The sequence below is a fragment of the Ignavibacteriota bacterium genome, assembly GCA_013285405.1.
Lineage (GTDB): Bacteria > Bacteroidota > Ignavibacteria > Ignavibacteriales > Ignavibacteriaceae > IGN2.
The window spans coordinates 1268770-1499455 of record CP053446.1; the positions used below are offsets into that span (position 1 = coordinate 1268770).

Below are 230686 nucleotides of genomic sequence, written 5' to 3' on the forward strand. Positions count from 1 at the left end.
ATCAATATCAGCGCAAAGCTCTTGAACAGGACCTTGAGCTTGCTATAAAAATTCAACGTAATCTTCTTCCTCAAAATAATCTGAACGTAAACGGATGGGACTTCTGTTATCATTACAATCCGGCTGGAACTGTAAGCGGAGACTTTTGCGATTTCATAAAACTCGACGATCAATCAGTGCTTTTTGTTTTAGGCGATGCTTCCGGTAAAGGAATTTCCGCATCTTTGATGATGTCACATCTTCACGCTTTGATCAGAAGTTTACTTTCGCTCAATTTACCGGTTAACGAAATTGTTACCCGTGTAAATCGGTTATTTTGCGAGAGCACTTTATCAACACATTATGCAACGATGGTTTTTGGAAAGGCTAACAATGTTGGCGATATACAACTTTGTGTTGCCGGACATAATCCCCCGATAATACTTAAAAATGGTAAAGTCAGTACTATAAAAGCAACTGGTATTCCGGTGGGATTATTTAGTCAGGCAGAATATGAATCCGTCAACCTGAAAATGGATAAAGGCAGTTCACTTATTCTTTATTCTGATGGATTAACAGAAGCATCGGTTGATGAAATTGAATATGGAGAAAACAGATTGAAGGAACATTTAATTAAATCAAGTTGTAGTTCAGCAAAAAATACTCTTGATTCAATCATCAGCAGCCAAAAAGAATTTTTGAAGAATTCCACAGCATTTGATGATGTTACCGTTACTGTAATGATGAAAAGTTAATTGACTCTTAACACAATTACGCCTATCAACCAAAAAGTTTTAGTTAAAAAAGTTGTGATTTAACATTTAATAAAATAATTTTGCCCTTGAGCTTCAAGAAATTGCTCCCCGGATAAAACTCACGTAAAATAAATCACAATTATTAGGAGGTTAGTTATGCGGTCTTGCATAATTATTAGTTTGGCATTTTTATTTTTTCTGGGTTGCAATAAGGAAGAAATAAAACAAGCCCCATTGTTTGATAATCTTGGAACACTTCATTTCCCAATCACTACTAGTTCCGAACTCGCACAAAAATATTTTAATCAGGGAGTTATCTTAGCCTATGGATTCAATCACGAAGAAGCTTTTCGTTCTTTTGAGGAAGTGGCAAGACTTGATTCAAACTGTGCGATGGCATATTGGGGAATGGCTTATGTTCTTGGTCCGAATATAAATCTTCCAATGGATGCAGGTGTTGTCCATACTGCTTACGAAGCAATTCAAAAATCAATTTCATTACTGGATAATGAAACTCAAAGAGAAAAGGATTATGTGATGGCTCTCTCTGAAAGATATTCAGCAGAAGCACTTGAAGACAGAACACCACTTGACCAGGCATATTCAGATGCAATGAGAAATCTTTCGGCTAAATATCCGGATGATCCAGATGCAGCAACAATGTTTGCTGAATCAATAATGGATTTAAATCCATGGGATTATTGGCTCAAAGATGGAACTGCACAACCATGGACACCTGAGTTACTTTCAGTTCTCGAAAATGTTATTGAAAGAAATCCCGATCATCACGGAGCGAATCATCTTTATATTCATGCAGTTGAAGCATCAAAAAATCCTCAACTTGGATTGGAAAGTGCAGACAAATTAAAATTTCTTGCCCCCGGTGCTGGTCATTTAGTTCATATGCCAGCTCATATTTATATAAGAACCGGAAAATATCATGAAGGATCGCTTGCAAACATTCGTGCAGTAAAATCTGATGAGGAATATATTAATCAATGCAATCAACAAGGCTTTTATCCTCTTTCTTATTATCCACACAACTATCATTTTTTGTGGGCGACTGCAACACTTGAAGGTGACAGTAAAACTGCAATTGATGCTGCATTAAAAACTTCTCAGAAACCACCTGATTCATTAATGAGTGTTTGCGGATATCAAACTCTTCAACACTTTGCAGCTATTCCTCTTTATGCTTTTGTAACATTTGGTAAATGGGAAGATGTTTTAAATTACGAGAAACCTAAAGATGATAGACCATACATTGTGGCTGTCTGGCATTATGCAAGATCAATGGCATTCATTGCGACGAATAATTTAGTAGAAGCACAAAATGAAATTGTTGAGCTGGAAAGTTTCAGGGACAATGTGACTATTGATAGTCTTCTTATCTGGGGATTTAACTCCGCGGGATTACTTGTAGATATTGCAACTGAAACTGCAAAGGGTGAATTAGAAGCAAAGAAGAAAAATTATAGTTTGGCAATTTCACATCTCAAAAAGGCTGTTGAGTTTGAACATAGTTTAGTATATGACGAGCCGCCAACATGGTTCTATCCTTGCAGACAAAATTTGGGTGCCGTCTTAATTGAAGCAGGAAAATATGAAGAAGCTGAAAAAATTTACCGGGAAAATCTTGCGGAAATTCCTGATAATGGCTGGGGTTTGTTCGGATTACAACAAACTTTGTTAAAACAAGGAAAAGACACGGAAGCTGCTGAAATTCAACAGAAATTTGAGGATGCCTGGCAATATTCTGATATTAAATTGACCTCTTCCAGGATAATGTAATTCTAAAATTAATGCGCAGAATCAATTAATAATTAGGTAGAAGCAACTATTTTATTTAGTTTTGACCCCTCTGGTAATAGACCAGTTTTTTATTAAACATTTTTTTGGAGTTCTAGTGAGTACTAAGTTATTTGTGGGTTCTCTCCCATGGTCAGTTAATGACGACAAGTTAAAGTCAGCATTTGAAGCACACGGAAACGTTGTTTCTGCAAAAGTAGTTATGGATAAAACTACCGGCAGATCAAGAGGATTCGGATTTGTTGAAATGGGAAGTGCCGACGAAGCTAACAAAGCTATCAAAGCTTTGCACGATTCGGAATTGGGCGGAAGAAATATTGTAGTTAATGAAGCTAAATCTCGTAACTAAAAGTTCTATTTCTTAAATAAATTCTGAAAGGCGTTCAACCGAACGCCTTTTTATTTTTTAAACTTATTTTAGTATTAGCGACTTCTGAAAAATTTTAATTTGTCATATTGAACGACCTGCCTGCCGGCAAGGCAGGAGTGAAATATCTTGTTTTTAAATTGAAAAGAGTAACACATCGATAATAATTCAGAAGTCTCTAATAATAATTGATTAATAATTTGATATTATCTTTTGGCAATTTTTTCTAATTCTTCTAATATTCTAACCATGCCGTGAGTATCGAGTTTACAATATTCAAGTAGTTGCTGCTTTATTTCTGCAATTACCATTAAATCTGTTTCTGACTGTAAACTTTCATAAGCAATCGATGCTAATCCACCTTCATTAATTTCAAGATCATCATAACTTAAATCAGGCACTAGTGCGGGCAGTACGACTTTAATTGAATATGAACCTTTCATTTCCGGTGCGTAATAATATTTTTTTTGAAATGGAGTCATTAAATCTTTTATTCTGAAAATAAGTTTTTCAATTTCACCTGAATATTCCGGAAAATCCTTTGCTAATTCATTTAGTCTTGTAACTTCAAAAGTTTTATTATAAGCAAGCACATCACCATTTCCTTTGATGGCTTTCATAAGATTTTCAATGAATCTTTTTCTTGGCTCGATTCCAGGTTCAGCAAGAAATTCAAAATGTTCTGATTCACTTTTTTTATCTTTCTTTAAGAAAACAGAATATTGAAAAGGTATTTGCTGGTATGGTCTTGAATTATCAAACAGAGGTACAGCAGGCTGAAATGTTTCGAAGTCCATAAAGTAAAGCGGATAGTTTAAATCAGAAATAAAATCTTTGATGGAATTTATATCAATTATTGTTTTGTTTGCCTTGAAGGTATCAAGCTGAAGTCTGTTGTTTTTATTTAATGGATAGTCATCAGGAACATCACTTAACTTAATTATCCCTTCACTATAAAGTTCATACTTTTTTGAAAGATGCATCCCTGAAAAATCAAATATCGAATCTTCGGGAATATGTTTTCTGCAGTAATCAAAAAAAGCACAGGTATATGGATTGTGACAATGTTCACCAATATCAATCATCGGAATCTGTTTTTTCAACAGCATTTTCTTAAATCTTTCTACATTATCTTTAACTGATTTTTGCAATGGCAGTATTGAATCCAGGACTGATTCCGCTACAAACAATTTTTCTAAATCCAATTTTCCATTTCTGACATACTGGTTATTAATATAAATTATTGAAAAATCTTTCACATTGATTCCACAATTCGAAATAACATAGTATTGCAGGGCTGCATCATTCAGATAAGTATCTGAAATAGAAGTTGAACTTTTTACTTCATAAATTCTCCAGGAATTTTTCTCTCTGACTGCGATATCTGCTATCGCAAGAACCTGATTAAACTTAAACGCAGCTTCATATATCACATCAGCTTTATTTTTAATAAGCCCTTCAGTTTTTATCAAAGCTTTGTCATAATTTGGTGGATCACCTGTTGCACCAATCTCTCCTCCCGGAAAAAGTTGTTGTGCGAGCTTTCCAACATTTGTTCCTCTCTTAAAAATCGTTTTCTGCATTTCAGAGACTTCATCCATTTCACTATAGTGATATTTATAAAGATAAAGCTGCTTTTCACATTGAAGTCCTTTAATGTAAGATGATTTACTGAGTAGATGTGATGACATAGAATTTCTTTGAATATTCATTTAAAATATACAGTATCAATAGAAATAATCCTTTATATTAAATTAAGTTTAGAGATATATAATAAATTTGGTATAATAATTTTTATTGGAGTGCAATGAAAAAGAAAATAGAAATAAGCGGAAGCCTGAAGGAAATGGTAACTTACTGTACTGCAATTTATGAACCTGATTATGCTATTGATGCCGAGATGATTAATGATGTAATAAATAACAGTCCCATCTTCGAAAACAAAGGATTCAACACAAGTGTGCTTGGAACAGTTCAGAAAACAACAGTAAACCGAAGCAGTAAAGTTTTCATTAAAGGAAACAGAGTTACTTTGCAGGTAAGGTATGAAATACTCCGGGTTGTTGATATCGAACCAACGCAAAAGGATGAGGAATGGATTCAAAGCGATGTTCAACACTTATTAAAGCATTTTGAACTTTTACTAACGCCTCTCGAATGATGAAAATAATTTTTTCTCTTATACTAATTGCAGCAATAAATATTTTTTCTCAGTCGGAACGATTGACGCGAAATCTGGAAAATGGGTATGCCTGGGTGCGATTGGAAGATCCGGTTTTGAATTACAGCACTTCCAAAGAAACATATTTGAGTTCTATTCTTCAACGGTATCGTCTCACGCAAGAAAAGTATCCGGAAATTTCACATCTAGGCTGCAAAAATGAAATCGACAAAATCTACCAGACAGATGAATCTGATAAAATGTTGATGAGTAATATTATTTCTGAGATGGATAAATTTTATAATGAAGAAGAAAATATGATCATCCCGATAATTTTTGTTTATTGTTATACGATTAAGAAAATTGCCGGATTGAGTGAGGCTGATTTGAATGATTATAAAAAAGCAGTGCTTGAATTCTCTGAAGAATGAACTACAAATCCAGTTTTGTCTGAACGACTTTTTGTTTTTTCTTTGGTTCACGGTGACGTTTAAGAAAATCTCCGAAATCTTCTTTAGAGATTATATAGATTTTACCAACCTGTTGAGCTTTAAGTTTTCCCGAATGAATATGATACAGCACTGCCGAGTGACTTATATCTAACAGTTTTGAAACTTCCTGAACGCTGAAAAATTCTTTCATAGCAATACTTTTTTTGTTTTCTACAAAGCTTTTAAAGAATCTGAAATTAAATTAAGAAGCAAAACTATCAGATTCAATCAGCTAATAAATAAAAAGGCTGTTCACACGCAGGAACAGCCTTATTTGAGAATATTGAGACTTACTTTACAGTTTGTTTCCTTCCCTGTCTAACAAAACAGGGCTGCCAAATCCCAGAGTTTTAAGTGCGTCAAACTGAGTTTTTGCATCGCCGATGATAAGATAAATCATACTTGCGGGTTGAATGTATTTTTTAGCAAGAACTTTCAGCTCGTCTTGAGTAAAGTTTCGGACAAAATCTTCTCTTTCTTTAATATAATCGAACTCAAGGTTGTAAGTTGCAATATTATTCAACATACCTCTAAGTGCGCCAAGTGTCTCAAACGATCTTGCGTTAGAACGTATAAGTGAATTTTTGGTAAACTCTAAATCTGATTCCGGAATACCTTCACGATATTTATTCATTTCATCAATAAAAATCTGAACTGACTCAAGCGTAGAAGTTGATACAACACTTGAACTCGCAACAAAATAACCCGGATAAAGCGAACCGTTAAACGATGTTCTGGCTCCGTATGTATATCCTTTCTCTTCTCTTAAAATCAGATTTACATTGCCAGTAAAACTTCCGCCAAGTTTATAATTCATAACAGTTGCCGGATAATAATCAGGATCATTATACTTCATGCTCAGATTTCCAATCCTGATAACAGATTGTTTAGCATCAGGAAAATCAACGAAATAAATCTTCGAACTTTCCGATTGCTGCGGCAGCGGATACTCATTCAACTCCACTTCTTTCTTTTTCCACTTGAGTTCAAGTGATTGAAATGTGGAAACAGCTTTATCATCACTTACATCACCAACGATGGTAATTGTTGTAAGATTTGGTACAAAATAGTTATTGTAAAATGATTTTAAGTCATCAATTGAAATTGAATTAACTGATCCTTCGGTGCCTGATACACTTTTTGAAAATATATTCTGATCTCCATAAATTAATTTGTCGAATACTTTTGAAGCTACTGCCGATGGATCAGCTTTGCTGCGGTTTATCTTTTCAATTGTTTCTCTCTTTATCCGTTCGAATTCATTCTCATCCCACCTTGGTTCAAATAGAATTTCCTCCATAAGCGACCACACATCATAATATTTTGAGGAAAGACAATTAACATCTATAACTATAGATTCTTTACTGGTGTACATATTTATGCTCGCCCCAAGATCATCAATTGCTTCCTCAAGTTCGATCGGAGTTTTATTCCTGGTTCCTTCCATCATTATATCTGACATCAGATTTGAAACTCCAACTTTGTTTATATCATCAAGCAGCAAACCACCTTTTATTGTTAAAGAAAAATTGATTAATGGCAGTTCATTCTGCTCAATTCCATAAATTTTTACTCCGTTCGACAGTTCATCTTCCCAAATTTCAGGAAGTTTTAATAACGGATCCGGACCTGCCGGAGGTTCAACACTTCTGTCAAAAGAAGATTCAATTTTTTCAATTTTCATTTCTTCCGATCCTGCAACTGAAGAACTTGTTATGTTTTGTTCTTCAAGTTTTTCTTCAACTATAGGATATTTTTCTGAGTTCGATGCTATCAGATTTAAACTTCCTTTTGGAACGAAGCTGGTTGCGATATAAGGCTTCCCCTTGATGTACATTTCATAAGCTTTTATGATATCGTCTTTTGTTACAGTAAGCAGATTCTGCAGATCTGTATTAATGAAATCTGGTGTACCGGTAAATACATTGTAGCTTGCAAGTTGAAAGGATTTCCCAAGTACACTTGATATCTGGTTATAAAATTGTGTCTCTATTTTTGCTTTTACGCGTTGAAGATCTTTTTCAGAAAAACTTTCTTTATCAAATTTATCAAATGCTTCTTTTACAGCCTTTTCAACATCGTCGAGACTTTTGTCGGGAAATGCTCTGATTGTAATTGTAAACTCACCTGCAAGTTCCTGAGAATTCTGATATGCACTAACAGATGGTGCGAGTTTCTTCTCTTCAACAACAACTTTATACAGCGGAGATTTTTTGCTCTGTGCAAATAATTCACTAAAAAATTTTAGTGCATAATCATCCTTTGTGTATTGCTGTGGAGTTGGAAAAACAATATTCAATTCGGGTGATTTTGCAAAGTTATCTTCATGATACGCTTTTTTAGTTTTATCAATCTGAACTGGCATCGGATCAAGTGGTTTGACTTCGTCCCTTTTCTTGATTTCGCCAAAATATTTCTGAACCAGAACTTTTGTTTCTTCGTTATCGAAGTCTCCCGCAATTACCAGAGTAGCATTGTTTGGTCCGTACCATTTCTTAAAAAAATCATGAACGTCAGCCAATGTTGCATTTTTCAGATCTTCCATCTCACCTATTGTCTGCCAGTTATATGGATGATTTTCAGGATACAATAATTTATTAATTACATAACTTGTATGACCATATGGTTCGTTATCAACTCTCTGTCGTTTTTCATTTTGAACAACAGATTGTTGATTCATGAATGCTTCCTGTGTAACCGTACTTAACAAAAATCCCATCCGGTCAGATTCCATCCAAAGCACCATTTCGAGTGAGTTATTTGGCACAACCTGAAAATAAATTGTTCCGTCATTCCAGGTTCCGCCGTTTAATGTCCCGCCGGCATTTTGAATTTTCTTGAAAAACTGATCCTGTGGAATGTGCTGGGATTCCTGAAACATAATATGTTCAAAAAGATGAGCAAATCCAGTCCGACTTTTCACTTCCCTGTTTGAACCAACATGATAAAGAACGGCTACTGCTACAATTGGATCCGATTTATCATTGTGAAGTATAACCTGCAAACCATTTTCCAATGTGTACTTCTCATTTTCTATTTTGAAATCTGGTGAAAGTGACCCACAGCTAAAAAATAAAACAGACATTAAAAATGTCAAAGAAAGAATAAATTCAATTTTCATTTGCTTTTCCTTACAAATCTTCAAAAATATTTTATAATTGTACTTTAAAACACCTGATAAATCCGATGAAATCCAAGTCAATATTGATGAGCGGATGAAATAAAATCCAATGTTTGGGAAATCAAATGCACAGATGATACGCCTGTTGAGACCGTTTAGCAGATTAAATTCAAATAAAAGTTAACCGCCACTATTTGGGTGAAGTTTTTCTTTCTTTCCGGTATTACGAAAAGTTGTCGGGAACATCATTTATGTATAAGCCTCTACAAACACTTGAAATTCAGAGCAGATGAATTACCATTTTGTGCCGTTTATAATATTTGTCAACCGTTCCAAAGAAAATACCAGCATCAACTCAATATTGAATTTATATTTCCTTTAAGAAAAAATTCAACAAAGGAGCAGCCAATGAAATTTACATTTACAATACTGTTTTTAATATTGTTTGTTACAGCAATAATCTTTCCTTCAGCCGGACCAAAAACAAATCTAATTGTAAAGCATAATACAGTTGAGAGTTTGCTAATCGGATTGAATTCTGATAACATTGGTCTAAAAAGCAGCAGTGCTTATATGATCGGTGAATTAAAAATATCGCGAGCTGTAATCCCATTAATGAAAATGCTGCATGATAGTATAGATGAAGAACTTAGAATTGCTGCTGCTCTTGCATTGTATAAAATAGGAACACCGATGGCAATAAATGCCGTGAAACAAGCTATCAGGTTTGATGCCAGCGAAAGAGTTAACAAACATTGTGCAAGATTTTATTACGACTTCTTCAAAAACAAAATTACAGATGAAGATATAAGTATGGTTGCTGCAAAACAGCGCTAAAATAAAATTTATTCTTCATCTCTTCTCCACAGGCCGGGATAATTATCCTGGCTTTTTTATTTTAAATAAAAATATTTTCTGTTTGATTTGATTAAGTGAATTTTTATATCCACTTTTGTAATGGAAATATTAATTACTAATACTGCAAACTAAAAAAATTACTCCTCGATTTTTTGTTTGATGAAGAAGAAAAGAAAAAGAAACCAAACCCCGACAGAACCTAATCAATTAAGTTTCGATTTTAATATTAATATTCCGATCGAGATTCACACACCTAAATCGGACATATCAGATTTAAGAAAAGAGCTTGCCTGGGAACGAAGACCAATCATTGAAATTGTAAAAAGCTAAAAACTTTTTTTTCTGAATTAACTCTTAACAATTTTTTTTTAATTGAGGACTCCTTTCACCAAGTTAAAGTATCATTCACCCTTCGAACAACTTTTCCATAGCTTCGTGAATATTTGTCATTAAGATTTAGACCAATATTTATTCAAAAAGTTATGTTTATCGCTTAAAAACGCAATATATTTTTGGTTTTGCTCAATTCTGTATTTTTAATAACCATTCATATTTTAAAACATTTTCTCTGCTGAACTATGTTTAAAATATTTTTAGTACTAATTTTTACTTTATGAATAAATCCGATTTAAATAAGTATTTAACTGATTTTAAGTTTGACACTTCGCCATCTGGTTTAAAAAAAACAAATGTTGATTGTGTTGAAATTAATGGTAATTGTGTATCAAGATTTTCTAATGAGTTCTGGACCTCTAAGCAGAGACAAAATAATTCTCTTCATGAAATTTCATATCGTGCTTGTTTTAAAGCTGAATTGCCAAATTTTTTTATTTCATTATTAACAAAAGAAAATGATGTTATTTACGATCCTTTTGCGGGAAGAGGAACAACAATAATCGAAGCAGCACTATTAAACAGGAATGTAATTGCTAATGATATAAATCCACTTAGCACAATACTTTCAAAACCACGATTATTGATTCCATCACTTGTTGAAGTTGAAAACCGCCTGAAAAAAATAAAATTCAAACGCGGATTAAAAGCAGATATGGACCTTTCGATGTTTTATCACCCAAATACTGAATCTGAAATAATGTCATTAAGAAATTATCTGATAAGTAAAAAGAAAAACAGCAGCGAGGATTTTATTGATGAATGGATTCGTATGGTTGCAACTAGCCGGCTGACCGGACACTCAAAAAATTTTTTTTCCGTCTATACGCTTCCTCCAAATCAGGCAGTAACATCTGAAAGACAGAAAAAAATAAATAAACAAATAGGACAGAAGCCGGAATACAAAGACATAAAATTTATTATTCTGAAAAAGTCCCGGGATTTAACAGTTCGCCTAAATAAAAATCTTATAAACCAACTAAACAGAATCAGCAACAAAGCAATGTTTCTGAATGAAGACGCAAGATCCACTTCCGCTATTAAAAAGAACTCGATTAATTTAACAGTTACCTCGCCTCCATTTCTGGACATTGTAAATTATGTAGAAGATAACTGGCTGCGCTGTTGGTTCAATAATATTAATGCTAAAAAGATTTCCAGGAGAATTACAATCTCAAAAAAAATAGACGAGTGGGAAAAAGTAATGCTCGAAGTTTTCAAGGAGCTTTATCGAATTACAAAACGTGGTGGTCACGTTGCTTTTGAAGTTGGTGAGATCAGAAAAGGTAAAATAAAACTCGATGAACACATTGTTCCAATCGGAATTAAAACTGGATTTGATTGTTCTGGAATTATCATTAATCAACAGAAATTTACAAAGACTGCAAATATCTGGGGTGTGAATAATAATACTGTGGGAACAAACACTAATAGGATTGTGCTGTTCAGGAAAGATTGAGTTAAAATAAAAAAAGCCGTCTCAAAAGTCTCGTTTTATCAACCTTAATTTGTTTCTCCTTCTGAATAAATACTTTCGGCAAAATGAATCATTATAATAGAATCTTATTTTACATTAAAATCAAACTATGAGATTCCCCTCACAATCTTATTGAAACGGGATAACAGATCTGAGATAGTCTTATTTCATTTGTGTTGTGACAGAATTCAGAACACTGAAAATTCATTGCTGTTTATCAACAAGCCATTTTATTTCCATACAAAAGTTTTCGTTAATTTAAAACCACAATTAAAATACTTTTTGACTTTTTAATAAAGTATTGTGAAAAAAACAGACCTTCATTCAGTCTATAAATTCATACTAGCTATTATTATAATAGTTAATATTGAATTACAAGCCTCCGAACCAAATGAGAATATTTTAACTTCTTCTAATAACGCAATACATTTAGATTTTTGGCAAATTGTTAAAGACAAAGAACCAACTAAACCGCTTCCATTATTTCCGGATTCATTATGGCAATCATTTGATTCATATATAAATGATGATTTGTTCTCTAAAGGTAATTGGGTTTTAAAGACTACAATAAACATTGCTGATTCTCTGGATGGCAACACTGTAATTGGTTTGTTCCCATTAAACTTTATTACTGCCTACGAAATTTTCTGGGATGGAATCAAGCTATCCGAAAATGGAAAAATTGGAATAAATATAAATGATGAAATTGCCGGCGATTATAACTTTAATCTTGCATTACCTAATAATCTTTTAACGAGAGGAAAACATACTCTTATCTTTCGAATATCAAACCATAGGGATTACTCATCGTGGAAATGGTTCTATGGTTATATGGTTATTGGTAAGTATGATTACTTGTTACATCGCATAGCCCGGTTATATTATCAGGCATTTTTTATAACAGGTATTTTATTTATTCCTTTTCTGTTCAATTCATTTTTATACTTTGCAAGGAAAAGAAAAACAGAGCACTTACTGTTTGGGTTGATTTGCTTTATAGTAATCTTAGATTCGATAACAATGCTGATTCCAACTTTAATTGAAACAAAAACCACTTTTGTGTACTTGCAATATTATAGTTATCAGTTGATCACACTTTTTTTTACTGTTCTTTTTCCTACTTTTTTTATTTACTTATTTTTCCTTCCTAAAAAAACTATTGCAGTAGTTGTTACGATAACTCTTCTCATCTTTTTCTTTTTTACTAACATCGAAAACCTCTTTAACATAATGTCACTAACGGTACTAATTATTAGCAGTATAATAACAATATGGGCTTTATTTAAACGGCGTGACGAAAGTTTAATTATTCTTATAGGCATTATAGCAGCCTGGACAGCTTACTTTTTCAATTTTGCATTCGCTGGATTGGCAACAACTATGGTTGTTTGTACAACTTTTTCTATAGCAAGACAGTTTGCAAGAAAGGAAAAAACTGAAAAAGAAGCACAACTTAAATCAGCACGGTTGGAAAATGAATTGTTAAAGAAGAATATCAATCCACATTTTGTATTAAATACTTTAACTTCAATAATTGCTTGGTTAAGAAAAGATTCTGCATCAGCCATAAAATTAATTGAAGCACTTGCTGAAGAGTTTAGAATGATAAATCAAGTATCCGCGTTAAAACTTATTCCTATCACACAAGAAATTGATTTGTGCAATGCTCATCTTAAAATTATGAGTTACAGAAAAGGAGCTGACTATAAATTAGAAACAATTGATGTTGATGAAAAAGACATTATACCACCAATGGTTTTTCATACACTTGTTGAAAACGGGTTAACTCATGGATATGATAATAAAACTGCCGGAACTTTTAAGTTACAGACAATAAAAAATTCAGAATCAATAAAATATATACTTTCGAATGATGGCAGCTTTAATTTAGAAGACATCAAAGGCTCAACTGGTTTTGGGGTAAAGTATATTAAAAGCAGATTGGAAGAAAGTTATCCCGGTAAATGGAATTTCTATTCAAATAAATCTGATGAAGGCTGGGAATCAATAATAGAGATTAGAAATTGATATGAGAATTTTAATTGTTGAAGATGAAAGACCAACTGCTGAAGATATAAAATTTCTCGTCGGACAGATTCTGAACAATGAAATTACTTCCATTCACATAGAAACTTCGCTGGATAGTGCTATGTTCTATTTAAAAGAAAAGCCTGTGGATGTTTTACTTTTAGATTTAAATCTTAATTCTAAAGATGGATTTCAGTTGCTTAAACAAGTTGTAAGCCAATCATTCCATACAATAGTTATTTCTGCAAATATTAACAGAGCGATTGAAGCATTTGAATACGGAGTTTTAGATTTCATACCAAAACCTTATAACATAGAAAGATTAAAAGCAGCTTTCCAAAGATTAAAATCAAGCCACGCATTAGATGGTCATTCGATAAAATATCTTACTGTTAAAAAAGGATTTGAAATAAAAGTTATTCCACTTGATGATATAAAATATTTTAAATCTGCAAACATTTATGTTGAACTCCACTTACTTAACAATCAAGTTGTTATCTATGATAAATCCATAAAGCGACTTATTCCATTATTACCCGCAAATTATTATCGTATTCACAAATCTTTCATTGTTGATCGAAATAATGTTGAATCGATTCAATCTCTTGGCGGCGGGAAATATTGGGCAATATTAAAGAGCGGAGAAAGATTGCCAATCAGTCGTCAAAAAATTAATTTGTTGAGGAACATTGGTGTTTGAATTAGTTTCCATTCGGCAATAATTAAGATTTTTACTTTCCAAAATTTTCTCCACATAACAGCAATAAGTGCATTTCACAAGGTACTGGTGCACTTAACAAGAAATTTATACCCAAATTTTCTATTCGCAATTATTTTTCTCAAGGGTTTAATCAAAGTTATTATTGATTGAAACATTAATACAGAATCAAAACATTGTTTAACTATTAGGAGAATTATTATGAAAAAATTATTGCAACATTTACTTGTCATTTTAATGATGGTTATTTCATCATTTAAATTGTTTGCTCAACCTATTCCAGAAGATAGTTTGTATTTAGGACAAATACCTCCGGGAAATATTCCAATAGTCTTTAATTTGCCTGTGACAGCCGGTCATCGGGCGTGTGAAAGAATTGCGATTACATCAGACGGCAAGGAAATATATTATGGTGAACTTAATACGTACCCGGCTTCCAGTTACAGAATAAAATATTTTAAATACCAGGATAACAGGTGGCAGGGTCCTGAAAATTTATTTGAAGGTTTTATGGCTCCAAAGTTATCACCTGATGATAGTATTATATACCTTCAGGATAACACTTTTCACGCGTACTACTCAAAAAGATTAAGCACTGGCTGGAGCGTTCCTGTTCGTTTGATATCACAAAATCTCAAGACACACTATCTGCAGAAATCTGAGATGGATAATTTTTATGTATCAAGCTATTATGAAGGCTCAACTTCAGACGGCGAGATATGCAAATTAATAATGGAAAACGGAGATACAGTTTTTCAAAATTTAGGCAGACCATTAAATAGTTCTTTACAGGAAAATGATTTTTTAATTGCCGCTGACGAATCATATTTAATAGTCTCCAGAACACCAAACGGCGGAACAGCAGATATGTATTTAAGTTTTAAGAATGAGAATGGTAAATGGACAAATCCTAAAAAATTAGAGGAACCAATTAATACCCCAGGCTTTAATTGGGAATACGGTCAATTTATTTCTAATGACGGCAAGTATTTGTTCTTTACTTCAGGAGGATTAAGCTGGCCGTCATATTATACTTACTGGATTAAGATTGATAATATTATTGATAGCCTGAGACAGACAAACTACTCTCCATACCTAAACTATCAAATTCCAAATCAAACGGATTCTGTTGGTTATAATTTTAATTATACGTTTCCGGATTCAACATTTATTGATGATGATGGAAATAATACATTAACCTATTCCGCTACGTTGAGTAATGGCAATCCTCTTCCATCATGGTTAAGTTTTGATTCAATCACTAAAACTTTTTTTGGAACTCCAACAAGTTCGGGCAACTATTCTATAAAAGTAACTGCAGCAGATACAGCTAATGCCAAAGCTTTTTGTACATTCAGTCTTAATATCGAAAATCCTGTAACTGATATTAATGACGACAAACAAAGAATAAATGATTTTCAACTATATCAGAATTATCCTAATCCGTTTAATCCAAGCACAAAAATAAGCTGGCAGTCTTCAGTCAGTAGTTGGCAAACGCTTAAAGTTTATGATGTACTAGGTAAAGAAGTTGCGTCTTTAGTTGATGAGTTTAAGCCAGCAGGAAATTATGAAATCGAATTTGATGCAAGAAATATTTCAAGCGGAATTTACTTTTATGAGTTGAAGACAAATACTTTTTGTGATCAGAAAAAGATGATCGTGATTAAATAAAGTTAAAAACTAAAAGACAATAACTATTAAGGAAAAAGATTATATGAAAACAATTAATAAAACAGGATTGCATATTTTGTTTTGGATAGCAATACCTTTGATTGTACTTTACTTCAAATGGGCAGCGCAAGATACAACAACCTTGCCTGGATTGGCAGTTCCTGAATCAGAAAGCTTTTTAGGAGTTGTTAAGACTAATATCGATGTAATTGTTGTATCATTATTAGGTTCAATCCCAGCATTTTATTGGTCGCTATATTGTTTAACTCCAAAGCTATTATTTAAAACTAACTATATTAAAATTTCCCTTTACACTCTTGGATTAGCAATTTATTATTTGATTGTGAGCTTAATAACTGAACTAATATTCCTTGTGTACTTTTTCTTCGGAACTCCTTATGCAATAAAAGTTTTAGCGCCAATGATTTTACTCTCAGCGTTAAGTGGAACTTTGTTCGCTTTTAAAGAAAAACTTCGTTCAAATAACGTATAAGTAAATTTTATTAAATAAGTAAAAAAATATTTTATGAATAAATGAATTAAGTGAGTTACTATGAACAATAAACATAATAGTATTGATTACGTAAAAAGAATTGGTACGGGAATATCTTTAATAATATTTCCACTGATTTTTGTTTTTGCATTCGCTGGACATCCTAATCTTTTCAATCCTAAATTCTTGGAACCAACAGAACTCATCAAACGAGTGCATAATAATTATCTTCTCCATTTTGGTCACGCATTAGTAACCCTTTGCACAGGTTTACTTGTCGTTGTTGCAATACACTTTATGAATAAACTAAAAAATACCACTAATGAATGGTGGGGATTCATTGGTGGTGTGATAGCAATTCTCGGAGCGTTAATTTTAGCAGTTGATAAAGGTGCTCTGTGCTTAACAATAAGTGCTATAGATACTTTACCTGAAAACGAATTTATTAATATGAATCTTGGTTTGCTTGCAATGTTTGAAAAAAAAGGATGGCTGATTTTGATAAATGGATTAATGCTGCTACCTATAGGTTTTATTATTCAAGCAGTTGGTTTACTTAAATCCAGAAGCATGGCAATTTGGCAATGTATATTATTTTTAATTGCAATGCTTTTCATAGGAACTCCTGATGGTGTTGAAATAATTAATTTAACAGCATCTACTTTAATGGCAATTGCATTAATTCCTTATGGTTTTAGCTTAATCCTAAATAAGCAATAGCATTAATATTTTTTAATTCTGTTATAACTGAAATGATTTGAATATAAAGGAAGCAATGAAAGCAATAGTCTGTAAAAAATCTGGTTCACCAGAAGTTCTAAAACTTGCAGAGTTAGAACGACCAATACCAAAACAAAATGAAGTTCTTATAAAAGTAATCGCTTCATCAGTAACAAGAGGTGATGTTAATCTTAGAAAAATATCCCGATTCATTCTTATTCCGTTAGGATTTTTATTTGGATTTAAACCTATGAAAGTAACAGGAGTTGAATTTGCTGGTATTGTTGAAGCAATTGGTTCAGATGTAAAACTTTTCACTAAAGGTGACCAGGTTTACGGGACTACAACAGGATTGCAGTTTGGTGCAAATGCTGAATATGTGTGCGTTCCTGAAAAATCGAAGAAGTGTGTCATTGTTAAAAAACCTGATAATATTTCTTTTATAGATGCGGCAGTAATCCCTGTTGGCGGAATGACAGCTCTTCACATATTACAAAAAGTAAATATTAATCCAGGATGCAGAATACTTATTTATGGTGCTTCAGGATCGGTAGGAACTTATGCTATTCAACTTGCAAAATATTTTGGTGCAGAAGTAACGGCAGTTTCCAGTACAAATAATATCGAAATGGTAAAATCAATTGGAACTGATTATGTAATTGATTATCACAATGAAGATTTTAGAAAAAGTATAACAACTTATGATGTTATATTCGATGCGGTTGGAAAGATAACTCAATCTTCTTGTAAAAAAGTATTAAAGAAAAATGGACACTTTCTTTCAGTAAAATATCCCACAAAAGAAAAAACCGAGTATATGATTTTTTTGAGTGATCTGATTCAAAAAGGAAAACTTAAACCTGTTATTGATAGATCGTACACTCTGGATAAAGTTAAAGATGCTCATTACTATGTTGAACAGGGACATAAAAAAGGAAATGTGGTAATTACAGTAGAAAAATCGTTCGAGACTAGTTAATAATTTCGGAAAGTAAATAATGTTTAGGGAAACCAAAATTTTTAAAATCGGTTTAATAGCCGGAATAATCATTTGTATTAGCGCAGTTACAATGGTGCCTGTAGTTGGTAATCAGATGGACGAAGCATTAGCAAAATTTAATTTACCTCCGCTTAGTTTAAGTGCAATGATATTTTTTCTTTTTGTTTCACTTTCACTTGGTGTAACGTTGATGTGGTTGTATGCTACTATGCTTCCTCGTTTTAAACATCGAAAGAGAACCGCAGTAATAGCCGCTATCGTTTTATGGTTTCCCGGAAATTGCTTACCTAATTTAGCTAATGTTTTTTATGGATTTATGCCTGTTGGACTAACGGTAATTGGAATCGTTTGGGGTCTCGGTGAACTCTTAATTGCCGGGCTAATCGGTAGTTTGTTATATAAGGAAAATAGTAATTAGTGAATTAGATCATACTTACAAAGTTCAAAAGTTTAGGAAAATATTTATGAAAGTATTAGTTATCAGTGCTACCGGGGCAACAGGTCGATTGGTTGTTAAACATTTGCTGGATATAAATATTAATGTCAAAGCTGTTGCACGCAATAAAAGCGTTCTATTAAATGAGTTTAAAAGTAATGATCTTTTAGAAATTATAATAGGAAACATTTCTGAATTTGATTTGAATAAAAACCTTGAATTGATAAATGATTGTGATTCCATTGTTTGCTGTCTTGGACATAATATTTCTTTAAAAGGAATTATCGGGAAGCCAAGAATGTTAGTGAGAGATTCTATAAAAAATATTTGTACTGCAATTGAAAGCAGTAAAAAGGATAAAGTAAAACTTATCTTAATGAACACAACAGCTAATATGAATAGAAAATTAAAAGAGAGTTATTCTTATAAAGATAAAATTGTGCTTTCACTATTAACATTTTTTCTACCACCACATAAAGATAATGTTGGAGCAGCATCTTATTTATCAAATGTTATTGATGAATATAATTCTAAAATTGAATGGATAGCCGTACGACCTGATACTCTGATAAATGAAGAGAAAGTAAGTGAATACGAAATTATGGAATCACCAAAAAGAAGTCCTGTTTTTGATGCTGGAAAAACAAGCAGAATAAATGTTGCTCATTTTATAGTTGAGTTGTTACATCATAATGAGTTATGGAATTTATGGAAATTCAAAATGCCGGTTATTTATAATAAGCCAAATCAAAAAAATTAATCCTTTGAAGAATAGAATTTATTCTTTCTGTTTAATTATGAAAATTCATAAGTATGTTGAACTATGACATAAAAAAGGAAATGTTGCAATTACAGTAAATAAAAAATCCTTCTCAAATGAGAAGGATTTTTCTTTAGTAGCGGGGGCAGGACTTGAACCTACAACCTTCGGGTTATGAGCCCGACGAGCTACCAATTGCTCCACCCCGCGATGTAATTTCTTTTTTATTTTTCTCTCGAGGGTTTCTGTCGGCTCCGAGCTACTCCGGCTTTTGCCGGACTCCAACCCCCGATGTAATTTCTTTTTATTTTTCTCTCGAGGGTTTCTGTCGGCTCCGAGCTACTCCGGCTTTTGCCGGACTCCAACCCGCGATGTAATATTTGTAAAACTAATTTTTTTCAAATTCAAAATTGGAGTGCAAATATAACCATTCATCCCTGCGATGTCAATTAAATAAACCTTAGCCATCAATATTGTTAAAGCTTGATGTAATCCCATCAATAGCCTGTGAACGAACGTGAATTTCATTCAGTTTCTGAATTAAACGAAGAATAACTTTCCTCTTTTCTTCAATAAGTTCATCCATAAAAGTTTTTACTTCAGGCATATTACACTCGGCTATAACACTTTCATAGTATTTCACGATAGCTGTTTCTTTACGTAGAGCTTCGTTTAGACTTGCGCATGTGTTCTTACAAGCGTGCTGGCAGTTAAATCCAAGTTCTGACATTGTTATTCCTCATGGTTAAATTATGCTGTTGTTGTCTCTTTTAAGTTGGCAAGCTCTTTTCCTTTTTTAAGTGCTTGCTCATTAACAGGTATCAGGTGATGCCTGTGTTCTGGTAATGCTTTTTTAAGTGCGCTCACAATTGTTTCTATTTTTACAATCGGTCTTTTCTCAAGAAATGCGCCGACCATTATCATATTTGCTACCTGTTTTGCTTTAAGTTTATCGGCTTCTTCAATTGCAGGTATGCAGATAATATCAATATCATCTCTTGTCGGAGGACGAATTATTGTTGATTGTTCATAGAGGAGTACTCCTCCCGGTTTTACTGCTTTCTCAAATTTATCAAGTGATGGCTGATTAAGAACGATGGCTGAATCAAATTTCGTAATGATGGGTGAGCTTATTCTTGCATCGGAAACAATAACAATACAATTTGCCGTTCCACCGCGCATTTCAGGACCATAAGATGGCATCCAGCTTACTTCTTTTCCTTCAATCATTCCAGAGTAAGCGATGATGCTTCCCATTGAAAGGACTCCCTGTCCTCCAAAACCAGCACATATAATTTCATGTTCTTGTCGCATTTTAATATCCTGTTTTTTCTTTTAGAAAAACTTTTAAACTTTTTCCGGAACTTTAAGATCACCAAGCGGATAAACTGGAAACATTGTTTCCTCAAGATATTTGTTTGATTCGATTGGTGTCATTCTCCAGCCGGATGGACAGTTTGAAACTACTTCAACAAAACAAGTTCCTTTTCCTTCTTTTTGAAATTGGAAAGATTTTTCGATTGCTTTCTTCAGTTTCCTAACTGCGCCTGGAGTGTGAACTGCTTGCCGAGTTACATAGTAAGCACCGGGCAATTGAACAAGCAGGTCTGCAATTTTTATAGGATGTCCAACCGATTTAACATCGCGTCCATAAGGTGATGTAGTAGTAACCTGTCCGGGCAATGAGGTCGGAGCCATTTGCCCGCCGGTCATTCCATAAATTCCGTTATTGATGAACAACATCAGGATGTTCTCTCCTCTGTTAACTGTATGAATTGTTTCTGCTGTACCGATTGCTGCAAGATCGCCATCTCCCTGGTACGAGAAAACATAACGATCTGGTAAAACTCTTTTTATTCCTGTTGCAACAGCACTTGCTCTTCCATGAGCAGCTTCCTGCATATCAACATTCATATAGTGATATGCAAAAACAGAACAGCCAACAGGAGCAACCCCTATCGTTTTATCCTGAATGTCTAACTCTGCAACAACTTCCATCAAAACTCTATGAACAACGCTGTGTCCACAACCGGGGCAATAATGGAATGGAGTATCTGTAAGTGTTTCCATCGGTCTGCAATAGACCATTTCCATTCCTTCTGCATCCGGCGGAAAATCTAAATTTGTTGGTCTTTCTATTGACATTATTTAATCTCCTATTAAACTCTTTTAATCTTGAAGAACATTTTTATTGTCCAGAATTGATTCTATTTCATTAAGCACATCATCCGGTGATGGAATCATTCCGCCCATTCTTCCTGTAAAGTGAACCGGTACTTTTCCTTCAACTGCTAATCGTACATCTTCAACCATTTGTCCTGCATTCATTTCTACCGACATTATAAAATCAACCTGATCAGCAAGCTCATTTAATTTTTTATATGGAAAAGGATAAAGAGTAATTGGTCTGAGCAATCCAATCTTTATTCCTTTTTCTCTTCCGAGGTCAACTGTTTTCTGACAAATACGTGACGACAATCCAAAAGCAACGAGAAGAATTTCTGCATCCTTTGTTTTAATTTCTTCAAATCTTACTTCATCCTTTTCAATCTTCCTGTATTTTTCCTGAAGCTGAAGATTTACCTGTTCCATCTCTTCCGGTTTAATAAAGAGTGAAGTTATGATATTGTGATCTCTTTCTTTTGTTTTGCCTGTAGTTGCCCAGGGTGTTGCAACTTTTTTTAATGAGCCCTCTTCAGGAAGAATAACTTTTTCCATCATCTGTCCAAGAGCACCATCAGTTAAAATCATTGCAGGATTTCTGTACTTTTCTGCAAGACGAAATCCATCAAAAACAAAGTCAGCCATTTCCTGAACTGAAGCAGGAGCTAAAACAATCAGATGATAATCTCCGTGTCCACCGCCCTTTACTGCCTGAAAATAATCTCCCTGTGATGGTTGAATTGTTCCCAATCCAGGACCACCACGAACAACATTCACAACCAAACAAGGAAGTTGAGCAGAAGCAATATATGACAACCCTTCCTGCATTAAACTAATTCCGGGACCTGATGAAGAAGTCATAACTCTTGCACCGGCACCTGCAGCTCCGTAAATCATATTGATCGAGGCAATTTCGCTTTCAGCCTGAAGAACAAGTCCGTGACGTTTTGGAATTTCTCTTTCAAGATATTCCAGAACTTCTGATTGCGGCGTAATCGGGTATCCAAAGTACGCGTCAATGTCAGCACGAATAGCAGCTTCGGCAAGTGCTTCGTTGCCTTTCATTAGTTTTGCTTCATCAATTTTGTTTTTTTTCTCTTCCATCATAAAACCTTTAAGTATTTTTCTTGTTAGATGAACTTATTCTTTTAGTGCTACTTTTTTTGCAGGCTTTGGCTGTCTGTAAACTGTGATTGCTGCTTCAGGACAAACGAGCGCACAATTAACACAGCCTGTACATTTATCTTCCAGCAATTCAACGAAGCGATAGCCTTTTTCATTAAATTGCTGTGAAAGACGCAGACCATCTTGCGGGCATGCAATTATACAAAGTTCGCAGCCCTTGCAAATTACTCCGTTAATTTTTACGGTTCCTTTAATCATTGTTTAACTTTCTTATAAAATTGAATTATTTATTATAAAGGAATTTTGACAACATATATGCCATCGGAACTCCTTATCTTAAAAGGATTTTAGGCTAAAAAGGCTTAGGTAATTTTCAGTTTTAAGAAGATAGGAGAATGGGGTCTTCCTAATTTCGAGAAGTAAAATAACTTGGTTTAAGCAACTATTAAGAAAGCAAAATTAAGTATTAGAGATGAAATCTTTTGAAAAGATGCTATCTCTTTTTTGTCAAGCATCTATTCGATATTGACCTGAAGTCAGCCTCTGTTTGTTCTCACCATTCTCGAATATAGAGAAAGTTTCGGATCGAATAAAAATTTCAACCAAAGTTTACACCATGATTTATGATAGACAAGGTTATCATAAAACTCTGGCGCTGTTTTTTTTAATAGCGGAAGTTTGTTCCATGGCACGGATGGAAAATCATGATGCTCGTTGTGATAACCAACATTCAACGATGGAATATTCATCGGACCATAATAACTGTAAGTTTCCTGTGGTGGTGCAACAAGAAAATGTTCCTGTATCCATCTTGCACCAAGCGGATGAAGACCAATTGAGAAAATGAGAGAGAAGACCAGATACAAAAAAGCAATCCAGCCGAAGTAATAAATAATTACTGCATCAACTGCAAAGACAACAATCCAGTTGATAATTACCCAGGAATTCATAAATTCAATTTCTTTGAGACGCATTGTTCTGAATACCTGAAAGAATGGAAAGAAAAGTTCCCAAAGCATTTTCCCGATGAATGTATTCCCAATAAGTTTTGCTTCCCACTTGCTGGCGAGATCCGCATCAAGATAATAATCTCCCTGGAATGAATGGTGCTTCAGGTGATATGATTTGAATGAAACATAACTCGGAACTACTTTCGGCAGGTCGGCAATAATTCCGAAAACTGTGTTGAGCGTTCTGTTCTTAAAAATCAAATTGTGAGATGCTTCGTGAATCAGCACAAAAAGATTATGATCAGCAAAAGCACCGATTAAAAATGCAACGATAATTGTCAGCCACCACGCCTGATCGGCGAGCAGGTAAGCAATTACAAATTGCAGAGCCACAACAATAATTGTAATCACAGCACTGATAGGATTCTTGCCAATCAGATTTCTAACTTCCGGATGTGCTTTTAGAATTTGTTTCGTTCTTTCCTTGTGCGGTTCCGGTTTATCTGAATATTGAAAGTCCATTTTTTATTCTTGTTGTTTCATCTAACAAAACAAATGTAAATAAAACCACATAAGGAACAAACAATAGATAGCAACTAATATTTTTTCTTATTTGTTAAAACGCCGTTAAAAATCCCAATCCAATCTTACCGTATTTATCTAAAAAGTAATAAGGTAGTAAGAATGATTCGCTGAGAATTAGTGGTAACTATTATCTTTTCAAAGCAACGATTACAAAATACCGGGGCAGTAATTCCTTAACTGGGGCGACTACAGACGAAGTTTTGATATCTGGATTACCAAATAGCGTATAAATAATTTTTCTAATGTATCTGTTCCTGTAAACTTTTTTTCGCTGTCTTTGTCCGTACAAATTATTTTTATCTGTCGAAAAGCCATTCTCGTTCAATAATAGTAGTAATTCTTCAGGAATAAATTCCTGAATATGAAATTCATTTGAGGGTTTATCGTTGAGTGAATTACAATTTGGTGATGTAACAGGGCGATTTGGCGATGAAATAAGTAATGTCCCTCCGGAATCAAGCAGGTTGTAAAGGTTTATAATTGCTGCTTTGTAGTTTTTGATATGCTCGATCGTTTCAAAGCAGCTTATCAGATCAAATTTCCTTTCAAATCTGAAAGTACAAATATCGCCAATTGAATACCCAATCTGTTCCGATGCATAATTGTCTTTTGCGTATTTGATTAGCTTATTGTTGATATCAGCACCAAAATAATTTTTCGCTCCGGCTTGAATGAACATTGGTCCGGCATAACCAACACCGCAGGCAATATCAAGAATAGATTTATCCTTAACAAAATTGCAAGCGAATTTATATCGCTCAAGATGATCTGCTTCTATTCTTTCCCCTGATTTTCCCGGGATGAAATATTCACCTGTAAAGCTCAGAGAGTTATCGGAGTTAGTCATTTCTTAAATAATTTTCTTAATAAATTTTCTTCATAATGTAACTTATTTTGTATGCAAAACTAAATCAAATGTCTGATAACAATCAAAGAATATTTTTTCATAATTTTGATATATCAATTCACATAACTTTTCAGGGAGATGGATATGAAAACAATTCTTTTAATTCTCATTGGCAAAAGAAAAGATGCTGCCGTAAAAGTTCAGCAAATACTTACTGCATGGGGCTGTAATATTAAAACGCGTCTTGGTATTCACGACGGAGTGCTGGAAAATTGTTCTGATACAGGATTACTTATTCTCGAACTTGTTGGGAAGAAGGAAGACAATAAAGAAATTGCCCGGAAAGTTGCTTTAATCACGGGTGTGTCCTCGCAGCTTGTTGAGCTCTCATCACCTTCAGAATAATTGGCTGAAAAAATTTTAAATTTATTTTAACTGCTGATTTTCAGAGCAGGCGGAGAATTGTTTTTTTCTTTTTTATCAAACGGCAGTTCTATTGTAAAACAAGAGCCTGAATGATCTCTTGTTGCCATCCTTGAAGGACTTAAAACATTAATTGTACCTTCGTGTCTTTCAATAATTCTCTTCACAACAGAGAGTCCAAGTCCGGAACCTTCAGAGACAATCTTCCTCACATTGTTCGCACGATAAAAATCTTTAAAGATTTTAGGCAGTTCATTTTCGGGAATTCCAACACCATCATCACATACTTCGATAAAAAGATTTTTACTGTTAGAATTTATTATTACTTCAACATTGCCTCCATCAACTCCGTATTTAATCGCATTCCCGATAAGATTCGAGATGGCAATATCTAATAAGAATTTATCGCCCCTGATTTTGACTTTCTTCTCTCTATTGTCAAACAGTTTTAATTTTATCAGATGCGCATCTGCCGAGGCTTTCCTTCTTTTAATTACACCGGAAACTATTTCAAAAATTTCAAGTTCTTCTTCGTCATACTGATCATACAAAGTCAGCTTGGAAACATTGAGCACATCGTTTATCATTTGAATACCTTCATCGGTTCTGTGTTTTGCTCTTACCAACTTTTCCTCGATTGTTTCATCAATTGGACCGAGAAATTTCTGTAAAATAATGTCAATGTATGAAGCTACTGCAACTATGGGTGTTTTTATTTCGTGCACAATTCCCATTATATATTTTTGTTTTTCTTTCTCGGCAGCATTTATTTTTTTCATCGAATCAACAAGATCTTTTTCGCGTTTATAAAGCTGCCGCGCCATTCCATTCGCAAGGTAAACGCTCACGAATATCACAAAGGCAAAAGTAAAAAGAAACGCACTTATGTAATGCAAATTATTATACAACGGAAAACTCAATAGTCCATCAATTGAATGATGAACAATTAATTGCGAGTATTCGAGAATCGTCAGAGTAGAAAAACCAAGAACAAAAACAGCAGCCATTGTATATACCAACACACCCGGCAGAATTAAACTTCCGATTATCACGAGAAAGACAAATTGCATGTAAAGCGGAGATTCAATACTGCCGGTAAAATAAACAAGCAGCAACAATGCAATTAAATCGAGAATCATCTGCAGTAATGCAATGTATAACGGATTGAATCTTTCAAAATCTAACAGCACATACTTTCTCAAACGATGAAGCAATGCATTATAAAATAAAATGGATGCGATAATGCTTACTCCGGCTGATAGCTGAGTTTCAGAATAATTTATTTTGAAGATGAATGTTGTGATGAAAAGAAAAGCACTCAGCAATATTACGATTCCATATCGCAATTTAATGAACCAGAGATTTCTTCTGCGGATTGCTTCCCAGAATTCATTCTGATCCCGTGCCCAGTCGGGCACCATGCTCATCATTAGTTTATTGAACAAGTGTTTTCCGTTGCTAGTTGATTTAATTAATAACTTTATCGCCAGTTAGAGAAATATACGGTTATACAGGTATAAAGGTATAGGGAAATAAAGTTTTTAAATTACAAAAGCGAAAAAGTCAAAAACTAAATTTCTATAATATTTTATATCCTCTATACCTTATACCGAACCTCTATGCAATATACTTACCACGCTTTACATAATGAGTATGAAGAAGTTTGTGTGAAAGATGTCCACATGGTCCGTCTGTTAAGAACTCATCATATATTTCAACCACGTGACGATTCTCGTGAGACTTTCTTACAGGTAAAGATTTATCTTCATCGTAAATTGCTTTTGCTCTGAGCATTCGAATCTCAGGTGTAGTTGGAATCGGTTGACCACCGCCTCCGATACATCCGCCCGGACAAGCCATAAACTCGATGAAGTGACATTCGCTGAACTTTCCGCCAGCTTTAATGTCATCCATTATTTTTTTTGCGTTAGCGGTTCCATGTGCCACAGCAATTTTCAGTGTTGCGCCTTTAAGCCAATTCCAATCAGGAATAAGATGAGCAATTAATTTTGGTACCGGTCCAACTTCATTAATCGGAAGCTCTGCATATTTTATTCCTTCAAATCCTCTGACAGAAATAATATCTGCATCAGCGAAGATGTTTTCAATTTTCTTTCCAGTAACAAATTCAACAACTGTTCTTAATGCAGCTTCCATCACACCACCTGTTGCACCAAAAATTAATCCGGCACCTGATGCTTCTCCAAACGGATCATCAAAATTTGAACGAGGCATTTCGGGTAAATAAATTCCGGCTTCTTTTATCATCTGTGCGAGTTCTCTCGTCGTCAGACCGTAATCAACATCTTTAAATCCTGAATCATTCATCTCTGGTCTGTTACATTCGAACTTTTTTGCTGAACAAGGCATTACTGCAACTGAAACAATGTCTTTCGGATCAATTCCTTTTTTCTCTGCATAAAAAGTTTTAATAAGCGCACCAAACATTTGCTGAGGTGATTTTGCTGAACTAAGATTATCAACATACTCAGGATAAAAATGTTCAAGATATTTTACCCATCCGGGCGAACACGAAGTAAATTGAGGAAGAGCAACCTGCTCTTTTTTAACGAGTGCTTTATACAATCTTTGAATTAGTTCAGTACCTTCTTCAAATATTGTAAGATCCGCGCTGAAGTTTGTATCAAAGACAACATCAAAACCTATTCGTTTTAATGCTGTATTCATTTCGCCTGTAAGTGAAGTTCCTGGTTCCATCCCAAATTCTTCGCAGATTGCTGCTCTTGGTGATGGAGCGGTTTGAATAACAACATGTTTTTTAGGATTATCTATCGCAGCCCAGATTTCATCGCGTGGATCATTAGCACGAAGCGCACCGGTTGGACAACGGTTTATACATTGTCCGCAGTTAATACAAATAACTTCTGCCAGCGGCTTATCCCAGAAAGTTCCGATGTGAGTATTATGACCTCTTTCAATTGCTTCAAGCGCACCAACTTCCTGAAGATCAATACAGGTTCTCACACACCTTTTACAGAGAACACATTTATCCATGTCTCTTATTACAGAATAAGATGAGTTATCAACTTCATATCTTGGATTTTCGATATGCCCGAAATTGTAATGATCAATACCATACTCTTTTGCCAACGACTGCAGTTCGCAATTATTGTTTCTGACGCAGGAATAACATTCGCCATAATGTTCGCTTAAAAGCAAATCAAGAATATGTTTTCTTGCTCTTCTTACTGCATTAGTTGTAGTTTTAATTTTGATCGGAGCAGTAATCGGGAATGCACATGATGCCTGGAGTGTTCTCATTCCTTCAACTTCCACAACACAGATCCGGCAAACACCGGCAACACATAAATCTTCATGATGACAAAGAGTAGGAATATGGATTTGGTTTTGTCTGCAAGCCTCAAGAATTGTTGTTCCAAGAGGAACCGAAACTTTCTTTTCATTTATTTCGATTGATACTGTTCCACCGATGTATTCTGGGTTTTCAGGTTTTTCAACTACAAGAGATTTTTGACTTACCGGGGCTCTTAATGTTTTCTTATTTCCCATTTCTTCCTCCGTTGCCAGTATTGAATATTTCTTCCTTAAAATTTTCAAGAATTGATATAAACGGATTCGGACTTGACTGACCCAATCCGCATTTGGATGCAAGCTGCATTGTTTTACCGAGATCTTTTAATTTATTAATGTAGGCAAAAGTATATTCGCCTTTCTCAATCATTTCTATTCCTTCGAGAAGTTTTACATTTCCGATTCTGCAGGGAGTGCATTGTCCGCATGATTCATCAACAAAAAATTCCATAAAGTTTTTTAACACGTGAAGCATATCTCGGCTCTCGTTGAATATCATAATCGAGCCGCCTGTTGCGACATCTTCGTAAGCTACAGTTCTGCTGAACTGTGATTTTGGAACGCAGTGACCTGAAGCTCCGCCGATTTGAACAGCTTTCGTATTCTTTGCGCCAACAATTTCAAGAAGTTCTGAAATTTTTATTCCCCACGGGAGTTCATAAACGCCGGGCTTTTCACAATCGCCTGAAATTGAAAACAATTTTGAACCTGAAGATTTATCAGTTCCGAATTTTGCAAACCAACTTCCGCTTTTTACAACAATGTGACTTATTGCTGCAAGTGTTTCAACATTATTAACAGATGTTGGTCTTCCAAGATAGCCGGTATTAATTGGATACGGTGGTCTGTTTCGTGGTTCGCCCCGATGACCTTCCAACGATTCAATCAACGCAGTTTCTTCACCGCATACATAAGCACCCGAACCAAGAAATACTTCAATATCAAAACTAAATTCTTTATCACCTAAAATATTTTTTCCAAGAAGATTGTCCTTCCTCATAACCTCAAGATAATCTTCAAGCGGTTTTAAGAGATACTCATACTCACCACGCAGATAAACAATTCCCTTTTGCGCACCAATTGTATATCCGCCGACAACCATTCCATCAAAAACTAATTCAGGATATTCCATCAGAAGCACTCTGTCTTTGAATGTTCCTGGTTCACCTTCATCAGCATTACAGACAAGAAATTTTTCGTCTGATTTTGCTGCTGCTGTCAGCATCCATTTTGTTGATGTTGGAAATCCGGCACCGCCTCTTCCTTTTAGTTTTGAATCTTTCAATTCAAATAAAATATCTTCACGGGTCATTGATAAAGCTTTTCTGATTGCATCTCCTCTTTTGTATTCAGAGAAGATAACCGGACCGGTTCTTTTCACTTTGATTGTTTCCATAATCACTTCACCTTTCCGAGAAGTTCAACAGCTTTTTCAGGTGTAACATGAAGAAAAACCTGATCGTTAATTGCCATCGCAGGTCCCATATCGCACAAGCCGAGACAGTTAGCATACTCAACTGTAAACTTATTGTCTTTAGTTGTTCCGCCAATTTCAATTCCGAGTTCGCGCTCAATAGCTTTAACAAGTCCATTCTTCCCTTTCATATTGCAGGATATTGTCTGGCAGATACGAACAAGATTTCTTCCTTTAGGATTTGAATTAAGAAATGCGAAGAAGGAAATTACGCTGTACACTTCCACCGGATGAATGTGCAAAAGTCTTGCAACTTCCTGCTGCGCAAATTCAGATATGTGTCTGTGTTTCTTTTGAATTTCGTGAAGTATCATCAGCAAAGCCGAGCGATCATTCCCGTATTTATTTATATAGCTCTCTATTTCTTCGGAGAGAGCATTTTTTTCAGCAACTAACATTTACTCACTCCTTGTAATGTAATTGTAAAAGTTTTTCTACTTTGTCAATTAAAGTGTCCGGAGAAATTGGTTTCTCTATGAACTCATCTACAGGAACCATTTCTCCCGCGGCAAACTCAAGCCCCAATGCTTTTGATACTGATGTGTACATAATTATCGGTATCTCAAGTTTTTCTTTTCTGAATTTCTGCGCGAGAAAGAAACCGTCATCAGGTTCATTCATCATCACATCAAGAATAATTAAATCCGGTTTTTTATTTTTGACTATTTTATATCCGTCATCCGGATTATCTGCTGTGATCACTTCATATCCTTTTGCTGAAAGAACGAGACTACTCGCATCGAGAATATCGTGATCGTCATCAATTACCGCTATGAGTGCCATAATATTGCCCCATTGTTAATATTTGTGTTCAATTTAAGCTAATGCAGATACGCATATTAAATGCCATTATCGACAAAAAATCAATCTTGATTTCTGTGAAATAAAGCGATTAAAAATGTTTTGATAAAGCTTGTTTTCTTATTTATTGGAAGGTTTATTTCTCAAAAGAGAAAAGTAATTTTGTTTTTTTATTTGGTGATTGGCAAGAGTTGATGAACGTGAATTCAGGTGTTCCGATATAGCAGAGATGACACCTTTTTTATAGATGTCATCTCTTATAAGCTTCGTTTACATTATTTCAGTAGCACCATCTTATTAACATTTACATAATCGTTAACATTCAACCTGTAAATGTAAACACCACTTGCAAGTGAACTGGCATTGAAGTTTACCTCGAACTTCCCAACTTCTTTAAACTCGTCCACGAGTGTTGTTATTTCGTTTCCAAGTATGTCATAGATTTTTAGTGTTACATTACCTGCTTTTGGTATCTGGAATTTGATTGTCGTTGTTGGATTAAATGGGTTGGGGTAATTCTGGGATAGCTCATAAGACTTTATTACTTCACCGCCTGAATAACTAATTTGTTTGATGGTTGTCTTTCCAAGCACTGACTCATTAGCAAAAATTCTGGATAAAGAATATTCTGATTCGAAGTTATTATCCAGAACAAGTTTTAATCTTGCTGTTCTGTTGCCAATTCCCTGTGTATTTACCTGATATGAAATGTTATTATACTGATAAAGATTATTCTGAGTATAAGTTACATCATCATATTCGCCAATGGTTTGTCCCGTAACATCATCAATGAGCAATACTTTGAAGTTGATGAATCTATCACCAGTAATTGCCTGAACCGCAGAAACGGAATCATTAAGCCCGTACTGTACACTATAAAGAAATGATGAATTGTCAGACAGAGTAATTGTCTCAGTTATCAGACACTGATTGATAGAATTAAGATTGTTGACGTCTAATGTATCTGGTATTTCTATAAAATTAATTGTTTGACCATCAACTTCTATATCTCCCAGAGCAAAGTAAAATTCAGAGCTATCCACTGTAACAATGCCCTCTCTTCCCGATGAGAAGAAGTTATTTGTTATTTTGTGAGATTGATAATAACTGTCAAGATTATTACTCCGTTCAAAGTAATATGGAACACCAGTATTATGCTCATAAGTTATACAATACATATTTGTATTAGTTGTACCATTGCTTACCTGAACCTGCTGTCCGGTGACATCGTCAAGCAATCTTACTGTTAAGAGTATTATCGGCAAACCATATTTGACTATTGTTCTCACTCCAGGCAAAAGCATAATAAGTATTTGTTGAATTTTTATTAATATTCGGAGAAGAAACATTGTTACCAAATTGCCAGAAAGTTGTTTGTCCTGGACGCCTGAAAAGTACTCTATACTGCGGGAATGCATCAACTTCATTTTCTTCTTCATAATAAACCATCCTATAGCCAACCCAGCATACACGTGCAGTGGTGCCCATTGAAATAATAGATGGATTGTAATGCTCTGTAAATCCTGTATTGTTTGAACAAACATAAGGATTGCCACCAGACATAAGTGAACCTGTTCTCGTTTGTCCGTAGCGATAATGATATTTAATCTGGTTATTTTCCTGATATACTATGTGAAAGTAATTATAACCGCTATAAACATCGTCACCAATTGTTGGGTGAATTGAATTTACACCAGTCGTTGGAATCATTACCCATTTTTGAGTTGGATTGTACCAGGTTAATTGCCAACCATACAATCCGTTTAGCCAGCCGAACGAATAATACAAACCTGCTTGTGTTGGATCATCGCCGCCTTCAGGCAAGTAGCCTGGTACTTTATATGCAATCAGGAAGTCCCATTCCTGTGCAAGTGAAATAACGGGTTCAGCATTCATTTGACTATACTCACCGGGTGAGTGCGTAAATGATACAACATCATACCTGAATTGACCTGCTCTTGGTGCACCGTCAATGTAAACATCCACAACAACTTTAGACCCGGTTGAAGTTGTACACTGATAAGCGATTAGCACAACATCTGTTCCGGAGCCGGGTGGTAAATAATCAATTGAGACCTGCTTGGGGTTATCTGAATTAATTGGTTGACCACCTACAATATCCCAGGTTGTGCCACCGTTTGTACTTCTCTCGTACCATAATGCACCCATACTGATGTAAACATTATGCAAATGCCCGTTATCTGTTCTTACAAATTTTTTCTGGCTGTTGAAATCGTATGCCGTAATATCATTCGAGAGTTGTGCGCCTTTGAGGTTTGCAGTAATAGTTGTGTTAGTAGTCGAAAGAAAAACAACATTTGTAGATTTACCGTTAGGAGATTCTACAAACAATTTGGCTGGATCATATTCCCAGCTACGCCATACAAATTGATGAGTTCTCCCAGTCTGTGATAAATTTATATCGTGAGGAGCTGAATAAATTGAATAATATGGTCTACCAGATATAATCGATTGATTAAGAAAAGTACCTTTGTATTCACTTCCTGTGCCTGAACCAGTATTAGGATTAAAAGGAGAATTAACCCATTCATAAATTGCATCTGAACCTAAGTTCTTAAAACCGTATTGATCCTGATAGTTTGTTGGATCATTAAAGTTAATAAACCACGGGTCTCTGAATTTTAATTTACCAGCATCAATATTGTTTACTTCTACAAGTTTATTTTTGACCGTGATATTGGAATTCGTTGACTTAAAATTAGAAGTCAAAAAATCAGTATTTTCATTAATATTAAACACCTGATGGTTTTTAACATCATTGTCCTCATTCCAATTATTATACTTTTCATTGCTTATTACTTTTCGAGATCCTCTTAAGGCTTTTTCTCGATTTAACTCCCAAGAAAAGTCTTTCGGCACAGAAAATCTATCCCAATCACCATTAGGAACATATATATCAACTGAATCAACGGAACTTGTACCCGATAATTTTTGATCAACCGTAACAATTTGGTGAGGTAGGTCCCAAACAATTGTTAGCTCTATGCATGGAACTTCTGTTGTATTTGGAGCGTCACTATCGTATTTATATACCGTCCACCAAGGATGCGGACTTGATTCGGGATCCAATTTAATTCCAAGGGTTAAAAAATATTCTCCCGATGAAATAGCATTTTGTACTGCATTGAACAAATTTCCAGATGTAAAAGTTTGATCAAATGAAACAACTCCATTATTTGGGATCAAATCTGCTGTAAAAACTCTATTTCCTGTATTAAAATTATTATAGAAACTTCCACTTCCCCAGTACATATTAAGATTATGTATTGCAAACTTAAAGTGTTCGGTTCCTGACCTTGCCGCTTTGAATCTCAATCTTACAGATGATAGTTGAGCATCAGTTGGTATATCATTATTACTCCACTCCCAAAAATTTGTATTTCTATAAAATACAGAGGGTGGACCGTTATTAACACCAACGTAATGCCAACCCCAACCGTGAACCTGACCATCAATCTTCCATTGTGTCGTGAAAAGATCTTCGAAAACAGGTCCATAAGAATAAGGGCCTTGTGCCACAATTTGAGTGAAGGAAAATAAAGTTATAATAAATAATATTTTGACATATGTTCTCATTTTAAATCTCCAATAATTTTAAATATGAACTTTTAATTCTATTGTTTATTTTTCATGTGCAAACAAAAAAGCATAACTCACTTTGGTGAGTAATTGGATAGGCTAATTTGTATGCATTTATGGGCAGTGGTGCTGCAACATCACTGCTCATTTTATATTTAAGGGCGGTGCTCTTTCCATCATAAGCTATTATTCATCTCTTTCCAGTTGTGATTACTGCTTTACTTTGTTCAGTACCTACAGCAACCGTAATATCAGTACTTACGTCAATTGCATAATAGGCGCCGAATGAAAGCAATGGGTCTTGATATTCAGTCTTCCAGTTTTTACCGTTAAAATGTATTACTTTTCCATATGCTCCAACACCTGTAACATCATTAATATTGTTACCTCTTATTGCATATATGGAAAAACTAGTAATGTCTTGAGGTTTATTTCTCCAGAGCAAATCAGATAAGTAGTGTTTTTGATAGACTCCACTTCCGGTAACATAATATTGCTTCTTAAATTTGAACCAGAGTGCTCTTAACGGCTGGTAGAGTGGCTCATCAGAAACTATTTCAAGTCTATTCTGTAATATTCTAATTATTTTTCGATCGGGATTATGATAATAGTCGGATGCGACAGCTAGTATTTCCCAATCTTCACTTTCCCCATATAAATCTCCCCAAATGTCATATATTGTTAAATCCGTTATTGTTCCCATTCTCCACCAAAGGGTTCCATTAAATCTGACTATTGTTCCATTGCTTCCAACAGCATAAAGATCATTACTCGATGTTCCCCAAATTTTATTTATAGAAAATGAAACCGGCATACAATGGGTTTCCACTTGGGTCATTCCATCCAATCTTGCAACTTGGTCTCCATACATCGAAATCCAAATATCATTTTCATTAAAAACAATAATTGAACTGGCAGGATATGGAACCATAATATTGGGATTCGCACATCCTGCGTAAAACATAACTCTTAGAAGTTCCCATTTATTTCCGTCCCATTGCACAGCGTTATATGCGTGAGGATCAGGTTGTCCAAGCGAATCATTCATATATATTTCACCTACAGCGATAATATTATTTTCATTAATTATTGCAACATCACGAAGTACACTGCTGCTGTGCTCGCCAAATGTCCACGTCTGCCAGGTAAAGTTATGACTGGTGGTGTCCATCGTTGTAACACTAAGCTCGTTGCTGGATACTTGATGCTGGATACTGGATACTTGATAGTGATAGTTCTTGTTTGGTAAAAGAGAGTCAATGTATAATAGTGAGTCTTGAGTTTTGAGATTTATGATCTGAGATTTTGTTTCACCAGTCGGATTAGTTTGTTTTAAAGTTATGGCAGCTGGAAGTTGAAGGTTAATGGTGCTTAATTTAATCCAGGCTTCTATACAGGAAACGTCTTCAAGAATTAAATTGATACTTTGATTTTCGTTAGGTGGTTCGGTTATATCACAAGCTCTTAGCAGTAAGCCAAGAGTAATTACTAATACACCAATTATTGCCCGTCTCATTTTCTTCTCCTAAAAACTAATAGTTATTTAGTCTTAATTTAATCTTACACCGTGAGGATTACCAATATTTAAACTGCAAAAATTGTTCCTGTAAATAAAATTGAAAAGGAAAGTGAATATCAAATCAGAAGGTAAAATTTTTATGTGGTGCTGTTCAAATATTTCCGAATCGGAAATAATTATTTTCCTTGGTTGAGAAAAGTTTTTTGAAAAAATTATTTTACATTTAGGAAGTGTTAACGACTATGAAATTACAAGTTCTTGCTATGTTAGAACTGGTACTTAAGAAATATTTTACCGATTAATTCAAAAAGGAAAATTCTCCTGAAACAAAAAGTTCGCTACACATTTATTGATCTGCTTCGCGGCTGGTCAATCATACTAATGATTGAACCACATGTGTTCAATACCTTCCTGCTTCCTGAATTAAAGCAGACAGGATGGTTCGGGGTTGTCAGTTTCATAAACGGATTGATAGCACCGGCATTTCTTTTTGTTTCGGGATTTGTATTCGAGATTTCTTCAGGCAGTAAGCTTGATGATATGCGGAAGTTCAAGCTTCCATTCTGGAAAAAACTCTGGAGAATAATTTCAATTATACTCATCGGTTATGCTCTTCATCTTCCATATAAATCACTTTCAAAAATTATTAATAAAGCAACACCTGAACAGCTTCAACAATTTTATTCTGTTAATGTGCTTCATTGTATTGGTGTTGGACTTCTAGTTTTGTTTGTGCTGAGATTAATTATCCGTTCAGATAAAATTTATCACTATACATTACTCGGATTGACAATTGCTGTAACGGCGGTATCACCAATGTTTTGGAAAACAGAATTTACAACCTTCCTGCATCCTGTATTTGCAAATTATTTCAACAGACTGAATGGTTCTCTTTTTCCTGTTTTTCCCTGGCTCAACTTTATACTTGCCGGTGCGATCTTCTCAAAATATTTTCTTGCTGCAGCAGCAAAGGATAAAGAGAAAAAATTTATAAGTGCTGTTACATTAATCGGGATAATTATGTTGTTCTCCGGACACTTGTTCTACTCCGGAATATTCCCCGGATCGCTAACATCAATTCTTCCCAATCCAGTATTTTTTATTGAAAGACTTGGTTATGTTTTATTCTTTACAGCAGTTTGCTGGTATTATAATAATTGGAGAAACGTGACTAAATCATTTGTGCTTGATGCAAGCCGTGAATCGCTTTTAATTTACTGGTTACATTTGCTGGTAATTTACAGTTCAACGTTCGGGAAAAGTCTGGCGAATTATCTTGGCCCGAATCTGAAATTAATTGAGTGTATTGGTGTAACATTGGCGCTGATGGTTTTAATGATACTGGTTGCAAAACTCTGGGTCTGGACAAAAATGAAATTTCCGAAATACGCTGGCAAAGCTGCGTGGGCAATTATGGGAATTCTGTTTATGATTTTTTTATTTGGTTAATATTTAAGAGTGAACAATGTGAGACTCACCTTTGAGGTGAGTCTCACCTGAAATTTTTGTAATTACTTCATTAAAATCATCTTTTTTACCGAGACATAATCTTGTGCCTGCAGTTGATACAAATAAACTCCGCTTGCTAACCTCGATGCATTAAAGTTTACTTCGTGATAACCGGATTCCATTTCTTTATCCATTATTGTTTCAACCAACTGCCCGAGTGAGTTATAAACATTTATCTTTACTTTGCTTTCAATCGGCAACGCAAACTTAATCGTTGTTGTTGGGTTAAAAGGATTCGGATAATTTTGATGTAATACAAAATTCTGAGGCACTTGATAAATGAATTCAGAACCGGCTGTAGTTTCATATTTAGGAAATAATGAGGGATCACCCCATAAATTACACACTCGAATTGTATAGCCTGGTGGGCTATATAAATTACGAATATAATTGATTGATTCTCCTATACAATTTCTATCTGAACCAAATAAATAATTTGAAAGGTTTATTAATATACTTCCGTATTGACCCGCGAATACTAAACCAACAGGTGCACAGACAGCGACAGAAGCCTCATTATCCAATAAAAGCTTATCAGCAAAGCCTTGCGCAAAATTATCTGAATTAAAAAATTGTCTTAAATAGAAAAACGTAATAAAATTTGCAGGGTTATTGTTAAATAACTGTACATCTCCTGTATCAAGAATATTTTCATATCCAAACTGAGTATTTTTAGTATTACCTATTAGCCAAAGTGAATTGGTTCCTTTTACATTTATGAAATTAATAATCGAATCTTTATTTCCGTAATAAGCTGAAGTATCACTATCTGTATAGTAAATATGGTTTGAAAAATACTCAGGATAGTTTTCGATAATATGAAATGTAGTTTCTCTAAATAAAGAGATGTAACTACTATCATAATCATGATAGACAAATAAATTTCTATTCATCCAAGGCATAAACAATGTGTCTAATTCATATGATATCACTTTACCAAAATAGTTCGATAATTCATCAATATCTATTGCCGGTACCCTGCCAATTGAAAATATTGATATTGTTGTGTCAGAAGAATATTTATTTAATGAATAATAATAATCCGTATACGCTGTATCTATGATGCTGCCGAATTGCAAAATATCTTCAAAATTTGGTAGTTTATTTAAATTGCCCACTAATAAATAATACTTCGGTTTCGGTTCTTCCCAGAATGTTCCTGCAAAACTGATAAAATCCCTGAAGTTATCCTGCGGTGCTGCACTCGAATCGAATTCAGCAAAGATTTGAGTTGTGTCGACTATTAGAGTTCTGAAATCTCTTACTGTTTCTTTATGCTGCCTGAACGGTTCACACGCATTTACAAATTCAGGAATTGTTATGATGATATAATCGTACTGGTTTGTTGTATCGCGGAGAGTTATTGATTGAGAGTACAATGCTGAAAATGAAATCAGCAGCAGAAAAAATGTTATACTTTTCATCTTATTACCTCATTTAATAGTTATTGAAAGAAAGGTAAAATTATTTGAAGCGCAAACTCCTCTTTTTGTTTGTTAGAAACGTCAGAAAAAATATTTTATCTGTCAAGTCTTATTTTGTAGACCAACATTAACAATTGAAAAGGGCAAGTCAACGACTTGCCCCTACAAATTTACATTTACTTAATAAGCAGCATCTTTTTTACTGAGACATAATCTTGTGCCTGCAGTTGATACAAATAAACTCCGCTTGCTAACCTCGATGCATTAAAGTTTACTTCGTGATAACCGGATTCCATTTCTTTATCCATTATTGTTTCAACCAACTGCCCGAGTGAGTTGAAAACATTTATCTTTACTCTGCTATCTAGAGGCAAGGCAAACTTTATTGTAGTTGTTGGATTGAACGGGTTGGGATAGTTTTGGTAAAGCAAAAAACCTTGAGGAATTTCATCTGTAACATTTTCAACACCAACTGTTGTATCATATTTTAAATGAAGCGATGGGTCTGCCCAGAGGTTTGTGATCAATTTCATATAACCGTACAGTCCACCGGATGGAATTAAATTGTCTAGAGCAAAAGTTTCTCCAATTGAATGAATTCCTGGATCAAAGAGTCTTTCCGCAATCTCCCGACGCATTACATTTCCAATCCCCCAAAAGGCTGTTCCAACAAACGCGGAACCACCGAGTGATCCGGCATCTTGAAGTACAAGCATTTCTTTGGTCAAATTTGTATTCGTCTCTAGGATTGAGTGTTGAGGCCCTACAAATACCGTAAAAAAGTATTTGGGTTCATTATCAAAGCCTTGAATATCATTAAGATTAAAATAATCAGATGAAATAAAGAATGAATCGGAATTTTCACCTTCAAACCAAATAACTGCACAACCTTCATTATTTACAAAATTGATAATGGAATCTTTATTACCATAATATGTCGAACTAGTATCATCAAGAATAAAATATGATCTCATATAGGCAGGTAATATTTCATTAGCTAAGTACTGAGCTGCTTGATAGAAACCATAAATTGTATCGCTATGACAAATGAATAGATTATTATTCATCCAGCCTAGAAGTGTGTTATTACTTTCATACTCAATTACTTTAGAAAAATAGTTGCTCAACTCGTTTGAATTTTTTGATGGAATCCTCCCTATATAAAAGTCGGTAGTTGTGGTATCATTATCATAAACATTCGAACCATAATAATAGTCAGAGTTGAAAAATGTATAAGGAGGAACTTGAGATTGAATTGAAAAATTAGGAACGTCGATTACAGTTCCTGCAATTAAAAAGAATTTCGGTCTTGGTTCTTTCCAGAAAGTTCCTGCATAGCTGATGAAATCTCTTATATTATCCTGAGGTGTTGCACTTGAATCAAACTCAGCATAAATCTGAGCCGTATCAACAATAAGTGTTCTGAAATCTCTCACTGTTTCTTTGTGCTGCTTAAATGGTCCGCACACATCTACAAATTCGGGAACTGTTATGATGATATAATCGTATTGGTTTGTGGTATCTCGCAGAGTAACCGTCTGTGAATGTAGATTAGAAAAAGTAACGAGCAGAAGAAAAAATGTTATGCTTTTCATCTTATTACCTCTTTTAATAGTCATGAAAGAAAGGTAAAATTATTTGATGCGCGAACTCCTCTTTTTATTTGTTAGAAACGTCAGAAAAAATATTTTATCTGTCAAGTCTTATTTTGTAGACCAACATTAACAATTGAAAAGGGCAAGTCAACGACTTGCCCCTACAAATTTACATTTACTTAATAAGCAGCATCTTTTTTACTGAGACATAATCTTGTGCCTGTAGCTGATACAAATAAACTCCGCTTGCTAACCTCGACGCATTAAAGTTTACTTCGTGATAACCGGATTCCATTTCTTTATCAACTAATGTTTCAACCAACTGCCCAAGCGAGTTATAGACATTAATCTTTACTTTGCTTTCAATCGGCAACGCAAACTTAATCGTTGTAGTTGGATTAAACGGGTTAGGATAGTTTTGATACAACACAAAATCTATTGGCGAAGAAATATTAACTTCAACAACCTGACTGTAAGTAGAACTTCCATCAAAATCAATCTGCTTCAACCTGTATGTATATTGTCCCGGTTCGGTAATCTTATCCATATAAATATAATTTGTTATCTCTGTTGTTGTTCCTCTTCCTTCAACAAATGAAATCTGTGTCCAATCCATTTGATTTTTGACTTTTGATTTTTGACTTCGTTCTATTTCAAATCCACTATTGTTCGTCTCAGTTGCTGTCTGCCAGTTCAGAACAACTTCATCATTCAGATATTTAGCAGTGAATGATGTAAGTTCAACAGGAATTGAACTTGAAAACGGAATAAAGATTACCAATCCCAGCGTACTGTCATCTTTAAAATGATAAATATGATTTTCAATTGATAATGAATCGTAAACTTCCCAATCATTATTCTGTGCATAAATAGTCTCTTCAGTATTATTGTATAAGTCATAAACATCCGTTCCCTGGATATTTCCGGAAATAATATTTCTTCCATCGTCGGTTGTGTCTGTATTTTCAATGTTGCCAAGATTTACTTGCGGACCCGGTTGCCCGGCAATTCCAACTTGAATAGTAATTCCCCACCAGTTGCTGGAAATTTTATTCCGCGTAATTATTGGAGTTATAACTGCTGTGCCGTAAACATTTATTCCGCTGCCCGATGTCATTACATCAGAATTAATATTGTTATCGTAAATATTATTACTATGAATATAACTTGTATTTGAGTAAGCGCCCTGCAATGCTATTCCAAAACTGTTGTTGTAAATTTCGTTATGCGCAATTTCAGATGAAGAAGATGATCCGGATAATAATGTTGCGATACTTATTCCGCCTGTTTTGTTGAACATACCTCCGACAATTGTATTATATCTGATAATTGGCGAATTGTTTCCCTGTGTCCCGGCAGAAATTTGATTCTTTGCGCTTGTGTTTTGCGAATTGTTATTTATCAGATGGTTGTATTCTATCAGAGGTGAACAACCCGTTGTCATAGTAATTCCGTATTCATAACTTCTTTCAATTCTATTATGAGTTATTATAGGATGAGAATCGCTGGATAAGTTTGCGCCTCTTCTGCATTTCCAGAGATATGTATGACTTAAAGTTGGACTCGCTCCCAGGCATCTCAACCCATAATATGCATATTCAATTTTTGCATAGCTGATGATGCAAGCAGAGTCAACGGAAGATTCCCTGAAATAAAATCCGTTAAATGATCCGCCGAGTGAGTCCTGTACTGATGCAGAAAATCTTATTGTATCTGCTGGTGTACCAACCGAAAGGAACTTCCCATATATCTCAAAACCTGAAGCAGACCCAGAAAATGCTACAACTGATCCGGGAAGAATATAAATCCTGTCTGTTGCTGAAACCGTAACTTTGTTATTAATTGTATAGTTTGGAAATGTTCCCGTAACCGTCCCGCCAGAGTTTGTAACAAGATCATCGAGGTTCCAATTTATTCCTGTGTTGGGTGTGATATATTGTGCAAGAATTTGTGTTGATATCAAACAAAATAGTATAAATAATTTTTTCATTTCTGCTCCTCTCTTTTTATTAAACTAATATTGCACAATAAGTTAATCATAATAAAGAAGTTTGAAAAATTTCATTTGGTCTGCATTCTTTAATTTTATAGTAATGATTCGAAAAAATCCCAAACTGTTGTTTTTGAGTGGGATAAACAAAAGATTGATTTGATTATAATGTGAGACTCACCTTTGAGGTGAGTCTCAACTGCACCTGAAAATTATTTCAGCAGGATCATCTTCTTAATCGATAAAAAGTTATTTGATTCCAACCGATACATATATATTCCGCTCGCTAACTTCGATGCGTCAAAGTTCACTTCGTATCTTCCGGCTTTCTGTTCATTGTTTACCAATGTTGTAACTTCCTCGCCAAGTAGATTGTAAACTGACAGCTTTACAAATCCATCTTCAGATAAAGAATACTTTATCGTTGTTGATGGATTGAACGGATTCGGATAGTTCTGTTCAAGCGAATATACCAGTGGTATTTCAACTTCAACTTTTACTTCTTCTGAATAAGTAACTGTCCCATCAAAATCAATCTGTTTCAATCTGTATGTATATTCTCCTGCATCAAGTTTTGAATCAACAAATGAATATGATTTGGGTTCTGTTGTTGTTCCGAAACCCGCAGCGTATCCGGCATTCTGCCATTCTTTATTATTCCCGGCTGATCGGAGAATCTCAAATCCCTGGTTATTCGTTTCTGTTGCAGTTGTCCACTTCAAATGAACTTCGCCATTTTCAGATGCTGCAGTAAACGAAGTAAGCTCAACAGGAACTATGCTTGTTATCTTCATCGCAACAGGGATAATTAATTCTGGATTTATTGGATCGTTGCTCGTGATTTTCATATCCATTGAATAATAGCCGCTGTCAAGTCCTTCCGTAATAAAATTAAGAAGAACGGCAATTGAATTTCCATTGTAAACCGTTCCTTGCATATTTTGTGCTGTCAGCCAGTCTGGTTCTGCAGAAAACTGAAGTGCAAGATTGTTCTGCACATAATTTGCGTTGTAAGCTACCTGGAGTCCGTCTGTTCCGTTTGGATTTTCTATTCCAACGGTTGCGGAGTTAAGCGTTGCGTTCATATTATTATAGTAGATTACTATCTTGCCGCTTGAATGGAGTACAACTTGAAATGTGAGAGAGCCTGTTCCTGAATATTTCTGCCAGTTAGTAAATTGAATGGTGAATTTGTTGCTATCCTGTTGATAATGAACAGTACCTTGGGTTCGCCCATCTAAATCGTCCCAGAAAGGAGCGATATATTCATTTGGAATTGAACTGTTCGGTATTCCTGTATTAGAATAAATATTTGTGTTTAATGTATTGAACATAATTATACCATTGGTGCTGACATAAACCTGTGTCTTTGTATTTCCGTAATATTTAAAATTAAAGCCTAACGGAAATGGACCAGCATATCCTTCTTCTTTTGGATCAAATGTTCCGGTAGGAATCCAATTGGTAACAAGAGTTCCTGTGGTTGAAATATTATTCCACACGTAAGTTGGACCACCCGGTTCGTTACTATCAATCCATTCATATCCAAAAAGATCCGGTCCGCCTGAACCCCGCGAGCTGCTTCCATTGTTCAAAACGGGATTATCTTTTGTTTCATTTACAATGCCTGATTCATTTAACTGAACAATTCTTGTAATTATCTGCCCGGGAAATGTATTATTAGTTAGCTCAACTTCGTAATCGAGTGTTGAATTTACAGAAGTTGTATTAAGTATCATCACTGAATCAGTATGAGATGTATTTGGCAGTAGTGGACAATACATAGAATCAGGAGTCACTGTAATTTGTGGAGACCCCCAGGTTGTCAATACAGTTACATTTGACATCACAGATTTATTTCCCCAGAGATCAAAAGCTTTTATTGCAAAGTAATATTGCGTACTGAAATTAAGATTGTGAAGAGTGTAACTTTTTGGTGTTCCTGATGTATCTGGTCCGCCTGCAACCATCATCTGTGGAGCATTTTCAAAATCATTATTTGTAACAATCGGTGTTGTTGAGTATCGCAGGTCATAACTGACAATACCAAGAAATGAAGAATCCAATGGTGCTGTCCAGTTTAAATTAATTGAATTTGAAGTCGGATCAATTGCCGCCAGATCAGTTATTTGTGCTGGTGCAATTGTATCAGGCGTTACTCCCATTGTAAGCAGCATTGTACAGTCGCCAAAAATATTATACTGCTCCATTAATTTCAGACCCTCACCGGAGCTTCCGCCCCAAAGATCCATCGCGTGCATCAAACCGTTAAAAGAAATACCGCCAACTGTTTGTTTTTGTCTCGTTGTTAAAAGCATCATACCGTGGTTTTGCATATCACAAGGTGGAACCCAGCTTGCATTTGTTGATGAACCATAAACTGCGATCGCACCTCTTGGTGTTGACATACTGCCTGTTCTTATCCAGGCTTCTTCCATACATTCACTCATTGTAAAATCACCGTTCAAACAGGCAACATCAATGATGAAAGGATTTTTATATCCATTAGAAAGCTGATGAATGGCTGAATTACCAAATCCTGTTGTACTCCACGATGTTCCTGATCCATGCCCGATATAATTGAGAACACTTCTTCCATTATTAATTGCATTTGTAACCTGCGATGATGTCGCACCCGGATCGTAAATCTGATCAACCTGTGTGAAATACATATTGTTCATTAACATATCTCTCAACAGGTTTGCGCGCTGCCAATCGGGCGGACTTCCTTCATTGCTTGCAACACCCGTTCCTTTTAAATACCATGCCGCATCGGGACCAGAATCCGGATATTTTTCATACCGTATCAACTTCCATAAAACATAGTCAAGGTTTTCTGCTGACGTCGGTGATATCCTTGAAATAAACGCATCCGGATAAGCATCGCTCCCGACAAGTTTAACATAACAGGGATCGGAAGGGGCTCCTTCGTATTGCCCGTTTATTGTTGGGATCTGGTTTGCTTCTCCAACTAATATTATAAAAGTTAATCCTTCGGGTGAGTTATAAAGATTCTGAATATAATTTTTAATCGCTGCCGAACCCGTTCCGGTTTGTGTGGGATATTCTGCCAGCAAAGTTGTGATGCCTCTTTCAACTTTCCAGTTGTAGAAAGGAGTTACGTTGCTTGCAAATGCAGTCGGATAAATTATCAGCAGTCTTCCGGTTTCTTCAAGCGGAGTGTAATCAAATTCGCCGATACCATAATTAATAAATATTGATTTATAAATTTCGTTGAAATCTCTATCAACTGCTTCCAGTGGATTTTTCCTTATGAATGAATTTACAGATTGCATACTGTAATCGTTAAAAACTTCCACAACAATTCGTTTGCATATCTTCAGTTTCCCTTCTGCAGGATTGTACTGCATCGGGTTGAACTGGATTGTCTGCCCGCGCAAATCACGAACGATGTAAGGAACATCAAGCTGAATGTTTTCTGCTGGATACCAACTGTTTGTTGTATAGAATTCACTGAACTCAAATGGTACTGAATCAGGATCAATATTCCTTGTGAAATGTCCTTTTGATGGCATGACAGGAAGTGTTTCTTTAGTCTCATATTCTGCATTGATGATTGAGTAATTTGTCGCCGCAAGATCAGGAATGACAATGCTTCTTCTGTCTGCCGGAAGCTGGGGAAATCCTCTTTCCATCAGAACGATACTGCCGGGAATCTGATATTGAGAACATTCTGTCCCATTAACATCTACAGTACGTTCATCATATTGAGTAAGGATGTATTCAACTTTTGTGCTCTGAGAAGTAACGCTCAGGATATTAGTTTTTATTCCGCCGTCGTTCAACCACTGAGCAAATACGTTCAATGGAACAACAAGAACAAAGAATAAAGATGAAAGTAAAAAGCAACTTCTTGCTTTTATTCCGCTTAAATATTTCATTTATCTCACCTGATTTTAATTACTAAATATTGAACTTTGTTTTACCCTTCCTTGGGTATCATTTGGCACTATTTTATTAATATCATTTTCTTTATCGATAAAAAGTTATTTGATTCCAACCGATACATATATATTCCGCTCGCTAACTTCGATGCGTCAAAGTTCACTTCGTATCTTCCGGCTTTCTGTTCATTGTTTACCAATGTTGTAACTTCCTCGCCAAGTAGATTGTAAACTGACAGCTTTACAAATCCATCTTCAGATAAAGAATACTTTATCGTTGTTGATGGATTGAACGGATTCGGATAGTTCTGTTCAAGCGAATATACCAGTGGTATTTCAACTTCAACTTTTACTTCTTCTGAATAAGTAACTGTCCCATCAAAATCAATCTGTTTCAATCTGTATGTATATTCTCCTGCATCAAGTTTTGAATCAACAAATGAATATGATTTGGGTTCTGTTGTTGTTCCGAAACCCGCAGCGTATCCGGCATTCTGCCATTCTTTATTATTCCCGGCTGATCGGAGAATCTCAAATCCCTGGTTATTCGTTTCTGTTGCGGTTGTCCACTTCAAATGAACTTCGCCATTTTCAGATGTTGCAGTAAACGAAGTAAGCTCAACAGGAACTATGTAACTGAGAGTTAGGTTATCCCAATAGATATTGTCTATGTTAAACGAATATCCGTCGTACATAATTTCTATCTGAACATCGGCTGAGCCTGCTGCTGGTGTTGTAAAACTGCCAGAGATTAATGTGGGCCCAACATTTCCAGTCGGATTAGTTTCTGTATATATAGGTGTGCTTGTTGCGCCACCATCATAGGTGATTGCAACAGTTATTATTCCGCTCGGATTAGCATACCAATCCAGATAAAAATTAAATGAATAATTAATCAATTGATTGTTAGGCAGGTCTATTGGTATAGATCTGATTTTTGAAACTCCGGTAAATGAGGGAGACCAGTTCATTCGGAGTTCTGGAGGAGTTCCTCCGGCATTTGCAGAACTATATGCTGACCAGTTAGTTGTGCCAAGCGGACCTACTATTGTCCAGTTGCTCAGGTTTGGAAATGGCTCAACCCATTGAAATAAATTTGGATCCTGCATTGTCGTAAATGTCCAAACTGTTCCGGGAACAACACACGTATCATTTTTCCCTTTTACCTGCCAGCCATAAATTGTGTTGTATTCGAAAGGCTCGAATTGTGATAATGATAATGATGTAATCGGTACACCGTTATAAACCTGAACCAGATTTCCTGTTTCTCCAAACCAAACTTCTATCTGAGATGCACCTGCGCCATTTGTCCACGTTGCAGTGTTTCCGGCAATTGGAATGTTAGTAGCTCCGTTTGACGGATTCGGATTAGCTGGTGGATCAATCGGACACGGCGGTCCCATTTCCACAACAGGCATTGAAGGATCGCCCATCAGATTATACATTTCAACATAACGTAATGTTGTTGTTCCGGTTCCGATTATACCGCCGTAATGATTAACAAGATATATCTTTGCCATATCAAACATCGGAGTGACTCTGGTTAGTCCGTCTTCAAACATTGCTTTGAATAATCGTCTTTCAAGAATATCATCCTCATCCCAATATGAATTCACGGAAGAACCGTAAAATGTTGATCCACCATTAGTAGTTCGTAACCATGTTTCACCAAAACATTCTGTAAGATGATATGAGCCGGTAACACACGCGAAAGAATAAACAAACGGATACCATGAGTTAGTTAAACTTCTAACTTGCAACTGGCTTAATGGTGGTCCGTCTGCCCAGGATGTTTCCGAACCATGCCCGGAGTAAACTGCAAATATCTGATTATCATTAAGAGCATTTATAAGCTGTGTAGTAGTTGCATTATATGTATGAGTATAAAGTTTCAGATTGGTATATCCTGCGGGACCAAAATACTGATTGATAACATAGTTATGTGTTCCTTCTGTTATCTGGTAATTATCAGAGGAAGACATATAAATATTTTTTTTATTCAGGGTGCCAATAAAATTTTCCATAAATACGGATTTATTAATTACATTCTGAAGCTCAGTTGTATTTGCGATTGAAAATCTGCCAATGAAAGCATCTGCAAAATAATCACCGCCTTCGAGTTGAACATAATTCACATCCGTTCTTGGCGAACCTTCGCCTGTTCCGGTCCAGGCTGGAATTTGTGCAACATCTCCTACTAACAAAACATATTCTGGTTTGGTTGACGGTTCGTTGTATCTCGTCTGAATAAAATTCTTTATTGCAGTTGTAGTTGTTCCTGTAACTGTTGTGTTAAACATATCAACCTGAAAACCTTTGCTGACTTTGTGAGTTACAAACTGCTGCATTCCTGTTTCAAATGAAGGATCTGTTATTATTAAATATTTCGATGTGAGACGAGGATCGCTCCACTCATAATTCACAAATACTTTACTTAAAAATTGGTTGAATGTAAATGATTTATCCGTTACCGGTGAAACTGGGTTATTAAATAAAATTTCTACTGCTCCTGTGCTTGTAATATATAGTCTGTCTTCGCCCGGATTATATCTGAACGGAAAGAGTGTGATTGTAACACCTTTAACACCGCCGATTATAAATGGCTCTGATATTCTTATAAAAGACTGATCCATGTTTCCGGTTGAGTTATAATAATTCAGATCTATTGCGAACGGTCTTTCATCTAATGAGCTTGATTTTTCCCATGGCATCTGAACGGGATAAATTTTATGCTTTAATATCATTTCAGATACGACATTGTCTTTTAATTCGAATCCAGGCTGACTTTCTGTCTGCGAAATAAAAAGATTAAAAGAAATTATCGGAAGTGCAGGAAGTCCAACCACAGGATTAACTCCATATTCGGGAATTGTTAATTGAAGGTATTCTCTCCCTTCCGCAGTAACTTGTTCGAACTGATACCCGGGCAATGAAAAATCTATATGATAACCTTGTTGTGTTTTTGTAAGGCTCACTCCATCCGGTACAGAAGCGGCTGCCATTCCGTAGATTACAAAGATGATTGTGAAAAATAATACTGGTAAACTGTGAAAGTGTTTCATTCTAACCCCATCGAGAAAAGTTTTAAAAATTGCGGACACTGATTAACGAACAAATAAGTAAATATTTTATTTAGCAAATTTAAAGTGAATTATTATCACATCTCTACACACAAAACAACAGTTGCTAAAAGTAAAATTAAATTGAATCAGGGAACACTGATATTTACTGCGTCAGCACAATTAGAAAAAATTTCTTTTGTCTCATATTTCTTATGAAGTACTGATAGTCATTGATTTCAAAAATGCTGACCTTATAAGGAAGATGATGCTATATGCAGAAAAATAAATTTTCCGTGTCTTGATCAACACGCAATTTTCTTCTGCCAGGCATCCCGAAATAGTAAGTCTGTTCACTTCACTCTTATAAATATTTGCTAATTGTCAATAAACTTTATAATATTTGGATGTTCTTTTAATTAACAAATATCTATAATAAAATCTACTACCGGAGGCATAATGTTTAAGCTATCAATTTCTGTCCTTTTTCTTTCCTCGTTGTTCCTTTTTTCAACATCTTCATTGGCACAATCCGATGAGGCTCCACATGTTATTCATATCCAGACAAGTAAATTAACAGAGCTGGGAGATGATGCCGAAGCATTTGGAGATATGTTAAGAAGACAGTCCGAAATCTTTAATAAGGATCCAAGACTTATTAACTCTAATGTTGCCAGACACTATTGGGGCAATGATAGTCGTGATCTTGTAATCATAAATGAATTTAAAAATATGGATGACCTGGAATCCTTCTATAATGATATTAACTCAATGCTTGAAAAAGGAATGACTAAAGAACAGTTTGACAAAGACAATGAGTTATGGAACAAACACGTGGGTATGCATTCTGATGAGGTTTATTCTGCAGTTCGTGGTACGAAAAAATAAAATATTTTGTCTAAATTCGATGGAGTGCTGTAGTATAATTCGCTGCCGCACTTTTTTATTTTACACCTGCTATCCTTTTACATTTTACTCCCTATCCGCAGAATTATCATGATTTAGCCGTTCGAGCGAAAGTGCTACTTCGAATATTCTGCTGCATCCGGGAAGAATCCAATCTTCATTCAACGAGTCTTTCACTTTAATATTTATTTTGTCCGGAAGATTTTGTTTCTTTTGAATTTCTGCGGAAAGTAGTTCGAAAAGATCAAGGATCTTTTTCATTCCACTCATGAATCTGCTTCCGAGCATAGAGTTTAAATTTCGACTTAGTGCTAAAAATTCTTTTTGAATATGGATACAACTCACAAGAATTTCGTACTTATCTTCTTCGTCGCAGTAATTAATGCACCAGCCGCAAGATTCGGTGCAACCGGCAAGAGCTTTTATTAATGAAATGTCTTCCACTTTGTTTAGATTTTGTTTATTTCTGATTTATATATAAAACTATTCTGAAGAAATAACAACTCAATCTTGCTGAAAATCTGAACGTTTGTATTATAATACACAAAGAAAGTAAATTGTTGTAATAAAGTTTATTCGATCTTCTATAAAAAGTTATTTGAAGAATATGCAACTAAAAATTCCAAATATGGTCAAAGTCCTGTTCTCTGTATTAATGTTTCTAATGATTCACCTTTCCTGCAGTAAACAAAATCAACCCGTAACATCAGATAATGGGATGGTTGTTTCAGTAAGCTCTTATGCGTCTCAAGTTGGTGTTGAAGTTATGAAGAAAGGTGGAAATGCAATTGATGCTGCCGTTGCAGTTGGATTTGCACTTGCAGTTACATATCCGTCTGCGGGCAATTTGGGCGGAGGTGGATTTATGGTTATTCATCTTGTTGACGGAACTAACACTGCGATTGATTTTCGTGAAAAAGCTCCAATCTCAGCACACAGAGAAATGTTCTTAAATGATAACAAGGAATTTATTCCAAAGTTAAGTCAGAGGGGAACAACTTCGGCTGGAGTTCCGGGAAGTGTTGCCGGTTTACTTTATGCACTCGATAAATACGGAACGTTGTCTCTCGCAGAAGTAATTCAGCCTGCAATCGATCTGGCAAGAAACGGCTGGAAAATTGAGAGAAGAGATTCAATTTATTTCAGTAACACCATTTCGCGGTTCTCAATGTATCCATCATCAATGAAAATATTTACAAAGGACAGCGTGCCATATTCAACCGGAGAATTGTTTGTTCAGAAAGACCTTTCTCGGACTCTTGAACAAATAAAAGAAAACGGCATTGACGGATTTTATAAAGGAAGAGTCGCTGAACTTTTAGTCCAACAGGTTTCTTCAATGGGTGGATACATAACTCTCACTGATCTTGAAAAATATCAACCGGTTGAAAGAGAGCCAGTAATCGGAACTTATCGTGGCTACGAAATTGTTTCAATGCCGCCGCCAAGTTCAGGAGGAATTGCTCTTGTCGAAATGCTGAACATTCTTGAAAATTATAATTTGTCCGACGAAGATTGGCAAAGTTCAACCTACATTCATCATCTTGTTGAAGCAATGAAGTACGCTTATGCGGACAGAACTTATCATCTCGGCGATGACGATTTTTATCCTGTGCCGAAAGATCAACTGACATCAAAAGGATATGCAAAAACTATCTTTGAAAGAATTGAACAGAATAAAAATAAAGCTGTCCTTTCTTCAGAAATAAAAAATTATGAAGTCAAACAAGTTTACGAGAGTACTGAAACTACTCATTACTCAGTCTATGATTCTTATGGAAATGCAATTAGTGTTACTACAACTATTAACTCGTCATTTGGTTCCGGAATCGTAGTTGAAGGTGCAGGTTTTCTTTTAAATAATGAAATGGATGACTTCAGCGGAAAGCCCGGAGTAATGAATCAATTTGGTTTGCTCGGAACAGAAGCAAATTCAATTCAGCCTGAAAAAAGAATGCTCAGTTCAATGACACCAACTATCATTCTTGAAGATAACAAACCCTTCATTATAATTGGTTCACCTGGCGGTTCACAAATTATTACAACTGTTCTTCAAGTAATTCTAAACTGTATTGATTACGATATGAATATCCGCGAAGCGATTGAAGCACCGAGATTTCATCATCAGTGGATGCCGGATTCAATATTTTATGAACAGAAAACTTTAACACCTGAACTAAGAAATAAATTAACCGCATTGGGTTATCATTTTCATGATGAAGGTGCTGACAAGCGGCGAATCGGAATTGCCGAGGGAATAATGATCGATCAAAAAAATAAAATTATTTACGGTGCTTCAGATCCTCGTGGTGGCGGATTAGCTATGGGATATTAATTGCCCGAAGTTGAATACCGGAGAAGAAGTAAAATTATGGGTGAGAGTAAGAAATTGTAATCAACATCAGGTTCAGACTGCACAATTACTTGAGGACATGATACAGCGTAACTAAGTTTACTGTTTAGAAAACCTTATGGATCAATTCAGACAAATAATCATTTACATTTTTATTATCGGTGCTGCACAGGGAGTTCAGCTTGCAGTTGTACTTTTCAGGAAAAAAGAAAACCGACTCGCGAGCAAAATGCTGGCAATTACAATGCTGTTGTTTGCAATTGACCTCGTCGTCAGTGTTTTGTTTCTTACGGGAGATATTTTAAAAGTCCCTCAGTTAATGGGAATAGGCAGTACACTTCCTTATGTGTATGGACCGAATATTTTTATCTATACGCTGCTTTTAACAAGAAATGAAAAAATCTTTAAGCCGGTCTATTATCTTAATTACATTCCTTTTGTACTTGCACATATTTATGGCTTATTCTTTTTTTATTTCCAGCCACATTCATTCTACGAAAAATTATTTACACCAAATCCAGATGTGCCATGGCATCTTGAGTTTCTTGGCAATTTTATTCCTGTCTCTGGTATTATTTACACAGTTTTAACAATTCGCGAAGCAATGAGATACGACAGCAGAATAAAAAATTCTTTTTCAAACATAGATAAGATTAATCTTCGCTGGCTTATGTATTTTGTAACAGGATCTGCAGCGATATGGATAATTGTGATCCTGGTATTTGCAACAAATATTATTTATGGAGATGAAATTCGCGCAAACATTCTTATCTATATCGGAATGGCTGTGTTCATCTTTCTGATTGGATACCGGAGTTTGCGTCAACCGGAAGTTGTATTGATCGAATCTGAAAAGCCAGAACAAAAACAAATAAAAGATAAACCGGCGTCATATAAAAAATCAGGATTATCTGAAGATATAGCATCTGAATCTGTAAATAAATTGAATGCTTTAATGAAAAATGAAAAACCATTTCTTAACAGCGAACTGACTCTTTCAGATCTTGCGGCAAAGATTAATCTATCAACTCACAACCTTTCCGAAATAATTAATACAAAACTGAATCAGAATTTTTATGATTATGTGAACGGCTACCGTGTCGAAGAAGTAAAAAGATTAATTGAAAACGATTCAACCGGAAAATTTAATTTGCTCGGACTTGGGTATGATGCCGGCTTCAGCTCAAAGAGTACTTTTTATTCTGCATTTAAAAAAGTTACTGGTATCACACCTGCACAATACAGAAATGATACCCGGAAAGAAAAAGTTGCCTGAATTTTATCCCGAACTGACACACCGCTTGTATCCAACCCACCTCTAAATCTCCTCCAGGGAGGAGACTTTGTTTTTAGTTTTGTCTTTTTATTTTCTCAGTTATCTATCCCAATAAAGAGTATTGCCTCCTCCCTGGAGGTGAGGGTGGAGTAGATCAAATTAAACGGGAAAAATATTTTTATTAAGTTACTGTTTAAATGAAGCGAAGAAAAATAATTCCATATAATCCGAAGCTTAAAGAGTTCGCAAGAAAACTGAAAAATGACAGCACATTCACAGAAATAATGATGTGGAATTATCTGAAGAAAAAACAATTGCGTGATTTTGATTTCGACAGACAAAGACCAATTGATAAATACATCGTTGACTTTTATTGCAAGGATCTATTCCTCGTCATCGAAATTGATGGCGAAAGCCATTACGGAAACCCTGAGAAAGATAGAAAGAAAGATAAAAGGTTAAATGAGCTCGGTGTTAAAGTTTTACGATTCGATGATATGGAAGTAGTGCATCAACTGGACAAAGTACTCGAAAAAATTGAAAGATGAATTGATGAGAATGCTAAAACGTGAACCCAACCAACTTCTAAATCTCCTGCGAGGAGAAGACTTTCATATCTGTTGTATCTTTTCATTAGTAAAATTGTCTATTTGAAAAAAGGAACCTTGTCCCCTCCTGGGAGGGGACGAAGGGGTGAGTTTCAAAACCCAAACTTGAAATCAAGATTTGATGACCAGCCGCTGAAGCTTGCATCAGAGAAATCAGCATAATTAACTCCCGCCGCAAAACGATATCCGCCTGACAAACCAAGCCCGAACCAGTTTGTGAGGTTATAATCAATTGAAGCTCCTGGTTCAGTTATAAAAAAATAATCATGACCTCCCAGATTTTCATAATCAACTCGTCCGGCACCAATCATCATCATCCCGGTTAAATAAAATCTGTCAGACAAATTGTATTTATATGTAACCTCGGCACCGCCATAGCCAAAATGAAGTTCATCCTGACCTACCTGATTAATATATGACCCTCCCAATTTATCCGGAATCAATCCATGACCGATCAGTCCAATGCTTACATTATTATTAATATTATATCCTGCTCTCATTCCACCGAAAAGTCCCCAGCCTCCATTTAAAGTCGCTGTTTTAGCAATCAGATCAGCATAGAAGTGGTTCGGATTGACGCTGCTTTGCGAAAATGAAATATCCTGTGCAGATAGCTGAAAAGTTATAAGCGCTACAAAAACAGTGATAAGAAATATTTTCCCCTTACGATTGTCCGCCTTTTGCGAATTTGAATAACTGAACATTTTAGGTCTCCTTTGTTTGTTAAAAATTACGACCCAAAATTATTTAATACTTAAAGCGAAATCGTTCTTTCCGATGGGATAGAACTGCTATTCCGTTCTTTACTATAGGGAAGAACTGTGGTTTGTGATACAACGCATAAATCCATGTCGTCATCCTGAATTTGTTTCAGGATCGGAGTGTGTTATTGCGATCCGGCAATTGATGGAGAAGCAATCTCTGAATCTGGAAATTAATTTCTTCATTTGATATGAAATTGGGGCTTCAGACAAAAAGAGAGAAAGTAAGTTTTAATTTTTATTCAAATTCTTCGAAGTAGATTGGATAATTCAAATCAGGGTTATGCTTTTTAAATCTTTTCATCGCTGTTTCGTCAAAATCAATTCCACCAAGCTTATTAATATTCGTCATTATTGTGGGTAAACAGTAGGTTTCCATCTTTTCACTTATTTGGTAAGAATCAAATCTGAATACATTCCAACCTTTAGAAGTTAAATCATTATTTCGGAGATTGTCTTTAGTTGCAAATTCTGGATTATGATGATATCTATCGCCATCGGCTTCAATATTAATTTTTCCTTTTTTACAGTGGATTGCAAAATCAAGAAAATAAAATTTCTCATCTATCTTAACTACTTCCTGTCTTTCTGCACTTATTCCATTTCGTTTAAACTCGGCCCAAAGTCTGTCTTCAAGTCTGCTTCCATCAAACAAGTCATTAACTTCAACAGCATTTTTGAATTTTTTATGTGTGGTTTGTATGAAAACAATTCTTCGCCATCTTCTGCTGAGAATTGGTTTTGATATTGTCTCTAACTTTTTAAAAGAGATTTTATAATAATTTCGTTTTGATTTATAATTTTCTTTTTCATCGGGAAATAATTGTTTCCGAGTGACCGTTTCTATCTTTGAAACTTTTGCATAATGAATTATCATTTGTGGAAAATCTTTAATCGTATTTGTATAATAGAATGCAATCCACATTGGAGGCCAGCGATTTTTTATTAGTCGTTCAGCTTTATCAGTTGGGATTCGATACCAATTCTGGTTTTGAATTATTTCAAAATCAGAAAGATTGTTTACGATTCCGACTAAGAGTTCTTCAAATTTACTCATCAACGAAATATTTTTTGTAAATTATAAATGAAAATTAATAATCAATCTTATGAATTCCTTTTATTTCAATAACCATTCCATAGTTAGCTCAGAATAATATGAATCGTGCTCTCTATTCTGACACAATAAATAATTTTCAAGTTACTTCTATTGATGAAATTATCGGTAAAATTTCTTCGGGTAGTGAATTCGCTTGCAAGTAATATCAATTAAAACACTGAAAGATTTCTGGAAAAAGCACCTGGATAGTGAACAGCCGTTAAGAGCATGGTACTCTGAAGCACGAAAAGCCGAATAGAAAAAACCGGTTGATATAACCAAACATTACAGGTCAGCCAGCGTTCTGACTAATAACCGGATTGTTTTTAATATAAAAGGAAATGACTACAGAATGATCGTTGCAATTAATTACAACTATAAAATCATTTATGTCAGGTTTATTGGTACACATAAAGAATATGACAAAATAAACGCAAAGGAAATTTAAGATGAAAATCAACCCTATTAAAACAAAAAAGGACTACGAAGCAGCGCTTAAAAAAATAGATCAGCTTTTCGATGCAAAGCCAAACACAAATGACGGTGACTTGCTTGAAGTTCTGGTCACACTTGTTGAAGCCTATGAACAAAAGCACTATAAAATTTTTCTACCCGATCCTGTTGAGGCGATTAAATTCAGAATGGAACAAATAGGTTTAAAACAATCCGACATCGCAGATATAATCGGTGGGAAAAACAGAGCATCAGAAATTCTAAATAGGAAAAGAGAGCTTACCGCAGATATGATGCGAAAACTTCACAAGAAATTTAACATTCCTGCTGATTCATTATTAGCTTAATTCCTTGCACAATATAGAATAAATTGGAATTGCAGAAATTTAATTTGTTTTCTCAAAAGGCGGAACTTCAATCGCCGCAAAAAATATAAGAATACTCCGTATGAGGCATAACTTAAGGAAGTCAGATCCGTCTACACTTCGTTTCGCCGGACAGGTAAGATTTTAAGTTTGACTCCAATATTCTTTTCGTAGAGTTGTGTTTCGCTTTTATTCTTATTTCGGATAGTTATAAGTTCCGAACCAGGAATAAGCTTTTTTTAATTTACCTTTGTTTGAAATCTCATTAACGAAATCCGGATCCATTAAACCCTCGCCACCAAAAAATCCCCGCCTTTCATAACAAATTAATTTTTCTGATTTAATCAATTCAAGATATTCATTTGCCTTCTTCACCCATTCTTCATAAGTCTCCAGTTCTTTGTGATCATATAGCATATGAAAATGAGGAAAACCAAAACCAACTGTTAAATCTTCATAGTCTCCCCACGCTGTCGAAACCCATATTGACGGATTTCCAGGATAAGGAGACGGCCACTCAATAGTGAATCTTTCCCCCCATTCTTTTTCATTTACAGCAAGCATCAACCAGACGGGAAATTGTTTGTAGATTTCAAACAGAATATCTTTTGCAATCTGATCAAGTTTGTCAAAATTTAGATTTGAACCTAATCTAGCAATCTCTTTCTCAAGAGGGACAAGGTTCTTTTCTGGAAAAAGATCTGAAGCCGAAAAAACAACTTCGTCAGATTTAATCCTGCAGTCATACTCTTTTATGTTATTTAAAAAAAAGATTTTTGCTGCTTCCCTTGTACCTTCAGCATCGATGTATTTAATATTCGGTTTGTCAAAATAAACATCTCCAACAAAGTGAACTATGTGTCTGCGTTTTTCTTTCTCAAACAAAATATAATTCCTTCTATAAAATGATTGACTGGAAGCAATAATATAAAAATTAGAGTGTTAAAATGTCATCATTTTGTAAAATCAAATCGTATGTGGTAAAATTTCAAAAAACAGGACAAAACACTTTCCTTACCTCTTTTCTTTTTTTCATAGATTCCTGCTTTCACGGTAATGACAATACAGGAAGATTTTTTTTCGGAGTTGAGATTCTTTCGGTTGTTTCCCTCCCTCAGAATGACACTTCGTCACTTCGACAGAGCTTTTCCTGAGATTATAGAAGGACTCAGGAATTCAATAGATAAATAAAAAAGCCTTCCGTTTTTCAGAAGGCTTTTATCAACAAAAAATTTTAATTCTCTATACACTAATTGCCGGTATCTGTTCAGCTTTCTTGTTCATTTCGTTCTGAACAATAAACCAGACTGCCGGTGAAAAGACGAGCCATAATACAAACAGCAGCCATTTGTTAAAATGATCTGGTGAAATTTTTTCATAGAGCTCGGAGAATTTATAATACGAATAGAAAGCTCCGAATGGAATGAAAAGTAAAATCGTCCACAGTCCCGGCGAAGCATTGGCATCCTTACCAACAAATTTCATTTCTTCAGAGATTTTAAAGAACCAGTAAATTGCATAAATCCCAAAGGTTATTATCACCAGCCCTACTTGTCCGAGCATGTTTCTTTTTTTTATCATAAGATTTTCCTCCCAAAACATTGATGAATAAATTGAATATTTAATAATTCAGATAATAAAAAGCATCTCTGCATAAAAAATACTGAGGATGATTTGATAATCAAATTTTTGTTGTAATCTTTTTTGTTGGTTTACAGACTTGCAGAATAATATTCCCGAAAAGAGATATTCAGAATTCTTTGTACGGGGTAATTCATAATGATAGCCTTGAAAAATCCGGGAACAGGTTGTGAATTTTGCCTGTTCCCTTTAAACTAAAAATTATTTTTTCAGGGAAATTTCTCTCATCAGTTTGGTACCAAGCAGAGTTCTTATATCATCATAATTAGTAATTGTCATTTCATAATCGTCTCCCATTTTATCTCTTATTTTCTTCTCAATTGCATCGAACTTTGCATCTCTTTGCTCATCAGGATCAAAGGCAGCGAGGTTCTTGTTTTCTATCATCAGGAGAAGATCGAAGTCATCTTCATTCGCTGGATTTCCTTGCAAAATTTTATAGGAAAGAATCAGTCCTTCCTTTTTAGCTTCATCCATATTGGCAACCCATGTGTTTGCCAATCCTTTTAAATAATCCTCACTTTTATTAGCGCTTGTTCTTACAAAAGTAAGTGACCAGACTGTTCCCTCTTTGTATAAGTCTTCCTCCTGTGCAGAAATTTGTTCGAAAGAAAATAGGAATAGAACAGTCATCAAGACAGAAAAATACAACACACTTTTCATAAAGGCTCCTTAGTTGTTTGATTGATTGATAATATGTTAATGGTATGAAAAAACATTAACCTCCGTAGTGATATTATGGATATTTAAAGATATTATCAAAAGACTAAAAGGTATGATTAAGTTTAATCTTTCCTTGTTGTGCCGGTCTGATAAATTTTGAAGAAGAAGGGTACAAGCCTATCCGAATGATAACGGTGTTGACAAATGAAATACACATTACTTTCATTTCAACCCGAAAAAATCAAATTAAGTTTTCCATCTTATAAAATTTTATTAGCTTGACTCTACTCTTATAATTTCATTTCACTCTAATATATTGGGAGGACTATGGAAGTTTTTGAATCTGTTCTCACACAGATAAGCGATATGCTTTGGGGTTATCCAATAATAATTCTTCTGTTCGGCACACACCTTTTTCTTACATTCCGTTTAAAATTTATTCAAAGGTTCATCGGCAAAGCAATAAAAATTTCTCTCCGAAGAGATAAAGAAGGAAAAGGAGACATAAGTCAGTTTGGTGCTTTAACAACCGCGCTTGCTGCAACAATCGGAACAGGAAATATTGTCGGAGTTGCAACTGCTGTTGCTGCCGGAGGTCCCGGTGCAGTTTTGTGGATGTGGTTAACAGGAGTTTTTGGAATCGCAACGAAATATAGTGAAGCACTTCTATCGGTGAAGTATCGTATAAAAATGCCGGATGGTTCAATGGCTGGCGGACCGATGTATGTTATTGAAAGAGGGTTGAATCAAAAATGGCTGGCGGTTTTATTTGCTGCATTCACATCGGTAACTGCTTTTGGAATTGGTAATATGGTTCAGGCAAATTCTATTTCTTTGCTTGCACAGGAATCTTTTCAGATTCCAATGTGGGTAACCGGATTAATTTTAACTGTGCTGACTGCAATAGTAATTATTGGTGGAATAAAATCCATCGCCAGAGTTTGTGAAGGATTGATTCCTTTTATGGCTATCACTTATGTTCTCGGCTGTTTGATAATTCTCTTTATGAATCTTGAAGGAATACCGAACACAATTTCATTAATATTCAATTCGGCTTTTACAGGACAAGCGGCAATCGGCGGATTTATTGGTGCAGGTATGAAAGAAGCAATGCGTTACGGAATTGCACGAGGATTATTTTCAAATGAATCTGGATTAGGAAGCGCACCAATTGTTGCTGCCGCTGCACAGACCAAAAATCCAATTCGCCAGGCGTTGGTTTCATCAACCGGAACTTTCTGGGATACAGTTGTAGTGTGTGCAATGACAGGTCTTGTGATTGTAAATTCAAATGAATGGATGGAAGGATTATCCGGGGCGGCTTTAACAAATCAGGCATTCAGAGATTTTCATATCATCGGTCCGATTGTTCTTACACTCGGACTACTTACATTTGTTTTCTCAACAATTCTTGGCTGGTCATATTATGGTGAGAAAGCTGCTGAATATTTATTCGGAAGCAAAGTTATTAAGCCATATAGATATCTGTGGGTTATTTTTGTGATGATTGGATCCGTCCTCTCATTAAATATTGTCTGGACATTTGCAGATATCACAAATGCATTGATGGCGCTACCGAATCTTGTTTCGTTAATCTTTCTGAGCAAAGTAATCGTTAATGAAACACAAAAATATTTATGGAGCGGAAATCTTGAGCAGGAAAATGATGAATAGATATTTTTATTTAAATTATTTTTTAATATCCGGCTAATTCGCTATCTGCAATAATTTTGGTGGACTTTAAGATTTTTAATCTTTGTGATTGTTTTTGAATCTTTGAAGGATTTTTCAACCCTGTTAAAATCATTTTGATTTACACGGTTCGCCAAACAGCTTAATTCGATTTGCATAAACCTGTTTTTCTGTTAAATTATTTTTATGAACCGTTTTTACTTCCTCTTCGCTAAAAGGTTTAAAGTTTTTGGGTAGAAGTTGTTTATTATTTCCCAGATCACTCGAGATATAGTTCAACACTTTTGCAATTTGTTTGTCATTTAAAATTCCACCCCATGCAGGCATCGAAATTCCTTTATCATACGCTACATTATTAACACATATTTTTCCATTTAAGCCAAATAGTACAACCTCTATTAAATATTTACGACCATGTTTGTTACTTATTAATTCCGGAACATGGCCTACATGCGGTGGATAGAAACCTTTTACTCCAGCACCGCTATCCAAATGACAACCAGAACAGTTACGATATAAATCTTTCCCGCTCAATTCATTTTTGTTTTGAAGAGCTGTATAGCCGCACACAAGTGCGGCCGCTATTATAAAATAAAAAAGTTTCATGGATAACATGGTATTATTAATCCTTATAGAGTTCGATCAATATAGATCTTTGCCCAAAGCTTCCTTTTCAGCAGCCGCAGAGACAAGAACTAGTTCAATATGATAATGAGTTGCAGATACTCCAGGATGAGGACCACTGTAAATGAAATTCACATGATCTACTTTTTTATTTCCAATTTTATTCAAAACATTTTCGGCCTGATTTAAATAATTATTCTGGCTATTAAGTTTTTCTAAAGGAATCATAAAAACAATTTTTATCAAATTACCTGATTTATCATAAGCAAGAAACGGACCTTCCGGAAGTTTTGAAGTATCCACGTATAACGTTCCTAATCCAGGAACAAAATCCGGTAATGCTCCATTTAAAGCTTTGCTGACATCTGCATATGGCGCTGGTGGTGGACTTTTTAACAGACTGCTATTATCTTTATCCTGAGCTGAACTAATATCAGGAATAATCATAAAAGTAAGTAATAGCAGTACGAACCCTAACGACATAATCTTTTTCATTTTAAACCTCTCAAAAAAATTGATTAAATATTTTAGTTAAATTTTAAGGACGATTCTTGGATGAAATCAAAGTTGCAAAGGTTACAAAATGAACTTTTCTCCTTTTATTTTTATTAAAAATTGGTTGGAGTTAAAATTTTATTTGAAGAGATAATAAAACAGGCTTGAATATGAATGAAATAATAAGTCCTTAACATTTTTATACATGATTTAAATCAAAGGATTTACTAATCAATCAAACTATATTTGTTCAAAAAGAGTTGAATATGAACGAGATATTATTAAAATCGAAAGAAACGCTTAGGCTTCAAAGTGATGAAGAGATAATCAATGAAGTTAAATGGGGGAATGAAGAATATTTTGCTGAAATTATAAAAAGATACAATCAACGGCTATATAGAATTGCAATCAGTTTTGGAATTGATGATGATGATTGTGATGAGGTTCTGCAGTTAACTTATATTTCTGCTTATGAAAAACTTAGTCAATTCCGTGGAGATGCCAGGTTCTTCACTTGGCTTACCAGAATTCTCATAAACGAATGTCTCATGCTAAAGCGAAAAAATAAGAAAGTTATTCATCTAACTGAGGACAAGGCTGTAACTATTTCTGACTCTGTTCATCTTAATCCTATAGAAAGTCTTATGGAGAAAGAAAGAAAAGAAATACTTGAAAATGCCATCCGGAGTTTGCCGGAAAAATACAAATCCGTGTATATGTTAAAAGAAGTAGAGGGATTGAGTGTTCTGGAAACTTCAGAAGTTTTAGCAATTTCTGAAGTAAATGTAAAGGTCAGATTGCATCGCGCAAGATCTATGTTAAAAAATGTTATCAGTGAAGTTGCTGACGTATCGACCTTGTTCAGTTTCGGCAATGAAAGATGCGACAGAATAAATAATAAGATAATGGATTATATAAGAACGCAGGAGAATAAAACTTAGTATTTTTGTAATTCATATTCCACATCCAAAAGTTATTCTCATTATTTCTAATAAAAACCTTTCCTAAATCATCCATTCAACATATCTCTCAAAATTATTTTGCGTCGAATGAATTACAAAATAAATTCAAACTTGAAAAATATAATTGAATAAGAATCGAATTAATAAAAATGAATTTTTGTTTCTTAGTAGATATTCATTAGCGATAGTACGACAAGCGGAATATTAATGACTGCTAATTTAAAAATTAGTTTTTCAGAATCTTCATCTTGTTGACCTAAGTCATTGTTAACTGAAATTTGTTTGAATATGTTATCTTAGATTTTAAATAAAACTGTGAATTACTTCTGAAAATTGAAAGGTTAACACAATCCAGGCTTTGGTGTTTGGTTAAAAAATTTCATATGAAGTTTTTCAACTTTTTAGAGTTAAAGTTTGATGTGCTTTTTTCTATCTATAATTACAAGCACATTGAATGAATAGCTGTAATGGCTAAATATAAATAAAGTACAAAAACATAGGAGAAATAAATCATGTCAAAAAGAAAAGGAACAGCAGAGTGGAATGGTAATTTCAAAAACGGTAAAGGCAAAGTTAAATTTGGTTCGTTCGAAGGAGATTATTCTTTCAAATCACGTTTTGAAAATGGTGCTGGCACAAATCCTGAAGAAATGATTGCTGCAGCACACGCCGGGTGTTTCTCAATGGCTCTTTCCAAAGATTTGTCAGACAAAGGATATGAACCAAAGAAAATACAAACAACCGCCGAAGTAAGTATTGAAATTTTGAAGCAGGGACCCAGAATCACTCTGATTGAATTAAATACTGAAGTTGATGTGCCAAATTTGAGCAAAGAGGAACTCATCAAATTTGCTGAAGGTGCAAAAAAAGACTGCCCGGTTTCTCAGGCATTAAAAGGTGTTGATATTAAATTAAATGTAAAGCTTAAAAAAGTTGCGGAAAGTTTAGTTAGTAATTAAAGTTTAAACATTTTTTTAACCGGTCAGAAGTATATAGAATTAAAAGGAAGTAATTTAGCTTCTCGATAAACGAAACTAGAAGATATTTGTGGAATGGAAATCTCGATCGGGAAAATGATGAATAAATATTTTTATTTAAATTATTTTTTAATATCCAGCTAATTCGCTATCCGCAAGTTTAGTGCTTGTTAAGATTTTTAATCTTTGTGATTTTATCTGAATTTCAGAAGATTTTTTCAGCCAGGTTAAAGTTTTTTCAAGCGCAACTTCAATTGGAGTAATTCTATAATTCAATTCTAGAACTGCTTTGCCGGAAGATAATTTTTGACTTTGAAGCAGAAACTTCAGCCACTCTTGAGTAATCAACGGATGACTTCCCGAAAGTTTTGCTGATGTTTCAATTAACCATACTAACTTTTCTGCCATTTTACTTTTCAGATTTATTCTCAGATGTTTCTTCCCCGAAATTCTGTCTGCAATATCGTAAACATCTTTGAGGGTTTTGTTTTCGCCGCCAAGAATATAACGTTGATTAACGTAATTGCCCGAAACTGCCGAAACAATTCCTCGCGCAATATCTTCAACGAATGCCCAGTTTGAAAACTGTTCTCCACAATCGATCAGAAATGGTAATCGATTCTTCAGGTAAAGCGAAAGAGCTTTCGTCGCTCCGTTTGCATCGGTCAGCGAACCAATACCGAACACACTTGCCGGATAAATTATTGTATAATGCAGGTTTTTATCGGAGTAATCTTTGACAAGCTGTTCAGCCATTGCTTTCGATTCCGCATAATCACTAAAACATTTTTTAGGTCTCACTAATGAATCTTCACCAATAACGGGCATAGGTACATAAGTACACGCGGACAGACTTGATGTAAAAATAAATCGTTTCACTCTACACTGCTTTGCTGCTTTGAGCAGGTTTTCAGTTCCACGATAATTTATAGTGTAAAAATCTTCTGGGTGTTTTGATGTGGTTTGCACTAAAGCTGCAAGATGAATGATAACATCACAGTTTTCCGTTGCTCTGATAATAGCGTCAGCATCATTAATATTCCCCTCATAAATATTTAACCCGGGATGATTTGAATTAAATATTTTTGATTTGTCTCTTACCAGAACGTTCACAGATTGTCCTTCGTAAATCAAATATTTGAGAACATAACTGCCGATAAAACCCGTGCTGCCAGTTAGTAATATTTTCATTTTAATTCCTTTCACTATTACTAACATGGAATATTGAAGTAATTTAATACAACACACGGATCTAGATTAAAGTAAGATAATAAATCTATAATTTCCTGAACTCCTAAATTCAGATGATGATACAACAAATCTATAATCTCTTCAATACTGAATCCTGCTTCGTACAATATTTCAACAGTTACAGGAATAGTAAGATTATAGACTATAATCAAAATATCCGCAATGTTTTCAATATTCACATTGAGCTGCTTTAAAAGTGAAGTTGTAGCTTCTGCAGAATAATGGAAATAATCTTTCAGTACAATTCCAATTTGTTCGTAGCTATATTGAAGTTCAATAAGCACTTCAGTTATTTCGCTAACGTCATAATCTTTTTCTTCAAGCAGCTGAGTCATTTGTAATGTGGAAAGATTGTATAAATCTTTTAACACATTTAGCACTTGAATAACCGGAAAACCATTATCTGATAAAAATTGGAAAACTTCTGAAGCCGAAGAGTTATAAATTGTTCGTAGTGCATCTGCTATTTCAGAGGCTGTGCATTCGGCTTCAAGAATTAAAATTTTTACGTCTTCTTTGGTTAGCTGAAAATTATTTATAAGAACTTTAATTACTTCTGTGGAGTTGTCACCAACGTCTTTAAGTATTATCAGGATAAGTTTTTGGTTTTCCTTAAAAGTATTTTTAAGAATTTGAACTTTACTTTCAATATTCACAACCTTTTGCAGAAAATATTTCAGATCTTCCCGGCGCGTTTTTAATTCATCCGCATATTCAGATAAAATTAACTCAGCAATATCGGCTTCGGTTTTATTTTTCAGAATTTCAATTAGTATTGGTTCAGCTAACCTTGAATTGTATTCGTAAGCAATGTGAATGGCTTTAACCACATCACTTACGGAATAGCCGGCATTATACAATGATTTAAGAAGCACATTATCATCAAAACTGAACTCTCTGTCAATGGTTATTGCTGCTTCAACAACTTCAACTCCCTGATTGAACAATTCAACAGTTCGTTTGTTAAGTTTTTCGTTATCATTTATAGGAGGTGTAACAACCTCATCTTCGCTGCATCCGATTATTAAGAGGATTAACAGCAACATTGCTAAAAATAAAATGTTTTTCATTTTAATCACCTTTCTTTTGTTTGATTCTATCCTAAAACTATGTTGTACAATGCGGGGTTGTGTCATTATATTGTCAAAGAATTGTCATTTGTTGGAAGACCTTCCGCAAAAAACAATATTGTGATAAGATGAATAATTATTATTTTGTTAAGAGAATTTCAGATTTGGAGTGATATAGAATGATCGTAATAATAAAAAATAAATCACTAATTACTATTGCAATTTTATTTATAAGTCTGTTTCAATTAAGACTTGAGGCACAAACACATTTTTCTCAGACAAATTTTAAAAATAATTCTGTTTCATATTCCTCTGATCAGCCATTTGCATCATATTGGTTTCCACTTGAAATTTTAAGCTGGTCACCTTCAACTGATCCGGATGCACCATACAATCGTTCCGGTGTTCCATTAAAAAATAAATTCGTTGATACATTATTAATTATAAATTCTAACTCAAGAGTAAATGAAGCAAGAGTAAATCCGTTGTCAGCGTTTGCACCAACGAGTGATAATCCTTCACAGGGTTCTTTGAATATTAATTATTATTCTTTCAGTTACTGGCAGTACGTTGACCGGCTTGTATTCTGGGGTGGTTCTGCCGGCGAAGGATTAATTCTTGCACCAAATTCTACTTTAATTGATGCAGCACATCGCAATGGAGTAAAAATTTTGGGAAATGTTTTCTTTCCTCCGACTGTTTACGGGGGACAGTTTCAATGGGTGAATGATTTTCTCCAGAAAAATGGAAATACTTTTCCTGTTGCTGATAAATTAATTGAAGTGGCAGAATATTATGGATTCGATGGATGGTTCATTAACCAGGAAACTGCTGGCGGCAATTCTCAGACAGCAATTAATATGAGAGATTTTATGATTTACTTCCAGGAAAATTCTGATCTTGAAATTGAATGGTACGATGCGATGACAGAAAATGGCAGCGTCTCCTGGCAAAATCAGCTTAACTCACTAAACGACTGGTTCTTTCAATGGGGTGATACTCTTGTTTCCGAAACAATGTTTTTAAATTTTTGGTGGAACTCAACCGGATTAAACAATTCAAGAACACTCGCTCAGAGTTTGAACAGAAATGAGTTCGACTTATTTGCGGGAATTGATGTTGAAGCAAACGGATATAATTCAAGCATAAACTGGTCAGCACTTTTCCCGAATAATCTTCCTCATGTAACATCACTTGGAATTTACAGACCTGATTGGTGTTATAATTCTTCAACAAGTCTTGCAGACTACTATAATCGTTCAAGTATTTTCTGGGTTGGATGGAATCACGATCCGGGCAACACAACAACATCAAATAACTGGAAGGGTATCGCCAATTATATTCCAGATAATACTCCGATTACTGAAATTCCGTTTGTCACCAATTTTTGTACCGGGCAAGGTTATGATTTCTACATCAATGGAGAAAAATTATCTTATCCTGAATTATCGGCAACCGGATGGAACAATCTGTCACTTCAGGATGTTCTTCCTTCGTGGCGATGGATAGTTCAAAGCAGCGGAATAAAATTAATTCCTGAATTTGATTTTACTGATGCATATTACGGCGGGAACTGTCTAAAAATTTCCGGAAATCTTTCAAGCGATAATCTGATAAAACTTTATCATACAAATTGTTTAGTTTCTTCGGATACAAAAATTGATCTCGCATTTAAAACTGGAGCTATTGGTTCAACAAATATGAAAGTCGGATTGGCATTTGAAAACGATCCATCATCATTTACTTTTTTTGATATTGGGAATACAACTTCCGCAGACTGGAATTTAAAAACTATTGATATTGGTTCATTCAGTGGACAAAAAATTTCTGTTGTTGCTTTATTTTTTACCGGCGGTTTTGGAAGCGGCTACCAAATCAAAATCGGAAGGATGAGTATTTATAATGGCTCGATTGACATTCCGGATCCGCCAGCAAATCTTTTCATAGAAAATAAAGTTGATGAGCAAGGATTTGTAACTTTAAGATTGCGCTGGGATCATTCAACAAGTGAAGTCTATTATTATAATATATTCAGAAGAAATCAGGATAGCTCATTAACATATCTTGGCGGAACAGCAAACAATGCATACTTCGTTCCATTTATTAAATATGAACCGGGAGACAGTTCAGTATCTGTTCTTGTTCAAACTATCGGTAACGAGTTTGGTGAATCTCCTTTTGCCGAAACTTCATTCGAATGGTTTTCTCCACCGGGAATTGCAATCAATCCTTCTCCTGAAGATGGAGATACTGTTTTAGTTCGCAATCCAACTCTTGGGTGGACTCCGGGAAACGGTTCTTCATCGTTCGATATTTTTCTCGGAACAACTAATCCTCCGCAATTTATTCTCAACACAACTTCAAATTCTTTTCAGACTGAATTATTAAATTCAAACACGACCTATTACTGGAGAATCGATTGTAAAAATCAATACTATACTACACAAGGAGATGTTTGGAGTTTTACAACAGGAATTTCAATTGCAGATACAAATGGATTTGCGCTTCAGTTTGATGGAACTGATGATCTGTTGAATTGCGGTAACGGAAGTTCATTGCAAATAACAGGAAATAAAATTACTCTCGAAGCATATATAAATGTGAATGAATTTAAAAGTCAGCCATTTGCAGGAAGTGTAATTGTAAAAGATCAGGGATCAAATAGTTCCGGATACATGATACGATGTGGAGGAAATGGTATTATTAATTTTAATATTGGTAACGGAAGTTGGCATGAAATTAATACTTCCGCTAATGCTGTTCTGTTGAATCAATGGCATCACGTCGCTTCAACTTATGATGGAACAAATATGAAAATTTATGTTGATGGTGAACTAAAAGCTCAGTCAAATTTATCATTTACAATTGGCAATGCTAATAACAGCAATCTATTGATTGGTGAATCGCCCGGCTTTCCAGGAAGAGTATTCAATGGAAAAATTGATGAAGTAAGAATCTGGAATGTTGCACGATCACAATCTCAGATCATAAATACGATGAACACAATTTTATCTTCTGAATATTATTCGTCTCCTGACAGTGGGCTTGTTGGTTACTGGAGACTGGATGAAGGAACAGGACAAACAGCAGAAGATTTTTCTTTCTTTGCAAACAATGCAACTCTGGGTTCAACATTAAATCCTGATTTAAACGATCCATCCTGGGTTGAAGCAAATATTCTGATTGTAAATGTTAAAGATGAAATTAAAAATAATTCCATTCCAACTGAATTTAGTTTATCACAAAACTTTCCGAATCCATTTAATCCTTCAACAAAAATAAGATTCACAATCCCAGCCTCATCCTTAAATCCCTTCTCCAAAGGAGAAGGGACTTTTGTAATCCTTAAAGTTTATGACATTCTCGGAAACGAAGTTGCAACATTAGTTAATGAAGAAAAGACCGCAGGAAGTTACGAAGTTGAATTCGGTGGTCATTCTGACGAAGGTCAGAACCTGCCTGCCGGTAGGCAAGGTCTCGCAAGTGGAGTTTATTTCTATCAGCTAATAGTCTCGGCTGGGCGAAGCCCAGACAGAAAAGCTGGCACATTCATTCAAACAAAGAAGATGGTTCTTATCAGATAAATGGATATAAATTTGTATTTAAATAGAATTGATGTTAGAAAAATAATGGAACCTTCTCTTGCGTTTTTAACTGAACTTCAAAATCATCATCTTCTCTCCATTCCTTTTGAAGATCTCGACATTCCAAATCGCTCAAGAATTGAACTTGACCTGAATAAATTATACAACAAAATAATTTTAACCGGACGTGGAGGTTTTTGTTATGAACTTAACGGACTCTTCTACTGGCTGTTAACTTCGCTTGGATTCAAAGTTGATATGCTTTCTGCCCGCGTGTTCAATTCAAAGACTGGAGATTTAGGTCCGGAGTATGATCACATGACTCTTCTTGTTCATCTAGATAAAAATTATTTGGTTGATGTTGGTTTCGGTGATTCGTTCAGAAATCCGATTGCCTTTCCTGATGGAGAAACCGATGACATTAGTGGTAGTTACAGAATTTTTCAAATCGAAAATAATCTGTTTGAACTTCAGAGAAAGGATAACGATTCTTTTTCAAAGCAGTATAGTTTTACAACAATACCTCGAAAACTTTCTGATTATAACGCAATGTGTGTGTTCCAGCAAGACAGTCCGACTTCACATTTCAGAACAAGAATGTTATGCACAATTGCTACTGAGTCCGGACGGATTACTTTAAGCGATAACTCGTTAACTATTACAAATAATGGCAAAAAGATAATTGAGAAATTTACTGACGAAGATAAATTTTATTCTCTGCTAAAAGCTTATTTTAAAATTGAATTAGCTAAATAAAAATATTTTATCGAATAATCTGCCACAAAACATTGAACGTTCACTTTCTTCTATTAACAACACATCATCAAAAACATCCGCTTGTAAAGTAATCGTGGGGTTTCTACGTCGCAGGATTTAGCTTTAAATCAGAAATCATAAAAACTTAAAGTTAACAGAGGTGTAAAATGAAAAAGGCTTTAATAATAATACAGAATAAGAACAATACAACTCGAAGGTTTGGCGAAGAAATCGCCGAGTTCTTATTCAAAAGAGGTCTCGCTGCTGAACTTATCCCGATTAACAGTTTCGAGCCTCGAAAGCTTGACGGTGCAGATTATTTATTATTAGGTGGATGGGGGAATGGATTAATCTTTTCAAAGACAGATAATGAATGGATTAACTTTGTTAATCGATTACCTTCGCTTAACGGAATAAAGACTGCTTTTTTTACTACCTATAAAATATTTCCGGGAACAATATTTAAAAAGATGAAAAAATATTTGAAAGGAAAAACAGATGAAGTTACTTATGACTTTAAATCAAGAGATGGTTATCTGTCAGTTTCTGACAAGCTGGATCTGAACGATTTTATCAGATAGAATTTTGTAAAATATTCCTGATTGAGAATGTGTTAGTTAGCAAAGTCCCCGTTCATGCGGGGATTTTTTAATTGGAGATGAAACCAAATATTTTAACTCCGGAATAAATTAAACTTGCTTGTTCTTTTTCTCAATCTCTACAACTTTATTACGACTATAATCCATCACTCCAATCATCAAACCTGCTGTAGTGATTACTGCCCCAATAATCTGATAAACGGTTACTTCTCTGCCGAACAATATCATTATAAAAGGTAAGATTGCAAGGTATATGTTAGTATATGGAACCCAGAAATGTGCAGCAAATTTCGAAAGCTTGAAAAATCCAAAACTGTAAATGTATCCTGTTAATCCTGCAGCTACCACAAACAAAATTGGCAGCCAATTATTCGGAATAATACTTCCTTCGAACAAAGAGAAAAACCTGCTGTATCCGGTTGACTTGATTATTTCTTTAATCGATTCTTCTTCATCATTGCTGATATTTTCTCTCAACGTATATTCTGAGTTGGACAATGTATAAAAATTCAAAAGTGATTCTTTTTCGTGTCCAACTGTGTTGGCGAGAATTCTTTCTTCAAACTCTTCTTTGTTCACAACAGCAGGCATATTTGCATTCAATACATTTCCGATTATCGGCATTATAAAAATTGCTGTGGTAATAAATATCATTTTCCAGATCTCTCTCCAGAAAACAAGTGCATTCGGTCCGACGCCTGGTAGAGCTGTCTGTACTGTTTTATTGTTCAAAGTGTGTTGTGAAAGCATGCATCCATTAATTACTATTATCCAGATAATCGCAGTTTCATCAAAAACATTTTTCGAGCTTTCGCTTAACCCGACTATAAATGGAAAATATGGCATTGACAAGCCTGCTATCACAAGCGTAATTCCAATCCAGTGTTCTTTTCTGATTGGCGCATTAAATAAAAGTTTTCCAAAGAATGGAAGAAATGCAAGATAAATACTTACATACGGCGCAAATACATGTGGTGAATAATATCGTGGTAAATAAAAGAAACCGATATTTTCAATTACTCCGGTGAACGCGCAGATAATAATTGTAACCAGCGACAAAGAACCCGGCCAAAGGAATTTAGCTTTTTTCCCACGAAGCAGTTCTATTGTTATTGCAACTGCTGCCCAGGCAAGTTTTGATAGTTCTCTCCACCAGGTCATAACCCCGGGAGAGACATCAATTTTTTTTCCTCCGGTAAAATCGGGTTGGTTCCCCATCCAGTTTAAAAGATATTGACCGCTAAGCCCTCCGTTGATAATCAGAAGCCAGACAACTAAAACAATCCACTCCACAGAATATTATCTCACTTGGCTCATTAAATTTGATCAATCAGAAAGAAAATCATTTTAGCTCTTTCAGCCAATTCTGTGCAAACTCCCGGCTAGCTTCGGTTGTTTCTTTTCCGGCTCTGTAACATTGTTTCCATAAATAATTTTTGTATTCGTACTCTTGTTTTACAAATTTGGTTAGATCTTTATCAATGGCTGTCTGAGCATTAAAATCAACGCCATTTGTTTGTTCAAGAAATGATTCAAGCCATGTTTTGATAAGCGGCTTCGGATTATTTACAGGATATTTTGCTTCCCAATCTGCAATATCTTTTTTATGTTGTTCCAACTGCTGATCGTATGCCATTTTTGAATATTCATCCATTTGCGGACTGAACATCGGATTGTCCGGATTATCAACATCCTTTAGCTGCTGTTCCAGCATTTTAATCGTCTCGTCATACATAGCCTGCTGATCTGCCGCCATTTGCGATTTTGCAGTTTTCATTTCCTCCAAACTCTGATTTAAACTGGCACGAGTTTCTTCTTTTAATTCTGCAGATGTTTTAGGTTTTTCCGGCGGAGCTGGTTTTCTTGATTCACGAAACTCATTATACCTTTTTTTAAAATCATCGGTCTTTGTGAAATCTTTAACGTAATTTCCAACAACTTCAACCTTTGATATGCGATCATTTACAGCTATGTTTTTCAATTCTCTAAGACCTGGAAAGTAAAACGATGAGCCTGAAGATATATCTGAAAATATGGTATTCTTAGCATCATTCTCTGAAAGTTTTATTGTCTTTAATAAATCTTTTGCCTTGTCATCGATTATTTTACCAGCATAAAAACCAAATGCGATAATTAATAATAGCAAGATTGATAAAAGCTTTTTCACAACTCCTCCGGTGAATATATTAATTTAGAAAAATCTACTGCTGAAAATTCAAAAAAGAAAAATGATTTGCAAAAACTAAATACTTTTCAATTTGTTTTTTATAGTCGATATAATTTTAGGTGTAATATTTACAAGCAATCTCGTCGTTAGAAAGGTGGGCGTAAATTAGCATATTATCTTTAGGAGACTTCTGAAAATTCTAATTTGTCATATTGAACGACCTGCCTGCCGGCGAGGCAGGAGTGAAATATCTTGTTTTAAAATTAAAAAGAGTAACACATTTATAATAATTCAGAAGTCTCTTATTATCTTTAGGATATTCTGGCTAAGTTTTATTGATTTATTTTAAGCTAAAATTTTTTAAAGATGACAAACAAGTTTTTTCTAATAATAATTAATTGTTCTCTGCTAGGACTACTGTGCTTTTCGTTTGCGCAAACGCAGCCATGGAAAAAAATGCAATCCCCGGTTACAGGAACTTTGCGATCTATCTCCTTTATTGATAGTCTTACAGGATGGGCAGCCGGTGAAGCCGGAACTATAATCCACACAACCAACGGTGGAGAATTTTGGGGAATTCAAAACAGCACTGTCCAGACTTTTATAATGGATATCTTTTTTATTGATAATAATAATGGCTGGGCTCTGACAATTCGTGATCAGTTTCCATTCAATTCGGTATTGTTGAAAACAACAAACGGTGGAACTTTGTGGACAGTAAATGATCTCCCTGATTCTCTTGGAGTAGTGAGAACAATTTTCTTCTTTGATCCGCTGAACGGATTTGCCGGGGGTTCAGATATTTTATTCTCTTCTGATGGCGGAAATAGCTGGAGTGAATCCGAAATTGATTCTAATATGGTTTCAGAATTTCCTGTTCATAAATTCAAATTTTTTAATCGCCAGTTTGGTTATGCTTGCGGCGGACGTATTGATGTCGCAGGCGTTATCTGGAAAACCACAAATTATGGATTTAACTGGACCGCACAGGGTGTAAGTGTAGATGAAATTTTTGATGTTTTCATATTCGATTCATTAAATGCAATTACTCTTTCTGGAGACCCCGAGGGATTGTTTCCTATCGGATATGTTAAAACAACCAACGCAGGTGAGTCGTGGAGTTTTAGTGATTTGCCTTATTTCGGGCTTGCATTTGCAATTGATTTTCGAACTTATAATGAAGGATGGTCAGCTTCCGGTTATAAATTTTTGCTCACAACTGACCATGGAAATTCATGGAGTGAGTTTGAAACTCCGGACAGCTCTACGGTTTATGATCTGCAGTTTATTGATGCGAGAACCGGTTTCGCTGTGGGTGAGAATGGAGTAATCCTAAAACTAGATCCATCTCTTGTTGATGTAAAATCCGAGTTAACGATTCCAGATAAATTTATTTTATACCAGAATTATCCCAATCCGTTTAATTCTTCAACTACAATAAAATTTACAATTCCTGCCCCATCCCTAAATCCCTTCTCCAAAGGAGAAGGGACTTTAGTGACCCTTAAAGTTTATGATGTACTTGGAAATGAAATTGCAATTCTTGTTAATGAAGAAAAATCTGCCGGGGAATATGAAGTTGAATTCAACGCATTAACAGGAATACGACCGCTGGTATCCGGGATCTATTTCTACCAGCTTAAGACTGCTGAGTTCGTAGAAATAAAAAAGATGATTTATTTAAAATAAAAACCCCGCATCCAATATGCAGAACACGGGGATCAAACCTTCTAATAAATTTTTACTTCAGCAAAACAAGTTTCTTTGTCTGTTCATAACTATCAGCTTTCATTTTGTAAAAATAAATTCCACTCGGCAGGTTTTCTGCAATCCATTCGTATTTGTAATTACCGGCAAATAATTCTTCAGAAACAAGTGTTGTTACTTTTTCTCCAAGTGTGTTGAACACTTCTATCTTTACAAATGATAGTTCAGGAATTGAGAATTGAATTGTTGTAGTCGGATTGAATGGGTTGGGAAAGTTCTGTTCAAGCTTATAATCCACAGGGATTTCCGAATCAAGTTCCTCAACGCTGACAACAAAAGTGCGTTTATAAATTTTTGCTCCGGTGCTGCTGTTTTCATATAGACCCGTATACATTTCAACTTCCTCGCCACTCCGGGTTTGAACTACTCTTCCCGAAAGTGCTGAAACTTTTGGGTTTGATGGAAGACCTTCATTCTCTTTTACAAATCCAGATCTTGTATCATTTGTAACGTAAACACCGCCTACGTCTCCTCCTGTTGGATAGACTGCTACGGCATTAATCTTCTTGCTCTCTATCAAAAGATAAGTACCAAAGAATGAAGCAACCTCTCCATCACCAAATACCGTTAAAATAACCGCCGATAAGTATCTGCTCTCAAAAAATGACTGATAAATATATCCGTTCTGGCTTCCTGTATAAAGCCGTGAGTCGTTGCCATCCTGATTTGACAGAGGATAATCAAATAATAGTGTGACTGTTGTATCGGAAGCTGGAATTCCAGTCGCTTGTTCCCATAAATCTCCATTATTTGTAGAAGTAAATAATCCGTTTGTTGTTGCTGCTGCTATTATTCCGGATGAATCAATTTCAAGATCTCTAACCCACGAATTGTTGGGCATCCCATTGCTTGCATTTTGAAATGATGCCCCAGAATCCGTTGAACGCATAACTCCATTTCTTGTTCCTGCAAAGATTGTATAGTTCGGACTTTCTTCCATTACTGAAATTGAAAAGATATTGTTGTTTGATCCCGCCGAGTAAATTGGTCCATTCCATGTATCTCCTCCATCTGTTGAACGATATAGTCCTTCGTTCTGCGGATAGAACCAGATACTTGCGTACAGATTTCCATCAAATGCTTCTTCTATCGTTCTCCCATTGTATGCGCTTGCTACGTTTTGCCATGTCTGTCCATCATCTGTAGATTTTCTTACTCCTCCCGCTACACTTGGCCAGCTAAATGATCCTACGGTTGTTAGAATATCTCCATTCTCTCTCACCAATAAATCGGTTACTCCTCCGCCTACTGGCGTTGACGATGTTTGTACCCAACCCTGTGGTAAAGATAGCGTGCTGTATAGTCCAATCACGAAAAAGAAAATATATTTAAACACAATACCTCCATTATTTTAAAAATATCATTATTTTGCTCGTTGAGAAATTAGTTGTCTGCATTTTGTATAAGTAAACACCACTTGTCAGATTAGTTGCGTCCCATTCATATCTATAATTACCGGCAAATAATTCTTCAGAAACAAGTGTTGTTACTTTTTCTCCAAGTGTGTTGAATACTTCTAGCTTTACAAATGATAGTTCAGGAATTGAGAATTGAATTGTTGTAGTCGGATTGAATGGGTTGGGATAATTTTGATAAACAAAAAACTCATCGGGAATTTCTGAAGAAAATTCTGAAACACCCGATGTTGAGTTTCCACCCGTCGTGGTTTTATAAATTATCCCCTGGTTATTCTTATTTCCAACTGCATAACCCGTATCATTGTCAACAAAAAAGATATCCATAATCTCTTCTGAAAAATCCAGCTGCTGGCTTAACCAGTTTGTCCCTGAATTTGTTGTTTTCCAGATTCTGCCATCCCTTCCGCCGGCAAATCCTGTTGAGCTGTTTAGAAAAGTTACTGTTTGCAAATACCCGCCGGTAAAGTTAAGATTCCAAGATTGACCAGCATTGGTTGAAAGGTAAATACCATTTGTTGAAACTGCAAAGACATCTGATGATGAAACGGCAGATACATCAAAAAAAAGTGCCGGTGGATCATTTGGAAGAGCGGACCAGGTTTGTCCGGAGTTTATTGTTTTTATTCTTAAGTTATTATCACCCACTGCAAATCCATCGAAGTAGTTGTGGAAACTAACTGCAAATAATTGATTTGGAAATGGAGTATCAAGAATCGGCCATGTATTACCGCCATCCGTAGTTCTCATAATCAAAGCGCTATCTAATGCTACACCTCTTCTCCCGACAATCAATCCATAGTTATTATCCAGAAAAAATATATCATGAAGAGATAATATCCCGTTAACCGGTAAAATCGGAGTCCATGTCAGTCCGGTATCTTCTGTTTTATATGCAACTCCAAAGCTTCCAATAACAAAACCGGTGTTAGCATCTTTAAATCCTATCTTGTAAAAAAGTATATCTGAATTTAGTTGAATTATATCCCAGCTATCTCCGCCGTTGGATGTTCGCAGGAGAACACCATTGGCTCCACATACAAAACCTATACTGGAAGAAAGAAAGTAAACTCCGAAATACGGTTGGTCAGTTGGATTTGTTAACTCGGTCCATCCACTCTGTGAGAATAAATTACTAGTTGGTCCAAGAAAAAGAAGACTGAAGAATAATAATTTTTTCATTTTACTAATAACATTTGTTTTTTTTGTAAATAATTCAGTTGACAGCCGGTATAAGCAAACTTCATTTGGCAGACCTTGCCCATTAGCAGACAGGTTTTCCATATTTCTTTCATACTTGTAATTTACTGCATTCAATTCTTTTGAGATTCAGGTTTATACTTTTTCACCGACTAATAAAATATTTCAATTCATGGATTGGTCGAAATTATAAACCATTTATAAGCGAAAAATTCGCCGGAGAGCTAATCCGGTTGAGAATTTATCAGATGATGGGAACGGATTGCTTTGGCAGCATCTGATAATTTTTTCATTACCAACTAAATCATTAGGCAAGTGTGCTGTTGAAGAGTATTTTAGTTGGTCTCTTTATAAATTAGCAAGAAAATATTTAATTCAAAATAATCCGTTTCTTTAAAACCTTTTTCTTTTCAATTTTTTATCAGATTCTTTAATAATTTTAGCTGTGTCTTCTTAAATTTAACATTCATTTTTATTTTTTCGTGGAACTCACAAGGAGCTATAATGAAAACCGGATTAAAAGATTTTCCTAAAAAAACCACTGCTTTTCTGAACAAACTTTCTAAGAACAATAACCGAGAATGGTTTGAAGCTAACCGTGATCTTTACAATTCAGATTTTCTTGAACCTTGTTTTGAGTTTGTTGTTGAGATGGGAGATAAATTACAGGATATTGATCCCGATATTGTCGCTATTCCAAAAGTTGATAAATCAATTTTCCGGCTACACAGAGATGTTCGCTTCAGTAAAGATAAAACTCCATACAAAACAAATGCAGGACTGTATTTCTGGAATGGCAAAATGAAGAAGATGGATGCCAGCGGATTTTATTTACATCTTGAGCCGAGACAATTCGGAGTTGGGCTTGGCATTTATATGTTCTCTCCACAGTTATTAAAAAAATATCGTGATGTGGTCTCTAACTCTGCTTCAGTAAAAGAGCTTCACCAAATAGTGCGGGCTCTCGAAAAGAAAGGTTACACAATCGGCGGCAAAAAATTTAAGAAGACTCCGAAGGGATATGGTACGAACACACTTTATCCCGGATATTTATTGTATGAAGGAATTTATGCCTGGTTCGAAAGTTCTAACTTGAAAATTATCAGCGGCGGAAAGGCTGTAGATATTATTTACAAAATATTTAAAGAAATGCTTCCGTTGCATAAGTGGCTGGTGAAGAATTTGTTTTAAATAAAGTCTGCTCTCAAATGTTTTTTCATTTTAGCAATATCATCTTCTTAGTATCAAAATATTTTGTGCCGTCTAAACCTTTTGCTTCAACTATGTAAAAGTAAAAGCCACTGCTGAGGCCTTGCCTGCCGGCAGGCAGGTTATTTGCATTGAAAACTGTTTCGTGTATTCCAACTTTCATTTCTTTGTTTTCAAGCTCTGTTATTTTTTCACCAAGCACATTGAATAGTTTTATCGAAACAAATGCGTCCTGTGGAATTGAATATTTTATCGTAGTGGTTGGGTTAAATGGATTAGGATAGTTCTGGTAAACTTCAAAAATCTTTGGTGTTAATATTTTAATATTATATGTTTTAGTAATTACTCCAGCACTACCGTTTGAAATTCTGAATGTGATGCTTCCTTCTTCACCGATTGGTGCATTCTCTAAGACATTAAATGAAAACTGTGCCGTTTGCTTTTGTAAGGTTTTTATGTTCTCAATATTTACCTGATCATTATTAAACTCTATCCATTCGGGTGTCTGTTGAACAGCAACACTTACTAATTGATTTGCACCAATTGATCTATTAGAAAAACTTAATTCAACAAGGTTATTCTTTGAGCCGGGCAATAGTTCATAAACCGTTTGAGAATAACCTACTGTACAAGCAAGAACAAATAATAAATATTTTAACAGCAGCATAGCATCTCCTTTTTTTTGAAAAACTTACAAGCAAGGCAATGGCCCTGGAAATTCTTCTTTTATATACACACAGTAATAGTGAAGAAATTTATATCCTTCAGTTGTAATTTTATTTGTTGCCAGATCTTTCTCTATCTGTACAAGCAAAGCTTTATTTAAAGTACTGCAAGCATCTTTATATCGTCCTGATGTAATTTGACTATTAAGCAAATTCAATTTTGTGATATAATAATCTCTTGTTTGTGTGTTTGCTACCCATCCGTACTGATACATTTCTGTTGTATATGAAATCAACTTTGTTATTAATCCAGACCAGTTTAATGCTGGTTTAGGAGGAATGAATTCCTCTATCGAGAAACCAATAAGAGACTTGGCTGTTTCATTGGGTTCGTTTGGCTGGTAATCGATTACAGTTTTTAGGTCAGATGGTTCTCCAAATTTTTGAAGCAAACTATCTGCGATATCTACTCTAAGTGACCAATATTCTTCAGTTTCTATTCTTTCTTTTAGCAAAGAATTCAATTCTGAATAATTGAATTGAATTAAATACTCTAATGCTTTCAACTTAATTGGTAAATAGTCCGCATTGACAAAAATATCTAGGATTTGATCTTGAAATTGCCATCCATATTTATCGATCAATATACAAAATGCTTCATATTTTTCGCTAGAAGAGTAAGGCAATGAGTTCAATATATTTTCCAGTTCTGTTCGAGCTTGCATTTCATATGGATAATACTGATTTAATATTATCTCCAAGACAGTTAGTGAAAGCCCATCATAGTTTGGTTGGTCTCTCTCTATTCTTTCAAAAATGTAATTTACAGTTGAATAGTTTTGCATTTCAATCAAGACAAGTGTTGCCTTCGCCTTAGCATCTAGTGGGTCGTACTTGAATGGTGGGTCATAATTTGCATATTCATCTGCAATCGAAATGACATAGAGTGCCTTGGTTTCAACATCTGCATCATCCAAAACAAGTAGGGCATGTAAAAAGGCCAATTGAAGAAAGGGGGGCTGACTCTCAAACAATTCATTTATTGCTGGCAATGCTTCATAAATTTGTTGCTCGCTTATTGCTTCAATCGCGAATGTAACATCTAATGGGTTTTCACTATAGAGAGCATTTATTAATTCTTCAGATGTCTGGGCTATTACCTGGCTATAGAATAAAACAAAGAGCGGTGTTAATTTTAGTATGTTAATTTTAAAAGTCATCTAATATTATCCTTTTAAATTATTACATTTTTGGTTTAATAGATCAATATATTCCTTGATTTTTTCCTGTACTTCCTTGGAATCATTTACTTCTCTTTCTTTTCGAAGTTTTTTATTCGACCAAAAAGTTGTCTTCCCCGCAAGACCATAAAACATATCATATTGCTCATCAAGCTTGTCCCAAAAATCAGCAAAGCCTGTTTCATAAAATATTTTACCGAAATCTTTAGCCTGAGTTGGGTTACTAAAATAGGAACAAGGATAATCTTGCAAAGCATACATAGTATTGTAAAAGAAATATTTGTAATCTTGAACGTATTTGTCGTAATTCATTTTATGTATTCCTTCGTGAAGCATTACTACTTCCTTAAGTAAATAACCCTTGTCTGGTATTTTGTACCCATAATATTTATGACCTTCAAAGGATTGTAATGCCAGTTCACAATCACCATTTGAAACTATTTCGTTCAAATCGGATGTATCATCTACAATAACCCAACCTCTATCAATAATTTTACTGTAGCACAAATCAATTACGATATTTAAATTTATCTTTTCTGGGTTCAATTGAAATTTCCATCTCTGGAGATTTCTGTTAAAACAAACCATCAAGCTGTCATTTGTAAAAGAATATAGATTTGAAACCTTAGCTGCAGGGGTGTTCACTAACCAAGTATATGCAACATCTGTTGGTTCATCACATAACTTTTCGTGAGAAGTATACGCTGAAGTATGTTCAAGAATTTCAAATTCCGGATTTTCAATATAAAATAGATCATCACAAAAATTTCCGTCTGCATTTGGACAATCTGGCGGTGTTTGTTCGATAAACTTTACATATCCCATAGATTCCCATTGGAACCCCCCTATAGGATTCATACCATATAAGTCATACTGATCATTTCCTACATAAACAAATTGTAGCGGGACTTCAATCCATTGATGATCATAACAGTATTGAATGCTTACCGTAACATCTGTTCCCATTGGCTTATTGTAAAAATTATGAAACCAGTAACCAATGCAACCAAAACAAGAGGCGCCACCTTCACAATCACAATTGTAATTGCCAAATAGTTGTGAATCTCCACCAACAACTATCTCTCCTTTTACCTTTGATATCCAATTATACATACATTCTTTCCGAAAGTAAACCCTACCATAAAATGGTGATGTTACTGTAACAGGATTATCTGTGTTTTCCTGCATCACCGAACTATCGGATAGATAAATTTCATCTTTTATTATAACTTGTGAATACATACTCAAATTAAATATTATTACAAATAATAAAAGAAATCGTTTAAACATAGCAGGCTCCAAAAGAAAAGCAAATTAACACGACAATAAGAAGTGTGTTAATAAAAGTGAAATAGTTCAGGCACATCTCCTGCAACTCCTTTGCAGATTCAACTAATACTTGTTCCCGGCATTGCCAGGATTTATTTCACTGACAAACTAAATAAATATCCAAAAAAAAATCAAGTGCTGTGCCAGAAATATTTTAATTTATTAATACTTCGACTTTATATTCTTTCAAATAGTTATATTATTCAATTTAAAACTGAAAAGCGCCACACAAGGTGACGCTTTCTTTTTTCAATACCTGAACTAGCAATTATTTTAGTAAAATCATCTTCTTCAAATCAAAATATTTTGTGCCGTCCATTCCTTTTGCTTCAACTATGTAAAAATAAAATCCACTGCTGAGATTAATTCCATTAAATTCTGTTTCGTGTATCCCAACTTTCATTTCTTTGTTTTCAAGCTCTGTTATTTTCTCACCAAGCACGTTGAAAATCTTTATAGAGACAAACGCATCCTGCGGAATTGAGTATTTTATTGTTGTCGTCGGATTGAATGGATTTGGATAATTCTGATAGACTTCAAAAACTTCTGGTGCTATTATTCTAATATTATAGGTTTTAGTAATTACCCCACCACTACCGTTCGAAATTCTGAATGTAATGCTTCCTTCTTCACCAACTTTTGCATTCTCTGAAACATTAAATGAAAACTGTGCTGTTTGTTTCTGTAAGATTTTTAAGTTCTCAATATTTACCTGATCATTATTAAACTCTATCCATTCAGGTGTCTGCCGAACAATAACGCTTACTGATTGATTTTCACTTTTTAATTTATTTGAAAAACTTAATTCAACCAGATTATTCTTTGAGCCAGGTAATAGTTCATAAACTGTTTGAGAATAACCTACAGAACAAACAAGAACAAATAGAAAATATCTTTTAAGCAGCATAGCATCTCCTTTATTATATACCTTACAGACAAGGTAATGGCCCTGGAAACTCTTCTTTTATATATACACAGTAATAGTGAAGAAATTTATACCCCTCTGTTGTAATTTTATTTGTTGTCAGATCTTTATCTATCGTGACAAGTAAGTCTTTATTTAGCGTGTTGCAAGCATCTTTATATCGTCCTGATGTAATTTGACTGTTAAGCAAATTCAATTTTGTTATATAATAATCTCTCGATTGTGTGTTTGCTATCCATTGATACGAGTACATTTCATTTGTATAAGTAATTAGTTTTGTTATTAATTCAGACCAATTTAGTTCTGGTTTTGGGGGGACGAAGTCTGCGACTACTATTTGAAATAATCCTTTCGTATCTCCATCTGGCTCTGTTGGATAATAATCAATTATCAATTTGAGGTCTGAGGGTACGCCATATACTTGAAGTAAACCACTGCCGGCTTTAAATCTTATGAAATTGTCTGGGTCATTTAAGACTTTATTTCTAAGTATTGTTCTTAGTTCTGGATAGTTTCTATCATAAAGTATTTTAAGAGCTGAGTATTTTAAATCTGGATTTTCATTTGAATCATTTAATATACTTACACAAAGGGCATCTGTTTCAGAATAATTAATTTGATTTAAAATCACAAGAGCTGTGTTTCTAAACGTAAATTCGTTTAAAATATTATTTAGAATGTTTAAAATCCAGTCGAGAGCTTGAGACTGATACGCAGGAACATTCTCATAAATGAATTTTAGATCATTTATAACTATCATATATCTTTTGGAGTTTGGTTCATTATTCAAATAATCAAATACGTCTTCCGATTTAGAATAGTCACCAAATTTAAATAATAACCACATTGCTCTTACTTTTGATTCTAATTTGCTCTCCAAGCTGTTGTAAGGTGGTAATGGTTCAAATGTATTAATATTATTATAGTAAGTTAATATAAGATCATAAGTGTTTGGGGCTTCTAATGCGTCTAATGCTTCGATAAAACTATATTGAAGTAAATATGTTTCTTGGCTAAACACTCTACTTTCCAATTCAGGTATATATTCAATTAGTTGTTGATTTTTAATAATTTCTAGTGCCTCAAACCTTTCCTCAAAATTGTCACTGTCCAATTTATCAAGTAAAGATTGTGAAAAAATTTCGAAACTGAACAGTAAAAAAACAAAAATTAATAATTTCATTTCATTGTTCCTCATTAAGTAATACTTTTTCAATCAAAAAGCCCTTGTTAGGTTATCACAAGCGTCAATTTGCGGACAATAATTGAGGCCCAAATATTCTGTAAGTCTATTATAGTAAGCAATTATTAAATCCCATTGTGCTCTAGAAGTTAATATCTCTTCTTCAATATTATCTCTACCGTATATATTAAGTTCTGCTTCGACTTGACTGCCAAAACTTTCAAAAATATTTTTCAACCATCCTTTAACTACATTTATAGCTTCTTCTTCACTTGGATACTCATTAAATTGTTGACAAGACATATTTAATCCCGATACAGTTGCTTGTAATTGCGGTAATAGTCCTTGAAATTCTCTCTCATATCTCTCAAAGTGCATTCTTTCATGAGATAATACAACATCCTCAAGAACAAATTTTATCAATGGTATATAACCAGGATTATTTGGATCTGAACCATAATGAGCACAAATATCATGTAGTAAATTACAATAGTCCTCAGATTCAATTTCACCATTCTCCATTTGTTCCATCATATTGTCGCTACTCTTTATAACTTGATGTGAGCTATTATTATCACACAATCCGACTAAATAAACATAAGGGACAACACTAGTATTTCCACCACCGATAAATTCAAATGGGAATTTAATATCCCCATTTTCCGGATTCGCACAAGGATTAACATTCCAAATATACCCTTCTGGAACATGCCACGGAGTCATTTTCATTCCTCCTGCTTGTCCTCCTGCAATATCGGTTGTGCAAGTTTCTACAATTGTTTGGGTTCCGGGTAAAGTGTATGTATTACTCTCAATTTCGTTAAAAAAGAAATTAGGCAATGAAGAATATTCACATTCTGGCACTTCACCACAAAAAGTCGGAGTGGTTGGTATAAATTTAATTGAGGTAGCAATATACCATTGCAGTTGATTGGGATTATAATATTCTATGTTGTATTCATTCATACCTGTATTTACTAATCTGGTTTCTGCTTCTACCAACTGCCCATTTATGCAATGAGAATAGACCGTAACTGTAACCGGCGTTCCCAGTGGTAAATTATTTATCGCCCAACTAGCTGTAACGTAGCAAGCAGCACAAGTAACCGGACAACTTTTGATAACCACTTGTCCACCAGCTTCTATTTTAACTTGTTTTAACCAGCCCCACCAGATTGCACCCCAATTTACGCCGCCACTCACTTTCCCATAAAATGGCATCGTCAGTGTTTCTGCATCTGGGTTTTCTGTTTCATAAAGAATAATTTCATCTTTTATTACAACCTGAGAATACATACTCAAATTAAAAATTATTACAAATATTAAAAGAAATTGATTATGCATAGCAGGCTCCAAAAGAAAAGCAATTTAACACAACAATGAAATGTGTGTTAATAAAAGTGAAATAGTTCAGGCACATCTCCCACAACTCCTTTGCAGATTCAACTAATACTTGTTCCCGGCATTGCCAGGAGTTATTTCACTGGCAAAGTAAATAAATATCCAAAAAAAAATCAAGTGCTGTGCCAATAATTTTTTATTTAGCTTTTATTTAATGAGCTGCCTGCTTCGGAAACAACCTTTCAGGTGGTCATTCACCATTCCTGTTGCTTGCATATGCGCGTAAACTATTGTTGAGCCGACAAACTTAAATCCTCTTTTTTTCAGGTCGTCACTGATATGGTCTGAAAGTTTTGTTTTGACAGGAATCTCTGTCGATGATTTAAAATTATTTTGAATTGGTTTCCCATTGACAAAACCCCAGATGTATTTATTAAATGTTCCGAACTCTTTTCGTACTTGTATGAATGCTTTTGCATTTGCAATCGCACCTTTAATTTTCAATTTGTTTCTGATAATTCCGGCGTCTTTCAAAAGAGAATTGATTTTTCTTTTATCATACTTTGCAATTTTATTATAATCAAAGCTGTCAAATGCTTTTCTGAAGTTTTCTCTTTTATAAAGAATTGTCTTCCAGCTTAATCCTGCCTGAAATCCTTCTAGTATTAAAAATTCAAAAAGTTTTCTGTCGTTGTGAAGAGGAACTCCCCATTCTTTATCGTGATATTTAATCATTAATTTGTCATCTGATGTCCAGGGGCAGCGTTTAATAATTTTCATTTTTCTACCATTGTATATTTAGTCTATGTTGTTTTCCTGTTATAAAAGCCTAAGATAATTCCTAAAGCCAGTGACCAAAGCGCAGCTAATCCAATCTGAAATTCTTTCGGAAGAATAAACGTAATTGTGTGTGCTGGTATCCAGAACCAGAGCAAGGAATAAAATCCTTTATCAATGTTTTTCCAGTTTGAATTTCCAGCAATAATGTTATCCAGCAGTCTGTGCATTATTACCAGGAACAGACCAAATTGTAAATTCATTAAAGTTGAAACGGCAAATGATCTGCTAAAACCGCTGAGATGCGGAAGATAGTTCTGATTAATCAGTTCATCAACAAATCCTTGAAAGCCCACGAATGCATATTTTATCAGTACCGCCAAAATACACCACTCAATAACTTTGAGCATTAGGGTTTTAAAATTATACGGAGAAATTATTTTCCGTTTGACTATCCAATGCGAAATAATGTCGCCAAATGTCCCGAGAACGGCAAATTGAGCCATTGCTGTAATAATTGGATGAGTCGTTACTAATTCTATGTACCAGTTCATTCGATTGACAAATTTTTATTTAATAAATTTAAGTAAATAATTTTTATCTATTATTCTTTCAATCAATGAACACAAAAGAAAAATTTATCGAAGAAATAAAAACCGCATATTCTTTTAAAGAAGATTATTTCACTCTTGGCGGGACAATCTTCGAAGGCGAATGTATAATCAACTCATTTATAAACATTCCACTTAAAACTTTGAACCGGCACGGTTTGATCGCCGGAGCCACAGGAACCGGGAAAACAAAAACTCTGCAGGTAATTACCGAGCAGCTTTCTTCTAAAAGTATTCCGGTTCTCGTAATGGATGTAAAAGGAGACTTCAGCGGAATTGCAAAACCAGGGTCCATCAATCCAAAAATTGAAGAGCGACATAACAAAATTGGTTTATCTTATAATCCGGTTGGTTTTCCTGTTGAACTACTTTCTCTTTCCGATGAAAAAGGTGTTCGTCTGCGTGCAACTGTCTCGGAGTTTGGACCGGTGCTTTTATCCAAAATTCTTGAGCTAAATGATACGCAGTCAAGTTTTGTGTCTTTGATTTTTAAATTCTGTGATGATACCAAGCTTCCCCTGCTTGATCTAATGGATTTTAAACGGGTACTACAGTTTATTTCTAACGAAGGAAAACAGGAAGTTGAAAAACATTATGGAAGCATTTCAACTACTTCTGTGGGGACAATACTTCGCAAAGTTATCGAACTTGAGCAGCAGGGTGCAGATAAATTCTTTGGAGAAAAATCTTTTGAGGTTGATGATCTTGTCAGAACTGATGAACAAGGCAGAGGGGTTGTTTCGATAATTCGTCTGGTTGACTTACAGGACAAACCAAAATTGTTTTCAACTTTTATGCTTTCTCTACTTGCGGAAATCTATTCCTCTTTTCCAGAAGAAGGGGATTTGCCGCAGCCAAAACTTGTCATTTTTATTGATGAAGCTCATTTAATTTTCAAGGAGGCTTCAAAAGCTCTGCTCGAGCAAATAGAAACGATTATAAAATTAATTCGTTCAAAGGGTGTGGGAATTTTCTTTTGCACACAAAATCCAACTGATGTTCCGGCAAGCGTCCTATCGCAGCTTGGATTAAAAGTTCAGCACGCTCTCAGAGCATTCACTGCAAAAGACAGACAAATGATAAAACTTACCGCTGAGAATTATCCGCTTTCTGAATATTATAAAACGGACGAGTTGTTGACATCTCTCGGAATCGGTGAAGCAGCAATATCTGTTTTAAACGAAAAAGGGATTCCAACTCCACTTGCTGCAACTCTTCTTCGGGCTCCTCAATCACGAATGGATGTTCTTACTAATGATGAAATCGATGGATTAGTCAAAAATTCAAGACTCGTTTCAAAATACGGCGAATTGATTAATAGAGAAAGCGCTTATGAGATGTTGAATCAAAAACTTGAAGCATCTGCAAAGGACACAGATTTCACATTGCCCAAGTACGAAACTCCCAAACAACCACGCGGAAGATCGAAGGAAGAAAAAAGCACGTTCGAGAAAGTATTAACAAGCACAACAACAAGACAAATCGGTAATACTGTTATAAAAGAATTAGCAAGAGGAATTTTTGGTGTGCTCGGGCTTGGCGGTTCAACAAGAAGAAGAAAATAAGTTCAATTTTCGCCAGGTTCGTTTTGTGGAGGATTTGTCGGCTCGCCATTGTTTGAAACTTTCAGTCTGTTTGAGTTTTTAAGTGCCTGCGTTAGTAGATGTTCAATCTGCGCATTGATGCTTCGTAAATCGTCCGCTGCCCATTTCTCAAGAGCAGCATAAATATTTTCATCAATTCTTAACAGAAATTTTTTCTTTTCAGCCATCACATTCCTTCTTTCTGATCACTAACTCCCAACCGCTGAATTCCTTTTCATTAGCTGTGCAAGATAAAAGCCAAGCATAATTATCCAGGGATATTCATCTATTATTTCAGCTCGTTTTTCTATGATTACTTTGCTTCTTTCTTTTATTGACATGCTGCCGTGAATGGTAACAAGTAAATTACTTTCGCCAAGATATATCTCGATTTGCTTTCTGAAAAAACCAAACTTAAATGTTAGTCTGATTCCACGGGGGAGTACTAACACACCTTTCCTTCCCCAAAAATTATTTTTAAAGTTGGCAATTGGATTTTGATATCCTTTTACTCTTATGTCAACATCACGTTTAAAAAATTTAGGTCTGTAAAACTCATATTCTTCGTTGCCAATTTTTAATTCCGCCAGATCACTAAAAAATTTTGGATAAAATAATCTTGCAATTAATTCTTCGCCGGATCGAAGCTCAAAATCTCTTTTCCAGATACTTTTTTGAAAAATCTTTAGATCTTCGCCCAGGTATTCAGAAAACTTTTTCATGTCAAATTTATTATTGATACAGCGTGCCCGTATTAATTACTGGCTGAGCTTCGGTTTCTGAAACAAGTGCAACCATCAGATTATTAACCATTGTTGCTTTTTTATCTTCATCGAGTGTAACAATTTTCTGTTCACTTAATGCGTTCAACGCCATTTGAACCATACCTACTGCGCCCTCAACTATTTTTGTCCTTGCTGCAATGATAGCTTGCGCTTGTTGTCTGCGTAGCATGGCCTGCGCAATTTCTTGTGCATAAGCAAGATATGAAATACGTGCTTCGATAATGTCAACACCCGCAACATCAAGACGAGTTTGAACAGTTTTCTGAAGACTTTCTGCAATCTCCTGCGGACTTCCGCGAAGTGAAGACTTTTCTTCTTCTTCAACATCGTACGGATATTCTGATGCAAGCTGACGAATCGCAGTTTCACTTTGAATGTCAACAAACTGCTCATAATTCTCAACATCAAATACTGCTTTTGCTGAGTCAATAACTTTCCATACAATTACTGCCCCGATTTCAATCGGATTTCCATGAAGATCGTTCACTTTAATTTTCTGACTGTTAAAGTTTCTAATTCGTAGTGAAACTTTTTTCCGAACTGTAAAGGGATTGACCCAGAAAAATCCTGATTGTCTGACTGTGCCAGTATATTTTCCAAATAATATCAGAACGCGCGAATCATTTGGCTGAATAACCATAAACCCGGATGTTAATAAGAAAAATATGATTAGCAGCGGAATGAATATCCACAGCACCTCGGGATTTTCATTTTGAATTCCGCTAATTAATAAATACACTGCAAGTGCCAGCAATGCGATGGAAATGAATAACATCAAAAATCCATTTAGTTTGTTTGCTGACTTTTCTACGATTTTTTCCATTGTTTTACTCCTTTTTGAAAATGCTATTGTAATGATATCATAATAATAGCATATTGTCAAGTAACTAATTCATTTTGCTTGATTTTCATTCGTTTTCGCAGAAATTTTATTTGAGTTGGAAATAGAATTGAAGAAAAGATTGGTCATCCAGAGAAAAATGCTTTGTACTCAAGATAGAATTCTTTGAGCATTTGATGCTTTTTTGTGCTTCTTTAAGAAAAAATTTTTTTTCTTATCAATGACAGATTAAGGATAGTTTGTCTCGACGCAGTTGAATCAACTCTGATCAATTATTTTATTAAATGTTTCGCTAGGACGCATTACTGCAGAAGCTTTTTTTTCATCCGGCAAATAGTATCCGCCGATATCAACAGGTTTTCCCTGAACAGAGATCAAATCACTTACAATCTTTTGCTCATTGTTTGAAAGTTCATTGTAAATTTTTTTGAAGCGTGATTTAAATTCTGCATCTTGCAATTGATTTGATAACTCTTCTGCCCAATACATTGCGAGATAGAACGAACTTCCTCTGTTATCAATCTCGCCAGCTTTACGCGAAGGCATTCTTCCATTCTCAAGATACTTACCAATCGCTTTGTCGAGTGTTTTTGCTAAAATGTTTGCTTTTTCATTTTTAGTTTTATCATAAACCATTTCTAAAGAAGGAACAAGCGCACAATATTCGCCGAGAGAATCCCATCTCAAATGATTTTCTTTCAGAAGCTGTTCAACATGTTTTGGTGCAGAACCTCCGGCACCGGTTTCAAACAAACCACCACCTTTTAATAATGGAACTATTGAGAGCATTCTCGCGCTCGTGCCAAGCTCAAGTATTGGGAAGAGATCCGTCAAATAATCGCGAAGTACATTTCCCGTAACTGATATTGTGTCTAATCCTTTTCTCGTTCTCTCAAGAGTATAATTCATTGCATCAACCGGTTTGAGAATTTTGATTTCAAGGTTTGTTGTGTTGTGTTCTGATAAATACCTTTTAACTTTTCGGATAATTTCTCTGTCGTGTGCTCTGTTTTCATCAAGCCAGAAAATTGCCGGTGTGTTTGAAACTTTTGCTCTATTTACTGCCAGATTAACCCAGTCTTTTACCGCTTCATCTTTTGTCTGACACATTCTATAAATATCTCCGGCTTCAACCTGTTGTTCAAGCAAAATTTTTCCTTCTGCATTTATGACGCGCACTACTCCTTTTGCTTTTATCTCAAATGTTTTATCATGCGATCCATACTCTTCGGCTTTCTTCGCCATCAATCCTACATTTGAAACTGCGCCCATAATTGCCGGATCAAACTGTCCATTTTTTTTCGCATCTTCAATAATTGCCTGATAAATTGTTGAATAACAGCGATCCGGAATCATTGCGATACAATCCTGGAGCTCATCTTTTCTGTTCCACATTTTTCCGCCATCTCGCACAACGTTTGGCATTGATGCATCAACAATTACATCGTTTGGAACATGAAGATTTGTTTTTCCAATTCTTGAATCAATCATTGCAAGTTCTGGCTGGTAATCATATACTTTGTTGACGTCGTCTTCAATTTGTTTTCTTTTCTCTTCGGGAAGTTTTTTCAATTTTTCAAGAATATCCATCAACCCGTTATTAACATTTGCACCGATTTCTTTAAGAGTTTGAGCATGTTTTTCGAGTGGTTCTTTATAATAAACAGAAACTGCGTGACCAAACATTATGGGATCGGATATTTTCATCATTGTTGCTTTAAGATGAAGTGAAAGCAGAACGCCGTCTTTCTTTGCTTCTTCAATTTGCTGTGAATAAAATTTTCTCAGTTCTTTAACGTTCATTACTGCAGAATCAATCACTTCCCCTTTCAGAAGTTTAAGATTTTCTTTCAAAAGGGATACGTTTCCATTTGCATCAACAAACTCAATTTTCACAATATCATCTTTATCAATAGTCATAGATTTTTCTGAGCCGTAAAAATCTTTTTGATTCATACTTACTACGCGGCATTTTGAACCGGATGCTGGCCAGGGTTTCATCATCTTGTGCGGGTGCATTTGTGCAAACTTTTTAACAGATGTGGATGCCCGTCTGTCTGAGTTTCCTTCTCTTATCACAGGATTGACAGCAGAGCCCAACACTTTAGCAAATCTCTCTTTTAATTTTTTATCCTCTTCTGATTTTGGTTCTTCCGGATAATCAGGAATTTTATATCCTTTATCATGTAATTCTTTTATCGCTGCTTTTAACTGTGGGATTGAAGCGCTGATATTGGGAAGCTTGATAATGTTTGCGCTTGAGTCCTGTGTTAACTCTCCAAGTTCTGCCAGGTTATCCGGAATTTTTTGTTCTTTAGTTAGATTATCGGGAAAGTTTGCAATTATTCTTCCGGCAAGCGAAATGTCTTTTTCAACAAACTCAATCCCCGTTCCTTTGGTGAAGGATTTAAGTATTGGCAGTAAACTATAACTTGCGAGCTGTGGGGCTTCGTCAATTTTGGTCCAGTTTATTTTAATGCTCATTTAAATTTATAATTAAGTTGCGAAAATATTTGAAATCAATAATTAAAAATACTCAATGGCTTTTAATAATCGAAGAATTTTAACCAGGTATTGATTCCAGTGAATTTTTTCTGATTTGCTGTTGACAATAAAGCAAATATTTTATCTCAAAATGTATAAATTACGTTGCAATATTCAGTATAATAAAAAAAAGGAATTTAAGATGGATATATTAAACACAATTCAATCGGCACTTGGAGGCGAAAACCAAAAAGATGACCTGATGTCAACAGTTTTGGGACTGCTCGGCGGGCAGGGTGGATTGCAAAATCTTATTGGTCAGTTTTCTTCAAAGGGTTTGGATGATGTAATTGGTTCTTGGGTTGGCACGGGAAAAAATCTTCCCGTTACCAGCGATCAACTGCAGAATGTTTTAGGAAAAGATACAATTGGTAATCTCGCGTCAAAACTTGGAATGGACAGTGGTGCATTGACTTCACAGCTTTCAAAACTGCTGCCGGACGTTGTTGATAAGCTAACCCCGGATGGTAAAGTTCCCGAAGGTGATATTATGGGTAAAGGAATTGATTTACTAGGCGGATTGTTTGGGAACAAATAATTATAAACGAGAATTTTGTTGCGCTTTTTATCATAATATTCAATCAAATAATGAGTGAAAAATGAAATCAATGTTTCTGACTTATCTTCTTGTGATTTTTATATCTTCAATTTCATTCTCACAATCTCTGAGAGAAAATCTTGATTATGTAAACGATCAGTTAAGCAAATACAATTCTCATAAAATTGTTTTCAACATAGATACCGAACACAAAGCACTGGTTATTTATGATGATATCTCGACTCTTGTATGTTACTTTGAAGATGTTGATTTTGACTATGCAGAAGATGACAGTGCCGCTATCGAAATATATTGTTCAGAAGAAGATGAATGTATAGATCAGAAAAAATTAAGTGAAGAAGAATATTCTGTCCTGGAAAAATATACAATAGAGCTCGATGGAGCTAACTTAAACCGAGTACTGGAAAAGCTCGACAAGATAAAAGAGCTTGTACTAGAAGAAGATTAAAGCAAGTTAACCGAATTAATTTCAATTTACATTTAACTATCGTTCATAATCTTTTTCATGGCTTGTATATTAGTTGTCAGTATAAAATTAAATCTGTTAAAAAGAACCTTCTTTACGAAAAACTGATGAAAATATTTTCAATCACAAATTGACTTTAAAAAATTAGTTAAGTAATATCATTCTAAATATTTTAAACTAATAGAAAGTGGATATATGAAGGATCTTTTTTTTACCATTTTTGTTCTCATTTTTGTTTCCTCAGCTATTGTCCAATCTCAAACTGCACGCGATGGAACATACTGGGAAGAATTATCTTATAATGAAAAAATCGCCTATGCTACGGCATTTTGGAATGGAGTTGATTGGGCAGACAGAGTGCTTGGAGATGCTTTAAAAAATTCAGAACTGGATGATTCTGATTATAATGATAAAGTCTTAAGTACTTTTAGGTCCTATTCAAATATTGGTTCTACGACTATCGGCAATATAGTTTCAAGGATAGATGATTTCTATAGTGATCAGCTCAATAAATATGTTAAGTTGATTAATGCAATGGATATCATTGTGTTGAATATCCAGGGGATTCCTATGGATAATCCTTCAATACAATCCATCTTATCCTCTTACAGACAACGATAATCTGTTTCTAAATCCGATTTTAATGCCCGTTTTTTTAACGGGCTTTTCATATTGCCACAGCTATATAAATATTGATGAAATCTTTTTGTCGTGCTGATATTCTTCACTTAATTTTTCTGCGATATTTTTTCTACGTATTAATTTTATAACCTCAATTACAAAGAGTTTTTTAATGAAATTCGTTCCGTCTTACAAAAATATTTCTTCTGAAAATTTTTCTTATAGACTTGTTCGTGCAGACGAAATTATAAAAAAGTGTACGAGTTGTCCGCGTAATTGTCTTGTTGATCGAACTAACGATGAGCTCGGGACTTGCCAAAGCAGAGATTTACCAATTGTTTCATCGTACACACCACACTTCGGCGAAGAACCTGTTTTATCAGGAACGAATGGTGCGGGAAATATTTTCTTTGGTAATTGCAACCTTCGTTGCGACTATTGCCAGAATTTTGTCATCAGTCAGAATCCAAAAACTGAAATTAGAAACGAAGTGTCACATGAACGACTTGCTGAAATTATGCTTGAGCTGCAAACTTTGGGCTGCCACAACATCGGATTGGTATCGCCAACTCATTTTGCCGTTCCAATTCTCAAGTCAATTAAACTTGCAATCGATAAAGGTTTAACACTTCCGATAATTTATAATACAAACGGATATGACTCGGTGGAGATACTAAAGCTTTACAAAGATGTCGTAGATATTTATCTGCCCGATTTCAAATATGGTAATAATGACTACGGAAGACGTTATTCAAAAGTGCCTGATTATTTTGACAAGGTTAGTCAGGCAATTACAGAAATGTACGAACAGGTTGGCAGTGCGCTTATTTATGAAAACGGAGTTGTTGTGAGAGGATTAATTATTCGTCACCTTGTTCTTCCGAATGGCCTAGCCGATTCAGAAGAAGTTTTTAAGTTCATCGCTGAACTGGATTCTAAAATTCATATTTCATTGATGGCTCAATATTTCCCAACTAATCGTGCAGAAAAAAACATTCTTTTAAATCGGGCGGTGAGAAATTCTGAGTTTGACCGTGTTGCAGATCTGCTTGATAAGTACGAATTAGAAAATGGCTGGATTCAGGAGATGGAAAGTCAGGATTTCTATCGTCCTAATTTCGATCAAGACAGAGAAGATCCTTTCGGAAATAAAAAGTTGTTTGATGTGTCTGACCTCAAACCATAAAAAAATTTTCCGGATTAAATATACTCGACGATCAGCCCTTCATGTGTAAGGGTGAGAGACTCGATTATAACTTCACTTGAATGAGCATTCAGTGCAGAGTATTCAAGCTTCGAGGGAAAAGCATTTCTAAGTTTCCAAATTACTATCGGCTCATGCCGTTCATTCAGAAGAGAAATTACAACATCGCGCCTTTCAACCTGGTTAAAATTTGCCGTATTAATCCATCTATAAAAATCCGCATCGTTTCTAATTATTCCTCGTTTCAGCACCACATCTGAAAATTTTTTTAATCCCGGCATTTTTCTAACAGAACTTTCCGGTGATGAGCCTTCGCGATAATCAACTACATCAAGCTCGATTGAAAGTCCGCTGACTTCCATAAACCCGATGTTGTTTCCTCCCCATTCTACTTTAAAATGATTTTTTGCGTGTGGATAATTCATAAATAATCTCCTTAAAAATTTAAATGGTAAACAACCTTTCGATGATGAACTCATACTTATGGTCAGTATTTCTTCGGTGCAAAAAACTTATTGTATAAAAGTAATCCTATAATCGTAACAAACCCTATCATAGAAAAAATAATCCACAATGTTCTTGGCTGATTTAGTTTATCAACGAAATGAACGTAAAGATTTGCGCCAAGAATTCCGCCTATAAAACTTCCCAGCACACCATATAAAAACGCATAACCCAGATAAAGTGCTTTCTTGTCTTCAGGAGCAATTAATCCAACATAGCTTATGTATTTTGGATGTGCTGTCATTTCGCCAATAGAAAAAATTATTATCCCCAGCATAAAAACCCAGATACTTGTATCAATAGCAAGAATTGCCATCCCGATTGTACCCATTGCAATGCCTGTAATCATTGTAGGAAGTGCCTTTGTGTTCTTCACAATATTTGAAACTAAAATCTGAAGTAAGATTATTGTCCCGGCATTTATTACGGTTACGTGTTCAACATCAAACTTCCAGTTGAGATTTATTCCAACTGAAGAAAAAATACCATTGATGAAATTATTCAGTGCCTTTGCATCTACGTATTTCTGTACATACCAGAGAACGGAATCAAACTGCTGAAAGTAAAGAATCCAGAAGCCGGAGTAAATAATAATCAAACCGATGAAGCGGACATCGGACAAAACCATTACTGCTCCTTTCAAAACTTCTAAAATAGTTTTTGTGTTTTCTGGTTTTTTTGGTTCTTTATAAACGAGAAGTGTTGGTATTAACATTGCCGTTGTTGCAATTGCAGAAGCAACCATTACATATTGCCAACCGAAAGTATTTTTTATGTATGGAACAAGAATCAGCGGGAATAAAAATGCACCGAGGTTAATTGACCAATAAAATATTCCAAAACCAAGCGTGCTGTTACTTTCATTCGTTTCTCTTGCAATAGTTCCTGATATCATCGGCTTAAATGCGCCGGCACCAACAGCCATAATTATCAAGCTTGCAAACACCATTGCATATTCTGTTGTCTGGCTTGTAAGAAAATATCCAATTCCTAAAAAGATAAACGCAAAGATCAAAGTTTTTCTGTAACCAAATCTTTCCCCTATCGCACCAGACAGTATTGGAAGAATATAAAGCAACGGCTGAATCGTGCTTTTTATAACTCCAACACTTTCTTTTGAAAAGCTAAGCTGGTCAGTCATGTAAACAGACAGGATACTCATCATTCCATAGTATGAGCCTCGTTCAAAAAATTCCATCAGGATAACTATCCAATAGTTTTTAGAGAAGGAAGAAATGCCTGGCTTTTTATCGGGAGAGTTTTCTGACATACGGATGATCCCTGTTCTAATTGGAATTTTTTTAAGAGCAAAGTTATGCGAGGAAAGCGATTTTGCCAAAAAGATTTTTGATTATTCGTTCACGTTCGGACATTGCAATGAATTACGCTGATTATGAAACGCCAGTCTTAAAAAATGATACTGTCCCGCTACCGTGGGTGATTTGGCAAGAGCTAATAATTCAAAATCGGGCTCAGCCATCTTTCAATTTCTTCAACACTCATTCCTTTTCGACGATGATAGTCAAGCACCTGGTCTTTGCTGATTTTTCCCACCGTAAAATATTTCGATTCCGGATGAGAGAAATACACTCCGCAAACACTTGCGGCAGGATACATCATTTGACTTTCCGTCAATTTTATTCCTGAATTTTGTTCTGCATTTAGAAGCGAAAATATAATGGGCTTTTCTGTATGGTCCGGTTGTGCTGGATAACCTGGCGCCGGGCGGATACCAAAATATTTTTCTTTAATCAGATCATCATTTGAAAAGTTCTCATCTGAAGCGTATCCCCAATATTCTTTTCTGACAAGTTCGTGAAGATGTTCAGCAAATGCTTCGGCGAGCCTGTCAGCAATTACTTTTATCATAATACTATTGTAATCATCGTGTTCGTTATCAAATTTTTCAATCAACTTTTCAATTCCTGTCCCGGCAGTAACTGCAAACATTCCTATGTAATCTTTAACATTGGTTTCTTTGGGTGCGATGAAATCTGCAAGGGCAATGTTTGGTTCATTCGCCGACTTTTGCATTTGTTGTCTTATCGTGTGAAGAACTCTTTTAACTCCGCTTCGTGTTTCATCAGAATAAACTTCAATGTCATCAACACCCACTGAATTTGCCGGGAACAAACCAACTATTCCATTTGCCGTAAGAAGTTTTTCATTAATTACTTTTTCAAGCAATTTGTTAGCATCGTCAAATAATTTTTTGGCTTCGCTTCCAACCGATTCACTTTCAAAGATAGAAGGATATTTCCCTTTCAGTTCCCATGTCATGAAAAATGGTGTCCAATCTATATAATTTTTCAGGATTGAAAGATCATAATTCTTAAGAACTGTTAATCCTGATTTGTTCGGTTTTTTTATTTTTGTTTTTAACCAATCTATTTTAAGCCGGTTGTTTCGTGCTTCTTCTAAGGAGATAAAACTTTTGTCTGATTTTTTCTTTTCATAATCTTCTTTTAGTTGAGTGTATTCTTTTTTAAATGCCTGGATATATTTGTCCTTTACGCCGGCATCTTTATTCAGAAGGTTCGATACAACAGGAACGCTGCGTGAAGCATCAAGAACATGAATGACAGGTCCGCTATACTTAGGTGCAATTTTAACTGCAGTGTGTACGCGCGATGTAGTTGCGCCACCGATAAGCAGAGGGAGATTCATTCCTCTTCTTTCCATTTCATTTGCTACATGAACCATTTCATCAAGCGATGGTGTGATTAGTCCGCTAACTCCTATTACATCTACTTTTTCATCGATAGCGGTCTGAAGAATTTTTTCGGTGTGAACCATAACTCCAAGATCAATAACTTCATAATTATTACAACCAAGCACAACTCCAACTATGTTTTTACCAATGTCGTGAACATCTCCTTTAACTGTTGCCATCAGTACACGACCCCGTTTTCGAGGATTAGAATTTTTAGTCTTCTCTGCTTCAATATATGGAATGAGATATGCAACCGCTTTCTTCATCACTCTTGCACTTTTCACAACTTGCGGTAAAAACATTTTTCCTGAGCCAAACAGATCGCCAACCACATTCATACCTGCCATTAAAGGACCTTCAATTACCTCAATAGGTTGAGAATATTTTTGTCGGGCTTCTTCAACATCTTCGTCAATGTAATCAACATTTCCTTTTATCAGAGCATGTTTCAGTCTTTCATCAATGGGAAGCTTTCGCCACTCATCTTTTTTTTCTTCTCCATCAATTGAGGAACGATCTTTTTTCTTTATCGTTTCGGCAAATTCAATCAGTCTTTCGGTTGCATCCGGTTTTCTGTTAAAAATTACGTCTTCGACTTTTTCGAGAAGTTCTTTAGGTATTTCCTCATAGACTTCAAGCTGACCAGCATTAACAATCCCCATATCCATCCCTGCTTTTATTGCGTGATACAGAAATGCAGAATGCATGGCTTCGCGAACAACATCATTACCACGAAAAGAAAAAGAAAGATTGCTTACGCCGCCGCTAACTTTTGCATAAGGAAGATTTTGTTTTATCCATCTTGCTGCTTCGATGTAATCAACAGCATAGTTATTATGTTCTTCTATTCCGGTTGCAATTGCAAGAATATTTGGATCAAATATTATGTCCTGCGGGGGAAAGCCAATTTCATCTTTTAAGATTTTGTAAACACGATTGCAAACTTCGATTCTTCGTTCAAAAGTATCCGCCTGACCTTTTTCATCGAAAGCCATAACGATAACCGCCGCACCATAATTTAAAATTTTTCTCGCCTGTTCTTTGAAAACATTTTCGCCCTCTTTCAGTGAAATTGAGTTAACAATGCCTTTTCCCTGAAGACATTTTAATCCGGTTTCAATCACTGTCCACTTAGATGAATCAAGCATTATCGGTAGTTTTGCTATCTCTGGTTCCGCTTCAAGAAGATTAAGAAACTTTATCATTGATACTTCTGAGTCGAGCATCGCTTCGTCCATATTAATATCGAGAACCTGTGCGCCGCCTTCAACCTGATCGCGGGCAACAGAAAGTGCTTCATCAAATTTATTTTCTTTGATAAGGCGTGCAAATTTTTTTGAACCGGTTACGTTTGTTCTCTCACCTATGTTCATAAAATTGGAATCGGGACGAAGAACAACGGGTTCAAGTCCGCTCAATCGTAAATATGGTTCCAGCTTTTTTGGAATTCCGGGTTTATAATTTCCCACAATGCTGGCAATTTCTTTTATATGATCCGGGGTTGTTCCGCAGCAGCCTCCGACTATATTTACAAATCCGCTTTTTAAAAAATCTTCAAGAACCGCTACCATTATTTTTGGTGTTTCATCGTAACCACCCATTTCATTTGGCAAGCCTGCATTAGGATAAACCGATAAGAATTTATCAGACACATTATGAAGATCCTGCACAAAGGGTCGAATCTGTTTAGCACCAAGCGCACAATTTAAACCAACACTTACAAGATTTTTTGCATGAGAAACAGAAATATAAAAGGCTTCTACTGTTTGACCCGACAATGTTCTTCCGCTCTGATCAACAATAGTTCCGGAAATCATAACCGGAATATCAAGTGATCGTTCACTTATTAATTTTTCAACACCAAATATTGCTGCTTTAGCATTGAGAGTATCGAATATGGTTTCAATTAATAAAATATCAGCGCCGCCATCAACCAATCCACGGGCGGCATCATAGTACGCAATTTCAACCTGATCAAAAGTAACAGCACGAAATCCGGGATCGTTAACATTCGGTGAAAGCGAAAGTGTTTTGTTGGTCGGTCCAAGGGCTCCGGCAACAAAATGATATTTTGTTTTGTCTTTTCTATCAAACTCTTCCGCAACTTCTTTTGCAATTTTTGCAGATTGAAAATTTATTTCATACGCTATTTCCTGCAGGTTATAATCAGACTGTGAAATTGTATTGGCATTAAAAGTATTTGTTTCGATTATGTCGGCACCGGCGTCAAAGTATGCGCGATGAATCCCTTTTATAATTTCCGGCTGAGTGATAGAAAGAAGATCGTTGTTGCCTTTAAGATCGTGCGGATGATTTTTGAATCTTGCGCCCCGGAAATCTTTTTCTGTTAATTTATGACGTTGTATCATCGTTCCCATTGCGCCATCTATAACGAGAATTTTTTCTTGTAATAACTTTTTGAATGCTTTGACTGTTAGTTTCATTTTTTATTATGCCGAACTTGTTTCGGCATCTCTTTTTATATGGTAAATTTCCAATATGATCAAGATCCTGAAACAAGTTCAGGATAAGATTTAAAACAAAAAACCTCTTCGGATAAAATGAAGAGGTATAAAAATATTCTTCATCTCATCTTTCCCGGCAATTGCCGGGCAGGATTTAGCACCTGACATCCTGCAATTACCGGATCGGTTGCTACGGCATCAGCGGGCCTGTTCCCTACGCCGTTCTTGATAAGAATTATATTTTATCAGGCTTCGCCTGACGAGCTTTGTGCTCATAAGAACAATTAAAAGTGGTTCAAATATATAAATAATAGTAGTATTGTCAATGGAGTAAACAATATCTCCATGTTTTTCCTGTGAAGATTTTTTAAAACACCTGTAAATATGGCTAAATTATGTTATTCAAAAATTCAGGATATTAATAAATGATAGTAGTTACTGGTGGTGCGGGATTTATCGGAAGCGCAATAGTTTGGAAACTTAACCAGCTCGGTGAAAATAGAATTAGAATAGTGGATGAGTTGGGTAAAGACGATAAATGGAAAAATCTTGTCTCGTTAAAGTTTGATGATTTTATTCATAAGGATGAATTTATCTCTATGATCATTGAGCGGGATTTTTCGTTTGAAATTTCTGCTGTTATCCATATGGGTGCAAACTCTTCAACAACAGAAATAGATGCCGATCATCTTTTCTCAAATAACTATCTCTACACACAAGAACTTGCAAAATATTGTCTCGAAAAAAATATTAGATTTATATATGCGTCATCAGCAGCTACTTATGGAGATGGATCGCTAGGATTTGCTGATGATGAAAATAATCTTGAAACTCTTCGTCCGTTAAATATGTATGGTTACTCAAAACAACTTTTTGATTTGTGGGCAAAGAAGACCGGGGCGTTGGATAAGATCGTCGGTTTGAAATATTTTAATGTTTACGGTCCAAATGAATATCACAAAGGAGATATGCGCTCGGTTGTACACAAAGCTTTTGAACAGATTCGCGATACAGGAAAAGTTAAGCTTTTCAAATCAATGAATCCGGCATACAAGGACGGAGAACAGTTGCGGGATTTTATTTATATAAAAGATGCTGTTGATATGACTTTGTACTTTCTTGATAAACCAAAAGTTAATGGCTTATTCAATCTTGGGACAGGAAAATCAAGAACATGGAATGATCTCGTGATGTCCATCTTCAAAGCGCAAAGTAAACCCGTTAAAATCGATTATGTTGATTTACCAGAACACTTGCGTGAAAAATATCAGTACTTCACCGAGGCAAATATGAATAAAATTAAAGAAGCCGGTTACACTGCCCCGATCCGCAGTCTGGAGGAAGGTGTTACTGATTATGTGAAAAACCATTTACTTGGGAAACCGTATCTTGGAGATTAACTTTTACCGATAAGAATCTTCATCATCCTCTTCGTCGAACAGATCATCTTCATCGTCCGGAAATTCGTCTTCTGTTAAATCATCTTCGGAAGGTTCTGCATCAAAAGGATTTTCGTCTTCGTCTTCTTCTTCTTCATAATAATCGTCCTCTTCATCGTCAAAATCATCGTCCTCGTCTTCGTCTTTCTTTTTACGCTTTGCTGCATTAAGAGTATATGGGTCATCATCGAGACTAAGTTGCAGATTTACAAATTCGTTCTCAAGAGTTTCTTCTAATAATACTTTTTCATTCGGCGCCATCTGGCTTTTCTCCCGCATTAAAATTATTTGTTCAAGTTGTTTTCAAATTTACAATTTAATATTTGCAATATTGTTTTTATTTGCAAATGATTTTTTTGTTACGAGCTAAAATAAAATTTCTATTTAAATCTGCAAATGCTTTTTTCATTCAAAGCATTATTTTGGGACAGCAAAAATATTTAATTTGGTGGAATATGAAACTTGCAACCCTCTGCTATCTGTTAGACAAAAAAAACAATTCAACTCTGATGATTTTTCGCAATAAAAAGAAAAATGATTACCACGAAGGAAAGTGGAATGGGCTCGGTGGAAAGTTTGAACACGGTGAATCACCCGAAGAATGTGCAATCAGAGAAATTGAAGAAGAATGTGGATTAAAAGTCAATTCATTAAAGATGAAAGGATTTATTAGTTTTCCTTTGTTTGATGGAAAAGATGATTGGTACGTTTTCCTTTTTATCGCAGAAGATTTTACCGGAAAACTGATAGATTCTCCGGAAGGAAAACTGGAATGGATTCCGAATGAAAGGCTAACCGAAATTAATCTTTGGGATGGTGATAAAATTTTTATTCCGTGGTTGTTTGAAGAAAAGTTTTTTAGTGCAAAGTTTAATTATAAAGACGGGAAGTTTGTTGATTATTCTGTTTCATTTTATTGACGATTCATCGCCTTAAATCCCTGTCTCTATCACATTGGTCGATTGCGAAAGAATAAAAACGTAAATCAGAGAAAATAATTAATAAGATAACCCCATAGTACCGCGACAGCAAGACATATCAATAAAATTTTGAGCGCAACATTAAATTTTCCATCTTTAAATAATACAATTGGTCCAAAACCGGCACCTGTGCTGAGTCCGGCAATGGTTGCGCCGATAGATAATCCTGTGTGCAAAAATGCTTCTGTTATTGCAATTGATGCCGCACAATTTGGAATCAATCCGAAAATTGCTGTAATGAGAATCTGAAGGTTCTGATGTTTCTGCATCGATTTAATAAACTGTTCTGTGTCAATAAAACTCAGACTGAACGATATGCCAACCGTTATTATCAAAACCCAAAAATATATTCGCATTGTCCGCTTTAATGCATGAAATGTTATTTCCTTATAAATCGTCTTTTCCAGTTCGTTTTTAATTTCTACTGCATGAGAAGATTTAACTTCTGGTAATGGCCCGTCATATAATCTGCTGCCAAAAATAAAATCTACCGCATACCCTGATACACATCCGATTAATAACTTTAGTCCTATTATATATAAAATCATTTCCGATTGATCAAGGTGGGCCAATAATACCGGGATTGCTTCATCAGATGTAGCCAGGTACGTTGCAACAAGAGTTCCAAGCGTAACTCTTTTTGAAAGGAATAGTGTGGTTACAAATACTGACATTCCACATTGCGGAATAATTCCAAGTAATGTGCCGGCAATTGGACCAAGAGGGCCGGATATTTTAAGCTTTGAAATTACATCGAGTTGTTTTGAGTGTGAGAAATATTCAAGAAAGAAATACAGAATAAATAGAACCGGTATCATCAGATACGTGTCTGCAAGAGAGTCTATCAGAATTACAATTAAATCAGAATGGTTGTGATGGTGCATTAAGCCGGTACCATTTAATTATTTTCCAGAAGAAATTCCTTTATGGCTTTGCCAACTTCCGAAGGTTTTTCAATAGGTGTCATGTGACCAGCTTCTTTAATGAGTGCGAATTTTGCGTTGGGAATTTTATCTGACATTGATTTCATCACAGAGGGTGGCGAGAGTTTGTCTTCGCTTCCACAAATAATAAGCGCTGGTAATTTTATATTTTTTAAGTTTTCGGTTGTGTCTGTTCTTCCTGCCATTGCAAGCAAACAGCCTTTTACTCCGTTAGGACTATTTTTTTTAGAACGGTCAACGACCTTTCTATATTCTGCGTTGTTCTCTCTTACAAACTTTTCGCCAAAGCAATTCAAAACAAAAGTTTCTACAAACTCACCAAACATACCTGAGTTTATTTGTTTTATTGCGGAGGCTCTTTTTAATTTTCCCTCATTATTGTCTGCTTCAGATTTGGTGTCGCATAAAATCAACGCTGAAAATTTGTTCTGAATTCTTTCCATAGCTCTCAATGAAATATAACCTCCCATTGAGAGCCCGCAAAGAACCGGTTTGTAAAGTTTCAATTCATCAACTATTCTTTCCAGGTCGTCAACAAAAGACTCCATTGTAAATTGTCCATCGTTAGCAGGTGATTCACCGAGACCTCTAATATCATAGGAGACACAAAAATAATCTTTTTTTAATTCTTCAATTTGCGGTTGCCACATCTGATGATCATAAGGAAACCCATGAACAAAAATTATTGATTTTAAATTCTCCTCCCCTGATATAAAAACAGCAAGATCGTTAATGATTTTTTTCATGATCACACCAAAAAAAGTTGATAATACAGAATGAAATTTAATTCAATATATCTTATTATTCATATCGTAAAAAATTACTTTTATCTTAAAATTTTTCTTTCAGAATAAATGAAAGTGACTAAATGAAAATTGCTTTTGCTACAACAGAATGTGTTCCGTATGCAAAGACCGGTGGCTTGGCGGACGTTGCTGGTTCGCTGCCAGCGGAGCTTGTTAAGCTTGGATGTGATGTAAAGATATTCATTCCGAAATATTCACTTATTGATGAGAACAGACACGGATTAAAATATAACTGGGATATTGGCGAAATGCCGATTCGGATAAATAGTATTATCAGGTCCGTACATATTCATCAGAGCAAATTACCTGGAACCGAAATTGATGTTTATTTTGTTGATTGTCCACATTACTTCTACAGGCACATCATTTACACAAATGATCCGGACGAAGACGAAAGGTTTATTCTCTTCTCAAAGGCTGTAATTGAAACTCTTCAGCGTATTCAGTGGGCGCCGGATGTAATTCACTGCAATGATTGGCAAACAGGTTTGCTGCCGTTATTTATCAAAGATAATTATAGCTGGGATAAATTTTTTGATCACACTGCTTCTCTTCTTACAATTCACAATATTGGTTACCAGGGATTGTTTTCTAAATCAGTTTTGTTCAGCGCAGAGATCAGGGAAAGATTGTTTTATTCGGGCAGTCCAATTGAACAGAACGGCGGAGTGTCGTTTTTAAAAACCGGAATTTCATTTGCCGATATTTTAAATACTGTAAGCAATACTTATTCTCATGAAATTTTATCTCCCGAGTATGGTGCGGGGTTAGAAACTACGTTGCAAAAGCGAAAAGAAGATTTATACGGAATACTTAATGGTGTTGATTATAACATCTGGAATCCGGAAACCGATAAACATATTCCATATCACTATTCTATTAATGATCTTGGAGGAAAATATCTCAATAAAAAATACCTGCTCAATCACTTTGGAATTAAGCCTGATGTTAATATTCCTCTGATAGGAATTGTTTCAAGAATGGTGCTTCAAAAAGGGTTCGATATTTTTTCTGATGCAATTAATGATTTGATGAATCTTGAAGCGCAATGGATAATTCTCGGAAGCGGCGAGGATAAGTTTGAAGAACTTTTCAGATGGCTTTCAAATCAATTTCCCGGAAAGGTTGGCGCTTATGTAGGTTATAATAACGAACTTTCACATCTGATAGAAGCCGGGGCTGATATGTTTCTGATGCCTTCAAGATATGAACCTTGCGGGCTAAATCAAATTTATAGTCTTAAGTACGGTACCGTTCCAATTGTTAGAAAAACCGGCGGGCTTGCCGACACGGTGAAAGATTGGGACGAACAAAATCATTTTGGCTTTAAAGATGGTAACGGATTTTCTTTTTACGATTATTCCGGCTTTGCATTATTTAAATCTGTCGAGCGTGCTGTTAATACTTTTAAACATCGAAATACATGGAAGAAAATTCAAACAAATGGTATGAAACTGGATTTCAGTTGGACGCGCTCTGCGGAAAAGTATCTTGAGCTCTACAAGCTTGCAAAAAGTAAGCGAAGTTAAAAGTTAATTGCATGACCTATAGAAAAATAAAACATGATGTCTCCCCACACAAAGGAATCTTTGGTTAGTCCCTGACTAATTATAAAACTTCTGCCCATAGCAAAATCTGCTGGCCCGATTGGTGTATCAAATGAAATTGCTCCGCCAATTCCATGTCTTAAATCTTTGAATCTTATTTGTTCCTGTACGTCCCAGGTTGAACCAAGATCGTATCTAAACCAGGTATATGTATCAAAGAAAATTTTGAAAGGAAGCTTATACTGATACATAACTGAAGTTAAAAATATCTGTCTGCCTCTGAACTCGTTTTGGTTGGCTCCAAAAAAAGAATATAGTCCACCAAGCATAAACTGCTCGCTGATGGGAAGAGTTTTGTCTCCAAAACCAATCTGTATTTTTGGTGAAAGGACATGTTGATCAGATAACTTAATATAGTATTTCAATTCAGAATTGAATAATAGATAACTTTCATCGCCGCCTAAAAAACTTTGAGCTGTTTCGTAAAATCCATTAAAGTACAACCCATCTTCTGGATAAGGATATTTATTTTGGTTATCAACGATGGCTTCTATTTTAAGGCTTACTATTTTAGTTTGATATGGGCTTATGGTATTGCCCTCTTTGTTTTTGACTTCATCAATTTGGTATTTGCCTGTAAAAATAAGCTTGCCAAATTTTTCAAGCTGTGAGCCGATAGAAAGAGATCCACCATAAAATATTTGTCTGTATTTTCCTTTGTAATCGCTTGAAAAAGTATTTCCTGTCTCTGAAAATTTATGAGAGTAAACATCTATATCACTAAATTTATAATATGCATTTAGTTTATAAGTAAAATAAGTATCAAGGATTCTGTATGATATGTGTTCGAGAATATAGGCTCTGTTGCTTGTGCCTCCGAAAAGAAAAAGTCCGAGTTCTGTACCTGTGTGAAAAAGATTGACATCTCTTATATCAACACCAAGTTGTGCGTTGTAAGCATTGTCAACCAAAAAACCTATCTTCAACAAGCTGGAAATTTTCTCTTTAACATCCAGATTAAGAACTGTTTCAGAATTATTTTTTTCTACCGTTAAATTAATGTCGTCAAACAAACCCGTTGCTCTGAGCTTAGTCAGACCTTTCTCGAGTTCAGAATAAACAAGATAATCGCCTTCCTTTATATTAAACTCCCGGTTAATAACCGTTTTGCTTGTTTCGCTGCCTATTTTCACTTTGGAAATAATCCCACCATCAAACTCAAGAATGAGTCTCCCGGAAGTTGTGTCGAAGTTATAGCTCCTCAATTCAAACAGGATGTATCCTTTTCTTTTAAAATCAACAATCAGCTTTCTTACGACATTATAAATAATTTTCCCCGAATATGGTTTCCCGCGGAGAGTATTAATCAGGTAAGATGCTCCTGCTGAATCAACAATTCCATTTGAAACAATTTCAATTTCATTAATTAAAGAATTAACTGAATATTGAAATATTATTTGATTTGTGTTTTCGTTTTCTTCAATTCTAACCGACATCGAATCAAAATATCCTGTTTTGTAAAGCTCCGTCATGTCTTTGAAAATTTCAAAGCTCGAGACGGAATCCATCATAGAATATTTGTCTAAATATTTTTTTTCATATTCTCCGGGATTTAACGGAAGAAGCGGTTTTTTTATCCAGAACAAATCCATTGCTGTATTCGAAATCATCATTGAGTCAATTTGCTGCTTTATAGCGGGTGTAAGTTTTTTTGTATATGAATAGCTCTTTGCAATTAGTGAGTCAATGTTGGTAAAATCAGTTGCTGTCTCGTTATCAATATCGGGCTTAATAATAAAATCGGCGTTCGAGAGTTCCGCTTGTTCAAGCCTTTTCATTGGAATGCTTACTGTTTGATCAGCAATGTTCCAGGGAACTTCCAAATCGTTCTGGTCTCTCAGGTCGCTTGTTGTGTTTACAGCTATTACATAGTCTGCGCCTAAATTCAGCACGATGTTAACCGGAATGTTAGCTACTAACCCACCATCGACAAGTGTCATTGAATCGATAACTACAGGTGCGAGAAGAAACGATACACTTGAACTTGCCCTCATTGCCCTCGCCAGAGATCCATCAGAAAGAATAACCGGTTCTCCATCGATCAGGTTTGTACATACTGCTCTGTACTTTATCAGTAAATCATCGAAACTATTTACAGGAATCACCGGCGCAGATAAACATAACAATGTAAGATAGTTAGAAAGCCGAAGTCCTTCATTAAATGATGTTGGTAGAACCGGACTAAATCCATCAAGTCTCAAAGTAAAAAGAGATCTGTCTTCATTTATCTTTTGATCTATAAAGAGTTCTCTTCTTTCCGAAGGATTGTTAAATGACAGCAATTGGTCCCAATCCGTATTCATCACTATAGAATCCATTTCCTCGAGAGAATAGCCGGAAGCGTATGCGCCGCCAATAATACTTCCGATACTTGTTCCTGCTAAAAGGGATATATCTATCCCCGCTTCATCAAGCGCTTTGAGAATTCCTATTTGAGCAAGACCGCGAGCACCGCCGCCGCTCATCGCAATTCCTATTTCCGGGTATGATGATGGGATTTTTTGGGAAAGTCCATACGGAAGCTTTTTAATTTTAGTATGAAGCGAAATAATTTTTACTTCCTGTGCGTTCAGGTTAGTAAGAAGCAGTAAGAAAACGACAGAAAATATTTTCTTAAAAATATTCACGATTCAAAGTTATGAAAAGGATTTTAAAGACGAGGTAACTTTTGGAGCGCCCTTATGTTTCTTTTACTTTCTGTTCCTTTGCTGTTGCTTTGATTGTTGTTCAGCCGCTTCCGTTAGTCTCTGCATAAAACCTTTCTTTCTCTTAGAAGGATCTACCGGAACTAATTCAACATTATCTTTCTTCTGATTTATGTAGTATTGCTGAGCAATCGAAAAAAGATTGAACATAAAATAGTATAGATTTAATCCTGAAGGAAACGTCATGAACAAAATGGTTAACATGACCGGCATCATGTAAACAAGTGCCTGTTGTTTTGGATCCTTAATAGACATCTTTTGCTGAACAAAGGTTGTAATTCCCATTAGCAATGCAAGTCCACTAATCTCCCGAACTCCAAAAAGAGGAAGTTTAAAACCAAGATCGAAAATAACATCGGGAACCGAGAGATCGTTTATCCAAAAAATAAATGGCTGCTGGCGTAATTCAATCGCTGCCTGGAACAATCCCCACAATGCAATAAAAATTGGCATTTGCAAAAGTATCGGCAGGCAACCTCCGGCGGGATTTACTCCATATGTTGAATATAATTTCATGGTTTCTTTATTTATTGCCTGTGGGTCGTCTTTAAATTTCTCTTTAAGTTCGGTTATCTTCGGCTGCAGTAGCTGCATTTTTTTCATCGATTGAAAACTTTTTCTTGTCAGCGGGTAAACGATAATCTTGATTATTAAAGAGAATACAATTATTACAAACCCATAATTTGGAATGAAGTCATTTAAAAACTTGAACAACGGAAGTAAAAGATATTCTGCTATTGGTCTTACTATGAACTTAAGTCCAAAAAATGTTCCGAAGTCAACAAGTGCTGTAAGATTTGTGTTTATTTCTTTCAGCAGGTCATAATCAACAGGACCGACATATATACTAACCGATCTTTTCTCAAGCTTGTTTCCACTAAAAGGCATAACGAGGTGTACATTATAAATTTCTCTAAGTCCTAAACTTTTTGTTGGAAATGTTTGCCCTTCTATATAGGCTCCCTCTACCTGACTGGGGTCAGATGGAATCATAATCGCAGTAAAATACTTATTTCTCACCGCCAACCAGTCAACCTTGCCATTAAAGTCCTTTGTTATTTTTTCGCCATCGCCGGGTGCATCTACCACAACTTTTTCGTCACCATAATAAACATCTGCACTTGAAAACCCCGCCTCGTTTACGCTGTTCCTTTCCACAGATCTTAATCCGGATTCCCAGGATATATCATAAACATTATCAGTAATTATCCCATTAAAATCTTCAAAGGTTATTTCGCTTCCTATTAAATAACTACCAGCATTAAATATGTATTTTTTTTCAATCGCGCCAGAAGTATTTAATTCCATCCTGAAATTAATTATCAGAGAGTCGTTTCCGCTGACCGTAAGTTTGCTTTGAGACGTGGTCTTAAAATTTAGTGTTGACGTATTTATAGCTTTTCCTTCGGTGCTGACAAACGATATGTTATATGCATTCTCTAAAGAATAGTTTATCAACTGTACCGACTTCTTGTAAAAGTTATTACTATTATCTTCGGTTGAATACCAATTATTAAATTTCTTTAGATATATCTTATGAAAATTGGCGCCCCTCGTTGATATTTCATAAATAGCAAGATCTGTTTCTACTGTAATTATGCGTCCGGTATCTGTAAATGCGTTGGAAAATCTACCAAGAGATGAATCTTCGACTGTTGTGTTCTGTTGTCGTTGCCGGGTTTTTTCTTCGGATTGTGTTTTAGGTAATTCTTCTGGTTTTTGATCTATTACTTTTGTTGTGTCGCTTGTACCCGGTGTTTGTTTCTCTTGCTCTGGAGTATTAAGGAAAAGCCAAATTATTAATATGGCTCCAATAAGTACAAATGCTATTGTTGTATTTTTATCCAAGATCCTTTGTCTCTTTTCTATCCTTTTATATAATTTATTATATAGTCAACCATGACTTTTTTCTGAAGTAATATATTTTAAAATGATACCAACATCCGGCTGAATTTCATTAAGAAATAATTTTTTTTTGTTCTTTTGGCTAATCTTGTGCGGTGAAAAAACAATGAGAAGGTTTGTTTTGTTTTTATTTAGAATTTCCGAAATGGTTTTTATCTCAAGTCTAACTGATTCTCTGATCAACCTCTTAAATCTATTCCGCCATACACTGTTACCCAGGCTTGATGCAACGGCTGTTGCGACTTTCATCACTCTTTTTTCACCTTCAACAATAAATACGTAAGAGGCTCTGACAAAACCACTTTTTAATTTTAACGATTTACCTTTGCTATAAACAAGTTCAAAATCCGTTTTTCTTTTCAGCGTTTCAAAATTCTTTCCCTTTACTTTCACAACAACATGTAATTATTATTCGTCACTAACTGTCAGTTTTTTTCTTCCTTTCGCTCTTCTTTTGGAAAGAACGACTCTCCCATTTTTTGTTTTCATTCTTTCCCTAAATCCATGTTTGTTCTTTCTTTTTGTATTACTTGGTTGATAAGTTCTTTTCATTTTGGTTCTCCATATTCATTAAAAAAGAGCCCAAAAATAACCCGATATGGTGTTATTATCAAGAAAATTATTTTTAGTGAATTTCTTTGTAAAAAAGATTTTTACAAGATGTAAAATTAATTTGTTCTGAACATATTCAATTGTTATTTTTTGAGTGAGCGGCCCGCTTTTCAAAATGTTGATAACTTGTGAATTTTCGTCGTTTGTGGAAACGTTTCACAAATGGCGCTATGCTAAATCTCAACTTTGATTTGTAAATCATGTGCATAAATTTATTACTAAAAGCTAAAACGCTTTAATTTACAAGAGTTTATCGCAAGTTGTTTGATGTTTATAAGTTGTGTGTAGAATTTCTTTAACTCGGATAAATATTAAATTATGCGGTATCAATATTATGTTTTATTAAACCAAACTCTGTGGATAAGTGTCATTGGAACAATTAGAAATTAAAGAGAAGGAAGCTATAACCAGCCATTTAAATGTCTGGAAATCATGTCTCCTTAAGATCAAGGAAAATGTTTCTATGATGACTTATAATACATGGTTTTTACCCATAAAACCGCTTGAACTTAGCGACTCTACTTTGAAGGTTCAAATTCCAAGTCAATTTTTTTGGGAGTGGATAGATGAACATTTCAACGGTCTCATTACGCGCTCCATTACGGATGTTTTAGGCAAGGAGGCAAAGCTTTCTTACATTATTGCGGAAGACATTCCGATAGTTGAAACCAAAAGCAATGGGATTCCTGCATCTCTTAGCGTGATGGCAGAAAAGCAAAAGCCAAAACATAATTTTGAGTCTAACCTCAATCTAAGATATACTTTTGATAATTTTATCAAAGGCGAAGGAAATCAGCTTGCGCGGGCTGCTGCAGGAGCTATAAGTGATAATCCTGGTGGAACATCATTCAATCCGCTTTTTTTGTACGGCGGTGTTGGTCTCGGTAAAACTCACCTCATTCAGGCAATTGGAAACCAAATTGTTAAGAACTTCCCTGAAAAAAAAGTTATATATCTTTCTTCAGATATATTTACTGTTGAGTTTGTAGAATCAATTCAGACAAATAAGGTAAATGAGTTTTCCAATTTTTACAGAAGTATGGATGTGCTTATTATAGATGACATACAGTTTTTAATTGGAAAAGAAAAAACTCAGGATCTTTTCTTCCACATCTTTAACACACTTCACCAATCCAGAAAGCAAATTATTTTATCCAGTGATAAACCGCCAAAAGATCTGAAAGGTCTTGATGAAAGATTAATCTCGAGATTTCAGTGGGGTTTGACGGCAGATATTCAACCACCGGAACTGGAAACAAGAATAGCAATCCTCAAACGAAAAGCTGAAACATACGGGATGGGTGTATCAAATGAAATATTGGAGTATATCGCATCTAACATAACTTCAAACATCCGGGAACTCGAAGGTTGTCTTATAAAACTTTTAGCCAGCGTTTCCCTTAGTTCCAAAGAAATAACATTTGAGCTTGCTAAAAAGACAGTGAAAGAAATTGCAACAGACCGAAAAACAAACACCTTGACTATTGAGACTATAACAAAAGTTGTTTGTGAACAACTTGGTGTTGCCGATAATAAAATCAGGGATAAAACAAGAAAAAAGGAAATTGTTCTTGCAAGACAAATTGCAATGTATCTTGTTAAGGAGCTTACTTTGTCTTCACTTAAAACTATTGGACTTCATTTTGGGGGGCGAGATCATTCTACTGTAATACACGCATGTAATACCATTGAAGATATGAAAAGCAAGGACGCAACTTTTAATAATATTTTGGAAGATATAAGAAACAAGGTTGAACTTGCTTCTTAATCTGTTAGCAACATGTTAGTTTCTGAGCCTTGCTTTGTTGAAAACTTTACGATATACACCATTGTATTTATATTTTGATCTTTTCAATAAATTATTAACATTATTTTTACTTCGGTCTTTCTATAAGTATTTACAAAAACAACATTTATTGTATAATTAACATACTAACACGGTAATATTTACTATTAATAAGTAATAAATTATCTATTAATATATTAATTGTGTGTTCATATCTGATAAATTGAGAAGAAACATTTTAAGATTTCTAAAGCATTTTGGTCTATTTTTTGATTTTACAAGCCAATATAATTAATAACAATCCATAGAGAAATTATGAAACATAAAGCTATTTTCATTGCTGCGGTTCTTTTATCACTCAGCTTATTAAGCTGCTCAGATGGACCGATCAATAAAATTACCTTACAAAACAAGGCTGCTGGTGATGTGTATCTGAGTTTTAGAGGCACTGAGATAAGTGTTCCAAGTGGTCAAACAGTTGAGTTACAAGATATAGACAAAGGCGAATACGAATATGAAACGGTATTTTCTATTCCTGCCGGATCAACGAGTTTTAGTTCTGAAGGTGAGCTGACAGGAACCTTGATTCTAAACGCAGGCACAAAGATTTTGATTATATACTCAAGTGTTATTAGTGAAGAAGGTGCATATACAATCTATGCAAGCGTTACCACCTCTGATGATTTAACAGAGGGCGGTCTTCCTAATCCGATTCCTTAGATCAGACAAAAATAATTATTATTCTCCTCTAAGTTTTTAACTTTCTTTTAGATTACAAGCACACTTTGGTGTGCTTGTAATTATTGTTATTACCTTCCTTTTTTAGTATTTTTCTGTGCTTTAATAGGAGAGCAATTAATGGAATTAAAAGTAAACAGTAAAATACTCGATAAGATACTTTCCAAAATTATTCCGGCCGTTCCAGCAAGAACTCCAATGCCGATATTGGAGAATTTTTTGTTTGAAATAAAAGGTGGATTGCTGGTTATTTATGCAACTGACCTTGAAATTTCTCTCAAATCGTCAATAAACGTCACTGCTACTGAGAATTTAAGCTTAGTTATACCGGCAAGATTGATTTACGACGTTATACGGTCAATGGAAGATGTTCAAATAAATTTTAGTACAAACGGAAACAACAAACTAAAATTGACAACAGAAAATGGTGTTTACAATATATCCTATTCTTCTTCAGAAGATTTTCCTGAGTTGCCAACAATATCAAAGAGCAAAGAAATAATATTGAGCGGGAAAGATTTAAAAAAAGCAATTGATCAAACGTCATTTGCTATGAGTAAAGAAGATATGCGACCAGCTATGACAGGAACGTTGCTCGAATTTACTTCGGAGGGGCTTAGGTTTGTTACAACAGACGGACACCGGCTGGTAAAATTAATATATAAAAATATTAAATCTGGTTCTGAAGAACAGTACATCGTTCCCGAAAGAGCGATTTCAGTTCTGTCTAAACTTCTTGGTGAAACCGATGTAAAAATTTATCCCGGCAAATCTCATATTTCATTTATTATTGGAGATGTTGAATTCAGCTCAAGACTTATCGCAGAAAAATATCCAGCATACAGCAGTGTCATTCCGCTAGAAAACGAAAACATATTGAAAATGAAAAGACACGAATTGCAATCTACTATAAAAAGAATGATGTTGTTTTCTTCTTCGAGCTCCAAACAGGTGAAGTTTTCAATAAGCAAAAATCTTGTTGTAGTATCTGCCGAGGATATAGATTTAGGTTCAAATGCAGTTGAAAAAATTCCCTGCGAGTATAATGGAGAGCAAATGGACATTGGGTTCAACACACAATATGTGAGCGATATTTTATCTCATGTAGAAAATGAAGAGGTAATATTTAAACTACATTCTCCAACTAAAGCCTGCATTATTGAACCAGGTAAAAAACAGGAAGGAGAAGACCTGATGTTATTATTGATGCCGGTGCGACTAAACACTTAAAATGTCTTTATCCTCTGTTAGCCTGAGAAACATTAGAAAACACACCGAAGCCCGGATAGATTTTTCTGATAAGCTGAACTATATTGTTGGTGGAAATGGTGTTGGAAAGACAACAATCCTGGAAGCAATTCATTATTTAAGCACAACAAAAAGCTGTGTAACATCCACGGACTCGGAGGCGGTAAAATTTGGAGCTCCAGGATTTTCAATTGAAGGACATTTTGCAGGAAGAACAGAAGACGAAACAAAGCTTACTTATTCTGTTAGTGATAATAAAAAACAATATTTATTGAACGGAAAACTAATTAATAGATTTTCAGAAATTATAGGAAAATTCCCTGTTGTGTTGATTTCTCCTTCTGACCATTCGATCACGCAAGGTTACTCAGCAGAAAGAAGAAAGTTTGTTGATTCTGTAATATCTCAAGCCAGCAGAACATATCTAAATCTGTTGATAGATTACAACAGAACTCTTAAACAACGCAACTTTCTCTTAAATAGAATTAGAGAAAGTAATAGAAATGATTTACAAGAGCTTAAGGCATGGAACGAGAAGTTGGTTGAGTCCGGCGTTGAAATAATTAGACACAGAGAAAATTTTGTGACAAATTTTGATTCATATATAAAAAACTCTTATTTGAGAATTCTTCATAAAAAGGAAGAACCAGCGATTCATTACTACTTTCTTGAAGGAAAAAGTTCAGAAGGCAAGGAATTAGATTTTTATGATTTACTGGAGAAACGAAGAGACGAAGAGATACGTCGGGGCACAAGTTTAGTTGGTCCGCACAAAGATGAGTTCATATTCAGTATTAATGGAATAAGTATTAAGAACTATGGCTCACAAGGACAGAACAAAACCTTTCAGGCAATATTAAGATTTGCAGAATATTTTTATTTGAAAGACAGAACAGGAAAATCACCTTTGTTTCTTCTTGATGATGTTTTTGGAGAACTGGACGCTGAACGTGCATCAGCAATAAGCTACTACTTAGAAGAAGTAGAACAAGCTTTTATAACATTAACAGATTTTGGAAATTTTTCTTTTTTGAGCATGGGAAAGGACAGCAGAATTATAAAACTATTCGACACAGGAGACATATCGTATGCGTAATAGTTTTAGAAGCTTAAAGGATGTTTTTATGAAGGAAATATCTCTTGCTGGTATGAGAGAGTTGGTAGAATCTTCGGATGTAATTGTGCAATTCTATGAAATATTTCCCAACCTGGAAAAGATAGCGGTTCCATTATCATGCGAGAAAAAGATTTTAAAACTAAAAGTTGAAAATCCGGCATGGAGAAACGAACTTAAATTTAAAGAATTTGAAATAATAGAAAACATTAATAAACATTTTAATGAACAAAGAATTAATCAAATAAGATTTATTGGATAACAGATGACAAAAAAAAGCAAACAAGAAGAATATAGTGCTAAAAATATTAATGTTCTTAAAGGACTCGAAGCTGTACGAAAAAGACCAGCAATGTACATCGGAGACGTAAGCAGCCGGGGTCTTCATCATCTGGTTAACGAAGTGGTTGACAACAGTATTGATGAAGCATTGGCGGGATATTGTGATATGATAGAGGTCAAAATTAATAAAGATGGCTCTGTTTCGGTAGCAGACAACGGCAGAGGAATTCCGGTAGATATGCATCCGGTTGAAAAACGATCTGCTCTGGAAGTGGTAATGACCGTTCTGCATGCCGGCGGAAAATTTGATAAAAGCTCATATAAGGTTTCCGGTGGTTTACACGGCGTGGGTGTTTCAGTGGTTAATGCTCTTTCCGAATGGCTGAAAGTGGAAGTTAAAAGAGATGGGCAGATATATTTTCAGGAATATAAAAGAGGAATTCCCGTTAAACCTGTCAAAGAGATAGGCAAAACGAAACGCGGTGAACGAGGCACAACAACAACTTTCTTTCCCGATCCTGAAATATTTAAAGCAACAGAATTCCGTTTTGATATTCTTGCTGAAAGAATGAGAGAGCTTGCATACCTCAACAAAACCATTACAATTAAAATCAGAGACGATAGAAACGGGGGCGAAGAGGAAACTTTTCACTTTAAGGGAGGTCTGATTGAGTTTGTTAAGTATCTCGACTCATCAAGACAGGCGCTGCATAAAACAGTTTATATTGAAGGCGAAAAAGACAACACCCCTGTTGAAATTGCTTTCCAATATACTGATGGCTATTCAGAAAACATTTTTTCATACGTAAACAACATTAATACGCACGAAGGAGGAACTCACCTGGTTGGTTTTAAAACTGCTCTTACCAGGACGCTCAATAATTATGCATATAAAAACGGACTTGTTAAAGAAGGAAAAATTACCCTGACCGGTGATGATTTTAGAGAGGGATTAACAGGAGTAATTTCCGTTAAGGTTGCAGAACCCCAATTTGAAGGACAAACTAAAACCAAACTTGGTAACAGCGAAACAAAGTCAGCAGTTGAAACACTCGTTGGTGAAAAGCTTGCTGAATTTCTTGAAGAGAACCCACCTGTTGGAAAAAAAATTATTGAAAAGTGTATGCGCGCTGCAGAAGCAAGAGAAGCAGCAAGAAAAGCTCGCGACCTTGCCAGAAGAAAAAATGCGCTGGACAATATGAATCTCCCGGGAAAACTCGCAGATTGCAGTATTACCGATCCGGAACATTGTGAAATATATGTTGTTGAAGGAGACTCAGCGGGCGGATCAGCGAAACAAGGAAGAGATAGAAAGTTTCAGGCGATACTTCCATTGAGAGGAAAGATTCTGAATGTAGAAAAAGCCAAGATGAATAAGATTCTCGAGAATAATGAAATCAGAGCAATCATTTCAGCAATAGGGGCTGGACTTGGTGCCGAGTTCGACCATTCTCAATCCAGGTATGGAAAAGTAATTTTAATGACTGATGCCGATGTTGATGGAAGCCACATAAGAACACTGCTTCTCACTTTTCTTTACAGGCACATGAAAGACCTGATTACTTCTGGTAAAGTTTATATTGCACAACCACCTCTTTATAAAGTTAAAAAAGGGAAAGAAGAATTTTATGCATACGACGAGAAAGAGAGAGATCAGATAATAAAAAGACTGAAGGTTGATGGAAAGGAAAAAGATAAAAAGAAAGTCGAAGAAAAAACAGAAGAAACTGCTGGAGAAGAAATAACAGAAGAAAAAGAAATTAAGGGAATTGTTATTTCCAGATACAAGGGCTTGGGGGAAATGAACCCGGAACAGCTTTGGGAAACGACAATGAATCCGGAAACCAGAACAATACTTCAGGTGACACTTGAAAGTGCGGCAAGCGCGGATAAAATTTTTGAAACTCTTATGGGCGACGATGTTGAACCCAGAAAAGAATTCATTGAAAAACATGCTAAGTACGCTAATCTGGATGTTTAATTAAATATGAAAAGAAGAAAAATATATATCCTGCAGCTTGACAAGGACGATCCAAAGCGAGAGCTGGAGTTTGAAGTTGCGTTTAATTTAAGCCTAACAGAAAAGCAGCGATACAAAAGAATGATGATGCTTATAAAGCGAACAATGGAAACAGTTAAAAAATATGACTATCCAAAAACTCCTTCGATCATTAAAAGATCATAGAGTAAAATTTATGGTCATTGGTGCACTGGCTTTTCCTGCACATGGTTATGCACGATCAACGTATGACATAGATATTTTTTATGAACCAACGAATACAAATATTAAAAGACTATTAAAAGCATTATAGTGTCGGTTATCAAGGACTTGAAGATTTAACTTTAGACGACCTGACAAAAAAGAAAACATTATTTCGTCAATATGTTTTAGATACAGATATTCACCCATTCGTAGCAGGTGTAAATTTTAATAAAGTATGGAAAACCAAGGTGAATGTAGAAATAGAAAAAGTTCAGGTGTTTGTTCCATCTCTTGATAATCTTATAGCTATGAAAAAAGCAGCAGGACGTAAAAAAGATTTAGCAGATTTAGAATTTTTAGAAGAAATCAGAAAGCAAATAAAAAAGAAGAAATAAAGTTTTATGGCAACAATATTTGAAAAAATAGTACCCGTTACTCTTGAAGAGGAAATGAAATCCTCTTACATAGATTATGCAATGTCAGTGATCGTTGCACGTGCATTACCAGACGTAAGAGACGGATTAAAACCAGTTCATCGGAGAGTGCTTTATGGAATGCACGAACTCGGAATGTTTCATAACAAAGCATATAAAAAATCTGCAAGAATCGTTGGAGAAGTTCTTGGTAAATATCATCCACATGGAGACACAGCAGTTTATGATTCTATGGTAAGAATGGTACAAGAGTTTTCGTTGCGCTATCCGCTTGTTGATGGACAGGGTAACTTTGGTTCCGTTGATGGCGATTCACCAGCAGCAATGAGATATACAGAGGCAAGGCTTGCACGTATTTCAGAAGAAATGTATCGTGACCTTGACAAAAATACGGTTGATTTTGTTCCTAACTTTGATGATTCCCTGCAGGAGCCAACCGTATTACCATCATATCTTCCAAATTTATTAATAAACGGGTCCAGCGGAATCGCTGTTGGAATGGCAACGAATATTCCTCCTCATAACCTTGGCGAGGTAGTTGATGGTTTAGTCGCGCTGATAAAAAATCCCGGCATAACAATAGAAAAACTGATGAAGAACATCATCGCCCCGGATTTTCCAACGGCAGGAATAATTTATGGTTATGCAGGAGTCAAAGAAGCATTTCTAACAGGTCGGGGAAGACTCATTGTACGCGCAAAAGCAAATATTGAAACACAGAAAAATGGTCGCGAACATATTATTATTACTGAGCTTCCATATCAGGTAAACAAAGCCAACCTCATTGAAAAGATGGCTGAGCTTGTTCGCGCGGGAAAGCTTGACGACATTAGTAATATAAGAGACGAATCAGACAGAGACGGATTACGTGTTGTAATCGAATTAAAAAAAGACGCCCAGCCGCCGATAGTTCTCAACCAGCTATTCGTTCACACACAAATGCAGACAACATTTGGTGTTATCATGCTTGCACTGGTTAAAGGTGTTCCAAAAGTTCTCAATCTAAAAGAAATGCTTCAGCATTTTCTTGAACACAGAATGGACGTGCTGATTCGCCGAACAAAATTCGAGCTTGACGCCGCAGAAAAAAGAGCACACATACTTGAAGGATACATCATTGCGCTGGATAACATTGATGCCGTAATTCAGACCATCAAAAAATCCAAAGATGTTGAGACTGCAAAACAAAATCTGATGAAGAAATTCAAGCTGAGCGAAATTCAGGCAAAAGCGATACTTGATATGAGATTGCAGCGACTGACCGGACTTGAAAGACAAAAGATAGAAGATGAATATAAAGAAACCATAAAGCTCATCGAAAAATTAAAAGGCATATTAAAAAGCGAAGAACGAAGAAATATTATTATCACCGAAGAACTTCTTGAGCTGAAGAAAAAATATGCGGACAAAAGAAGAACAGAAATCGTTTACGATTATGAAGACTTTTCACTCGAAGATATAATAGCAGAAGAAGACGTTGTTGTTACAATTTCTCACAGCGGTTTTATTAAACGTTTCCCTGTTAGCGGATACAGAAAACAAGGAAGAGGCGGCAAAGGTGTTACTGGTGCTGGAACTAAAGAAGACGATTTCATAGAACATATGTTCATCGCATCAACTCACCAATATATTCTTTTCTTCACAGACAAAGGAAGAGTTTACTGGTTAAAGGTGCATGAAATTCCGGAAGGCGGAAGAGCAGCGCGTGGAAGATCCATCCTGAATATTCTTCAAAAAGAAAAAGAAGAAATGATAACGGCATTTGTTGCCGTTAAGGAATTCAGCGATGACAAATTTCTTATTATGGCAACCGAGCACGGAACGATAAAGAAAACAGTTCTCTCTGCATACGGAAATGTTCGCAAGGGCGGAATAAATGCGATTAACCTGAAGAAGAATGACAGACTAATTGAAGTAAAGATGACAGATGGAACTAACGATATTATGATTGGAACAAGAAACGGTTTTGCTGTAAGATTCCATGAAAAAAGATGCGCGTAATATGGGCAGAACAGCCACAGGCGTAAGAGGAGTTCGTCTTGGAAAAGGTGACAAAGCTGTTGGATTACTTGTTATTAAACGCCAGGGCATGAGCGTACTTGTTGTTACTGAAAAGGGATATGGCAAACGATCTGATGTAAACGATTACAGGCTGACTCACCGCGGCGGCAAAGGAGTAATAACAGTAAAAACGAGTGACAAGATTGGGAAATTGATTGCGATGATGGAAGCAAATGACAACGATGAGCTGGTAATTATTTCAACAAAAGGAATGGTTATCAGACAAAGTATGAAAGATATTCGTGTGATGGGAAGAGCTACCCAGGGGGTTAGAGTAATAAGACTGAAAGACGGAGATTCTATAGCTGATATCGCCAAAGTTGTGCCCGAAGACGAAAACGGAGAAGAACAATAATAGCAAACAATTATTATTGAAAAAGGGACCCGGCGAAGTCCCTTTTTTATTATTCATCTGAAAAATTATGAAATCAATACTCACATCACAATTAAAATCTCCATCAGGAAAACGGTATCTGATAATATTTCTAATATTATTTCTGAATAGCAAAAGCGGATATGGACAGAATACTGATGCTGGACTTGAAATTGTTCAGTCTGAAAACCTTCTTTCTATTGTCCGAACTCTCTGCTCAGAAGAATTTGACGGAAGACTTCCCGGAAGTGAAGGATACAAGAAAGCAGCAAAGTTTGCAGCAGATAAGTTTGAACAAGCAGGACTAATCCCCGCGGGAGATGAAAAATATTTTCAGTATTTAAATGTAGAATATAACCAGATTGATACGCCGGTTGTTTTTAAAGCGGTTGTAGCAAAGGAACTTTATTTTTTTCAGCATGGAAAAGATTATGTCTTCAGAGGATTTACCGGATCGGGAAATCTAAACCTGCCGGTTGTATTTTGTGGATATGGTATATCAAGACCGGATCTTGGTTATGACGATTATCATGATATAGACGTAACAAACAAAGTAGTTTTAGTTTTCAAACAAAATCCTTCCTGGAAAATAAACGATCAACAATGGGGAAATGAAAATCCAAGAGAAAAGTCACAGGTTGCTTTTAAACATGGAGCAAAAGGAATTTTATTTGTTTCTCGTCCAAACGACTCCAAACCGCAACCGCTTATAGGAAGCGTACTGCACGGAGACGGAGATCAGCTCGAAGATTTTCCGCAGTTACATGTTTCAATTGATCTTGCAAATGATTTGTTGACCGGAACAGGCGTATCAATAAATGAATGTCAAAGTAAGATTGATAGTAATAAAGCACAATTTTCTTTTCACACCGAAAGCAAAGTGGATATTAAAGTTAAAGCAAATTATGAGAAGAATGCAAAAACTATGAATGTAGTCGGACTCATTGAGGGAACGGATCCGGAACTAAAAGAAGAGTATCTGATAATAGGCGCACATCTTGACCATGTCGGTTCGCAGGCGGGGCTTTTATTTCCGGGTGCAAACGACAACGCTTCCGGATCAGCGGGTGTTTTGCAGCTTGCTGAAGCTTTTATGAAAAGCGAATTGAAACCCAAAAGAAATATTCTGTTTGTTCTTTTTGCATCAGAAGAACAAGGCCTTTTAGGATCAAAGTTTTTTGTTGAGAATTTAAACCTGCCTGCCGGAAAGGCAGGGATTGATACCAGCAAAATAATTGCAATGTTGAACCTCGATTGTATTGGATATGGAGACAGTATTCAGGTCGGCAACGGAAAAAGTTCTCCGGAATTGTGGAAACTTGCGGATGAAATTGACCGGACAAATTCAAATCTTATGGTTAACGATACCTGGAGCGGCGGTGGAGCGGATCTCACTCCGTTTTATGAAAAGAATATTCCAGGATTATATTTCGTTTCCCGATACAGCTATGATCACTTGCATCTTCCAACTGACCTGCCAGAAACATTTAATCTGTCTTTATATAAAAGCATAGTTAAGCTTGTATATTTAACAGCGAGAAAAATAGCAGACGGCAATTACCTGCGGGAAAAATAATAAATTAGATTAAAGCAAAATGCTTAAAGATCATTTTATACATCAGTTTAAATACAACGATTGGGCAACAAAAAAAGCAGCAGAGTCATTTATAGGTTTTGAAGAAAAAGATGAAAGATTAAACGAGCTTCTTTCGCATATTATTTCGTCGCAAAAAGTTTGGTTAAGCAGAACTCTGTTAAGAGACATTTATCTTAATCCGTGGGAAAAATATTCAACACAGAAATGTATTGAGCTATCAACAGAAATTACGGCTGAATGGATTAATCTTCTTGAAGGATTCAGTGACATTGATTTTGAAAAAAGAATCGATTATAAAAACACAAAGGGAGAAAAATTTGTAAACACCGTTTTAGATATTGCTGCTCACATAATAAATCATTCAACATATCATCGCGGGCAGATTGCTCAGAAAGTAAGAGCACTTGGCGGAACGCCAGCAGTTACGGATTATATTTTTTATCAGAGAGAATTTTATTAATGACCGTTAAGACAATAATGAAGGTGTGCCCTATCGGCAATAACGTTTAGTATATCTGCCAATGTCGATAGTTAAAGAAATATTAGCTGTTTAGCAGCTTCTATATTGCTGCTATTTTTTTCGGGGCTTAATTTTTTACTTGCAGTTTTGGACTCTTAAAAGAAATAAAACCAAAGGCTACAGCAAATACAATATAAAACACAGTTAAAACCCAAATAAAAACACTTGTCGAATTTCCATCCATAGCCATCTTAATCAAAGTTAGTCCACCAATAAAGAAATGTGTAAAGTTCCCAAGACTTAATGGCTTTGCATAAATTCCACCAATAAGTATAGTTTTCGCCATCCAATTTAAAATTGCAAAACCGAGATATAACGATCCTGCTAATTGCATGAAAGGCAACAATGCGTCAATAGTTGGTTGACCGAGCAATATGAACGTTTCGCCAGGCATAAACAGCAATAGTAAACCAATAATTCCCATAACAATTGCACTTGCTATCATTAAATATTTTCTATTCATCCTGTTAATTCTATTTTGTTTAACATAAAACTTGAAAAAGGAAAATTAATTGGCAGACGCACAACGGTTTGGCGCTTGACGCAGTGGCGGATTTTGGAGTAATTCACTGTCAGCCAAGCACAAACTTTGATAGGAGCACAAAACTTGACTTTACCACCGAACCGCCACTTGTGTGTAGGTGCTGTTATGCACCGTTCTTTTATTCATTCTTTGTGTCAATAAGTTCAAAAATCAATTCTTTCAAGATTTCTACGTCACTCTCAATAGTTCCCTTCATATATCTTTTGTAAATACTTTCGTTGTCTGGCGGGTTGAGATTTAAAGTCAACCCTTTTTCCAATGACAACAGTCTTAAAAACTCTCTTTGTGTTCGTCCGTTTCCTTCTCTGAATGGGTGTAAATAGTTGACGTTATCTAGAATTTCTGCCAATTTTTCGGCCAACTGTTTATTGTTGTTTTTCGGAATTTTCTTGAACTCTGCAATCAACTGGTCAATGTATCTAAGGGCGTTGTCAAAATGTGAAGTAGGGAAAAACTGTTTACCGTCTTTGCTTATTTCAACAATTCGCTTTTTTCCTGCCCAAACGTAAATGTCTTGAAACAAATGTCTATGAATTTCAAAAAGACTGTCAATTCCTTTGATTTTTATCGGATTCTCGTCAAGTTCTTGAAGTCGTTTTGTTACCGCACCACTCTCAACAAAGAGCAATACATCAGGGTCTTCAATGTCTTGTAAATTCCGTAAAATTCCTGTCTTCGGGTTTGTGTAGGTGTAGTCAGGGTCTATGTATTTGTAGGAATTAGACATAGGCTTTTTGTTTGGCAAATACCACAAGTTCAGTTAGTGATATTTTTCCTGTAACATAGTCCCGAATGATTTCAATTCCTTTTGGAGTTGGGTTAAAACCTTCAAACATATTGCTTCCTAAAGCATTTGCAGTGCTTTCTAAAGTTTTCAAGTCTGAAAATTTCACACCCATTATTGTCAGGTTATTTCTGTCTATTTCTATTGTGTTAAACATACTTTTTAGTCTTAAATTGTTTTTAAATTTACAAAATTTCCGGATTAAATCGTTAGTTTTCTGTCGTTTTAGAATGGTGCTTAACGTTTTGGCGCTTGGCGCAATGGCGGATTTCGGAGTACAAAACTGTCAATAACCACTGAACTTAAATAGAAGCACAAAGCTTCAAGTTTGCATGTCAGCCCGCCTGACGCAAAACCCGTGTTAGCGGTTCGTTGTTTTTTCTTGTATAGGTTCATAATAAAAAATTGTCACGCCTGATTTTAAAGATTTTGTCTTTAAGAGGTTGAAAATAATTCTGTCTTTTATTTGGTCAAACAATTTCAAACCTTTTCCTTCAACCATTGGATGTATACAAATTTGAAATTCGTCAATGAGATTGCTATTTAAAAGTTGAATAATTAAACCGCGACTACCAATCAAAATGTCTTGTCCCGATTGTTGTTTGAGGTCTAAAATTGTTTGGTCAAGAGGTTTGTCTGCAATTTTTGCTGTTTCCCATCCAGTATTTTTTAACGTGTTGGAAAAAACCATTTTTTCAATTTTGTTTATTGAAAACGCAAAGTCGTTCATTGACTTTTGGTCTGAAGGATTTGTCAATAATGTTTGCCAAAATTGCATTAGTTGGTATGTTGTCCGACCATACAACATTACTCCCGCATTATTTACAAGGTCTGAATAATGATGATGAAGGTTTTCGTCAACTATTCCAACTGTGTGGTCGCACACTCCATCAAGTGTCATATTGATTGCAGCAATTACTTTTCGCATATTCTAATTATTATTTGTCGTGATTTCCTTTGTCTGTTTGGTGTTGTCTTACAATGACCGCTAACGGCTGAGGCTATGTGCAGTAAGGGATTGCGGGCTACTATTCTGTCCGCCGAAACGAAAGTTTATGCGGGGCAGAATGCTTGAATTACCACTGAAACCCTTATTGCATATAGCCTTTGTTAGCGTTTCGTTGTTCATTTTTCTCGTTATTTTTCTTTCATTTTTGCTGCATCTTTTCTGTCTGCCGTGTGTTGGGGTAGGCAAGCTCTTTTGCAGGTTTTGGTCTTAGCGTTGGCTTGTGTGACCTGCAAATGTGCTTGACTACAAAGCGTGGGCTATAAAGTTAAACCACGATTAAAATCAACAATATGTATTGCTGGAATTGTAGATAATATTAATGCTATATCTTGATTATGTCCAAGTTGAAAACCGTAGTTTGATGCAATATATTCAATGTATTCGTTACAGTTAATTCTGTGAATAATTCTTCCAACTCCCGCAGTAAAAGCATTTCTGAAATAATTAGGAAAACTCGCTATGTTTTGATAACAATGTATTCGACCTTCACTACCCCAAGCACCTTGATTTTCATTGTGTTCCCAATGAATTGAGGTTGTTCCATCATTTTTCGATAAAAATCCAAGTGCTTCAAAAAATTCATTATCAGAAGCAAATTGAATTTGCTGAATTGTTCCAAATACTAATTGTGGCATAAGAATAGTTTTTAGTTTTCATTATAAATAGTAGCTAATTCTGTTTTGATTTGTCTAAAAGTTAAATCCGCTTTTAGTTCTTGACTTAGACCTGTATTAATGCAATAAACGAAAGACTCCTTTCTGTAATACAATTCGTTTTTCTTTAATGATTTTTCAATGCTATCTGTTTTTGCAAGTAAACAAATAAGTTGGTAATCTAAATTTATCGCATCTGTTTTGTTGTTCGGGTGTGCTTTCGTGTAATGTTGGGTTGCTGTTAGTTTAATTAAGTTTTCCAAATAATGGGCAAGTTGCGGAAATTTGCTTTTCGGAAAAATGTGATGAACTTGTGTTGCATCACCATTAGCCCATTGGTCTTTTACTTCGCTTTCAGAATACATTTTCTTTATTTGGTTCATAGCTTTTTGAACCAAATAAGCGTTAAACGCTGTGTTAGGCAATACGTTTTGTTCGCTATCTGCATTTGCTTCTTGTCGCGAAATGGTTTTGTCTTTTGATAAATCACGCCAATTTTTTCGATTATACATTAAGTCTGTGTAGTAAAATTCATTTTCAGACATTCGTCCTTTAATAGAACCTGGCAAATTGTTTTCGCATGCGTAAATATTCAGCAATTTTGGATAAATTCTTCTTACTTCAACTTCTCCGTTGATTGCAGTATTTCCGATAATAAATTTGATAAAACGCTTTTGCAAATCTTCAAAATCTGTTTGTGTCAAATTTCCTTTTTCATATTTATTTTTGTAATCTTCAAAAAATTTGAGCAAACCACTATCGGATAAAACCTTTACAAAGTACTGATAAAGAAATTTGTAGGCGTTTCGGTCTTTCAATGATATGTATTCTAATACAGACAAATTCGCAATTTTATAATAGTTTTTAGTTCCACGCTTTTCAATGTCCAAAACACCTGCATACGCCAAAAGTCTTAACGGTTGCTGAATAAATTTGTCATATTCGCTTCTTGTTGTTGGATTGGTTGCAGACGGCTTGTTGAAAATTGCTTTTACGTTTTTGATGAAGTATTGAGAATCCCAAATGTCTTGCACGATGAACTCTTTTTGCGGCTCGTTTTCTCTTAAATTCAAAACACAATCCGCAATGATACAAACTACATCTGGAGTGCATTTTTGGTCCATAAATCTTGCATCATTGGATTTTCTGATGTCGTAATCGTTGCTTTCTAGCAACTTTTCAAGTTCTGTCATTTATTCTATATTTTTTAAAAGCCCGAAGAAAAAAACTGAATTATTATCAATGTTCAATGAACGAGTGCCGTAATTACGTGCAACACGATAAAACTTCTCAAATTCTTTTGTCCCGTAATATTCCAAATCTTTTTCTGTCGGAAGTCGGCTACCATTTTTCAAAGTTAATAAAGCAACCGAACCGTCAGTAATTGCATTCTTTGGTAAAAAACTCGCTCTAGGATAATAAGTGAGGTTTGGAATCATAACAACATCTTCACGATTTAGAAATTTGGCGACAGCTAAATTTTCTGTATCGTCAATATAACAGTCGTAATTTTTTAATTCTTTTATTTCATTATTTCCAACATTGCGTGATTTTAAAACTCTGTATTTTCCGTTGTTTTTCGTTATTTGTTTTGTGATTTGTCTATCTCTGAAACTTTGGAAAATATCAAATGTCATTTTCTCCGAAATTTTGTCAAACTCTTCATTTCGGTAAATCAACCAATACGGAAATTTATCAGACAACAAATATTTTTTTTGCTTTTCTTCAACAGTTTCCGTTATGTAACTTTCAATTAAAATGTTATCGCTTTGTTTTTTTATTGAAGTTTCAAGTAAAAAACTAATTGTTTCAATCTTTACACCTTTAAAACCTTTTTCGCCATAATCACAAATCTTTAAAAGATTTTGACCTTTGATAATTTCTCTTGTGATATTAAATTCGGGTGAATTGATAAGGCTTTTCGGAATAATTAAGGAAACGAAGTTTCCTAACGTAATTGCTTTTTCAATGAAGAACGAAAACAAATTATTTGTTTCATTGTTATTTGCGTTGAATTTGTAAAGCGATAACAATTCTTGATTGTTAGTTAGTTTTTTGTAAGGCGGATTTCCTACAACAATGTCGTATTTTTCTTTAAAAGTGTGTGTGAGAAAATCAGCATTAATGAAATTAAACTTGAATTTTTTAGGCAAGTTTAATTTGGCTAAAATGTTTCTCAGCACAGCAAAAGAATTGTTGTCAATATCAACAAGGTCAAAAATTACTTCGTCTTTGTCTTCGTATTTTTCAACAAGCAATGGAATAAAATTACCAATACCAACTGAAGGCTCTAAAATTCTGATTTTCTTTTTTCCTTTCAGTTCGGGCAAATCTTTTACAACTGAAAATGCAATGTCTTTTCGTGTAAAAAAAGCCGAATTTTCTTGCCGACTTGAATTTGCGTATTCCGAAATTTGATAAATATTTTCAAGTCCTAACTTGTCAAAATCAGAATTGATGAACGAAAGTAAATTTTCTGTTTTACTCAATTCTTCTTTTTTAATTATGTTGTTTATTTCAGTTGTTGAAAGAAATTTTTGATTTAAAACTTCTTTTATTCTTTTTGCAATATTGCCGAAAACACCTGTCGGAACTGCTTCGCCAATGCAATGTCTAATGTTTAATTCTTCTTTTTTCAAAAACGCTTTCTTTTCAAGCAAACTCATTTTGTTCAACTTGTCGGTTGATTGGTATGTCCATTGAAAAGATGCAGGAATACTCATCATCATCATTAGTTCTCTAATGCTGAAAACTCTGTTTTCTGATGGGTGAACGGTATTTTGGCTTGACAAAATATCGTTTCGCGTGTGTACACACGGACCTTCTTTGTCCCAATACCAACGTGCATATTTGTCGCCATTTTTACTTTCATTTAAAACGATTTTACCATCTTTGATTTGGTGCGGTATTCTGTCTTTTTCCGTGTTTTGAAAAGCCGATTGTCCTTCTTCTAAATTTTCAATCCAACGCACCATTTTCGCATCATACTCTCTAAATGAATGGAAAATATCGGTTTCAGATATTTTTCCCATTTCATTTATATTTTCTAAACCTGCAAAAAGTTGACGTAGCGTTTTTGGTTTTTGTTTTTCTGGAAAAATGTCAAACGGACTAATGTTCTGTAAATCTTTGCGAACACCAATTACAAGTGTTCTTGTTCTGCTTGATTGCGAACCATAATCTTTGAAGTTTACGACTTTGAAAAGTATATTGTAGTGTCCGCCTAAATTTATTTTTATGGCTTCTTCGATAGTTTTTTCTGTTCCGTCTATGTCGGTGCAAGTTGTATTCAAAAATGCTCTTACATTTTCAAAAATGAAAAATTTTGGATTGACTTCTTTTGTGATTTTGATTGATTCAACAACTAATGAATTTCTTGTCAATTCTTGATTTTTCTTGTGATTTGCAACAGACATTCCTTGACACGGTGGTGTAGCTACAATTACGTCAGGTTCGGAAATTTTGTGTTCAATTTTCCATTTTTCGATTTCAGAAAAAAGTTTATTTTTGATTTCTTTCGTTGAAATATCTCCGTCCAAATAACCCGTGTCGTATTTGCACTTGTTATTGAATGCTTGAATTTTTAAGCGTTTTGTTAGTATTTCATTTGTCGCAATGCACTCAAATCCGTTTTGTTTGAAGCCGTAACAACCAACCCCAGCACTGCTGAATAAACTTATGTATGTCAATGGTTTGTTCATAGTTAGAATTTTATTTCGGCTTGTTTCACATTTACACTTTTTAAATAATTAACTTTTTCTTCAGCAACAATTAATGTTTTTGGAGAACAATTGTATTGATACATTTTCTTGGCAAATTGGTCACTAAAATATTCCGTTTTCAATTCTTCAAGGTTAAGGCTAAATGCAGTTGCTAATTTATCTAACCGCTTCTCGTCAAATTCACGTTTTCCGTTTTCAATTTTACTCAAGTTAGCAGAATCAAGTTTAAGAAGTGCTGCAAGTTCTGTTAATGTTAACCCTTTATCGGTTCTTAGTTCTCTGATATATTCTCCGAAAGTTGCTTTCATAGACTTGTAAAATTTAACTTGTCAATATTTGACAAATATACATAAATATTTTCACTTTACAAGCTTTCATTATTTTTTTCGTGGGTCAGCAAAATGAAGGCTCTTTTGGCTTTGCGAAGCGTTGGCTTTTGTGTCGGGCAAAGCCAAATGTGCCTGAATGTGCGGTGGGTTTCCGTTTCCTTTTTTGTCTTTATGCAGCAAAAATAACTTTGTCATTCTGTCGTCTGTTTTGTCTTTTTACAATGAACGCTAACTCGTTTATAGGTCTCACAAAGTCAGACGAATACAACCACAATTAGCTGTATAGGTCTCATTAACGTGAGACTTTATTTTTCCAAACTTAAATAAATTTTTTTATAAATCATCAAATGGCGACTTTATTTTTTGTAAACTTTTTGTTGATACATGTGTATAAATCTCGGTTGTTTTACTGCTTTTATGACCGAGTAATTCTTGTATAAACCTTAGATCGGTACCTGATTCTAACAAGTGTGTTGCATAAGAATGTCTTAACCAATGCAGTGTTACAGGTTTGTTAATTTTAACTTTTACTAATGCCTGTTTAAGCACATTCTGTAAACTTTTTTCGCTGTATTCTTCGCCGGCGTTTTGTCCTTCAAATAACCAGTTCTTTGGTTTATACATTTTATAATACTCACGCAGCATTTCAATCACTTTATTTGAAACAGGCACAATTCTGTCTTTTCTTCCTTTTGCCTGCCTAACATTCAACAGCCCCCGTTTACTATCTATATCTATTAGTTTCAGATTCAGCAACTCGCCTCTTCGTAAACCGCAGGCATAAATCAAACTAAGCATAGTTTTGTGTTTTACATTTGTGTGGGCTTTCAGAATTGAAGAGACCTCTTCTTTACTAAGCACATTTGGCAACTTATATTCACGTCTTGGTCTTGCTATAATATCAACATCCAAGCTGCTGTGCTCTACTTCTCTAAAAAAAAGTTTAATTGCATTTACAACCTGGTTTTGATATGAAAAACTCAGTCCGTTTTTTATGATGTATTCATTAACGTATCGTACCACATCATCATTTGTTAAATCTTTTACCGGCTTGGGAAAGGCAAACATTAAAAATGATTTTGCGGCATCCAGATATGTATTAATTGTTGATGCACTGTATCGCTTGTGTTCCATCCACAACTTTAGTTTAGATAAACTCTTTTCAACTTCTGCAGAAACTTTAAACAAGGGCTTTTCTGCTAAACCAGCAGTTTCTATAATTGCCTTATCATTTAGCGCACCAATCAGTTTACTTAACTCAAATCTGTCTTTAGCAATAAACCATTTGTTCTTGGTTTTACTCCATCTTGCAACACCAAGTGTTTTAACTGCAGAAATTAACCCGGCATCTTTCGGGAATCTTAAAAACACCACGTTGATATTGTGATGTTTTCCCGTCTCGAGAATTATTTTTGGCTTCATCGATAAAAATCGGCGTTTATGTTTTAGCTTAAATTAATATTTCTGTCAGTGATTCTTTATGTGCCTTAATCGTTTTATCCAAATCTTCTTTGCTATGAGCAGTTGAGACAAACAAAGCTTCAAACTGTGCCGGTGCAAGATAAATTCCTCTTTTCAGCATTTCGTGAAAATATATTCCATAAAGAAGCGTATCTGATTTCACCGCAGATTTAAAATCATCAACCGGCTGTTCAGTAAAAAACATGCACATCATCGAACCAACTCTGTTCATTGCATAATTTTTTCCAGCCGCTTTCAGATTTTCCTTGAAACCTTCTTCAAGATATGCAGATTTCTTTTCGAGCGTTTTATAAACCGACGGATGATTCTTAATATATTTAAGCGCAGCATAACCAGCAGCCATTGCAAGAGGATTTCCGCTTAAAGTTCCTGCCTGATAAACAGGTCCAACGGGTGCAATCTTTTCCATTATTTCTCTCTTCCCGCCAAAAGCACCAACAGGTAAACCTCCGCCAATAATTTTTCCGAAAGTGGAAAGATCTGGTTTTATTCCGAGCACTTCCTGCGCACCACCTGCAGCAACACGAAATCCCGTCATCACCTCATCAAAAATCAAAATTATTTTTTCTTCATCGCAAATTGCACGTAACTCTTTTATGAATTCATCTTTTGCTTTCACGACTCCCATATTCCCGGCAATTGGTTCAATTATAATTGCAGCAATTTGCTTTTTATTTGACGAGATTAATTTTTTTACTGAATTAATATCGTTGTAATCAGCAAGCAGTGTATCTGCCGCATTTCCTTTTGTAACACCGGGAGAAGTTGGAACACCGAGAGTTAAAGCACCGGAACCAGCTTTGATTAAAAAATAATCTGCGTGTCCATGATAACATCCCTCAAACTTTATAAATTTTTCTCTTCCTGTAAAACCACGCGCAGCACGAATTGCACTCATTGTTGCTTCTGTTCCACTGTTTACCATTCGCACCATTTCAACTGAAGGCACAAGTTCGGTAATTATTTTTGCCATTTTAACTTCAAGTGAAGTTGGCGCACCGAAACTCGTTCCGTTTTTTATAGATTCTGATAAAGCTTTTATTATGAATGATGGATTGTGTCCGAACAGATGAGGTCCCCAGCTTCCGATATAATCTATAAACTTATTTCCATCCGCATCCCAGAACTTTGAACCCCTTCCCTTCTTTATAAATAACGGATCGCCGCCGACTGATTTAAATGCGCGGACGGGAGAGTTAACTCCACCCGGGATATATTTTTTTGCTTCTTCAAATAATATTTTGCTTTTAGTTGTATTCATAAAATTTAATCCTTATAAGAAATCGAACGCTGAGCTGCCTGACGGTAGGCAGGTGACGCAGGTTAAGCAGATAAAAAAATCAGTGTAAATCAGCCCAATCAGTGTCATCTGCGTTCTATTATTTTATTTAAATAGTATTTGATAATCCTTTTCTTTCCCTTTTTTCCACCAGTCTTCAGGAACGACTCGCCATGAACTTATGATTTCAGGAGTGATTATTTTATTTTCTTCAATCCATTGAATCATTGAATGTCGGAATTCTTTTTCTGTTGATGAAACAATTCTACCTGGTAAATCTTCCAGAGGAATCTCCGCTCCGCGGGTTAGGTGACCTCCTCCTCCGCTTCCGCGGTAAGAATTAATCGCAGTCAGATAAATAGAATCGGGGTAAAATAATTTTCCATCCGATAAAGAGTTTATTGTTATTCTATCTCCTGCTGGTTTTGAAACATCTACAATATAATTTAATCCTGCTGCGGAAGAATAGTTATAAAATCTTTCTTCGGTTTCAGGTATTCCGTATCTGTCAGAATATTTAATGTTTCCGTTTTCATCTTTTTTAAAAAGAATCAGGTCATCATTTTCATTTTTCATTTGATTGAACCAGCCGCCGTAGGAGAATTCGAGATAGTTTTTAATTTCTTCGCCGGATAGTTTCATAGTATATAGAAAATTTTCATAGTGATATAGTTTAAAAACATCCTTCACATAAACCCAGCCCGAGTCAATTTCAGTATCGAATGACAACGGCGCAGTGAACGATATGTCTGCGTTTGTAATGTCTAATTGTATTTTATGAATTAAATCGACGAACGCAGATGGTCCGAACAAAGATTCCCTTGACGAAATACTTTTTGTAAACCGTCCGATTGGTTTGGTCACATAATTTTTTACAATGTTAAGATTCATCATGAACTTATTCATAAAAGAATCATCGGGTTTATAATTTTTAGTTTCGATAATTTCGCCCGCGATGTTTTTTCTGATCCATTTTGATGACGAGCGGTCATATTCAAATTGAATATCAGCAACGGCAATATTTCTTGCCCTTGAGGTTGGACCAAGGATTAAAACGCTGTCTCCACTGACGTTAGTTGTTTTAAAATTCCATCCCTGATGATCGTGACCGACGAAAACAATATCGAAACCAGAAACCCTCTCGGCGACAAGCTGTGATGCGTTTTCATTTTTGTAAGTGTTTTCATCTTCTCCGTCATAAGTATAATCAACACCAGAATGAAATAATCCCACAAGAAGGTCAGGTTTTTCTTTTTCCTTAATTATCTCAACCCACCTTTCAGCAGATTCAATCATATCCTCAAACATAATACCCGACCAGAGTTTTTCGGGCAGCCAGCTTGTCACGCCGGGCGTCGTTAACCCAAGAACGGCAACACGGATACCGCTTCTCTCAATAATTGTGTAAGGTTCAAAGTACGTTTCCCCGGTATTAATATTCGTTGTATTCGCTGCAAGCCAGGGCATATTAATTTCATTTCTGAATTTATCATAAACTTCATGACCCGTTTCGATATCGTGATTTCCGATTGTTGCGGCGTCATAGTTCATAAAATTTAAAGCATCGGCGAATACATTTCGTCCGGTTTCATTAATAAAATTATAGTAATAAGAAATTGGATCTCCCTGAATCAAATCACCATTATCAAGCAAAATTACCTGCTGGCTTTCTTTATTTCTTTGCGATTGTACATAAGTATAAACCTGGGCAAGTGAACTTGTAGTTGAAATATTGTTAACTAAATCAAAAGGTAATAAAGCACCGTGGACATCGCTTGTTTCGATTATTTTAATATTAACAACCTGTGCAGAAGAAACGGTTTGCAGTGTAAAGAAAAGTAGAATCAACTCAAACAAAACAAACATATTCTTTTTGATCATACATTCCGGAGAGTTTGTTGAAAATTTTTCTGCAAAGTTAAGGATAAATATCCATCAATGAACAGAATATAAACGAATGGAAACAGAATAATCTTAAATTGATTTTATCCAGGCAGCAATTTTTTCTACACCGTCAATTATCGGCGAGCAGTAGATGGTCAAAAATTCATCTGTAATCTGATCTTCGGGACTGAAAGTTTCTGCTGCGGCAAGAGCACGGGATCCATCAAAATCAACATAAGCAAGTCTTGCAGTAAATTCTGATTCGGGTCTGCCAAAAACACTACCGGGAAGAATAGCAACGCCGGTTTCCTCAAGTAATTTTGTAGTCATCTCCGCGCTGGTAAAAATATTTTTTGCTCTGAGTTTGTCCGCATAATTATTAAAATTGCAGAAAAGATAAAACGCACCGTCGGGCTCAGGGCATACAATATCAGCAGAAGTAAGAACACCACGAATTTTCTCACCAAGTGCTTTCAGAATCTTCCTTGCATTCCACAAATATCTTTCGATTTCAATTCCACCTTTGAAAGCTTTCACAGCCGCATATTGAATTGGTGCACTGGTAGCGGTGAATGTTTCACTTGCAACCGCAGCCATTGTATCAATTAAATTCTTTAGAGAATCAGGAAAAGTAAATGTGCCAAGTCTCCAGCCGCCGGCGCCGCACCATTTACTCAAACCTCCCGAAATAATAGTTCCTTCCGGATAAAACCTGGCAATCGAAGTATGGGTTCCACTAAAATCTAGTTCTCCATAAATTTCATCCGATAAAACAATAACACGGAATTTTCTTGCTACCGAAGCCAGTTCTTCCAATTCTTCTTTTCTGTATGTAACACCGGTTGGATTTGAAGGATAGTTTAAAATTACCAAACGTGGTCGTGAAGGATCAGACATACAAATTCTGTGTAAATCATCCGGCAGTAATCTCCATCTGTGATTTTCTTTCTTGTTGATCCACACAATTTGTCTTCCGATTATTTTTGCCTGCGGTGCATAAGAAACCCAGCTTGGTGTTGGAATAAGTATATCTCCGTAATAAACAAATTGAAGAAGAAACATCAATTCTTTTGAGCCGGGCCCGATTAAAATATTTTCAGCATTACATTGAAGATCGTTTCTTCTTGAATGATAATCTGCAACGGCTTCTCTCAATGAAAGCAGACCCTTTACTTGCTGATAATCTTTCTGAAATGCGTTTGCACGTAATTCCTCAACAACAATTTGGGGAACCGGAAATGGCGAATAACCAAGTCCGAACCTGTAAATTTTTGTCCCCTGTTCCTTAAGTTTATTTGATAACTCATTAATGTAAAGAGTTGCTGACAGGGACATGCCCCGCACATTAAGATTAAGGCTTAGATCAAAAAAAGAATTTTGGTTATGCATATAATTATTCGAAATCTATTTCGGTTTCATTAGGTTTAAGAATATTGTTTAGCTCATCCGTAAAGAAAAATTTATCTTCACCAAATGCAGGCTTGAGATCGGTGTACCACGTTGCATTCTCATCAAACCGGGTAAAGAAAGATTTAGCCACCCAATCAGATCCTCTGCCTTGAATAAATCGCATTGTGAAAACCGTTTCATCGCCAATTTCATTAACTCCAAGTATCTGCATTTTACCGGGAAGACAGGACATACTTGGTCCACGCACTGATCTGCAAATCCCGCTAACAGATTGATACGCTTCTCTGAACAGTTTCCAGACATCAACCAGGGGGAGAGAAAAATAATGATCTGCGCCGGTATTTCTCGCCACAAACATATAATAAGGAATGCATCCAAGAGCAACCTGCTTTTGCCACATCTCAGCCCAAAGTTTCGGTGAATCATTTATGTGCTTTAGTACTGGAGATTGCGTTCTTATAACTGCACCGGTTTTTAAAATTCTGTCGATTGCTTGTTTAACAGCCGGAGGTTTTAGTTCAACCGGATGATTAAAATGAGCCATAAAGGCAAGATGTTTCCCGGCTTTTTTTACATCACTAAAAAGCCGCAATAAATCATCAGCATCATCATCTGCAAGAAACCGGAATGGCCAGTATGCCAAAGCTTTTGTCCCGATACGGATATGACGGAGATGTTTTAAGTTACTTTCAAGAAGCGGGCGGATATATGTTTCAAGAATTTTGGTTTTCGTAATTAATGGATCGCCACCAGTGAAGAGGACATCAGTTACCTCCTGATTTTGAGAAATATATTCTGAAAGAATCTCCGCCTGCTTTGATGCGAATTTCAATTCGTCCATTCCTACAAACTGCGGCCATCGAAAACAAAAAGTGCAGTATGCATGACAGGTTTGTCCCTGCCCCGGGAAGAACAAAATAGTTTCTCTGTATTTATGCTGCATGCCGAAAACTTTTTCTCCGTTCATTTGCGGGACATTGTGATCAAGCTGTCCTGCTGGCTGAGGATTAAGTTCCAGCCTGATTTTATTTGCGGCTTCCTTTATTTCACTTTTTGATGCGCCGTTTGAAATAACATTCTTTATAATAATGTAGTGATGTTCACGAAGCATGTTTTTACGGGGAAAAGTTAAAGTAAAAATCGGATCATCAGGAACCTTTTTCCAATCAATAAGATTTTCAACAACATAATTATTTGTTTTAAACGGCAGAACAGATCCAACCACATCAATTGCTTCAATTAATTCATCAGAAAGATTTGCAACCTGTGGAATACTTTTATAATTGTGCAGCATATAGGATTTATATGTCATGTTCACCTCGTTTTTTTATTAATTCTTATGGTATTTACCGTAGCTTCAGAAAATCACAGATGGCAAAACCAATTTAAAATAATCTGACTTTTTTTCAAGGCAGAAGCCAAATAAAAATTAATTTCCTGCGATTATAGCCTTAAATCAGGAAATATTTTTTCAGCAATCGTGCGGAAAGATTTCAGGAAATTGGGGCGTCAGACGAAATGAAAAACCAAGCGTTAAATAACTTTTTATTTAATATTCAATTCAAGACTTGTTAAATTTCATATTGAAACTTATACAAATGGATTCCCCTTAACTTATGCAACATAAAACAGCCGTTCTTCTTATAAATCTGGGAACACCTGACAGCTCATCAACAGGCGATGTAAGAAAATATCTTTTTGAATTTTTAAATGATCCACGAGTAATTGATATGCCTGCAATTGCCAGAACAATACTTGTGAATTTAATTATTGTTCCGTTTCGTGCCCCAAAGTCGGCAAAAGTTTACCAGGACCTTTGGGCGAATAATGGATTACCTAATGGAATAAAAGAATCACCGATACTTTATTACGGAAAATCTGTTCGGGAGAAATTACAAAACGCACTTGGAAATGAATTTGATGTTTACCTTGCCATGAGATATAAAAATCCGTCAATTGAAAATGTCCTCGCAGATATTTACAAAAAAAATTATGAGAAACTTTTGGTTATACCACTATTTCCACAATATGCCTCGGCAACAACCGGATCGGTTATCGAAAAAGTAATGAAGCTTGTAAGCAAGTGGTGGGTTATTCCCGAAGTAAAATTCGTCAACCAGTTTTATGATGGCAAAGGATATATTGATGCCATTGTTGAACAATCGAAGAAATATGAACCTGCTGATTATGATCATATATTATTCAGCTATCACGGACTCCCTCTCCGGCAAGTTGATAAAGTTCATAAAGATGGAGCCGGCTGCGAAAAGCACAATTGTGAAACGGAAATAAACGATGCAAATCAATTTTGTTACAAAGCAACTTGTTATGCAACAACAAGACTAATTGCCCAAAGGTTAAATCTATCAAAAGAAAAATATACTGTTTGCTTTCAATCAAGATTAGATAAGGACTGGCTCGAACCTTTTGCTGATAAGATGATAGTTGACCAGGCAAAAAAAGGAGCGAAAAAATTATTGATTTTCAGTCCGGCATTTGTTGCCGATTGCCTGGAAACACTAATTGAGATTGGTGTTGAATATCAAAAATTATTTGAAGAACACGGCGGGGAAAAAGTTCAACTTGTTGAAAGCTTAAATGATCATCCACTGTGGATTGAAACGTTAAAAGGAATGGTTTTAAAATATTGCAAATGACACTTCATGAAAAAATATTAAACGCAGGAGTCGTCGGCGCAGGCGGTGCTGGATTTCCATCTCACATAAAAGCGAAAAACAAAGTTGATTTTGTTATTGCAAATGGTGCTGAATGTGAGCCACTTATTCATAAAGATTATGAACTAATGTTAAACTTTCCAAAAGAAATTGTTCACGGGTTTGAATTGCTGATGGAGAGCACCTCAGCAAAAAAAAGTTTTTTCGGTATAAAAGAAAAAAATGAAAAGGTAATTTTGGCAATAAGCAAACACCTGAATGGGAAAACAGAATTAACAAAACTCGGTGATTTTTATCCTTCCGGAGATGAATTCGAATTAGTATATGCATCAACCGGCAGATTAATTCCTCCGGCAGGAATTCCGCTTGATATTGGATGCGTGGTTAATAATGTGGAAACACTTTACAACATTTCTCTTGCTCAAAAAAATATTTCGGTTACAAAGAAATTTATTTGTGTTGCCGGAGCGGTAAAAAAACCATCTTCGTTTTTTGTTCCCATTGGAACAAGCTTTAAAGATGTGCTTGAATTTGCTGGCGGAATCAAAACAAAAGATTTTGGAATATTTGTTGGCGGCGTGATGATGGGCTATCTTACTTTTGATTTAAATGAAGTTGTTAAGAAAACTACAGCCGGACTTATTGTTCTTCCAAAGGATCACTATCTAATCAAAAGAAAAAATCAACCGGAACATAACTGGCATCGGATTGGAAAATCTGCATGCGATCAATGCAGTTATTGCACCGAGTTTTGTCCGCGCTATTTACTCGGCTATCAGGTTGAGCCGCATAAAGTTATGAGATCACTTGGTTTTACAAAAACAGGTGCCGCCGTATGGAATCAGATGGCAGAACTTTGCTGTTCCTGCGGACTTTGCACTCTCTATGCCTGCCCAGAAGATCTTTATCCCAAAGAAGTCTGTAATAAAGCAAAAATTGAGATGAGAGAAGCTGATGTAAAATTCATTCAGCAGAAACCGGTGAAAGTTCATCCGATTAAAGATGGCAGAAGAGTTCCTCTTTCACAATTAATAATGAAATTAAAGCTTCAGGATTATGATGTTGAAGCGCCATTCAATCCGGAAAATATATCAGTTAAAAAAGTCAGAATTCCGCTTCAACAACATATTGGAAAACCAGCACTGCCTGTTGTAAAAAAAGGCGATAAAGTGGATGCCGGACAGTTAATCGGTAAAGTTCCCGAGGGTGAACTGGGAGCGAATATTCATTCGTCAATAAACGGGAAAGTTAAAGAAGTAACGACAGAAAATATTTTTATTGAGTCATAAGGAGTTAAAATGATCACAAGAAATTCAATCGGATTAATCGAAATGGGAAGCATTGCTTCCGGAATACAAGCTGCAGACATTATGCTTAAAACTTCCGAAGTAGAACTAATGATTTCAAGAACTATCTGTTCCGGAAAATATATGACTTTGATAGCTGGCGATGTTGCAGCAGTAACTTCGGCAGTTGATAATGCCGTGAACATAATCGGATTTGGAGTGATTGATCAATTTGTAATTCCGAATGTTCATCCGACAATATTTCCAGCGATAGCCGGACACAATAATATACAAATGCTTGAATCACTCGGAATAGTAGAATCATATTCAGTTGCTTCACTAATTGAAGCTGCAGATGCCGCTGTTAAATCAGCAAAAGTTGAGCTGGTTGAATTACGTCTGGCAATGGCTCTTGGTGGCAAAGCTTTTTTTAGTGTTACCGGTGATGTTGCGGCGGTCACAAGCGCAGTTGATGCCGGGGCAAAAGTTGTTTCTGAAAAAGGATTGCTCGTTAACAAAGTTATCATTGCAAACCCGCGTCAGGAACTGCTTTCGGAGATGATCTGAAATGATTTAGTCCGCTAAATAATTTTTTGTTATCGGTTATTATTACTTCCGCCCTCTCGTTTCTCCAGAATTCACTTGACTATTAGATTTAAAATGTTATCTTGTAGTTGAGATAATAATGAAACTGGTCTTAAGTTTCATCGAACACAACTCATTGTTCTTTTCCATTATGATTTAATTAAAACTGATTTACAAAGTTATTTGAGGTTAGTTATGAGATCAAAAAAATATCAATGCGAAGGGTGCGGATATTATTGGGATATCAGATCAGGCGAACTAACACCCGAACAATGCCCGATTTGCAGCAGTAAAAAAATTTACAGAGCAATATCTCACAAAAGATTTGCAAAAAAAGCCAGACCCAAATTAAGAAGGTCATATTCAATTTGAGGAAGAACAACTAAAACAACAATCAATTATTTAAAGGAGGGATCATGCGATGAGAATTGCAATCGAATCCAATGATGGAGTAACAATAAAATCTCCGTTTCTCCGGACGAAAGGATATGTTGTATATGAGATCATAGATGCCAGGATACACAACCTTGAGTACCGCGAGACTAAAACAGATGAAGCTGTGAAAACAGATACCGAAATTTTTTCACCACTTAATGATTGTAGTGCTGTAATTTCAAGAGGAATGGACAGAAAAAATCTTGATAGACTGAAAAAAGAAGGCAAAGAAGTGTTCATTACTTTTAAAAATTCTGCTAAGGATGCAGCGAACTTGTATGCAAGAGAAATACTGATTAACAATAATTTTATTAGTTGAACGAGTTACAATTTTCCGGCTTCCATTACATTTCTTAAAAATATCTTTGAATATTTGGGGATATCTGTGTTGTAAAAGCATTTCATATTCTTGTATTATTTTAAAAATCAGTTAAATTTCACTTCGTAAATTTTCTATTCTATAAATTAATAATTGTAATTATATGAGTTCAAACGGAAGACCTTCATGGGACGAGTATTTTCTTAAACTTGCAATGCTTGCCTCTGAAAGAGCAACATGCCCGAGAATGCACTGTGGGTGTGTTCTTGTAAAAGACAGGTTTGTGCTCGCAACAGGATATAATGGTTCATTACCAGGTCAACCTCATTGTGATGAAGTTGGCTGTTTGATTGTTGACAATCATTGTGTGAGAACTAACCATGCTGAAATAAACGCTCTTGTTCAGGCAACAACTCATGGAATTAATATTAAAGGCGCAACAGCATATATAACAAATATGTCCTGCACGACCTGTGCAAAAGCATTAATTGCAGCCGGAATTAAAAGGGTTGTTGTCTTTTCTGATTATCATGATACGCTTGCAACAAAATTTTTCAATGATGCAGAAGTTGAAATAGCAAGAGTTAATATGCCAGGCAAAGTTATAAATTATGATCTGGAGAATTATTCCTCCGCGAAGAAAACGGAAAAATCAAATTAGTAAATCTTGAAAAGCATTAAAGCCTTTCAATATCTGCAAATTCTGCTGGCAGTAATTTTCTGGGGAACTTCCTTCGTTGCAACAAAAACATTGCTTTATGAATTAAAGCCAGTCACGATAATAATTCTTCGGTTGATTTTAGCAAGCCTTCTTCTCTCGGCAATAGCGATTTTTACTAAACGATCTTTTGCTGTCAATCTTAAAAACCATCTCTGGATTCTTTTTCTTGCGCTTGTAGCAGTCTTTCATCTTTGGATACAGGTCACAGGACTTCAGTACACAACCGCATCTAACACAGGTTGGATAATTGGGACAGCTCCGATCTTTATGGCAATTCTTGGATTAATATTTTACAAAGAGAGAATATCAATTTTCCAAATCACCGGAATTTTAATTGCCATTGCCGGTCTATTACTTCTGATTGGCAAAGGAAATATTTTTAATATCGGGCTGATACAAAATAAGGGAGATTTACTTGTTCTGGGAAGTGCATTTACCTGGGGTGTTTATTCTATGATTAATAAAAAAATATCACTCACTTACTCACCGCTTATGACAATTCTGTATTTATTTATTATGATGGTACTGATAATTATTCCATTCAATCTTAATTCTACGGTCATTGACTCAGTAATTAATCTCTCATCGACCGGGTGGATTTCGATTTTATTTCTGGGAATATTTTGTTCAGGGATTGCTTATGTAATCTGGGCGCAAGCATTACGAGATATGGAGTCAGCAAAGGTTGGCGCATTCCTTTACTTTGAGCCCCTTGTTACAGTTATCGCTGCTTCATTTTTTCTTCACGAGGAAATTTTTCTAATGATGATATTGGGCGGAGTACTTATCACGACCGGTGTTTTTATAGTAAACAAAGAATAAGTTGTTATTTTCAGAGTCATTGGAAAGGAAAAAGAAAACCAGGATTTTTAATAATGAAAAATCTATAATTTAACAGAACAGAATAGAGAAAAGATAAAGTGCAAATGATATTTGATAGCGAAAATAACAAACCACAAATTATCTACCCGTGCAAATGGTCTTATAAAATTATCGGGACAAACATCCAGCAGATGATAACTGCTGTTGAAGAGATCGTTAAGGATCTTGAATATGATCTTACCCCATCTAATATCAGCCGCAGGGGGAAATATTTTAGTCTCAATGTTAACGTCATTGTTCCATCGGAAATAGTACGCAATCTGATATTTCAAAATTTATCAAAGCACTCAGCAATCAATTTTGTGATTTGATAAGATCATGGACATAAACGGTTTCATCCCGCAGTCAATAAATTTTAATTGTTGGAAACATCACGCCGGGTTTATAAAAAACCAAATAGAACAAATCAAAAGCAAAAAAGATGTAGAAGCGCTCACTTCATGTCTTTCAAAAATTGGCGGATCTCAAATGGACCTGTATCTGGGAAATCTTTCACCTAAAGAAATTTCAAACGAGGTTATGAGTTCATTAAAACAGAAAAAAATATTTTCATTGGAACAATATGTTAAATGGCTTTCGGTGAACGACAAAGATTATCGGCTTCTACCGATGAAAGACAAATCTGTCTGGATACTTCGGCTTGGTGAAAATCCTGAACGATATATTCATATTCATCCCGGAAGACATTCGCCCAACACAATACGTGTAAAAGCAACCACACTAAAAACAATAATTCTGATTCTTTCTTTAAAACAGATTGGGGAAATAAAATCATTCGAGACCGAAACTATCAATCAAGTAAGAATAAAATATTTAAATGAACCACCATTAAAATCAATTTCGAAAGCATCGGGACTTTCAAGGCTAATAGATCTGTTTCAAACAGGTTTAAATTAAATTAGAACAATTAAAGCATAATCTGAATATGCTGTAAATCACCTGTATTACAAATTTTAAAACGAATACCTAAAGTTTTTCAAAATATCCTTTTCAAACCCCTTCTGACAAACAATTTATTATTTGCTTAATGCTCAAACATCACAGTCTAAAACCCATATTTCTAGCTCCTGTGTGATACTTGTCAAAATGTAGTATTTGTCCGTCTGTTAATTTTGATACCGCTGAACAAAGATTCTTAAATAAATTCTATCGTATTACACTCATTTTTATAAAGGATTAGTTAAATTTACAGCCAAAACTTTTCTTCAATAATAATCATGAACAAAATATTCATGACTAACTTAGTCTTTCCTAAAAAATCAATTTTGAGTAACTAATGGAAAAATATTTTTTGCTTTTAATAACGCTGCTTGTGTTTTTGTCTGATATTGGATATTCACAGCCGCAGATTCTCACGCTTGATGATGCAATTCAACTGGCTCTTAAAAACAACAGAGAAATAAAAATTTCATCTCTAAATGTGGAAAAGTCAACCGCTGCTGTTAGAGAAGCATTTGGGTATGCACTACCAAGCTTTGATATTGCAGCGGATTTTTCTCATTACTTGAAAAAACCAAAAATGCCATTCCCGGATTTTAAGGCACTACTTACCAACGCGACCTACAGCATTCTCTTCGATGAAAATGTGATACCCAGGGATGAAAGTAAATTTCTTCCTGTTGAAAACACACTTCAGTCGTTTGCGCTGGACAATTCTTATTCAGCTTCGGTTACATTGACGCAGGTTTTATTTAGCTCCGCAGTGTTTGAAGGAATCGGGGCAACGCAAACTTATTATGACCTTTCCAGAGCAGAGTTAGATAACACAGTCTCTAAAACAGTTTTATCAGTGCAGAATGCATTTTATGGTGTTCTTCTGGCAAAAGCAGTTCTTAACATTACAGAAGGCAGCTTTACTAACGCTCAGGAAAATTTTGATAATGTTAAAGCTCTCTATAACCAGGGAATGGTTTCAGAATTTGATATGCTTCAGGCTGAAGTGCGGGTTGAAAATATCAGACCAGTTTTACTTAAAATGGAAAATGTTTTAATAACATCAAAAGATGGTTTGAAGATGGTTATTGGTGTTAACCAATCCGCCGAGATAGATGTATCGGGAACGATAGAGCTTGACTCAATAGATATTAGCCACGAGGAAGAACTAATTCAGGAAGCACTACATTCTAACTTTGATATAAAAAGTCTGGAATTAAAAAGACAGGTTGATGAAGCATTTGTTCAGTTAGATGTTTCCGAATATTGGCCAACACTGGCAGCTTTTGGTAATTACACTTACGCCGGATCCTCAGATTCATGGGCATTCCAAAACTATAATTACTCACTTGTCGGATTAAGATTATCATTTAATCTCTGGCAGGGAAACCGCACTAAAAATGCGGTTGAACAGTCAACAATTACAGTAAAGCAAACAGAAGAACAACTAAAACAGTTAAAGGATTTTACAATACTCGGAGTAAATTCTAAAATTCAGGAGATCAAAAGAGTAAAATCTTTAATTGAAGTGCAGGAACGTGCAGTTAAACTTGCACAGCGAGCGTACGATATTTCAAAGGTAAGATACAACGAAGGAGCAGGCAGCCAGCTTGAATTACAAAACGCCGACCAGGACCTCAGACAGGCAAAGTTAAACAGAGTGCAGGCGGTTCATTCATATCTGATTACAAAATATGAACTTGATCAGCTTCTTGGCAGAACAAATCCGCTATATCTTTCTTATTTCAATGATGATCAAAAGTAAAAATTTAATTGTTTGATAAAGGAGACCTAATCTTATATGAAAAAATTTTTTAAGAATCATTTTACAGCCCTGACAGTAACTTCGTCACTCGTTTTAGTTTCTATGTTAAATGCTTGCGGGGAAAAAGCGCAGGAGAGCAATCCACCCAAAACCGAATATACTGACACAGTATCTGTTGAAGCAGAAGTAGTTAAGTTGAGTGAACTTAACATATCAAGATCGTTTAGTGGTACACTTGAAGGCGAAGAGCAAGCGAACATTGTTTCAAAAATCCCTGAGCGAATTGTGGGAATAAAAGTTAGCGTCGGTGAACATATTCAGGCAGGAACTGTTATGTTCGAACTGGACAAAGGCGGAGCTTCCTCACAATTTTATCAATCGCAGGCTGTTTTTCTTAATGCGCAAAAAGATTATGAAAGAATGAAAAATTTATTCAACGAGGGTGCTGTATCAAGACAAGCATTGGATCAGACTCAAACAGGTTTCGAAGTTGCAAAAGCAAATTTTGATGCCGCAAAGAACACAGTCGAAATTACTTCTCCAATTTCCGGAGTTGTTACTGCAATAAATGTAAACATAGGTGAGATTGCAAACCCTGCGATTGTTATGGCTACAGTAGCAAACATATCAAGAATGAAAGCCAAGTTTAATGTTGGCGAGAGCGAAGTACCAAGTTTTTATACCGGACAACAAGTTCAGATATATTCAGAAATGAATCCTGATGTAATTCAATCAGGAAAAATTTTCCAGCTTTCTAAATCTGCAAATGTTCAATCACGCACATTTGAAATGCAGGCAATCTTTTCAAACACAAATGACAGATGGTTTAAGCCCGGAATGTTTTGCAGGGTAAATGTTAATCTTAAAACTAAGAAAGACGCACGTGTCATTCCCCTCGCTGCAGTCGTGAAATCAAATAACACAAACGGAGTTTATCTGATAAACGATAACAAGTCATACTATAAAACAATAACAACCGGCATCACAGACGGAAAACTTATTGAAGTTGTGTCCGGATTAAACGTCGGAGATAAAATTGTAACTCTCGGGATGAATAATCTTAAAGACGGGACCGTTGTGGTTATTTCAAATAATTAAATTATTAAAACACATCAAAAAGAAATTTTGGAATAGAAGATGAAATTAGCGGATGTATCAATAAGACGACCTGTATTTGCAACAATGATGATTATGTCTTTGATTGTACTTGGACTTTTCTCTTATTTAATGCTTAATGTTGACCTTTATCCTGATGTTGATATTCCTTTCGTTGTCATTACAACAGTTTTGCCGGGTGCCGGTCCCGAACAAATAGAAACGGATGTAACACAAATTATCGAAGAGGCTGTCAATCCCGTGGAAGGTGTTGATTATATCCAATCAACTTCACAGGAAAATGTTTCTATTGTAATAATAGCTTTTAAGCTTGAAATAGACGGGAAAGATGCAGCTCAGGATGTGCGTGAAAAAATTGCAGCCGTTCGTGCTGAATTGCCTTTAGAAATTGAAGATCCAATAATACAAAGATATGACCCGGCAAGTTTTCCAATAATGAACTTGTCGGTTTCCGGCAATATGTCCGACAAAGATATAACAACATTTACTAAAGATGTTGTGAAGAAAAGATTAGAAAATATTCCCGGCGTTGGTGCTGTTCAGTTAGTTGGCGGATCGGAAAGAGAAATTGAGATAGAAGTTGATGCTGCGAGATTACGAGCATACGACATTTCTATTCAGGATGTAATTATGAGCATCGGAAACCAGAACGTAGAGATCCCCGGAGGCAATGTAACAGAAGGATCCCGCCAATTGCTTGTAAGAACTATGGGTAAATACAACAGCGTTCAGGATTTTAATAAAGTAATTGTTGCCACGCCACAAGGCAAACCAATCTATTTATCCGATGTTGCAACGGTCATTGATGGAATTGAAGAACAAACCAGCTTAACCAGAGTTAATGGTAAAATTGCTGTCGGACTAAACATTATAAAACAATCAGGCAGCAATACAGTTCAGGTTGCACAATCTGTGAACAAACAAATTGAGAAAATGCTGACAGAAACTCCGGAAGGCGTTTCTATAAACGTAGCACAGGATAATTCTATTTTTATTGAACATTCCATAAATGATGTTTTGTTTGATATTATATATGGAGGATTGTTAGCGGTTCTTGTTATCTATCTGTTCCTCGCAAACTTCAGAGCAACAGTAATCAGCGGGTTGGCATTGCCTTCATCTATAATTGCAAGTTTTATAATTATGTACGCTTTGGGTTTTACACTAAATATGATGTCTTTACTGGCACTATCACTTGCAGTCGGATTGTTAATTGATGATGCAATAGTGGTAATTGAAAATATTTATCGACATATGCAGCAAGGCGAAACACCATTGGAGGCTGCAAAATCTGCTTCGGAGGAAATTGGACTTGCAGTAATGGCAACAACGTTTACAATAGTCGCTGTCTTTGTGCCGGTAGCATTTATGCCTGGAATCGTTGGAAGATTCTTTTATGAATTTGGCATAACAATATCCGTCGCAGTTCTTGTTTCTTTATTTGTTGCCTTTACACTCACCCCAATGCTGTCTTCAAAATGGCTTCACAGAGAGGATGAAGAACTTTCTCCCAAAGGAAATATTTTAAACCGGCTTTTATATTTTTTCAATCACAATTTTGATAAGCTGAATGGAAAATATGAAAAAGCTTTACGATGGTCGCTGTCTCACAGAAAAACAACAGTATTTGGCTCAATAGCAATTTTTATTGTCAGCTTTTTTTTGATGGGAATGCTCGGTTCGCAGTTCTTTCCTGATACAGATCGAAGCGAGTTTAATATTGTTGTCAATGCTTCACCAGGCAGTTCACTTGAGCAAACAAGTTTGATCTGCGAAAAAGTCGAAACGTTGGTCAAAGCCATTCCCGAAGTAAAGCTCCTGTTCACAACGATTGGTTCGGGAAATAATCCTGTTACAAATGCTAACATTCTTGTGAAGCTGGTTCCAACACACGAAAGAAAAAAATCGGACAGAAAAATAATGTCCGAGATAAGAAATAAAATAAAATCAATTCCGGGGGCAAACTTTAGTGTTAGTCCTATTGGAGGACCTGGCGGCAATGAAAAACCGGTTACTCTTAGTATTCGGGGAGAAGACTTAAATCAGCTTGAAAAAATTGCTGATAAGGTTGAAGCAATCGTTAAGTTAACGCCGGGCGCTGTTGATGTTCAAAACAGTCTTGAACTTTCAAAACCCGAAATCAGAATTAATATTGATAGAGAAAAGGCTTCTGACCTTGCTGTTAACCCTTACTTAATTGCTTCAACAATTCGCGCAATGGTTGATGGCGCAGTAGCGACTCAATATAAAGAAGGCGATGATCAGATTGATGTTAGAGTCAGATTAAAGAAATTGGACAGACAAAACCTTAATGACATTTTACCTCTCACGGTTAAAAGTAATAAAAAAATTGGCAACAAGGATTTTCTTGTACCGATTACCGACATTGCTGCTGTTACGCAAGATGTAGGACCCTTGAAGATAAACAGATACGCAAGACAAAAAGAAATTCGGGTAGATGCAAATCTTGATGGCAGATTTTTGGGCGTTGTCCTTAATGATATATTAGCGGAAACCTCAAAGCTAAATTTGAAACCGGGCTACTCAATAAATGTTATTGGTCAGGGAGAAATGCAGGAGGAATCAATGACTAATATGTTGATTACTTTACTGCTTGCAATTGTGTTTGTGTATATTGTTTTGGCGGCACAGTTTGATAGTTTCGTCCACCCATTCTCTATCATGCTTGCATTGCCCTTATCCATAATTGGCGCGGTGATAGCTTTGTTAATATTTGGAAGTTCTCTTTCGGTTATGTCTATGATTGGTATTATTATGTTGATGGGGTTAGTAACTAAAAACGGGATATTACTTGTTGATTATACAAATGTCCTGCGTGAGCGTGGAATGTCGCGCTTTGATGCTCTGATAAAAGCAGGACCAACAAGGTTACGTCCTATATTGATGACAACATTCGCGATGATTTTTGGAATGATGCCCGTTGCAATTGCACTTGGCGAGGGTGCAGAGTTCCGCGCACCAATGGGTCAGGCTGTTATTGGCGGATTGATAACTTCAACACTCCTGACCTTATTTATTGTGCCGGTAGTTTATTCTCTACTTGATGATCTCGGATCAAAAAAATTATTCGGGTTTATCCGGAAACTGATTCCGGGAAATAAAAAATCAAATCAGACAAATGTACAAAGGGGGTAATTATATGAAACTCACTTTTTTAGTTTATCACGATATTATTGATGACAGAGTATCAGGAGCACTGGACGAACTTAAAATTGATTACTACACTCGCTGGGAAGATGTTAAAGGAAAAGGTCATGACACTGATGCACATCTTGGAAATCGCCCGTTTCCCGGCTACAACAACGTAAGAATGATTGCATTTGTTGATGAGGCGGTTTTAAATCAACTTATCGTAAAAATAACTGATCTCAATAAATCAATTGAGAGAGATGACAACAAAATAAGACTGTTTCAGGTTCCACTTGAGAGAATAGTATAGCTTAGAAAGCGGAATTAATTTTAAAAGGTTCAGTTTATGAAGTAGAACAGATTATTAGTCTGTTCTACATTGTGATTAAAATTAATTTTGGCTTGGTTCTGTTGCGAGAAGTTCTTTCTCTATCGCAGAGATGAAAGATTCCTTTGGAAGAGCCCCAACAGCTAACTTTGGTTGTCCAGCTTTTGGAATGAATAAAAGCGAAGGAATGCTTTTTATTCCAAACACAGCTCCAAGTTCCTGCTCTTCATCCGTATTAACTTTATAGAAATTTACTTTTCCTTTATACTCAACGGAAAGTTCATCAATTATTGGCGCGACCATTCTGCAAGGACCGCACCACGGTGCCCAGAAATCAACAACAGCAGGAATTTCTCCCTCAAATTTCCAGTCCTGGTTTTTTTCATAATCAAATACTTTTTCCAAAAACGTTTGTTTTGTCAATTGTTCAGCCACTTTATTTTTTCCTTTCTTGTTCGGCGATTAGTTTAATTATCAAAAAATGTTTTTTCACTCTCTTCTTATAAGAAAGTTGTGTGTTGTGCATTATATAGCCGCCAACACTCTTTGCAATTTTTCCTGCACTTCAGTTGCTATTGGTTCCATCTCGTCGTTTTCAATTATCCAGGTCATCACCATCGGATCGAAAACAGAGACTACTGTCTTACCTTGTTTTTCATAGACAATAACATTGCAAGGCAGAAGCAAACCAAGTTCTTCTTCTGCTTGTAACGCTTTATGTGCAATTGGAGGATTGCATGCACCAAGTATTACATACTTTTTAAAGTCCACATTGATTTTTTGTTTCAGTGTTTCTTTAACATCAATTGAAGTTAGAACACCAAAACCTTCTTTTTTCAATTCTGTTGTAACTTTTTCGATTGCCTGCTCATAAGGCAATCCAATTGTTTTTGAAAATCCATATTGCATTTTTTCTATCCTTTCGATATCAATTATTTTTTATCTGACTTCTTTAATGTTGAAAGTTTCAATGACGCATAAATCGGGCAAAACCCAGTTAAGCCTGTAAGCAAGAACGCAACGGCAAAGATTGCCAAAACAATAACCGCAGTTCCGGTGATCTGATTTGTGAAATAAAGAATTGCGATAATTACTGCCAGAAGTATTCTTATACCTTTATCCACCGAACTCAAATTCTTTTTCCCCGCAAAACGGGATTTCTCTTCGTTCAACATTTTTTATTCTCCTTCGTTTGTCCCGGCTTGATTTTGTCGGGACGTATTTTTAAATATTAATTTAACTCGTTTCCAATCAGTCAGTATCAAACCTATCATTGTGCCATACATCGTACTATTAATGGGACTCCCGGTTATAACGCAGCTTCCATTGCATCCGATAAAATTGTAATAAAGAAATCCACCGAGCGCACCAAGCAGAACAGGCAGAAATAATTTTATTTTGTTCCAGATCATTTCAAACCCGCCGCGTTCCATCTTAAAATTCCACCTCTCAGGTTTGAAGCATTAAAACCAAGTTTTCTGAGCTTTGATGCCGCATTCAGACTACGGTTTCCGGTTTGGCAGTAGCAGATTATTTCTGATGCTTTAAATTTTTTTAGCTCCCCTTCATTAGCTGAAATAGAGGAAAGCGGAATATGATACGAACCCCGAATGGAATTTTTCTTTCTTTCTGTCTCAGTTCTTACATCAAGAAGAATAACGTTTCGCTCTTTCTTAACTTTTTGCGAAGCTTCCTGTGCAGAATATTGTTTTATAGTTTTTATCAGAAGAATTTTTCTGATGATGTAAAATGCTATTAACGCAATTAGTGTGTATAGAAATATTTGTTCGGTTGACATAGAATAATTTTATTGTTTGCTGAAGGTTTGATAATTGAATTAAGAAAAGGATTCAAATCAAACAGAAGCCGATCGAATTGTTTGATCTTTCGGTATTGTGTTAAATAAATTGAGAAGAAGAAATATTATTTTCTTCTTTTCATATAAACATTATAAATGAACATCATTATTGCTGCTGCCACACCAACTAATCCGATAATCAAAAAAACCATTTCGGGTTTTCCAACTTCCCTTCTTCCGAAGTTGTGATAAATCCATCCGCCAAAAGTTCCGCCGAGCGTCCAGGCAATTGCAATCGGCAGGAAAGCAAATCCCTGAAAAAGAGCGGCTTGCCCCTTCGGCGCGAGGTCAGCAAGGTATTCATAGAAACGGGGAGCCTGTGTTTGTTCGCCAACTGAGAAGATGAAGATAGTTGCAATGATTAATCCAAGACCAACAGTAATTCCTGCGGCAGCCGAGAAGTAAAGCAGGAACCAGCTTAAAGCTGCAAATACAAACCCGATCATAATTGCTGTGGGTGTAGGAATATTTTTAGTCAGTCTGTTGATTGGTATTTGCAGCAGAATAATTGTCCATGCGCCAACCGAAAGAATTAATTCGATCGGGGCATCGGGACTAATGTAATCAGAAATGTAAAACGGAATCACGATAAAAAATTCCCAGAACACTATCCAGTATAAAGCAAATATCATAAGAAAAATCATGAACTTAATATTTTTTATCACAGTGAAAAGATTTTTTATTACTTGAACGAGACTATCGCGCTGTTCATCAAGTTTAGCCTGTGGTTCTTTAAAGAAAAAGAGCGTAACCAGAAACATAAGCGCACAACTTATTGCAGAAACAAGATATACAAACTGAATTCCGAAAGAATCTCTTACCAGATATGCAAGGAATGGACCGATAGCTGCACCCATATTAACAAGCCAGTAATAAATTGCGTAGCCGAATGATTTTGTTTCTTTGGTTGTTGTAAGAGCAACAGTTCCAAGTACGCTCGGCTTGATGAATGAACCGCCGATTGCAGTGAAGATTAAAATGAAACTTAAAACAATAAAAAGATTAGTGTCAGAATAGTAACTTTCAAATCCTGACATACCGGTTGATCCGATCAGAAAATATCCGATAGCCAGAACAAAGAAAGCAAAAGAGAAAGCTTTTTTAAAACCAAATTTGTCCGCAAGTGCGCCCGCAAATATGGGGAGGAAGTAAATCAATCCGCCAAAGATAGAGGAAAGTTGTCCGGCTTCAACTTCATCAAACCGGAGATGATCTCTGAGGAAAACACTGAGAATAGTTGCCTGACCATAGTAAGCAAGTCTCTCAAAAAGTTCCATGCCGTTTGCAACCCAGAAGGATGGTTGAAAGCCAGCTTTAAGTTGGGCAAACAAACTTCTTTTTTCCACAGAGAATCCTTTCGAAAATTTTTGTGTGCAATTTATGAAGTTTCTATCATAAAATTCATGTGTTATTTAACTAACGAATTAAATATATTCGCTCCATCACTTAAAAAATATTACAAATCATTAAGGAGGAATTATGTTTAAAATAAATAGTTGGTTCTTATTATCGGCGGTACTATTTGTTACTTCGGCAGGTCTGGCAGAGCAGCCCATTTTTGTGAAGGAATTTTTGGGGCAGGCAGATTTTGTAAAAAGCAGACTTTTACAGCTTGCAGAAGCGATGCCTGAAGACAAATACAATTGGACTCCGGGCGAAGGAGTCAGAACTGTTGGTGAGGTTTACATGCATGCTGCAGAATCTAATTATTATATGCTAAGCCTTATTAAAGGGGAAAAAGATTATACAGAACCTCCTGTGAGCAAATCAGATAAAAAAACGGCGCTGGAATCGCTGGAAAAATCTTTCGACAATCTGAAAGAAACCGCTGCGAAATTTACAGACGAAGATCTTAATCGGGAAATTGATGCTTTCGGGATGAAATTCACGGTAAGGAATTTTATGGTTACGATACTGAATCATCTTCACGAGCATCTTGGTCAGTCAATTGCTTATGCAAGAATGAACGGTGTAACACCACCCTGGAGTAAGAAAGGCGAATAGTATTTTTTGGAAGGGCACTCTTTTGAGTGCTCTTTTATTTTAAGTTTTAATTTCCAGAAAAGTTTATTCCGCTAACTTTTAAAATGCTTATCAGCAAAATAACAGCACCAATCCATTGAACAATATCTAAAATATTACCGCGGAGAAAATATTCCAGAATAATAGCAGTAAACGGAAAAGCAAGCTCGCAGATAGTTGCAACCGAAGCGCTGATTCTTTTCAAACCATAATAATAAAGAAAGATTGCTGTTCCGCCAGTGGTTAAAGCAATTATTAAAAAAACAATAATTTGAGTTGCTGTTATATCGGGAATGTTTTTAGTATCTCCTATAAAAACAACAATCACTAACATTATTACGGCGGAAAACAGGAATCGTAGATATGTTCCCATACCGAAAGAAACATTTCTAAGCGCACGTTTACTTAATACAGTCGATGCACTGAAAGACAACGCTGCCAATAGGGAAAAAATAGCAGCAACAGTAGTTTTGTCGCCTGTTGAAAAGTCAGGAAGATTTGTCCCGAATGTCATAAAGTATGCACCAACAATAGCAATTCCAGCCCAAAATATGAATCGGAAACTAAGTTTTTCTTTTAGAAAAACAGATGCCAGAGCAATCGCAAACACAGGCTGTAATTTTTGAAGCAGGATTACAACAGAGAGATTAACAAAATTAACGTAAAACAATGCTTTGGTTATTGCCATTGTACCAATAGCTCCACCAAACAGCGCCAACAAGAAGAAAGCCAGCCAGTCTTTTGTCTTTAAAAACTTTAACGATGGAAGATGTCTGATGAAGTAAGGTGAAAGCAGTATTGCTACAATCGTGCTTTCAACGAAAACAACCAAAGGAACCGGAAGGCTAAACAGTGCGGGGCGGAGAACGATTCCATCCACACCCCACAAACTTGCTGCGATAATTACAAACAAAGGTGACAGATTATTTTTTATAGATAGCTGATTCTTGTCGGAGTTCATTTAAAATTAATTTATTTAATTTATGTTTGGGTATAAATTTATTTAATAATTCTATTAATAATAATTACTAATCGAGATTAGAGATCCTGATATGATAACCAAGTTAAAACTCCCGGCATCGCTTTTCTTTTTTGCTCTCCTGTTGATACTTTGGTCATGTTCCTCCATTTCAGTTTTCAGCCCGGAAGCCTATAAACAAGCAGTTGATTTAAAAGTAGAATCTTTGAATCTAATGTCGTTTGCTACCGAACCATTTGTTGAACATGAAGACGAGGTAAGTTTTTTGAAGACCGAACTTGACAAAGCTTACGAGTTTGCACTCGGAAGACCGAGTAATGAAATATCCACCGAACAATGGAAAATATTAATCGACAAAGACGGAAACCTTCTCGGCGGTTTTTTAAATCGTTGGGAAACCGAAGGGATGCTTGGCGAAATGTTCGTTACAGAAATGCAATCATTGGTCGGTGATGCATTTGATACAATCATTGGTCTTGAAAGCGGAAAAATAGATCCATCAGAATCTAAATAGAGGAGAGCCTTATGCCAACATTTAACGATTTTATATCAACAGTGAAAAATGATCTGCTTGATTTTGCCAAAGAAAATTTTGAAGAGTATAAGGATGAGCTGCTTAAAGACGGCAGCACTTTCCTTGAAAAAACAAGATCAGACATTGAACGATGGACAGAAGGACTTGCATCAGGCGCCTTAAGTCCAGCAGATTTCGAATTTCTTTTAAAGGGGAAAAAAGACATTGCTCAAATGGAAGCGCTGAAACAAATCGGTTTGTCAAAGATAAGAATCAGTAAAATTACAAACGGAATAATTGATGTGATGGTAGGAAGTGCGGTAAAAACATTTCTTTAATATTTTTATAAATTAAAATATAACAGAGGTAAAAAATGGATCAATCAAAAGAACAAACAGCAGCAATACTTACACAAATTCTGTTTTCAAAACTTGCGCACAGATTTTTTGACAAATACACCGATTATGAAATGCAATCAGGATTTTTGAAAACAGAAATAATGAAGGTATATCATAACTTTCTGTCGGAGCTAAATAATTTACCGGAGACAAAAAAGAAATAGCAGGAAAATCAGCCACCGGCTCTCCTGAAAAATTCGACAGGGAATGATTCCGTCCCCGAAGAACCAACTTTCACACCGCATAAAAATTCAGTAATTTTACCACGCATCCTTAGCTCAGTTGGTAGAGCATCTGACTCTTAATCAGCAGGTCGCGGGTTCGAATCCCGCAGGATGCACGAAAGATAATTATTTTTCTTCCCCGCTTATGCGGGGCTTTTTATGCCCATTCTTTTATCTTGATATATATGAAATAATCTTCAATCTTTCTTTTATTAATTATAATAATTTAGGATAAGATTCGTGAGAATTATAATTTTATTAATATCGATGTCAATGATAGGTTTTGGTGGATGCGAAAATGAATCCAACAGCAATAAAGTAGAAAACAAAATAGACAAAGGAGCAGTTGTTAATATGGCAAATTTGGATAAGGCAACTTTCGGTTCCGGATGTTTCTGGTGTACCGAGGCAATATTTGAAAGATTAAATGGCGTTGTAGATGTTGAATCAGGGTATTCCGGAGGGAAAGTTGAAAATCCAACCTATGAAGAAGTTTGTACCGGAACTACAGGTCACGCCGAAGTAACCCAGATAACCTATGATTCATCTGTGATAAGTTTTGACGAATTGCTGGAAGTCTTTTGGAAGACACACGACCCGACAACTTTAAACAAACAGGGTAATGATATTGGCACACAATATCGTTCAGTAATATTCTATCACAATGAAAAACAGAAAAATCTTGCGGAAAAATACAAAACAGAACTTGATAAGTCCGGCGCATGGGAAAATCCGATAGTAACTGAAATTTCTCCCTTTGAAAATTTCTATTCTGCAGAGAATTATCATCAGGATTACTACAACAACAATCCAAACCAGGGCTATTGCACTTTTGTAATTGCTCCAAAGCTTGAGAAGTTTGAGAAGGTCTTTAAGTCCAAGCTAAAGAAAAAATAATATCATAACTTAAAAACCCTTTCTTTCCGCAAGGGATATTTAAATTTAGTTTTTGTTTTACTCTTTGTCCCGTACTAATGGAGTTGAAGACATTCTAACCAAGTCTGCTACTGTAGTTACCCGGTTATCAAGCTGGAAAAATTTTCCAACAAGCTGTGCGGGTAATTTTTCAAACATTTTATTTATAAATTCTTGTCTCAAATCCAGCAACTCCTGATATGACATCATTGTCTTGTTTATCAAATCTTTTGCTGTTACATCATCCATTCCATAATAATTCATCATATATTCCTCAGTAAGGTTTGCCCTTTGATCGAATATCGGGCTTCGGGCAGCCATATACTCATCAAACACCGGCCAGAAAACTTTTGCTTCGTCCTCAGTTAATATTAAGTTCGATTTAACAATTTCTTTAAATGTACCACCAACATCTTTCTTTAATCCATCGATGTAAGTTGAATCAAAACTCTCTATCTGCGCGAAGCTTAAAGATGAGATTAAAAGAGTAAAAAGTATTATTAATGTTTTCATTATGCCCTTTCCTTAATAAATTTTATTATTGGTTTATTACAGTTGAAATTTGTGTGGACTAAAATATTGAATGGCGGGCTATTTACAAAGGTGATCTAAAAGCTAAAAGCAAGCCCGGCGGTTAAATCGTATTGAAGTATATATGTCCCTCCACTAATGAAAATGCCACAATATCCATCACTGCAAAAGATTGATGCACTGGAAAAGTAAACCGGAACCAGAAACCTCCACTGCAACCTTGCAGCAAGATTTTCAGTGAAATAATATTTAATTCCTCCGCCAGCAGTAAAAGAAAATTCCAACTCACTATTTATTTTTTCGTCTGTTGGCTTGAAGTAAGTTGCACCAAGCGTAAATACAGCAAATGGTCGGAAGCTCCCCGTTTCTGTTTCTACATGAGCACCTGCCTGAAAATATTCCACACTCATATCAAACAGATATTTTACGGTGTCAAAATATTCCTGCCTGAAACGTACCTCTGTATTTAATCTGTCATACAAAAACTCAATAAGCAAATCATCACTTATTCTGATATCAACAGCTGCACCATAATTAAAATTATGATCTATGACCAGTTCACCATCAAGTGTATTTAAGTTACTCGATAGAAAGTATCCGGCAAAAGGGGTAATTTCAAATTGCTGGAGTGTGTATTGTGCAAATATGGAAGAAGCAAACACCACAATTGAGATTGATGAGAGAAGAAATATGCGTGCTTTTTGAAAAATAGAACTATTCACACTTTAAATATACCCTTTAAGAGCAACGTCATCTATAATTTTAATGAAAAATTTTCTTTAACGCGAATGTAATTAATTAAGTTAAAAGGAAAGACCGGAAAGGTTAATAAATGTGCTTGATGTTTATAAAAGAAGAAGCTTCGGAATAAAAATTTAATGAGAGGATTAGTTAATCGTAGTAAATTCCAACGAAGTTATATTCCGGATGAGTTTCAGAAGTATTTACACCACGCGTGTTAAACTTCATTTCCTGACCGGGAGCTAAATCAAAAACTGTTGCACTCGTTTCTTCGCCCGCAATGACATATTTAATAAAAACATTTTTTATCGGCTTACCAAGATTGTTGCGTATCTTTCCTTCAACAACAGCAAAATAGGATCCGCCGGAGCCTTCAGAAGTCTGAACATACTTACCCGGCTGCTGGGAAATTTGAAGCTTTCCTGTTACCTTTATATCTTCTGTTCTCTCCATCGAAAGAAGATAATAAATGCCACCACCAATGCCGGCAATTATAATTATTATTGAAAGAAATCTTACCATTTTAGTCCAATTTTTTCAATTCTCTTTAGTTGTTGTTTTTACAAATACTATTCCCTTAATTTTAAGGTCAAAAGTCGATATGGCAGCTTTTTAGAGGAAATAATTATAAAATACAGGTAAAATTGAAAGACCATGACGGGATTAATTTTATAGACAGTTCAATGAGATGACAAATCTGTCACCAAATTATCCACAATTAAGAAGTTATTTCACTATTGACAAGCAACCACGACAAATTGTGTTCATCTGAAAAACACTTTTCGTATATCTTCGATGTTGTTAAATGGTCGAGGTGGAGCCAAATAATTTTCGAGGAATTTATAAATCTTCAACCGTATTGAAAGAGCGAGTTTAGTATCCTGCCTGTCGAATGAGTGACCACCAGGTAAATCCTGAAATATTTCGTACTCAAAATCTTTGTTTAAAGTTTTTAATGTATCAATCAGCATTTTCACCTCAACTACGTTTACGTCTTCATCATTTGTATTTGTATGAATAAGAAGTGGTGTTTCTAGTTTGTATGCATTATGGAGAGGAGATCTTCTTCGATATTCCTCAGGATTTTGTTCAACTGTTTCCTCGATATGATATTTTGCAGAATAGAGATCAATGTAATCTTTTTCCATATAGCTCAATCTTGTAATCAAATCACTAACCGGAACGCCAGCGAAAGCCACATTATAATTTTCAGGATAATTAAAAATACTCATCAAGCTGATCAAGCCTCCGTGGCTCCACCCAACAATTCCAACTCTTTTCGGATCTACAAATTCATAATTGTCCAGCATATACTTTCTGCTAGAATCAACATCATCAATTTCTCTACCACCGTAATCAATTTTTTCATAATGTGATTTACCATAGCCAGTGCTTCCCCTGTATTCAGCAGAAACAACGACATATTGTTGAGCAATTAATTCTTTCACTATGTGTAAATAATAAGTCGAAAAGTTTGCGTGCACTCCGCTGTGCGGAAATACTATCAACGGATATTTTTTGCTGAAGTCAATATCCTTCGGGATGAAAACGTACGACCAGAATTTAACAGGATTGCCGAACGCAGGATCGGTCGTATCAGTTTCTTTCCATTTCGGTGGGCCCGTTATAAAAATTTTGTCAACGTAAGCAACATCACCAAGTTTTTGAAACCACACAATATCATCAATATTTTTTTCGAGAACATCTAATCTGTGTTCTAGACTCGCATTGTAGTTAAGAAGTGAATCTAATTTATGAACAAGGATTGTATCCGTTTGCGGGAGAATTGTAGCAGAAGTTATAAAAGTTAAAAGCAGAATCAATTTTTTCATTTTGTTTCCTTTTTTGAGGATGATAAATAATTATCAAAAGTACATATATTTTTACCATCTCTGATTTGTGAAAACGACATTAGCTGTTTTGTTTCTAATAATATGATTTAACAATTCATTTTTATTTATCTGTCTTCCGTCGGAGACATGAACGAAAAGGTAATTATTCAGAGATTCAACAGATTCAGAGATTGCTTTCTCAATCTTTTTCGAAAAGAGATTTATGCCCAACTCTCTGCAAATCTTAAAAATGATTTTGGACAGAAGCTTATTCATAAAAGCCTGATGAAAAAAATATTCCGCAAGATATTCTGTATGAAACGAAATAAGAAGCGTTGGATAATTTAATTTCATCAGCTCATTTTTAATTGAGGGAAGAAAAAACAGTTCGGCACCCTCGGTATCCATCTTTATAAAATCTGTTTTGGTAATTTTTTCTTTATCAAGAAATTCTTTAAAGGTGATTGTTTGGACCGTTGCCTTATCATTTCTATCACGAGCTCTTTGGATTAGGCTTGAAGCGGAATCACCAAAAACATTCCGTGAAAATAAAGTTTGAGTTGAGCTGCTGTTCCATATAGCGAGATTATGACATTTAATTTTATCACTTATCTGCGAATTCAGATTCACATTATATACAAGCTGTTTAAAGATAACGGGATCCGGATCGATAGAATGAACAAATGAAGCGAGATGAGCAGCATAAATTGTCAATGGCCCAGCCCAGCTTCCGATATCTAATACAACATCAGATTCTTTAATAAATTTTTTGAAGACGGAAAAGGACTCTGGTTCCCATTTTCCCGATGCAATATGCTTCCAGATTCTTTCGAATTGAAACGGACTGATTGTAAAATCAAATTCTCCAATATGGATTTGAAGATTTTCCATCAAGGCAAATTATTTTATTCTTCAAGCAATTCAAACCGTACCCGTAGCGATACACTCATTTCTACGTAGTGTGGCAAATCAATCAAAGTTTCACCTGGTCTTGGCGCAGAGATTGCCATTGCATTCCCGGCATCTGACGGATAGTGATGCGAAGTTTCAATACTTATTATTTCTCCAAGTTTTTTACCAGAGTTCTTTGCGGTCAGTTCGGCTTCTGACTTCGCTTTTACTATCGCTTCCTTTATTCCCTTATCTATCCAGAGATCACTTTCGTCCGCAATAAATTTTGCATTGTATTCATAAATACCAATAGATAAAAGAGCAAGCTGAATGGGTTCATACTTGATGAAATCATCCAGCCGTAAACTTACGACCTGTCTTGTCATATATCCCGGAGTTTCTTTTGTAAAAGCAGGTGTTTTTCCAATATATAAAAGTGAATAACCGACATTCGAATCCGCAATCTCAAATTCGTTAAATAGATTTAATAATTTCTGTTCTAATTTTTTGTGATCATCAAATGCCTTTTTAGGATCTTCGCTTTTTGAACTTAGCGTTAATGAAAAGTAAATTGCATCTGCAGGAATCTGTGTAACAGAATAAGTTGAGATAAGAATAGAGGGCTGATCTGAATCCTGAGCAAGCAAAAAACCACTCAGGGATATTAAGATCAAAACGATGACAGATAATTTCGTTTGCATAATATGCACCTATTATTTGTTATTAATTATTTATTGAGGTTCTTAAATTCTACATCGCTCATCGTAAGCCACTTATCCGGATCAATAACTGGTTCCACACCTTCCGGAATTTTTATTGAGCCTGCACCTTCACGCATTTCAACCTTCGTGATTTCACCTTCTAATTTGACTTCAACAGGGACGGAGAACGGAAGATTGTTTTCAATTTTCCATTCAAGATAAAGAAAACCATTTTCTATTATTGCTTGAAGAACCGGAAGTTTTGCCTGTCTGAAATAAACTTCCCAGAACCAATCGAGCTCACGATCGGAAACCTTCTCCGCAATTTCCAGGAATTCATCTGTTGTTGCAAACCTGCATTGACTTCCATCTGTTACTTTTTCCATTTCAGAATCAGGATATGCCCATCTTCTTAAAATCATTTTAAAAGTGTCATCACCAACATAGTACCGCAGCGTATGTAAAACATAAGAACCTTTTGAATACATATCGTTTGTATATGCATCACTGCTCGTCATCTCTTTCCGTGGCGCAACTGGCTGTTCGTTCTTCCAGAGTTTCCAGTTCATCATAAATGCAAAAGGACTTCTGTCAGATAATTTTTCTTCGATATAAAGTGTCTGCATATAACCGCAAATTGCTTCGTGAATCCAGAAATCGCTCCAGTCTTTTGCAGTTACCATATTTCCCCACCATTCATGACCAAGCTCGTGATGATGAAGCCAGTCAAATCCAAACTGATCATCTCTGTAACCATATCCGTTTGCAATTATTGTCTGATGTTCCATTCCAAGATAAGGAGATTCAGCAACTCCATATTTATCTAACCGGAATGGATACGGACCAAGCAACTCCTCATACCATTTTAAATGATCTAAAAACTCAGAACAATGTTCTCTTGCTTTTTCAATATTTTCTGGAAGAACCCAGATTGTTACGGGAATTTCTTCTCCTGTTATGCTGGTGTATTTGTATTGAAGAGTATCGTACGGTGCAATGTTGATAGAAACTCCATAATTATTAATTGGAGTTGAAACAAACCAGCAAAAAGTTTTTGTTCCTTCTTTGTTGTCAAGAACGTATCTCAACTTTCCATTTGATACACAAATTAAATTTAGCGGAACAGACCAGTTGAGCAAAACAGAATCTGGTTCGTCAGAAGGATGATCTTTGCAGGGCCACCACGTATCAGCGCCACCACCTTGACAAGTAACTCCAACCCAGTGATCACCATTTTTTGTTTTACCCCACGTGAATCCATCATCCCATGGGGGATTTTTTGCAATTCCCGGTTTTCCGTTGTAGTAAATCTTTACTGTGAACGATTGCCCTATTGCTACTTCCTCCGGTAATTGAATCTTTATTTTTCCGTTTTCGTGTTTAAAAGAAATCTCTTTGGATTCTGTCGGTGAATCCCAAATAATTTTTGTGATTCTGTATTTGTCATCGAGATCAAGAACAAACTCTTTCATATTTGAAACAGCTTCAACAGTTACACCAACCCAGCCGTTAATTGTTTGCTTGTCAGGATTGATGTTCAGATTAATGTTATAGAACTTAACATCGTACGCAGCCCATTCGGGAGTGAGCGGACCGCCTGAATCCTGAGAACCGAATTGAGGAAAAAGCGAAGTTGAACAGATGAGTATTATTAGAGAAACAATTATGTGTTTCATTATTTAATAAATCCTGTTGGTGTTGATTGTAAAAATATATAATTCAGGTGATAGTTGTTAGTACACAGAGCCGAGGTCATTAGCACAAAAACAAAAGCCCCGTTCGGCAATTGCCGGATTTCAGGGCTTTAATGTAAGAGAAAACTACTTCAGCAAAATTAATTTCTTAGTAGCTATATAGTTACCCGATGCAAGAGTGTAGAAGTAAATTCCGCTTGACAGGCCATCTGCCTGAAAAATTACATCATAGCTTCCTGTATTTTGGTACCTGTCAAGAAGTGTTGCTACTTCGCTTCCCATTAAATTATAAACCTTTAATGTAACTCTTCCTGATTGTGGAATAGTATATCTTATATTTGTGATTGAGTTGAAAGGGTTGGGATAGTTTTGTTCTAGTTTGTAAGATAGAAATCCTGGGTTTTCACCCTCTACTGAAGTTACTGTATCTCTTACTGCAATTAAGTTTCTTACGTGGTGTTGAAATGTTGAACTTTGATGCGTTCCTATATATAGTGTCCCGTCTGAACCAATCGCTGGTGATGTATCATAATCATAATCTTCCAGATCAAGTGTCCATAGAATTTCACCGTCACTGTTCAGACAATAAAAATATCCGGCAAAAGTTGAACCACAATAAATTTTACCTTCAGCATCACAAACTAATCCGTGGTCAATTAAACTCTCCTCGAAATTACCTGGTAGTTGAGAGATCCAATTTTCGTTTCCATAATAATCTAACGATACTATAATATTCTTCATATTGGAATTAGTGCGTGTCGAGAATATTACATTACCATCTTTATCCATTGTTGGAGCAGAGTAATATTCATAATAATTAATCTTGTATCTCCAATTCATAGTACCATCCGGATTGATGCTATACAAAAAAAAATTATTAGCAGCCGTGCTATCTGTTCCGAAAACATAGATTTTATTTAAATTATCAACCATTGGGGCACCTAAATTATGAGTCGCAAAATTATAAGACCAAATCAATTCACCATCAAGCTTTTCTGCATTAAGTGACCCTGGTTCTGTGATATCCGCTCCACCTGTAAAATAGAATATTGTATCACCACCTGTTGAAAAAATAAATGATCTCCCTTTCAATCCTTCTATAGTTCTCTTTTCTTTAACTATACCACCTGGGTCAATTATAACAAGAGTATCTCCTGATGGAACATACAGATCACCATTTTTAGCAATTGTCATATAGCCGTGCACCCAACCCCATACAATATTTTTAATCTGCCACTTTAATTCACCATTTGGTTTCAGAGCATAGATACTACGGTTCCTTGATCCAAAATATATAGTAGAATCACTTGCAATTATTGGAACAATATTATTTGCAAAGTATGATTCAGTTTCAAATGTCCAGAGGTTCTGTCCTTCTTTGTCTATTGCATAAAAGAAATTGATTCCTCCTGAGTAAACAGAACTCGTGCCTGTGTACAAAATGTCATTATAGCCTATCACAGGCCCGTAAAATATTCCCAGAGGCATATCTTTTCTCCAGATAACATTATTTGTACTTGGCCCAACATATTTACTCCTTCCCGTTGCTTGCATATCTCCACGAATAAATGGCCAGGGTGAGTCTGCTAACGATGGCCAGGGAATATGCTGCTGCTGCTGTGCATTACAGAAAGCAATATATACTAATGTTAACAATATCACTTTCTTTAACGATTTAATTTTTTTCATAATTTACCTTTATTTATGCGGCGGTTACTTCCCACCGCATTTATTCAATATTTTTAAATTATTATTTAAGCAAAACAAGCTTCCTCATATCTCTAAATTTGTCTGTTCTTATTTCATAAAAATATATTCCACTTTTGAGACTGCTTCCATTAAACTGTACCTGATGATTTCCTGCGGTTAATACTTCGTTTACTAAAACTGCAACTTCTCTTCCAAGTATATCATATACTTTCAGACTAACAAAAGAATTTTCTTTAAGAGAAAATGAGATCTGTGTTGTAGGATTAAAAGGATTTGGGTAATTCTGCCTAAGAATGTAATCATAGATTGTTTCATTTGTTGATCCCTTATTCAAACCCACACAGATATTTAACGATTCGGTGTATTCTGATCCCCTGTTACCATTAAGTGCTGCAATTTTGTAGTATGCTGTCATCGGTCCGCTAACAGCCAATGTAAAATCAGTGTAATTTGTTATTTGTTTAGAAACTGTGGCAATCTTACCAAAGGTTCCGGCTGTTGAACCACAACCACTAACTACACTTCTATAAACAGCATACCCTGTCCAATAATCACCTGTATTTGAAGAATGGTTCCAGCTAATATAAGGATGAGCTCCTGAAGAAGTTAAATTAAAATTATCTGGTGGTAATGGTTCTAACTCGGTCGTAACGGAATCAATCCAAGGCTTTTGTGCCCAAATTGATGTGGTTGTTGGAAAGAGATTTTGTGTAGAACGATAGTAAAAATTCCCATTTGAAACATTGAAATCAACCGTAACATCTCCTGAACCAAAATTCTCTGGTAAGTCAGATGTCCGGTAATCAATATAAAAATAATCTCTTTCTTCAAACTCACCACTTATTTTTTGGTATGCCGTTACCTTATAATTTCCAAGTCCAAACATATAGGTTGTACTTTGTGCCCAACAAGCCTCCCAATCTAAATGAGCATCAGTAAATGTTATTTGATAAGAGCCTGGGTATTCAGTGGTTAAATCGTGAACATCATAATATCCTAATTCATCTATTGCATCCCAGCATAAAGTGCTTACTAATTGAACCTCAATTTTTATCTCTGCTCCGGGATTATTATTTATCCAAATAATTAGTTCACCTGCAGCTTTATCTTGGGCAATTATTGTTAAGCTTGCCAATACAAAAATTAATGCTGTTATTAATAACTTTTTCATTTTATCCCTCGTTTTAATTATTTATTAAAATAAATTTTAAGGAAGATTTTAACACTATGTGAAACCGGTTGGATAAAATGTTAAAGATAAGCTAAGCCGTATGGAATGATAATCACAATGACATAAAAGAATTGTATAGGAAGAAATTATTTTTTTTTCATCCTCCCAAATTCCGGAATCTCTCGGGCAGAGATAGAGTAAATTATGTACCAATGAATTGTTCATCAGATAGCTACTCTGAATTAGTTTTGGTTAAAACATAGATAATGATTTTTTGAAAATCAATTGCGTGAACTTTAGATTTTAATAAGCCTTGGATTTTTGTAACTTATCCATATTGATTTTTTATTTTTATCTCAGGTAAGTTAGACAGAACCTTACCCTATCCAATCGAGATATAATAAAATAATGAAAAGATTTCGCCAGTTTTATAAACAATTCTCAACACACAATTTCCATAGTTATAATTTCAAGGCTTTCACGGCCGCGACGATCTGTGGGCTGATTTGAAAGTTGTTTACGATTGGTTTTCCCTCGTATAAATGTTATAATGCCACCCACTTTTAAAAATAAATGGAGTGAAAATGGCATTAATGACAAACAAAGTCATAACGATTAACTATACATTAAAAGACAAAGAAGGAAACCTGCTTGATTCAACTGATAATGGTGGTCCGTTTTCTTTTATCACCGGAAATATGCAGGTTCTTCCCGGACTTGAAGAAGCACTTGTCAGTATGATAATCGGAAGCAAAAAAAATATTAAGCTTGCCGCGGCAGATGCCTACGGCGAGTATGATGAAAATGCAATTCAGAAAGTGAACCGCAGCTTGTTTCCTGAAGAAGCCGAACTTGAAACAGGGATGACTTACTTTGCTCACTCACCCGAAGGTCAGCATATTCAGTTTGTAATTACAAAAATTGAAAATGATGACATCACAGTAAACTTTAATCATCCTCTTGCAGGAAAAAATTTAGAATTTGATGTAGAACTTCTTGATGTGAGAGACGCAACCCCCGAAGAAATTTCACATGGACACGTTCACGGTCCCGGTGGTCATCACCATCACTGATTCGAGTATGTCATTGCGGAGAATCCGGCATTTGCCGGATGACGAAGCAATCTGAAGTTTAAATTTGGGTGTGCTTCTCCCAACTAAAGGCATGCTTGCGATAACAGAGACAGAAATACTTTACTTCAAGTTACAACCGAAACAGAAAGTAAAAAACCGAGATTAATTAGTGGACTTTTCATTAGCAGAACAGAAGAATGGAAAACACCCAATTATGTTTTCCTCGCTTTGAAAAAGGAATTTGATTTTCAAGTTGATGTTTGTGCCACATCTGAAAACGCAAAATGTAAAATTTATTTTGATAAATCTGTTGATGGATTAAAAAGAGAATGGAGCCCGTTTAAATGTTGGATGAATCCTCTATATGGCAGAGAAATTTCAAGATGGATGAAAAAAGCTGCCGATGAAAGCCAACGAGTAGCTTTGGTTGTTTGTTTAATTCCAAGCAGGACTGATACAAAATGGTGACATGATTGGGTTATGAAATCTTCTGAGATTCGATTTGTATTCGTTTCGGTGATTCAAAAAACTCGGCACCCCTTCCTTCCTGCATCGTGATTTACTATCCTGAACTGGAGAACCCATATAAACTGTCAGTACCAATTATCAGATCAGTTAGTTTTGATAAATCAAAAATGAAGATGAAATTTTTATCAACATCTGTAAATAATCTGAACAATGACCAATTGTTATAATCATTTGTATTGTAATAAGAAAAAACCTTTCACGGATTGTCTGGTCAATGAAAAGAGAGTTTAAATAATTTTAAGATTGCTTCGCTCCGCTCGCAATGACATCCTTTATTTCACTTACTCAAAAACTCGCTTATCACTTCAAAAATTGTAAGTGTTTTTTGATTAACAGAAATACACTTTTCACATTTCTTTTATTTGTTATTCTTTAACTATTGTAATTGAGAAAAATATTACCGAAGTTGTGATCGGTTGTAAACTAACAATTCCCATTTCCCCTAAATAACTATTTCAAATAAACAAGGAGGCCTTATGAAAAGGTCAATTTTTTTCCTTTATGGAATAATTAGTTACTTGATATTTTTTGCTACTTTTCTTTATGCGATAGGATTTGTTGGTAATTATATTGAGCCAAAGACTATTGATTCAGGTTTTCAGGGTGGGAGTAATGCAATTTTAATTATTAATTTATTGCTGCTTTCACTATTTGCAATTCAGCATAGTATAATGGCAAGACAATGGTTTAAAAAATGGTGGACAAAAATAGTTCCCAGGGAGATTGAAAGAAGTACTTATGTTTTGTTTTCAAGTATCGCTTTAATTGTATTATTTTACTTCTGGCGACCGATGCCAGATGTTATCTGGAATGTGCAAAAAACCGCATTATCATCAATATTAACTGTGCTATTTTTTCTCGGATGGTTTATTGTTCTGACGGGAACATATCTTATTAATCATTTTGAGTTGTTCGGCTTACAGCAGGTTTATCTAAGTTTAAAGAACCGTGAGTTTACATATCCCAAATTTGTAACACCGTTCTACTATAAATTTGTAAGACATCCATTAATGCTCGGATTTATTATTGCTTTCTGGGCAACACCTGTAATGACTGTCGGTCATCTTCTATTTTCAATAGCGACTACCGGCTATATCCTGATTGCAATTCAATTAGAAGAGCGTGATTTGGTTAGTTTCCATGGAGAAGCTTACAGAAGATATCAAAGAGAAGTTTCACAAATAATTCCAATGCCTGCGAAGAAACATAATATCGCTGAAAATATTCGTTAATGCGTGTAAAAGTGCAGTAACTATAAGAAATTGTTAAAGACGTAGCAGAAGGAGATGTTTCATATTTATATAAATAATCTTCTGAACTAAATTTAATCCGGTGAAATTTTCTATAATCTGTTTGTTATGTTTCCTAATTTCTTCAAAGGAGTCATTTGTAAAAAAGAGGACATCTTTTATGCCTCAGCTCTACTTCTGAAAGATGTCATCTTTATACACTACACTAACTCTCACTTACTCAAAAATTCTCTTATCACTTCAAAAAGTCTGGGAGGATTCACAAAGATATTTGTTCAAGCCATCTTTCCAGGAAAACATCATAAACGAGATAATTATCCCCTTCATTATAAATCATTTCTCTGTCTAGCAAAGCCCTGACAGCAGAATGCACGGAACTGGGTGTGCCAAGATTATGCTTTGCTATAAAATCTTTTGAAGTTATGCGCTTTGCATTTCCTTCAATAGCAATAGCCGTGAGCACTTTCCATTGATAACCTGTAAGCAAATTCCTGTAATTAATATATACGGGTTCGTTTTCTTTCAGTATGCTTTCGAGGGTATTCTTTACTAATAACTCAGAAATGGTGCCGTCCTTTAATCCGTAAAGACGATTACAAAGGAATTGGACATAATAAGTGTGCTGCCGGCATATTTCAAGAATTTTTGCAACGGTGTTATTGCTGATTTTCTTTTTTCCTTTCTCAAACTTTGAGATTATAAACTCACTGTAAGCTTTTTCAGAGATATGTTCAAGCTGCATCATCTCGGTGCTTTGATAAAATGGGTTTCCATACTTACTAAAAATAGAGAGCAGAATATGTTTCTGGCTGCCAGAGAAAATAAAATTAACTCCAACAGCTCGTTGAATATTTGTTCTGAGCATCGCTTCCACATTTTTCTCGGGGAAATTTGTAATCTGCTGAAACTCATCTATTGCAATAACTATCCTTTTTCTGCTTTCTTTGAGATACAGGAATATCTTCCCCAATGATCTGTCGGCATCTTCAACGGATTGAATATTAATTTGCAGATTTGGAGCCCCTGTTAGTGGATCAAAGGAGATTACAGGTCTAACCCCGCTGAAAATTTCCCCAATTTTCTTAATGAATTTTTCGGGTTTTGATTCAAGCTTGCCAAGTAAAGTGGCAGCAAACAAGTTAACAAAACCATTAATATCTGTTGTTGGCAGGATATCTATGTAAAACAGATGTATCTTCTTATCCGATTTAAGACTGTTAAATACATGATCTATAATTCCGGTTTTTCCAAGTCGCCGGATAGAGAAAATCGTTATGTTCCTTCCGTTTTTAATGGAACGAATTATTTTGTCGGTTTCCACCTCCCTATTACAAAAATATTCGGGAGAATAATATCCGGATACTAAAAATGGATTTTCTGGTTTCATAATTTACGTTACGAGGTTTACGTAACGAAACTTAGGTAATATTTTCAAACGAATCAAGTTTTTCTGCAATCCTGCAACTCCACTCATGATAAAAGTAATAAATTCACTTCCCCAAAAATTCTCTTATCACTTCAAAAAGTTTTGAAGGTTCTTCAACCTGCGGGTTGTGACCACTTTTTTCAAACATAACAAACTCAGACTGCGGACAATACAATTTGTATTCTACCATCATTCTTGGAACAGCAACACGGTCATAACGTCCGCCGTAAATTAGTATCGGCATCTTTAAATTTTTTAATTGTTTCCTGTAATCAAAAGTGCCAATATCGTTTGTAACCAGAAAATCGCCGTCTCTGCCAACCAGCTGATAGTACAATTTTACGTTCAGCGGATTGGGATATGATTTTTTCCCACTAGGTAAAAAATTTTCAGGATTGTAAGCATATAAAAATCCGTAAGGCACACGTCCGTAAATTTCCTGATGTATCGGATCGCTTGAGACCGCACCTCCCATTCTTATTTTCATCAGCTCTTCCCAGATTTCAGGATAGTTTGTTTTTATTTCGTGGTTGGAATTGTCGCAGTTCTCCTGCCACATCAAATAGCTGTGAAAAGAGTTTGCAATTATCAGGTGAGAAACATTCTGAGGATATTTAATTGCGTAACCCTGTGCAACAACTCCGCCATAAGAATGACCGAGAATATTTATTTTATCAAAGCCCATCGCTTTGCGTAAACCTTCAAGGTCTTCAATATCTCTTTCGAGAGAATATTCTGTAACAACTTTTGCAGTATCAGACTTCCCTCTTCCGAAGGCATCATAATAAACCAGGGTGTTTGTGGTAGAAAGCGAATCAAATCTTCTTAAACCATAATGATTATTTCCCGGTCCGCCCGCAATAAAAAATAATGGTTCACCTTCACCGAAACTTACAGTCCAGAGTTTCGCACCGTTTACCACATAATATTTTCCATCAGTTTGGCTGTCAGGGAATTGTGCGAAGATTGAAATGCTTATTATTAATAAGAAGAGAATAGTGGTGCGTATTTTCATAAATCGCCTTGAAACTTTTAAGTAGAGAAAAGAATTATGGGGAGCAAATTAATGTTTTTCACATTGTCATGCTGAATTTATTTCAGCATATTAAATCATTAACGGGAGAACCTGAAATAAACATAGATCCCGAAACCTGTCAGCCGAAAAGCAGGCAAGTTCGGGATGACCTTAGCGCAGTTCAGGATGACAATCAAACACTACAAGTTCTCTGCCTTCTTCAGCCAGCGCTGGTTTACTACGAACACAACACCGGTAAGAGAATAAAGCATTCCTGATATAATACTGGCAAGCACTACATCAATGTTCATAAAAGCAAGTACGAAGATTATAGAAATAACCGGCACAAGAGATAAATGCGAATAAATTCTTTTGTAGTATTGTGTAAGGGTTAATTCTTCCCGGCTTAATCCAATTACTGTTCCCATCTTGATCGCATGCTTGTAGAAACGGGAGAAAACAAATAAAATTCCGATGGCTCCTACACCGTAATAAACCATAAGCCATGGAACCTGCATACTTTCAATCATGGTGCTGAAAACATTTTCGGTGCCGAAAAGTATAAAGCTGAAAAATCTGATAATGAAGAGTGATAAAAACTTCAGCGGGAAAATGAAAATCAAAACTATAAAGAGCAGAACAGTATTCCAGATCAGAATAGTTCTGTCGTCCAGTCCGTATCTTTTAAAGAACAAACGATGCTGCTGCCAGATGAGAATTAAAGGAACTATTGTAATCGCAAATGCAATCAGTTCGTCCGTAAGATCAAGTATCTGTGAAAAAGTTTTTGGAACTTCAAGAGAGATCATAAGTAGAGTTATAGAAAGAGCAAACGTAGCATCGCTGAAACTTTCAAGGCGCGACTGGCTTTCTCCCCTTACTTTAAATTGTTTGTTCATGATTCAGATTTTTTACTGGAAAGATAATACAATTTAAAACTATTGTGTGAAAAATACTCAGGTCTCGAATGACGTTGAACATTAAAACAGTAGATTGTTCCTTCGTCATTATCTTCGATATATTTATTGTGAGCCATTCGAATTGCGCTCGACAACATGAAAGAAAAATCTAGCTCCATCAATAAAACTATCATTTCTCAAATGCGATAGTTTGAGTTCTGGCTGAATAAAAGTAACTTAGTACAGATGATTTTTAAAATATGCCTTCATTCTTACATATCTGATAGCACTTTTTTACAAATCTAAATTTATTAACCCGCTGTAAAGATATTTTTATTCAGGACAGACTGTGGAATAGTTTTCTTTCGGCAATTGAACAGAAAGTTTTATGTCATTCGAAAAATTGAATTTAATTAAACCGTTATTAACAGCACTTACAACCGAGGGTTACACCATACCCACGCCAATACAGGTGCAGGCTATTCCAGTAATACTTGAAAGAAAGGACTTGATCGGTTGTGCACAAACCGGCACAGGTAAAACGGCAGCGTTTGCCATTCCGATTTTGCAAGTACTCACCGCTGATAAACATTCGCATCATTCAAAAAGGACAATTAAATCGCTGATACTTACTCCAACAAGAGAACTTGCTGTGCAAATAGGTGAAAGTTTTGATTCGTACGGAAGACATACTGGTCTAAAGAAAGCTGTTGTGTTCGGTGGAGTTTCTCAAAGAGCGCAAATAATAAAGCTTAGAAAAGGCGTGGATATTCTGATTGCAACACCGGGAAGACTTCTTGATCTCATCAACCAAGGACAATTAAATCTGAGCACTATAAAAATATTTGTTCTTGATGAAGCTGACCGTATGCTCGATATGGGTTTTATAAATGATGTTAAAAAGATAATCGAAAAGCTTCCCGCAAAAAGGCAGTCACTGTTATTTTCTGCAACTATGCCATCGGAAATTATAAAACTTGCGAATACAATTTTAACACACCCCGTAATGATCGAAGTCTCACCGGAATCAATGACCGTTGAATCTGTTAAGCAAGGTGTTTACTTTGTTCAAAAGTCTGACAAGAAAAAACTTCTTCTTCACATTCTGAAAAATGAAAATATTCCCTCGGCACTTGTATTTACAAGAACAAAACGAGGAGCAGATATAATTACCAAGCTATTAAATGATGCACATATACACGCTGACTCAATTCATGGAAATAAATCACAGCAGGCAAGACAACGTGCATTGAGTAATTTCAAATCGAATAAAACCAAAGTTCTTGTTGCAACAGATATAGCAGCACGCGGAATTGACATTGATAGGTTGTCACACGTTTTTAATTATGATATTCCTGAATTCGCTGAAGCTTATGTTCACCGAATCGGTCGTACGGCAAGAGCTGGTCTGGGAGGGACGGCTCTTTCATTTTGCGATCCGGAAGAAATTTCTTATCTGAGCTCAATCAATAAACTAATCAAACAGCCCATTTCGATAATAGATGACCATCCTTTTAAATTAGTAGATATTAAGCAAGGTGAGAATCCGACAGTTCAAAATAATTTTGCGGGGAGGAAAAAATCTTTCGGATTTGGAAAGAAAAGGAGAAATCGTTCCGGAAGAAGTTTTCGAAAGTTTAAAGCAAAAAATTAATCTGTTACTCCTGGCGAAAGAAATTAAATGCTGACTTTATAGGATTGAGAAAAAAAGTCCTTCCCAATTGCTATCTAAATCATTTCATTCGTGTTTGGGTTAATTCAAACCAGTCTTTCTGATTCATACACGTACACTCATCTTTATTTTATTCAACAAGATGAAAAAATGATAAACAAGCAAACAATCAGGGTATTCTATATTTAAAGACTTGCATTATATAAGAAAATATTTCAATTTTCTTTTGACCTAATCAATTCATTTAATCAACTACGGAGGTACTATGAAAAAGTTATTTTTTTTCTTTCTCGTCATTTTGTTCACTTCAACAATTATTCAGGCACAGGATACCGCCGGGCTTAAGAAAAAGCTGCAGACCATGTGTGATGAATATTCAAAAGCAATGGTATCTGGTGACATGAGTAAAATGTGGAGCGGTTACGCCGATGACATTATATCGATGCCGAGCTATGAACCAATGCTAAGAGGCATTGAGGCTTGCAAAGAATCTTTTAATAAGATGAAGGAGTCCGGTATGAAAATGTCAAAGTTTGCTCTTACTGTTACAGACGCAATGCAGTCAGGAAATTTTGCAATTGAGATCGGCACATATAAGCTGACAATGGAAGGTGGACCACTTCCTTCTGCATGGGATGATCATGGAAAATATATGAACGTATGGGAAGTACAGGATGATGGGTCAATGAAATTGAAAGCCGTAACCTGGAACTCAGATGTAAACCCATGGATGGAAATGCAAAAGATGCAAGCTCCCAAAAGTGAAGAAAGCCACGAGGGACACAAGCACTAATACTTTTTGGGATGTCACAGCGTGAGCCTGCCGGATAACTAAAAATTTGTCAACCTGAACTTGCCTGCCTGACAGCAAGGCAGGTTTCAGGTTCTCATTTGAGAGTAGATTAATATTTATAGATTCCGATCCCGATAAATTCGGGACGGAATGACAGTATTTAGAAACTCTGTACAGTGACAGTCTAGTATTTCACACGTCACGACATCGCTCACTGCGTTCAGAATGAAATTATAAAGGCGAACTGTTTTAGGTTCGCCTTTTTGTTTGGGAAATTTTTTTAGAAATTATTTAACATCTAAACCAATTGCTTTAAAAAAAGCATCCTGATTTGGTTCTCTGCCTAAAAATTCTTTTACCATTTCAAGCTCGTCACGCGAGCTGCCGTTTGCAAGAATTATGTCGCGGTATTTGAGTCCTGTTGCTTTGTCCATTATTCCATTTTTATCAAAGATTGAAAACATATCGTCTGCATAAACAAGCGCCCACAAATAACTGTAATAACCCGCAGCATAACCCATCAAATGTCCGAAAGCAGCAAACATTTGTGTGCCTTCAAGGTACGGATATAATGTAATTTTATTCTGAAGTCCTTTCATAACTTCAACTATTGGTTCGCTGCTTGTTGGATCATATTTATCATGAAGTGTGAAATCAAAAACTCCGTAATAAACCTGCTGTGTGTTTGCAAGACCAGAACCAACATTTTTTGCTGCGAGCATTTTATCAAATAATTCTTTTGGAAGTACTTCGCCGGTTTTGTAATGTTTAGCAAAAAGTTTCAGTGATTCATAATTCCATGTCCAGTTTTCAAAAATCTGCGATGGTGCTTCAACAAAATCTCTTGAAACCGAAGTGCCTGACTGTGAGGAAAGTTTTGTTTTCGTTAGTACGCTGTGCAGAACGTGTCCAAACTCATGGAAGAAAGTTTCAACATCTCCGTGAGGAAGAAGCGATGGCATATCTGCTGTTGGTGCAGGAAAGTTACACACGAGAGTAGCAGTAGGCAGTTGTAATCCATTATCTGTTTCTTTGCTGCCAATCATCGGAAAACATGCAGCGTGGGAATATTTATTTGGTCTCGGATATAAATCAATGTAAAATCTTGAAATAATTTTTCCGTCTTGTTTTACGTTGAACAGTCTTACATCTTTGTGCCAAACCGATGGGTCTTTCACTTCTTCATATTCCACTCCAAATAAATTTTGTGTTATCTGAAATAAGCCATCAATCACATTATTAATTTCAAAATATTCTTTCACCTGATTCTGATCAAGCTCATACTTTTCTTTCAGAAGTATATTGTTGTAGTAAGAAGATTCCCACGGCTGAATAACATTAATAGTATCACTTTTCTGCTTTACTTTTTTGACAGCAAGCAACTCATCATAATCTATCCGTGCTTTTTCTTTGAGCCTGTCTATCAGATTGTTTTCAAAATCCCAGACGTTCTGCGGAGTTTTTGCCATCCTGTCTCCGGTTCTGTATTCAGCATAAGTTTTAAAACCTAACAGCTCTGCCATCTGCTGGCGAAGCATCAAAACCTTTATCAGCACTTCGGGATTTTTTGTTGCAGCGCGATTGTTGTACAAAGTATAAAGTTTTTTCCGTGCTGATTCCGAGTTGGAAAATTTCATAAAAGGAATGTAAGAAGGATATGTAAGATCAATTTTGTAACTTCCATCTTCCTGTCGTCTTGCATTTTTATAATCTTCCTGGAGTCCGTCAATCTCAGCTTCATTTACAATCAGGTAATCGTTCACCTCTGCGATATTTTTCTGGAAGAGAATAGTAAGGTCGGAGAGCTTATCATTGATTGCTTTCAACTCATCTCTCTTTTCTTTCGAAAGTGCAAAACCATTTCGTTCAAAATCTTCAACAGTTTTTTGAACGAATCTTGATTTATAACCTTTTAATGATTTTGCTTCTGCCGTTTCAGAATAATCCTTTACAGCACGGTAAAGATTTTCATCAAGAGAAATTTCATTAAAAAATTTTGAAAATTCCGCGTTGCTTTCTTGTGCCATATTTCTTACCGCATCATCGGGATGAGTGCTGTTCATCAGGTAAATACATCCATAAACATTTCCTGCTCTATTGTAAATATTATCAAGCTCAAGCATTGTGTTATCAAAAGTTCTTTTCTCTTTCGGAATAGCATAAAGTTTTACAAGCGCCTCTCTCGCTTCTTTAATTGAAACATCGGTTGCTTCCTTGATGTTCTCGGCGGTCAAATCTGCAAACCGGATGGTTTCGTTAAACTTTCCGAGCAGTGGATTGTTTGATGAGGAACTCTTATCAGCAGATAGCAGCGGTATTGTTACTATGAAGCAAACAAGTAGAATGGCGGTGATTTTATGTTTCATTTCTTCTCCAATTAATTCTTAAAAATGATAGCAAATTTAAGCATATCTTAAAGAAAGGTAATTAAAAAATGATGATTGGTTAATAATTCTTTTTAGCAGAGAGAATAATTAGAGAGATAAATTTTTTGCTATTAAATAAAAAACTGCCGGATTAAAAAACCCGGCAGCATAATGATTACCCGAATATTTCTAAAACAGCATTAAAAAGTGACTGTCTGTACCATATTTGTTAAAGTAAATGTTTTCTTCAATATCCCCGGCGTATAAGTTCCGCCGGAGTATAATCCATTTCGAACGGTTCCGCCGTTATAAGTACCCCCGGTGTAAACTCTGTATTGTGCACCCGCAGTTAGCTGCGAATCAGAAAATATTATTGAGTAATATGTTTTCGATGGTGCAAATGTCAGCAATTCAACACCATTTATGTCTTCAATATGAAATAGAGTTCCTGCCTGAATAATTTGAGTAGTTTTTAAAAGAACAGAATGTTGTGTGGAAGTATTGCTCGGCGCCTGAGTCAGCATAGAATTTGTCCCTGAAATTACAACGAAGCCACCAGAAATCTTACATTCGCCATTGAAATCTATCCCAACTTCAAAAGTAAAACCGGAGGCATTAGGACCATGAGCAACGATGACCCCCCCATTAAAATAAATGTCTCCGTTCGCATCAATTGCATCGCCCTCAGTTGAACTTACAAAAACATATCCATCGTTTATAATCATCTTGCTGCCATCATTAGTTTCACCACCAAGACCATAAGTTGTGTTCAATCCGTCATCGCTAGCTTTTACACTAATATCACCGCCGTTAATTATAAGGTTTGGAGTTTCTATCCCTTCGACAGATTGAGTAATATTAATTGTTCCGCCATAAATAAAAATAGAATCTTTAGATTTAATTCCATCATCTGCCGAGGAAATGTTAATATCACAATTATAAATTCTGATAGTGCTGTCCGCAGATAATGCTTTTGCTTCAGCATACTCATCGGGAGATATGTAAATTGGCTGACCGGTTGTTGTAATATGAATTGTGGGAATTGTTGAAGCAGACCCAATGAGCATTTTTGAATCCACATCTGTTGCTTTCCCGCCGTCACCCGAATGGTTAATCGTAATTTCTCCATCTAAAATAACAACGTTTCCATCTATGTTAATACAGTGACCTGCGTAAGCATCTGGCTCACCCGAAGTATTTGTATATGATGCACCATCACCGCTTGAAGTTATTTCAAGTGTGCCGGAGTTAAAAATAAAATTTCCATCACAGGAGATTCCTCTTCCGGCTGGACCGCTTGTAGTAATAGTAATATCACTCGAGTTAATAACAACATCAATATCGGCTTTTATTGCTGTACAATATGATGGGTCAAACCCGGATCCTGATGGCTCAAGAACAACTCCTCCTGTTGTGATAATATTAATTGTACAATTTGAAAGATATATTGTTTGATCGGAAGAAATTCCCTTTGATTGATCACCCTCAACAGTAATATTTATGTTGCCGCCGGTTATATTAATTGTGCTATCGGCTTTAATAGCACTTTGATCATCTCCAGTATTCAATATAGAAAGTGTTCCAGCAGAAATTTCAACAACTGCACTTCCGGCATCAATACCATCTTCATTAGAAGTAATATCAACAGTTCCGCCATTCATAAATACTCCGTCATTCACATGAATCCCATCTTTAGCAGTGCTGTTAATAACTATATGGCTTTGATTTATTTCTATATAATTATCGCTGCATAATCCATGTTTGTTTGTGGCTAATCCATTTATTTCAAGGTTCCCCGTACCAAAGAAGACAAGTTCTCCTTCGCTGAAAAAAGCACTCTTCTGGTCTTCGCCACTTGGCGGAGATGCATAATTCACTCCGTCGGTTAATATATTATTTGTTCCGTCTTCAAGATAAACAGTGATTCTCTCGCCCGATTGAATATTTATTGCAGGACCATCATTATTTGTAATCTGAACATCACTTAAATGTAGGTTCAGTTTTTCATCAGAATAGATTTTAAACATTCCATCCGAAGCAGCACCTGTCAAAACATAATTGAGATCACTGATTCCCGAATTTGCAGTAACGATAACGTCTGCGCCTTCAGCCTGAACCGAAACACCAAGACTTGCAAGAGGATTAAGTATTGATGCCGTTGTGTCGTTATATGTTATGTAAACGGTTGAATCAGCAACGACAGAAAAGCTGATACTGTCAATTTCGGCAAGCGTAAACTGATTAAGTCCACCAGTTGTTTGAAAATAAGTTACAGTTCCTGATTCATTAAAGTACACGCTGTCTATTCCGGAAATGAACATACCAACAGTTTGGTTTTGCGCGTGAATCATTAAGTTGTTTTGTACCAACTGCTGACTTTTCATTAAAAACAAAATCTGTTGGCTGAATGTTAAATTATTAATATCAGAAAGATTGAAAGTTTGAGTTTGTCCGTTTTTATTAACCACATTAAGTTCCTGTGGAAATAAATTTGAAGAAACAAACACCGAAAGTAAGACAAATAATATTTTTTTCATTTTCTAAACCTCCCCTTACTTTAATAAAATCATTTGTTTGGAAACTATCTGTTTATCAGCACTGACAGTATAAATATAAACACCACTGCCCACGATCATATTCTTTTCATTTTTTCCATTCCAGGTTACATGATATTCGCCTTCTGCCTGAGTTTCATTGAGCAATTCTTTAACAAGCTGACCATTAATATCATAAATGCGCAATATAACGTTCGATGTGTTCGGTATTTGATATGTAATTGTTGTTGAAGGGTTAAAAGGATTTGGATAATTCTGGAAAACTTTAAAAGATTCCAGCAATTGTTTAACATCTTTAATGCTTGTAACATTATCAAATTCGAGTCTTTGAATATCATCAACAGCAATGGTCACTGTACTCCCATCTTTCAGATTTATATTCAAATCATAGTCTTGACTATAAACGAATACACCAAAAAGAAGAATTAGAAGGGTTAGTTTTTTCATTAATGAGCTCCCTTTATGTTATTTAAATTAATCTTGTTGTAATCAAGAAATAATTCTTAGAATACTATTCAAATGAATCCGTAAGTGTGTCTAAAAATTCAATTAACAGTAATTTCGAATCAGAAAAGCAAATCAACATAACTCAAGCTGTTGAGCCAAACTTTACGAAAGCAAAGTTATAAAGATTTACTTAGGCTAACAAATAAATCTGGGAAAAAATGAAAATTGATTTAAGATTAACTTACGAATACGATAGTTGGTGGTCAGAAAATATTTTTATCAGAAAATATCTTTTCTTCCAAAATCAATACTCGGATTTTATCTAAAAAACAATACAAAGTTTGGACTGCAGAATATTTCTTTGAAGAAACATCAATTTCCAAATGGCTTATTGATAATAACCTTTCCGATTATATCCCTTGATTTTATTACGAAATAACTTTCATTTTTTAGAAAATTTTGTTATCTACAAAAATGAATGGAGTGTGTTGACAACTAAATCCAAAAAACAACGAATAATGAAAAAAATAACAGCCTTTGGCGAAATATTATTTGATATTTACCCTGATTCAAAAAATCTTGGTGGAGCTCCGCTAAATTTTATATATCATATTAATAAACTTGTGGGATCCGGAAAAATTATTAGTCGTGTTGGCAGTGATATTTTGGGTCGTGAAGCAATTGACTTTTTAAAGTCGAATGGCGTTAGTGCTGATACAATTCAGACCGATTCAAATCAACTTACGGGAACAGCAACCGTTGTAATTAATAAAAATGGAGTGCCATCATTCACAATCGAAGAGAATCGAGCTTTCGATTTTATTTCTGTTGATGAGGAGGCAATTAATAATGTTGAAGATGAAACGGAGTGTTTGTATTTCGGAACTCTTGCACAACGGAGCAAAGTTAGCAGAAACACGCTTCTAACACTTTTAAACAGAGACATAAGATACTTTTACGATGTAAACATCCGACAGAAATTTTATTCCCAAAAAATTCTTGCTGAGTCATTGGATGCAGCAAATGCGGTAAAGCTTAATCTGGACGAATTAAAATTATTAAATAAAATTTTTCTGCAAAAAGACTTTGATCTTTTAACATCATCAAAAATTCTGATGCAAAAATTCAACATTGATCTTCTTGCAGTTACGAAAGGTGAAGATGGTTCTGTCCTGTTAGATGGTAAAAAAACAGACGAGCATAAAACCAAAGTGCAGAATGTAATAGATACTGTTGGGGCTGGAGATGCTTTCGCCTCAATCTTCTGTATCGGTTATTTAAATAACTGGGAGCTAAAAAAAATTAATAGACTTGCAAATGAATTTGCTGCCGAGATTTGTCAGATAAACGGCGCTCTTCCCAAAGACGATAAAATTTATGAGAAGTACGGAAAAGAAATAATGAAATGAACAATCACCCAAATTATAAAGGACTTTATATCCAGCTTTACAGTATTCACGGACTAATCCGCGGACACAACCCCGAGCTTGGACGCAATGCAGATACAGGTGGACAGACGAAATATGTAATTGAACTTGGTCAGGCACTTAGTGAATATCCGGGTGTTGATAAAGTTGAGTTGATTACAAGGTGGATTAGAGATAAAAATTATTCAGAAGATTATTCTATACCCGAAGAAAAAATTAATGATAAGTTTAGCATAATAAGATTACGCTGCGGCGGCGGGAAATATATACGGAAAGAGTTGCTGTGGAATCATCTGGAAGAATTTGTTGATAAAAGTATCAAACATATTAAATCCCGCAAAAGACTTCCTGACATTATTCACGGTCACTATGCTGATGCCGGATATGTTTGTACGGAGCTCACACAGTTTTTTGGAATCCCGTTTGTACATACCGGACATTCTCTTGGCAGAGATAAGCTAAGAAGATTGTTAAACGAAGGAATGACCCGGGACGAAATTGAGAAGAGATATAAAATTTCTCACAGAATTGAAGTTGAAGAAAATATCATTCATCTGGCAAACCTGATAATAACGAGCACTAACCAGGAAATAAAGAGTCAGTATGGTGATTATATGAATTCATCACCAGAGAAATTCAAAGTAATTCCGCCGGGTTTTGACATAGAAAGATTCTATCCCTACAATCAGCGCATACCTCTTGATAAAGAAACAGAAGAATTAATCAGAGCAATCAGTTCGAAGCTGCTCAGATTTTTCGTTCATATTGATAAACCCCTGATACTTACAGTATGCAGACCTGACAAAAGAAAAAATATTTCAGGACTAATTACTGCTTATGGTAAGGATAAAAACCTTCGGGAAAAAGCTAACCTTGCAATATTTGCCGGCATACGAACAGATATTCAAGCAATGCCGGATAATGAAAGAGAAGTGCTTACTGAAATACTTTTGCTGATGGACAAATACAATCTTTACGGAAGGATGGCAATTCCTAAACGTCACGACACACAAAATGAAGTGCCGGAATTGTATAGAATTGCTGCTGATACAAAAGGTGTTTTTGTTAATGCTGCGTTAACAGAGCCTTTCGGATTAACTTTAATTGAAGCTGCTGCGTGTGGTGTGCCGGTTATTGCAACTGACGATGGTGGTCCGAAAGACATTATTAAAAACTGTCAGAACGGTTTGCTTGTTGATGTAACCGATGCGGAGAATATTTCTGATGCGATTAACAAAATTATCGATGATCAGAATCTGTGGGAGAAATTTTCTGAAAGCGGAATAAAAAACGTAAGAAAATATTATACATGGGAAGCACATGTTAAAAAGTATATTGATGAAATATTGCTGATTGCAGGAACGAGAAAAGACGAAGAAAAAGTTTTTTCTCCTCTTGGCAGAAAATTGCTTGATGCAGAAAAATTAATTGTGTCGGATATTGACCACACACTGCTTGGCGACGAGGACGCGTTAAAAGAATTTATTAGAGTTTTAAAGAAAACCGATTCAAAAGTTGGTTTTGCAGTTGCAACCGGTAGAACCGTTGAGTCTGCATTTACAGTGTTGAAGGAGAATGAAGTTCCTTTTCCTGATATAATCATTTCATCAGTTGGAGCTGAAATTTATTATAACTACCACGACAAGCTGATTTATTCGGCAGGATGGGATGCACACATCAGTCATTTGTGGCACAGGGGGAAAATAAAAAACATACTTGATAAATTTAATTTTCTTCAGTATCAGGAAGAAAGTACACAAAGGAAATTTAAAATCAGTTACTACACTTCGGATGTTCAGGCAAATATTGAAAAAGTTAAATCCAAATTGATAAAAAATAAAATAAAAGCGAAAGTAGTTTTTAGTCATGGGCAGTATCTTGATATTCTGCCATACCGCGCATCGAAGGGAAAAGCAATAAGATATCTTTCATACAGATGGAATATTCCATACGAAAATATTTTAGTAGCCGGTGATTCCGGGAATGACCTGGAGATGCTTAAAGGAGATTTACTTGCCGTTGTTGTTGCAAATCATAGTAGTGAGCTTGAGCCGCTTAAAGGTCTGAATAGAATTTACTTTGCAAAAAGAAATTACGCTGGCGGAATTATTGAAGGAATTAAACACTATAATTTTTTAGGAAAAAATAATGAGGTAACTGTTGAGTACTAAACTTGAAGAGATATACACCGGTCAATTTAAAGGAAAGAAAAAAACTTTTTTCAGCTATCTGCATAATGTGTGTAATACAAAGAAGAAATTATTGGTTAAAGGTGAATTGCTCGAAATTCATCAAAAGATGAAAAATAAATCCAAAGCAAATCACCTGACTGAAAATAAATCCAGGAACACAAACTTCGATGAGTTGGAAAATATCATAAATACATTTACCGAATCGCTTGTGCTTGATTCATCTGTTTATATTGAAGTAAGAGATGCTATTGGAAAACCGGAGTATTATTATTTTAACACCGAAAGTTTCAGTGGTCGGAAAATATCTGCGCTAAACTTTTTACAGGCAAAAGAAAAATTAAGATTTCCCTCGGCGAATAATGATATACTCACGTTGAACTTTCAGACATTCTATGAAAAGTATATGAAAGTAAAAGAACCGAAAAGCATCGGTAAAGGCGTTGAATATCTTAACCGTTATTTATCAAGTAATATGTTCAGCAATCCATATAAAATGCTTGGCAATGCTTTGTTCAATTTTCTTTTCGTTCACAAGTATGATTCACAGCAATTGATTGTCAATGACAGAATTGATCAACTTGGCAAACTCAGATTTGCGATTGATAAAGCAATAAATTTTCTTAAGAGACAAGATTCAGAAAGACCATTTTCAGAAATAAAGCATGAACTCCAGCAGATTGGTTTTGAACCGGGGCTTGGTAACACAGCCGGAAGAATTTTGGATATGCTTCAACAGCTTGATTCACTTTTAACCAATCCCGATCATATTTCGCTTAAGGAATTTTTATCCCGAATACCAATGATCTATAACATTGCCGTAATTTCTCCGCACGGATATTTTGGACAAGACAATGTGCTTGGTAAACCTGATACGGGCGGACAGATAGTTTATATTCTTGACCAGGTAAAAGCACTTGAAAAAGAAATTTCACATTCACTTGAAATTGCAGGATTAGAAGCAAAGCACAAAATTATTATTCTCACTCGTTTAATTCCTAATGCCGGTAATACAAGTTGTAACCAGCGGCTTGAAAAAGTTAATGATACTAAAAATGTCTGGATACTTCGGGTTCCTTTCAGAGAACATAATAAGAATATTACAGATAACTGGATTTCGCGATTCGAAATATGGCCATTCCTCGAAGAGTTTACGGAAGATTCTTATAAAGAATTACTTGTTGAGTTTGGAGCTAAACCAGATCTTGTAATCGGAAACTATTCTGATGGTAACCTTGTTGCAACTATCCTCTCCAAAAAATTTGGTGTTACTCAATGCAATGTTGCACATGCACTCGAGAAAAGTAAATATTTATTCAGTTCACTTTTCTGGGATGAAATGGAAAATCAGTATCACTTTTCAATTCAGTACACTGCCGACCTTCTTGCTATGAATTCTGCTGACTTTATTATTACATCGACTTACCAGGAAATTGCAGGAACTGAAGATGGAATCGGGCAGTACGAATCTTACATTAATTTTACAATGCCAAATCTTTACAGAGTTACAGGCGGAATAGATATCTATCATCCGAAGTTTAACATTCTTCCGCCTGGCGTGAACTTCGACATTTTTTTTCCACACTACAAAAAAGAAAACAGGATTAGTGAAATAACGGAAGAAGTAGAAAATCTTTTCTTCAAAGACAAAGGGGATTTTGTTATAGGTAAACTAAAAAATCCAAAACTTCCTCCTATCTTTTCTATTGCAAGATTAGATAAGATAAAAAATCTTACATCACTGGTTAAATGGTACGGAGAAAGTGCGGAGCTTCAATCACAGACGAATCTTATTATTGTTGCCGGAAAAATAAAGCAGGAAGATTCATCAGATGCCGAAGAGAAAGAACAGATACTCCTGATGCATAAATACATAGATCAATATAAACTGAATGATCATATCCGATGGCTGCGAGGTGATCCCGATAGAAGAAGATTACCCGAATACTACAGAGTTATTGCCGATAAAAAAGGGATTTTCATTCAGCCAGCTCTTTTTGAAGGATTTGGTTTGACAGTAATCGAAGCGATGCGTTCGGGACTTCCGACTTTTGCTACGAAGTATGGCGGACCACTTGAAATAATAGAAGACGAAATCTCCGGCTTTCATATTGATCCGATTGATGGAAAAGGAACAACAGAAATGTTAATAAAGTTTTTCAGAGATTGTGAAGGGAATCAGGCTTATTATGAAAAAATTTCCCGTAGAGCAATAGAACGTGTTGAAAACACTTACAACTGGTCATTGTATTCTAAAAATTTTTTATCACTTGCAAAGATTTATGGCTTCTGGAAATATATTTCGAATCTTGAGATGACAGAACTTCACGCATATCTTGATTTGCTTTATCACATGCTTTACAAACCGAGAGCAAAAGCAATGCTTGAATTACACAAAGCGAAATAGCAGTTATTTTATTTTACTTTTAAACTCCGTTATTAAGCATTCGGAATTACTCTTTCCTCTTAAAAATGTAAATTAAAAAAACAATGATTGCTAATTACTGTTATCTCAAGTCAGATAACATTGTACTCAGGTAGTTACTTATCCTAACGTTTCGGTGTGAACATAAATTCAGTTTATTCTTCACTTATTTTCCCCGATAACCATTTTATAAGCCATTGTTGCATCCGGAAATGGAGTTAAGGTTTCCAATAAAATATTGTAAGTTCCTTTTTCAGTTAGTTCATCAGCAACTTTTTTAATTAATGCTAAAGTTGCTTTCATCAAGCCTGAACCGAGACTTACTCGGGCAACACCCAATTCCTGTAATTCTTTAGTGGACGGAGTTACTCCCATCCCGATTGTAGGATTTGCAAGAATATTAATCGGTGAATTAATTTCTTTTATCAATGTTGAAATTGTTTCTTTATCCGATACCGGCTGAACAAATATACAGTCGGCTCCAGCTTCGCGGTATTTATTTCCACGCTTTATTGATTCAGATAATTTTTCCTGATGCGAACCGGACGTAGTATAAAACGAATCGGTTCTTGCATTAATTACTAAATGGAAACCCAGTGAATCTGATAATGCACGAATAGCAGATATTCTTTCACAAAATTCTATCTCATCAATCAACATTGGATTTAAATCAATACTATCTTCAATGTTTATTCCGACAATTCCTGTTGCAATTATTTTTTTAACAGAATCAATTATTTCATTTAAATTATTTCCATACCCTGCTTCAATATCCACAGTCACCGGTGCTTTTACAGCTTTTACGATTCCGGTTATGACTTGAATCATTTCTGAGGGTTGAATTATCTGGCAGTCGGGATAACCTAAAGAAGCAGCTATTCCCATACTTGTTGTTGCGATTGCTTTATAACCACTTGCTTCAATTAATTTGGAACTTCCGATATCCCACGAATTCAACAAAACAAGAATTTCTTTATCGTGATGATATTTCAGGAATAGTTCGGCTTTTTCTTTTTGAATGCTTGAAACCATAATTTAGTCCTATTATTAATGTAAATGCGTTTGACATCTCATTGAACATAATACTAAGTTTAAACTATTAATTATACTGCAAAATAATTTCTTTAATTTTCAATTTTGTATTTCATCACAATCTTCCAAGCTGTCATTGCGACCAGCTAACTGATGGTGAAGCAATCTTTTATTTTTTTGAAAATTTTTAAGATTCAGGACTTAGTTAACTAAAGTTGAGATTGTTGGATTGATAATGTCTGGCGTGCAAGTATTTCGCTTTAAAATGTTTTTTCTATTTTTTCCTGTCTTATAGTTTCCATAAGAAAAATACTCCCAGAAAGGTTAATGCAAAACCATACAATCGTTCCAAGATGCTAGACTTTGATCTGATAGCAATTTTAGCTCCTAACAACGAAAATGGTACAGATCCGAAAGCAAGAATTAATGTAACCCACCAATCAATATGACCAAGGTAAGCATGAACTATTGTTCCGGGCAGAGCAAGAAATGCCGAGACTGCAAGTGAACAAGCAAATGCTTTTTTTATGGGCTGATTAAGTATGCGTGAATATGCTGGAGCCAATAAAAATCCGCCGGAATTAGCTAACAGACCGGAGATTAAACCTATAAAAATTGCAATCAGTGTAAGTCGAAGATGCCAATACGATGGACGGATAATATTAGATAATTCTGTTTCAATATTTTTTTCTTTTCCTTCTCTCGGGAAAAACAGAAAGCTTAAACCAAAGCTGAGAACCAAAATACCGGTGATTATTAATAATGAAGTAGCTCCCGTAAATTCTGTTAGGTATGAACCAACCACAGTTGCAGGTACGCCAATCAAAATACTCCACAAAACAATTTCTTTATCCAGGAGATGAGATTTCCAATATTCAGCCGAAGCAATGAGTGTCCCGGGTATAGTTGCGGGAAGCGGTGACGCCACCGCAATAAATCCGGGAACTCCGAGCAGACTTAACATTGGTGTGGCAATTGCACTGCCACCTTTACCGAAAAGTCCACCAAGAAATCCGACTACAACTCCAATAAAGAATATTCCAAGATAGTGCAAAAACAAAGGCTATTACCCTCGATACAAATTTGTTATAAATGATAATCAATTCTTTTAAAATTTAATTTACATATTTCTATAATCTGGGGTGTTACTATAATAGCGGAATTGCGAACAGTATTTAAATTTACAAACAACATCTGATTCTGAGATTTAAAATTCACAAAATAATTTTCAATCTTAAATATTTTCTCCATAATTACTTAGCTGATAAAATCTTTCACTAAACCAATTGCTATTAGATTTATGTTTGAATTAAGAGTCTGAAAAATTTATAGTAAGGAACAAATTAAATGTAGTATTATTTTATCTTCGCAGCAGTATTGATTAGTTTTTCCAGAACTTTCAAATCAACGTCACCCAGTTTATTAATGTACAGACATCCAACACCGGTTTTGTGTTTGCCCAGCTTTTTCAATTCAGCAGAATACTTTTTAATATTGAGAACAAGGTGTAATGAAAAATTTGTTTTACGCGGAGAAAAACCAATCTTGAACCATTCAACTTCTCTTCCGGTAGCGGGACTTTTGTAAATTTTATTCCCAAAACCAATTATTGAATTGCCCCACATTTTTGGTTTTTCCTTTGAAGCTTTCCGCATCATCTTAAGAATGATGAAGCTGTCTTTACGTATCTCTTCATTCTTAACTGAGTTGATAAAGCCCTCAACACTTGCAGAAGTTTCTTTTGTTTTTATTACTGCCAGTTTACCCATAGCAAAATTATTTTTGTTTGTGATTTTATAAATTTGTTCAAACTTTCAGCACCCCACGGAAACCTCTGGCAGCAAAGTAAGATTCTGCACCATTGGCATAAATGAAGAAACGACCAAATCGGAATTCACCCGATATTGCACCACCAAGTTTTCTTATTTCAATTGGAGTTTTTAGCCAGCTTGAAGTTTTGGCATCAAATCTTTCCAATTTTTGAAGTTCCTGATATTGATCTTCAGTCATCAAATCAATTCCCATTGTTTTTGCCATATTAATTGCACTGTCTTTCGGTTTATTTGCTTTTCTTGATGCTAACGCTTCGGCATCATAGCAAAGACTTCGCCGTCCAGCCGGACTTTCTGCCGAGCAATCATAAAAAATATATTCTCCTGTTTTTCCTGCCTTGCCGGCAGGCAGGTTATCGAAACCAACAACATCTGGTTCACCGTTTGTTCTTTCCATTTCATTCAACGACCAAAGTTTATCTTTATTTTTTTTCAGCTTTGCCTCAATTTTATTCCACTCAATACCATTATGGCGGTTCATATTTTTTTCAAAACGTGTTTTTAATTTTTTGAGAAGTTCTTCAATCTGTTTTGGTGATAGATTTTTCTTCGGCATAATTTTGCTGATTCCTTTTTAAAAAAATAGATTAGTTAATTATCCTGCCGATTTATGGTGGGAGAAACAATACTCGGGAAATTCCGCAGTAACTTTCCCGGCAAATTTATGAATGATTGCAGATTATTTCAAAGCTTAAAACCACTTCTTTCTTTTAAAGAAGAATATCATAAAAGTTGTTATACCGATCATCACACCCCAGGCTGCAAAATACGCCCATGTCCAGTGTAATTCGGGTAAATAGTCGAAGTTCATCCCATAAACTCCAACAATAAAAGTCAGCGGAATAAAAATCGTCGCGATAACTGTAAGCACCTTCATCACCTCATTCATCTTATAGCTCATCAGTGAAAGATGTGTTTCCATCAATCCGTTGATTATTTCTCTCTGCAAGTCAATTGTTTCAGTGATTTGAATTGTATGATCAAGCAAATCACGAAGGTAAGGCATAACTTTTTTGTCTATCAGATTTGATTCTTCTCTTATCAGTCTCGAAAAAATTTCTCTCAACGGCCAGATCGATCTGCGAATGAGAAGAAGTTTATTCTTCAAAGTATAAACTTTTTTAATCTGTGATTGGTCAGTATTTGTAATTACTTCATCATCAAGCAATTCGATTTTTTCTTCTATGTGTTCCAGCGTAAGATAGTATTGATCCACAACAATATCCATCAGTGTATAGAAAAGATAATCGGAATCTTGTTTCCTTACCTTCCCGGAGTTATTTATTATGCGATCTTTGATCGGGATAAAAATATTGTCAGATTTTTCAAGGAAGCTGAAAATAAAACTATTGCCGAGAATGAAACTAACCTGTTCAATAACAGGCTGATGATCATGACCATTGGTTGTGAGCATTTTCATTGCAATGAAAATGTATTTCTCGGTTATTTCAATTTTTGGTCGTGTCTCTGTGTTCAGAATATCTTCAAGCACCAAAGGATGGATGTTAAACTTTTCACCAATTTGTTTGATCAATTCCGTATCGTGAAGACCGCAAACATTCACCCACGTTACCTGCGGTGTATCGGTGTATGGGTCAATCTCTTCAACAGATTTTATTTCACGCGTCTCAACTCCATTTTCATCGTATTCCGTCAGAGAGATTTTAACATTGTCAATTTTCTTTTCACCAACGTAAATAATTGAACCGGGCGGCAAACCGACTTTGGAAATGGTTTTCTTTTTCTTGTTCTGGGCAAACTGCCTTAGGATATTTGCAGGAACTTCCAAAATATTTTGCGGTATCTCTGAAATTTTTTTCATTGTAATTTTCTAAATGTTGAATATATCACACAATTAAAAATATAAAATTTTCTACTGGCAAACATTCGATGCTTTGTTATCTTTCAATTTAATGAATAAAATATTTTCTTACCTCATAATTATTGTGGTTTTTCAATTGGTTACATCCTGTGAATTTTTTGAAGTATCTTCTCACATCGATGCTGATGATCCGAATATTGAATACATCGGCAGATTTGATTTTTCAAATCCTAAAAGTGTAAGATTTGACTGGCCCGGAGTTCAAATAAAAACGCGTTTTGAAGGAACTTCCTGCTCAATAAAATTGAAAGATGGAAACAACGACTACAATATTTTTATTGACGGCAGACTTTATAAAATTATCAGAACAACATCAGATACCATTTACGTGCTTGCAAATGGACTTACAGATAAAACTCATACATTATTAATTGCAAAGCGAACGGAAGCGCTATTCGGCATCGCAACTTTTGATGGATTTATTCTTGATGGCGGGAAAGATCTTGTTAAAACAATCGAGTTAAAAAAGAAAAGACGAATTGAATTTGTTGGCGATTCATATTTTACTGGTTTTGGTACCGACGGCAATTCAGCCGATTGTGTGTTCAGCCGCGAAACAGAAAACAGTTATTATTCATTCGGTCCACAGCTCGCACGAACTTTAAATGCTGATTATTCGGTTGTTGCAATTTCAGGAGTGGGAGTAACAAAAAATTATGGTGATTCATTAAGAACTTCAGAACATCCGCTTCCTTATTATTATGATCGGGTATGTATGAACGAAACGTTGTTGTGGGATTTTAAAAAATGGCAGGCGGATGCTGTTGTTGTGAGACTTGGAAGAAACGATTACTGGCAGAAACCACATCCAAAACGCGAGATGTTTCGGACAGCATATCTGAAGTTGATTAATGATATCAGAAGGCATTATCCGAACGCACACATTTTTACTTTATGCAGCCCGATGAGAAAAGATCCTCATTGTGACTACGTTAATAGCGTGGTAAATGAACTGAAGTTAAAAAACAAAGACAAGAAAATTCATTTTATCAAAGTAGATGTAAAGTTTAATGAAGAAAGAGATTTCGGCTGTGAGAAACATCCAAACAGGTTCGGACACAAGAAGATTGCAGATTTTCTGGAGCCGATAATCAGAAAAGAAATGGGATGGGAACCATTATTGAAAAGAATATTCCCATCCAATCCGTTCAGGAAAAAGTAAATTGTTTTTCTTAATATTTTTACACGATATCTGTAAGCTCAGTCAGATTTAGAATAACAGATTCAAATTAATATTAAAAAGTCGGAACATTTAGCCCCGACTTTTATAAATTTCAACATCTTACTTCAACAGAATTAATTTCTTTGTAGTCATAAAATTGCCCGAAGTAAGTGTGTAGAAATAAATACCACTCGTCAAAGCCGAGCCTGATCGGTTTGATAATTCTGATGCGTTAAAAGTAACAGAATAATTTCCTGCTTCCTGAATTTCATTTACCAATTCAGCTACTTCCTTTCCTAAAATGTCATATACTTTTAATGTTACTAATCCGTTGTTTGGTATTGAGTAAGAAATAGTTGTTGCAGGATTAAATGGATTTGGATAATTCTGCATCAGAGAATATTCTGAAGGCTTTTCACTGCTTGACGGATCTACACTGATTTTATCTGGCGCACCCCCAAGAACCATTTGCATAACAGAATCAGAAGCAACCGAAACTTTTTGGGTGTTATCCACTGCTTTAACTCTGTAGCGAACCCAATGTCCATATAGACATTGTTGTCCAGGCGGGCATATTGACTCCGTCAAATCCTCGTAATAAGTGTTAGTTGTTGTAGTTAATTGAAACCAACCAACTTCATAAGTAGAATATTTTTCTATTTTGTAACTACCACCAGAAAGTACATCCGGTTCTTGGTTTGCATTCCAGGATAAGTACGGGTGGTAGTTTTGACTAACTCCTACTTGAAGAAATGTAGGTTTAGATGGAGGAAGATTCTGCGCAGAAGTTGAGGTAGTATATGCTTTCACAGTTATATTTGTTCCATTTTTACTGTACACTTGTAATGCTACATTTGTAGTAGCTCCAAAGTAAGAGCTCGGGTTACTCCAGTTAGAGAAGATTTCATTATATCCTAAATTAAAGGCGTCTGTTTCATCTCCCATTACATTACGGCGAAGCCACCAATTTCCATATCCATCAGTATCACACCATTTGGCAGCCCAGTGGTTATTCCAGTAAATGTGCAGCGGGTACCTGTCAGTTTTGCCACTGTTTCTATTAACTGCTATACGTTTAGTTTTGGGTACCCAGCCTTGCCAAGGATAACCGACATAAAATCCTTCGCCAGCCCAAAAATCTCCAACGTATTCCCAGTCAAATCTTCCGTCGGCAGTTGCCATATCAAATGTCGGACTGCCGGAAGCACCATTTGTAACTTTCCAGATATAAATACCCGCTCCAAGTGTATTCCATTGAAAGCCGGGATTTGTGCCTCCTTGTTTTATCTGATCATAGTGGCTTAGCCGTTGATGATTTTCCACTAAGAAATAGTTTGACCCAGATACCGGTATTCTTAATATATCTCCGTCAGAAATAAAATCGCCAAGAACCGCAGTGAAATTATCCTGTGTGACATCTGTATAAGCAACATATCCAACTCGCTCTCTTTCCCATCCGCTCATCGCAAAAGTATAACCGCCCATAATTCCTCCGGCTCCTACATTCCAGTGAACCGCACCAAAAATATAGTGCCCGAATTCATGAGCACTGAGACCTATCATCCCAGAATGACCTGCTGTCATACCAACTCTGAATGTAATTCCTGTGCTTTCTCTTGTTGGCCAGTATCTTGCTCTTACTATTTTACCTTCGCCTGTGGTATAGTCAAATTGATGATTTAAATCGCAAAGATTTGCTATTGCACTAAAACCATTACTCAAACCACCATCATTTGTAAACCAAACTGGATCTGGATTTCTATAAATGATATAAATCATATCAACAAACCCGTCAGGGGTAAATTGGAAAGATTGAGTTTGAGTATTATATCTCCATTTATCATAGTCATTGAAATTGACGTTGGGATCAATTGCCGCCAAAACATCCTGGTTGCACTGTGTCCAATTATATCCATGTGATTGATAATACGATTCTGGAGGAAGAGTAACAAGACTGGAATAAACGTTTCCAATGAAATCAAAGTTACCTTGAGTCATTTGCTTCCAATAATCCGATACTGTCATATCAGGATAACTTGATGAAGAAGACGATGCAATAAACTCGTTTGCCTGGTCAGCCCAAGTGGGTAGGCTATTTAAAGGCCAATCGTCATCCGTTCTTATATCACCTGAGAACTTAACGAATACAACTAGTGTCCTAATGTATTCACCTGGCCCATTCATAGCCGGTTTATACAAGCTGCCTGTTTGTATAAGTCCTTGTTCTCTTGGATTATTGCTCAACCCACATTTGAAATCATCTGCTGAGAGTATATTTCAGACAGAAAAAAGAAAGGAAGAAAAACCAAAAGTAAAATGAGCGCTTTCATATGATCTCCTTTTCTATTTAAATTCATTCTACATTCAGGTTACCAGCCTGTTCTGAAATTAATAGTTAGTTAATTGTTTTAATATTTGGTATTCACCACCCAATTAGTTATAAGAAATTATTTTACTAACTGCATTTTTTTCGTTTCAATATAGTTCTCAACTTTAAGTTGATAAAAATATACACCGCTTGCCAAGCCCGAAGCATCAAATTTAACTTCATATTTTCCAACAGGTTTAAATCCATCAACAAGCGTTGCTATCTCGTTTCCAAGTACATCATAAATTTTAAGTGTCTGCCAATTGCCGAACGGTAACTCCCAACTTAAAGTAGTGCTTGGGTTAAAAGGATTTGGAAAATTTTGAGCCAAGTAAAAGCTGCTCGGTGTTTCAGATTCGTCTTCAACGCTTACAATGGTAAAAGTAGTGTCGCCATAAACTATTCCATCTATAACGCATCCCTGTAAGTCATCAATTATTCCACCAAAATCTTGGCTGCTTAATTTCCCGAACTTTTCTGTCCAATACTCTTGAATATAAACTAATCCATTATCGCGTGTTAAAAGTTTGATAGTGGTTTGTTCACCAAATACGTTAGCTACAAATGTATCTTCTATTGCATATACTGTGTTACCACCTATAGTCCAAGTATCACCGATTACAGCATTTTTCTTATAATAAATATGAGTTTCAGTAGAATCAAATTCATTGAATAGCACGTAAAAACTATCTATCCTTAAGCGTGCATATTTATAATATTGTAACCCGCTATAATTTAATTCACGGTAAAGTTTACAATATGCAATTGTATCAAAATAAACACTAGTATCCACAACTGTTGTTCTTGAAAGATGAGAGATTTCATCATAAACCTAAATATTCCCAAGCTTTAATGGTGCGACATTTTGTGCTTTGGTGATTTGTACAAACAGCAGTATAGCAATTGCAGATATAATTGTAAAATTTTTCATAATGTTTTCCTTCCAATGTTATTTCGTTAACTGCATTTTTTTCGTTTCAATATAGTTCTCAACTTTAAGTTGATAAAAATATACACCGCTTGCCAAGCCCGAAGCATCAAATTTAACTTCATATTTTCCAACAGGTTTAAATCCATCAACAAGCGTTGCTATCTCGTTTCCAAGAACATCATAGATGGCTATTGAAACTTCTCCTTCCTTGTTCAGTTGAAGTGGAATTTTAGTTGAACTATTAAAAGGATTCGGGTAATTTGGGGAAAGAACGAAATCATTAATAAAATAATTATAGTCGTGCAATTCGTCCACAGAAGTAACAATTTGAGTTGTGTCACCATATAATTCTCCACTAATAACACAGCCGTGTTGGTATATTTGAGCATCTAGCTCTGCACCACCTCTAAAATAAAATCCAAAGCCTTTTGCTAATTGATCATAATAACGATATAACCTTATTGTATCTATTCCATCAAAATATTCCCAAAAATAAGACAAATACATTAAGTCAGTATTCAGTCCAAATAAATTGACTTCCTTAATTGAATCTATTTTAGCCATTTCAAATGGTCCAGCTCCAGTTTGACTATAATCCCACATTACCCATTGATCACCTGCATTTCCGTTCAGTCTGAAAACATTTATCCATTGCCCGTAATTGAAATCGAAGTAACGATGGTACACGTACAAACTTGTATCAATTTTATAAACTAAAGTATCTGTTAACAGTACAGGAGGTGGTTCAATTGGATTTATAGCTCTTGAAAAGTAAGTGGTATAAATATTACCAGCTTCATCTACAGAATCATCAATTACTATTGTCTGAAGCGTATCTATTTCGGGCCAATAGTATAAAGTGTACTCCCACATATCACCAGTTTGCCAGGGGAAGTAATCAGCATTGCTCTGGCTAAATGTATTGGGTATTTGTATGATAAATAAAAAAACGCAAATTAGTTTTATGTAATTCATTTTAATAACCATTGAAAAATTTAAGAATTGTTTTTTAGTTTCTTAAGCTATGTAAAACCAGTTGGATAATTTCTCCCTGCAACAATTTGACTTGTCTTTTTCATAATTGGTGGACAAATTTGTGAAGAGAAATTTCTGGGGGGGGGGGGGTAAAAATATAACAGGAATTTAATAACTCAATTAAAGTTGAGTTCAATAAAATAGAACCGTATTTAAGATAATTAAACATTTGGTCCCAAGCCGTATAAATTCCAAAAGCAACCTAATGAATGAATTTGGTAAAGTCAAGAGGCACGAAGAAACGAGCAAATAGTATTCCGTAGTCAAAGATAATAAAACAAATTTTATAGTTTCAAATGTTGCTTGGTAAGATTGAAATACTTCTGAGGAAAAGATTACCAAATCTGCAATAAAATATTCCCATCCAATCCGTTTAACAGAAAATAAATTTTAGTTCTGCGTTTTTTCTTCTTTATTCAGATAAAGAGTTTGTGTAGGATAAGCAAATCCTATTCCTCTTTGCTCAAACGTATCATAAATTTTCATGTTTATCGCTTGTTGAATATTCATATACTTATTGTAATCTGCTTCCAAAACAAAATAAACAAACTCGAAGTTAAGACTGAAGTCGCCGTACGAAGCAAAATGCCCACGGTCAAATGCTACATCCTGCTGTGATTCAATTATCTCCCGGACAAGTTTAGGTATTGACTCAATCTGTTCTGCGGTTGTTTGATAAATAACTCTGAGAGTAAATACAACTCTTCTTCTTTCCATTTTTTTATAATTATGGATTCGAGAGTTTGTAAGATCATGATTAGAGAAAACGAGTTGTTCACCGCTCAGTGATCTGAGCCGGGTTGTTTTAATTCCGGTATATTCAACCGTTCCTGATTTATCCTGAACAGTAATAAAATCTCCAACCTCAAAAGGACGATCAAAGAAAATTACAAAATAACTGAATAGATCGCCAAGTATCGTTTGTGCTGCAAGAGCAATTGCAATTCCACCGATTCCAAGTCCTGCAATCACAGCAGAAATATCAAAACCAAGGTTATCCATCAAAAAAACAAAACCAACAACCCAGACAAAAATATTTATCAGCACGGTCATTCCGCGAAGTTGTCTTGCTTTTTCTTCACCGCGCTCTTGCTTTCTTATAAAATATGTTATTGTGAACATTATCGTTGAACTGATGAAACGCACGATGAAGAAAGTTATTATAAAAAGTGAAACTACTTTAAGAATCTTTGCAGTACTTTCACTTAACGCAAGGCTGTGTAATGCAGAATAAAAAACTGCGTAAAACAAAAGAGGGATAATAGATTTCTCAATGCTTTTTATAAGCAGATCGTCTATTGTTGTTTCGGTTTTCGCCGCCCATTTTTTCAGTCGAAATAATACAATCTTTTGTAATACTTTAACAATGAGAACACCGATTATAAATATTCCAAGGGCAATTAAATAACTTTGAATAGTATTGCCCCAGAAAGTTTGGTTTAAGAATTCTTGCATTGGTTTAATCTCCTTATTTTATTCAAACCATCTGAAGACGATGGAGAAATTTTCTAAAGTGTGTTCAAAAGATAATGGTATGTAAAAAGAAATGCGAAAAATCAGAAACGATGTGAATAAGTAAGGCTTGATTGAATTTCATTAAACTTTCCGCCGGTTAGTGAATTTCCATTGAAGACGGTATAAGATAATATAAAGGAAATAGCATCATTAGCAGAAAAATTATAACTGCTGTTCAATCCAGTTCTGAACGACGTATTTTTTTCTGATAGTGAGGTGCCGATTAACAGAGAAGATGAAAGTTGATTATCAAATTCTCTGTGTTGAAAACTTATTGAATATGTTTGTGTAAGCGTGGTCAAAGTATCAAACACTTCGCTGCTTACCAAACCAGCCGATAAAGCCGAGTTTAAGTTACTCAGAAGTGAAAAATTCATAGCAAAATTAATCGTGTGAATGTTCGTCGTATTGTTTTTCAACAGAACGGATTCGTTATTGGAACTCTGGAAAAAATAATTTACAGTTATTGCCCGTAATAATTCAGTCTGGCTTAGAAGAAAGTTTTGGTTTAGTCCAATTACAAGATTTGAAAAATCAGTTTTGGTCGTATCGTTTTTTGAATCGTTTCTCATTCCAAGAATGTTTGCCATTGCACCAATCGTCCAGATATCAGTCAGCATACCACTAACGGAAAAATTAAATATGTTCCGGGCAGTAGTGAATAACTTCTGGTCAAGAAGATTATCGGATTGATTTATCCAGCCTGCACCAAATGAAAATCTGTCAACTCTGAAATTTCCATTGAGTGAAATTTCCTGCTGATCATTTAGCAGATAAGCAACGCCAAGCGAGTAATAACCCGGACCGGTGTATTTGTACCCTGCCTTAAAACTTGCCGTGGAAAGATTTACAGTAAAAAGCGTGTTAATTGCATAATCATAGTTTGTTCCCACATAAGGATCATAAAACGCGGTTACAATTTTAGGGACGTCAACCGAATCCTGATTAATTTTATTTGCACGAATATCCCGCGAATAAATACTTCCACCGGCTTCATAATCAAGCACGAATTTGTTTTCTCCAAATGTAACTTTTCCTTTCGCAGCAAGTAATAAATTTTCCTGAGGTGTAACAGCATTTGAATTTAATATCTGGTCAGTTACACTTATTCCTTGTTTATATTCAACACCAGCTGCTATCCTGAAAACAAAATTACTGATATCATAAACTGATGAATCTTCCTTACTTGTAATTTTTATTAATGCCTGGAAGGTTTCCGGACCCGTAATCGTCCAATTGTAATAACCAATATTGGGTTGATCATTTGCTACTAATTCGTAATTGTTTCCACCATCGCGGGAGAGTTCAATTTTTAACAATCCGCCAATACTTGAAGAAGTCCATTTGATTGAAGTAAGTGAACCGAGCGGTAAAATATCATCCCCGTTGGGAGAAATTACGGTTATTGATTTAACATTTTGAGGAAGAGAGCTTGTTTCGTCACGTGCTTTGAGAAATATCAAATCGAAATAAGTTTGATCCTCTTTGCCGTAACCAAGTTTTGCAGCAAGAAGAAACCTTTTATAACTTCCATCCTGAGCACCACCGGGAACACTCCTTTGTGTGAATCCTGAAACTAAGGATATTCTGAATAAATCCGGTTTAAAATTAATACCACCGCCTCTGATTTTTATTCCACTTAATGATAAAGGAGAATATTCTTTATTGAAATCACCAACGTTGGCTGAGCCCCAGCCCCAATCAGGATTTATTCCGAACTGATTAATATTTTGTCTTGCCGAACTTCCCTCGGTTGATAATAAAAAACTGAATGGTAACTGAAACACACCGTAGAAATCAACTACGGGATTAAAGAATAATCTGCCTGTTGCTGATGGTCTTCTTTTGGGCTGACCGGATATGCTATACAATTCACCATAAGCACCAAGATCACCGTTAATACTAATGATATCTCTTGATGAACCTTCAGTTGAATCCGATGATGTTTGGGCAAAAATTGCAGAAGCAAAAATCAGCGATGAAAAAAACAGCAGAGAGATAAATAGTATTTTCATGTTGTTTTATGGTCTGATTGAAACCGTATAGCTTGATAAACTTTCCTGCTGATTTTTATCTAAAGCAGTAACCGAATAAAAATATAACTCCCCGCTCTTCACACCACGATCATTCATCTGGAGTGGTTTCCCTTTCTTCACAGAACCAAGAAATTCTTTTTCTTCATCTCTCTGCTGGCGATATACTCTGTATTCAGTAATATCTTCTTCAATCACAGGGTCCCATTTTATGATCACGCCTTCTTTATCTCTTGAAACATACAAACCGACTGGTGATTTTACTTCAGCCAGCGGTTTAAGCAACTGAACTGGATTGCTCAATGAACTCTGTCCTCCAAACAGATCAATAGATTGAACAACATATTCATAAGTTTTCCCGGTTTCAGTAGTCGTATCAATGAATAAATTATTATCGCTGGAAAGAGCAGAATCAATCAGCAGTTCATATTCAGAAGTTGTTTTCCCTGATGGGTCAATTGTTTTTCTGAAGATCAGATAATAACCAACTGAGCTTTCAATTTCAGTCATATCATCCCAAAGTATTCGGATAGAATTATCATCCTGCAGAAAAGCGACAAGTCCTGTTGGAGCCGGAGGAACAGTTTCAATTTCAGGTCTGATTGCTATCGTATCAGAAAAATTACTTAGAGCATGACTAGTACTCGATGACCTGATGCTGTAGAGATAAGTTAGTTTTCCTGAAAGTTCTTCACTCGTGTCTGAATAAACAGTAAATGGTTTTTCTTCATTAATCAGATTTGAAATAAGCGCAAGCGAATCACTGAAGCCATTACTTCTGTAAACCCAAAATCCTTCAATAAAATCTTCAGTGTTTTGCCATTGGAGCTTAACTCCGTTTGACAAAGATTCTGCGTTAATATTTTCCGGTGGAACAGGCGGAATAATGCTTTGGTGAAATCCTCCGAATCTTGCTGATGCAGGAGAATTTTCTCCTAAAGGACCGGTAAGTTGAAAGTAATAATAATACCGTTTCATAGGCTCAGTCATAATATCGACGTAGTTATTTAATTTGGGAGAAAGCTCTGCGATCTGTACAAAACCAGAATCAAATATTTCACTTCTGAAAATTTTCACACTTACTACTGCATCGGGATTTGGAAGAAACCAGGACAATCTAAATGCGTCGGATGAATCATCCGAAACTATCTGAACATTATGCGGCAGAGGAACATTTTGAAAATTATAAGCACCGATAAAAATTGTGTCAGAAGGAGTCCCTTCGTTTCCGAACAGATCTAACGGCAAAATAAAATAGTTATAAAAGTTATAGGCAGAAACGGAAGTATCTGTTAATATAAAAGATAAAGTATCATTGGTTATGTTGAAGCCATTTATGGTGCTGATTTTCTGATAACCCCCTGCTCCATTATCTCTTCTGAATATTTTGAACGCAGATGGAGTAACCTCGCCGGAAACTCTGAACTCTAAAAATATTTTATTCACTTCAGCGGAAGACGAATAAAAATTAATTCTATCATTTCTAAAAACCTGAGGAAAGGAAACCGAACCAGTGAATTCTTTCTGCTGAACATTCACAGCATTTGAAATGCGATATTGATATTTGGTATTCAAATTTGCTGATGCATCAAAATACATTGTGCCGAGGGCTATTTTGATAAAAGGAATATTTCCCCAGTAAGGAATTGAATCAACACGATTTGTTCTCTGCCAGATATTCCAGATTTGTGATGCTTGTTTCTCATTGGGAAAATTAAAATCAGAGAACTGAGTACTTAATGCAGATAACTTTCCTGCGAACTCAACTTCGGACAAAGGATTAATGGTTTTACCAAGTTCGATCCAGTTTTCAACCGATGTTTCTGTTCTTTCGATAATGTAGCTGCCGGATGAATTTGCAATATCAATAAAAATTCCGAAAGCACCTCCTATTGCTGCCGGATATTCCTGCTGACTGAAAAGATTACCATTGCAAAAAGCTAACAGACAAATAAATAATTTTATTCTGATCATCTTCATTCTCCTTTTAATTCCCGCTGCAGGTTCCTGATTGAAAACCGAAGCTCATATTCCCGCCGCTGTCAAGATGCATAAGTGCGCCGAATGCAAAATCTTTACTAATATTTAAAATCTCATACGTACAGCCGCATCCATCAAGATCACAGCCATAGAATTTTTGGATTATATGTCCCCCAATGCTAAAGCTTGTGCAACCATCGAGATTAAAAGTTCCGGCACCGGTTTGATAACTTCCTTCAACTCCCATTTCAAGGGTTGCTTCTCCGGTTAATTCAGTACAGGTTATTGACTGCATAGTTAAGAAAGCTTTTACAAATCCGAGTGCTCCAATTCCATAAGTTGAACCTCCCGCATCAAAACCTTTATATACCTTAATATCTCCGCCGGCGTTAATTCCGAACTTTAGAACAAATACTCCAAGTTCAAGATCAATGTTTGGTATGAGTATAGGAATTGACATCGCACCTGATAAAAGGAAGCCGCTTATATTATCTTGAAATGAATTTGGCAGACTTTTTTTGTAAGATGCTTTTGCAAATTTTTCTTTTACCGAGCTTGTCATAGAAGGATAATCTCCAAACAGCATTGCAGCATATCCAGGACCAACTCCCGGAACTGTCATCGTTCCGCCCCCAAGAAAATACCAGCCGGAGCCATCAATCAGCATTTCAGCGAGACCAGTGAGATTAATACCACCCATATTCTGATTGATATCCATTGTCCCAATTAATCGGCTGTTTTCAAATTCATAAATCCAATTCATTCCACCGAATGGAGTTGGAACATCTTTAACAGAAATTTGCTGGTTGTCTGCTTTTATTTCACCATACACTGTAAACGCAAGTCGTTTCTTGTCATTGGTAATTCCTTTTGTTCCTGTAAGATCACCTTCGAAGTGGAAATTATTCCATTTATTGGCTGCCACTTTCATTCCACCGGTAAGTTTATCGAGATAGGTTTTTGCCTCGCCGATTTTCAATGTCTGAAATGAATTCAAAGTAGTAAACGGTGTTGAAGGAGTTTCAACCAAAACAGAAGTTGAATCTGCAGTGTGGTATAACCAGCAATTAGTTTCGAATTTATTTTCTTCACCCACAACGCCGTGGGATCTGAATCCTGATTCATCAAGAACCTGTGAAAGCTGCTGCTCTTCAGTTACGCCGAACTGCATATAAACACCATTGCCTGCCGCAGTATTTATATTTATTCCTTTCATCTTAAAAGCTAACTGACCGCCGCTTCCTTTGTAATATTGAACTGCAGTGCTTTGGGATACATTCGGTATGCTGAAACCAAGTCCCGGGATGTGCAGGTAATCATTATAAGCAAGCAATGCAGAAGTAAGATTAAGATTTCCAACTTTGTAAAGTTTGATTATCTGGTTTTGTTCGGGGGTAAGTGAGAAGAAATCACTTTTACTGTTGATAGTAAAATTACTCATCCGCATAAGTGCATTCGGTTCCATTCCTGGCAAGCTTTTAAAATATGCTGCGTATGGATCGTTCAGATTTTTTTTGCTGATAGATATATACCAGTATTTTTTTGCATTATCATATCCAAAGTAAGGGTTGCCTGTGATTGTAATTGGAACAATTCCTGAAATAAGCATTGAATTAAAATTAAAATCTGCAAACTGAAATCCCGTTGGAGTAACATCAAGACTTTTTATCGGGATATCAGTTCCCGTTTTCAGAATTCCTTCGGTTATAATCAAATTGCTTTTGCTGAACACCCACTTAGATGCAGATAAAGACCAGTTATCAAGATTAAAGTTAAAAGGTTTATCGCCTGCAATCGGTTCAATTCCAACCTGATGAAATACAACATCTCCGATCGGAAGTTTAATGTCTGATGGTGCTGCATTCTGTATGTTCGTATGAAGAGTTGTTCTAAGCTTAACATCATTATCTTTTAAAAACGAACTATCAGCATTTGCATCGGCTGTAAAAGTATTTATTTTGAAATTGAGGTTACCACCATTTTCATTCGTCACATTGAATCCGTCCGTTAAATTTAATGGAACAGAAGCATCAGCAGTGATTGTCGGGATAAGTATTTTATTCTGTCCCGAAGAATTAGGATCTGCAAGATAAATTCCACTGTATCCGCTTAAACTGCCTTGTGTGTTAAATGATGAAGCATTAACAAATACCTTTCCCTTTAATACACCAGAACCTGTCCCTGCTTCATACATCCTGACACCACTGCTGACATCACCAAGCTTGCTTCCATATTTTTTATATACTTTCAGTTCCATTGAAGCTTCATCAAATATCAGCGGAGGATTAGAAAGTTCAGCGTACGGAATTCCTTTTGGATTTTTATTTGTTCCGGGTTGAATAGGTATATCTGTGAAGTTCAAAATAGCAGTTGTTGAATCGAAAACTTCAAAGAGATTGTTTTTCTTAAACTTTTTTATTGTCCCTTTTATTTTTACACCACCATTCGGTTCTTCAGTTAAACCGGTGAGGTTAACAGGAAATCCGAGAAGCTTTGTAATATCCATCCCATTATAAACTGTGAGGAAAAGATCAACACCCGATTTACCAGCATCAGTAGTATAAACATTTGCACTATCACCGATGATGGTTTCTTCATCAGAATGTTTTGAACCATAAACAATTACACCTTCACCGATTGGAACGTTTGGAAGAATGTACTCACCAATCTCATCAGTTTTGGTAGAGATATTCAAATCAGGATTACCGAAATCAATCCATACATCAGCGTCCTTAACTGGCTGGCTGCCAGCGACGTAAACTGATCCGCTAATGTAAGTTGCTTTGTCGAGGGCTATTGTATAATACTCATCGTACTTGGACGGTTTATTAATCATCGTTCCAACTTTTTTCACATAGTATTTCCCGTTTGGAGCTTCCACAATAACCTTAAAGTTTGTTGCATCACTTGCAAATTCAAACTTTGCAATTCCACTTGAGTTCGTAGTTTTTTCAAGATAACTGCCAAGTAACTGAATTTTTATTTTTGCATTTTGTATTGGAGGCCATTGATAAACCTTTGGATAAGGATTTTCCGGTGTTGGTATCCATGGCTGGCTTTCTTTAATCACAAAAACCATCCTGTGAAGTTTGTGATAAACTTTTAGCGTTCCGAGATCCTGTTTGTCTTTTGTGATGGTCACATAGCTTGTATCTATTATATAACTTGCAGGATTATCAACCGGGGTAATTATCAGTGGCTGATGATTTAGCTTTGCGACAGGAAATTCAAATGAGCCGGGTGTTATTACGAACTGTTTAGTTTTTATATTATAGAAATAACCGGCAGGTTTAACTGTTTTTTCAGGACTATCACCAATTTTTATTTTTGCTGTTATTCCGTTCCCATATTCATCACTGATTTTTCCAAATACAATTGCCCCTGGGTCTAATGGTAAATCTCCCATTTGCTTTTTCTCACCCATCTGCAGAGCCCCATTCTGTGCTTGTCCCTGTATTTGCCATATCTTTGACTTAAATCCATTTGCGGTCAAGAATAAACTTCTAACAGGACCATTAATCGGATAAGGTGAAGTGGGAGAGTACTCAACTGGTAAAAAAGCGAATTTAAAATCACCGGTTGCATTTGTTGTATAAGTTCTCTCTATGATTGGCAAAGGAAGGTTACCAATAAATTTCAACTTCATCAGGTTTACTTTAACATTAGTTAATCCTGCACCAGTTTGATCAGACCTCACAACTCTGCCTTTAACCAGCGGCAGTAAAGGTGTCGCATAAAAATTTTTGTTTACAGTTGGATAAACATATTGTGAATTGTATGTCGCGTTGTCTATGGCTGATAAAACAATTCCACCTTTTTCAATCTTTTCAACAAACTCAACTAATCCTGCTTTCTTTTCAGTGTAAAGATTTATATCGGCACCATAACCATAACTGAATGTAAATTTCTCGAGCATAGTTTTGTAATTGTGCGGCGCGTTTTCAGTACTTTTGGCATAAATGTAATACCGATCTGAAGGGCTGATATTAACAATCAGTCGCTTGAAAATTATTTTTCCATTCTGATTTGTAATTCCCTTTGCAACCACTTCATAGCCGAACATTGTTTCTCCCGGTGACTGTTCCGGGAGCCCCTCATTATCCGGTAAATAGTAAGCCCGGAATTTTCTTAAAAGATACACATCCATTTGTTCGAGCGGCAGATGAGAATATTGTTCTGAGAATTTTTCTTCCTTCGATGGTTTAATCGTTGCCTCGAGTTGATAGCTTCGTATATACGAAGTAAGGCTGCCGATATTTTTCGTTTCCCATGGTTGAATTATTATATCTTCATCCGGACTGGTGTAATAAGGATGGTCAACAATTATTCTTGCAACTCTATAAACATCTCCAATGTATGTATAACAATTTTCTCCAGAGGTACAATTTGATAATGTATGATTTGCTTTCACCAGAATCATACTATCCGGACAGATATAATTGAATTGAAAATTTCCGTTCTGATCGGTTGTAGCTGTAGCAAGCAATTTATCGTTATCAGTAGGATTGCCAGGGATATTACCGTCTTTAAGAATTAATGTGCCTTGGGGAGCTTCATCCTCATATTGAGTTCCTGTATGGCTTGTATATTTCAAAATATATTTTATAACAAGTTTAATGTTTGTATTTGGCAGCGCCCATTTTTCATTATCCTGCAAATCAGCATATTTATAATTAAGCTGTCCGGAAACTTTACACCATGCAGGAAGAACAAATGTACCTCCTTGTACATATCCACCAATAATCTGAGAAATTCCGGATATGTATTTGAACTTCCAGACTGCGCTTGATTTCAATTCGTTGTTTGTATTTGCATCAATTACTTTAACCTGCCAGGCATATTCTTTTCCATTCAAAAAATTAATCGGAGTAACAGGTGTTGTAGTGTTCGAAGGCGGATTAACAACAGGAATGAATATAGGATAATTATTCATCGCTGTCTCGGGAGATTGTCCCTGCAATATCTCACAAACTTTAACCAAATATTTTATTACCTCTCCTTGCTTGGGTGTATATGACCATTTAAATACGGGAGTCTTTGTGTTTAAATCAGAATTGTTTTCGGGCTCTGTAAGTAATGGAAAATCAAGTGTGTTTGTTATTATAACTATTGAAGGCATTTTTTTTACAAATGTGAATATTTCACTCTTACCTTCATTCTGCGCGGGAGGAAATCCAAACTGATCAAGTGCCTGAACCTGCCAGACATAAGTTTTATTAAAGTCAAGCGGCAACGCATCTATCGGATAAGTGAAGGTATTTAAACTAATCTGATTATTTAAATAATGAGGATAATTTGCGCTTAATGCTTGAGCAGGAGTTTGCCCTTGCAGAAGTTCAACAATCTTTAAAGAATAGTTAATAATATATGCCGGCGGAACAATTACAGGTGTCCATTGTAACGTCGGATAATTAATTTCGCCGGGCAGAGAATCCTGGTTTGCAGGATAAATAAGATGTGGAGGTTCAGGATAAATTATTGTAAAGTCTCCGCAAACATTTGCAGCAAGTATTAAACCGTTCATATCTTCAATAGTCATACACGCAGTATATTTGCCCTCGGGAAGTCTCCCGGTTCTTCTTACCTGAGTTTTCAACACAGAATTTGGAAAAGTCGCTTCATCGAGATCGAAAAGAGTTGTATTGTCCAAAACAGTAACCGGCGCCTCAGAAATTACTAATGGGTTTGTTACACAGGTAAATATATTTCCTTGTGATTGATGTGTTACAACTGATTTAATACTGACGGTATTGTTTCTTCCTGAATTGTTAAATATGGTCATTGAACCAATTGCCGCAGGATTTGTTTCCCAATCGCTGATATATGGTGAAGGAAATGGATTGAGATTTAAAGTCGCATTCCAGCCCTGTGAGTAAATTAATGAAGATGAAAAAATAATCAGCAGTGGTAATAAACTTTTCATAATCTTTCTTTCGATTAATGATACTGGAGAATCCGGAGACCTGAGTTATAATCTGCAACAAATATTTTATCATTATTTACAAAAACGGAAAATGCAAGATCGGGAGTTGCAGAAGAACCAACTTGTTTTGGGTTTGCCGGATCACTTATGTTATATACGAGAATTCCATCTGTATTTGCTGCTACAAAAAGCAGATCGCCTTTTAAGAAAAGTTTTCTTCCGGCGGCAGGTAATTCGTGTCTCTTGATTTGTACCGGTTTAGTCTTGTCTGTAATATCAACTATGTGAAGATTTTGAATTGAAGCTATGAAGCAATAATTCCCACTGACTACAACATCATCAAATTCAGAATAATCCCAGTAATTTTCTTCTTTAAATCTTCCTTTTAACTGAGGCGAAGAAATATTGCTCACGTCAATTACAAACAATCCGGAATCCTGATCCAGCACGTAAGCGAAGTTCCCCTCAACATAAACAGCATCTGATTTATTTCCGGAAAGATCAAGATAGCTTTGAACAAACGGTGCAGATTTATTAGAAACGTTGAAGATACAAAAATCTTTATCCTTGCATGCTGCATACGAGTAGTTGTTAATCACAACAGCATTCGAGATGACAGGGGCAAATGAAAAATCCTGACCAACCTGCAAAGGAACGGCTGGATTACTGATGTCTAAAATTATTAATCCGCTTCCGCTTGTGGCGAGATATGCGTAATTACCATCAACATAACATTTTTGAACAAATGATTTGTAAAAGACACTTTTCTCGGTCGGGTTTTTCGGATCGCTGATGTCGATAATTCTTAATCCCCATTGATCAAGAGCAACATTTGTAAAGTTGTCAGCAATGTAAGCAAAATTGTTCTGAACAAATACATCTTCAAAGTATGGTGTCAGATTAGAATATGTGAAAGAACCAATTTCACTTATTGATAATTGATTATCGTCATTTGGATTATTAGGATCTTCTTCACTGCAACTGATGATTACAAGAGATATAAAAGTTAAAACCGCTAAAAATTTGTTATTGAATTTCATCTCTTTTCTCTTCAAATATTTTTATAATAATTAGCCAAACGATAATCTATTTGTTCTGTCATTTGGGAATGAAAAAATTCAGTACAAAGAGCAATCATAAATTTGATCAAATAATTTTTCATACCAGCCTCTTTTAATTAATAATCTTTATAAAAATATTATTTTGAATTATGAATTTCTGATTAATGAAAAATTTTCATCACTTCTTCTACAACTTTTCTTGATACATTCAATGTGTTATCATCAAATCCCAAATCCTTTCCATAACTGGATATATGAATCTGGTAGTAATCCTTATAGACCACGATGAGATTATAAATTCCTCCAAGATCATAAAAGTATGCTGCATCACCAAGATCTGTAACAGTTTTGCATGTCTTTAAAGCATTTTCCTGAAGCTCATCAATTTCGGCATCGCCGGTCTTATCACCACCAATAATTTTTTCTTTTTCTTTTGGAAAGCTTGTGTTACCAAATCTTCGCACCAAAACAGCAATATTTTTACCCGGAGAATAATATCCGCATTGCGATACGTACTTACCCATGCTTTCATCAGTTTGATGAACTGTACTTATTTCTTCGTTGAAAACAATTCCTGTTATTGAACTCATCTTACTCATTGGAAGAAGTTCACACATAGTCTTTTGAGGGACTTCAAAAGCAGAGTCCGATTTATTTTGATTTGATTCTGGTTTATCTTCGGCACAACCGTAGAATAAAAACGGTAAAAGGGAAAGAGTTAAAAGCTTAATAAAGTATTTCAATGCAGACTCCATTTTGGAATAAAATATTGGATGTAAACTAAGGCGATACGTCGGAGGTATCAATCACATAAAGATGTGAATTTTAATAGGAGTGATTAAAAGATTTTATCTTTCAGTGCTTTGGCAACCGCTCCGGATTTTGAACTTACGTGAAGTTTTTGGTAAATGTTTTTGATGTGTGAACGAACTGTATCAAGACTGATGAAAAGTGTGTCTGCAATTTTTTTATAACTTAAACCATTGACAAGCTCCTGCAGGATTTCTTTTTCCCGTCGTGTAAGATTATACTCAATTGTTTTTTTATCCGGTTCATTAAAGAAACTTAAAACTCGTTTAGCAATACTCGGTGTCATTGGCGCACCACCTGCATTAACATCTTTTATTGCATCAAGAATTTGTTCAAGGGGAGTTCTTTTAAGAATGTATCCGGAAGCACCAGCACGCAGCGAATCAAATATTTGTGCGTCGTCTTCATAAACAGTCAGCATAACGATATTAGCTGCCGGATAGATGCTTTTGATTTTAGAAACACATTCGATTCCCGACATACCAGGCATTGAAATATCCATAATAAATACGTCGGGAAGAATATCATCAAGTTTACTTAGTAAAGTCTGACAATCTGCAAAAGCACCTTTTAATACGAATTCATCTGCCGATTCAATCAGTGCGGAAATACCTTTCCGTATCTGTTCATCGTCTTCAACTATTACAACTGATATTTTTTTATCATTCATTATAGATTTAGAAAATTATTAACTGTATCTAAAGTCACTAATAATTTAAAAATAGTCAATCACATATAGATGTGATTTATCAAATTGGTATTTCAATTATTACTTTCGTTCCCTTGCCGGGCGATGAGTTTAGCTGAAGTTTAGCATTAATTTCATTTGACCTGTGTTTAATATTTTTCAATCCATTCCCCTCAACTTGTTTGATTATGTCAAACCCAACACCATTATCCTCAATTGATAGCAAAATTTTCCGAGTGGGTTTTTCATAAAATCTCAAGTCAATTCTTACAGTTGAAGCATTTGAATACTTAGCAGAATTTGTAACCACCTCTTTAAATATGGAAAGCAGATTTCTTCTGACATCCATCGGCAAAATTATTTTTTCGTTTCCTGCTTTAAGATTAAACTCCAGGTTTATTCCTTTTGATTCGAGAATTTTTACTGAATAATCTTTTAACTTAAGCAGTGCATCTTCAAATTTGTCATTGCCTGGATTTACAGCCCATACAATGTCACTCATTTTATCTATTAAATCACGTGATGTATTTTCAATTCTTTCTAACAATTCAACCGCCCGGATAGAACCGGATTTGGATTCTCGTTTAATGAGCTGTGTAAATATTGCAATGCTTGATAAGCTGGTACCAATCTCATCGTGTAAATCGCTGGAGATTTTTGTCCTTAATATTTCGACTTTAAGCGCCTGCCGGATTTTATATTGATAGATAATATAATTGACAAGTGAAACAACCAGTACAAAAACAATTATTGACAGTGCGATAAACCACCAGCGCTGCCAAAATGGAGCCAGAATTATAAAGTTGAAAACTGCAGGATTAGAACTTTTAAGACCTTCCTTATTTATCGCATAAACTTTGAAGGAATATTTTCCGGGAGGAAGATGTGTATAGCTGAGATAATTTCTTTGTGTGTTGAACGTCCAGTTTTTATCAAATCCTTCTAATATATAATCATACCTGACATTAGATTCATCTTTGAAACTTGTTCCTGCAAACTCAAAGAATAACGTATTGTTTGAATATGTTAATTCGATGATTTCATTTTTCGAAATAGTCTGTTTGCCCAGATCTTCAAATCGAAATTCTCCAGTTGAATCGGAGTTCGGGTTGTCGGGAAGCTCTCCATCCAATAATCTGATCTGCGTAAAATGGATATTAGGTTTTGAATCGAATGCATAGTTGTTTCCGGTATTATAGCAAAAAATCTGACTCCAGGAACAAAACCATAAATCACTTTCAACTTTTGTAGAGAATTTTATTTCACCCGAAGAGATACCATCGCTCGCATCAAATTTTAACCAATGTTTACCGTCAAATTTATTTACTCCATTGGCTGTAGAGAACCAATAGTTATTAAAATCATCTTCCAGAATTGAGAATACCCAGTTACTACTTAACCCATCTTTAATTGAAAGCTGCTGAAAATTTCCGTTGTCACAAATAAAAACTCCGCCATAACGTGTTCCCACCCACAACTTTTTCTTGCTGTCTATATACAGTCCTCTGATATGAAGATCATTCAGCCCGTTCTTTTCAGTAAAGCGAAAGATGGAATCAGCTTTAATCCTGAACAATCCGTCAGCCCACGAACCAACCCAAACAGAATTATCCTCACCTACTATCAACCATCTGATGCTTGTATTAGAAAGAATATTTTTACTTTTTGAGTCAGAGAAATTCCATTTTTCTTCCGACTTGTTACTAAAGTTGAAGATCTGTCCATTCCTACAATAAGCCAATCCGGACTGAGAGCCTATCCAAACTATTCCGTTTAAATCCTGCTTAATATTGTAAATGAAATTGTGGGGCAAGCCGTCTTTTTTGGTAAAATGCAAAACGCCGGATTTATTTTTTACAAATACACCTCTGTCTGTAGCAAACCACAGGTCATTATTAAATCTGCCGATTCTATTATATGATGCTTTCCCGATTCCTACAGTAAAAGTTGAAGGTGCAAGAGAGAAATCTTTGATTTCGTATAAGTCTAAATTCGAACCAATTAATAGCTTATCGTCAATCTGAGTTACATCAGACGTAAAATATGTTTGTGGCTTTTGATTTTTAATGAACTTCAGATTTGTGTTCGTAAGTTTGCTCATTCCGTCAAGCGATCCTATCCAAAGATTATTTTCATTATCATAGAATAAGCTGATTATACTTGTCTCGGTTAATCCGTTATTATGATTAATTGTTTCCAGCCTGTTGCCATTAAATAAGAAAATACTTCCGAGCATACCAATTCTTAAATTACCATATCTATCCTCACAATAGGAAATTGAAGGCACTGTGATTTCAGGATGAGATTTAGAAAAATCGGTTATTTTATTTTCTTTAAGGAAGTAAAGTTTATTTATAGTAGTGAACCAGAGTCTTTTATCTTTATCAAAATAAACATAAAACACCGGTTCTTTTTTTTGTGTGGAATCAGGATAAACGAATTCGTATTGATCATTGTGTTTTCGTACGAGACCAATATCAGTAGCGTAATAACTTTCACCATTGTCAGTAAATGCTGCACGTAATATGTTAAGTTTACCAAGTTTGCCAAATTTATCCTGATGTCTGACTTGGGTAAAAACACTATCTTTAAAAATCCATTCTGAAATTCCTTCATCTGTAAAAATCCAGATATTTCCTTTTGCGTCTCTGGTAATTTGACTAACGTATGGACTTATCAGGTATTTTTTATTGTTTAAAATCGTTTTAATAATATCTTTTTTAAAGGGAGTTTTTTCAAAAACAGCAATTCCGCTTCCCAGCGTACCGACCAGCATAACACCAGGAGCTACTTCAAGAAAACTTGTTATTACAGGAACTGGCAATCCATCATCTATTCCATAATTATAAAAAGAAAATCCGTCATATATGCTTACACCTTCTGCCGTTCCAAACCACATTCTTCCGAAAGAATCTTGTGAAATAACTCGTATTGTTCCCTGAACAAGTCCATCTGACGTGGTGTATTTTTTGAAATAGTAAACTTGTGCTGTTAAGTTTGATAGCAGAGATATGAAAATAAAACCGGAAGTCAGTATTTTTTTGAACATAATAATTAATATTAACTAAGAATTCTATCTATCAAAAGTCTCTTCAAATAAAAATAAAATCAGGAATAATAATTTCTATGAAGATTAGATTTTTATTCAATCACTTTATCGTTTTCAATATCTGATCTTTCAATTTATAAAGTCAAAGAAAACAAATAAATAAAATGTCAGACAACACTCAATTTTATAATAGTATTTCATTCCAACAGGAAAAACCCGAAAATAATATTTTCAGAGCCTCTGAAGAATTTAAAGAGGAAGCTCATTTTTCTTCTCACAATCAATATAAAAATGTTTATGAATTTTCTGTTGCCGATAAAGAAAGATTCTGGAGCGGCGAAGCAAGGGAATTATTCTGGTTTAACTTGTGGAAAGAAGTAAAACAAGGCAAAGCTTTTAATTCAAAATGGTTTGTCGGCGGAAAAACTAATCTTAGCTATAATTGTCTTGACAGACACTTACCAACCGAAAAAAGAAATAAAGCCGCGGTAATCTGGGAAAGTGAAACAGGCGAAAGCCAAATACTCACTTATCAATTGCTTTATACCAAGGTATGCAAATTTGCAAATGTTCTGAAGAAATACGGTGTGCAAAATGGTGATAATGTAATTATTTATATGGGGGTAATTCCGGAATCGATAATTGCAATGCTAGCTTGTTCAAGAATTGGAGCAATTCATTCTGTTGTGAACACTGACCTCAGCAGTATTGCGCTTTCCGAAAGGATAAATCATCTCTCCTGCAGGTTATTGATTACACAAGATTATGTTTTCAAAAAAGGTAATCAGCTTGACATAAGAAGCAAAGTGGATTCCGCACTTAAGAACACAAACTTAATAGAAAAAGTTATTTTGTTCAGAAGGTTAAAAGTACAGGAAACAAAACCGATTCAGGAAAACGAAATAAACTGGCAAAACGAAATTGATAAAATATCCGATGAATGTGAAGCAGTCCCGCTGCAATCTCAACACCCGATGTTCAGCTTGTTCACAAACGGACCAAAAGGAGATCTTGTAAACATTCTTCATTCAACCGGCGGTTATATGGTTCAAACTTACCTGACTGCTAAATGGATTTTTGATCTCAAAGGGAATGATATTCTATGGACAGCTTCCGATATCAGCAAAATATCAGCACACAGTTACAGCATTTATGGTCCTCTTCTAAATGGAATAACAACATTTCTTTATGAAGGAGTTCCTATACATCCTGAGCCAGATAAATACTGGCAGTTAATTTCAAAATATAAAATAAATGTATTTTACGTGAACCCAACAACCGTGCGGGCATTACTTAAACTTGGTGATGAATGGGTATTCAAACACGATTTGTCAAGTCTGAGATTAATTGGACTAAAAGGAGAAACTATACAAAGCAATACGTGGCTTTGGTTATATAAGAACATCGGAAATCAAAAATGTCCGGTTGTGGATACATGGCTTCAAACAGAAACAGGTTCTATAATAATTTCACCATTGCCCGGCGCATCTGAATTTCGTCCCGGCTATACTGGTTATCCTTTTCCCGGAGTGGAGGTGGATATCGTGGATTTAAATGGAAAATCTGTCGCTGAAGGTGAAGCTGGTTATTTTATTATTAAAGATAGTTGCCCATCAATGTTTACAACGAAAAAAGATAACAAAGAAGAAACAAGTCTGAATTGCTGGAAGCAATTTAAAGGGAGTTATTTTACTGGTGATGCAGCAGTGAGGGAGAATGAAAATTTCATAAAGATTCTCGGAAGAGTTGATGATGTTATAAAAGCTGCTGGTAACCGAGTCGGAGGCTCTGAAATTGAAAAAGTGCTTCTGACACATCCATCAGTTTCAGAAGCAGCGGTTGTGAAAAGATCTGACGAAATTACTGAAAACGCGATTGTTGTATTTGTAACTCTCAATAATCTGGAAAGCACACCTCTTCTGAAAGAAGAACTAAGAAATTATATCTCTGATAAAATCGGAACGATTGCGAAACCAGACGAATTAATTTTTCTGAAGGAATTTCCCAGAATCGAAAATGGGGAAATAGATCGGAGCTTGCTCAGGGAAAAAGCCAAAGAGGGATTAAAGGAATTAACAGGAAAAGAAAGCGAATACCAGAAAATTCTTGAAAAATTGAGAGAGGATTATCAGAGAATTCAATTCGAATAAATAATTCATTTGGTCAGTCTGACAACATATATTAATTGATATTTGTTTATTAATTATTCTTCTCTAATTTACAATTGCGATAACGTAAGTCATTTTTTTATACGCTATCATAAAACATATACATAAACTAAAGAGGCATTGATGATTAAAAGTAAAATCTTTTTACTGTTTTTCCTGCTATCGGCGGGTTTTCTTTACTCCCAAACAACACACAATGTTGCGGTTCAAAATTTTTCTTTCACTCCACAATATCTGACAATCTCGGTTGGAGATATTGTAAAATGGACAAACACTTCAGGATCACATAATGTTCGCGCTGAAGATAATAGTTTCTTCAGCGGACCAGCAGCACCAGCACCCTGGGAATTTACTCACACATTTACCACTGTGGACAGTTTCCCATATTATTGTGAACCTCACCAGTCTATGGGAATGACGGGAGCGATAGTAGTTCGAAATCCTGTTGGAGTTAATGATGACGAAACAATTGTTAATCAATTTAAATTAGAACAAAACTTTCCAAATCCATTTAATCCAAGTACAATAATTAATTATTCAGTTCCGGTAACTGCTTTTGTTACACTGAAAGTGTATGATATTCTTGGAAACGAAATTGCGGTATTGGTAAATGAAACAAAACAAGCTGCTGATTATCAGATTAATTTTAATGCTTCGGAATTAAAATCAGGAATTTATTTTTATCAGTTAAGAGCTGGCTCTTTGGTCGAAACCCAAAAAATGACACTGATCAGATAGCGAAGTCAATTAATATCAGACATTTAAATAAAAAATTATTAATGGACGCTAAAACCAATATAGAGGGAGATATTTTTTCAAAAGCAATTGCGATTGAAACCGGCGCTATATTTAATGGCAATTGTAAAATGGGGAACGTCGAAAATATTAAAACCACAACTGAACCAGCCAAAAATTAAATCTATTTCTGTGCAGGAGAATTATATAAAATTAATTCTTCTGCATCTTCAATATTGATTTTTATCGTGATAGTTTAACACATTAATTTCTTACTTATGGAAAAAATAGCCCGATAAAAACCAGTCAGTTCATTCGTTATACAAATCCTTCTCAAATAATAGATTCACATTAAAAATTAATATTTAAATGAGTCGCCCATTGTTTTTAAAAAATAAAATGGACATATTAGGATTAAAATCTGATAAAATGCAGAAGAAGGTTTATAGTTCTAAATTATCTATCCCTCCCGATTTAATTCACAACAAATTTTGATTCAGATATAAAATTTTCATTTTATATTCAGCACCCAATAAGGCACTAATATTTGTTTTTATAAACTATACAACTGAGGTGATTATATGAAATCTAATCTACTCAAATCTTCAATGCTGGGAATTATAATACCACTCATCATAAGCTCAATCTCCTTTTCTCAATATAAGGACAGGCTTAGCCAGGTTAGAGACCTTGTAAATTCTAATGAGTTAATAATGATATGGAGCCAGGGAGAAAATTCAACGAATCAGTTTTGTTATCAGAGAATTTATGATCTGGATTTAACACATCCAGGAGGAGTTGATTCTACTTTAAGAAAGAAATCACTTCAAATAGATTCATCAATTACCGGCAGAAAAACGATTGCTGTTGCTACCGGAAACTTTCTAAATAAAAATTGTAAGAATATTGTGGCCGCTTGGGAATCAGGCGACAATACAGTCCGGATTTCTGTTCCCGAAATTGACTCTGCAACTTTATCTTGGTCAAACACTAATGAATTAACGTTGAGCGGACTTGCATCTTATCAAAAAAATAAAATACACGTTGAGACAGGAAATTTTTTCGGGAATTTGCAGGATGAATTTATTGTTGCATTTCAGGGTGCGGATACAACAATACATCTTCAGCTATGTTCTTTTAACCCCGATGATCTCGACCCTAATCTGCAAGGAAGTATTAATGACGAGACAACTTTTACAGCAAGTTTATTTCTAAATAATTTTGATATAGTTTCCGGAGATTTTAACAGCGATGGTTACGATGACATTGCTTTAATGTTTTTAAAACCAGTTGGTTCAAACAATTGGGCACTATGGATTACGATTTATACAATAGATGATAATGGCAATTTTGTTAGAAAATCTTCACAGGAAGTATTTCAAGAACCTGCTTATAATGTAACCGAGGTAAACATTGACGGCATAACTGGTTCATTTGATAGTGATTCAGAAGAGGAAGCAGCATTCGGATTTTCTTTCTTCCAGGGTGAAGAGCCGGGAAACGACACATACGTATATCTTATTGACATAAGTGATAATCTGGATGTTCTGACAATCGATGATACAAAAAGAGTTGCACGAAATGTAGTTGGTCCTAACGAAATGCCGCAGATGAATGTTGGTGCAGGAGATTTTGATAAGAATAATCACGATGAACTGGTTTTAATGTCTGGCTCAACATTCTATGTATATGCAATTGATAGTGATCTCAATACTCAATACAAATCGCAGCAAAATGTGTCAACGGAAGGATCGAATTTTTATTCCGATGCCTTTCTTGCTGTTGATGATATGGATCTTGATCGCAGTTCAGAAATTGTAGTTGTAAAAAGTTTTATCGATAACGAACCAGGCGGACTTCAGCATTTTGAGATGCACGTATTTAGTCTTGACACAACACTCACCACATACACACTAAAAGCCAGAAGATTATTCGAAGAGCCGATTTCATCAAATTTTAATGAAAGAAAATATGCAATTGCTTTAGGAGATTTTGATGGCGATAGAGTAAGATTGGGCGATCCTGTTCATTATCGAAGAAGCGGAGTAATGCAACCAACTGTTGTGTTATATACTCCACCAATTCATTATGACATTTTAAATGGAACTACTCATGATCTTAGTGATTGTTATCCTGATCAGAATTGTGGTTTTACATCAACATATATTCAATCAACTACTACGGATACAACTATTACAACAGAAGTTCATGAAGACTGGGGCGGCGATGCAAGTATAACGTCATCACAACTTATCCTCAAAGAAAAAGTAAAAGCAACTTATGGAGATAAATTCAGTGCTAAAGAATCTTCAGGCACATCTTATACAATAACAACCGGAAGAGTGGCCGCAGGTGACGACTGGATTTATTCAAATGTCTATGATATAGATTTTTATGAATACCCGGTGTATGATGGTGTTGATCCAGCACCCATTGGATATTTTCTTGTCACAATCCCGCAAAACGCACGACCATTATGGATAGAACTTAGGGATGATGATTTACTTGGCAGTCAATTCAAACCTGATCACGAAACAGGTAATGTACTTTCATACCGATCATCAAATACATTCGATACATCACGGGTAATAGTAGATTTTCCGGAACAAACAATCGGCTCAACAGGTAACAGTTTTGTTTCATTATTAATTTCCTCATTCCGTGAAAATAGTATTGATACAAGTTGGGATGCAGGTTTGGAAGTTGGTGCAACTTTAGATTTGTCAGGAGATTTTGGTGGTTTCGAAGCAGGAGTTGAAGTCGAAGTAAATGGTCACTACAATTATGGAGAAATGTACACACAAACAGTTCGGGTTCAGCAATCACTTGAAGTAAGAGGAGACTTGGGCCACCTTGATCCACAATACGGAACCAGCGGTACTTATTATGTTAAACCGTACGCTTATTGGACTTCCTATGGTGCGCTTGCATTGGATTATAAAGTTACTCAACTTCCTTCCGGAGGAAATTCATTCTGGCAAAACAATTACGGTGGTAAAACAGATCTCGCGTTTAGTCTGCCGTGGCGATACGATCCGGAGAAAGGTTATCCACTTCCCGGAAATGATACAACATACCGATACCGATCAAGAGATATTTTTCTTTCAAAAATAAATCCCAAGGGTGGCGATTCAGTTTATATAATGGCTAAGGTAAGAAATTTTGGATTACAGAATATAACATCACCATTCACTTTAAAATTTTATGATGGCATTCCAAACAATGGCGGCAACTTGATAGCCGAGACTACGGTTGACACAACAATTGCAGCACGCGGTTACAGAAATGTTTTTGTACCATGGTTAATTCCGTTAAATCAGCCGATGAATAATTTAAGAATTTATGTTGTCATTGATCAGGAAAATGCAGTAACAAATGAAGTTCATGAAAATAATAATCTTGGATGGGCTCCAGCAATCGGCTATGGTTCAATAGTGAGCGTTGAAGTTGAACAGACAATTCCTGAAGATTATTTTCTTTATCAATCATACCCAAACCCATTCAATCCATCAACAACAATTAAGTACTCAATTCCGAATGGCGATAATGTTAGTTTAAAAATATTTGACATTCTTGGAAGAGAAGTTGAAGTACTGGTTGATGAATATAAAAACGCAGGAACGTATTCAGTTGAATTTAATGCAAGCAGGTTTGCGAGTGGAGTTTATTTTTATCAATTGCAATCAGGAAGATTCATTGAAACGAAGAAGATGATTTTACTTCGATAACACCAGGTAATGTTTCATGGCTCCGTTATAACTTTTAGTGAAATAGTTGCAATTATTTAGTGGTTATAATTTATGCAGAGGCGGGTTAGCCACTCGCCTTTAATTTTTTTTCCGCCGGATAATATTTAAACAATTTGTATTACTAGTTTAATCCTGACGAATAATGATTGCGTGTTGTCAATTACCTCGCTGTCCAAAAATAATATTCGTGATGGATTTCTGTCTAATAATAAATCACCAACCATAAGACAATCCTGCATTTTTAATCATTCATTGGCTGGCACACACATTGTCTGATATTTATCACTTGTTGTAAAAATTGTTGGAAACATGGAAGCAATCAATAAAACTATTCATAATGGAATAGTAATCGAGAAAGTTAATTTAATCAGAGCTACATTGAATGAAGCTCATGATATAAAAGAGATTTTAAGTGAGGATATGTTTGACTATCAGAAAATAATAGTGGATTTAGCCGCTTGTGAATATGTTGACAGCACTTTTCTTGGCGCATTAGTTTATTCTTATCGTAAAATGAAAGAACGCAACGGGACTATAGTACTGGTTATTAACGATAACTTTTTATCGAAATCTATTGTCTTTAGTGGAATATCATCAGTCTTTAAAGTTTATTACACCTTCAAAGATGCGCTTGCAAGCTTAACTGAATAAATTATAAAAGAGTTGTTAGTGATTAACGAACACAACGCAAATCTCGATTCAGTGACGACTAATTTGTCCATCAATCTCATCAATAAATTATCAATCAATTATTATTCAGTAAAATTAACCGCAAATATCCACTAATTGCGACGACAAAAATGGTTGCTTCTGGAAATACTTTCTAAGTTTGAGGGTTCATTGGCACACAGGTTGGGAAGCATAAGAAACTAATAACTATAGCAGGAGAACAATGACAACTTTTTTCATATTACTCGGGATACTGCTTACAAGCATCATCATCCTGACTGTTCAAATCAAGTCATCGCAAAAGAAAGAAATAGAAGAAATAGATCAGCTATTTAAGGAAACAGATAACGTTTAACGACCAATCATAATCATTGATTGTCGTCTTAAAAACCCCGCTGCACAATAGGGTGAGTGCTGTGGGGCTTTTTATTTTTAGCTCATAATTTTCATAGCAAGAATTCAATTTCGTTCTGGTGGGAATTAAATTAAATTTAGTGAATTGAAGTGGTGGATAATAAATTTTGCGATATTAAAATGAAAAATATTTCAATGTTGATGAAAAGGTATTCAGAATGAAACCAAAATCAAATAAAATCGTTTTCCCAAAATTTTATCCATTAACTTTTCCAACTCTCAAATATAAAGTCCAGTTAATTTTTCTTCTTAGTTTTTCATCTCCCCAAGCTAAAAGCAACTCTTCCCAAATTTCTTTTAGTGGATGATAACCTTTTTTCTGCTGAAATATTTTTGTTCCTGACCAACTACTTAAAAATCCAGCAACCTGATTAAGATCCCATTCAGTTATCATTTCAAATTCGGGTGGAGATAATTCATCAAATGGGAAAGGCAAATCTGCATAGCGATTATCAACATAATGGAATTGTTCAGGCCAGTAATCTTTTAAAATCTCTCTGTAATATTTAATTAATAGTTTGTCTATTTCCGGAGTGATTGTAAAAAGATGATATCCCCAAACAGCAATAATTCCATCAGGTTTTAAAACTCTTTTTACTTCCGAATAAAATTTTTCAAAATCGAACCAGTGAACTGCCGAAGCAACTGTAACCAGATCAGCACTTGAATTTTCAACAGAAACTTTTTCAGCCGGTTCGTTTTTAAAAATTATTTTTGGATGTTTTGATGATTGTTCTAACTGCTCTTTACTTGCATCGGTTGCAATAATTTTATCAAAATAGTCTGCAAGTGAAATTGCTGCTTGTCCATTTCCAGTTCCGCAATCCCATGCTAATTGATGTTGTTTGCAAATACTTGCAAGATATTCAAAAAGTTTTTTAGGATATGAAGGTCTGTATCTGGAATATGTTTCCGCCAGCTCAGAAAAATGATCTTCGAATTTCATAAAAATTGAATGTTGGATTAAATGTATCTTTTAATGATTAAACTATCTCTTCAAATATTTTAATGCCAGGCAGGTAATATCATCAGATTGCTCAACACCGTTTGTAAAATTTTTCACTGTCTCAAAAACATTCGCAACTATTTTTTCAGCGCTTGAAACACTATTTATTTTAAGTGATTGAAGTAATCTCTCTTCTTTAAAATCTTCTTCATTGCTGTTGAAAGCCTCTGTTACTCCATCAGTATAGAAAAAAATACTTTCTCCCGGCTTTAGCATAATTATGTTTGATTGATATTCTGTTGACTTAATGGTCCCGAGCAATAATCCTCCAACATCATCAAGCAGTTTAGTGGTTCCATCATTAGAGATTAAATAAGGTGAATTGTGACCACCATTTGCATACTCAAAAGCTCCGTTTCTTGTATCGAGCACTCCATAAAAAACTGTAACAAACATATTCGGCGGACTTTCATCAACGAGCAAATTGTTTACTTCAAATAGAACCGAGTCAGTCGGCAAACCTTTGTATGCAGTTGCTTTAATTAATGTTTTGCAAACAGCCATCAGAAGTGCAGCAGCAATTCCTTTACCGGAAACATCGCCGATTACAACTCCCAGCCTGTATTTATCAATTAAGAAAAAATCATAGAGATCGCCACCCACTTCTTTTGCAGGAATCATCTTTGCGTAAATATCAAATTCTTTTCTGTCGGGGAATGCAGGAAAAGTTTTTGGAAGTATTGATGTCTGAATTGTGGTTGCAATGTCAAGCTCCTGCTGAAGTGCAACAAGTTTATTATGGCTCACCATTGCTTGTTTGTAAAGATTAATCTCGCTCAGGGATTTTTCAATGGTGATCTCAAGATCTTTTAAATCTATTGGCTTTGTGATGAAATCATAAGCACCTCTGTTCATTGCAGTTCTGATATTTTCCATATCGCCATACGCAGAAACTATGATAGACTTCATCAATTTGTTATTGAGCTCATTTATTTTAGAAAGCAAAGTAAGCCCATCCATCACAGGCATATTAATATCGGTAAGAATCAGATCGATCGTTCCATCATTTGCAATTTTATCCAAAGCTTCAGATCCATTTTGAGCAAAATGAAATTCGTATTCTTTTGCTTTAATCTTGCTTCGAAACTTCTGGAGAATAAGTGATTCCAAATCCGGTTCATCATCAACAACTAAAATTTTTGCTAATTGCATTTTAAACTTCCCTTAAATTGCATTTGGATAATTTAGTTTTTCTTTCAGCAGGTCGAATTGGAGCGGCTTGGTGAAATAATCCGTTGCTCCAAGATTTCTTGTCATCCGGAAATTTTCTTCATCTCCGTATGCTGTAATCATATAAACTTTTAGGTCAGGATAACGAGCTTTAATTTCTCTCAGTAACTCTATTCCATTCATCTCTGGCATATTGATGTCGGTCAATATCAGGTACTCGTGGCGATTATCAATCGACTCCAATAATTCAAGTGCAGAAGTCCCATTGAGAGCAAAGTTAATTACTACCTCACCAGATTTAATTTCTTTCCTGAACTTTTGCTGGAACAGGAATTGAACATCGCTTTCATCATCAACCACTAATAGTTTCATTTTTCTTCCTTATTTAAAAACTTTCTTCAACCAAGTAAATGCTTGTTCCTTTTACAACGAGGTAATGGAAACTTTCCGGAGAGTCAAATATGATCTTGTCTCCACCAGCGATAACAATTTCATCATACTCGTTCATCCATTTTTCATCTGCGACTACAAAGTTTTTATTTCCCCTGACGGCTATATATGCAGTGTGTTTTCCATCGGGACTGAATGTTACATTACCAACGTTTACAAAATTTTCTCCTTGCTTGCCATCTATAACAGCGAATGCATTGTTTGCGTAAGCGATGTAAGCCATCCTTTTGCCATCCGGACTAAATTGGATCTGACGAACCTCTACGTATGGGCCTTCTTCTTTACCATCAATGATCATATAAAATTGTTCTGAAAGAGTTGCTAAATAAGCAAAATGCTTACCATCCGGGCTGAAAGTTAAAGTACCGGCTGTGTAATCATCATAACTTTTACCTTCGATTCCGTCAACGACAACCAACCATTTATCTCCAGATTTTACCGGATACGCCAGTCGATTTCCATCAGGGCTAAACCATGTTCCTACTATAAAATCATATTGTTTCCCTTCTTTTCCATCCAGCACAACAAATGATTTATTAACATCATTAGCCAAATAAACTAAATGCTTGCTGTCATCGCTGAATTGAAGATCACTTATGCCGTTATATTTTTTTTGTTCTTTGTCATCAACAACTACAAATGCGGAGCTGTCCTGCAATACAACAAAAGCCAACCGGCTGCCATCCGGACTAAAATGGTTCCAGCTATCTAAATTATCGTAATTATTTATTTCTTTTCCATCAACAATTAAAAATTTTTTTTCACCTTCATCTGCCATATACTTATAATGTCTACTGTCAGCGCTAAATACAGGTGAATATATGTAATCGTATTGCTTTTCTTCAACTTCGTCAACAACTACAGAAGAATAAGGTAGAAGCGAAGCTCTATACATAAAACGTTTGCTGTCCGGACTAAAAATAAATTCATATATAATGTCATATGGCTTACTTTCTTTTTCATCAACCACCATAATTTGTTTTAAGTCGTTTGATGCAACATAAGCCGTTCGTTTGCCATCAGGGCTGAACATAAAATTTTCCACACTTTTGTAATGCTTTCCTTTAGCACCGTCAACAACTGCAAAATATTCGTCATTTAATTTTGCTATATAAGCCAGTCTGTTTCCCTCAGGGCTAAATACAAGTGGATTCATAATATCGTCGTATTTATTTTCAGGTTTACCATCCAGCACCGCACAGAGCCCGCCTTCTGATCTGATAACATAGGCAATATGTTTGCCGTTAGGACTTACAATGAATGATTCTCTTATGAAGGTAGATGTATCAACCTCTGCAAGAAGTGTTTCTTCGACTTCTCTTTGAGGAAAAATATTTGTTGAGTTTGTACAAAAAATAAAAATTAACAGGAGTGGCTGAAAAATTTTTTTCATAAAGAGGAATCCTTATTAAATTATTTTAAATGGGTAAATTGTAAGTATTAAGTTTGGTATTAATAATTAATTTTCATTCTTCGGGAGAATAATAATAAACTCAGTGAATTTTCCTTCTTCACTTTCAAATCTGAGTTCACCTTTGTGCTGTTTTACGATAATGTCATAGCTAATTGATAATCCCAAACCAGTGCCTTCGCCAGCCGGCTTCGTAGTGAAGAATGGATTAAAAATATTTTTCCTTGTTGACTGAGGAATTCCGCAGCCATTATCCCGTATCCGGATTTCAACTTTACCTTGCAGATTTTTTGTCGATACTTTAAGTATCGGGGAAAAATCATTCCCGCTTTTTCGTTTCTTTTGGTTTGCTGCATAACAGGCATTATTAACTAAATTTAGAATTACCCTGCTTATATCCTGCGGCACAAAATTTATTTTTTCAATTGATCTGTCATAATCTTTTTCAATTGTTATGTTGAAATCTTTATCCTGCGCCCTGAGACCATGGTATGCAAGGTTTATATCCTGATCAACCAGTTCATTCACATCTACAAGCGCTTTTTCGCCGGAATTTCCCCGTGAGTGGAGAAGCATTCCCTTAACGATTGAATCAGCACGTTTTCCATGCTGATTTATCTTCTCAAGGTTTTGTTTTAAATTTTCGAGTAATTCAATAACGTCTTCGGTATTATTATTCTGAAGTTCTATTTTCATTTCATCGAGAAGTTCGCGGCTAACTTCGGAAAAATTGTTTACAAAGTTCAATGGGTTTTTAATTTCGTGTGCGATGCCGGCAGTTAAAGCTCCCAATGATGCAAGTTTTTGTTGTGTTACAAGTTGTTCCTGAGTTCTTACTATTTCGTCATTTTTGTCACGAAGTATTTTAATTGACTGAGCTTTTGATATTGCGGATATAGCATGTTCCCGGAATCTGTTCAGTAACCTTGCAGCCGATCGATCGAAAGGTTTTTCATCTGAAAAACTATCAAATACAACATATGCTTCAGTAGTTGAATCTCTTTCGACTGCCATTATCAGCATTGATTTGGGCTTTCTAATTTCAGACAGTTTTTCGTCCCCAAATAACCTTCCCGGAGAATTTATAATATAAATTCCTTTCTCAACTTCATCTGAATTTAATGTATAGCGCTTTGCTAATTCTTCTGCGGTGAAAGATATTTTATCAAGCTCGTTTAATTTATAACCAGCGGTGAATGCAACTTTAAAAAGATTGTCTTTTTTATCCAGCAGAAATACAGCAGCCATTTCAGCCTGCGGAATAAAGTTCATCGTTTGTTTTAGTAAAGAGTTGAAAAGATTGTCAAGATCTTCGGCATTGTTTATTATTCTGACTAATCGATCTACTGTTTCAAGTTCGTCAGCCTGCTGTTTTAATAATTCTGCTTCACGTAACTTAGCCTTATCACGTTCTTTCCTGATTACTTTCCGACGCATAATTCTGTCTGTTGCAAAAATTCCTAACAGGATAAGAAATCCATAAAAAGCATAAGCCCAGTTAGTTCGCCACCAAGGCGGTGTAATAATAATAATAAATGGTTTACTATTTTCGTTCCAGGTTCCATCGTTACCTGAAGATTTAACAATCAAAGTATATTCGCCGGGTTTAAGATTTGTTAAGGTAACATCTCTTTTGTTTCCAAGGATAATCCAATTATTATTATAACCTTCAAGTTTATATGCGTAGTTACTCTTTCCTGTGCTGTAATAATTCAGTGCCGAGAATTCAAAATTCAAAATGTTATTCTGGTATGAGAGAATCAATTTCTCTTTTTCAGAAATTCCTTTTTCTTCAACCATTTCACCGGTGTCTTCATTATATCTTTTCAAAGATGTTATAAGAATTTCTGGTTTAAAGAAATTGCCTTTTATGTCTTTAGGGTCAAATACATTAATTCCACCAATACCGCCAAAATATATTTTACCATTTTTCTTGCTTCTGAAAGAAACATCTTCGAACTTAATTGTTTTTAAACCATCGGACTGATCAAAATTCAGAAAAGTGTTATCGTCCGGATTGAACCGGGATAATCCATAAGCAGTACCAATCCATAATTTTCCTGAATCATCCTGGAGAATTCCTCTCACAATATCATTTGGTAAACCATCTCGCTGTCTGTAATGAATAAATTTAGCAGTGTCATTATCATTCTTTGGAGGAATAAATTTATTTAATCCTCCCCCAAATGTCCCCAGCCAAAGAATTCCTTTCGCATCAATTAAAATTGTTCTCACATCATTACCACTAATGCTGTTAGGATCTTTAGGATTATGCTTATAACTTTTAAATTTAGGCTGGATGATTGAACCATCTTTATTAAAACGATAATCTGAGATAAGCATATTTAATCCGCCGTCAGCAGTTCCGATCCATAATTGTCCATCGGAACTCTCTGCAATGCTCATAATTCTGTTGTCGCTTATGCTGCCCGGATAATCTTTATCAAATTTATAATGAAGAAATTTAGGTTTTTTTTCATTTGGTGTAGAGATTAGTTTATTCAATCCGCCATTCCAGCTTCCAAACCATAAATTACCTTTTGAATCAGAAAATATTTTTATTATTTCACCATTACTTATACTACTGGGGTCTTTAGGATTATGACGATAATGGGTGAAAGAATTTGTTAAAGGATTATATTTATCAAGTCCATCAGAAGTACCAATCCAGATTGTTCCCTGAGTATCCTGGAGCAAGCTGTAAACTATGTTGGAACTTGTTCCGTTTACTTCATTATCATTATTAAAGTGATTAAATTTTTTTGTAACCGGGTTGTATTTATCCAGACCAAGTTCAGTTCCGATCCAAACATTTCCATCTTTATCTTCTAAAACACTCAGCACGTTATCACTAATTAATGAATTTTGATCAAAAGCATTATTATGAAAGCTAAAGAATTTTTTCGTATCCTTGTTATGGATATATAAGCCGT

Annotated in this window: 195 protein-coding genes, 2 tRNA genes, 3 pseudogenes and 1 riboswitch (2 of these 201 running past the window's edge); of the genes and pseudogenes, 84 read left to right on the forward strand and 116 right to left on the reverse strand. The window is 35.4% G+C overall.

Annotated elements, in window-relative coordinates; translation table 11 throughout:
• From HND39_05465 to HND39_05475, 3 genes are all read left to right on the forward strand, one after another.
• A protein-coding gene (locus HND39_05465) for a SpoIIE family protein phosphatase (GenBank protein ID QKJ95769.1) crosses the window boundary here: on the forward strand, nucleotides 1-734 show its 3' portion. The gene continues 241 nt to the left of window position 1, outside the view; 734 of the gene's 975 nt are visible here — the last part of the coding sequence; the start codon falls outside the window, past its left edge; it ends in the stop codon at nucleotides 732-734.
• A gap of 156 nt (nucleotides 735-890) precedes the next feature.
• The gene (locus HND39_05470; GenBank protein QKJ95770.1) at nucleotides 891-2525 is read left to right on the forward strand and encodes a hypothetical protein; all 1635 of its coding nucleotides are present in this window, start codon (nucleotides 891-893) and stop codon (nucleotides 2523-2525) included.
• Nucleotides 2526-2640: 115 nt separating this feature from the next.
• Entirely contained in the window at nucleotides 2641-2892 is a 252-nt protein-coding gene (locus tag HND39_05475) for an RNA-binding protein (GenBank protein QKJ95771.1), read from the forward strand.
• A 224-nt stretch (nucleotides 2893-3116) separates the two neighbouring features.
• Here the strand turns inward: HND39_05475 and HND39_05480 are convergent, their stop codons facing one another.
• Nucleotides 3117-4601 carry a DUF2779 domain-containing protein gene (locus HND39_05480; protein ID QKJ95772.1) on the reverse strand — a complete coding sequence of 495 codons (1485 nt, stop codon included), beginning with the start codon at nucleotides 4599-4601 and terminating at the stop codon, nucleotides 3117-3119.
• Between the two features lie 116 nt (nucleotides 4602-4717).
• On the opposite strand from HND39_05480, the gene HND39_05485 reads away from it, so the two are divergent.
• Together HND39_05485 and HND39_05490 are read left to right on the forward strand one after the other, a co-directional pair.
• Nucleotides 4718-5071, forward strand: coding sequence for a hypothetical protein (locus HND39_05485; protein ID QKJ95773.1), 354 nt, complete (start codon nucleotides 4718-4720; stop codon nucleotides 5069-5071).
• Complete coding sequence (locus HND39_05490) at nucleotides 5068-5502, forward strand: hypothetical protein (GenBank protein QKJ95774.1); 435 nt, start codon at nucleotides 5068-5070, stop codon at nucleotides 5500-5502. Before HND39_05485 ends, HND39_05490 begins: the two co-directional genes overlap by 4 nt.
• Before the next feature lies 1 nt (nucleotide 5503).
• On the opposite strand, the gene HND39_05495 is transcribed toward HND39_05490, so the two are convergent.
• Together HND39_05495 and HND39_05500 are read right to left on the reverse strand one after the other, a co-directional pair.
• Nucleotides 5504-5713 (reverse strand): helix-turn-helix domain-containing protein, encoded by a 210-nt coding sequence (locus tag HND39_05495; GenBank protein ID QKJ95775.1) that lies wholly within the window; start codon nucleotides 5711-5713, stop codon nucleotides 5504-5506.
• Nucleotides 5714-5857: 144 nt separating this feature from the next.
• Complete coding sequence (locus HND39_05500; protein QKJ95776.1) at nucleotides 5858-8683, reverse strand: insulinase family protein; 2826 nt, start codon at nucleotides 8681-8683, stop codon at nucleotides 5858-5860.
• 408 nt (nucleotides 8684-9091) lie between these two features.
• On the opposite strand from HND39_05500, the gene HND39_05505 reads away from it, so the two are divergent.
• The 11 genes from HND39_05505 (at nucleotide 9092) to HND39_05555 (ending at nucleotide 19240) form a co-directional block, all read left to right on the forward strand.
• Nucleotides 9092-9520, forward strand: a complete 429-nt coding sequence (locus HND39_05505) for a HEAT repeat domain-containing protein (protein QKJ95777.1) — start codon at nucleotides 9092-9094, stop codon at nucleotides 9518-9520.
• A gap of 180 nt (nucleotides 9521-9700) precedes the next feature.
• On the forward strand, nucleotides 9701-9871 hold the full coding sequence (locus tag HND39_05510; GenBank protein QKJ95778.1) for a hypothetical protein: 171 nt from the start codon (nucleotides 9701-9703) through the stop codon (nucleotides 9869-9871).
• A 283-nt stretch (nucleotides 9872-10154) separates the two neighbouring features.
• Entirely contained in the window at nucleotides 10155-11393 is a 1239-nt protein-coding gene (locus tag HND39_05515; protein ID QKJ95779.1) for a site-specific DNA-methyltransferase, read from the forward strand.
• Nucleotides 11394-11714: 321 nt separating this feature from the next.
• Nucleotides 11715-13439, forward strand: a complete 1725-nt coding sequence (locus HND39_05520; protein ID QKJ95780.1) for a histidine kinase — start codon at nucleotides 11715-11717, stop codon at nucleotides 13437-13439.
• A 1-nt stretch (nucleotide 13440) separates the two neighbouring features.
• Complete coding sequence (locus HND39_05525) at nucleotides 13441-14139, forward strand: response regulator transcription factor (GenBank protein QKJ95781.1); 699 nt, start codon at nucleotides 13441-13443, stop codon at nucleotides 14137-14139.
• A gap of 219 nt (nucleotides 14140-14358) precedes the next feature.
• A complete protein-coding gene (locus tag HND39_05530; protein QKJ95782.1) occupies nucleotides 14359-15831 on the forward strand; it encodes a T9SS type A sorting domain-containing protein in 1473 nt (490 codons plus the stop codon).
• 43 nt (nucleotides 15832-15874) lie between these two features.
• Nucleotides 15875-16324, forward strand: coding sequence for a hypothetical protein (locus HND39_05535; protein ID QKJ95783.1), 450 nt, complete (start codon nucleotides 15875-15877; stop codon nucleotides 16322-16324).
• 60 nt (nucleotides 16325-16384) lie between these two features.
• Entirely contained in the window at nucleotides 16385-17044 is a 660-nt protein-coding gene (locus HND39_05540; GenBank protein ID QKJ95784.1) for a hypothetical protein, read from the forward strand.
• Nucleotides 17045-17099: 55 nt separating this feature from the next.
• Nucleotides 17100-18023, forward strand: coding sequence for an NAD(P)-dependent alcohol dehydrogenase (locus HND39_05545; GenBank protein ID QKJ95785.1), 924 nt, complete (start codon nucleotides 17100-17102; stop codon nucleotides 18021-18023).
• A 19-nt stretch (nucleotides 18024-18042) separates the two neighbouring features.
• The gene (locus HND39_05550) at nucleotides 18043-18462 is read left to right on the forward strand and encodes a hypothetical protein (protein ID QKJ95786.1); all 420 of its coding nucleotides are present in this window, start codon (nucleotides 18043-18045) and stop codon (nucleotides 18460-18462) included.
• Between the two features lie 46 nt (nucleotides 18463-18508).
• A complete protein-coding gene (locus HND39_05555; GenBank protein QKJ95787.1) occupies nucleotides 18509-19240 on the forward strand; it encodes an SDR family oxidoreductase in 732 nt (243 codons plus the stop codon).
• Nucleotides 19241-19377: 137 nt separating this feature from the next.
• On the opposite strand, the gene HND39_05560 is transcribed toward HND39_05555, so the two are convergent.
• From HND39_05560 to HND39_05595, 8 genes are all read right to left on the reverse strand, one after another.
• A tRNA-Met gene (locus HND39_05560) sits at nucleotides 19378-19450 on the reverse strand.
• A 250-nt stretch (nucleotides 19451-19700) separates the two neighbouring features.
• Entirely contained in the window at nucleotides 19701-19970 is a 270-nt protein-coding gene (locus HND39_05565) for a hypothetical protein (protein ID QKJ95788.1), read from the reverse strand.
• Between the two features lie 20 nt (nucleotides 19971-19990).
• Nucleotides 19991-20554 carry a 2-oxoacid:acceptor oxidoreductase family protein gene (locus tag HND39_05570; GenBank protein ID QKJ95789.1) on the reverse strand — a complete coding sequence of 188 codons (564 nt, stop codon included), beginning with the start codon at nucleotides 20552-20554 and terminating at the stop codon, nucleotides 19991-19993.
• Between the two features lie 33 nt (nucleotides 20555-20587).
• Complete coding sequence (locus HND39_05575) at nucleotides 20588-21385, reverse strand: 2-oxoglutarate oxidoreductase (GenBank protein ID QKJ95790.1); 798 nt, start codon at nucleotides 21383-21385, stop codon at nucleotides 20588-20590.
• Between the two features lie 24 nt (nucleotides 21386-21409).
• A complete protein-coding gene (locus HND39_05580) occupies nucleotides 21410-22507 on the reverse strand; it encodes a 3-methyl-2-oxobutanoate dehydrogenase subunit VorB (protein ID QKJ95791.1) in 1098 nt (365 codons plus the stop codon).
• 36 nt (nucleotides 22508-22543) lie between these two features.
• Nucleotides 22544-22786 carry a 4Fe-4S dicluster domain-containing protein gene (locus tag HND39_05585; GenBank protein ID QKJ95792.1) on the reverse strand — a complete coding sequence of 81 codons (243 nt, stop codon included), beginning with the start codon at nucleotides 22784-22786 and terminating at the stop codon, nucleotides 22544-22546.
• A gap of 278 nt (nucleotides 22787-23064) precedes the next feature.
• Nucleotides 23065-24000 (reverse strand): fatty acid desaturase, encoded by a 936-nt coding sequence (locus HND39_05590; protein ID QKJ95793.1) that lies wholly within the window; start codon nucleotides 23998-24000, stop codon nucleotides 23065-23067.
• 190 nt (nucleotides 24001-24190) lie between these two features.
• Nucleotides 24191-24910, reverse strand: a complete 720-nt coding sequence (locus tag HND39_05595; protein ID QKJ95794.1) for a class I SAM-dependent methyltransferase — start codon at nucleotides 24908-24910, stop codon at nucleotides 24191-24193.
• A gap of 138 nt (nucleotides 24911-25048) precedes the next feature.
• Between HND39_05595 and HND39_05600 the strand changes: the two genes are divergently transcribed.
• Nucleotides 25049-25315: a hypothetical protein gene (locus HND39_05600; GenBank protein ID QKJ95795.1), complete on the forward strand. Its 267-nt coding sequence runs from the start codon at nucleotides 25049-25051 to the stop codon at nucleotides 25313-25315.
• A 26-nt stretch (nucleotides 25316-25341) separates the two neighbouring features.
• Here the strand turns inward: HND39_05600 and HND39_05605 are convergent, their stop codons facing one another.
• The 8 genes from HND39_05605 to HND39_05640 all read right to left on the reverse strand — a co-directional run bounded on the left by HND39_05605 (nucleotide 25342) and on the right by HND39_05640 (nucleotide 36057).
• Nucleotides 25342-26778 (reverse strand): HAMP domain-containing histidine kinase, encoded by a 1437-nt coding sequence (locus HND39_05605; protein ID QKJ95796.1) that lies wholly within the window; start codon nucleotides 26776-26778, stop codon nucleotides 25342-25344.
• Between the two features lie 172 nt (nucleotides 26779-26950).
• Entirely contained in the window at nucleotides 26951-28864 is a 1914-nt protein-coding gene (locus HND39_05610; GenBank protein ID QKJ95797.1) for a 2Fe-2S iron-sulfur cluster binding domain-containing protein, read from the reverse strand.
• A complete protein-coding gene (locus HND39_05615) occupies nucleotides 28854-30062 on the reverse strand; it encodes an iron hydrogenase (protein QKJ95798.1) in 1209 nt (402 codons plus the stop codon). The genes HND39_05610 and HND39_05615 overlap by 11 nt, the downstream gene beginning before the upstream one ends.
• Before the next feature lie 2 nt (nucleotides 30063-30064).
• Nucleotides 30065-30538, reverse strand: coding sequence for an NAD(P)H-dependent oxidoreductase subunit E (locus HND39_05620; GenBank protein ID QKJ95799.1), 474 nt, complete (start codon nucleotides 30536-30538; stop codon nucleotides 30065-30067).
• 4 nt (nucleotides 30539-30542) lie between these two features.
• Nucleotides 30543-30923: a response regulator gene (locus HND39_05625; GenBank protein QKJ95800.1), complete on the reverse strand. Its 381-nt coding sequence runs from the start codon at nucleotides 30921-30923 to the stop codon at nucleotides 30543-30545.
• Between the two features lie 293 nt (nucleotides 30924-31216).
• Nucleotides 31217-32230 (reverse strand): T9SS type A sorting domain-containing protein, encoded by a 1014-nt coding sequence (locus HND39_05630; protein ID QKJ95801.1) that lies wholly within the window; start codon nucleotides 32228-32230, stop codon nucleotides 31217-31219.
• The gene (locus tag HND39_05635; GenBank protein ID QKJ95802.1) at nucleotides 32172-34538 is read right to left on the reverse strand and encodes a hypothetical protein; all 2367 of its coding nucleotides are present in this window, start codon (nucleotides 34536-34538) and stop codon (nucleotides 32172-32174) included. The genes HND39_05630 and HND39_05635 overlap by 59 nt, the downstream gene beginning before the upstream one ends.
• A 193-nt stretch (nucleotides 34539-34731) precedes the next feature.
• Nucleotides 34732-36057 (reverse strand): glucosyl transferase, encoded by a 1326-nt coding sequence (locus HND39_05640; protein ID QKJ95803.1) that lies wholly within the window; start codon nucleotides 36055-36057, stop codon nucleotides 34732-34734.
• 384 nt (nucleotides 36058-36441) lie between these two features.
• Between HND39_05640 and HND39_05645 the strand changes: the two genes are divergently transcribed.
• Nucleotides 36442-37509, forward strand: a complete 1068-nt coding sequence (locus tag HND39_05645) for a DUF1624 domain-containing protein (GenBank protein QKJ97897.1) — start codon at nucleotides 36442-36444, stop codon at nucleotides 37507-37509.
• 62 nt (nucleotides 37510-37571) lie between these two features.
• Here HND39_05645 and HND39_05650 read toward each other — a convergent pair whose 3' ends face one another.
• The 5 genes from HND39_05650 to HND39_05670 form a co-directional block, all read right to left on the reverse strand.
• The gene (locus HND39_05650) at nucleotides 37572-38993 is read right to left on the reverse strand and encodes a T9SS type A sorting domain-containing protein (protein ID QKJ95804.1); all 1422 of its coding nucleotides are present in this window, start codon (nucleotides 38991-38993) and stop codon (nucleotides 37572-37574) included.
• 176 nt (nucleotides 38994-39169) lie between these two features.
• Entirely contained in the window at nucleotides 39170-40588 is a 1419-nt protein-coding gene (locus tag HND39_05655) for a T9SS type A sorting domain-containing protein (protein QKJ95805.1), read from the reverse strand.
• Between the two features lie 175 nt (nucleotides 40589-40763).
• A complete protein-coding gene (locus HND39_05660; GenBank protein QKJ95806.1) occupies nucleotides 40764-42578 on the reverse strand; it encodes a T9SS type A sorting domain-containing protein in 1815 nt (604 codons plus the stop codon).
• A gap of 212 nt (nucleotides 42579-42790) precedes the next feature.
• Nucleotides 42791-46480, reverse strand: coding sequence for a T9SS type A sorting domain-containing protein (locus HND39_05665; GenBank protein QKJ95807.1), 3690 nt, complete (start codon nucleotides 46478-46480; stop codon nucleotides 42791-42793).
• A 68-nt stretch (nucleotides 46481-46548) separates the two neighbouring features.
• Nucleotides 46549-49545: a T9SS type A sorting domain-containing protein gene (locus tag HND39_05670; GenBank protein QKJ95808.1), complete on the reverse strand. Its 2997-nt coding sequence runs from the start codon at nucleotides 49543-49545 to the stop codon at nucleotides 46549-46551.
• Nucleotides 49546-50001: 456 nt separating this feature from the next.
• On the opposite strand from HND39_05670, the gene HND39_05675 reads away from it, so the two are divergent.
• Nucleotides 50002-50430: a hypothetical protein gene (locus HND39_05675; GenBank protein QKJ95809.1), complete on the forward strand. Its 429-nt coding sequence runs from the start codon at nucleotides 50002-50004 to the stop codon at nucleotides 50428-50430.
• A gap of 84 nt (nucleotides 50431-50514) precedes the next feature.
• Here HND39_05675 and HND39_05680 read toward each other — a convergent pair whose 3' ends face one another.
• Entirely contained in the window at nucleotides 50515-50892 is a 378-nt protein-coding gene (locus HND39_05680; GenBank protein ID QKJ95810.1) for a hypothetical protein, read from the reverse strand.
• 184 nt (nucleotides 50893-51076) lie between these two features.
• On the opposite strand from HND39_05680, the gene ggt reads away from it, so the two are divergent.
• From ggt to HND39_05695, 3 genes are all read left to right on the forward strand, one after another.
• Complete coding sequence (gene ggt / locus HND39_05685; GenBank protein ID QKJ97898.1) at nucleotides 51077-52783, forward strand: gamma-glutamyltransferase; 1707 nt, start codon at nucleotides 51077-51079, stop codon at nucleotides 52781-52783.
• 136 nt (nucleotides 52784-52919) lie between these two features.
• Entirely contained in the window at nucleotides 52920-54077 is a 1158-nt protein-coding gene (locus tag HND39_05690; GenBank protein QKJ95811.1) for a helix-turn-helix transcriptional regulator, read from the forward strand.
• A 197-nt stretch (nucleotides 54078-54274) separates the two neighbouring features.
• The gene (locus HND39_05695; protein QKJ95812.1) at nucleotides 54275-54625 is read left to right on the forward strand and encodes an endonuclease domain-containing protein; all 351 of its coding nucleotides are present in this window, start codon (nucleotides 54275-54277) and stop codon (nucleotides 54623-54625) included.
• A gap of 152 nt (nucleotides 54626-54777) precedes the next feature.
• Here the strand turns inward: HND39_05695 and HND39_05700 are convergent, their stop codons facing one another.
• On the reverse strand, nucleotides 54778-55389 hold the full coding sequence (locus HND39_05700) for a hypothetical protein (protein QKJ95813.1): 612 nt from the start codon (nucleotides 55387-55389) through the stop codon (nucleotides 54778-54780).
• Between the two features lie 295 nt (nucleotides 55390-55684).
• Nucleotides 55685-56503, reverse strand: coding sequence for a DUF559 domain-containing protein (locus tag HND39_05705; GenBank protein QKJ95814.1), 819 nt, complete (start codon nucleotides 56501-56503; stop codon nucleotides 55685-55687).
• Nucleotides 56504-56696: 193 nt separating this feature from the next.
• Here HND39_05705 and HND39_05710 point away from each other — a divergent pair.
• Both HND39_05710 and HND39_05715 read left to right on the forward strand, forming a co-directional pair.
• Nucleotides 56697-56990, forward strand: a pseudogene (locus HND39_05710) (type II toxin-antitoxin system HigB family toxin).
• 1 nt (nucleotide 56991) lies between these two features.
• Nucleotides 56992-57342, forward strand: a complete 351-nt coding sequence (locus HND39_05715; protein ID QKJ95815.1) for a helix-turn-helix domain-containing protein — start codon at nucleotides 56992-56994, stop codon at nucleotides 57340-57342.
• A 213-nt stretch (nucleotides 57343-57555) separates the two neighbouring features.
• On the opposite strand, the gene HND39_05720 is transcribed toward HND39_05715, so the two are convergent.
• From HND39_05720 to HND39_05730, 3 genes are all read right to left on the reverse strand, one after another.
• Nucleotides 57556-58245 carry a hypothetical protein gene (locus HND39_05720; protein ID QKJ95816.1) on the reverse strand — a complete coding sequence of 230 codons (690 nt, stop codon included), beginning with the start codon at nucleotides 58243-58245 and terminating at the stop codon, nucleotides 57556-57558.
• Between the two features lie 357 nt (nucleotides 58246-58602).
• Nucleotides 58603-58941, reverse strand: a complete 339-nt coding sequence (locus HND39_05725) for a DUF4234 domain-containing protein (protein QKJ95817.1) — start codon at nucleotides 58939-58941, stop codon at nucleotides 58603-58605.
• Between the two features lie 261 nt (nucleotides 58942-59202).
• Nucleotides 59203-59664, reverse strand: coding sequence for a hypothetical protein (locus HND39_05730; protein ID QKJ95818.1), 462 nt, complete (start codon nucleotides 59662-59664; stop codon nucleotides 59203-59205).
• 327 nt (nucleotides 59665-59991) lie between these two features.
• Between HND39_05730 and HND39_05735 the strand changes: the two genes are divergently transcribed.
• Entirely contained in the window at nucleotides 59992-61338 is a 1347-nt protein-coding gene (locus tag HND39_05735; GenBank protein QKJ95819.1) for a sodium:alanine symporter family protein, read from the forward strand.
• A gap of 129 nt (nucleotides 61339-61467) precedes the next feature.
• Here HND39_05735 and HND39_05740 read toward each other — a convergent pair whose 3' ends face one another.
• Entirely contained in the window at nucleotides 61468-61962 is a 495-nt protein-coding gene (locus tag HND39_05740; protein ID QKJ95820.1) for a cytochrome c, read from the reverse strand.
• A 36-nt stretch (nucleotides 61963-61998) separates the two neighbouring features.
• The gene (locus HND39_05745) at nucleotides 61999-62475 is read right to left on the reverse strand and encodes a hypothetical protein (GenBank protein ID QKJ95821.1); all 477 of its coding nucleotides are present in this window, start codon (nucleotides 62473-62475) and stop codon (nucleotides 61999-62001) included.
• A gap of 266 nt (nucleotides 62476-62741) precedes the next feature.
• Here HND39_05745 and HND39_05750 point away from each other — a divergent pair, with 266 nt between their 5' ends.
• Together HND39_05750 and HND39_05755 are read left to right on the forward strand one after the other, a co-directional pair.
• Nucleotides 62742-63416: a sigma-70 family RNA polymerase sigma factor gene (locus HND39_05750; GenBank protein QKJ95822.1), complete on the forward strand. Its 675-nt coding sequence runs from the start codon at nucleotides 62742-62744 to the stop codon at nucleotides 63414-63416.
• Nucleotides 63417-63949: 533 nt separating this feature from the next.
• Nucleotides 63950-64396: an OsmC family peroxiredoxin gene (locus HND39_05755; GenBank protein ID QKJ95823.1), complete on the forward strand. Its 447-nt coding sequence runs from the start codon at nucleotides 63950-63952 to the stop codon at nucleotides 64394-64396.
• Nucleotides 64397-64543: 147 nt separating this feature from the next.
• Here the strand turns inward: HND39_05755 and HND39_05760 are convergent, their stop codons facing one another.
• Nucleotides 64544-65605 (reverse strand): NAD-dependent epimerase/dehydratase family protein, encoded by a 1062-nt coding sequence (locus HND39_05760; protein QKJ95824.1) that lies wholly within the window; start codon nucleotides 65603-65605, stop codon nucleotides 64544-64546.
• 20 nt (nucleotides 65606-65625) lie between these two features.
• Nucleotides 65626-66735: a hypothetical protein gene (locus HND39_05765; protein QKJ95825.1), complete on the reverse strand. Its 1110-nt coding sequence runs from the start codon at nucleotides 66733-66735 to the stop codon at nucleotides 65626-65628.
• A gap of 179 nt (nucleotides 66736-66914) precedes the next feature.
• Here HND39_05765 and HND39_05770 point away from each other — a divergent pair, with 179 nt between their 5' ends.
• The 3 genes from HND39_05770 (at nucleotide 66915) to HND39_05780 (ending at nucleotide 71656) form a co-directional block, all read left to right on the forward strand.
• Nucleotides 66915-70319 (forward strand): hypothetical protein, encoded by a 3405-nt coding sequence (locus HND39_05770; protein QKJ95826.1) that lies wholly within the window; start codon nucleotides 66915-66917, stop codon nucleotides 70317-70319.
• A gap of 12 nt (nucleotides 70320-70331) precedes the next feature.
• A complete protein-coding gene (locus tag HND39_05775; protein ID QKJ95827.1) occupies nucleotides 70332-71075 on the forward strand; it encodes an arylamine N-acetyltransferase in 744 nt (247 codons plus the stop codon).
• 167 nt (nucleotides 71076-71242) lie between these two features.
• Nucleotides 71243-71656, forward strand: coding sequence for a hypothetical protein (locus HND39_05780; protein ID QKJ95828.1), 414 nt, complete (start codon nucleotides 71243-71245; stop codon nucleotides 71654-71656).
• 108 nt (nucleotides 71657-71764) lie between these two features.
• On the opposite strand, the gene HND39_05785 is transcribed toward HND39_05780, so the two are convergent.
• Nucleotides 71765-72967, reverse strand: coding sequence for a hypothetical protein (locus HND39_05785; protein QKJ95829.1), 1203 nt, complete (start codon nucleotides 72965-72967; stop codon nucleotides 71765-71767).
• Between the two features lie 49 nt (nucleotides 72968-73016).
• Complete coding sequence (locus HND39_05790) at nucleotides 73017-73841, reverse strand: hypothetical protein (GenBank protein ID QKJ95830.1); 825 nt, start codon at nucleotides 73839-73841, stop codon at nucleotides 73017-73019.
• Between the two features lie 456 nt (nucleotides 73842-74297).
• Here HND39_05790 and HND39_05795 point away from each other — a divergent pair, with 456 nt between their 5' ends.
• Nucleotides 74298-75530 carry a T9SS type A sorting domain-containing protein gene (locus HND39_05795; GenBank protein ID QKJ95831.1) on the forward strand — a complete coding sequence of 411 codons (1233 nt, stop codon included), beginning with the start codon at nucleotides 74298-74300 and terminating at the stop codon, nucleotides 75528-75530.
• Nucleotides 75531-75582: 52 nt separating this feature from the next.
• Here HND39_05795 and HND39_05800 read toward each other — a convergent pair whose 3' ends face one another.
• Both HND39_05800 and HND39_05805 read right to left on the reverse strand, forming a co-directional pair.
• Nucleotides 75583-76944: a T9SS type A sorting domain-containing protein gene (locus tag HND39_05800; protein ID QKJ95832.1), complete on the reverse strand. Its 1362-nt coding sequence runs from the start codon at nucleotides 76942-76944 to the stop codon at nucleotides 75583-75585.
• 10 nt (nucleotides 76945-76954) lie between these two features.
• Entirely contained in the window at nucleotides 76955-78307 is a 1353-nt protein-coding gene (locus HND39_05805) for a T9SS type A sorting domain-containing protein (GenBank protein QKJ95833.1), read from the reverse strand.
• A 420-nt stretch (nucleotides 78308-78727) separates the two neighbouring features.
• Between HND39_05805 and HND39_05810 the strand changes: the two genes are divergently transcribed.
• Entirely contained in the window at nucleotides 78728-79414 is a 687-nt protein-coding gene (locus tag HND39_05810) for a DUF2461 domain-containing protein (protein ID QKJ95834.1), read from the forward strand.
• Between the two features lie 25 nt (nucleotides 79415-79439).
• On the opposite strand, the gene HND39_05815 is transcribed toward HND39_05810, so the two are convergent.
• The 8 genes from HND39_05815 to HND39_05850 form a co-directional block, all read right to left on the reverse strand.
• Entirely contained in the window at nucleotides 79440-80099 is a 660-nt protein-coding gene (locus HND39_05815; protein QKJ95835.1) for a T9SS type A sorting domain-containing protein, read from the reverse strand.
• A gap of 24 nt (nucleotides 80100-80123) precedes the next feature.
• The gene (locus HND39_05820) at nucleotides 80124-81317 is read right to left on the reverse strand and encodes a hypothetical protein (GenBank protein QKJ95836.1); all 1194 of its coding nucleotides are present in this window, start codon (nucleotides 81315-81317) and stop codon (nucleotides 80124-80126) included.
• 6 nt (nucleotides 81318-81323) lie between these two features.
• On the reverse strand, nucleotides 81324-82628 hold the full coding sequence (locus HND39_05825) for a hypothetical protein (protein QKJ95837.1): 1305 nt from the start codon (nucleotides 82626-82628) through the stop codon (nucleotides 81324-81326).
• Nucleotides 82629-82935: 307 nt separating this feature from the next.
• The gene (locus tag HND39_05830; GenBank protein ID QKJ95838.1) at nucleotides 82936-83574 is read right to left on the reverse strand and encodes a T9SS type A sorting domain-containing protein; all 639 of its coding nucleotides are present in this window, start codon (nucleotides 83572-83574) and stop codon (nucleotides 82936-82938) included.
• 22 nt (nucleotides 83575-83596) lie between these two features.
• Entirely contained in the window at nucleotides 83597-84775 is a 1179-nt protein-coding gene (locus HND39_05835) for a hypothetical protein (GenBank protein ID QKJ95839.1), read from the reverse strand.
• A gap of 33 nt (nucleotides 84776-84808) precedes the next feature.
• Nucleotides 84809-86119: a hypothetical protein gene (locus HND39_05840; protein QKJ95840.1), complete on the reverse strand. Its 1311-nt coding sequence runs from the start codon at nucleotides 86117-86119 to the stop codon at nucleotides 84809-84811.
• 204 nt (nucleotides 86120-86323) lie between these two features.
• The gene (locus HND39_05845; GenBank protein QKJ95841.1) at nucleotides 86324-86896 is read right to left on the reverse strand and encodes a DNA-3-methyladenine glycosylase I; all 573 of its coding nucleotides are present in this window, start codon (nucleotides 86894-86896) and stop codon (nucleotides 86324-86326) included.
• Between the two features lie 23 nt (nucleotides 86897-86919).
• On the reverse strand, nucleotides 86920-87447 hold the full coding sequence (locus HND39_05850; GenBank protein QKJ95842.1) for a hypothetical protein: 528 nt from the start codon (nucleotides 87445-87447) through the stop codon (nucleotides 86920-86922).
• Between the two features lie 65 nt (nucleotides 87448-87512).
• Here HND39_05850 and HND39_05855 point away from each other — a divergent pair, with 65 nt between their 5' ends.
• Entirely contained in the window at nucleotides 87513-89069 is a 1557-nt protein-coding gene (locus tag HND39_05855) for a DUF853 family protein (protein ID QKJ95843.1), read from the forward strand.
• Nucleotides 89070-89071: 2 nt separating this feature from the next.
• Here the strand turns inward: HND39_05855 and HND39_05860 are convergent, their stop codons facing one another.
• From HND39_05860 to HND39_05875, 4 genes are all read right to left on the reverse strand, one after another.
• Nucleotides 89072-89275 carry a hypothetical protein gene (locus HND39_05860; GenBank protein QKJ95844.1) on the reverse strand — a complete coding sequence of 68 codons (204 nt, stop codon included), beginning with the start codon at nucleotides 89273-89275 and terminating at the stop codon, nucleotides 89072-89074.
• A 21-nt stretch (nucleotides 89276-89296) separates the two neighbouring features.
• A complete protein-coding gene (locus HND39_05865) occupies nucleotides 89297-89809 on the reverse strand; it encodes a hypothetical protein (GenBank protein ID QKJ95845.1) in 513 nt (170 codons plus the stop codon).
• Between the two features lie 10 nt (nucleotides 89810-89819).
• Nucleotides 89820-90695, reverse strand: a complete 876-nt coding sequence (locus HND39_05870) for an SPFH domain-containing protein (protein ID QKJ95846.1) — start codon at nucleotides 90693-90695, stop codon at nucleotides 89820-89822.
• A 276-nt stretch (nucleotides 90696-90971) separates the two neighbouring features.
• Nucleotides 90972-93197, reverse strand: coding sequence for an NADP-dependent isocitrate dehydrogenase (locus HND39_05875; protein QKJ95847.1), 2226 nt, complete (start codon nucleotides 93195-93197; stop codon nucleotides 90972-90974).
• Nucleotides 93198-93399: 202 nt separating this feature from the next.
• Here HND39_05875 and HND39_05880 point away from each other — a divergent pair, with 202 nt between their 5' ends.
• From HND39_05880 to HND39_05895, 4 genes are all read left to right on the forward strand, one after another.
• The gene (locus tag HND39_05880; protein ID QKJ95848.1) at nucleotides 93400-93795 is read left to right on the forward strand and encodes a DUF937 domain-containing protein; all 396 of its coding nucleotides are present in this window, start codon (nucleotides 93400-93402) and stop codon (nucleotides 93793-93795) included.
• Between the two features lie 61 nt (nucleotides 93796-93856).
• Entirely contained in the window at nucleotides 93857-94264 is a 408-nt protein-coding gene (locus tag HND39_05885) for a hypothetical protein (protein QKJ95849.1), read from the forward strand.
• Nucleotides 94265-94477: 213 nt separating this feature from the next.
• Nucleotides 94478-94903 (forward strand): hypothetical protein, encoded by a 426-nt coding sequence (locus HND39_05890; protein QKJ95850.1) that lies wholly within the window; start codon nucleotides 94478-94480, stop codon nucleotides 94901-94903.
• A 172-nt stretch (nucleotides 94904-95075) separates the two neighbouring features.
• Nucleotides 95076-96089, forward strand: a complete 1014-nt coding sequence (locus HND39_05895; protein QKJ95851.1) for a radical SAM protein — start codon at nucleotides 95076-95078, stop codon at nucleotides 96087-96089.
• 14 nt (nucleotides 96090-96103) lie between these two features.
• On the opposite strand, the gene HND39_05900 is transcribed toward HND39_05895, so the two are convergent.
• The 3 genes from HND39_05900 to metH form a co-directional block, all read right to left on the reverse strand.
• Complete coding sequence (locus tag HND39_05900; protein ID QKJ95852.1) at nucleotides 96104-96532, reverse strand: phage tail protein; 429 nt, start codon at nucleotides 96530-96532, stop codon at nucleotides 96104-96106.
• Nucleotides 96533-96594: 62 nt separating this feature from the next.
• Nucleotides 96595-97881, reverse strand: a complete 1287-nt coding sequence (locus HND39_05905; protein ID QKJ95853.1) for an MFS transporter — start codon at nucleotides 97879-97881, stop codon at nucleotides 96595-96597.
• A gap of 182 nt (nucleotides 97882-98063) precedes the next feature.
• Complete coding sequence (gene metH / locus HND39_05910; protein ID QKJ95854.1) at nucleotides 98064-101768, reverse strand: methionine synthase; 3705 nt, start codon at nucleotides 101766-101768, stop codon at nucleotides 98064-98066.
• Nucleotides 101769-101910: 142 nt separating this feature from the next.
• A riboswitch (SAM riboswitch) is annotated at nucleotides 101911-102024 on the reverse strand.
• A gap of 190 nt (nucleotides 102025-102214) precedes the next feature.
• Here metH and rfaD point away from each other — a divergent pair.
• Nucleotides 102215-103189 carry an ADP-glyceromanno-heptose 6-epimerase gene (rfaD, locus tag HND39_05915; protein ID QKJ95855.1) on the forward strand — a complete coding sequence of 325 codons (975 nt, stop codon included), beginning with the start codon at nucleotides 102215-102217 and terminating at the stop codon, nucleotides 103187-103189.
• A gap of 3 nt (nucleotides 103190-103192) precedes the next feature.
• On the opposite strand, the gene HND39_05920 is transcribed toward rfaD, so the two are convergent.
• On the reverse strand, nucleotides 103193-103507 hold the full coding sequence (locus HND39_05920; protein ID QKJ95856.1) for a hypothetical protein: 315 nt from the start codon (nucleotides 103505-103507) through the stop codon (nucleotides 103193-103195).
• A 176-nt stretch (nucleotides 103508-103683) separates the two neighbouring features.
• On the opposite strand from HND39_05920, the gene HND39_05925 reads away from it, so the two are divergent.
• Entirely contained in the window at nucleotides 103684-104148 is a 465-nt protein-coding gene (locus HND39_05925) for an 8-oxo-dGTP diphosphatase (protein QKJ95857.1), read from the forward strand.
• Nucleotides 104149-104213: 65 nt separating this feature from the next.
• On the opposite strand, the gene HND39_05930 is transcribed toward HND39_05925, so the two are convergent.
• Both HND39_05930 and HND39_05935 read right to left on the reverse strand, forming a co-directional pair.
• Nucleotides 104214-105092: an arsenic efflux protein gene (locus HND39_05930; protein ID QKJ95858.1), complete on the reverse strand. Its 879-nt coding sequence runs from the start codon at nucleotides 105090-105092 to the stop codon at nucleotides 104214-104216.
• Between the two features lie 14 nt (nucleotides 105093-105106).
• Complete coding sequence (locus HND39_05935) at nucleotides 105107-105898, reverse strand: alpha/beta fold hydrolase (protein ID QKJ95859.1); 792 nt, start codon at nucleotides 105896-105898, stop codon at nucleotides 105107-105109.
• 122 nt (nucleotides 105899-106020) lie between these two features.
• Here HND39_05935 and glgA point away from each other — a divergent pair, with 122 nt between their 5' ends.
• On the forward strand, nucleotides 106021-107487 hold the full coding sequence (gene glgA / locus HND39_05940) for a glycogen synthase GlgA (GenBank protein ID QKJ95860.1): 1467 nt from the start codon (nucleotides 106021-106023) through the stop codon (nucleotides 107485-107487).
• Here glgA and HND39_05945 read toward each other — a convergent pair.
• The 4 genes from HND39_05945 to rpmH all read right to left on the reverse strand — a co-directional run bounded on the left by HND39_05945 (nucleotide 107484) and on the right by rpmH (nucleotide 112727).
• Complete coding sequence (locus HND39_05945; GenBank protein QKJ95861.1) at nucleotides 107484-110192, reverse strand: BamA/TamA family outer membrane protein; 2709 nt, start codon at nucleotides 110190-110192, stop codon at nucleotides 107484-107486. The two genes, glgA and HND39_05945, sit on opposite strands and share 4 nt — an antisense overlap.
• Before the next feature lie 63 nt (nucleotides 110193-110255).
• Nucleotides 110256-112118, reverse strand: coding sequence for a membrane protein insertase YidC (yidC, locus tag HND39_05950; protein ID QKJ95862.1), 1863 nt, complete (start codon nucleotides 112116-112118; stop codon nucleotides 110256-110258).
• 45 nt (nucleotides 112119-112163) lie between these two features.
• The gene (locus HND39_05955) at nucleotides 112164-112568 is read right to left on the reverse strand and encodes a hypothetical protein (GenBank protein ID QKJ95863.1); all 405 of its coding nucleotides are present in this window, start codon (nucleotides 112566-112568) and stop codon (nucleotides 112164-112166) included.
• Nucleotides 112569-112583: 15 nt separating this feature from the next.
• Nucleotides 112584-112727, reverse strand: coding sequence for a 50S ribosomal protein L34 (gene rpmH, locus HND39_05960; GenBank protein QKJ95864.1), 144 nt, complete (start codon nucleotides 112725-112727; stop codon nucleotides 112584-112586).
• 463 nt (nucleotides 112728-113190) lie between these two features.
• Between rpmH and dnaA the strand changes: the two genes are divergently transcribed.
• The 11 genes and pseudogenes from dnaA to HND39_06015 all read left to right on the forward strand — a co-directional run bounded on the left by dnaA (nucleotide 113191) and on the right by HND39_06015 (nucleotide 125083).
• Nucleotides 113191-114555 carry a chromosomal replication initiator protein DnaA gene (dnaA, locus tag HND39_05965; protein QKJ97899.1) on the forward strand — a complete coding sequence of 455 codons (1365 nt, stop codon included), beginning with the start codon at nucleotides 113191-113193 and terminating at the stop codon, nucleotides 114553-114555.
• A gap of 333 nt (nucleotides 114556-114888) precedes the next feature.
• Complete coding sequence (locus tag HND39_05970; protein QKJ95865.1) at nucleotides 114889-115293, forward strand: hypothetical protein; 405 nt, start codon at nucleotides 114889-114891, stop codon at nucleotides 115291-115293.
• 138 nt (nucleotides 115294-115431) lie between these two features.
• Nucleotides 115432-116541 (forward strand): DNA polymerase III subunit beta, encoded by a 1110-nt coding sequence (gene dnaN / locus HND39_05975; GenBank protein ID QKJ95866.1) that lies wholly within the window; start codon nucleotides 115432-115434, stop codon nucleotides 116539-116541.
• Between the two features lies 1 nt (nucleotide 116542).
• A complete protein-coding gene (gene recF / locus HND39_05980; GenBank protein ID QKJ95867.1) occupies nucleotides 116543-117655 on the forward strand; it encodes a DNA replication and repair protein RecF in 1113 nt (370 codons plus the stop codon).
• 28 nt (nucleotides 117656-117683) lie between these two features.
• Nucleotides 117684-117935, forward strand: coding sequence for a DUF721 domain-containing protein (locus HND39_05985; GenBank protein ID QKJ95868.1), 252 nt, complete (start codon nucleotides 117684-117686; stop codon nucleotides 117933-117935).
• A gap of 3 nt (nucleotides 117936-117938) precedes the next feature.
• Nucleotides 117939-119936, forward strand: a complete 1998-nt coding sequence (gene gyrB / locus HND39_05990; GenBank protein QKJ95869.1) for a DNA topoisomerase (ATP-hydrolyzing) subunit B — start codon at nucleotides 117939-117941, stop codon at nucleotides 119934-119936.
• Between the two features lie 6 nt (nucleotides 119937-119942).
• Nucleotides 119943-120140, forward strand: a complete 198-nt coding sequence (locus tag HND39_05995) for a hypothetical protein (GenBank protein ID QKJ95870.1) — start codon at nucleotides 119943-119945, stop codon at nucleotides 120138-120140.
• Nucleotides 120141-120406: 266 nt separating this feature from the next.
• Nucleotides 120407-120553: a hypothetical protein gene (locus HND39_06000; GenBank protein QKJ95871.1), complete on the forward strand. Its 147-nt coding sequence runs from the start codon at nucleotides 120407-120409 to the stop codon at nucleotides 120551-120553.
• A gap of 6 nt (nucleotides 120554-120559) precedes the next feature.
• Nucleotides 120560-123008, forward strand: a pseudogene (gene gyrA, locus HND39_06005) (DNA gyrase subunit A).
• 67 nt (nucleotides 123009-123075) lie between these two features.
• Complete coding sequence (locus tag HND39_06010) at nucleotides 123076-124602, forward strand: M20/M25/M40 family metallo-hydrolase (protein QKJ95872.1); 1527 nt, start codon at nucleotides 123076-123078, stop codon at nucleotides 124600-124602.
• Between the two features lie 19 nt (nucleotides 124603-124621).
• Nucleotides 124622-125083, forward strand: coding sequence for a hypothetical protein (locus HND39_06015; protein QKJ95873.1), 462 nt, complete (start codon nucleotides 124622-124624; stop codon nucleotides 125081-125083).
• 127 nt (nucleotides 125084-125210) lie between these two features.
• Here the strand turns inward: HND39_06015 and HND39_06020 are convergent, their stop codons facing one another.
• From HND39_06020 to HND39_06080, 13 genes are all read right to left on the reverse strand, one after another.
• Nucleotides 125211-125585 (reverse strand): hypothetical protein, encoded by a 375-nt coding sequence (locus tag HND39_06020; GenBank protein ID QKJ97900.1) that lies wholly within the window; start codon nucleotides 125583-125585, stop codon nucleotides 125211-125213.
• 220 nt (nucleotides 125586-125805) lie between these two features.
• The gene (locus tag HND39_06025) at nucleotides 125806-126414 is read right to left on the reverse strand and encodes a filamentation induced by camp protein fic (protein ID QKJ95874.1); all 609 of its coding nucleotides are present in this window, start codon (nucleotides 126412-126414) and stop codon (nucleotides 125806-125808) included.
• On the reverse strand, nucleotides 126407-126628 hold the full coding sequence (locus tag HND39_06030) for an antitoxin VbhA family protein (GenBank protein QKJ95875.1): 222 nt from the start codon (nucleotides 126626-126628) through the stop codon (nucleotides 126407-126409). Before HND39_06030 ends, HND39_06025 begins: the two co-directional genes overlap by 8 nt.
• 204 nt (nucleotides 126629-126832) lie before the next feature.
• A complete protein-coding gene (locus tag HND39_06035; GenBank protein ID QKJ95876.1) occupies nucleotides 126833-127399 on the reverse strand; it encodes a dihydrofolate reductase in 567 nt (188 codons plus the stop codon).
• A 338-nt stretch (nucleotides 127400-127737) separates the two neighbouring features.
• A complete protein-coding gene (locus HND39_06040; GenBank protein QKJ95877.1) occupies nucleotides 127738-128115 on the reverse strand; it encodes a hypothetical protein in 378 nt (125 codons plus the stop codon).
• Between the two features lie 11 nt (nucleotides 128116-128126).
• Nucleotides 128127-129326 (reverse strand): hypothetical protein, encoded by a 1200-nt coding sequence (locus tag HND39_06045; GenBank protein ID QKJ95878.1) that lies wholly within the window; start codon nucleotides 129324-129326, stop codon nucleotides 128127-128129.
• The gene (gene dcm, locus HND39_06050) at nucleotides 129327-131834 is read right to left on the reverse strand and encodes a DNA (cytosine-5-)-methyltransferase (protein QKJ95879.1); all 2508 of its coding nucleotides are present in this window, start codon (nucleotides 131832-131834) and stop codon (nucleotides 129327-129329) included.
• A gap of 2 nt (nucleotides 131835-131836) precedes the next feature.
• Nucleotides 131837-132163, reverse strand: coding sequence for a helix-turn-helix transcriptional regulator (locus tag HND39_06055; protein ID QKJ95880.1), 327 nt, complete (start codon nucleotides 132161-132163; stop codon nucleotides 131837-131839).
• Nucleotides 132164-132517: 354 nt separating this feature from the next.
• The gene (locus HND39_06060) at nucleotides 132518-133606 is read right to left on the reverse strand and encodes a site-specific integrase (GenBank protein ID QKJ95881.1); all 1089 of its coding nucleotides are present in this window, start codon (nucleotides 133604-133606) and stop codon (nucleotides 132518-132520) included.
• A 28-nt stretch (nucleotides 133607-133634) separates the two neighbouring features.
• Nucleotides 133635-134927: a glutamate-1-semialdehyde 2,1-aminomutase gene (hemL, locus tag HND39_06065; protein ID QKJ95882.1), complete on the reverse strand. Its 1293-nt coding sequence runs from the start codon at nucleotides 134925-134927 to the stop codon at nucleotides 133635-133637.
• Nucleotides 134928-135050: 123 nt separating this feature from the next.
• Nucleotides 135051-136811, reverse strand: a complete 1761-nt coding sequence (locus tag HND39_06070) for a bifunctional metallophosphatase/5'-nucleotidase (protein QKJ97901.1) — start codon at nucleotides 136809-136811, stop codon at nucleotides 135051-135053.
• A 108-nt stretch (nucleotides 136812-136919) separates the two neighbouring features.
• A complete protein-coding gene (locus HND39_06075; protein ID QKJ95883.1) occupies nucleotides 136920-138218 on the reverse strand; it encodes an aminotransferase class I/II-fold pyridoxal phosphate-dependent enzyme in 1299 nt (432 codons plus the stop codon).
• A gap of 4 nt (nucleotides 138219-138222) precedes the next feature.
• Nucleotides 138223-139551 (reverse strand): lysine 2,3-aminomutase, encoded by a 1329-nt coding sequence (locus tag HND39_06080; GenBank protein QKJ95884.1) that lies wholly within the window; start codon nucleotides 139549-139551, stop codon nucleotides 138223-138225.
• A gap of 304 nt (nucleotides 139552-139855) precedes the next feature.
• On the opposite strand from HND39_06080, the gene hemH reads away from it, so the two are divergent.
• The 13 genes from hemH to HND39_06145 all read left to right on the forward strand — a co-directional run bounded on the left by hemH (nucleotide 139856) and on the right by HND39_06145 (nucleotide 152416).
• Entirely contained in the window at nucleotides 139856-140896 is a 1041-nt protein-coding gene (hemH, locus tag HND39_06085) for a ferrochelatase (protein ID QKJ95885.1), read from the forward strand.
• The gene (locus HND39_06090; GenBank protein QKJ95886.1) at nucleotides 140893-142203 is read left to right on the forward strand and encodes an NADH dehydrogenase subunit; all 1311 of its coding nucleotides are present in this window, start codon (nucleotides 140893-140895) and stop codon (nucleotides 142201-142203) included. Before hemH ends, HND39_06090 begins: the two co-directional genes overlap by 4 nt.
• A gap of 9 nt (nucleotides 142204-142212) precedes the next feature.
• The gene (locus HND39_06095; GenBank protein QKJ95887.1) at nucleotides 142213-142767 is read left to right on the forward strand and encodes a BMC domain-containing protein; all 555 of its coding nucleotides are present in this window, start codon (nucleotides 142213-142215) and stop codon (nucleotides 142765-142767) included.
• A 213-nt stretch (nucleotides 142768-142980) separates the two neighbouring features.
• A complete protein-coding gene (locus HND39_06100) occupies nucleotides 142981-143157 on the forward strand; it encodes a hypothetical protein (protein ID QKJ95888.1) in 177 nt (58 codons plus the stop codon).
• 49 nt (nucleotides 143158-143206) lie between these two features.
• Entirely contained in the window at nucleotides 143207-143539 is a 333-nt protein-coding gene (locus HND39_06105; protein ID QKJ95889.1) for a hypothetical protein, read from the forward strand.
• Between the two features lie 163 nt (nucleotides 143540-143702).
• The gene (locus HND39_06110; protein ID QKJ95890.1) at nucleotides 143703-144200 is read left to right on the forward strand and encodes a dCMP deaminase; all 498 of its coding nucleotides are present in this window, start codon (nucleotides 143703-143705) and stop codon (nucleotides 144198-144200) included.
• Between the two features lie 15 nt (nucleotides 144201-144215).
• Nucleotides 144216-145082, forward strand: a complete 867-nt coding sequence (locus tag HND39_06115; GenBank protein ID QKJ97902.1) for a DMT family transporter — start codon at nucleotides 144216-144218, stop codon at nucleotides 145080-145082.
• 98 nt (nucleotides 145083-145180) lie between these two features.
• A complete protein-coding gene (locus tag HND39_06120; protein ID QKJ95891.1) occupies nucleotides 145181-145453 on the forward strand; it encodes a DUF493 domain-containing protein in 273 nt (90 codons plus the stop codon).
• A gap of 157 nt (nucleotides 145454-145610) precedes the next feature.
• Complete coding sequence (locus HND39_06125) at nucleotides 145611-146039, forward strand: hypothetical protein (GenBank protein ID QKJ95892.1); 429 nt, start codon at nucleotides 145611-145613, stop codon at nucleotides 146037-146039.
• 379 nt (nucleotides 146040-146418) lie between these two features.
• A complete protein-coding gene (locus HND39_06130) occupies nucleotides 146419-147840 on the forward strand; it encodes a TolC family protein (protein ID QKJ95893.1) in 1422 nt (473 codons plus the stop codon).
• A 36-nt stretch (nucleotides 147841-147876) separates the two neighbouring features.
• Nucleotides 147877-148938, forward strand: a complete 1062-nt coding sequence (locus HND39_06135; GenBank protein ID QKJ95894.1) for an efflux RND transporter periplasmic adaptor subunit — start codon at nucleotides 147877-147879, stop codon at nucleotides 148936-148938.
• Between the two features lie 39 nt (nucleotides 148939-148977).
• On the forward strand, nucleotides 148978-152112 hold the full coding sequence (locus HND39_06140; GenBank protein ID QKJ95895.1) for an efflux RND transporter permease subunit: 3135 nt from the start codon (nucleotides 148978-148980) through the stop codon (nucleotides 152110-152112).
• A gap of 4 nt (nucleotides 152113-152116) precedes the next feature.
• Nucleotides 152117-152416, forward strand: coding sequence for a hypothetical protein (locus tag HND39_06145; GenBank protein QKJ95896.1), 300 nt, complete (start codon nucleotides 152117-152119; stop codon nucleotides 152414-152416).
• 81 nt (nucleotides 152417-152497) lie between these two features.
• Here HND39_06145 and trxA read toward each other — a convergent pair whose 3' ends face one another.
• The 6 genes from trxA to HND39_06175 form a co-directional block, all read right to left on the reverse strand.
• On the reverse strand, nucleotides 152498-152869 hold the full coding sequence (gene trxA, locus HND39_06150; protein ID QKJ95897.1) for a thioredoxin: 372 nt from the start codon (nucleotides 152867-152869) through the stop codon (nucleotides 152498-152500).
• 90 nt (nucleotides 152870-152959) lie between these two features.
• Entirely contained in the window at nucleotides 152960-153343 is a 384-nt protein-coding gene (locus HND39_06155) for a DUF302 domain-containing protein (protein ID QKJ95898.1), read from the reverse strand.
• Between the two features lie 23 nt (nucleotides 153344-153366).
• Nucleotides 153367-153609, reverse strand: a complete 243-nt coding sequence (locus HND39_06160) for a DUF2892 domain-containing protein (GenBank protein ID QKJ95899.1) — start codon at nucleotides 153607-153609, stop codon at nucleotides 153367-153369.
• 3 nt (nucleotides 153610-153612) lie between these two features.
• On the reverse strand, nucleotides 153613-153846 hold the full coding sequence (locus HND39_06165) for a hypothetical protein (protein ID QKJ95900.1): 234 nt from the start codon (nucleotides 153844-153846) through the stop codon (nucleotides 153613-153615).
• Nucleotides 153843-154232 (reverse strand): rhodanese-like domain-containing protein, encoded by a 390-nt coding sequence (locus tag HND39_06170; protein QKJ95901.1) that lies wholly within the window; start codon nucleotides 154230-154232, stop codon nucleotides 153843-153845. The genes HND39_06165 and HND39_06170 overlap by 4 nt, the downstream gene beginning before the upstream one ends.
• Before the next feature lie 125 nt (nucleotides 154233-154357).
• Entirely contained in the window at nucleotides 154358-155569 is a 1212-nt protein-coding gene (locus HND39_06175) for an MFS transporter (protein QKJ97903.1), read from the reverse strand.
• A gap of 202 nt (nucleotides 155570-155771) precedes the next feature.
• On the opposite strand from HND39_06175, the gene HND39_06180 reads away from it, so the two are divergent.
• A complete protein-coding gene (locus HND39_06180) occupies nucleotides 155772-156296 on the forward strand; it encodes a DinB family protein (protein QKJ95902.1) in 525 nt (174 codons plus the stop codon).
• 46 nt (nucleotides 156297-156342) lie between these two features.
• On the opposite strand, the gene HND39_06185 is transcribed toward HND39_06180, so the two are convergent.
• Entirely contained in the window at nucleotides 156343-157275 is a 933-nt protein-coding gene (locus tag HND39_06185) for a DMT family transporter (GenBank protein ID QKJ95903.1), read from the reverse strand.
• 91 nt (nucleotides 157276-157366) lie between these two features.
• Here HND39_06185 and HND39_06190 point away from each other — a divergent pair, with 91 nt between their 5' ends.
• The 5 genes from HND39_06190 to msrA all read left to right on the forward strand — a co-directional run bounded on the left by HND39_06190 (nucleotide 157367) and on the right by msrA (nucleotide 159326).
• Nucleotides 157367-157807, forward strand: coding sequence for a hypothetical protein (locus HND39_06190; GenBank protein ID QKJ95904.1), 441 nt, complete (start codon nucleotides 157367-157369; stop codon nucleotides 157805-157807).
• A gap of 11 nt (nucleotides 157808-157818) precedes the next feature.
• A complete protein-coding gene (locus tag HND39_06195; GenBank protein QKJ95905.1) occupies nucleotides 157819-158145 on the forward strand; it encodes a hypothetical protein in 327 nt (108 codons plus the stop codon).
• A 35-nt stretch (nucleotides 158146-158180) separates the two neighbouring features.
• Nucleotides 158181-158369, forward strand: coding sequence for a hypothetical protein (locus HND39_06200; protein ID QKJ95906.1), 189 nt, complete (start codon nucleotides 158181-158183; stop codon nucleotides 158367-158369).
• A 103-nt stretch (nucleotides 158370-158472) separates the two neighbouring features.
• Nucleotides 158473-158545, forward strand: a tRNA-Lys gene (locus HND39_06205).
• 157 nt (nucleotides 158546-158702) lie between these two features.
• The gene (msrA, locus tag HND39_06210; protein ID QKJ97904.1) at nucleotides 158703-159326 is read left to right on the forward strand and encodes a peptide-methionine (S)-S-oxide reductase MsrA; all 624 of its coding nucleotides are present in this window, start codon (nucleotides 158703-158705) and stop codon (nucleotides 159324-159326) included.
• A 57-nt stretch (nucleotides 159327-159383) separates the two neighbouring features.
• Here msrA and HND39_06215 read toward each other — a convergent pair whose 3' ends face one another.
• The 9 genes from HND39_06215 to HND39_06255 form a co-directional block, all read right to left on the reverse strand.
• Nucleotides 159384-159857: a hypothetical protein gene (locus HND39_06215; protein ID QKJ95907.1), complete on the reverse strand. Its 474-nt coding sequence runs from the start codon at nucleotides 159855-159857 to the stop codon at nucleotides 159384-159386.
• 95 nt (nucleotides 159858-159952) lie between these two features.
• Nucleotides 159953-160597 carry an outer membrane beta-barrel protein gene (locus HND39_06220; protein ID QKJ95908.1) on the reverse strand — a complete coding sequence of 215 codons (645 nt, stop codon included), beginning with the start codon at nucleotides 160595-160597 and terminating at the stop codon, nucleotides 159953-159955.
• Nucleotides 160598-160766: 169 nt separating this feature from the next.
• Nucleotides 160767-161138: a hypothetical protein gene (locus tag HND39_06225; protein QKJ95909.1), complete on the reverse strand. Its 372-nt coding sequence runs from the start codon at nucleotides 161136-161138 to the stop codon at nucleotides 160767-160769.
• Nucleotides 161139-161380: 242 nt separating this feature from the next.
• Entirely contained in the window at nucleotides 161381-162448 is a 1068-nt protein-coding gene (locus HND39_06230; protein QKJ95910.1) for a S9 family peptidase, read from the reverse strand.
• Between the two features lie 51 nt (nucleotides 162449-162499).
• On the reverse strand, nucleotides 162500-163339 hold the full coding sequence (locus HND39_06235) for an FkbM family methyltransferase (GenBank protein ID QKJ95911.1): 840 nt from the start codon (nucleotides 163337-163339) through the stop codon (nucleotides 162500-162502).
• 14 nt (nucleotides 163340-163353) lie between these two features.
• Nucleotides 163354-164040 carry an SIMPL domain-containing protein gene (locus HND39_06240; GenBank protein ID QKJ95912.1) on the reverse strand — a complete coding sequence of 229 codons (687 nt, stop codon included), beginning with the start codon at nucleotides 164038-164040 and terminating at the stop codon, nucleotides 163354-163356.
• Nucleotides 164041-164066: 26 nt separating this feature from the next.
• Nucleotides 164067-165716, reverse strand: coding sequence for a M1 family metallopeptidase (locus HND39_06245; GenBank protein QKJ95913.1), 1650 nt, complete (start codon nucleotides 165714-165716; stop codon nucleotides 164067-164069).
• A gap of 144 nt (nucleotides 165717-165860) precedes the next feature.
• Nucleotides 165861-167423 carry a PQQ-binding-like beta-propeller repeat protein gene (locus HND39_06250; GenBank protein ID QKJ95914.1) on the reverse strand — a complete coding sequence of 521 codons (1563 nt, stop codon included), beginning with the start codon at nucleotides 167421-167423 and terminating at the stop codon, nucleotides 165861-165863.
• A gap of 61 nt (nucleotides 167424-167484) precedes the next feature.
• On the reverse strand, nucleotides 167485-168615 hold the full coding sequence (locus HND39_06255; GenBank protein QKJ95915.1) for a T9SS type A sorting domain-containing protein: 1131 nt from the start codon (nucleotides 168613-168615) through the stop codon (nucleotides 167485-167487).
• Between the two features lie 584 nt (nucleotides 168616-169199).
• Here HND39_06255 and HND39_06260 point away from each other — a divergent pair.
• The 3 genes and pseudogenes from HND39_06260 to HND39_06270 all read left to right on the forward strand — a co-directional run bounded on the left by HND39_06260 (nucleotide 169200) and on the right by HND39_06270 (nucleotide 171448).
• Nucleotides 169200-169688: a peptidylprolyl isomerase gene (locus HND39_06260; GenBank protein ID QKJ95916.1), complete on the forward strand. Its 489-nt coding sequence runs from the start codon at nucleotides 169200-169202 to the stop codon at nucleotides 169686-169688.
• Nucleotides 169689-169853: 165 nt separating this feature from the next.
• A pseudogene (locus HND39_06265) lies at nucleotides 169854-170383 on the forward strand (adenine methyltransferase).
• Nucleotides 170384-170692: 309 nt separating this feature from the next.
• Nucleotides 170693-171448 carry an isoprenylcysteine carboxylmethyltransferase family protein gene (locus tag HND39_06270; GenBank protein ID QKJ95917.1) on the forward strand — a complete coding sequence of 252 codons (756 nt, stop codon included), beginning with the start codon at nucleotides 170693-170695 and terminating at the stop codon, nucleotides 171446-171448.
• A gap of 277 nt (nucleotides 171449-171725) precedes the next feature.
• Here HND39_06270 and HND39_06275 read toward each other — a convergent pair whose 3' ends face one another.
• The 3 genes from HND39_06275 to HND39_06285 all read right to left on the reverse strand — a co-directional run bounded on the left by HND39_06275 (nucleotide 171726) and on the right by HND39_06285 (nucleotide 174806).
• Entirely contained in the window at nucleotides 171726-172853 is a 1128-nt protein-coding gene (locus HND39_06275) for an ATP-binding protein (GenBank protein ID QKJ95918.1), read from the reverse strand.
• A gap of 103 nt (nucleotides 172854-172956) precedes the next feature.
• Complete coding sequence (locus tag HND39_06280) at nucleotides 172957-173907, reverse strand: alpha/beta fold hydrolase (GenBank protein QKJ95919.1); 951 nt, start codon at nucleotides 173905-173907, stop codon at nucleotides 172957-172959.
• Between the two features lie 200 nt (nucleotides 173908-174107).
• Complete coding sequence (locus tag HND39_06285; GenBank protein QKJ95920.1) at nucleotides 174108-174806, reverse strand: DUF1211 domain-containing protein; 699 nt, start codon at nucleotides 174804-174806, stop codon at nucleotides 174108-174110.
• A gap of 388 nt (nucleotides 174807-175194) precedes the next feature.
• Here HND39_06285 and HND39_06290 point away from each other — a divergent pair, with 388 nt between their 5' ends.
• Both HND39_06290 and HND39_06295 read left to right on the forward strand, forming a co-directional pair.
• Nucleotides 175195-176460 (forward strand): DEAD/DEAH box helicase, encoded by a 1266-nt coding sequence (locus tag HND39_06290; protein QKJ95921.1) that lies wholly within the window; start codon nucleotides 175195-175197, stop codon nucleotides 176458-176460.
• 283 nt (nucleotides 176461-176743) lie between these two features.
• A complete protein-coding gene (locus HND39_06295) occupies nucleotides 176744-177271 on the forward strand; it encodes a nuclear transport factor 2 family protein (GenBank protein QKJ95922.1) in 528 nt (175 codons plus the stop codon).
• A gap of 287 nt (nucleotides 177272-177558) precedes the next feature.
• On the opposite strand, the gene HND39_06300 is transcribed toward HND39_06295, so the two are convergent.
• The 3 genes from HND39_06300 to HND39_06310 all read right to left on the reverse strand — a co-directional run bounded on the left by HND39_06300 (nucleotide 177559) and on the right by HND39_06310 (nucleotide 182639).
• Complete coding sequence (locus HND39_06300; protein QKJ95923.1) at nucleotides 177559-179637, reverse strand: Zn-dependent oligopeptidase; 2079 nt, start codon at nucleotides 179635-179637, stop codon at nucleotides 177559-177561.
• Between the two features lie 200 nt (nucleotides 179638-179837).
• Nucleotides 179838-182174: a carbohydrate-binding domain-containing protein gene (locus HND39_06305; protein QKJ95924.1), complete on the reverse strand. Its 2337-nt coding sequence runs from the start codon at nucleotides 182172-182174 to the stop codon at nucleotides 179838-179840.
• A 15-nt stretch (nucleotides 182175-182189) separates the two neighbouring features.
• The gene (locus tag HND39_06310; GenBank protein QKJ95925.1) at nucleotides 182190-182639 is read right to left on the reverse strand and encodes a T9SS type A sorting domain-containing protein; all 450 of its coding nucleotides are present in this window, start codon (nucleotides 182637-182639) and stop codon (nucleotides 182190-182192) included.
• Between the two features lie 518 nt (nucleotides 182640-183157).
• Between HND39_06310 and HND39_06315 the strand changes: the two genes are divergently transcribed.
• From HND39_06315 to HND39_06325, 3 genes are read left to right on the forward strand one after another with little or no spacing between them, the layout of a single operon-like run.
• Nucleotides 183158-184048: a carbohydrate kinase gene (locus HND39_06315; protein QKJ95926.1), complete on the forward strand. Its 891-nt coding sequence runs from the start codon at nucleotides 183158-183160 to the stop codon at nucleotides 184046-184048.
• Complete coding sequence (locus tag HND39_06320; GenBank protein ID QKJ95927.1) at nucleotides 184045-186237, forward strand: HAD-IIB family hydrolase; 2193 nt, start codon at nucleotides 184045-184047, stop codon at nucleotides 186235-186237. Before HND39_06315 ends, HND39_06320 begins: the two co-directional genes overlap by 4 nt.
• The gene (locus HND39_06325) at nucleotides 186227-188662 is read left to right on the forward strand and encodes a sucrose synthase (GenBank protein QKJ95928.1); all 2436 of its coding nucleotides are present in this window, start codon (nucleotides 186227-186229) and stop codon (nucleotides 188660-188662) included. Before HND39_06320 ends, HND39_06325 begins: the two co-directional genes overlap by 11 nt.
• A 180-nt stretch (nucleotides 188663-188842) precedes the next feature.
• Here the strand turns inward: HND39_06325 and HND39_06330 are convergent, their stop codons facing one another.
• From HND39_06330 to corA, 5 genes are all read right to left on the reverse strand, one after another.
• Complete coding sequence (locus HND39_06330) at nucleotides 188843-189712, reverse strand: isocitrate lyase/phosphoenolpyruvate mutase family protein (protein ID QKJ95929.1); 870 nt, start codon at nucleotides 189710-189712, stop codon at nucleotides 188843-188845.
• A gap of 289 nt (nucleotides 189713-190001) precedes the next feature.
• The gene (locus HND39_06335) at nucleotides 190002-190772 is read right to left on the reverse strand and encodes a sulfite exporter TauE/SafE family protein (GenBank protein ID QKJ95930.1); all 771 of its coding nucleotides are present in this window, start codon (nucleotides 190770-190772) and stop codon (nucleotides 190002-190004) included.
• Nucleotides 190773-191067: 295 nt separating this feature from the next.
• Nucleotides 191068-191481 (reverse strand): DUF1801 domain-containing protein, encoded by a 414-nt coding sequence (locus HND39_06340; GenBank protein QKJ95931.1) that lies wholly within the window; start codon nucleotides 191479-191481, stop codon nucleotides 191068-191070.
• 37 nt (nucleotides 191482-191518) lie between these two features.
• Nucleotides 191519-192100: a DUF4256 domain-containing protein gene (locus tag HND39_06345; GenBank protein ID QKJ95932.1), complete on the reverse strand. Its 582-nt coding sequence runs from the start codon at nucleotides 192098-192100 to the stop codon at nucleotides 191519-191521.
• 135 nt (nucleotides 192101-192235) lie between these two features.
• The gene (corA, locus tag HND39_06350) at nucleotides 192236-193366 is read right to left on the reverse strand and encodes a magnesium/cobalt transporter CorA (GenBank protein ID QKJ95933.1); all 1131 of its coding nucleotides are present in this window, start codon (nucleotides 193364-193366) and stop codon (nucleotides 192236-192238) included.
• A gap of 91 nt (nucleotides 193367-193457) precedes the next feature.
• Here corA and HND39_06355 point away from each other — a divergent pair, with 91 nt between their 5' ends.
• Nucleotides 193458-194588, forward strand: coding sequence for an SGNH/GDSL hydrolase family protein (locus HND39_06355; GenBank protein ID QKJ95934.1), 1131 nt, complete (start codon nucleotides 193458-193460; stop codon nucleotides 194586-194588).
• Nucleotides 194589-194708: 120 nt separating this feature from the next.
• Here HND39_06355 and HND39_06360 read toward each other — a convergent pair whose 3' ends face one another.
• The 11 genes from HND39_06360 to HND39_06410 all read right to left on the reverse strand — a co-directional run bounded on the left by HND39_06360 (nucleotide 194709) and on the right by HND39_06410 (nucleotide 215981).
• Nucleotides 194709-195533, reverse strand: coding sequence for a T9SS type A sorting domain-containing protein (locus HND39_06360; protein ID QKJ97905.1), 825 nt, complete (start codon nucleotides 195531-195533; stop codon nucleotides 194709-194711).
• A 1502-nt stretch (nucleotides 195534-197035) separates the two neighbouring features.
• On the reverse strand, nucleotides 197036-197749 hold the full coding sequence (locus HND39_06365; protein QKJ95935.1) for a T9SS type A sorting domain-containing protein: 714 nt from the start codon (nucleotides 197747-197749) through the stop codon (nucleotides 197036-197038).
• 156 nt (nucleotides 197750-197905) lie between these two features.
• Complete coding sequence (locus HND39_06370) at nucleotides 197906-198862, reverse strand: T9SS type A sorting domain-containing protein (protein ID QKJ95936.1); 957 nt, start codon at nucleotides 198860-198862, stop codon at nucleotides 197906-197908.
• A 450-nt stretch (nucleotides 198863-199312) separates the two neighbouring features.
• On the reverse strand, nucleotides 199313-200377 hold the full coding sequence (locus HND39_06375) for a mechanosensitive ion channel family protein (protein ID QKJ95937.1): 1065 nt from the start codon (nucleotides 200375-200377) through the stop codon (nucleotides 199313-199315).
• 101 nt (nucleotides 200378-200478) lie between these two features.
• Complete coding sequence (locus HND39_06380) at nucleotides 200479-202452, reverse strand: hypothetical protein (GenBank protein ID QKJ95938.1); 1974 nt, start codon at nucleotides 202450-202452, stop codon at nucleotides 200479-200481.
• Nucleotides 202453-202458: 6 nt separating this feature from the next.
• Complete coding sequence (locus tag HND39_06385) at nucleotides 202459-204444, reverse strand: hypothetical protein (GenBank protein ID QKJ95939.1); 1986 nt, start codon at nucleotides 204442-204444, stop codon at nucleotides 202459-202461.
• Between the two features lie 13 nt (nucleotides 204445-204457).
• Nucleotides 204458-210373 carry a carboxypeptidase regulatory-like domain-containing protein gene (locus HND39_06390; protein QKJ95940.1) on the reverse strand — a complete coding sequence of 1972 codons (5916 nt, stop codon included), beginning with the start codon at nucleotides 210371-210373 and terminating at the stop codon, nucleotides 204458-204460.
• Between the two features lie 14 nt (nucleotides 210374-210387).
• A complete protein-coding gene (locus tag HND39_06395) occupies nucleotides 210388-211413 on the reverse strand; it encodes a hypothetical protein (GenBank protein ID QKJ95941.1) in 1026 nt (341 codons plus the stop codon).
• Nucleotides 211414-211595: 182 nt separating this feature from the next.
• Nucleotides 211596-212177 (reverse strand): hypothetical protein, encoded by a 582-nt coding sequence (locus HND39_06400; protein ID QKJ95942.1) that lies wholly within the window; start codon nucleotides 212175-212177, stop codon nucleotides 211596-211598.
• A 95-nt stretch (nucleotides 212178-212272) separates the two neighbouring features.
• Nucleotides 212273-212899, reverse strand: a complete 627-nt coding sequence (locus HND39_06405; GenBank protein QKJ97906.1) for a response regulator transcription factor — start codon at nucleotides 212897-212899, stop codon at nucleotides 212273-212275.
• Nucleotides 212900-212993: 94 nt separating this feature from the next.
• Nucleotides 212994-215981, reverse strand: coding sequence for a hypothetical protein (locus HND39_06410; GenBank protein QKJ95943.1), 2988 nt, complete (start codon nucleotides 215979-215981; stop codon nucleotides 212994-212996).
• A 164-nt stretch (nucleotides 215982-216145) separates the two neighbouring features.
• Between HND39_06410 and HND39_06415 the strand changes: the two genes are divergently transcribed.
• The 5 genes from HND39_06415 to HND39_06435 all read left to right on the forward strand — a co-directional run bounded on the left by HND39_06415 (nucleotide 216146) and on the right by HND39_06435 (nucleotide 223284).
• Nucleotides 216146-218131 carry an acetate--CoA ligase gene (locus tag HND39_06415; protein QKJ95944.1) on the forward strand — a complete coding sequence of 662 codons (1986 nt, stop codon included), beginning with the start codon at nucleotides 216146-216148 and terminating at the stop codon, nucleotides 218129-218131.
• 141 nt (nucleotides 218132-218272) lie between these two features.
• Nucleotides 218273-218887 carry a T9SS type A sorting domain-containing protein gene (locus HND39_06420; protein ID QKJ95945.1) on the forward strand — a complete coding sequence of 205 codons (615 nt, stop codon included), beginning with the start codon at nucleotides 218273-218275 and terminating at the stop codon, nucleotides 218885-218887.
• Nucleotides 218888-218928: 41 nt separating this feature from the next.
• On the forward strand, nucleotides 218929-219066 hold the full coding sequence (locus HND39_06425) for a hypothetical protein (GenBank protein ID QKJ95946.1): 138 nt from the start codon (nucleotides 218929-218931) through the stop codon (nucleotides 219064-219066).
• Between the two features lie 3141 nt (nucleotides 219067-222207).
• Complete coding sequence (locus HND39_06430) at nucleotides 222208-222612, forward strand: T9SS type A sorting domain-containing protein (protein ID QKJ97907.1); 405 nt, start codon at nucleotides 222208-222210, stop codon at nucleotides 222610-222612.
• A gap of 330 nt (nucleotides 222613-222942) precedes the next feature.
• Complete coding sequence (locus tag HND39_06435; protein QKJ95947.1) at nucleotides 222943-223284, forward strand: STAS domain-containing protein; 342 nt, start codon at nucleotides 222943-222945, stop codon at nucleotides 223282-223284.
• Nucleotides 223285-223912: 628 nt separating this feature from the next.
• On the opposite strand, the gene HND39_06440 is transcribed toward HND39_06435, so the two are convergent.
• From HND39_06440 to HND39_06460, 5 genes are all read right to left on the reverse strand, one after another.
• Entirely contained in the window at nucleotides 223913-224662 is a 750-nt protein-coding gene (locus HND39_06440; protein ID QKJ95948.1) for a class I SAM-dependent methyltransferase, read from the reverse strand.
• A gap of 42 nt (nucleotides 224663-224704) precedes the next feature.
• Nucleotides 224705-225874 (reverse strand): SpoIIE family protein phosphatase, encoded by a 1170-nt coding sequence (locus tag HND39_06445; protein QKJ95949.1) that lies wholly within the window; start codon nucleotides 225872-225874, stop codon nucleotides 224705-224707.
• Nucleotides 225875-225886: 12 nt separating this feature from the next.
• Nucleotides 225887-226264, reverse strand: a complete 378-nt coding sequence (locus tag HND39_06450; protein QKJ95950.1) for a response regulator — start codon at nucleotides 226262-226264, stop codon at nucleotides 225887-225889.
• 13 nt (nucleotides 226265-226277) lie between these two features.
• Entirely contained in the window at nucleotides 226278-227735 is a 1458-nt protein-coding gene (locus HND39_06455) for a hypothetical protein (protein QKJ95951.1), read from the reverse strand.
• Nucleotides 227736-227801: 66 nt separating this feature from the next.
• Nucleotides 227802-230686, reverse strand: the 3' portion of a protein-coding gene (locus HND39_06460) for a GHKL domain-containing protein (GenBank protein QKJ95952.1). It continues 1069 nt past the right edge of the window; 2885 of the gene's 3954 nt are visible here — the last part of the coding sequence; its start codon lies beyond the right edge, outside the window — the gene reads right to left on this strand; the stop codon is at nucleotides 227802-227804.

Coding starts and splice junctions, on each gene's coding strand:
- HND39_05470 (QKJ95770.1), top strand. CDS start 891: ATGCGGTCTTGCATAATTATTAGTTTGGCATTTTTATTTTTTCTGGGT.
- HND39_05480 (QKJ95772.1), bottom strand. CDS start 4,601: ATGTCATCACATCTACTCAGTAAATCATCTTACATTAAAGGACTTCAA.
- HND39_05485 (QKJ95773.1), top strand. CDS start 4,718: ATGAAAAAGAAAATAGAAATAAGCGGAAGCCTGAAGGAAATGGTAACT.
- HND39_05490 (QKJ95774.1), top strand. CDS start 5,068: ATGATGAAAATAATTTTTTCTCTTATACTAATTGCAGCAATAAATATT.
- HND39_05495 (QKJ95775.1), bottom strand. CDS start 5,713: ATGAAAGAATTTTTCAGCGTTCAGGAAGTTTCAAAACTGTTAGATATA.
- HND39_05500 (QKJ95776.1), bottom strand. CDS start 8,683: ATGAAAATTGAATTTATTCTTTCTTTGACATTTTTAATGTCTGTTTTA.
- HND39_05505 (QKJ95777.1), top strand. CDS start 9,092: ATGAAATTTACATTTACAATACTGTTTTTAATATTGTTTGTTACAGCA.
- HND39_05510 (QKJ95778.1), top strand. CDS start 9,701: ATGAAGAAGAAAAGAAAAAGAAACCAAACCCCGACAGAACCTAATCAA.
- HND39_05515 (QKJ95779.1), top strand. CDS start 10,155: ATGAATAAATCCGATTTAAATAAGTATTTAACTGATTTTAAGTTTGAC.
- HND39_05525 (QKJ95781.1), top strand. CDS start 13,441: ATGAGAATTTTAATTGTTGAAGATGAAAGACCAACTGCTGAAGATATA.
- HND39_05530 (QKJ95782.1), top strand. CDS start 14,359: ATGAAAAAATTATTGCAACATTTACTTGTCATTTTAATGATGGTTATT.
- HND39_05535 (QKJ95783.1), top strand. CDS start 15,875: ATGAAAACAATTAATAAAACAGGATTGCATATTTTGTTTTGGATAGCA.
- HND39_05540 (QKJ95784.1), top strand. CDS start 16,385: ATGAACAATAAACATAATAGTATTGATTACGTAAAAAGAATTGGTACG.
- HND39_05545 (QKJ95785.1), top strand. CDS start 17,100: ATGAAAGCAATAGTCTGTAAAAAATCTGGTTCACCAGAAGTTCTAAAA.
- HND39_05550 (QKJ95786.1), top strand. CDS start 18,043: ATGTTTAGGGAAACCAAAATTTTTAAAATCGGTTTAATAGCCGGAATA.
- HND39_05555 (QKJ95787.1), top strand. CDS start 18,509: ATGAAAGTATTAGTTATCAGTGCTACCGGGGCAACAGGTCGATTGGTT.
- HND39_05565 (QKJ95788.1), bottom strand. CDS start 19,970: ATGTCAGAACTTGGATTTAACTGCCAGCACGCTTGTAAGAACACATGC.
- HND39_05570 (QKJ95789.1), bottom strand. CDS start 20,554: ATGCGACAAGAACATGAAATTATATGTGCTGGTTTTGGAGGACAGGGA.
- HND39_05575 (QKJ95790.1), bottom strand. CDS start 21,385: ATGTCAATAGAAAGACCAACAAATTTAGATTTTCCGCCGGATGCAGAA.
- HND39_05580 (QKJ95791.1), bottom strand. CDS start 22,507: ATGGAAGAGAAAAAAAACAAAATTGATGAAGCAAAACTAATGAAAGGC.
- HND39_05585 (QKJ95792.1), bottom strand. CDS start 22,786: ATGATTAAAGGAACCGTAAAAATTAACGGAGTAATTTGCAAGGGCTGC.
- HND39_05590 (QKJ95793.1), bottom strand. CDS start 24,000: ATGGACTTTCAATATTCAGATAAACCGGAACCGCACAAGGAAAGAACG.
- HND39_05595 (QKJ95794.1), bottom strand. CDS start 24,910: ATGACTAACTCCGATAACTCTCTGAGCTTTACAGGTGAATATTTCATC.
- HND39_05600 (QKJ95795.1), top strand. CDS start 25,049: ATGGATATGAAAACAATTCTTTTAATTCTCATTGGCAAAAGAAAAGAT.
- HND39_05610 (QKJ95797.1), bottom strand. CDS start 28,864: ATGGGAAATAAGAAAACATTAAGAGCCCCGGTAAGTCAAAAATCTCTT.
- HND39_05615 (QKJ95798.1), bottom strand. CDS start 30,062: ATGGAAACAATCAAAGTGAAAAGAACCGGTCCGGTTATCTTCTCTGAA.
- HND39_05620 (QKJ95799.1), bottom strand. CDS start 30,538: ATGTTAGTTGCTGAAAAAAATGCTCTCTCCGAAGAAATAGAGAGCTAT.
- HND39_05625 (QKJ95800.1), bottom strand. CDS start 30,923: ATGGCACTCATAGCGGTAATTGATGACGATCACGATATTCTCGATGCG.
- HND39_05635 (QKJ95802.1), bottom strand. CDS start 34,538: ATGAGAACATATGTCAAAATATTATTTATTATAACTTTATTTTCCTTC.
- HND39_05640 (QKJ95803.1), bottom strand. CDS start 36,057: ATGAGACGGGCAATAATTGGTGTATTAGTAATTACTCTTGGCTTACTG.
- HND39_05645 (QKJ97897.1), top strand. CDS start 36,442: ATGATTGAACCACATGTGTTCAATACCTTCCTGCTTCCTGAATTAAAG.
- HND39_05650 (QKJ95804.1), bottom strand. CDS start 38,993: ATGAAAAGTATAACATTTTTTCTGCTGCTGATTTCATTTTCAGCATTG.
- HND39_05655 (QKJ95805.1), bottom strand. CDS start 40,588: ATGAAAAGCATAACATTTTTTCTTCTGCTCGTTACTTTTTCTAATCTA.
- HND39_05660 (QKJ95806.1), bottom strand. CDS start 42,578: ATGAAAAAATTATTTATACTATTTTGTTTGATATCAACACAAATTCTT.
- HND39_05665 (QKJ95807.1), bottom strand. CDS start 46,480: ATGAAATATTTAAGCGGAATAAAAGCAAGAAGTTGCTTTTTACTTTCA.
- HND39_05670 (QKJ95808.1), bottom strand. CDS start 49,545: ATGAAACACTTTCACAGTTTACCAGTATTATTTTTCACAATCATCTTT.
- HND39_05675 (QKJ95809.1), top strand. CDS start 50,002: ATGTTTAAGCTATCAATTTCTGTCCTTTTTCTTTCCTCGTTGTTCCTT.
- ggt (QKJ97898.1), top strand. CDS start 51,077: ATGGTCAAAGTCCTGTTCTCTGTATTAATGTTTCTAATGATTCACCTT.
- HND39_05690 (QKJ95811.1), top strand. CDS start 52,920: ATGGATCAATTCAGACAAATAATCATTTACATTTTTATTATCGGTGCT.
- HND39_05695 (QKJ95812.1), top strand. CDS start 54,275: ATGAAGCGAAGAAAAATAATTCCATATAATCCGAAGCTTAAAGAGTTC.
- HND39_05700 (QKJ95813.1), bottom strand. CDS start 55,389: ATGTTCAGTTATTCAAATTCGCAAAAGGCGGACAATCGTAAGGGGAAA.
- HND39_05705 (QKJ95814.1), bottom strand. CDS start 56,503: ATGAGTAAATTTGAAGAACTCTTAGTCGGAATCGTAAACAATCTTTCT.
- HND39_05715 (QKJ95815.1), top strand. CDS start 56,992: ATGAAAATCAACCCTATTAAAACAAAAAAGGACTACGAAGCAGCGCTT.
- HND39_05725 (QKJ95817.1), bottom strand. CDS start 58,941: ATGATAAAAAAAAGAAACATGCTCGGACAAGTAGGGCTGGTGATAATA.
- HND39_05730 (QKJ95818.1), bottom strand. CDS start 59,664: ATGAAAAGTGTGTTGTATTTTTCTGTCTTGATGACTGTTCTATTCCTA.
- HND39_05735 (QKJ95819.1), top strand. CDS start 59,992: ATGGAAGTTTTTGAATCTGTTCTCACACAGATAAGCGATATGCTTTGG.
- HND39_05740 (QKJ95820.1), bottom strand. CDS start 61,962: ATGAAACTTTTTTATTTTATAATAGCGGCCGCACTTGTGTGCGGCTAT.
- HND39_05745 (QKJ95821.1), bottom strand. CDS start 62,475: ATGAAAAAGATTATGTCGTTAGGGTTCGTACTGCTATTACTTACTTTT.
- HND39_05750 (QKJ95822.1), top strand. CDS start 62,742: ATGAACGAGATATTATTAAAATCGAAAGAAACGCTTAGGCTTCAAAGT.
- HND39_05755 (QKJ95823.1), top strand. CDS start 63,950: ATGTCAAAAAGAAAAGGAACAGCAGAGTGGAATGGTAATTTCAAAAAC.
- HND39_05760 (QKJ95824.1), bottom strand. CDS start 65,605: ATGAAAATATTACTAACTGGCAGCACGGGTTTTATCGGCAGTTATGTT.
- HND39_05765 (QKJ95825.1), bottom strand. CDS start 66,735: ATGAAAAACATTTTATTTTTAGCAATGTTGCTGTTAATCCTCTTAATA.
- HND39_05770 (QKJ95826.1), top strand. CDS start 66,915: ATGATCGTAATAATAAAAAATAAATCACTAATTACTATTGCAATTTTA.
- HND39_05780 (QKJ95828.1), top strand. CDS start 71,243: ATGAAAAAGGCTTTAATAATAATACAGAATAAGAACAATACAACTCGA.
- HND39_05795 (QKJ95831.1), top strand. CDS start 74,298: ATGCAATCCCCGGTTACAGGAACTTTGCGATCTATCTCCTTTATTGAT.
- HND39_05805 (QKJ95833.1), bottom strand. CDS start 78,307: ATGGAAAACCTGTCTGCTAATGGGCAAGGTCTGCCAAATGAAGTTTGC.
- HND39_05810 (QKJ95834.1), top strand. CDS start 78,728: ATGAAAACCGGATTAAAAGATTTTCCTAAAAAAACCACTGCTTTTCTG.
- HND39_05815 (QKJ95835.1), bottom strand. CDS start 80,099: ATGCTGCTGTTAAAATATTTATTATTTGTTCTTGCTTGTACAGTAGGT.
- HND39_05820 (QKJ95836.1), bottom strand. CDS start 81,317: ATGACTTTTAAAATTAACATACTAAAATTAACACCGCTCTTTGTTTTA.
- HND39_05825 (QKJ95837.1), bottom strand. CDS start 82,628: ATGTTTAAACGATTTCTTTTATTATTTGTAATAATATTTAATTTGAGT.
- HND39_05830 (QKJ95838.1), bottom strand. CDS start 83,574: ATGCTGCTTAAAAGATATTTTCTATTTGTTCTTGTTTGTTCTGTAGGT.
- HND39_05835 (QKJ95839.1), bottom strand. CDS start 84,775: ATGAAATTATTAATTTTTGTTTTTTTACTGTTCAGTTTCGAAATTTTT.
- HND39_05840 (QKJ95840.1), bottom strand. CDS start 86,119: ATGCATAATCAATTTCTTTTAATATTTGTAATAATTTTTAATTTGAGT.
- HND39_05845 (QKJ95841.1), bottom strand. CDS start 86,896: ATGAAAATTATTAAACGCTGCCCCTGGACATCAGATGACAAATTAATG.
- HND39_05850 (QKJ95842.1), bottom strand. CDS start 87,447: ATGAACTGGTACATAGAATTAGTAACGACTCATCCAATTATTACAGCA.
- HND39_05855 (QKJ95843.1), top strand. CDS start 87,513: ATGAACACAAAAGAAAAATTTATCGAAGAAATAAAAACCGCATATTCT.
- HND39_05860 (QKJ95844.1), bottom strand. CDS start 89,275: ATGGCTGAAAAGAAAAAATTTCTGTTAAGAATTGATGAAAATATTTAT.
- HND39_05865 (QKJ95845.1), bottom strand. CDS start 89,809: ATGAAAAAGTTTTCTGAATACCTGGGCGAAGATCTAAAGATTTTTCAA.
- HND39_05870 (QKJ95846.1), bottom strand. CDS start 90,695: ATGGAAAAAATCGTAGAAAAGTCAGCAAACAAACTAAATGGATTTTTG.
- HND39_05875 (QKJ95847.1), bottom strand. CDS start 93,197: ATGAGCATTAAAATAAACTGGACCAAAATTGACGAAGCCCCACAGCTC.
- HND39_05880 (QKJ95848.1), top strand. CDS start 93,400: ATGGATATATTAAACACAATTCAATCGGCACTTGGAGGCGAAAACCAA.
- HND39_05885 (QKJ95849.1), top strand. CDS start 93,857: ATGAAATCAATGTTTCTGACTTATCTTCTTGTGATTTTTATATCTTCA.
- HND39_05890 (QKJ95850.1), top strand. CDS start 94,478: ATGAAGGATCTTTTTTTTACCATTTTTGTTCTCATTTTTGTTTCCTCA.
- HND39_05895 (QKJ95851.1), top strand. CDS start 95,076: ATGAAATTCGTTCCGTCTTACAAAAATATTTCTTCTGAAAATTTTTCT.
- HND39_05900 (QKJ95852.1), bottom strand. CDS start 96,532: ATGAATTATCCACACGCAAAAAATCATTTTAAAGTAGAATGGGGAGGA.
- HND39_05905 (QKJ95853.1), bottom strand. CDS start 97,881: ATGTCAGAAAACTCTCCCGATAAAAAGCCAGGCATTTCTTCCTTCTCT.
- metH (QKJ95854.1), bottom strand. CDS start 101,768: ATGAAACTAACAGTCAAAGCATTCAAAAAGTTATTACAAGAAAAAATT.
- rfaD (QKJ95855.1), top strand. CDS start 102,215: ATGATAGTAGTTACTGGTGGTGCGGGATTTATCGGAAGCGCAATAGTT.
- HND39_05920 (QKJ95856.1), bottom strand. CDS start 103,507: ATGCGGGAGAAAAGCCAGATGGCGCCGAATGAAAAAGTATTATTAGAA.
- HND39_05925 (QKJ95857.1), top strand. CDS start 103,684: ATGAAACTTGCAACCCTCTGCTATCTGTTAGACAAAAAAAACAATTCA.
- HND39_05930 (QKJ95858.1), bottom strand. CDS start 105,092: ATGCACCATCACAACCATTCTGATTTAATTGTAATTCTGATAGACTCT.
- HND39_05935 (QKJ95859.1), bottom strand. CDS start 105,898: ATGAAAAAAATCATTAACGATCTTGCTGTTTTTATATCAGGGGAGGAG.
- glgA (QKJ95860.1), top strand. CDS start 106,021: ATGAAAATTGCTTTTGCTACAACAGAATGTGTTCCGTATGCAAAGACC.
- rpmH (QKJ95864.1), bottom strand. CDS start 112,727: ATGAAAAGAACTTATCAACCAAGTAATACAAAAAGAAAGAACAAACAT.
- HND39_05970 (QKJ95865.1), top strand. CDS start 114,889: ATGAAACATAAAGCTATTTTCATTGCTGCGGTTCTTTTATCACTCAGC.
- dnaN (QKJ95866.1), top strand. CDS start 115,432: ATGGAATTAAAAGTAAACAGTAAAATACTCGATAAGATACTTTCCAAA.
- recF (QKJ95867.1), top strand. CDS start 116,543: ATGTCTTTATCCTCTGTTAGCCTGAGAAACATTAGAAAACACACCGAA.
- HND39_05985 (QKJ95868.1), top strand. CDS start 117,684: ATGAAGGAAATATCTCTTGCTGGTATGAGAGAGTTGGTAGAATCTTCG.
- gyrB (QKJ95869.1), top strand. CDS start 117,939: ATGACAAAAAAAAGCAAACAAGAAGAATATAGTGCTAAAAATATTAAT.
- HND39_05995 (QKJ95870.1), top strand. CDS start 119,943: ATGAAAAGAAGAAAAATATATATCCTGCAGCTTGACAAGGACGATCCA.
- HND39_06010 (QKJ95872.1), top strand. CDS start 123,076: ATGAAATCAATACTCACATCACAATTAAAATCTCCATCAGGAAAACGG.
- HND39_06015 (QKJ95873.1), top strand. CDS start 124,622: ATGCTTAAAGATCATTTTATACATCAGTTTAAATACAACGATTGGGCA.
- HND39_06025 (QKJ95874.1), bottom strand. CDS start 126,414: ATGTCTAATTCCTACAAATACATAGACCCTGACTACACCTACACAAAC.
- HND39_06030 (QKJ95875.1), bottom strand. CDS start 126,628: ATGTTTAACACAATAGAAATAGACAGAAATAACCTGACAATAATGGGT.
- HND39_06035 (QKJ95876.1), bottom strand. CDS start 127,399: ATGCGAAAAGTAATTGCTGCAATCAATATGACACTTGATGGAGTGTGC.
- HND39_06040 (QKJ95877.1), bottom strand. CDS start 128,115: ATGCCACAATTAGTATTTGGAACAATTCAGCAAATTCAATTTGCTTCT.
- HND39_06045 (QKJ95878.1), bottom strand. CDS start 129,326: ATGACAGAACTTGAAAAGTTGCTAGAAAGCAACGATTACGACATCAGA.
- dcm (QKJ95879.1), bottom strand. CDS start 131,834: ATGAACAAACCATTGACATACATAAGTTTATTCAGCAGTGCTGGGGTT.
- HND39_06055 (QKJ95880.1), bottom strand. CDS start 132,163: ATGAAAGCAACTTTCGGAGAATATATCAGAGAACTAAGAACCGATAAA.
- HND39_06060 (QKJ95881.1), bottom strand. CDS start 133,606: ATGAAGCCAAAAATAATTCTCGAGACGGGAAAACATCACAATATCAAC.
- hemL (QKJ95882.1), bottom strand. CDS start 134,927: ATGAATACAACTAAAAGCAAAATATTATTTGAAGAAGCAAAAAAATAT.
- HND39_06070 (QKJ97901.1), bottom strand. CDS start 136,811: ATGTTTGTTTTGTTTGAGTTGATTCTACTTTTCTTTACACTGCAAACC.
- HND39_06075 (QKJ95883.1), bottom strand. CDS start 138,218: ATGCATAACCAAAATTCTTTTTTTGATCTAAGCCTTAATCTTAATGTG.
- HND39_06080 (QKJ95884.1), bottom strand. CDS start 139,551: ATGACATATAAATCCTATATGCTGCACAATTATAAAAGTATTCCACAG.
- hemH (QKJ95885.1), top strand. CDS start 139,856: ATGCAACATAAAACAGCCGTTCTTCTTATAAATCTGGGAACACCTGAC.
- HND39_06090 (QKJ95886.1), top strand. CDS start 140,893: ATGACACTTCATGAAAAAATATTAAACGCAGGAGTCGTCGGCGCAGGC.
- HND39_06095 (QKJ95887.1), top strand. CDS start 142,213: ATGATCACAAGAAATTCAATCGGATTAATCGAAATGGGAAGCATTGCT.
- HND39_06100 (QKJ95888.1), top strand. CDS start 142,981: ATGAGATCAAAAAAATATCAATGCGAAGGGTGCGGATATTATTGGGAT.
- HND39_06105 (QKJ95889.1), top strand. CDS start 143,207: ATGAGAATTGCAATCGAATCCAATGATGGAGTAACAATAAAATCTCCG.
- HND39_06110 (QKJ95890.1), top strand. CDS start 143,703: ATGAGTTCAAACGGAAGACCTTCATGGGACGAGTATTTTCTTAAACTT.
- HND39_06125 (QKJ95892.1), top strand. CDS start 145,611: ATGGACCTGTATCTGGGAAATCTTTCACCTAAAGAAATTTCAAACGAG.
- HND39_06130 (QKJ95893.1), top strand. CDS start 146,419: ATGGAAAAATATTTTTTGCTTTTAATAACGCTGCTTGTGTTTTTGTCT.
- HND39_06135 (QKJ95894.1), top strand. CDS start 147,877: ATGAAAAAATTTTTTAAGAATCATTTTACAGCCCTGACAGTAACTTCG.
- HND39_06140 (QKJ95895.1), top strand. CDS start 148,978: ATGAAATTAGCGGATGTATCAATAAGACGACCTGTATTTGCAACAATG.
- HND39_06145 (QKJ95896.1), top strand. CDS start 152,117: ATGAAACTCACTTTTTTAGTTTATCACGATATTATTGATGACAGAGTA.
- HND39_06155 (QKJ95898.1), bottom strand. CDS start 153,343: ATGCAATATGGATTTTCAAAAACAATTGGATTGCCTTATGAGCAGGCA.
- HND39_06160 (QKJ95899.1), bottom strand. CDS start 153,609: ATGTTGAACGAAGAGAAATCCCGTTTTGCGGGGAAAAAGAATTTGAGT.
- HND39_06165 (QKJ95900.1), bottom strand. CDS start 153,846: ATGATCTGGAACAAAATAAAATTATTTCTGCCTGTTCTGCTTGGTGCG.
- HND39_06170 (QKJ95901.1), bottom strand. CDS start 154,232: ATGTCAACCGAACAAATATTTCTATACACACTAATTGCGTTAATAGCA.
- HND39_06175 (QKJ97903.1), bottom strand. CDS start 155,569: ATGGAACTTTTTGAGAGACTTGCTTACTATGGTCAGGCAACTATTCTC.
- HND39_06180 (QKJ95902.1), top strand. CDS start 155,772: ATGTTTAAAATAAATAGTTGGTTCTTATTATCGGCGGTACTATTTGTT.
- HND39_06185 (QKJ95903.1), bottom strand. CDS start 157,275: ATGAACTCCGACAAGAATCAGCTATCTATAAAAAATAATCTGTCACCT.
- HND39_06190 (QKJ95904.1), top strand. CDS start 157,367: ATGATAACCAAGTTAAAACTCCCGGCATCGCTTTTCTTTTTTGCTCTC.
- HND39_06195 (QKJ95905.1), top strand. CDS start 157,819: ATGCCAACATTTAACGATTTTATATCAACAGTGAAAAATGATCTGCTT.
- HND39_06200 (QKJ95906.1), top strand. CDS start 158,181: ATGGATCAATCAAAAGAACAAACAGCAGCAATACTTACACAAATTCTG.
- msrA (QKJ97904.1), top strand. CDS start 158,703: ATGATAGGTTTTGGTGGATGCGAAAATGAATCCAACAGCAATAAAGTA.
- HND39_06215 (QKJ95907.1), bottom strand. CDS start 159,857: ATGAAAACATTAATAATACTTTTTACTCTTTTAATCTCATCTTTAAGC.
- HND39_06225 (QKJ95909.1), bottom strand. CDS start 161,138: ATGGTAAGATTTCTTTCAATAATAATTATAATTGCCGGCATTGGTGGT.
- HND39_06230 (QKJ95910.1), bottom strand. CDS start 162,448: ATGAAAAAATTGATTCTGCTTTTAACTTTTATAACTTCTGCTACAATT.
- HND39_06235 (QKJ95911.1), bottom strand. CDS start 163,339: ATGGAAAATCTTCAAATCCATATTGGAGAATTTGATTTTACAATCAGT.
- HND39_06240 (QKJ95912.1), bottom strand. CDS start 164,040: ATGCAAACGAAATTATCTGTCATCGTTTTGATCTTAATATCCCTGAGT.
- HND39_06245 (QKJ95913.1), bottom strand. CDS start 165,716: ATGAAACACATAATTGTTTCTCTAATAATACTCATCTGTTCAACTTCG.
- HND39_06250 (QKJ95914.1), bottom strand. CDS start 167,423: ATGAAAAAAATTAAATCGTTAAAGAAAGTGATATTGTTAACATTAGTA.
- HND39_06255 (QKJ95915.1), bottom strand. CDS start 168,615: ATGAAAAAGTTATTAATAACAGCATTAATTTTTGTATTGGCAAGCTTA.
- HND39_06260 (QKJ95916.1), top strand. CDS start 169,200: ATGGCATTAATGACAAACAAAGTCATAACGATTAACTATACATTAAAA.
- HND39_06270 (QKJ95917.1), top strand. CDS start 170,693: ATGAAAAGGTCAATTTTTTTCCTTTATGGAATAATTAGTTACTTGATA.
- HND39_06275 (QKJ95918.1), bottom strand. CDS start 172,853: ATGAAACCAGAAAATCCATTTTTAGTATCCGGATATTATTCTCCCGAA.
- HND39_06280 (QKJ95919.1), bottom strand. CDS start 173,907: ATGAAAATACGCACCACTATTCTCTTCTTATTAATAATAAGCATTTCA.
- HND39_06285 (QKJ95920.1), bottom strand. CDS start 174,806: ATGAACAAACAATTTAAAGTAAGGGGAGAAAGCCAGTCGCGCCTTGAA.
- HND39_06290 (QKJ95921.1), top strand. CDS start 175,195: ATGTCATTCGAAAAATTGAATTTAATTAAACCGTTATTAACAGCACTT.
- HND39_06295 (QKJ95922.1), top strand. CDS start 176,744: ATGAAAAAGTTATTTTTTTTCTTTCTCGTCATTTTGTTCACTTCAACA.
- HND39_06300 (QKJ95923.1), bottom strand. CDS start 179,637: ATGAAACATAAAATCACCGCCATTCTACTTGTTTGCTTCATAGTAACA.
- HND39_06305 (QKJ95924.1), bottom strand. CDS start 182,174: ATGAAAAAAATATTATTTGTCTTACTTTCGGTGTTTGTTTCTTCAAAT.
- HND39_06310 (QKJ95925.1), bottom strand. CDS start 182,639: ATGAAAAAACTAACCCTTCTAATTCTTCTTTTTGGTGTATTCGTTTAT.
- HND39_06315 (QKJ95926.1), top strand. CDS start 183,158: ATGAAAAAAATAACAGCCTTTGGCGAAATATTATTTGATATTTACCCT.
- HND39_06320 (QKJ95927.1), top strand. CDS start 184,045: ATGAACAATCACCCAAATTATAAAGGACTTTATATCCAGCTTTACAGT.
- HND39_06330 (QKJ95929.1), bottom strand. CDS start 189,712: ATGGTTTCAAGCATTCAAAAAGAAAAAGCCGAACTATTCCTGAAATAT.
- HND39_06340 (QKJ95931.1), bottom strand. CDS start 191,481: ATGGGTAAACTGGCAGTAATAAAAACAAAAGAAACTTCTGCAAGTGTT.
- HND39_06345 (QKJ95932.1), bottom strand. CDS start 192,100: ATGCCGAAGAAAAATCTATCACCAAAACAGATTGAAGAACTTCTCAAA.
- corA (QKJ95933.1), bottom strand. CDS start 193,366: ATGAAAAAAATTTCAGAGATACCGCAAAATATTTTGGAAGTTCCTGCA.
- HND39_06355 (QKJ95934.1), top strand. CDS start 193,458: ATGAATAAAATATTTTCTTACCTCATAATTATTGTGGTTTTTCAATTG.
- HND39_06360 (QKJ97905.1), bottom strand. CDS start 195,533: ATGGGAGATGAAACAGACGCCTTTAATTTAGGATATAATGAAATCTTC.
- HND39_06370 (QKJ95936.1), bottom strand. CDS start 198,862: ATGAATTACATAAAACTAATTTGCGTTTTTTTATTTATCATACAAATA.
- HND39_06375 (QKJ95937.1), bottom strand. CDS start 200,377: ATGCAAGAATTCTTAAACCAAACTTTCTGGGGCAATACTATTCAAAGT.
- HND39_06380 (QKJ95938.1), bottom strand. CDS start 202,452: ATGAAAATACTATTTATCTCTCTGCTGTTTTTTTCATCGCTGATTTTT.
- HND39_06385 (QKJ95939.1), bottom strand. CDS start 204,444: ATGATCAGAATAAAATTATTTATTTGTCTGTTAGCTTTTTGCAATGGT.
- HND39_06390 (QKJ95940.1), bottom strand. CDS start 210,373: ATGAAAAGTTTATTACCACTGCTGATTATTTTTTCATCTTCATTAATT.
- HND39_06395 (QKJ95941.1), bottom strand. CDS start 211,413: ATGAAATTCAATAACAAATTTTTAGCGGTTTTAACTTTTATATCTCTT.
- HND39_06410 (QKJ95943.1), bottom strand. CDS start 215,981: ATGTTCAAAAAAATACTGACTTCCGGTTTTATTTTCATATCTCTGCTA.
- HND39_06415 (QKJ95944.1), top strand. CDS start 216,146: ATGTCAGACAACACTCAATTTTATAATAGTATTTCATTCCAACAGGAA.
- HND39_06420 (QKJ95945.1), top strand. CDS start 218,273: ATGATTAAAAGTAAAATCTTTTTACTGTTTTTCCTGCTATCGGCGGGT.
- HND39_06425 (QKJ95946.1), top strand. CDS start 218,929: ATGGACGCTAAAACCAATATAGAGGGAGATATTTTTTCAAAAGCAATT.
- HND39_06430 (QKJ97907.1), top strand. CDS start 222,208: ATGAATAATTTAAGAATTTATGTTGTCATTGATCAGGAAAATGCAGTA.
- HND39_06435 (QKJ95947.1), top strand. CDS start 222,943: ATGGAAGCAATCAATAAAACTATTCATAATGGAATAGTAATCGAGAAA.
- HND39_06440 (QKJ95948.1), bottom strand. CDS start 224,662: ATGAAATTCGAAGATCATTTTTCTGAGCTGGCGGAAACATATTCCAGA.
- HND39_06445 (QKJ95949.1), bottom strand. CDS start 225,874: ATGCAATTAGCAAAAATTTTAGTTGTTGATGATGAACCGGATTTGGAA.
- HND39_06450 (QKJ95950.1), bottom strand. CDS start 226,264: ATGAAACTATTAGTGGTTGATGATGAAAGCGATGTTCAATTCCTGTTC.
- HND39_06455 (QKJ95951.1), bottom strand. CDS start 227,735: ATGAAAAAAATTTTTCAGCCACTCCTGTTAATTTTTATTTTTTGTACA.